The organism is Pseudomonas putida, from assembly GCF_001636055.1.
Classification (GTDB): Bacteria; Pseudomonadota; Gammaproteobacteria; order Pseudomonadales; family Pseudomonadaceae; genus Aquipseudomonas; species Aquipseudomonas machongensis.
In genome coordinates this window covers 3,932,348-4,151,247 of the sequence record NZ_CP011789.1, presented here as the reverse complement: position 1 = coordinate 4,151,247, position 218,900 = coordinate 3,932,348, and the positions used below count along the sequence as shown (strand labels likewise).

The following is a 218,900-nucleotide window of genomic DNA, read 5'->3' as shown; positions in this document are numbered from 1 at the left end:
GCGATGGTCGAGGCCGTGCAGGCCTACGTGCCCGGCTATCGCCTCAAGCAGCAGGTGCAGTTCGAGGTGATCCCGGCAGACCAGCCGGTGAATGTTCCGGGGCTGGGGCTGCGCAGCGGCCTGAAGACTTCGGTGTTTCTCGAGGTCGAGGGCGCCGCGCACTACCTGCCGGCCTACGCCGGCAACCTGGACATCATGACCTCGGCGGCCGTGGCCTGCGCCGAGCGTATCGCCGCTACCCAGTTCGTGGAGGGCTGAACACATGAACGCCGGCAAGAAACTCTATATTTCCGATGTCACCCTGCGCGACGGCAGCCATGCCATCCGCCATCAGTACACCTTGGAGCAGGCCCGCGACATCGCCCGCGCGCTGGACCAGGCCAAGGTCGATTCGATCGAGGTCGCCCACGGTGACGGCCTGCAAGGCTCGAGCTTCAACTATGGCTTTGGCCGGCACTCGGACCTCGAGTACATCGAAGCGGTGGCTGAGGTCATCAGCCACGCGAAGATCACCACGCTGCTGCTGCCTGGCATCGGCACCGTGCATGACCTCAAGAATGCCTACAACGCTGGTGCCCGGGTGGTGCGCATCGCCACCCACTGCACCGAAGCCGATGTCTCGCGCCAGCACATCGAGTACGCCCGCGAGCTGGGCATGGACACCGTGGGTTTTCTGATGATGAGCCATATGCTGGCGCCCGAGCCGTTGGCGCAGCAGGCGAAGCTGATGGAAAGCTACGGCGCCACCTGCGTGTACATGGCCGACTCGGGCGGCGCGATGAACATGCAGGATGTACGCGAGCGCTTCCAGGCGTTCAAGGCGGTGCTCGACCCGTCCACCGAGACCGGCATGCATGCCCACCACAACCTCAGCCTGGGCGTGGCCAACTCGATCACCGCGGTGGAGGCGGGCTGCGATCGCATCGACGCCAGCCTTGCCGGCATGGGGGCTGGTGCCGGCAACGCGCCGCTGGAGGTGTTCATCGCGGCCGCCGAACGCCTGGGCTGGAATCACGGCACCGACCTGTATCGGCTGATGGATGCGGCCGACGATATCGTCCGGCCCTTGCAGGATCGCCCGGTGCGGGTTGACCGCGAAACCCTGGCGCTCGGCTACGCCGGGGTGTATTCCAGCTTCCTGCGCCACGCTGAGATCGCTGCTCGCCGCTACGGCCTGAACACCGTGGACATCCTCGTCGAGCTCGGCCGTCGCAAGATGGTGGGCGGTCAGGAAGACATGATCGTCGACGTTGCCCTGGACCTGCTGCGACCCTGAAACCACAACGCCTTGCCAATGCTTTGCCCCAACCACAAGCCTAATAAAAAGGGGAAATACCATGAGCCAGCACACTGCCCGAATCGGCGAGATCATCGATAACGCGCGCATCTCGCCTTACCAGATCATCGTTCTTACCCTGTGTTTCCTGATCGTTCTGGTCGACGGCTTCGACACCGCCGCGATCGGCTACATCGCCCCGGCCCTGCGTGAGGAATGGGGCCTGCTACCGGCACAATTGTCGCCGGCCTTCGGTGCCGGTCTGTTCGGCCTGTTGGTCGGTAGCCTGGTGTTCGGGCCCATCGCCGATGCCATCGGGCGCAAGCGCGTGCTGCTGGTGTCGGTGCTGGTGTTCGGCGTCGGCACCCTGGCCTCGGCCTATGCCCACTCGATCGAGTCGCTGACCGTATTGCGTTTTGTCACCGGTATTGGCTTGGGCGGGGCGATGCCCACCTGCATCACCCTGAGCTCGGAGTATTCCCCGGCGCGGCGGCGGATGATCATGGTCACCCTGAGCTGGAGCGGCTTCACCGCGGGCCTTGCGCTGGGCGGCATGCTTGCGGCGCAGATCATCCCGCTGTTCGGCTGGCGTGGCGTGCTGATGATCGGCGGTATCGTGCCGCTGGCCATGCTGCCGTTGCTGGCCTGGCTGATGCCTGAATCGGTGCGCTTCATGGCTTCGAGCCCCAAGCATGGCGATGCCTTGCGCAAGGTGGTCGAGCGCATCACCGGCAGTAGCTATGCCGGGGTGACCATCCTCGACGACGAGCGCCCGGCGCAGGTGCGTTCGCCGATCTCGCACCTGTTCATCGAGGGCCGCGCGGTGCGCACGCTGCTGTTGTGGCTGGCGTTCTTCTGCTCGCTGTTCGTCTTCTACCTCCTGACCAGCTGGCTGCCGAGCCTGCTCAAGGACGCCGGTTACGACATCGCCCATGCCGCGCGTGTCGGTGCGATGGTGCCGCTGGGCGGCACGGTCGGCGCGATCCTGCTGGCGCTGCTGATGGACCGTGTCGGGCCTTATCGTGTGCTGGCCTGCTCCTACCTGGGGGCGGCGGTGGTGATCGCGGTCACCGGCTACCTGATGGGCGATATCTATGGCCTGGCGGCGGCGGTGTTCCTGATCGGTTTCGGCGTGGCCGGTGCGCAGAACGGCCTTAACCTGGTGTCGGCGACCCTCTACCCGACCACGGCCCGCGTCACAGGGGTCAGCTGGGCCATGGCCTGCGGGCGTTCCGGCTCCATCGTCGGCTCGACCCTGGGGGCCTGGCTGATCGCCGCGGCCGGTACGCCGGTGGTGTTCTTCCACTGGCTGGCCATTCCCGTGGTGGCAGGTGCGGCGGCGATCTTCGTGCTGTACCGGCTGAGCATCCGGCCATCTGCGGCCTGGCCGGCTGAAGCACCTCCCGCGCACTCCTGATCCCTGAATGAGTACCAGCGCCCGCTTCCTGACAGAAGCGGCGTCGGGCGCGGCTTGCCTGCGCCTGGCGTTCGGCGCTGCACATAACAACAAGAAACGAGGAGCACACAGCATGTCTTGCAAACGATCTTCTTTCGCTCCCGGGCTGATCGCCCTGGCGCTGGCCCCCCTGACCAGCCAGGCCGCTGGCCTGATCGAGGATTCCCATGCGCGCCTGGAAATGCGCAACATCTACTTCAACCAGGACAACCGCAGCGGCAGCGCCAACCCGTCCAAGCAGGAGGAGTGGGGCCAGGGCTTTCTGTTCGACTTCACTTCCGGCTACACCGAGGGCGCCGTCGGTGTCGGTGTCGATGCTCTGGGCATGCTTGGCATCCGTCTGGATTCGGGCAAGGGCACCCACTACAACCCGCAGAGCACCAACCGCGGTGGCCTGGTGTTTCCCACCGCCAGCGATGGTCGTGCGGTGGACGAGTTCAGCACCTTGGGCGTGACTGGCAAGCTGCGCGTTGCCAAGACCGAAGCGCGGCTCGGCACCTTGCGTCCGAAGATGCCGGTGCTGACCCTCAACGACGGTCGCCTGTTGCCGGAAACCTTCGAAGGCCTGCAGATCACCTCGCGCGACCTGGAGAACTTCACGTTCACCGGCGGGCAGATCCAGCGAGTCAAGAGCCGCAACTCGTCGAACAACGAAGGCATGGCGATTGCCGGAGCGGGTGGGCCGTTCGGTAAGCGCAGCAATGCGTTCAACTTCTTCGGCGTCGATTACGCCGTGAGCCGCGACCTGACCTTGCAGTACTACTACGGTGAGCTGGAGGACTTCTATCGCCAGCACTTCGTCGGCCTGGTGCACCAGTTGGCCTTGCCGGTGGGCAGCCTCAAGGCTGACCTGCGCTATTTCGACAGTGGTCCGTCGGGGCGCAACGGCAGTGTGGCTGGACGGGCCGAGGGGTACCGCAGTGCCGGTTTCGGCAACAACGGCAAGGTCGATAACCAGGCGTTTGCCGGGCTGTTCACCTACAGCCTCGGCGGCCACGGTTTCAGCCTGGGCTACCAGCAGCTTGAAGGCGACAGCGACTTTCCCTTCGTCAACCAGGGCGATGGCTCGGCCACCTACCTGATCACCGACCGCCAGACCGGTGCACGTTTCCAGAAGGCCGGCGAGCGGACCTGGGTGGCGCAGCACACCTACAACTTCGCCGCTGTCGGCATTCCGGGCCTGACCACGCTGCTGGCCTACCAGCGCGGCGACAACACCAAGTCGGCGCAGGGTGACCAGCATGAGTGGGAGCGCGATTTCTGGGTGACCTACGCGGTGCAGGGCGAGATGTTCAAGGGGCTGTCGTTCTCCTGGCGCAACGCCAGCTTGCGCAGCACCTACGCCAACCAGCGTGACCTGGACGAGAACCGTCTCTACATCACCTACAGCCTGCCGCTGTTTTAAAGCACAGCCCGCGCCACTCTCGTGGGCGCGGGCTTGCTCGTGAACGAGTGAGCGATTGGCAGATGGGCACCATGCCGATGTCGTTCGTCTAACCACCGACTCGGGCACGGCGCTGGTGGCAGAGGATCCGGTGTGGGCACCGGTCAGGTAGCGCCGGGTTGAATGCCGCTGCGCTGCACGAGCATTCACGCGCGATCACCGCCAGTGCTACAGTCGCTTCTTTTTGCCCCGAGGATGGAACATGCGAGCACTACTGCCGATGACTGCAGCCCTGATGTTGATTGGCTGCGCTTCGTCGACCATGGAGGCCGCGCGCAACGGCCAGCCCAGCGCGCGCCTCGACTCGCAGAAAGCGCCGGAGCTGGTGGCCCAGTGCATCCAGTTCAGTTGGCAGGAAGAATCGCGCTTCGGCGTTGACGCCAGTGGTTACCTGGACACGCGCAAGGGCGGTGGCTTGACGGTGTACACCCGCGAGGCGGAATCCTTCGTTGACGTCTACCCGCAGGCTGGCGGGACCCGGGTCGATTACTACGCCCGCAAGAACGACATGGTTGCTCTGCAGCGCAAGGCTGCGGCGGCAACCTGCCTGTGAGTCAGCGAGGCATGTAGCGCAGTTGCCAGCGCCGTGGAATCTTCCACGAGACCACGGCGAGCAGCAGGGCGGTCAGCGCGCTGGCCAGCAGTGCCGCTCGCTCGAAGCGTTGCTCCAGCAACACACCCAGCACTGCGCCGATGAACATGCCGCTCCAGGGCACCAGTTGTACGCGCCACCCCAGCCGTTGTTGGCCCAACAGGGTGCGGCCCAGCCCGCGGCCGAACCGCGACAGCGCGCCGGTGACGTAGGTCAGGCCGATCGGCAGGCCGTTCACTTCCTCGACCACCGCATTGATCATGCCCATCGCGGTCACCGCCGCCAGTAGCGCGAGCAGTTGCATGGGCTCTGGCAGCATGCCGGCGACCGCCAGTAGCAGGGCGATCACACACAGCAAGGGCCAGTGACGCCGGCCGCTTCTGGCGGCAACGATCACCCCCAGTGCGTTGCCTAGCACGAACGCCGCGATCACCAGCGCCAGGCGCAGCACCGGCCCAGGCTCGGCGCTGCCCAGCGAGACCGCCAGGCGCGTGGTGTTGCCGCTCATGAACGAAACGAAATCGCCCGTGGCCATGAAGCCGATGGCATCGGTCATGCCGGCGAGTACCGACAAGGCGGCAACGAAATACAGCCCCACCGTGCCGCGGCGCTGTACCCGCTGTTGACGCTGGCTGTCGAGTGACGCACTTCCCGGTAGCATCGCAGCTCTCCCCCTGAATCAGCCCAGCCGTGCCTCGAGCCTGGCGATATGTGCTTGCAGCCGTTCATGTTCTTCGCGTTCGGCGGTGATGTTCGTGAATACGCTGATCAGGTGCTCGGGTTGCCCGTCGGCCTGGCGCTGCAACGAAGTGCGCGCGCGGACCCACAGGTAGTGGCCGTTTTTGTGGCGTACGCGTTTTTCCACTTCGTAGCGGTCGATCTCGCCGTCAAGCAGGCGCTGCAGCAAGTGCAGGTTGTGCGGCAGGTCGTCGGGATGGGTCAATTGCTGGAAGGTAGTGCCGTAGAGCTCGTCTTCGCGGTAGCCCAGCAGTTCGCAGAAGCTGCCGTTGACCCGCTGCCAGCTGCCGTCGGGATCGATGTAGGCCAGCGCGCCCCAGGCGAACTCGAAGATGGTGCGAAAGCGCGCCTCGCTCTGGCGCAATTCTTCTTCGGCGACTTTGCGTTCGGTGGTGTCCATGCTGATGCCGACCATCTTCACCGCGCGCCCGGCGCTGTCGGCCAGCACGGTGGCGCGCGAGGCGATCCAGCATTGGCTGGCGTCGGGGCGGGTGATGCGAAAATCGCATTCGCAACCGGTGCCGTCGGCAACGGCCTGGGCGTACATGGCCTGCATCGGCGGAATGTCGTCCGGGTGGATATGCGCCCAGAACTCTTCGTTGCGCTGCACTGGCCAGCCATACACCGCCTCGACGTTGGGCGAGTAGGTGACTGCATCGGTGACCAGGTTCCACTCCCAGGTGACGATGCGTGCGCCTTCCTGGGCCAGTTTCATGCGGGTTTCACTTTCCATGATCTCGGCGGTGTAGCGGCGCCGCACGTCGGTCATCGGCAGCTCTACCACCTCGGCCTGCTGGACGCTCTGCAAGGCTTCTTCACCGTAGCGCAGCCAGATCCAGTTGACCTTGAGAAAAGCGGCGAGCTTGCGCAGGTTGTCGTAGTCGATTTCGCCACCGCGAGTCCACTTGTGCACCGCGGTGCGTGAAATGCCCAGGGCGGTGCCCACGGCTTGCAGGGTCAGCTTGTGGTGTTCGAGCAATTCCTTGAGGCGAAAGGCAAAGCTGTTTTCAACCATGGGGCGGTTCCTGGAAGCGGGCCGGAAACGCGAGTATACCCGAGCCGTAAACTTCAGGTTGACGGGCAAATGCGGTTTTTTCTCATCCGGGTATTCCTCGCATCGTTCATAAATTGTTATGTTATTACATGAAATTTAGGAGCGTCGTTGATGAAAGTTTTCCCCGCCCGGTTCTGCCTGGGTTTTTCCCTGTCTGTGTTCGGCCTGCCCGGCAGTGCTGCCGAACCTGTAATACTCGAGGCCCTGACCGTCAGCGACAGTCATCTGCTGGAGCGCGCCGACGGCCCTGTGCAGGGCTATCGCGCCACCCGCTCGAGCACCGCGACGCGCACCGATACCGATGTGCGCGACACGCCGCAGAGCATCGCCGTGGTGCCCAGCCAGGTGCTTGAAGACCTCAACAGCACGCGCATCGACCGTGCCCTGGACTTTGCCGGTGGCGTCACCCGGCAGAACAATTTCGGTGGCTTGACCTTCCTCAACTACAGCGTGCGCGGTTTTACCACCGGCGAGCTGTACAAGAACGGCTTTGCCATCAACCGCGGCAGCTACAGTGCACCGGACACCTCCACCATCGAGCGCATCGAGGTGCTCAAGGGCCCGGCCGCCAGCCTGTACGGGCGCGGCGATCCGGGTGGCCTGGTCAATATCGTCAGCAAGCGTCCGCAGGAGGAGGCGTTCACGCGCCTGAAGGCCAGCGCCGGCACGTGGGATCGCTACCGCGGCAGCCTCGACGTCAACACGCCGCTGGACGAGGAGGGGCGCCTGCTGTCGCGCGTCAATCTGGCAGTGGAAGATAACGGCAGCTTCCGCGATCACGTCGACAGCCGCCGACAGATCGTCAGCCCGTCGCTGAGCTGGCAACTCGACCCTGACACACGGTTGTTGCTGGATGCCGAATTCTCGCGCACCGAATCGGTGTTCGACCGGGGTATTCCGGCGGTCAACAACCAGTTGGGATCCGTGAAGCGCTCGACCTTTCTCGGCGAGCCCAGCGACGGCCACATTCGCAACGACAACCAGACCCTGGACCTGGCCCTGGAACGCTACCTGAACGACAACTGGAAACTGCGCCTGGCCAACCACTACACCCAGGGCCACCTGCGCGGCAACAGTTCGGAGCCGTCGCGGGTGGACGGCCAGGCGATCAGCCGTTTCTACCGCGAACGCAATTTCGAGTGGAACGACAACATTACCCAGGCCGAACTGCACGGGCAGTTCGATTTCCTCGGCTGGCAGCACCAGAGCCTGATCGGCCTGGAGTACGAGAACTACCGCAACAGCCAGAAATACCCACAGAGCGCTACGTCGCTCGGCTATGGGCTGGATATCTACCAGCCGGTCTACGGCCAGCCCAAGCCGCCGCTGATCAACCCCAATGACTTCTTCGAACGCACCGAAAGCCAGGCGCTCAACCTGCAAGACCAGATCATCTTCGACGAGCGCTGGCGTGGCCTGCTCGGCGTGCGCCTGGAACGGGTCGAGCAGACGGCGCTGAACCGTGCCACCGGGGTAAGCAACAGCCAGGTCAAGGAAGTCGCTACGCCGCGTGTGGGGCTGTTGTATCAATGGACGCCGGAAGTGGGGGTGTTCGCCAATGCTTCCACCTCGTTCAAGCCCAACGCCATCGGCACCCAGGGCCAGGTGTACAAGCCGGAGAAGGGGCTGGGCTACGAGACGGGTCTGAAGCTCGACCTGTTCGATAGCCGGCTCGGTGCGACTGTCGCGTTGTTCAGCATCGACAAGGAAAACGTCGTCACCACCGATGCCTTTGGTGAAAGCATCGCCGCGGGCAAGGCGCACAGCCAGGGGCTGGACGTGCAGTTCAGCGGGCAGCTCACCGAGGCCGTGCGGGTGATCGGTGCCTATGCCTACATCGATGCCGAGGTCACCAAGGGCGATGCCGCACTGCCCAAGGGCAGCGACCTGCTGGGCATTCCTCGGCACAGCGGCAGCCTGATGGTGGTGCACGAGTTCCAGAACGGCTGGCTGCGTGGCTCGGATGTCGGCGCCTCGGCCAACTACGTGGGTGAGCGCTCCGGGCAGGCGGGCGGTGACCTGCGCCTGCCGGCGTACAGCACGCTGGACTTGCTGGCGCACTACAAGGCCAGCGAGCAGTTGAGTTTCGGGGTGAACCTGAACAACGTCTTCGACCGCAAGTACTACGAACGCGGCTACAACGCGGCGTGGAACATGCCGGGCGAGCCGCGCAACCTGAGTGTGAGCATGAGTCTGTCGTTGTAACCTCGGGCCGCACGGCGGTCCTGGAAAGCCCCATCAACCCCGCTGCATCCACCTTGGGCAGCGGTCCTCGAACGAGTGCCCGGTCGGTACCAGGCGCTCGTCCTCGATCTCATCGAAACACCCCAGCAGCAACGCCACCGTCGGTGCATCGTCGATCGCGCCTACCGAACTGCCGCAGCATCGGCAAAATGCCCGGCTGGAATAATCCGAAGAGCGCCAGGTGTCAAGCGCACCGCCGGCACCGACCCAGCGCACTTGCGCACGATCGAACTCCACCCAGCTCGCCACCAGTGCTCCGGTGTGCTGCTGGCACCAGCGGCACGAGCAGTGGTGGGGATTGCCCGCTGGTCCATCGGCCTCGAAGCGGATTGCACCGCACAGGCAGCCGCCCTTGTAGGTCTTCATGCTGGCGTTCTCTCCCTGAATGGCTGGTTGTCGGCCTGCCTCCTGGCCGGTTAACGTGGCGGTTTTCCGCACAGGGAAGTGTCCATGAATCCGTCACTGGAACTCAACCGCGCCAATTGGGACGAGCGGGCGCCGTTGCACGCCGCCTCGCCGGGCTATGAAGTCGAATGCTTCGTGCAGTCTGCCACGCATCTTTCCGAAGTCGTGCGCTTCGACCTGCCGCGCCTGGGCAATATACAAGGCCTCAAGACCCTGCACCTGCAATGCCACATCGGCACCGACACCTTGTCGCTCGCGCGGCTGGGCGCGCAGGTCAGCGGGCTGGACTTTTCGCCCGCATCGCTGGCGCAGGCGCGGTTGCTGGCCGAGCGCTGTGGCACCGATATCGACTATGTCGAGGCGGATGTCTACCGTGCCAGCGAGGTGCTGCCCAAGGCGAGTTATGACTTGATCTACACCGGGATCGGCGCACTGTGCTGGCTGCCGGACATCCAGCGCTGGGCGCAGAATGTCGCGGCATTGCTCAAGCCGGGCGGGCGGCTGTTCCTGCGTGAGGGGCACCCGATGTTGTGGACGCTCGACGAAACCCACGCCGATCGCCTGCAGGTCGACTTCCCGTACTTCGAGCATGAGGCGCCGCTCATCTTCCACAGCGACCAGACCTACGTCGAAAGCGAACATCGCCTGGCACAAACCGAGACCCATTCCTGGAACCGCGGCCTTGGCGAAATCATCACGGCGCTGCTTGAACAAGGCATGCAACTGACCGCCCTGGTCGAGCACCCGAGCATCCCGTGGGAGGCGTTGCCCGGGCAGATGCTCAAGGGCGCCGACGGCGAGTGGCGCCTGGCGGAGCGGCCCGAGCGCCTGCCGTTGAGCTACACGCTGCAGGCGCGCAAGGGCTGATCAGGAAAGGAAGCCGCCGTCGACGTTGAGCGCCGTGCCGGTGGTGTAGCTCGACGCGTCGCTGGCCAGGTACAGCACCGCGCCGGCCATCTCGCTCGGGTCGGCTACGCGCTTGAGCGGAATCTGCTGCAGGGCGGCGTTGAGGATGGCGTCGTTCTTCACCAGTGCCGAGGCGAACTTGGTGTCGGTCAGGCCCGGCAGCAGGGCGTTGCAGCGGATGCCGAACTGCGCGCACTCCTTGGCGAAGACCTTGGTCATGTTGATCACCGCAGCCTTGGTCACCGAATAGATGCCCTGGAACAAGCCCGGTGTCACGCCGTTGATCGACGCTACGTTGATGATGCTGCCACCGCCGTGCTCGCGCATCAGCTTGCCGGCTTCCACCGACATGAAGAAGTAGCCGCGGATGTTCACGTCGACGGTCTTCTGGAAGGCGCTGACGTCGGTGTCGAGTACGTTGCAGAACTGTGGGTTGGTGGCGGCATTGTTGACCAGGATATCCAGGCGTCCGAACTGCTCGCGGATGCCGGCGAACACTTGCTGGATCTGGTCCAGCTCACCGATATGGCAGGCCACCGGTGTAGCCTTGCCGCCGGCTGCGATGATTGCGTCGGCGACCTGCTGGCAGCCGTCGAGCTTGCGGCTGGAGACGATCACATGGGCCCCTTGTTGAGCCAGCAAATGGGCGATGGCTTCGCCGATGCCGCGGCTGGCGCCGGAAACGAAGGCGATCTTGCCGTCAAGGTCGAACAGTTGGGTCTTGGACATGCTGGTTTTCCTTGTTGTCGCCGGTTACAGAGTGGATTTGCCGATCAGTTGCAGGCTCATCTGCTCCAGCAGCCGGTTCATGTGGATGAACTGGGCGAAGCGTTTGTCCTGGGTCTGGCCGTGGAAGAAGCGGTAGTAGATCTGCTGGACGATCCCGGCCAGGCGGAACAGGCCGTAGCAGTAATAGAAGTCGAAGTTGTCGATGCGAATGCCGGCGCGCTCGGCGTAATAGTCGACGAACTGGCGGCGGGTCAGCATGCCGGGGGCGTTGCTCGGCTGGCGGCGCATCAGTTGCACCGGTGCCGGGTCGTTGGCCTCGATCCAATAGGCCAGGCTGTTGCCCAGGTCCATCAGCGGGTCACCGATGGTCGCCATCTCCCAGTCCAGTACGCCGATGATGCGCATGGGGTTGCTGGCATCGAGGATGACGTTGTCGAAGCGGTAGTCGTTGTGCACGATGCCAGGGCGCGCGTGGTCGGCGGGCATCTTCTCGCGCAGCCAGGCGATCACCTCTTCCCAGCGCGGCGCATCCGGGGTCAGGGCTTTTTCGTAGCGGCTCGACCAACCTTCGATCTGACGCTGCACATAGCCTTCGGGCTTGCCCAGGTCGGCCAGGCCGCAGGCGTTGTAGTCGACCTGGTGCAGTTCCACCAGACGGTCGATGAAGCTCTTGCACAGCGCCTCGGTGCGGCTGGCGTCGAGGTTCAGCTCCGGCGGCAGGTCCGAGCGCAGGATGATGCCCTTGACCCGCTCCATCACGTAGAACTCGCCGCCGATCAACGACTCGTCGGTGCAGTGCACATAGGCCTTGGGGCAGAACGGGAAGCCGTCGTTGAGCTGGTTGAGGATGCGAAACTCGCGGCCCATGTCATGGGCCGACTTGGCCTTGTGTCCGAAGGGCGGACGACGCAGCACGAACTCGCGCTCGGGGTAGGCGACCAGATACGTGAGGTTGGAGGCGCCGCCGGGGAACTGGCTGATGCTCGGGGTGCCTGCGAGGCCCGGGATATGCGCCTTGAGGTAAGGATCGATGATGGCTGCATCGAGTTCTTCGCCGGGGCGGACCTGGGTGGACTGGTCGGTGAGCGTCATGCGTATTCCTTATTCTCGGTCGCAAGGATCATTGGCTAATCTAATGGCCAACCTGGGTTGGGACAAGCGTGCCAAACGTCATATCGACGCGGGTGTTGCCGGTCGATCACTGCCCCTGATGAGTGATGCATGCAGGCTGCGGGCAAAAAAAAACCGAAGCCTGTCAGGCCTCGGTTTTCTTCATGCGCGTGTTCGCATCACTCAGGACGGGAACAGCTCGCTCAGCTTCATCGACAGCATCATGTCGCCTTCGACGCGCAGCTTGCCGCCCATGAAGGCCTGCATGCCATCGGTCTCGCCACTGACGATGCCTTTGAGGGTTTCGCTGTCCAGAACCAGGGTGCAGTTGGCGTCAGGGTTCTCGCCTTCCTGGATCTCGCAGGTGCCGTCCTTGACGAGCAGGGCGTAGTGCTTGTCTTCGTCGGTGATGTTGAAGCCGAACACCAGGTCCAGGCCGGCGGCGGCGGCAGGGTTGAACTTGGCTTTCATCGCTTCGACTGCTTTAGCTACGTCGCTCATGGTGTATTCCTTGTTGGGTGAAAGTCGCGTGCACGGGGCACAACAGGCCGGGCTCATCGATAGGTGAGAAGCTCCGGCATCCGCAACAGCTGCACGTGGGCCTGGCTGTTGAAGGAGGTCAATGCCACATCGCGGCCACGGAACTTCAGGTGGCTGAGCGACGTGTTGATGATCTGCCAGTTCAGCGCGAACGCCTGGGCTGGGGTGATTCCGGTGACCAGGTGGAGCAGGGCGGCGATGCTGCCACCGGAGGTGAAGATGGCAATGTTGTCACGGCTTGAGGCTTGTGCCAGGACGCGTTGCAGGCCGGCACCAACGCGCGCTGTGAACGCGGCCCAGGTCTCCAGGCCATCGTGAGCCTCGTGCTCGCCGTCATGCCAGCGCTGCACCATCAGCGCGAACAGACGCTGGAACTCACTGCGATTCTGCGCAGCATTGCGCAGCACGTGCAGCGCCTCGGGCTCGTCTGGCAGCAGGGCAGGGAGCAGGGCGCGGATCACGCCGTCGGCATCGAACTCATTGAAGGCTGCGTCGGTCTCTATGGCCGGGATTGCGCAGCCGATAGCGGCCATTGCGTCGAGCGTCAGCCGTGCGGTGTCCTGCTGGCGCCGCAGGTCGCCGGCCACGCAGCGATCCAGGTGCAGGTCCAGTTGAGCCAGGTGCTCACCCAACGCCTGACTCTGGCGCACACCCAGCGGCGACAGGACATCGTAGTCGTCGGCGCCGAAGGAGGCTTGGCCATGTCGGATCAGGTAGATGTTGCCCACTGGAATGTCCGGCCGGGATGGAGGTTGCTGCGAGGTTAGGATGCGCCAGAGAGGCTGTCAATGAAAAAACATACAAGCGTTTGAAAAGGTTGTTTGAACTGTGTTGCCAGCATTTTCCCATGCTGGCGGCAGCCCAGGCGCACCGGTATGCTTGCATCAGTTTCGCGTCGTGCAGGCGCAGGTTTATTAAGGAGTCAATGTGGAGTTTCTTGCCGAATACGCAAGCTTTCTCGCCAAAACCGCCACTGTGGTGATCGCCATCCTGGTCATCCTTTCGGGTATCGCCAACCTGCGTGGCAAGGGTCGACGCAAGCCCGGCGGGCAATTGCAGGTCACTCGCCTCAACACCTTCTACAAGGAGCTGCGCGAGCGCCTGGAAGCTGGCCTGCTCGACAAGGCCGAGCTCAAGGCCCTGCGCAAGCAGCAGGCCAAGACGGAAAAACAGAAGAAGAAAGGCAAGGCCAAACCCGAGGAGAAGGGCCGGGTCTTCGTGCTGGACTTCGACGGCGACATCAAGGCCTCCGCCACCGAGAGCCTGCGCAACGAAATCACTGCGCTGCTCACCCTCGCCACCCCACGTGACGAAGTGGTGCTGCGCCTCGAGAGCGGTGGCGGGCTGGTGCACAGCTACGGCCTGGCTGCCTCGCAGCTGGCGCGTATCCGCCAGGCCGGCATTCCGCTGACCGTGTGCATCGACAAGGTCGCGGCCAGCGGCGGCTACATGATGGCCTGTATCGGCGAGAAGATCGTCAGTGCGCCGTTCGCCGTACTTGGCTCGATCGGCGTCGTCGCGCAGTTGCCCAACGTCAATCGCCTGCTGAAAAAGCACGATGTCGACTTCGAGGTCTTCACGGCCGGCGAATACAAGCGCACCGTCACCGTGTTTGGCGAGAACACCGAGAAGGGCCGGGAGAAATTCCAGGAAGACCTGGATATCACTCACCAACTGTTCAAGGACTTCGTCGCCCGCTACCGCCCACAGCTGCACATCGATGAGGTCGCCACCGGCGAAGTGTGGCTGGGTGTTGCCGCACTCAACCGCAAGCTGGTCGACGAGCTGCGCACCAGCGACGAATACCTCAGCAACCGCGCCCACGACGCCAACCTGTTCCACGTCCGCTACGCCGAGCGTAAATCCCTGCAGGAGCGCATCGGCGTGGCCGCCAGCGGTGCCGTGGAGAACACCTTGGTAGGGCTTTGGAGCAGGCTTGGCCGCTTGCGCTAACACCTTGAACCCCTTGAAGATTTTTTTCTTCAGGGGGGTTGCAAGGTGAGGGGAATGCCGACATAATGGCGTCCATCGAAACGCAGCTCACTTGAAAAAGCTGAGCGGTTTCAAGGAGATAGCGAAAGCTGACTCCGAACTTTGAGGCCGAGTAGCAAAGTGGTTATGCTCCGGATTGCAAATCCGTCTACGCCGGTTCGATTCCGACCTCGGCCTCCACCATTCGAAAGCCCCGCAGACATTGAGTTTGCGGGGCTTTTTTAATGCCTGCGGATTGTCCCCGGCCTCTGTATTTGGGACAAATTTGGGACACCGAAGCGAATTGCGTGACCGACAAACGGTCGGCAAAATCCGCAGCATGGCCACATATGAGCAGCGCCCAGGCGGCGCATGGCGGGCGAAGATCCGCCGCAAAGGATACCCATCGCTATCTGCGACCTTCGACACCAAGGCCGAGGCCCAGCGCTGGGCGGCGGAAATCGAAGGCGATATGTCGCGAGCCCGCTTCGTCGACATGCGCGAAGCTGAACGCACGACCATGGCCGAAGCCCTGGACCGCTACGCCCGCGAGATCAGTTCGTCGAAGAAGGGCGCAAAGCAGGAGCAGACCCGAATCAACAAGTGGAAGAAACACCCGCTTGCCAGCAAGGGGTTGGCTGCATTGCGATCAAGTGACTTTGCTGCATACAGGGATGAAGAGCTCAAGGCGGGGAAGTCCACGGCCACGGTCCGTCTCGACCTGGCGATCATAAGCCACCTGTTCACGGTGGCGATCAAGGACTGGGGTATTGAGGGGCTGAGCAACCCGGTGATGAAACTGCGCATGCCCAAGGGGGCAAAGGAGCGCGATCGCCGGCCACTCAGTTTCGAACTGGCCGGTGTGATCGAGAAGGCGGGGGAGATTCACGCCGAGATGCCGGCGATCATTCAGCTTGCTGTTGAGACGGCCATGCGCCGTAGCGAACTGCTTGGGCTTCGTCGCGAGAATGTGAAGCCAAAGCACGTGCTGCTTGAAGACACCAAGAACGGCACCCGTCGCACGGTGCCCCTGTCCTCGCGGGCAAGAGCACTGCTTGACGGACTGCCCGCGCGCCTGGATGGCAAGGTGTTCTCGCTTGCGCCGCACTCGGTGAGCCAGTATTTCAACCGGGCTTGCAAGGCGGCTATGGTGAAAGACCTGCACTTCCATGACCTCCGGCATGAAGGAACGTCCAGGCTTTTCGAGAAGGGTCTGTCGATCATGGAAGTGGCCAGCATTACCGGCCACAAGACCATGAGCATGCTCAAGCGCTACACGCATCTGTGCCCTGACACACTGGCCGACAAGCTCGGCTAGCGGACGCTGGCCAGTGTTGGCGGCGCGTTGCGCTTCCGCCCAGGCTTGGCCGGTGCATGCATGCCTTGCTCGTACTCTTCCAGGAACTTGCGCACCGTGGAGACTCGCCAGCACAGTCGCTTGCCTTGCTTGAAGAACGGCGGCAACCAACTGGCATCGTCTTGCCGTGCGCTGCGTATCGATGACTCGGTGCGTCCGAGCATCTTCGCCAGCTCGGGGATGTGGATGACCTCTTGTTCCATGTGACCCCCTCAAAAGATGAACCGGGTAGCGGTTGTGCTGGCGCCGGGCAGTCGCACCAGCACCGGCCCTTCGTCGAACTGGTCGCCGGCTGGCGGCGGGTTGATGTGCTGCTCGGCCCCGGTGACGGCGAACGCGCCGGAGACAGCGCCGATGTAGAAGCCCAGGGCCAGGGCGGCGACCAGGCAGACGAGGATGGTTCGTGCTTTCATGGTCGTGACCTCAGTAGGGGATGCACTTGTTGCAGGCACCTTTCCAACCCGGAGTGCCGCAGCCGGAGCAGGGTTCGGTTTCCGGTGTGCCGCGCTCTTCCGGACGGCTGTTCAGGTCTGGCCACAGCAGCGCCTCAACTTCTTCCCGGTATCCGTACTGCTCAAGAGTCCCGCCAAGGTTCTTGTGAATCTTGATCAGCGCCTGCTCGAACCGGTCGATGCGCTCATCCCGCGCCGTAAGGTCGGACTGCAGTTGAGCAAGCAATGCGGTGGCCCGGCGTTCTGCCTTGTTGCCGTTGCCGGGTGTGAAGTCGGGAATGTCGTCGGACGACTTGCGCTCCAGGGCGGCGCGGGCTTGCCAGGCTGAGAACAGTTCCGAGCCATAGCCGGGCTTGAAGCCATTGCCGTGCTCGGAAGTCTTGAGGGTGTATCCGATGACTGCGCACCACGACTCAAACGCGGGACGCTCATCGCGCTCAACCGGCGCGGCCGCTTCCCGGCCTGGATACACGCCAGGAAGCGGCCCAACCTGCGGCTTGCTCTTTTGCTTTTCGCGGATCTGATCGACCTTCGTCCACACGCGGGCAAGCTCGGTATCGGCCAACTGGTGCATATCCAAGTCGTTGGCCAGGCACAGAGCGGCCAGGGTGACCATGACGCCGCCGACCTCCTGGGAAGGATCGCCCACCGGGCGGCCGTACACGTACTCGACCAACTGATGCGCCTCGTCAGCGCTGCAACCTAGCGACTGGACCAGCTCTAGGGCTTCTTCGAGGAATCGGTGGTTACGTTCCTCTCGGTCGCCAGCAATCATCGCGCCGAAGCACTCCATCAGCCATGGCTGGACCCGCTGCTGGAAGAGATCCGGCGCGCTCGGCTCTGCGCTGGCGTACTCTTTTGCCAGCCGGACCAGGTCCTTCGCAGCAACCTGGAAGCTGTGAATTGTGCGCCCGCCGCCCCAAGGCTTCGGCCCGGCCACCCGCTCACCCGTATCGTTATCGCCGATGCTCAACGACGGACCCTCAACCCCTTGGACTACTTCAACCAGTACATGTCCTGGCTTGATTTTCTGGCTCATGGCTTGACCTCTGGCTCTGCGTTGGCGGATGTGACAGCCTTGATCTTGTCGATAAGGCTGTACGCGCGCTGCCTTGCGTATGTGCTCGCGGCGGCCAGGTGTCCGCTGTTCAGTAAGTCGTGCGACTCAATAAGCAGCGCATCCCGCTCGGCCAGCTGGGCGCGCAGGGCATCACGCTCGACGGTTAGATTTACGGAATCCTGATACCACTTGTCTTCGCTCGCGCGCAGCCGCTCAACCTCATCAGGATCGGAGTGGGCATAGAGCAGACCCAGCTTGGCGATTTCGTCGAGGCAGGCATTCCAGCCGTCTGCCTTGGCATCCGTGTGCGATAAGCCTTGATGCACATGCAGCTTTCGATCAGGCAGCGCCACCGGCTCGCCATGGTGTTGGGCTGGCTCGCCGGTAACCCGCGCTTCGATGGCAGCCCAGGCTGGGCCGTATTCTGGCCAGTCGCTTTCGATCACTAGACACTCGCGCTCAGGAAGGCGGCGCTGAATGGCAGTCAGCTGCTCGGTAAACGGCCTGCCGACTGCGGGCGGAACCTTGGCCAAGTCGCTGAGCTTGATAACGATGTACCGGCCTTCGCGATGAAAAGGCGCGCTGACCATCTCTGTGTTGCTCATGATGCGTTCTCCTGCGCCCGCCTCTGGCGTTCGGCGCTGCATTTTGTGTGGTTGCCCCGGTTGCGCGGCTTCTCGCAGATCTCGCAGATGACGCGGCAGTCGATGGGCTTCATGGGGTGGCCGCGGTGCTCGGTCTTGCGGCGCAGGGCGGTCATTGCCCGTGCGCCTGCAGCAGCTGGATCACATCGAGATAGCCCTGCACCACGCTCCCGGGCCTTCCGGTGGCGGCACGCTTGAGCACCTCGATGACCTGGGCCACGCCGTTGGTGTCGTTCAGCTTGGCCTTGAGCGATGCCACCATGTCGCGGGCATCCTCCCGGGCCTGGATACGCATGAAGTGGTTGATGACGCCGGTGGGCACCGGCATCGGCAGGGGTTTGTCGGGCTTCGGCGCCGTCATGGTGGAAAACACAGGCGCAGGGGTAGGGTGGCGGGCCCGGTCAAGGGCCGCCTGGGCGGTTGGGTTCATACGCTCTCCCGATGAGAAACGCTCAGGCCCACCGCAACCGGGCGAACCCAGATTGGCATGCTGCTGAGCATGAAGGTTTCGCCCTGGGCGGCCAGGAGCAGGGTGGTGCCCATAACATGGGCGATGGCTTCCGCCGCGGCCGGCGGCACTGCGTTACCAATGCGCTCGCGCCAGGCCTGATCACTCAGCCCGTCGAGTTCCAACTGTTCTTCCGGCTCGACCAGGCTTTGCAGCGCAGCCAGCTCCAGCGTGGTGAATGGGCGGTGCCAGGTGCCGTCGAGTGATTCGATCACGCAGGTAAGTCGGTCGTTGGCCTCTGGCAGCCGGGGATCGGCAACGCTCCAGCGCCCGTTGTCGTGCATGGCGCTGGCGGAAACGGCGCCGGCCTGGCCATTCCAGGGAACAACCCCATAGTGGCCGCCAGTCAGGTAGGCATCACCCTTGCTGCGGCGCATGCCCGGGCGCGGGTCTGCGATCGACAGTGCACCGCTGGCCACCTGCTGCGACCCGGTCACGGTGCCAGCGGTCTGGTTCATGGCGACCACGTTGAGCTTTCGGCTCGACGCGCCTGGATGCCAGTTGTGATAGCGAGGGTCCTGGACGGCAAAGGCACCTTGGCCTGTGGTGCTGCCAGCAATCACGGTGTTTGCTGTCCCGCCGAAGGGCGTGACCTGGTATTTGCCGAAGCCTTCACCGCCGCGGCGAGGGTCAGCAACACTGAACGTGCCTTGCCCTGGGCTCTTGACGCCAATCACCGCGCCGCTTGTGTCCTGCCAGCGGCGCACGCCGTATTGCTGATACTGTAGTGCTCCGGCCTTGGCGCGCGGATCGGCGACCGAGAACTTGCCATTTGTTGGCCCGCTCCGTGCTGCCACGGTCCGTGCAGTCTCTGACCAATCGTTCACGCCCAAGAACCCATCACGGAATTCGGGGACGATGATCAGGTCGCGAAGGTAGCCATCCTCGATCGCCAGATCATTCAGGCTGCGCCAGTCCTTACCGGCCTCGACCAGGGCCAGGCGGACCCAGGTCTTCCATTGCAGGGCGGGCACACGGTGCATTGGACCGGCCTGTTCAATATCGCCGGCCAGCGGCATGCGGCCGAGGATGTCGCCCACGGCGCGCAGACTCTTCTTCTCCGGCTCGTACAGGAACGGCGGCACCTTCTCGACGTGGCGGGCTACCAGCAAGAAGCGCTTGCGGCTCTGGGCCAGGCCGCCGATGACGCCGCAATCGTGGGTGGTTTCGGCAACCGCGTAGCCGAAGTGGCTGAGCAGGGCGCCAATCTGGTCCAGCAGGTGCCGGCCACGGCTGGCCAGGCGCGGCACGTTTTCGAACACCAGCAGCGGCACCGGGTCATCGCGCCAGGCCTCACCCATCAGCCAGATGCAGCGCAAGGTGAGCTCGTTCAGGGCCTGGTACTTCGGAGTCAGGCTCATCTTCTCCGACAGCAGGCCGCTGGCGCCCTTGCAGGGGGAGCTGATGAATACGGCGTCGGGGCGCCGGTACTGCGCAGCGCGGCGGATATCGTCGGGGCCAGCCTCAGTCCAGCCGGCTGCCGGCTCCCTGCCGTGAAAGCGTGTGTACTGGTCGCGGGTGAACAGATCGATCAACGTGCCGTCGACGCCCGACAGGCGCTTGAAGTCGGCCAGGCCGGCCGGGTCAACGTCGACACCTCCCAGGCATTCCCATTCCCCCTGCATGTTGCCGACGATGGGCTTGGCCTTGTTGAAACCCTTGGCGCCACCGCCCAGGCCGCAGCAGAAGTGGAAGTGAGTCAGTTTTTTCTTGATCAGCATGCTGCCGTCCTTGAATCGATGGCATGAAAAAGGCGCCTTGCGGCGCCTGCGGTTCATCGGGATGTGTCAGACCACGACTTCATCAAGGGTGGCGATCACCTTGTAGCTGTGGTCCAGCGCCGACTCGCCTTCCTTGTCGACGGCGATCACCTGGTCATCGAGCAGGCGCAAGAGCAGGGTGGTCGCCTGATCCGTGCCGATCGCCAGTCGGCTCTGCACCCAGTGCGCCTTGAATGGCTTGCCGTTGGCCTTGGCGACGATCAGCACGCGGGCGTCTTCGTAGGCGTAGTCGCCGAACTCCTTGCTTTCGTGCACTTGTGCGCTGCTTTCAGCATTGCCGGTGCGCTGCGCCAGTTCTTCGGCGGTGCCAAGCGGGTGTTCCTGACCAGAGGATTCGGCTCCCTCATGGATTCTCCCGCTGAACAAATTGCCGGTCAGGTCGCTGGAGTGCAGCGGGAACTCTTTCTGGTCGCGGTCAGGAACGATCGCATCAAGCCCTTCGTCGTAGCTGTCCGGAGCCATCACCAGCAGGCACAGGTGGCCTGCGTGGTCGACAAGGTCGTGTTTCTTCGGGTCCTTGCCGTCAACGGTTGCCGTCACGGTCATGTGCTTCGCATCGACCTGCACACGTTTGATGTCCACCGGAATGGTAACCACGCCATTTGCTGCGATGGTGCGGATCGCCACGTGCACCGAGTCTTTAACGCCGAGGGTCACGCGCTCGATGGTCAGCTGCTGGGTGTTTTCGCTCCAGTCGCGGAAGTTCGGGATCTGGTCGATCACCAGGTTGACCAGGTCGTGCTCCAACAGCTCGCCTGCAATCTCCGAAGGCAGGCAGCCATGCAGTTGTGCGCGTGCAATGATGTCGCGGTGCTCAAGTTTCATGCAGTTTTCCTCAGTACTTGGCGATCTCTTCCAGCTTTTTCTGCTGGTGAACGCTCAGAAGGGTGCGCGGGCCATGGCGCTTGAAGGCGGCCCGCATGTTTTCGACGAACTCTTCTTCCCAGGCGCCGCTGGCGTGAAGCTCGGCAGCGGCCAGCAGGGCCTGGAATTCCTCGATTCGGTCGTACAGTTCTTCCACGGTGCTGCTGGCCATGTTGGTTACCTCGGTCAGGCTGCGTTGCGCTGGCTCGCTACAGCCTCGATGTGATTGATCAGCTCGGCGCAGATGCGCAGGAAGTCACTGGCGCGGTACAGCTTGGCCGAGCGCTCTTGTGCAACCGCCTCGAAGCCCAGCGAAGCCAGGAAGTCAGCGGTCAGCGTGAAGCCCAGGCGGTTGCTGATATCGCCCAGCTTGATGCGCTGGCCGTCGTCTGCCGGTGCTTTCGTCTCAGAGGTCGTGACGGCTGCCACCGGCTCGGGGCTGTTGATCTGGTTGACTGGCTGCTGGACCGGCTCTTGAACCTGCTGCACGGGCTGTTGCTGAGCCTGGCGGGCCTGCTCTTCCTCTTGCTGGCGTGCCTGGTCGTCGCGCTTCTGCTGCTCGGCCTGCTCGTAGTCGTTGATCCGCATCTTGATCAGCGGCACCAGATCGTCGTTGGCCTTCATCACCAGCTCTTGGGCGTCCTGGAACAAGAAGCCGTGTTGGCGGGCCAACTCGTTGAGGCTGGCAATGTTCAGGCGGATCAGGTCACCGATGCGGCTGGCTTCGATCTTCGCCCGGGCCAGCTCCGCCTCGGCGGCTTCCTTGAGGCTGCTGACCTGCTTCTTGCCCTTGATGGCTTCGGCGAAGTTGGCCAGCACCTTCGGCATGCGGATGCGGCCACCCAGCGTGGCGTCGATCTGGTCGATGTGGACCTGCAGCGCCTTGGCCGCATCCATCACGATCTCGGTGCGGATGTTTTCCTTGCGGGCCTTGACCAGCTTTTCCAGCTCCAGTCGCTTGCGGCGCGTCTCGGCGGCGATATCGTCGATCGCCTTGAACAGCACGTCGATGCTCTCGGTCTGGCTGAGTGCGTGCTCTTTCGCGGCCTTGAGCTTGTCCTCGACCTCGCCGCACCACTTCACGGTGGCATCGGCGTCGGCGAAGTCTTTGTCGGTCGACAGCTCGGTATTGATGTTGGCAATCACGCCCAGGGCATGGGCCTTGAACGCGTCCAGGTTGCTTGCGGTGACCATGCCGGTAACGTCGATGCGCAGTGCCGGCAATTGATCAGGGGCCGAGCCAATGGTTTCGACCTTGGCTTCCTTTACCTCGAAGTTGCCCAAGTCTTCCTCGAACTGGGCCCAGCCTGCGATCAGTTGCTCGCGACGACCGGCGACTGGCCGGTACTCCAGGTGTTCGAAGTTGTCGCTGGTGCCGTCCGAGCACACGAAGATCACTCGCTCGGCGCCACTGACCAGCAGCTGCTGCTCGAGCTGCCAGTAGTAGTGCGGATCAAGATCACCAGCTCGAATCATCGCCACAACTTTCTGGTTCCACAGCTTGTGCTCGAACAGCGTGTCGCCGAGCATCGTGGCCCCGTCCATCGAGGCCAGCAGGTTGCCGCTGGTGCCGACGATTGGGTACAGCTCTTCGCCGAGCATTTCCTCGACCAGGGGGCGGGCCAGCTCTTCGGTGGCGTGGCCACGGTCGAACACCGCCTGCTGCTGCGGGGTAACCTCCGGCACGATGCCGGTCTTCTTCATGGCCAGCAGGTCGTTGCGGGTCTGGTACTTCGAGGCGCCCATCATCGCGGGCGCCTCCGAAGCGGTGAAGTAGCTGGCGCGCAGGGCGTGCCACTCGGGCGTTCCCTGTTGGACGTTATGCACTTGCATCGGCGGACTCTCCATCAATAGGGGCCAAGGCATTGATGCGCTCGACCTGCTCAGGGGTGACGGTGTACTTGCTGGTCAGGTTGGCCAGCAGGTGTTCAGGGCTGGTGCGTCCGAGGCCGATCATCGATCGCCACTTCTCGGCGTTCTCGTCCAGCTTGCTGTCGGGGTAGGGGGGCAACTGCTTCGGTTCTTCCGCTCTGCGCACGTGGGCCTGGTTCAGCTCGCGCTCGGTGGGAATGTCCTGGACTTCCTCGGCGACAGCCATGCCGCGCAGCACGTCGGGGAACAGGTCGCGCAGGGCGAACGCTCGGGCGCGCATCTGGCGCATCCGCTTGGGGTACTGGCTCCAGGGCCCTTGCTTACCAGCCAGGCCGGCCGCTTTCGCGTCGGTCATGCTGAACGTGCGCACCTGCTCTTCCTCACCACGGCGCTTAACGCGGCAGGTAGCGGTCTCGCCGTCGTCCGTCTCGACGACGTACTCACAAAGGGGCGAGCTGCGCACCAGGGCGATTACTGCATCACCCCACAGCGCTGGCCGCCCGTTGATGACGGCGATGCTCTGCATGGCTTGCATTGGCTGCAGGCCCAACTCCATGCCCCACTGCACGGCAACCAGGATGTTGGCTGGCTTGCGCTGGAAGTCCTTGGGGACAATGTCGGAGGCTGCGAGGAAGTCCGCGAACTTGAGGGCTTCATCGATGTTCTGTGGGGCAAGGCTGAACGTGGGCTTGATCGCAAGATCGCTCATTGTGTTGGTCCTGTTCGGGTAATGAGATCAGCCAGGGCAACCAGCGTCAGCCAGCCGGCCCAGCCAAGGAGGGATTGAGGGGCGCCGCGCCAGATCATGTGGCGGCGTCGACGTTGGGCGGCGGTCATTGAGGCGGCGCCGGAAGCGGTTGCCAGTGCGTCGGCTCGTCGTCATCGCAGAAGCCGCCATCCCACGAATGCCAATTGCCGCCCGAGTCGATCTCGGTTTCCCCGAGGTAAACGCCCGTGGTGCCGTGGAAATGCGACTCGGACTTGACCCACTCAATCCAGGCACCGGCTGTCACACGGTCGCCTTTGCGCAAGATGATTTCTGTGCCGTCGCGCGGAGCGGTTTCGATTGATCGCCAGCCGCTCATGGAAACCTCACAACGAGCATGTTCTTGCGCACCTCGATGCGGTGCAGCAGGCCGGGCTCGGAAGCTGGAAACAAAAGACCCTGCGAACGCAGGGCCTTGATCAGGTCGGGGAGGGTGGCGGCGATCACCGCCGCGCATTTACTGGGCATAACGGCGCTCCAAGAGAATGTCGCGCTCATCGGAGCGCCAATCGCCGGCCTCGAACAGCACGTCGTCCGGCTCGGCATCGTCTTCCATGGGTTCTGGCTCGTCGTCCAGGTCGGGCGGGTCGAGCCAACGGTCGTAGGCGCTCATGGCAGTGCAGCCAAGGCGAGTCGATGGGTGCGGCACGCTTGAGCGAGCAAGCGAAAGCGGGCCATGTCGATGCGCATGGTGATCAGGTCGCGCTGCTCGGCAGTGATATCGCCGCAGGCCAAGGCATACGCGGCCATGCCGGCCACGTAGCTCAGTTCAGTTTCGGAAGCCGCCACCAGCTCACCCGGTGGCACAGCAAGCGCTCGCTCGATGTTCTCGTCGAACACCTTCTGCGCGGTTGGATTGAACATGGTGGTTACCTCGATTTAGGCGGGATGCATCGGGGTGTGATCTGGCCGGTGCTGATCTCCGGCTTGCGTGAGAAGTGTCAGGTTCTACCGAGCCGGTCAGCTTTCGCCCGCCGGCGCCGCGCTTATGAGCCTGCATCGCTGCGCATCAGCCTGCGCATTCAGATCACACTCCGATGCAGCCTGCGGGGCAGGGCATAGGGGCGTTTTAGCGTGCGCCACCACGGGCCTTTTGGACTCCAAGCCCCTTTCACGGAATCGAACCGCATCACTTCCTACCAAGCCTCGGCCAACGAGCCGGAATCGAACCGGCACTTTCTGTATGGCTTGCGCTAGATCCTCTCTTGCTGGTCTCCGTTACACGCCACGGTGGACTGGGCGATTCCTTGTTCGGGGGCCCTTGAGGCCCAACAGCCGACCACGCTCTGCATGCTGTCGGCTCTCGTTTATGCGGTGCTCGACGCTGCGCACCCGGGGTGAGGCTTCCCCTGTACCGGATCGGCTCCGGCTCGCTGCCATCCGGGGCGGTGTGCTGGTCCGGATGTGGCAAAAGTAAGCCAATGCCTAATCGTTGTAAATAGGTAATGCCTAACTTTTTTCGTGCAGACACAAAAAAGCCCGCTCGGGGCGGGCTGATTCAGGTAGAGAGAGGTGTCCGCTAAAGTGGGTCTGGAGTCAATCCAGCTGGGAACCGGTCATATCCAGACGTTTTCGGCAGCTTGAGCGTAAGCCGCATGATTTCGAAAGCCGATTCTTCGACGTAGGGGAATCCACGACTAAGCTGGCGCCACATTTCTCTGGCCAATGGGCGTAACTCATGGCGACCTCCAACCCTCATGGTGTGAAGCCAAATCATGGTTCCGGCAGCATCGCTTGGCTGCTTCGCTTTTTGATACTCCCTGATAATCCCGCCAAGACGCAGGGCTACGGTTGGGTTCATTGGATAGTCCACTAGAGGGTCCATGAGCCGGAAGCCGTCCTCCTCGAGGACGTTTCTCTGATGTGTCGCCACGGCAACCAAGAAACCAATCTCCTTGCCGTCCATGCCCGCCAACTGATCCACAAACGCACTCATCTCTTTGCGTTGAGTCTTCAGAGCCCATGCATGAAACATCCTTGTGAAGATCCCCATACCTACCCCTTTGCTGGAACGCTTCCGTGGACTTTCTCATTCCTGCGCTTGCGAATCAGCGTGATGAAGGCGTCCAGTTCATCGGTATCCAGCGCGCCGACTGACGCGGCCTCGGCGATGGCGACAAACAGGGTCAAGACTTTCTCCGGGTGTTGCTGAAAGCCCATGAAGGTTTCCGCCAGCTCGGCAGCAGAATCGCGGTCCAGCCCCGGTAACTCGTCGGCAACCCCTTTGAGGACTGCAGTGAAGCTTGCCTTCGTGACAATGTCCTTGATGAGCGCATTCATTCCGCCGGCTTCCTTGATGCGAAAGCTCCGTGCGGCACCACCTGCTATCACTTTGGTTTCCGCAAGGATGGGCATCACCCATGAATCCCCGCCGGATACCAGCTTGGCCTGGTCAGCACTGATTCCCCAGTGCGTAGGCTTCACATCGTCCTTGAAGTACTCAATCAGCTGAAACAGCTTTCCCTTATCAATACGCCCGTATTTCACCCAGCCCTGGACAGACGGAGGCGCCACGCCGAAGTCATCCGCGAGTTTCTTTTTCGAAACGCCTTTAGCGATGCGAGCTGCCTCGATCGCTTCACCCAATTCTTTACCTGTAAGCATTGCCTAATTAGGCTCTCTGATCCTATGAGTAGGCAATGGCTTGCTTTAAATTAGCCAATGCCTTATTTTTTCTCCGTCACTCAACGGAGAACCCTCGCCATGACCCCTGCAGAGGCCGCCACCAAGGCAGCCGGCATCCTGGGCAACAAGGCCAAAATGGCCAAGCTGCTTGATGTCCGCCCACCAACCGTGAACCAGTGGTGCTCTGGCGTTCGCCCGATCCCACCAGCTCGCGCCATCCAGATCGACAACCTGACGGAAGGTCAGGTGAAGCGTGAAGACCTGTGTCCTGCGTTCCCGTGGAACGGGGCGGCGGCCTGATCATGTCGACGACTGAATTAGACGCCGACCCGGCTGACATAGCCCGCGAGATCGAGACGCTGATCTTGCAGCGGCTTGCACGCACCAGCCAAAAGGCCATTGCCCTGGAAACCGGTTGCAGCGAATCGACCGTGTCGCGCTGGAACGACGGTGAGTACCAGCGCTGGGCCCAGGTCCTGACGCTGCTGGGCCTGCGCGTTGTGCCGCAGACCGCCGTTGTCGTCACTGCCGATTACCTGTCCGCCCTGGAAACCATGGCGCGGATCGGGTTGAAGGCCGAACGCAAGCGGCCTGGCCCGCTGGGCTGGGACTGACCATGATTGCCATCCGTCTTGATCAATCCGAGTGGGATCTGCTGGCCGGTGAGCCTGCAGAGCTGCTCAAGTTATACTGTGCCCTCAAGCGCCGTATGGACTTCTCGACGGGCATAGCAGGGCGCAAGACCCTGCTGAATGAGTTGGTGCTGCGCGAGGGGTTCACCGTTGACCCCATTCCAGGCCGCCCAAAGCAAAAGCCGATCACCCGCGAGACATACCGATCAGCCATGCGCAGGCTGGAAAAGCTGGGGTTGCTGGTGACCCTGGGCGTCATGGTGTACCAGTTCCCGCACGCTCGCAGTGATGCTCCGTCCAAAACAGCTACAACCGAGCTACAACCAACCGCGCAACCAGAGCTACAACCAGATCAAGGCACCCCGCAAGCCACGGAATCCGCCGTCCGGACAAATTCCGAAGACGAGCAGCAACCAGAGCTTCAACCACATTACTCGCCGAGCAGCAACCTACTTCCGGAATCCGGTAAAAGCCCTACTACTCTCACCGCGCGCGGCTACTTCGCGATGCATGACGGCTGGCAGCCACAGGCCAAGACCTGGAACGCCACCGCGCTGCGCAACGCCATCCCCAAAGCCGTCCCCGAAGACACCCTCAACGAATTCCGCTCGTACTGGATCGCACGCCCCGACAAGGAGCAGTCGCAGGCCCAGTGGGAGCACCAACTCGCCCAGTCCCTGAAACACCACATACGCCAGGCGCAAGCCGGGGGGTACACCCATGGATCACAAGGACCTGCCAAAGCAGAAGCCAATCAGCACCGCACCCGGGGTCAAGGACCTACTGGGAAAGGCGGTGGATACCAGCGCGAAGATCGTTCGGCACCCGGCCTCGTCAGGGCCGCAATCGCTGAGCGACAGCAGCGAGAACAAGCTGCCGCAAGTGCTGCTGGACAAGCTGTGGCTGAAAATGTCGGAGATGTACGGCCACCGCTGGACGTCGAATTTCGGCGTATCAGCTGACCAGGACCACAGCTGGGCCAAGATCCTGGGCGGCCTCACTGGCCAGCAGCTCGCCAACGGCCTGCAGGAGCTGGTCAACCGGGCAGCCGAATTCGAGTGGCCACCAGCTGCCAACGTCTTCCGTGGCCTGTGCACAAAGCTCCAGGGTTTCCCCGATACCGACCGCGCCTGGCACGAAGCCCTGCTCGGCAAGTACAGCCACGAGGCTGTGCGCATCGCCGCCGAGCAAACCGGAACCTTCGAGCTGCGCCAGGCCAAGTCCACCGACAAGCCGCTGCGCCAGCAGTTCGAGCGCAACTACGCAATCGTGCTGCGCCGGGCCGAGAACGCCCAGCCCCTCGACGGGAAGATCAACCGCGGGATCGAGCACGACAGCGGCATGAAGGCCCAACTGGCTCGCTCCCATCAGGAAGCACGCGACCTGATCGCGGCACAGAACATCCCCACGGACGGCCAGCAGGCAAGAGCGCTGCTGCTGGCCAAGCTCGGCATTCGGAGAGACAGCCATGCGTGAGTATCAACCACAGACGCGGGCACCGCGCGGCGTAGATCCGCAGGTCAGGGTCATGAGCGTCATCTGCGACGTGTGCGGCACGCCTCGCAACAAGGGCAAGCATGACAAGTGCTCGAAAGCGCGCCAGGCCGCAGGGTTCAGGACCTGGGCAGAGCGACCAGCCAGCACCCCTGTGACCTGTGCCGAGTGCGGTCAGGTACACCGCCTTGACGCGATGATGGGGAACACCTGCCGGCGCTGCTACGCGGAAACCATGTATCGGGTGATCGCAGGGGAGGCCGAGTGATGACCGTGATGACCAACTGCGTGAGCTGCGGCGACAGGTATCCATTGGGGCGCCTGATAGGGCACATCTGCCGCCACTGCATCGGCAAGCGCCAGGACGAAGAGCTCAAGCGCGCTGAGGATCAGCGCCTTAACCAACTGGCCGACGACCTGGTACTGGGCAAGAACGGGGTGCAAAGCGATGAATGACGTTCAGCCAGTCCAGTTCGTTGTCCCAGGCGATCCCGTAGGCAAGGGCCGCCCGCGCGTCAGCACCATCGGTGGCCACGCACGCATGTTCACGCCCAAGAAGACCGCCAGCTATGAGGGGCTGATCGCCGTTGTCGGTGATCGCGCCATGGCAGGCCGTCCGCCGATCGAGTGTCCCGTCATGGTCGAGATGCGCATCGTGCTGCCGGTCCCGGCCTCGAAAACCAAGAAGTTCAAAGCCCAGGCCCTGGCCGGCGAGATCTTTCCGGCGAAGAAGCCCGACATGGACAACGTCGTCAAAGCCATCTTCGACGGCCTCAACGGCATCGTCTGGAGGGACGACGTCCAGGTCGTCGACGCAATCGTGCGCAAGCGCTACGGCGAAACGCCTGGCGTGCACGTGAAGATCACCCCGCGCCCACAGGAGGCCGCATGAACACCACCCTCATCCTGGCCGGCGCCGCTCTCGGCACCATCGTCATGCTGGCCGTGAATTACCTGATTCGCACTGGAGGTTTCCCATGGTGAGCACAAAGCCAATGTGGCACTGCCGCGAAGTTGGCGTAGACGGCGTGATCGTCATTTGCGCCGACCAGGTCATAGGCGAGGGCCTGATGGGCTACCGCCAGAGCATTCACCCGCTCCAGATCGACAACATGCGCGATCCACGCGGCTGCTTCATGGCGGTCATCGCTGAAATGAGCGAAGTCATGGGGAGGTTGAGTGCGCCAGTTCACCCAGCATCGCGCGCGTGCGCGTTTGGGGGTGGCCAGTGAAGTGCCTTACCACTGAAGCCATTCAACGGTTGCGCATCAGGATCATGGGCTTCGAAGTCGTAGTCGAAGGCCCTTCTGAGCAGGTAGGCGCCATGACGGCCATGTACGGAAGTGACTCGTCCGAGCCGCCCGCCTGGGTCAAGAAGTGGCACGCCGATCTGCAGCGGGCCTATGTCGAAGAATTCTTCACCGGGTCCTGGGCAAGTGCACTCCCCGAGGACTGGTTCGAAAAAAAACCCAATCGCCAAAGCAATCCAGGAGCAGCAGCCATGACCACGAAGCCATTCCCATCAATCGAGCTGACCACCGCCAGCACCTGCGCCATTGCTGCTGGTACCGCAAGCGATTACGCCATCCGCGCTTTTTCCGAAGGGCAGAACGAAACCGGGGCGGCGCTCAACAAGCTCTCCCTGCGTTTCGCCGAACTGGCACTGGAGGCCCTGGGCGGTGAGCCAGGCAAGCACGATGAAGCCGCCAGTGCCTGATCAGCTCGCCCTGTTCGCAGAGCCGCCACCCGTGGCGGTTCGTGCGTTCGTGCCTGTGATGCCGCCGCCGTCCCGTCCTGGGCCCAAGCGCATCGACTGGTTCCGTGTGATTACAGCCGTGCTGCGCTCCGGGTATTCGATCCAGGGTGCAGCGGACGAGATCGGTGTTGCCCGCACAACCCTGATCGGGTGGCGGCAGGGCGCCGAGCCACGTTACAGCGAGGGCGAACGCCTGGTGCTGCTGTGGTGCAAGATCACCGGCGAAGGCCGGGAGAAGCTGCCGATGTGCTCGGCGTGGGACTATCACTTCAAGCCTTGAGGGCAGAACCATGGGATGCAATCCGCGAGTGTTCCACCGTATGACGCCAGATCAACGTCAGCGCTATATCCGCAACGTGACACGCTTGTACCGGCACATAGTCATCGCCCACGGCATTGGTCTGGTCATGCTGGGGCTTGGTGGAATCAGCATGGTGGCGTACCACTGGCTCGCGAAATAGTCAGGAACCCGACACCCCCATGCACCGACCCTGCGTGTCATCGATGCCCCGCCACCGAGCGGGGTTTTCTTTTTCAGCGGGAGTTCAGCCATGTCCAAACCGGAAGGCATCGTAGAAGCAGTCGGCGCCTCGGTGGCGACCAAGGGCATGTGGGCAGGTGCGGGAGCGGGGCTCACCGGTTTCCTGTCCCAGGCCAACTGGATCGGCATCATCGGCGTTGTCCTGGCTGCCCTGGGCTTCGCCGTCAACACCTGGTTCCAGATCCGCAAGGACAGGCGCGAGTCGCGGGAGAGTGATGCCCGGATCGCGGCATTGATCGAGCAGTGCAAGCGATGAGCGCCCGGCAGCGGGTAGCGGTGACCCTGCTGACCATGAGCGCTGCAGGCTTCGCAGCATGGCAGGCGCATGAGGGCTTCACCGACGTGGCCGTCATCCCCACCAAGGGCGACGTGCCCACCATCGGTCATGGCTCGACACGCTGGGAAGACGGCACCCGCGTCCGCATGGGCGACACGATCACCCGCGAGCGCGCCGAAGTGCTGGCCCGCGCCCTCAACAGCCAGGCCGAGCGCGAGTTTGCCGCCAGCCTTCCGGGCGTGAAGTTGCACCAGGAAGAGTTCGATCTCTACATGGACTTCGTCGGCCAGTACGGCATGGGCACCTGGCGTGCCAGCTCGATGCGCCGTGACCTGCTGGCCCGTGACTACCCGCAGGCATGCCACGACCTGCTCAAGTACCGCTTCGCCGCTGGCTTCGACTGCAGCACGCCAGGCAACAGGCGTTGTGCTGGGGTTTGGACAAGGCAGCTTGAGCGTCACGCCAAGTGCATCGAGGCTCAACGATGACCAAGTACCTGCTGGCGATCATCGCTGCGCTTCTTGTCGCTTCGCTGGGAGCGTTTTGGGCGCTCGACCATACCAAGGCTGCGCTTCGAGAGAAAACGCGCCAAAACGAAGAATTGGTGGCTTCTGAGAAGAGCCGCAAGAACACCATCAAACTGCTGGCCCAGCTCGACACCCAGCACACCCAGGAGAGAGAGCGTGCGAACAAGATCAATGCAGGCCTTCGTGTTGATATCGCTTCTGGCAAGCGTCGGCTGTCAGTCCTCGCCACCAACTGCGCACTGCGAGCCCCTGCCAATCCCGGCGTGGATGCTCCAGAAGCGCGAGCCGAACTTGACCCAGCGGCTGCTGAACGAATTATCTCCGTCGGACCAGACGGAGACGACGCCATCAGGCAGCTCAACGCGCTGATCGATACAGTCAAAGCCGCCTGCCCATTGTCGAAATAGTCGGGAACCCGACGCCTTCCCCCCATGATGCTGGGGCCTCACTGATACCAATCCCCGAGGCCCCACCCATGCCAGCCCCCGACAATCTCCAGGTGCAGACGCCTGGCCAGCCGCTGACCCAGCCCAGCACCGAGCAGACCACCATCGAGGCCAAGGAGCCGGAGTACACCGCCAAGCACAATGGCGGCGGGCGCCAGCGCATCTGGTCAGCCACCGCCAACGACTGGTTCAGCGACTTCGTGGCCACTGGCGAAGGAGCCAAGGAAGCCGCACAGGCCGAGGCCGAACGTCTGAACGCTGGTGGCGAGCCCTTCACCAAGCCTGCCGACCCAACCCCCGACCCAGCGCCAGAAGCCAAGCCCCAGCCCAGCACCGAGAAGGCGCCAGTCACTGCCCAGCGCCAGCAAGCCGTGCTGACCGAAGAAGGCTGGCTCGTGCCGGATCTGCCAGCCGCCTACAGCAAGGAGTAACCGCCATGGGATCGAAGCCAAGCAAGCCCAAGGTTGTCCAGGCCGAAGACCCTGCTGTCACCGCACAGAAAGCGGCTGACGAAGCAGCCAAGAAGGCCAACGAGGAAACCGCCGCAGCGCGCGCCAAGAAGCAGCGCAGCAGCCTGCTTTCCCAGGCAGGCGCCGCGGGCACCGTCATTGAGCAAGGAAAAAGGACCCTCGGGGCATGAACGCTGACCAGATCTGCAAGACACTGAGCACGCTCAAGTCGCTGCGCAGCCCGCATGAGCAGGTCTGGCGCGACTGCTACGACCACACCTACCCGGTGCGTGGCAATGGGTTCTATTGCGAGATGATGAGCGCTCAAGAGGCGCTGAACCGCAAGGCGCGGATCTTCGACGGCACCACCACCGACGCCGCACGCACGCTGTCATCGTCCGTGCAGGCCGGCATGACGCCGGCCAACTCGCTGTGGTTCGGCATGGACGTTGCCAACTCCACCGAGGACGAACGCCGCTGGCTTGGCGATTCCGCCGAGATCATTTGGGAGAACATCCACGCATCGAACTTCGACTCGGCCGCATTCGAGGGCCTGCTCGACGTGGTGTGCGCTGGCTGGTTCGCCCTGCACATCGACCAGGACCGGGAGAAGGGCGGCTACAGCTTCGACCTGTGGCCGATCTCCGGCGTCTACTGCTCGGCATCGAAGCCGGGCGGCAGGATCGATACCGTTTACCGCTCGTACAAGCTGACAGCCGAGCAGGCCATCAACGAGTTCGGCGAAGGCAACGTGAGCGAGACTACCCGCAAGCTGGCCAAGGACAAGCCGCAGGATCTGGTCGAGTTCGTCCACGCCATCTACCCGCGCACCACCCACATGGTCGGTGCCCGCCTGGCCAAGAACATGCCGATCGCCAGCTGCAAGGTCGAGGTGGTAGCCAAGAAGTTGGTAAGCGAGTCGGGCTACCACGAGATGCCGGTGGTAGTCCCGCGCTGGATGATGATTCCGGACAGCGTGTATGCCACCGGGCCGGTGGCCGAGGCCCTTCCCGATGCGCGCATGCTCAACGAGATGGTACGCATGGACATGGCCGCGGCTGACCTGGCTATCGCTGGCATGTGGATCGCCGAAGATGATGGGGTGCTCAACCCTCGCACCGTGAAGGTCGGCCCGCGCAAGATCATCGTGGCCAACTCGGTCGACAGCATGAAGCCACTGCAGAGCGGATCGAACTTCAACTACAGCGATAGCCGCATCGTTCGCCTGCAGATGGCCATCCGCAAGGTGATGATGGCCGACCAACTGCGCGACCAGAACGGCCCAGCAATGACCGCAACCGAGGTGCACGCCCGGGTCAGCCTGATCCGTCAGCTGCTGGGCCCGGTCTATGGCCGCCTGCAGACCGAGTACCTGCAACCACTGATCGAGCGCTGCTTCGGCATCGCCATGCGCGCCGGGATCTTGGGTCAGCCGCCAGAGTCGCTGGCCGGTCGCCCGTACACCGTCCGCTACCTGTCGCCGCTGGCCAGGGCGCAGAAGCTGGAAGAGGTCACCGCAATCGACCAGTACGTCGCCGGGTGCGCCATGGCTGCCAAGGCCCAGGCCGAAGCCGGTGGCCAGCCTGACGCCATGGACAACGTCGATTTCGATGCCGCAGCACGGTTCCGTGGTGAAGCCCTGGGCGTTCCGTCCGAGGTCATGCGCAGCAAGGCTGACGTTCAGCGGGTGCGTGACGAGCGGGCGCAGGCAATGCAGGCAGCGCAGGAGCAGCAGCAAGAGCAGGCCATGCAGCAGATGGTTGGCCAGGCCGCACTTAAACAAGCACCGGGGGCAGCAGCGTGACTCAGTACACATCCGAGCAACTGGACGACATGTTCAAGCGCGTCTTCGAGCAGCACGCCGAGGGCGTGATTGTGCTTGATCAACTGGTACAGAAGTTCAGCAAGAACGCAGTAACCGTGGGCGGCATTGACGCTGTCCTGCGCACCTACCTGCAGGCCGGGCACCGCGAGGTGCTCGACCACATACTGCGCCGCATCAACCGCGCCAATGGCGTGCAAGACCAACCCGAAGAGGAATAACGATGAACCTGTTCATCCATGGCCGTCTCGGCCACTTCCTGTGCAACGAAGCAGGCGATGGCGGCGACCCGGGCGGCGGCGCTGCACCACCAGCGGCCTCTGTCATGGCAGGCGGCGCCAATACCGACTGGCTCCCCGAGAAGTACCGCACCAACAAGGAGGACGGCAGCCTTGATCTTGAAGCATCGTCGCGGAAGATTGCCGAGGGCTACAAGCAGCTGGAGACGCGCCTGGGCACTGGCGATGCACCACCCAAGGACGCCGGCGAGTACAGCGTCAAGCTTGAAGGCGTCGAGGGCTTCAACTGGGAAGAGTTCAAGGCCGACGAGAACACTCAGTCGTTCCTCAAGGGGGCCCATGCCAAGGGCATGACCAACGCCCAGGTCGAGTATGTGATCGGCGAGTACTTGAAGGCGGCGCCTGGCTTGGTCGAAGGCGGCGTGCAGCTCAGCCAGCAGGACTGCACCACCGCGCTCAAGGCGGTATGGCCTGATGACCAAACCTACAAGTCAGGAGTGCAGGCCTCGTATCGCGCCGCCGAGTCGTTCGCGAGCCCCGAGGGTCAGCCCGGCAACTTCCAGGCGCTGATGGCGAAGTATGGCAACGACCCTGACTTCATCGCATTCACCGCCAACATCGGCAAGGAGCTGGCCGAAGACACGCTGATCAGTCAGGGCGTGGTGAGCGAACAGGACTTCAACGTCAAGACTGCTGAGCTTCGCCAGCAGTTGCAGGACCTCCCGGCGCACGATCCCAAGCGTGCCCAAATCCAAGGCCAGCTCGATCAGTTGTACGCAGCCAAGTACAACAAGCCAGCCTCCCGCACCTTTGGCGCGTAAGCGCTCCAGCCAAATAGTCGGGAAACCGACACCCCGCAACTCCGACCATCACAGGCATCCCGGTAGCAATACCGGGCCGGCCTGCGGTGGCGCGCAGATACCCGGAACGCCCCAGGCGCAGCAATGCCGATGCACGCCAGGAATCCCGGCCCGCCCAGCGGACACCCGGCAAGGCAATCCCGAATCCGCATTGGAGTGCATCGTATGTCCCAGCAAATCACCGAAGCGTTCGTGCAGCAGTTCGCTGACAACTTCAAGCACGTCGCGCAGCAGAAAATGTCCCGCTTCGAAGGGGCGGTGACCATCGAGCCCAACATCGTGGGCATGTCCAAGTCCGTGAACCGCCTCGGCCAGCGCACCGCGCAACGCCGCACCCAGCGCCACGGCGACACGCCGATCAATGACCAACCGCACAGCACCCGGTTCGTGGACCTCTACGACTGGGAAGACGGCGACATGGTCGACGACCAGGACAAGATCCGCATGCTGGTTGACCCCACCTCGGACTACGTCCAGGCCATGGTTTCTGGCATGAACCGCGCCAAGGACGACGTCATTATCTCGGCCTTCGGTGGTCCCGCTCGCTCGAGCGCTACCGGCAGCGTGATCCTTCCTGCTTCGCAGAAGATCGCCGTGGGTGGTACCGGCCTGACCAAGGCCAAGATCATCCAGGCCAAGAAGATCTTCCGCCTGAACGAGGCTGACGAGGAAGCCGGCGAAGAACTGTACATGGCCTACCACGCCAACGCCCTGGTGGACATTCTGGCTGACACCACCCTGACCAGCGCGGACTTCATGAGCGTGAAGATGCTCCAGGAAGGCACGCTCAAGGGCACCTGGATGGGCTTCCGCTGGATTCCTTCTGAGCGCCTGCCGAAGACCGGGAGCACCCGATTCTGCTACGCCTGGACCAAGTCTGGCGTGGTGCTTGGCAAGGGCAAGGACATTACCACCGAGGTGGGCAAGGATCCTGGCAAGGGCTTCAACGTCCGGATCTACGCCAAGCAGAGCCTGGGCGCTGTCCGCGTGGAAGAAGAGAAGGTCGTCGAGATCGCTGCGAACGACCCGTAAGGGTCTTCGCTGTTCTCGTCCTCAACCCCATTCAGGAGTAACACCATGGCAAACGGCAACGGTTCTCTGGCGGCGGCCCGCACGGCTTACCCGCAGACCCTCACCAAACCCAACCTGCAGGGCGGCGACATTCAAGTGTTCGTCAGCACCTACACCGTGCCCGCATCTGGCGGCCCAGGCATCGGCGAATACATCTCGTGGGGCTTCCTGCCCTTCGGTGCGCGCCTGATGCCAACCACCAAGATCTACTGCAACGCAGGCGCGGCTTCTTCCACCCTCAACCTGGGCGACCCGGTGGTCCCGGCACGGTATCTGGCTGCCACCTCTGTAGCCACCGCAGGCAGCGCCACCGCCGAGGCGCAGTTCGCCAACGGCGCGCTGTTCGACGTGGCGGTTGTGGCTCCCGGCCAGGCAACCGACCAAAGCGAGCTGCGTTCGGTAGTGGCTGGTGCAGCCCTGCAGGCCGGCCAGGTCATCACCCTGGTTGCGCAGTACGCCCAGCAGAACTGATCAGGGCTGACATGGACGTCGTTTCACTTGCCGGGGCCTAGCGCCCCGGTCTTTTTTTCCGGAGACACAAGGCATGGCAATGGCAACCGGTGTTTCGATCTGCTCCAACGCGCTCTTGATGCTGGGTGCTCAGACCATCAACGACTTCCAGGACTCGCAGAACCTGGACCGCGCCAAGCTGTGCGCGAACCTCTATCCCTCCCAGCGTGACAGCATCCTGCGCGCCCATCCCTGGAACTGCTGCATAAAGCGCGTGGTTCTGGCGCCGTTGGCAGAAGCTCCGCCCTTCGGCTACTCCAGCGCGTTCGAGCTGCCCGCCGATTGCCTGCGTGTGCTGGAGGTCGGCACGGGGGGCTGCCAGATCGACTACCTGGTTGAGCGGCGGACCATCCAGGCCGACACCATGGTGCTTGAACTGCGCTATGTGTTCCGCAACGAGGTGGAGGCGACGTGGGATTCGCACCTGGTTGACCTCATGACTGCTGCCATGGCCGCCGTTCTGGCTTACCCGGTGACTCAGTCCACATCGGAGCGCGACAGCCGCGAGCAGAAGCTGGCGCAACTGTTCCGCCAGGCCAAGGCAGCCGATGGTCAAGAAGACCCACCGCAGACCCTGGGCAATGAGCACCTGCTGGCCTCGCGCTTCGGCAATGGCTGGGGGATTTTCTGATGGCGCGCCTGACGCTCAACCAGACCAACTTCACCGCGGGCGAACTGTCGCCCCGGATGCTTGGCCGAACCGATATTGCCCGGTACCAGAACGGCGCCGAGATCATGGAGAACTGCTGGCCTGTTGTGCACGGTGGTGGAGTTCGCCGCTACGGCACGCTGCACTGCAGCCCATGTAAGTACCCGGACCGGAAGACGATCCTGATCCCGTATGTGTTCAACACGCTGCAGGCGTACATGATCGAGTTCGGTGACCTGTATGTGCGGATTCACTTCCCCGACGGCAGCTACTCCGGGGTTGAACTGGTGAGCCCATACGGCCAGACCCTGCTGGGGCAGCTCGAGTATGTCCAGGGTGCCGACACCATGTTCGTCTTCCACAACGGCGTGGAGATCAACCGTCTGCGCCGGATCACGAACACCGAGTGGAGCCTGGCCCCTGCGCCCTTTGTCACCAAGCCGTTCGCAGAGCGCGGCATCGATGTTGCCACCGCCATGACCCTGAGCGACCCGTCGGTAGGTGTGGGCCGCACGCTTACGTCGGCAGCTGTGATCTTCCTGGCCTCTGACGTTGGGCGCGAAGTCTGGTCCGGCTCTGGCGTGGCCAAGATCACCGCCGTGACAAGCTCGACCGTGGCCACCGTCGAAGTGCTGAACGCTTTCCCATCCGCAACCCGCCCTAGCTGGTCGCTCAAGGGCAGCCCGCAGGCAGCCAATACCTTGGGCGCTGCAACACCGGTCGGGGCGATCGTGACCATGACGCTGGCAACTGACGGCTGGCGCGCGGCTGACGTGGGCAAGTTCGTCAAGATCAACGGCGGCCTGCTGGAGATCACCACCTACACCAGCCCGACCGTTGTGTCGGGTGTGATCCGTTCTGCGCCCACGTCTGCCACGGCATCGCCTGCCAACGCATGGTCGCTTGAGGCCAGCGTATGGAATCCCGTGGATGGATACCCTGGTACCGGCACGCTGTTCGAGCAGCGTTTGCATGTTGGTGGGTCGCCGAACTTCCCGCAGACCATATGGGCTTCCAAGACCGGTGAGTCGCTGAACTTCGAACTGGGCACCAAGGATGACGACGCCACCTCGTTCACCGTGTCGTCGGATCAGATCAACCCGATCCTGCACCTGTCGCAGGTCAAGACCCTGGTTGCGCTGACCTACGGCGGCGAGTTCACCATCACGGGCGGCATCGAGAAGCCGATCACCCCCACAAACATCCAGGTGAAGAATCAGTCGGTCTATGGCTGCAACCGCGTGCGCCCGATCCGCATCGGCAACGAGCTGTACTTCGTCCAGCGCGCCGGCCGCAAGCTGCGCGCCATGGCCTACAAGTACGACTCGGATGCCTACGGCTCGCCAGATATGTCCGTGCTGTCCGAGCACGCGACCAAGTCCGGGGTGGTGTCCATGGCCTACCAGCAGGAGCCGGAGAGCATCCTTTTCGCCGCTCGGTCTGATGGCGTGCTCGCCACCATGACAGTGGATCGTGACCAGGATGTTGTCGGCTGGGCCAGGCAGATCACTGATGGCGCCTTTGAATCGGTGGCAGCGATCCCTGTCGAGGGTGGTGATCAGGTGTGGGCCGTTGTGCGCCGAACCATCAATGGCCAGAACGTGCGGCACATCGAGCGCTTCGTTGAGGGCTGCCAGGTCGATGACGGCATATTCGCCAGCAGTGAGGCAGGCCAGGCGACCTGGGGCGGCCTTGGGCACCTGGAAGGCAAGACCCTTGATATCGTCGCTGACGGCGTTGTCATGCAGCAACAGACTGTGGTCGGTGGCCAGATCACCTTGCCGCGCACGGCCAATAACATTCAGGCGGGTCTTCACTTCTCCAGCAGGATCAAGACCTTGACCCCGGAAGTCATGGGCGGCGCTGGAAGCGCTCAGGGCAACAGCATGCGAATTGGCGAGGTGACCATCCGCTTCCTTGAGACCACCGGCTGCAAGCTTAAGGGGCAAGGCGTAGAGCAGACCATCAGCTTCCGCAACCTTGGGGAGGATGTGCTTGACCAGGCCCCACCGCTGTTCACTGGTGAAAAGCGCCTCGAGAACCTCAGCTGGGACCGTGGTAGCGCCCAGCTGGAGATCATCCAAGACCAGCCGCTGCCATTCCACGTGCTCTGCGTCATCAAGAAGATGACCATCAACGACTGAGGGCTCCCCATGATCCGTCCAGCAACACACGCTGACATTCCCCGGTTGGTTGAGCTGGGGACTTTGCTGCATGACACCAGCACGTACGCCGCCACCTCGTTCAATCCGGACAAGGTGGCGCACTTCCTTGGGCAACTGATCGATGGCTATGGGGTGGTGTTCGCCGCCGAGGTCAGCGGTGAGGTGGTTGGAGGGTTCGCTGGCGCTGTGACCGAGCAGTGGTTCAGCGACGACCTGCTGGCTTACGACTACTCGCTGTTCATCGAGCCCGGCAAGCGCCAAGGGGTGATCGCCTTGAAGCTGATCCTGGCGTTCCAGCACTGGGCCAAGGCCAAGGGCGCCAAGCACATCCACATGGGTATCACCACGGGTATCAACACCGATGGCACCACCAGGCTCTACACGCGCCTTGGTTTCAAGTACGTGGGCCCGCTCTTTACGATGGAGGTTGATCATGGGAATTGAAACGGCTGCGCTCGCGGCTATGGCTGCGGCAACCGCCTACTCGACGTACAACACGATTCAGCAGGGTCGGCAGTCTCAGCTCAACGCCAGCGCCCAGTCGGAGCAGGCACAGATCGATGCTGACAACGCTGCAAGCGCTGCCCGAGTGCAGGCCGATCGCATCCGCAAGATGGCCCGCAACCAGGCAGGCGAGGCAAACGCCGCGCTGGCAGCATCCGGCGTCGAGGTGGGCGAGGGCACCGCGCTGAACATCAACGAGCAGATCTACGGCAATGCCGAGGAAGATGCCGTGATGACCATCCTCAATGGAGAGGAACAGCGCAAGCGCGGCTACGTCGACGCCAGCAACATGCGGCTCTACGGCAGCCAGCAGAAGTCGGCGGCCAACTCACAGGCCGTCGGCAACGTGCTGCAGGCCGGCGCTTCGTACGGCATGTGGAAGGCCAGCGCCGCGAGTCGCAACGGCAGCGTATCGAAACCAGGGGGAGCAGGCTGATGGCAACCATCCCGATTGGCCCAGCAGTGGCCCGCGTTCTGCCCGAAGCCCAGCAGAACCGCGTTATCACCATGGACCCAAGCCTGCAGTCCCGCGGGGCACAGCAGGTCGCCGACACAGTCCAGCGCACAGCGCTGGGCGTTCTCGATCAGCGGCAAAAGGAAGACCAGGCGCTCGCCCGGGTGAAGGCCAGCAACGCCTTGTTCGAGCGCGAGACGCAGATTAGCACCATCAACAGTGATTTGGCTGAGCAGGTGCGACTGGGCACCTTGAGCCACGACAAGCTGGAGGAAGCCTACCAGGGCGCGGTGGCGAAGCTGGAGCCGCTGCAGGTGACTGGGCTGTCCGAAGCTGAGATGGAAGGCGTGGGCCTGGCCCAGCAGCGGCTGCAGCTGGCCGGTCAGGAAGGGGTGCGCAAGCTGGCCATCGGCGCCCGTGCTGATTCCGCCAAGGCCGACATGGCCACCCGGCTGGACATGCTTGGCAAAGAAGCCGCCATGCCTGGCGCCGATATCGGCAAGCTGAACGCCCGCCTGGATGGCGAAGACGTGGACATGGCTGGGCGTCTGGCGTACGGCGAGATGTGGGCAGCCAAGAAGCAGGAGGCCAAGGACGCGAACTGGACAACCCAGGCCACTCAGCGCGTGGTTCAGGCCCGCGATGGCCTGGGCAGCCTGCAACAGATCGAGCACGACCTCACCGCTGCCGATGGCTTCTACGCCAACAAGCTCGATCCGGAGAAGCGCAACCAGTTGCTGAACACCGTCACTGGCAGGATCTACCAGGTGAAAGAGCATCAGCAGCGCCAGGCCGAAATGCGCGAGATGAAGGCCGAGCGCGTACTGGCGCAGATGGACAGGCAGGCGGCCACTGGCATTCCGCCGACCGTGGCAGACCAGCAGCGCTGGCGTTCTGCGCTTTCCGGAACATCCATGGCGGGGGAGTACAACACCCGCGTGCAGGAAATGAACGAGTCTCAGGCATTACTGCGCAAGCCGATGCTCGAGCAGCAGCAGTACCTGGACAGCAAGCGCCGCCAGATCGCCGAGACTGGCGGCTCTGTCGCACAGATCAGCAACCTGAACCGTCTGCAGACCGCCGTCGACAAAAACCTCAAGATGATGCGCGACGACCCGTTGACCTTCAACGCGATGCGCACCGGGCAAGACGTGCCGCCGCTGGATATCAGCGGCATCGGCACTCCGGAAGGCCAGGCCAAGCTGGCCGAACAGTTGGGCCAGCGTTACGACGTGGTGAACTCGATGCGCAAGGCCTACGGCCCTGAGGTCGCGCGCAGTCCGTGGAAGCCCGGCGAGCAGGCGATGTTGACCGCGGTACTGGCACAGGCTGACGACGCTACCAAGCTGCAGGTGTTCGGCACGCTGGCCGCTGCTGCGCCAACTGGCGCCGATTACGCGGCGGCCATCAAGCCGCTGGCGGCTGACCAGCCGATCACCGTGCTTGCTGGCATGGCCAAGTTCAAGGACCTGAAAGGCGCTGACGGCACCGACGTGCCCAAGATGCTGCTGCAGGGCCAGAAGATCCTGGCCGACAAGTCCGTGCCGATGCCCAAGGAAGAGAAGATGCGCGCAGCGTTCGATGCCCATGTGGGAACGGCGCTGATGCCGGGCACCACGCAGCGAGAGCAGGCGTATCAAGGCTTCAAGGCGCTGTACGCAAGCACAGCGGTATCGACCGGAAAATCGTATGAGCAGGGCGATGACCCGGACCGCAAGACCACTGAGAAGGCTGTCGAGCTCGTTACCGGTGGCATCACCGAGCGCGCCGGGCAGAAGGTCGTCAAGCCCTACGGAATGTCCGACAAGCTGTTCGACAAGGTGGTCGATATCGAGCTGGAAGGCTTGGCCAAGCGCACCGAGTTTCCACTGGGCCAGCTCGAAGACATGCCGCTTTCGCCAGTGCCTGGGAAAGACGGGCTGTACTACCTGCTGAACGCTGGCCGCATCCAGGTTGACCCCAAGACCAACGAACCGATGATTGTGAGGGCAAAATGAGCTGGCTCGACGGAATGGTTGATGAAGGTGAGGTAGCCAGCCAGGACCAGCGCCTGGACCGGACAACAGAGAAGCTTTCTCCGGGCGCCTTCACTGGCGCCCTTGGTGCATTCGGCACTGGCCTTGTTCGCGGTGGCATCGAGGCTGCACGTACCGTGCAGACCGCGGCACTGCAACTGGGGAGCGCCGCTATCGAGTCCGACCTGTCGATCGGTGCATCGTACTTCCCCGAGTTCGAGGAAGGGCAGACCCAGGCCCAGCGCGAGTTCGGCGAGGAAGAGGCCAGCAGGATCGGGCGTGAGACTGCCGAATCGGTGATGCACCTGCGCCCTGATCCCACTGAGGTCGGTGTTGTCGGGCAGATCCTGGGTGAAGCTGCAGCCGTGTTGCCGCGTACTGTGGTTGGCGCTGTATCCGCTGGCCCTCTCGGCGCTGCCGTTGCTGCTGGTGCGCCTGCCGGCTATTCCAGCAAGCGTGTGGCTATGGCGGAAGGGATCGACGAAGACACCGCCACGCTCAAGGGGCTGATCGACGCCGGGACCATGGGGGTAGGTGCTGTGCTTCCAGCCGCTCGCTTCGTTGGCCCGGTTCTTGGAGATGCTGCCATTGCCGTGGGCGCGAACGTTGGGCTTGGCATGGCCGGTCGCGGCGCTACTGCTGCTGTGCTGGAGCGTGGCGGCTACACCGCCCAGGCCGCGCAGTATCGCGTCATGGACGGGACAGCCCTTGCCACCGATGCAATCCTGGGAGCGGCGTTCTTCGGCATCGGCCGTATCGGCATGCGCCGCCCAACCACCGAGCAGGTGGATGCAGCGCTCACCGAGCGCACAACCCAGCACTTCGACGTGGACACCGCTCCAGGCGCGCCAGTTGATCCGCGTTCGGCCATGTCCCACCAGGAGGCGCTGCGCACTGCCATCGGCCAGCTGAGCCGCGGCGAGCCGGTGGCCGTACCGGACAGCATTCATAGTGCTGAATTCCTGCGCGGCACCGAGACGCCAACGCCGCGAGCACCGACCCGTGAGGCTGCCATTGCCACGGCTCGTGCTGAGCTGGAGCCGACCCTGCGTGCCGAACTGGAGCAGGACCTGCCGGGCGTGCTGCCCAATGTGGCCGACGTGCGCGCTGACCTGGCCGGTGTGCAGCGCACGCTGGATGGGCTGGACGATACGTTCCGCGAGCGAGCCAAGCAGGCCCAGGGCGAGGGGATGAGCCGCAAGCAGGCCGAGACGGCCGCGCGCCAAGCCATCGAGCAGGAGCGCCAGCAGCTTACCGAGCGCGTCACGGCCCTGGAGGATGCCTTGCAGGGCAACCGTACTGCCGAACTATCCCGTGGCGAGCTGGCAGCCCTGGCCCGTGGTGAAACACCAGAGCGCCTGCAGCCGCGCATTGAGGCTCGCGCCGACGAAATCATGCAGGGGTTCGAGCCTAAGCCGCTGGCTGCCGGTGTGGCTCAGGGGAATGAACGCTTGAATTTGGCAGCCGCTGCCCGTGCTGAGATTGCCCGCCTGGTTGCCGAGCAGGATGCACTGGCGCCACGTGCTGAGCCGACTGGGTTGGATATCGGTTCACCCAAGGCCGTTACAAAATCTGCTGATGGCGTAACAGAACAGGCCGGGAACACGACAAAACAGGCTGAAAGCGTTACATCCGGGGCAAAACCTTTGACACCAGAGCGCGATCCCGCCGATATGGCCGGACCCAGCCAGGCCGATTCCGACCCAACCATTCAACTCGCCGACGAGATCATGACCCGGGTGGATGATATGCGGCTGCCGACTGGCGCCCTGGACGAAGAGGGCCGCCCCGTGACCGTCTCCGCTCGCGAGCTGCTGGCCCAGGCCGACGACTATATCAAGGCCGCCCAGCAGGATGCCCGTGGGTTCGCCGCTGCTGCCGCTTGCTTCCTGCAGCGAGGCCTCTAAACGTCGGGAAACCGACTTTCCTCAAGCCATAGGCTTGCTCCATCCCCACAGGAGCAAGCCCATGCGTCCCGAATGTATCCAGGCCGTCACGCAGGCGATTGGCCGTTCCCTCTCCCAGCAAGAAATCAAAGGCATAGAGAACCGCGTTCGCCAGAACATGAAGCAACTGGCGCAGACTGACCCACAGTGGCAGTCCAAGTCCGCTGCCGATCGGCTGACCGAGGCGGCCCAGAAGTCGGCCAAGGACTTGGTGGCCGAAGCCGACCTCAAGAAGAAGCGCGTTGCGCTCACCATCCTGGCCCACGACCGCATCGCGAGCTACATGGCTCGCTTCCCCGACCAGCCATTGGAAGGCCTGGACCGCATGCTGGCGTTCACCAGCGACGGCAAGAGCGGCATCCAGTCGATCGAGTCGTCTACCCGCGCCATTCGCGACGAAGCCCTGAGCCGCATGCTAGACGTAATCGACGTGACCAAAGGCAAGTTCATGGGGCTGTTCCAGGACAAGGAAGGCAACCTTGCGCTAGTGCGCGAGCTGCACGGCGAGGACTCCGGCGACGCCGCGGCCAAGGCTGCGGCCAAGTCGTTCCAAGACGTGACCGAATCGCTGCGCCTGCGCTTCAACCGGGCGGGCGGCGACGTGGGCAAGCTGAACGACTGGGCCATGCCTCGGGATCACTCGCAGGTGAAGGTGGCCCGCGACCGAGATCAGTGGGTCAGCGACCACGTGAAATGGGCGAACCGTGGCAAGTACATGAACGAAGACGGCTCCCCCATGAATGACCAGCAACTGACGGAGTTCTTGGGGCATGCCTGGGAAACGCTGGCAACCGGTGGCTTGAACAAGCTGCAGCCCGGCGCCGTGGCCGGTAACGGCATGCGCGCCAACCGTGGCAGCGAGTCGCGCCAGATCCACTACAAGGACGCCGAGAGCTTCATTGCCGCCCAGCAGGCCTATGGCGAGCGCAACATGCTTGAGCTGCTGATCGGCCATATCGACCGCGCCGCCCGTGACATTTCGTTGGTCGAAGCCCTGGGCCCCAATCCCAACCACCAAATGCGCTACTGGCTTGAGGAAGGCCAGAAGCAGCAGATGGACAAGGCCCTGCTCATCAAGGGAAAGAAGGGGGAGAAGGCCCGCGATAAGGTGGAGAAGCAGCGAAAGTGGATCGAGAACCTGTATGAGGAAGTGGCCGGCACCCGCGAGCCACCAGCCTCGGCAGCCATCGCCAACGGCTTCGACACCTACCGAGCCCTGAACGTGGCCAGCCGCCTGGGCTCTGCGGTGCTGACCTCGGTCACCGACCAGGGCACCTTGGGCCTTACCGCATCCATGAACGGCATGCCCGTCATGCAGGTATTCGCCAACGAAGCCAGGATGCTGAACCCGGCCAATGCCGCCGACCGCAGGCTCGCTATGCGCGCCGGCCTCGGGCTCAACCAGATGATCGGTAGCCTGAACCGCTGGGGCGCCGATGGCCTGGGCACCAGTGAGGCAATCTCGGGTCGCATTGCCAAGTTCTCGCAGACCGCCGCCAGCAAGGTGATGCAGGTCTCTGGCATGAACGCCTTGACTGCCGGATCGCAGCGGGCTTTCGGCGCCACCATGATGGACACCATCGGAAGCATGACGCGCCGCTTCCAAGACTTCGCCAGCATGGATCCCGCCGACGCCAAGCGGTTGCAGGCCATGGGCGTAAGTGATGCTGACTGGGCTGTATGGCGCTTGGCGCAACCCGAAGACTGGCGCGGGGTTGGCGATGAGGTGCTCACGGCAGGAAGCATCTACCGCATCCCCGAAGCCCAGCTGACTGCGTTGGCCCAGCAATTCAAGACCACGCCCAAGCGTCTCAAGGACCAGGCAGCCACCAAGCTGCTTGGCTCCGTGCTGGACGAAACGAACATGGCGATCATCGAGCCAGGCGCCCGTGAACGGGCCTTCATGCTTGGCCGCTGGGAGCGGGGTGACGTCGGCGGAGAGTTGATGCGCAGCTTCTGGCAGTTCAAGTCCTTCTCGATCGCCATGATGATGCGGCACTTCCGGCGAGCCATGGCCCAAGAAACTGGCTGGGGCAGGGCTGGCTATATGACCGCCTTGATGGCCAGCACCACCGTCTTGGGCGGCATGGCCATTCAGCTTGGTGAAATCGCTGCAGGGCGAGACCCCAAGAACATGCTGGATGATGGTTTGCTTGGCGTCCCCGGCCTGCGCTTCGGCGCCGCAGCGTTCCTCAAGGGTGGCTCGCTGGGCCTGTACGGTGACTTCCTGTTCAGCGACCAGACCCAAGGCGGGCAGTCGGGCCTGGCTGCCATTGGCGGCCCCATCGCAGGCGATATCGAATCCATCTTCAAGCTCAAGGGCACTGCCGCTGACGGAAACGTCGATAGCACCGGGGGCAACCTGGTGCGCCTGCTCAAGAGCCACACGCCTGGCGCGAACCTCTGGTACACGAAGGCCGCCACCGACCACATGATCTTTCACCAGATGCAGGAGTACTTCTCGCCTGGCTACCTGCGCAAGATGCGCCAGCGCGCGCGCAAGGACTTCGGGCAGGAGTTCTGGTGGGAGCCGGGCGAGACGTTGCCAGATCGCGCCCCGTCGCTGGGCGCCGCTGTAGGGAGGGACTGATATGCGTGACGACCAGATTGTGCGCCTGCAGGCGCTGACCGAGCGCCTGGGCGAGGTGGTGATCACCGAGGTTGATCCGCACCAGTGGCCTGGTGCTGACAAGGCCCCTGGCGAGCTGACCCAGCAGGAGCGGGGCGACAGGTACTGGTGCAAGAAGAACGCCGCCGCAACCATGACGCTGCTGCTCAAGGTGGTGAACATCGCCGGTATCCTCAACCGGCAGAAGCCAGCACTAGAGGCTGGCGCAAAGATTGACGAACTCGACGGCGAGATTGCGGCGGCTGAGCGCGAAGCCCTGGCCATCATCGAGCGGATGCAGCGCAGCAATGCCCAATGAGCCGGAGAAGAAAGTAAGCCTGCTGGTCTTCTTCCTGATTTGGTCAAAGCGGATGCGGTGGGAGGTGCCGGACATTCACGTCAGGGCACTGATATGGCTGGAGGCCAAAGGGTCTCTGGCCGTTTTGCGTTGCTTCCGGGGCTTCGGCAAGTCCACCATCCTGGCGATCTACAACGCCTGGCGGTACTACCGGAACCCAACGTTTCGCATCCTGCACCAGTCCGAGGCCGACGGCACGGCCTACAAGACCAGCCGCGACACGCAAAACGTCATTCGCAACCACCCGCTTACCCGCCACCTGCTGCCGCCCAACCAGGGCACAGTCGAGCAGTGGTGGGTTGAGGGCGCCGCCGACTTCCGGAACGCCTCGATGTTCGCCAAGGGCATCTTGTCGAACGTCACCTCGGCCCGTGCTGACGAATGCCAGAACGATGACGTGGAGGTGCCACGCAACATCCAGACGCCCGAGGCGCGGGAGAAGCTTCGGTACCGGCTGGGCGAGCAGACACACATTCTGGTGCCGGGCGGCAGCAAGCTATTCATCGGCACACCCCACACCCACGACAGCCTGTACGACGAGCTGGAGGCGATGGGCGCGGATTGCCTGACCATCCGCATGTTCGCCGACGAGCATCGCATCGAGCTGGCCAAGGACACGACCTATGCCGTGCCGTTCAGGCCCGAGGTGGTGTTCTCCGGCATCGGCAAGCTGGCGCGTGTGCTGGTGGAGGACAAGGACTACCGCTACGCTGACGGCACCCTGGAGTTCCTGGAAGCCCCTGGAACCCTGATTGACTGCTACGCCGGCAGCGCCTGGCCCAACCGATTCGACATGGTGGAGCTGGAGAAGCGCCGCCGCGAGACCCGGACAATCAACGAATGGGACAGCCAGTACCAGTTGCACAGCAAGCCAGTGACCGAGGTTCGTCTCGACCCGGCGCGCATGATCCCGTACGACCTTGAGCCGGAGATTCGCTACGCAAACGGCGAATGCGCCATGTACCTGGGCAACATCCAGATTGTCGGCGCTGCCGCCTACTGGGATTGCTCACTGGGCAAGATCAAGTCCGATGCGTCGGCGTTCTCGCTGATCCTCACCGACGCGCGCGGCCAGCTGTACTGGCAGGTGTGCAAGGCCCTTGAGGGTGAGATCGCCACCTTCGACGAAGCAACCAGCAGGATTACAGGTGGCCAGGTCCAGCAAGTTCGCGACCTGGTGATCAAGTACCAGATTCCGCGCGTTGTGGTGGAGACAAACGGCCCGGGCGGCTTCGTGCCCACCATCCTGCGCCAAGCGCTCAAGGGCACCGGCTGTGGGGTAGGGGAAGAGCACAGCAGCACCAACAAGCAGAAGCGCATTCTCGACGCACTGGAGTCCCCCCTTTCTGCCCGCTTCCTGTGGGCTCACGTCTCTGTGCTGCGCGGTCCGCTGTGGGACCAGATGCGCGACTTCAACCCAGCGCTCACCGACCAGGACGATGACTTCATCGACTCCGGTGCCGGCGCAATCGCCCAAACCCCTGTGCGCATTGGCCGGATAGTCGGGAAACCGACAGAAGCCCGGCAGGACCATTGGCGCACCAACGCGGGCGTGCACGAGGTGCAAGTCGACTACTAGCCCGCCAGTACCAGGGGGCGACCATGGCAGTTCCAGCAGGACCAACAGAGCAGCGATACGTCGGCAACGGCGTGAGCACAATCTTCACCGTACCCTTCCTGGTGATTCAGGCGTCTGACCTTGCGGTCTACGTTGATGGGGTAGAGCTCACCTCGGGTTACACCCAGTCCGGGGTGGAAAACCCAACCAGCAGCGTTATCTTCACCACTGCTCCGCCCCTGAATGCGCAGATCCTGTTCACGCTTGAGGTCCCTTTCGAGCGACTGAACGACTACCAGGAGAATGGTGACTTCCTTGCCAATACCGTTAACAACGACTTTGACCGTATCTGGCAAGCCTTGAAGCAGCTGATGCGCTACACGAATCGATCTTTGCGCCTCGGTGCTTCGGATGTGGATGGTGCAGGCTTTTATCGAGGTAAAGGCAATGGCATCGTCAACATTGCTTCGTCGCAGCGGGTGGATACTTCGGTTCCAAACTGGAAGGACGTTGCTGATTTTGTCGCAGAGATTTTGGCAACTGGGCAAGGTCCAATAAACAACGCGGCAAACGTTCTGTATATGGGGCCTGACAGCCTGCCATATACGGTCCAAGATTTGTCTAGTCCCACGAATGCTGCAAAAGGCGCGGCACTTGTTGGTTGGAAACGATCGCCATTGCGCAGCTCGATTATCTCGGCTGGGCAGATGTTGAATGCTCAGGCTATATCGGTTTGGGAGTTTGCAAATCTGATTACCGTGAAGCCCGACGCGAACGATCCAGACACGTGGGACTGGACGCCAGCATTTCAGGCCGCATTCAACCTGGCAATTCCGCTGATCGGGACGACTCCAGGGCCTGACTTCGCTCGCATCGCGATCATGATCCCAACCGGGATCTACCACCTGACCTCTGTTGAGGTGGGGTCGAAGATCGATATTTACTGCGCAGGCGGCGTGATCCGTCCGTTCGATGTGGCTGCTACAGCAAACTATGTGATGAAGCTCACCAACTTCAACAGGCTGTACAACCTCACGTTTGACATGGACTACTCAGTGACCTACCGAGAGGCGCTGTGGATTCGTGGGCGACACAACCACCTGTTTGGTTGTTCGTTCTGGAAGGCCAGGAATGCCATGACCTTCGGCGATCCGGTATGGGCGACGACGCCAAGCCTTGGCATGCTGGGTGACAGCGAGAATATCTTGTCTTCCTGCGAAACGGTGTGGTGCGTGACGGCATTCCATTGCTACGGGCAAAACACCATCCTGCACTTCGATGACTGCCTTCTGTATTCGACTATCAACACCTTGCCAGTGGGGGATCCCCGGAAAGCATTTTGGGAAAGCCTCCCGGCCATCGTGGCCTACAACTGGGGATGCCTGGTGTACACCACCGGGGGTTGTGTCGCCAACTTCACGCCGCTGTATCCCGTCTTCAAGTCGGAGCTTCAACCGGTTTCTGGCGATATCGAGTATGTGAACTCGTTCGGTAAATTTTTCATGAACGGCACACACATAGAGACTGGCAATTTACTGGAGGCTGGTGCTGTTGGCGCTTATGTCGCACAGGATGTTTCGTCAAATGTTCTGACGATGCAGGGCTGCAATGGCTACCTCACATCTAACCCGGCGTTCTTCATCAATCTTGGCTCCGACTGCAGGCAGTTCGTCTCTATTGATGGTACGAACCGACTGTATGGGCACGTATCAAATAAGATCATCTATTCGATAGGGGCCCCGTCCTATGTCTCGCCAATTGCTTTTGCCAATCTTCCTACGGACTTCTTTCAGTGTGTTGCTGTGCTTCATCCGCAGGGTTATGACGACTACTGCGCGCTTGATGCGCGTCAATCCTCTCAAGCCTTCTCGACTTCCTTCAGCGTTTTCAAGCCTACCACCCTCAATCCAAGCGATGTTAGGAACGATGGTTTGCTGAACTTGCAAACAGAATGGTTCAACACCGGCACCGGTGTCTTCGTAGCGAAATCTGATATGCGGAATGTGATCGTCAGGGTTTCTCTGTCACTTTCCAGTGGGGTAGCGGCTGACGAGACAGTGTTCCGGGTGATGCTGAACGGCGTTCAAGTGGATCAAGCAATCATCTACGGCGGGTCCCCATCTGCAATCCTCCAGGTCAGGAGAATCCCTAATGGTGGCTCTCTCACGGTTGAAATATCTCAAACCCAAGGTCGTTCAGCGAATGGGTCTGACGCCAATAGGCTCGTAATTTCCGCATCGGTATAGGAGGTTGCATGGACATCAACACGAGCAATATCGGATGGGTCAACGTATACAGCAGCAGCGGTATCCCCGTCGGAACCGGCCTCGAGATTCAGAATAAGAACTCCAACCTGCTGACCGTCCAGGAAAGCGCGACAATTCCTGCTGCTGATGACTTCTCGGGCCGACTGCTGCGCTACTGCGAGGTGGTGGAAGTGTGGCCCGGATCTGTTGGGGTATGGGTGCGTGGGGCCATGAACACCATCCAGATCAACGTCCAGGCGGTGCCGTCATGATCACCTCGCCGAACCACCAGGCACGCCGGGCGATGGCAAGGGCTCAGCAGAGCCCAACCGTGGGGCAGATGAACATGGCCATGGCTCAGGCTGGCGTGACAGCGATCAAGCTCCAAGCGACTTTGGGCGCGGGCGGGGCGGTGACGCTGACATTCCCAGCACCGTACGTTTCTCCGCCGCTGGTAGTGAACAGCAGCCGGTTCGTTGCCAACCGAGGGTACTTCGCTGTGCCTGGCACGGTGACCACCACCACAGTCGAGCTGACCGGCAAGCGCAACAAGGGTACGCTGCTGCTGAGTGATGGACCGAACGAAGCTGCGGCATCCGGCGATGTGATCGAGGTTCTGGTGATCGGTCGCCCGGCCTGACGAGGGACAAACCTGGGACACTGGTTGTCCCAAATAGGCATGAACAGCCAGCACAAGAACTTAAGGCGTAGACCAGGTATTCCGGTGCTTTCAGCCTACAACCACCGATTTCCCTGGGTCTACGACCGGATTGCAAATCCGTCTACGCCGGTTCGATTCCGACCTCGGCCTCCACTCTTCGAAAACCCCGCAGATTAACGTCTGCGGGGTTTTTATTTGTGCGCCGGAAAATCTCGATAGTCCCAAAACTATTTGGGTGCAGTCCCAAAACTTTCCTATTTCGAGGGCTTCGCGATAGCCCCAACACGGCGATAGACACGCTCCGTGATTCCCTCTTTGGAGTGCCCCAGCAGCACGCTTGCCTCGCCCAGATCGTTTATCTCCGAGGCCGCCTTCGGTCGGATATCTCGGAACTGGAACTGGGCGATTCGGTTTGCTAGGTCTGGCTTCTTCTCGACGTCAGCTTTCACCCTGGCGGCCTCCCGGGCGTCCGCCCACCGGTTGCGCAACATCGGCCAGCTCATGCGCTTGCCGTGCTCGTTGATGATGAAGAACGGCGACAGGTGCTCGCTGGTCCTGCGCATAATCCGCTCCAGCAGCAGCCCAAGACTGTTCTTCGCTCCGTCCACCTCCAGGACGATCCTCAGTCGCTTGCCGGTCTTGCCTTGGCTGACCTGCAGGTAGATCCCGTCCATATCGTCCTTTCGCATGGACAGAACGTCCGATGGCCGCTGGCCGGTCAGGTACGCCAGGTCCATCGCATCCTTAAGCTCCTGTGGGGCCTCCTCATATACCGCCTGCCACACCGCTTCGTTGGCATAGAAGTCGCGCGGTTTCTCCTTGTTCTTCCTCACGCCCAGGCACGGGTTGTCCCGGGTGGTGAGCCCCCATTCCCTTGCGGTGTTGAAAACGTGCGAGAGCAGTGCGATTTCCCTGTTCGCTCTAGTTTTGGCCGACCTTGAGTCGCGGTATTGCGCGATCATGGCCGGCGTGATTGCATCGATCGGCGCCGAATCGAACACAGTGCGCAGTTGCTTAAGCTCGTAGATGTTGTCTTTCTGGGTCCTGGCGGCCTTGCCTGGGATGATCTTCAACAGGTACTCGTCGAAGATCCCTTTCATCGTTGTCAGTTCTTTCGGTACCGACTTGGCTTCGAGCTCTGCCCACATCAGCTTGGCCTTCACCAGGTCACTGCCAAGGAAAATGTCCTTGCCCGACTTGTCCCTGTAGTACAGAGCCTCCCACACCTTGCCATTGGCTTTTTGTCTTTTGCGACGATACATGCCTGGTGGCAGGTCGCGATTCTCGGTCTTCCTTGGGCGCATTTCACTTTACTCGGGAAAAATCAGGGGTCCAGGCTGGCGATGGCGGCGGAGCTGCAGCGACCGGCACAGTGTCGATCACCAGACCGCTGAGCTTCTGGCGGGCGTACAGGCGACCAACGAGGGGGCGGCCTCCGCGGCTCTCGACGAAATGCCAGCCTTTTTCTTTCAACCAGCGGCGCTGCCACGCCCGGGGTTTGTAGCCGGTGATCACCACCAGCTCTTCGTCCGAAAGGATCTCGGTTTCCATGGGATGGTCTCCACGCCGCCGGTGGCGGCAGTACGGTAATCAGGCCAGCAGCACTTCGCGCACGACTTCCCAGAGTCGCGCTGCGGGCCATTGATAGCGGTCGAAGTCTGTGTCGGGCTGCACGCCGTAGCGGCAGGTGGAGTGGGCGCCGGCTGGGTATTCGCCGCGCTTCTGCATGATGGTGGCCACTCGGCCGTCACCGCCCGGCTCGGTCCGGTGGTACTCGTAGGCCCTGGTGGTGTACACATCGCCCGCGGCAATGGTGCAGGTCGAGTGGTGCACCATGTTGGCCCTGCCGTCTGGGGTCCACGGTCTACCGCCGCCAGCCTGCCGCGCGCCTTCGTGCAGATAGAGAACGAATTCACCGTCATCCAGGCGGCGCATGTCGTAGCAGTGGTTGATCTGTTTCCCGACCAAAATCCGCGATACGAAGTTGAAGCGGTGGTCGTGGATTGCCGAGTGCTCGAAGCAGCTGCGGCGGGGCAGCTCGGGGTGCCACACATGCAGGCGCTGGTCGCCCTGCAACTGGACCTGTACGAAGCCCAGGCCGTGAAGCGTGATTTTGTCGGTCATAACGTCATCGATGATCATGGCAATAGCTCTCCATGCCCGCGCGTGGCGGGCTTGAGTTGTTGGGGAGGGTTATGCTTCGGTGATCGGCGCGGGGATGGCCTGGGCCTTCCACTCTGGGTCGATCTTCCAGGCGATGCAGGGCGGCTCGGTCTTGCTCTTGTAGCCGCCAAGCCAGTAGTAGCCGCTGTGCTTCGATGTTCCGCAGACGCTGCAGGTGTGCCAGCTACCGAAGCCCCGAGCAGAGAACGGCTGGTACTGGTGGCTGTTCACCGCAGCCCCCTTGCGATCATTTCGCACCACCTGCGGCCAGCGCCTCAGCTTTCAGTGAGGAATACGCCACGCCATCCAGCGCGCTGTCCTCGTGGAACTTGTCAGGGTTTTGCCACTGACGCACATCCTTCAGCACCTGCAGCAGCAGCCAGCCTTCGGCCTCGGTGAGGTCCCGGCCGGTGATAGCGTTGAATGCCTTGACGGTGCGACCCATGCTGCGCTCACCGCCAGGCGCGTCGTACTGCTTCCCGCGCTCGGCCTGCACGTCGATGGCGGCCTGCAGAAATTCGGTGGATTTCTTCACAGCTGATACCTCTCATAAATCCATGCCGCAGGCGCGGCAGCGGGTGTAGGTTCGGGTTGGGTTTCGTGGGGGGAGAGCTGGCGCTCGTTGTTTGTATGGAAATGCTTGAGACATAGCTTCGCCTCGCCGCCATTCGGCGGATTAGTTAATATCGGACGAAATAAGTGAGACCAGGGGAGGTCCACCGGGCAGAAGTCTTGGAAGGCTCAAATCCTTGCTATGCAAAATGGATAAAAGACCATGCCGGATATAGAAAAAAGATATCGTGCTTACAAATTGCTACGGGAGCTTGATTCGCTCACATCAACCACCATGAATCAGGTAGCTTACGGGCGCTTGGGAGGGCCGGAATGGCAAGCTGCATGCGACGCGCAGCGTGCTGCGTTCAACGCTTGGATCGAATTTGCTGATTCGCTTACAGCTGAAACGAAAGTGCAGAAGCGCTCTTCTTAGCCCCAATAAAGTTATACAAAAGAGATACATTTGTATAACTTTATACCGGCTGTCGATTCGTAAGAGATTGCTGATCTAAGTCACTTGTAGCTTTTTTTTGTGCGATTTATTTTGACCCTCTAATGGATGAAAGCTAAGAAGTTAAGGAGGGTCACATGCGAGTTCGTGGAAATGTGTTCTGGGATTGGGCAGATCCAGCGCTTCACCACCGTACTCATGACGAAACACTCGACGATGGAACGCATATTGATGTCCAGGTGAGGCTTTCACGCACAGGGCAAACACAAATGTTCATCGGCGTTTATGCACCTCAAGGCATGGCGGTGCATGAGGAGGCGTTTGACTCCCGTCCTGGCGAGTCGATGACCCGTGCTATGGCTTGGGGTGTCGGGCGGGCGCGCCGGATTGCTACGGAAGGCTTGCCTGCCGTCACATCCAAAGCGTCTGCTGGGTAGAGCTGTCGTCACCCTGGGGCTGGAACAGGCTCTGACACTGAGCCAGCCCCTACTGGCTGCGATATCGCGGCAGTGAATAGAGGGAGAGAAGTTACTGCGGGATGTAGTAAACATGTGCTCGATGCTAATCCTCCGAATCGTCCGAATTGTTGGAATTCCGCACTGCGCGCCTCGATTTGGTGCCACAATCATGGCATAGGGACATCGGCACGTATCCTCGAGCCAGCCCTTCAGGACACCAGTCCAATGCTAAGCAATGAAGATTTTCGCTACATGTCCCATCGGCACCTACTTGATCTAGATGCTTCTAATTCCAGGCTTAGGCACTTGGTTGGTAAAGGCGAGGTGAGCGGTGTGGACTGGGATGATGCTGTTGGCTGGTATCAGAGTTCATACGACGCTTGGGTCAAATTTTTGAGACAAAGAGATCAGCCTTCCTTGCCAGTGTGATCCGATATCGCAGAGGGACCTGCGATTTTCACCCTTAGCCCGCCTCGGAGTTTTCCGACAACGCAGCCCTGGCAATCGAGCCATCCTCCACAAACCAAGCTTCATGTTCGTGCCAGAGGATGTTCGCGGGCTCGCCGCTCACGCTGTCCCATTCGTTGCCAATGTCTTCAGCGAAGTGGTCCCGGTCGGCGTAGAACTTCAAAGCAGCTCGCAGCCGCTCAGGCTCGCCAGGATCTGCTGGCGCTGGGTGGGTGTAGAGCTTGGCACCGAGCCTTGGCATGCGCCCAGCAGCCCAAGCAATCTCATGCAGACCCTTGCCGAATACCACGACTTCGCCCACCGGCTCGCCCTGGTGCTGGGCTGGCTGGCCGTAGCTCAGCACGCACAAGTGATCCGGCAGGCCATAGTGCTTTTGGACATGGGTGATAGTCCGGCGTAGAACCGTGCCGGTGTAGTCGAGGGCATCATCGATCTCGCGGAGCAGAACCGTGTCGCCCACGGCGAAATTACGATCCGAGCAATCCCGGACCTCGCCGGTCTTGAGGCCGCTGAGCAAGTCAGCCAGCGGGGTCTGTCGAATTTTCAGTTCATGCTCGCGCGGCACGCTGACCATCTCTGTGTTGCTGGATCGGTTTTCTGTGGGCATGGGGATACCTTCGCGGATATGCTGATAGCAGGATTCAAATCACAGGGATACGACATGAGCGCTTTGACGGCGGCGATTCGGCAATATCAATTAGCATATGAGATTGCACTCGATATGCATCGGAGCTGGGAGTTTTCGGAGCCTCCAGAGCTTTATGAAAAATACACTTCCCTGCAGGTCGAGGTGGACAGGCTGTTGACGCTAAATGGCGTTGAACCAAGGGCTTTCGGCAATATCGGTCGTCACCTCTGGTTCATAGAGTTGAGATTGAATCAGGGATTCAAAGATTCATGCTTCAGCGATATCAAGGACATTATCTACAGTGATATGCCCAGTGGGTTCGCCTCGCTATTCGCCTTGGAAGATCAGGCCGTGCGCCTGCACGGGCGCTTGAGGGAGGGCGTCATACCTCTACTGGATGGCGGGCACCATGCGGCCGCGATAAGGCAAGTTTTCCCAATTCTTTCTAGTCATCTTAGGCAAAGATTTTTAGTTGCGCAGAATATAGATGGCGATGAGCTTGTTAATACTATATTCGGCGGTGGATCAGTTCTCACAAATTTGGATGGCCCAAGGAAGACCGCTTACCGCAATTTACTGAGTGGTTTTTACGGCGTTTACCGTAATAACTATGCGCATCATGACGTGCAGCCAACCGTTGCTGAAGTGCACGCTGTCATTGAGCTTGCTAACTCTCTGATATTTGAGGTTGAGCGGGTGGCAATAGATACTGCTCAAGCCAATCAGGCGGGGGATGCCTAGCCCCATCTGGGAATCTAATCAAGCGATCAGGCTGCCTTATGCATTTCAGCATTCCAGTCCATCCAGCCGATAACGGGCATCTTGGTCTTGGGGCTGAGGATCTTTTTGCCCTTTTCGTCGAGCAAGGCGGCCTTGCAGCGAATCTTCAGGTCGCGGTAGGCGCCCGATCGCTTGGCGAGCTCGATGAACTGCTGCGCGTGCTGCGGGGTGTCGTAGAGGACGCTGAGCTGCTTGACTTTCTCGCCGACCATGATTGCCTCGACGTTGCGCTGCACCGCCTCTTCCCACTCGGCCAGGGTAAGGTCCAAGGGGGGGCAGCCAGCTTTCCCGCTGGGCTTGGTGGTCTTGGTTTTCTTCCGGGCATCGGCAAGCGCTGCTGCGGCGGTCATGCCGAACACTGCGAATGTACTCATGGTGATCTCCATGAATGCGCCGCCCTCCGTGGCCGGATGCGGCATGGTGGCAATTTGGTTTAGGATGATTGGTTTAAGGCGGAAAGCTAAGGGTTAGGCGGAAAAGATGGATATACATCAAAGTCTCAAAGCGGCGTTTACAAAGCTAAAGTTAGACTTTAGCTTGATGATGATTACATGTGCTGGAGTTTTTGTTGTTGTTGTAATTAGTGCGTACGTTGTAAATTTTTTTGGTTGGTTTTCTTCAAGTAAAGAAGTGTGGGGGCAGTTTGGTGATTATGTGGGTGGCGTGCTGAATCCTGTACTAAGCTTCATGGCTTTGATTGCTGTTGTGAAAAGCCTAAAATATCAGTCTGAGGAGGTTAAGGAGGCTCGCTCAGAGGCAAGTGCAGCTATCTCGATGCAGAAGGAACAGACGAAAATATTCAAGCAGCAAAGCTTTGAGTCTGTATTTTTTGGTTTGATTGATCTGTACTCTAAAGCGCTAGAAACAATGAGCCTCTATGAAGAACAGAGAGTGTTCACTGGGATTGCTGTGGCGCAGAGGCTTTCTTTTAAATACAACGTTGATAGGATTGACTGGGTTTTCAACGAGTCAAAAGGTAATTTAACTAGGCGAGAGAGAGAATTTTTGTTTAGGGAGCACGCGAACAAAATGTTGGCGGCTGCTCAAGAGAATGGACTAAAATTCTTCACTATTTTAGAGCAGTTACTGTCATACGTCGATGGGTGTGATTTAGATGACGCGGTATTGAAAGAGCGATACGTGTTGATTATCAAGTCTCTGCTTACGCCGGCCGAAGTAGAGTGTGTGTTGCTTTATGGTATAAGTGACGACGGGCAAAGACTGAAGGAATTGATGGAGCAATACTCGCTATTCACAAACTGCCCCAAGCGAGTAGGCGATGCTCACTTGAGGAACTGTGGGCTTATAAAATGGTAAGCACACTGAGCAATTTTATTATAATCGGCCTGTGCGACGGATTAACATAGAGTCGGGGTCATCCGTGCCAGATACCCTCGCTGATGCGTTTCATGCTGCTGTCTGCTGATCCCAGGCTCCGGCGGAGGTGAAGATCTTGGCTGCCTCTGCTTCGTCGAGCGTTGTGTCGGTGGGGATGGCGATCCAGCCGGAGGCCACCAGGTGGTTTGGATTGGCGGTGGCGCGCAACTCGGTGTAGGTGGCTTCGATCACCTCGGTGAGGTGATCGGCTCGGTAGTTGCCTTGGGGCGCGACCTCAACCGATTTGTGGTAACGCTCGCCGAATTCAGTCCGGCAAAGCACGCTCAAGTAGATGGTCCAGCGGTGAGGGATGTCGCAGACGGCGTCGACGACCTGGCGCACGCGGATCTGCTTGAGGTTCTTCCAATTGATCAGCACCTGCTGGCCGCTGGGGTCGATGTTGACCACGGCTGTATGATTGGCGGAAACCAGTGCCCGACAGGTTCGCTCCAGGCGCGCCCGCATGTTGTGGGGTTTGCGCTTGCTCATTGCCGCACGCCTTTGGTGGCGGCACCGGCCTCCATCGCATCAACAAATCGCATGGCCGCCTGGTGACTGAAGCAGAAGCCTTTGGTCTTGCCGGTGGCGACCTCAATGATGTGCCAGGCCTTGCCCTTGGCGACCGCCTGGTACAGAGGGCGAGCGGTAGGAGCTGGCAGGCCAATCAACCCGTAGAACTCGGCAGTAGCCATGAGAGAGCGTGCACGCAGGGCGGCCAGGCCGTCCACGCGCTGTTGCATGGAGTGGTGCATGGGATGTTCCTCGTGGGGAATCAGGCGTGGTAGTCGAATGACTCGGCTTTGCGGAGGACACGGACCTGGGCGATCCGGCGTTCGGGTACTCGGCGATCGCGGCGCATTGGGTCGCTGTCGCCGATTGCGGCGTGAGTGGCGACCAGAGCGACGAGGAGGAAGCACATCGGGCTGATAATGTTTCGGCGCATGGCCTCGGCAACCAGGGCAGCCCGGCGGGGTACGTCGAGCTTGAACATTGCAGCGGCGATGCGCTTCTCGACACCGCCCTCGCTGATGCCGAAGTGTCGGGCGATTTGCTTCGACGTCATGCCTTGGGCGACATCGAGAACGCATTCCAGCTCGCGAGGCGCAAGACCGCGCCCAAGGTGGCCCATCCAAGAGCCGCTTGTGATCGTATCCATGGGTTATCTCGGTTGCGCGCTTTCCAATGCCTTGCGCAGCTCGATGACGAGTGCGGTGGAAATGGTGAGGCTTCTGTTGTCTTCGTCGATTGCATCAAGCGATGCAATCAAATTGCGCGATGCTGTGTGAACAGCTTCGAGGCGGGGTTTTGGAATCGAGGGGCCTTTGATTGAGCCTGCGGTGACCTTCGTCTTGCCGCTGGCCTGGACTTTCTTCAACTCCGCGTCCAGTACTGTTCCTGCACCGTCGCCGTGTTCCCGTACCACCTGAGCTGCAGTGGTTGCCGATACATGCCCAGCGGCGACAAGGTTCTGCACGTCGGTGTTAGCGTTGCCGACAGTGAGTACCTGCTCGACATGCTGCCTGGTCTTAGCAACCTTCTTCGCGATCTGCTCGACTGACCAGCCAAATGACCTCAGTCGCTTGTAACCCTCGGCCAGCTCAAGAGGGGAGAGCTTTTCGTTCTCCTGGCTGGTGATGATGCGTGCGACCCGATCTGCATCGCTTCCTTCAAATGCGATTACCGGCACCCAAGCTTCGAGAATCGCCGGGTTTTCCTTGTTCGGCGTTCTTGGTAGACGGCCTGCTGCGTCCAGCTTCAGCAGCGCTCGACGGCGGCGGTGACCATCTACAAGCCAGACGCCGCCCTCTGCGCGAGGGCGAACCTCCAGCGGTGGAATTTGGCCACCTGCGGCGATGAACTCTGCAAGGGAGTCGATGCTCGACTCGAGCGCTTCACCCTCGGTGCGAAGGTTGAAGCCGGGTTCTTCGTGAAGATCCTCCAGCTGTACCTTCATGGCGTCGGCGCGTCGCACCTCGCCATCCTTGATCATTTGCTTGAACGACTTCGCCATTGCAATTCACTTCCGTTGGGGCTGCATTGGAGAGCCGATCCCGCCTGTCTCCCTGAACATGCTCGATGTAGGGTCGGGAAGGCTCTCCGATGCAGCCTGGTGATGGGGGACCAGGTGGATCGGGCCGTCTTTCCGGCTGTCTTGGTCAGCTATGGGTCAGCGAGAGACTGCTGATGACGCAGATCGAGCCATCCGCGGCGGGAGTCGAGTCGGTGTAATCGACCTGGTTGTAGACGCCGCCATGGAACTCGAACAGGCGAGAGTCCCAGGTGTCGTCGAGCTGCAGGGTTCCTGAAGAACCGGACACACCGTTGCACTGGGCTGAAACAGTCACCAGGCCATGTGTCGTAACGTCGATGGCAACGGTGAACTTTGCCCCGAGCGGCACACCCTTGAGTACGGTGGTGTTCACCGGGGTGGCTTGGTTGTAGGTGGTGCGAAAGCCCATCGTGATGTTGCCCTTGTTCCAGAACACCTTCACCGGTGGGCTGTCATCGCCTCTAACATGCATCTGCGAGATCACGACCTTCTGAGCAAAGTTGACCTTGGTAAGCGCCATCTGCTGGTGATTTCGGTGATTTGCCGCGCTGGCCAGGGTCCAGTTGGTGGCCTCAGACCACTCACAACGAGTGCGACGTGTGCTTTTGCTCGAGGCGCCTTTAGTCGGCGCAGTGAAGCGAATAGAGCCATCGGGCAAGGCAGTAACAATTTCCGGGAACTGCGCGATCGCTTCTGCTCCGCTTAGCTCAAGTGCAACATGGTTGGTTGAGGAAGTGGCTACGGGAGTCGTGATGGTTAATTTGCTGATGTTTACGGCCATGGTGTTTTCTCCGGCTGATTTCCCGTCTGGCCCTCTACCTCGAAGGCCAGCCAGTGAAACCTTCAGCCGCGGCCCTCTACTGGAGTCGGTTGCGCGGCACTCTTCTGGTTGTTGACTCCGACCGCGGACCTTCCCGCCGGATAACTGATCTCGGTGCTTTACCCTGCACACCCGGGGCAGTTGCCACCCCTCTGGACTGTTGAGGCCTGTCCATCGCTGCCTTTGCTGCGGCCAGTATCTATCCGGCTGGCAGCAAAATTAACCGCCGGTAACCATTACGTCAATACCGCCGGTTAATTATTTTTCTGAAAAGGCGCGCTAAGATTGCCTGAATCTGTACGGATATACAGTATAGGAGGTATGAAAATGGGATCGGCACAAGGATTAGCGATGTCGGCGCCTGGCGAGGCGCTGACGGGATTGGAAAAGCTGGGGCTGAGGATCTCAGCAATGATCAATTCGCCGCTGGCCCAGTTCGGAAGGAAGGTTCTGATTCATCAACTGGATACGGATAGCGATCAGGACTGGGTACGAATCATGGAGCTGCTTTCGGAAACTGACGGCCTGGACATGACGTTCTGTGATGACGGGTCGGTGATTCTGCAGTGGGATGCTGCTACGGATGACGATCGGGTGATCGAGAGGGAAGTGGACCTTGACCTGGTCCGTCATGAAGAGGAGAAGGCGCCTTTCTGAGTGGCGTGCGCTAATTAATGGCTATGGTACTTTTTACCTAAGTCGCTATAGATGAGTTCAAGTGAGTCTTCTGACTCTGCATAGGGCCAGAGCTCTTTAAGTGAAGAGGGGTGCTCGACAGCTAAGAGGTATGCAAGTATCGATACTGGCTGAGACCAAAATGCATTGGAGTCTAGACGGGACTTCACCCTTTCTTGAATGAAGCTGCGCTCATTTAGAAGGTGGCGAATTTTATCCGGTGTGTCTTGGTGGATAACGCCGGATAACTGATCAAGAACAAGCATGTTAAATTTCTGATCTTTAAACTTAGAAATCCCCACCTTGGAATCGTAGATGTCCGTGAGCTCCTCAAGCAGCTCGCCTCGGACTTTCGATTCTGACTCTAAAATGTTCATGGTTTCACAAAAAAGGTGGTCCGCCGTTTCGATTAATGCAGCACTGCTGGATACGAATCTTACCGCGCGGCTAGGCACTTTCCAAGAGCTTTTATAAATACTATCGTGAACCACCTCAGCATAGGCGTGCTGCATCAATGTTCTGATCTGTAACTCACAACATATGTCGGGAGTGATCGTAGTGCCTGCGATTTGTATATCGCATTTGGGGCGTATCTCGAAATGATGGGACTGATATCCAAATTTATCCGGTGCGTCCTCATACTCTTTTGAGGTGTCTCTTGATTTCTGTATGTCCCAAACGGGTAGCATCATTGCTTGGCATAGTTTTTCTACATCGGGCGACAAGAGGCAAACAGCTCGGACACCAACTAGGTCGGTCATGTCTTTCAGGGGGTTGTTATACGATTTTCGAGTCAGTTTGCCTATTGCTGAATCAATTTCTTTGACTCTAGATGAAAGTATCTGGAGATTTATGCTATTGGTTTTAGATATTTTCTTGACGTTTTTTTCTACAAAACTTCCCCACAAATTAAGGCTGGGCTGAGCAGCCAGAAGATAGTCTTTGAACTGCTCAATATTCATTACTCTCGACTCTCAACTACGCCTTTGATGCGGACGTCTGTATATCCGCCTTCCTGCCGCAAGGTCTGCACATGATCTTGGAAATTCAAATCAGCGGGTACCTGTATTTTTACACCCGTGCTGAAATCTACTCGGCGGGGTCTTCGCAGTTTAGCTTTGATGTATGCAAGATCCTTGACCATGGCTGTATCCGGAAGCCCTTTTGCAGCCATGGTGTCGATGTAATGCTGTCTTGAATCAGCTGGCAAGTGTTCCTCGGCGAAAGCTGGTACGGACATGGTTCCTTTGTTGCTTCTAAGCTCGGAACGCAATGCCTCGAGCAGCTCACTCTTCTCCGGTTGCTCCAGAGCTAAACCTGAAATATAGGTTTTTGTTTCTTCGTAGAATTTCCTAGTCTGGAACTTAGAAGATTTGAGGATGTTCATGCCAAGGAAGGCGTTGTAGAAATACGCTGCAGCTGCTTTCGTTTCGGTTGTCGTTAGCAGGTGGTCGAACAGGAAAAACCTGTAGTTTTCGGGCTGATAAATGCTTGCTACCGGAGCAGTATAGGAAATCTCGACGCTGACCCCTATCTTGTAAAGACGCTGAGTTTGAGATAGCAACATCTTTTTTATTAGGGTTAAGCTGACGGAGCCGTTTCTTTCAACGATATTAAAGCCTTTGTCGGTTTCTGCCTTAATCGCCGCAAGGAAGGGGTGTTGGTTATTGCCAACACGCCCGGACAGGACAATTAGGACGCCACCCGGCCATTTCGGATTGGTCTGTGCATCCGCCAAATCCTCTGCGATTACTCTCGAAAGCTCAATGAAGCGTGCTTTTTCGGCCCTTAGAGCTTCTGCAGATTTTTGCATGAAGGAGGACGCATCAGTCTTTTCTGCGTTGATCTCGATCCCGTGCGAGTTGCTCCCTAGTGCATCGGTGATGCGCACCTGGAGCAAGTCTTTAGAATCGACATCTAGATCGATTAATTCCTCAGAAAGTTGGGGCGGCACCAGCACGCCTTCCTTGGTTCGGGGAAAGATTGTATGCGCAATCATCCTCTCTATTGAGAGTCCCTCAAAAATGAATTTATCCATGGCATCCTAACTATCGGCTAATCTCTAGATTTTTCTTGCATTCCAAACTAGCAGCACTTTTGCGTGTATTGTTACGTCTTCGATGCGAGCTGACTGCTTTTCGTAATTTTTGTTGTCAGATATCAGCCAAACGTGATCCCCATCCATCCGCTGGACGCGCTTTATGAGAAGATCCCCGTGCCAAGTGAGCACATAAACGCCTTCACCTTGGTAGTCATTAACTCCGCGATCAACGATTACAGGATCCTTGTCATTGATCGTCCCTTCCATGCTCTGACCCCAGCCGGTGATCATCGCCAAGGCCTGGGCGGCGGTGTAGGTCACGCCTTTCTCGCGCAGTACTTCTTCGCGAATCACCACGTTGCGGATGACTTCGCTGTACTCGGCTGGCACCTGGCCATGGCCCATTGCCGCGCGGATATCGTATTGCGGGATGGAGATATCTCCATGGCCTGCCATGACCATGATAGCGGCCTGTGCGGCGCCGGTTGACGGCGCTGATGCTTCGGAAAGACTGTCAGCTACCGCCTTGGCAATCTTGTCCTGAGCCGTCGCATCCAGCGATTTTCCGCCGTGCTTACGTAGCATCTCCAGCACTTTCTCAGCGGCCGTGCTCCTTAAGCCGTCAGCGCTTTTCACTTGGGCACCCTGCATCTGTGAAAGCTCAGCAGCTAGCCGGGGGCTGAACCGGTCCACGGGCTCTTGAAGGAGCCTGGACAGCACGACGGCAAACTTCGCATTCAGGGGGTTTGTGCCATTCAAGTACATGGCTACACCTGCGGGCGAAATGTCGGCAGCCTCAGCCACCTTTGCCTGTGTCAGGCCAAGTGCGTTTTTTTTCTGGGTGAACAGCCTTTTCGCTGCCTCACACTCGGCCTTCAGTTCTGGGGATAGATCTTTCTTTTTCGTCATTCGCGGAATTTAACCGGAGGTTAATTTGACTGCCTCAACCGCCGGTGTTGAAGAAATGCTAACCGGCGGTTAATATCGTGAGCATTCTTCACTGAGGCAATGCCATGAACCGAACACTGCTGCCTGAGCTTGTTGAGCGAATCGGCCAGACCGCCGTCGCCAAGGGGCTTGACGTTAGCGCACCAGCCATCGCAAAGGCGATGAAGGCTGGTCGGGTGATCTTTGTGATCCAGAACGACGACGGGACGTTGACGGGGGAGGAAGTACGTCCGTTTCCGAGTCGTCCTGTGCTGCAACGGCCAGCATCTGACGAAAAGAATTATGCGTGACCCGGCCTTGCGCCAGTAGTGAGTCCGCCCCGCTGTTCATGCATCCAGTGGCTGAACAGTAGGCGAAAAAAAACCGCCTGGCAGGGCGGCTTTCTCTACAGCTTCAAACGAGATCAGAGCATGACAAACATCGTTCAAATTGACAAGTCCAGGGGGTTCACCCGGATGGACAACCAGCTCATGGATGGCCTGTTGGCTATCGATCTTCCGGCCAGGGAGATGAAGATTGTGCTGTACGTGGCCAAGGCCACCATCAACTTCGGCGCGGGCGCCCAGCGCATCCCGGCGACCGACATCGCAAAAGCCATCAACGCCCACCCTGATTCCGTATCCAAGGCGATCTCCAGTCTGCTGCGCCGCCGTGTGTTGTTCCGCGAGGGTGGTGCCAGGGGTGATATCGGCGTGAATGACCCGAAAGACTGGGTCTACGTCACCGAGCCGAAACAGACCAAAACAGCCGAGTCGGCTCAAGTGGTCCGAATCGGAGAAGAGCCGAAACAGACCAAAACCGCCGAGTCCCTTCTTTATTCTAAGAATTTAACCCCCTATGTATTTCTTTCTTCGAAAGAAAATACATGCCCCCCCAGCGATGAGCAGCCGACTCCGGCCAAGGCTGACCGCAAGGCGCCATTCGGGAAGGCCGCCATGCTGGCCGACAACCCGCACGGCCTGGATGAGTCCCTGATCGCTGACTACCTGACTGTCCGCAAGGCCGCAAAAGCCCCGGTGACTGCCCGGATCTGGTCCGGCCTGAACGCCAAGCTAGAGCAGTGCAAGGCGTTCGGCATCCAGCCCGCTCAGGCCCTAGAGGTTGCTGTCGAGAACGGCTGGCGCGGGTTCGAGGTGGACTGGGTGATCAAGCGTCTCGCCGCCCAGCTGCCTGCCAAATCCAACCCCAATAGCCGCCACCACGGTTTCAGTGACCGCGACTACACCGACGGCCTTACCGAGCGCGAGGACGGTACCTATGAGATCTGAATCGGTGATCACCATGTCCGAGGTGCGAAACGCAGCCGGCTTCCGCGTCCAGCCTGCGCACTGCGAGCATCACGGCGACTTCGAACAGCGGGTGACCATGCTGATGGGGCGCGAGATTGTTGGCCGCTGCCCTGAGTGCGAAAAGGTCGCCATTGCCGAGCGGCAGGCCAAGCAGCAGGCGGAGGAAACCCGCCTGAAGCGCGAGGCCATGACCCGCAAGCTGGGTTCAGCGCTGATCCCGAAGCGCTTCGCCGAGCGCACCCTGGCCAACTACCGCGTCGAGCAGGAAGGCCAGCGCAAGGCCCTGGCCTACTGCACGCGCTACGTGGCCGCGTTCGAGGAGATCGAGCGTACCGGGCGTTGCCTGATGCTGCTGGGCAATGTCGGTACCGGCAAGACCCATCTGGGGGTCGGTATGGCCAACGAGCTGATGCGCAACACGTCGGCGACGGCTGTGTATCGCACAGTGGGCGCGATCCTGCAGTCCATCCGCGCCACTTACGACCGCCACAGCGAACAGTCCGAGGCCGACATCCTGTCCAGCCTTATCGAGCCATCGCTGCTGGTGCTGGACGAGGTCGGCGCGAGTAAGGAACAGCCGAGTGAATTCGAGCTGACCACCCTGTTTTCGATCATCAACGGGCGCTATGAGCAGATGCGCCCCACGGTGGTGATTTCCAACCTCGACCGGCACCAACTGCGCCATGCCATGGGCGAACGCTGCTACGACCGCCTGCGCGAGGGCGGAGGGGTGATTGTGCTCTTCGAGTGGGAATCGCACCGCGGCGAGAAGGAGTCCTGAACGTGCGTCAATCCAAACTGACCAAGGCCGCACGCGGCCGGGATTGCCAAGTGCGCATCCCGGGCGTATGCAACGGAAATCCTGAGACCACAGTCCTGGCTCACTACCGCCTGGCTGGCACCTGCGGAGTGGGCAAGAAGCCGCACGACCTGCAGGGTGCATGGTCTTGCAGCGCCTGCCACGATGCCTGCGATGGGCGAAGCCGGGCGATTGATCGCGAGATTGCTCGTCAGTACCACGCCGAGGGCGTGATGCGCACCCAGTCGATTTTGCTGGCTGAGTCCGTGGTGGTCGCATGAGTGCCACTGTCCTTCGCCCTTTCAAGGCTAAGCCGGCCCGCGCCAAGCCCGTCGACAGGGAAGGGCAGGAGCAGGCCGCGCTCATGCAGGAACTGCAACTGCGCTACCCGCAGGCCTACAAGCTGATCTACCACGTCCCGAACGGTGGGCACCGGCACAAGTTGGTCGCCGCAAAGCTGAAGGGGCAGGGCGTGAAGGCTGGTGTTCCCGACCTGGTGCTACCAATGGCTCGTGGCGGCTATTTCGGCCTGTACATCGAATTTAAGGCCAAGCCTCCCTTCGATGCTGAGGTTTCGCCCAGCCAGGATGCGTACATCCAGGCGCTGACCGCCCAAGGATACTTGGCGATCGTCTGCCGGGGCAGTATCGATGCCGTCGAGGCGATCCGCGCCTACCTGCTCCAGCCCGCGACGGTGGCCGCATGAGCGCAACACGCGAAGTGAAGTTCAGCGAGGCTGAGGTGCGCCGCCAGGCCGCCGACGTGTCCGTGCGCGATCTGCGCGACCCGCGTCACCCTGGCCTATACCTGCGCTTCTGGAGCAACCGCGAGCGCGCCACCTGGCACCTGGTGCGCGGCAAGAAATGGGTGCCGGTCGCCCGCTGGCCAGAGCTGAACGTCGCCACGGTGCTGACTGAGCTGCCCGCACTGCGTCAGCGCCTGCTGCGCGAACCGGCCACCGCTCTGGTGGTGTCGAGTATGGCCTCCGTGGGTCAGCTGCTGGACTGGTACGGCGACCGGATGGCTCGTGACCGCTCGCTGTCGGTGAAGCGCAAGGCCGGCGCACGATCCGCCATTGCTCAGCACCTGAAGCCGCGCCTGGATGATCTGCCCTTGGCAGACGTGACTGCCGATACGCTGGACAAGCAACTGATGTGGCCCGCCCAGGCTGATGTGTCGCTGTCCTACCTGCGCCAGATGTTCGCGCTGCTGCTGACCGCGTTCAAGCAAGCCAAGCGCCTGGGACTGATCGAGTCTGACCCCATGGGCGGGATGCGCTTCAGCGACTTCACCAAGGCCAAGATCCTGCCGAAGTCGGCCCGTCTGCGAGCGGTGCACCTGGCTGATGTGATGCAGCAGCTGGCCGAGGTCTTCGAGGAAACCCCAGCCAAGGCCATGCTTGCGCTGATGATGCTGGCGCACGGTACCCGCATTGGCGAGACCCGAAAGGCCCGCTGGAGCGAGGTGTCGGTCACGGCTGGCGAGTGGTTCATCCCGGCAGCGAATGCCAAGACCCGTACAGAGCACCGGCTGCCGCTGACCAACCAGATCTGTGCGCTTCTGACCCGGTACCGGGCAATCCAGCAGGCCGAAGGGTACGACGGCGTGTACCTGTTCCCAAGTCGTCGCGGCGGGTGCCTGAGCGAGAGCCAGGCCAGCGCTGTATTCACCTACCTGGGACGGGGCGAGTGGACCAGCCACGATCTGCGGAAAGTCTCTCGCAGCACATGGACCGACCTCGGTATCGACGGGCACATCGGCGAGATGCTGCTGAACCACTCACTGGGCAAGATCGCCAGCACCTACATCCACACCCAAGCGATGCAGCAGCGCAGGGTAGCCCTGGAGAAGTGGCACGCCTGGTTAGACGGCATCGGCTTTGGTGCCATTCATGGCCTTACAGAGGCCTTATCCGAAATCCCACAGATTCAGGGGCAGGCCGCAGGGGACAAGGCCTCTAGCACCCATCCCGAATTTGTTACTAGCGAGGATTCGAAATGACCGATTTGAACAGTCTTTCCCCGGCAGCCCGATCTGCAGCGATGCGCGGCGGGGTCGATGGATGGGGGCAAGTTGGCAGTAGCAGCCGGCACATCCGCTACCTGGAGCCGAAGCCAGCCAAGGCTCGGCGCCGGTGTCACTGCGGCTGCAAGCGTCGGGCGACTCATTACGGTTGCGCGAACGGCGTCGCGCTCATCAGTGGTTGCGAGCTTCGTATCCGCCGCTGGGTGAAGACGGGGCAATGATGAAGAAGAGCCACGGCCCAGCCTTCAAGAAGGCCTTGATCGAGCTGGCTCATTGTCCTGTGTGCCGTGGGAGAGCGGTCACCAAGAGTTTGTTTTACGAACTGCCATGCGACCACTGCAACGCCTCGGGCTGGGTGGTGGCTGCAACTGGCGAGGCCCTGGCCCTGGGTGAACTGGTGACCCAGCTCAGTATGAGGCTGATGGCCGCGACACGGCAGATCGAGCAGTTGAGGAAAGCGCGGACCACAGGTCCGGCGACGGCATATCAGGATGGCAACCGGCTCGGCGCCGGCGGCACCAATTACACCGGGGATTGAGGGGAAGGACATGAAAAAACGAACCTACGTAGACAAGGCCCTTGGTGACACTGCTTACATGCTCGAGCAATGGGGCTGGTGGCGCATGGATGGAATGGGTGTGCCTCAGTATGTATGCCCGCTGTATGCGCTGATGAAGGAGCACGTTCCGGCGGAAGGAGGGCTCAAGCAGTACGTAATCACGGACGACCTAGCACTTGCGGTGGACGCAGCCGTAGCCAGGCTGAACAAGCGCAACCCGCAGATGGGCGGCTTCGTCTGGCTGTACTTCGGGGCTAAATGGCCGGCGCTGCGGATCGCCCGCGAGCACAAGATGAGTGAGGCCAAGGCACGCGAGCTGATCAACACTGGAGTGGCATGGATCGATTGCGCCTTGGAACAGTTGCGCGAGGCAGCATAAAAAGCTTTCCGCGCGGATAAACACCTGTTTTCATAGCAGCGTGTCCAGCTTGCAACGGCACGACACAGAGACCCCCGGCCAATGCGCTGGGGTTTCTATTTTTGCCGGTGGTCAGATATATAATTCTCGAAGGTGTATAAGGCGCATACTCAATTTAGCTCGGATTTTCTGAGTTAATGAGAGGTACTTATGTCTAGTGAAATGAACATTCCGGGAAGTGCGCAAGGGGTTCAGCCTAATAAAGATGATGAATCTGAAACCGAAAAACGTGAGGGGTTAGACCGAGCAACTCCTGAGGATCGAGATGATTATGTCGATCCGGATACGATGCCAGAGCAGGAGCCAGCTCCTTCACGGCCAGAAGCCGCGAATGCCAAAAAGTTCAGTCGCAATGACGAGATCTGGGCACATCCTGGGAGACGCTGGTAACCCAGTCTCCAAAGAAACCCTTCTACAAGATTCTCTTCTCGAGGCCGATGATCCATTAGGGTATACCCCCGATGATGATGAGCCAGGCTTAGACAGAGGGCCTATTGTTCCTGTAGGGATTAATGGTGCTCAAGCTGAGTTAATGATTTCCGAGTTCGACCATACGGACTCATTCGAGGTTTATATGACGGACAAAAAATCCAACCAGGGCGGAAACGGTTCTGCTGATCGTAAGCCCGCCCAAGGTTCCGGCAAAGATGAAGTTAAGCGCACAAATACCGAGCGCGCGTCGAAAGCCGAGCTCTACAGTCGTCACGAAAAAGACGCGGAAGTAGATAAAAAGACAAAGCCTGAAAGATCTTAATTAGCTACTTTAAGCTGAGTCTCGGCCAAAGGATTTGGGATTTCGTCGATATTTAATAAGCTGGCCGCCTTAGGGCGGTTTTTTTTGCCTGTGGAAGGCGACAACGAGTTAACTCAACCTTCAAGCCTCGGCCCGTTTCGAGGCTTTTTCGTTTCTGGAGATCAGCATGAAAAGCAAATATCGCTGCCTCGTCGAGGATATTCTCAGTTGCGAGCAGAAGCTGCGAGAGGCCAAGGCTATTCAGTGCGACGCGCAAGAAAAGCTTGCCCATGCGGACGGCTTTGTAGCGTATCAAGAAGCCAGCCTCCGCGAGAACGAGCGAAAGCTGGCCGAGATCGAGGTCGTATTGTTTGGCTCAGAAGCCCAAGCACCTCGCTAGAGTGCTGGGATACTTGACCTGCCCTTTGACCGCCTTAACTCGGTTGTCCAAATCAATGACTACCATTTGATCTTTAGATTCCACAAAGTCAGTCTTGTTTCTGGAGCAACTGATGAGCGAATCCACTCAAGCGCAGCTGGATGCGCTCAAGGCCGCCTTGCTGGAGCAGGGGGTGGCAACGGTCTGCTCCAAGGCTACGGACAGCCAGGGCCGCCCATTGATTGAAGTGAACTTGAAGACTGGCGAGTTCAAGCTTGGAGGTGCTGAGTATGGGATTGGCGAACCATCTCAGCTGTGCATTGACCCAGGCCAAGAGGTTGAGCCTCTGCGCATGGGCAAGGTCAGCTTCTACGGCGAGTCGGCTCGGCAGATCCGGGCTGCGAACGCGGTTCTGCATTCCGCTGGGGCCGGCCAGCTTGAGGTCGTGAAGCGTGCCAATGAGCCGGGTGAGCAATACGTTGTGGTCGATGGTCAGATGTTCATCAGCCAAGCTGCCATCGATGACCAGGTGAGTGCGTTGAGGTCGTGGAAGACGCAGATCACCGAGCAAGGCAAGCACGTCGCGACCGGTATCTACTCCGGTGAGGATCGTTCAGAGCCGTCCGTCGACCTGGCCTCTGCTCTTGCAGACTGGCCAAGTGTCGCGACCCTGCAGATCACTGACCCAGCCGACCAGATCCGCCAGGTGATCTGCGACGAGCTCAAGCCCGGCGGCATGCTCCACCGCGGCTGAACGACCTATCCAACTGATGGAGTAATGAATGGACCCGACCGACCTCGGCCCAGGCACAGCCACCTGGCTGGGCGGTACGGGCACTGTCCTGCTGGGCGGATTTCTGTGGCTGCGCAAGTTCCTGTCAAAGGACGCCACTGATCGTGCCATGGACAACGCCGATATCGGCACTGTCCGCCGTCTCAATGAACTGCTCGACTCCGAGCGAGAGGCCCGGAAGCTGGCAGAAGCCCGTGCCGATCAGTTCGCCAAGGAACGCAATGACCTGGCTGCAACGGTCGGTCGGATGGAAGGCAAGATAGAGGCGCTGACCAGCCAGGTAGCCAGCCTCACAGAGCGAGTAACGCTGCAGAGCGATGAGATCGCCCGGCTGCGCACCAAGCTGGGAGGTACATCGTGATGGACAGATGCATACTGGAGTACATCGCCAGACGTTGGTGGCGTCGTGTTGAGGTATGGCTGATCGCTGCCGTGCTGATAGCTGGTGGTGCTGTCTTGGGCTGGCAGTCTGCCTACTGGGCCATGGCCAGCACCCAGGCCAGCCAGGTGACCCAGATCCGGGAGGCCTACGATGCGGCTATGGCTGAGCGCGACAAACGCCTGGACGAGTTGACCAAGCGAACCGACAGCGCCGCTGCCAAGGCTTCGAAGGCTGCAACCACTGCAACCAAGGCCGCCGACAGGGCGGTAGAGGCGCTGAGCAGGGAAACGCAGTGATGGCCAGACTCAAGACGCTCAGTCCTCGTATCAAGGAAAACACCGGCTCTCGGGTCAAGGTGGTGACTCCTGGCAGTTGGCGCAGCGGCATGACCAGTTCCCAGCGCGGCTACGACTACAAGTGGCAGAAGGCGCGCGAGCGGTATCTTATGGACAACCCGCTGTGCGTCTACTGCGCGAGGCAGGGCCGAACCACCGCAGCCTTCATCGTTGACCACATCGTCGCGCACCGAGGCGACAAGGTTCTGTTCTGGAACCAGGACAACTGGCAGTCGCTGTGTAAGCCCTGCCACGACTCAGTCAAGCAGGCAGAGGAGGCTGCGGGCGTGGCGGGCTGACTCAAGCAAGTTTGCACGCCAACCAAGCCATCAAGGGCACGTCAACGATGTGCCACAAAAGGGGGAGGGGGGTCAAAAGCTAGGGATTCTCATCTAGCTAGACCGCCACCGACCCCACGTATACATTTTTCTCCCCCCTAAAGGTTTTTGTTAATGGTGTTAACAGACAAACAGCGACAGTTTGTTGACGCTAAGGCCCGGGGTGCGTCAAACAAAGAAGCGGCCGAAGCCGCGGGCAGCAAGCCTTCGGCAGCTGCAGCGGCTGGCTCGCGTTGGGCTACTGATCCGAAGATTGTGGCCGCAATTCTCGCTCGAAGAGCAGAGCTCAGTGTTAACCCTGAGCCGAAAAAACGTAGAGGCAAAGCGAAGGCCGATGATGCCGCTGAAGACCCTGTCGAGGTCAACGAGGCGGACGGCGAGTTCCTGAGCTGTCTTCCAGACACACAGGATCCGCTCGAGTGGTTGATTGCGCTGATGAACGAGCCTCGGGCCAAAGTCTTCGACCGGCGCAACGCTGCGCAGACGGCCGTGCCGTACATCCACGGGAAGAAGGCCGAGGCAGGCAAGAAAGAGCAGAAGGCGGAAGCCGCGAAAGAGGCGGGCAAAGGCAAGTACTCCCAGAGCAAGCCGCCCCTCACAGTCGTCAAGGGGTGACTCATGCTTTGGACCACGGCCTGCCCTGACTGGTGGCGGCGTCTGGCTGCCAGCGAATCCATCATTCCAGAACCGCTCTTTCCCCAGGAGGCAGAAGAAAGCCTCGAGGTTTTCAAGGGCCTTCGCATTGTCGATGCCCCGGGCAGTCCAACTATCGAAAGCGCATGTGCCCCATGGGTCCTGGCTTTCGCAGGTGCTGTCTTTGGCAGTTACAACAGCGAGACCGGTGAACGCCTGATTCGGGAGTTCATGCTCTGCATCCCGAAGAAAAACAGCAAGTCGACCATCGCCGCCGCGATCATGCTGACAGCCCTGGTCCGGAACTGGCGGATGTCGGCAGAGTTCATCATCCTCGCGCCGACCAAAGAGATTGCCGACAACGCCTTCGTTCCGGCCAAGGACATGGTCAACAACGATGACGAGTTGAAGGATCTGCTGCATGTGCAGCCACACCTTCGACTGATCACCCATCGGGAGACCGGCGCCACGCTGAAGGTAGTCGCTGCTGACAGCGACGTGGTGGGCGGCAAAAAGGCCGTGGGCGTGCTGATCGATGAGGCCTGGTTGTTCGGCAAGAACCCGAAAGCGGCCGACATGATTCGGGAGGCCACCGGCGGTCTGCTGTCCCGGCCCGAAGGCTTCGTTATCTGGCTGACCACGCAGTCGAACGAACCGCCCGCTGGGGTATTCCGGTCGAAGCTGAACTATGCACGCGGCGTGCGTGATGGCCGGATCAACGACAATCGCTTCCTGCCGATCATCTACGAATTCTCCAAGGAGATGATCGACAGCGGTGATGCCCGCAAGCCAGAGAACTTCCACCTGGTGAATCCCAATATGGGGTTCTCGGTCGACCGCCCAACGCTTGAGCGCTTGTTCATGCAGGCGGAGATCGACGGGGAGGCGGAACTGCGTGGTTTCCTGGCCAAGCACCTCAACATCGAGATCGGCCTGGCCCTGATGTCTGATGCCTGGGTTGGTGCCGAATTCTGGGAGCCACAGGCAGCCACTTGGCTCAACCTAAATGAAATCCTTGAGCGGTGTGAAGTCATCGATGTGGGTGGTGATGGAGGAGGGCTCGACGACTTGCTTGGGCTTGCCGTCGTCGGCCGGGAAGCGAGCACCCGCCGTTGGTTCCACTGGGCTCACGCTTGGGCCCACCCGTCGGTCCTTGAGCGTCGCAAGTCCGAAGCCCCGCGGCTAAAGGATCTTGAGGCGGTGGGCGATCTGACCATCGTCAAGCGCATCGGTGAGGACGTGGAGCAGTTCGCAGCCATCGTCGCCCGCATCAGCGAGACCGGCTTGCTGGACAAGGTCGGGCTCGACCCGGCGGGGATTGGTTCTGTTCTCGACGCCCTGGCCGACGCTGGTGTCGAAGAGGACAAGATCGTTGGCATCTCCCAAGGCTGGAAACTTACCGGCGCGATCAAGACGACGGAGCGCAAGCTCGCTGAGGGCACGCTGTTGCATTGCGGCCAGCCGCTCATGGCCTGGTCGTGCGGCAACGCCAAAGGGGTGCCGTCAGCCAACGCCTTCTTGATCACCAAGCAAGCCTCGGGCACGGCGAAGATCGACCCGCTAATGGCTACATTCAACGCTGTTTCTCTGATCAGCCTCAATCCTGAGGGACGCGGGGGAATGGACAACTTCATGGCTGGCATTCGGGACCCACTGATCGCATGAACGCACTTCACATTTTCATCGCCTGCGCTCTGGTGGCTTTCTCTCTGGCATGTGCTGGGGTATGGGTGCTGGCCGGTACTGGCTGGGCCTTGATTGCAGGAGCTGTGAGCTTCTTCTGCATCGCCGGTTTCCTTCGCCGAGGGCTGACCAGTGATTAAAACCTTATCCCAGGCTTTGGGGGCTGCGGCTGCCAAGCCATCAGCCAGCATGAGCGAATGGTTGGGCAAGAGCATCAAGCTGTCAGATGGCGGCTTCTGGGGCTCGTTTCTCGGGGCTCAGTCCAGTAGCGGAAAATCGGTCAGCGTCGACAAGGCGATGCGGCTTTCCACAGTGTGGGCCTGCGTCCGCATCATCTCCACCTCGGTTGCGGGCTTGCCCCTGAGCATCTACCGGAGGATGCCTGATGGTAGTCGTGAGAGTGCACGGGACTTCCCGCTGTACGACGTGGTGCACACCAGCCCCAACGAGGACATGGCCGCCTTCCACTTCTGGCAGGCAGTCGTTGCCTCGATGCTGTTGTGGGGGAATGCTTACTGCGAGATTCACCGATCTGCAGGTCGCGTCATTGCGCTGGACTTCCTGATGCCGTCCCGAGTCGACCTTGAGTTTGATGATGACGGCCGGCTGAGATACTTCTTCAGGCCGCAAAAGGGGGCGCGCCGGGAGATTGTGCGGCAGAACATGCTGCACATCCCGGCCTTTACCTTGGACGGCCGGGTTGGCCTTTCGGCCATTCGCTACGGCGCGGATGTGTTTGGCTCGGCGATGTCGGCAGACGACGCGGCCAACAGCACTTTCCGCAACGGCATGATGCCTACGGTCGCGTTTTCGGTCGACAAAACACTTAACCCGGCCCAGCGCGTTGAGTTTCGTGAGTACGTCAAGACCATCTCCGGGGCGCTGAACGCTGGCAAGAGTCCTGTGCTTGAGCAAGGCGTGAAGCCGGAGATGATCGGCATTAACCCCGCTGACGCGCAGCTGCTGGAGTCGAGAGGGCACAGCATCGAGGAGATTTGTCGATGGTTCGGCGTCCCGCCCTGGATGGTGATGAAGACCGACAAGGGCAGTAACTGGGGGACCGGCCTGGAACAACAGCAGATCGCGTTCCTCACCTACTGCATCATGTCCTTCACGGCGCCGATCGAGCAGTGCGTAAACAAGTGGTGCATGACGGCAGTAGACCGGATCAATTTCTATTCGGAGTTCTCGCTCGAAGCGTTTCTGCGGGCCGACAGTTCTGGGCGCGCGGCGTACCTCAGCACGATGGCCCAGAACGGCTTCATCACCCGCAACGAAGGGCGGCGAAAAGACAACATGCCTCACATGCCAGGCGGTGACGTTCTGACGGTTCAGTCGAACCTGGTGCCGCTGGACCAGCTCGGCAAGCAAGACGATGGTCAGGCCGCAAGGGCCGCACTGATGAACTGGCTTCAACAGCCGGAAAAGTAAATCTCGGGAGTAATCCATGAAACACAAGATCCAGTCTCGCGGCCTGCGCAGCGAGATGAGCCCGCGCGCGCTCGATAAATGGAACCCCGCGATCCAGGCGGCCGTCGAGAACACCTCGGACACCATCACGGTGTACGGCGTGATCGGCGAAGACTGGTATGGCGAGGGCGTCACGCTGAAACGAATCGACGCCGCCTTGCGGGCGATCGGGGAGCGCGATGTCACCGTTTACATCAACTCCCCAGGTGGCGACATGTTCGAAGGCATCGCCATCTATAACCGCCTCCAAGAGCACAGCCACGAGGTCACCACCAAGGTGCTGGGCATGGCGGCCAGCGCTGCTTCGATTGTCTTCCTCGCGGGGAGGAAGCGAGAGGTGGCCAGCAGCGCCTTCCTCATGATCCACAACTGCTGGACCTGGCTCGCTGGCAATCGCAACTACCTCCGCGATATCGCCGACGACATGGAGGAGTTCGACGCGGCGATGGCCGACCTCTATGCCGAGACCAGCGGGCAGTCGGCTGAAGACATGGCCGAACTGATGGACGACGAAACCTACATCCGCGGCAAGCGTGCTGTGGAACTCGGCCTGGCCACTGGACTGTTGTCGTCCACCGAGGTCACCGAGCGCGAAACCGAAGACGCCGCCCAGGCCAATGCGCTCAAGGCGATGGACGTAGCCCTGGCCAAGGGCGGTATGCCTCGCTCCGAGCGCCGCGAACTGTTCGCCAGTTTCAAGTCCGGTATGCCTCGCGCTGCCGGCGGGGGCACGCATAACGCTGCCCCGACCGATAAGCCCCGCGCTGTCGCGCCAGACCTCTCCGCCTCTCTGAGCGCGGCAACCAATCTCCTCAATTCTCTGAAAGGAAAATGACCATGGACTTTGAAGCCCAAGTCAAAGAACTCAATGCCAGCCTCAAGGGCATTGGCGACCAGATCAAAAGCCAGGCCGAGGCGGTCGAGAAACAGATCAAGGCCAGCGGCGAGATGAATACCGAAACTCGCGCCAAGGTCGATGAGATGCTGACCAAGCAGGGCGAGCTGCAGGCGCGCCTGGGCGAGGCTGAGCAAAAGCTCGTGAATGCGAGCCGTGACCGCTCTCATCAGGAAGAACCGCAAAAGTCGGTGGGTGCCCTGGTGATCTGCAGCGAAGAAATGCAGGACATGAACTCGTCCTTCCGTGGCTCGCGTCGCGTCTCCGTGCCGCGCGCGGCTATCACCACTGCTACCGGTGGCGACCTGGTTCCCGCCCAGCGTTTGCCCGGTGTCGTCGCGCCGCCGCAACGCCGACTGACGATCCGCGACCTGGTGGCGCCGGGCGAGACGGAGTCGAACTCCATCGAGTACATCCGTGAAACCGGCTACACCAACAACGCGCGCACCGTGGCGGAGGGCACCGCCAAGCCGTACTCCGACATCACCTTCGCCCTGGCGACCGCAAACGTTCGTACCATCGCTCATCTGTTCAAGGCCAGCCGCCAGATGCTAGACGATGCCAAGGCATTGCAGAGCTACATCGACGCTCGTGCGCGCTACGGCCTGAACATGGCTGAAGAGGCCCAGTTGCTTTACGGAAGCGGCACCGGTGCAAACCTGCAAGGCCTCATGACTGTCGCGCAGCTTTACGCCCAGCCCGCTGGCGTGACAGTAGTGGGCGAGCAGCGAATCGACCGCCTGCGCCTGGCGCTGCTGCAGGCCGAACTGGCCGAGTTCCCATCCGACGGCATTGTGCTCAACCCGATCGACTGGGCAGCCATCGAGCTGACTAAGGACGGGGAAGGCCGGTACATCATCGGCCAGCCTCAGGAAGGCACCAACGCGAAGCTCTGGAATCGCCCAGTGGTTTCTACCCAGGCCATGACACAGAACGACTTCCTGGTCGGAGCCTTCAAGCTCGGCGCTCAGATTTTCGACCGCATGGAAATCGAAGTGCTGATCTCGACCGAGAACGACAAGGACTTCGAGAACAACATGGCGACGATCCGTGCTGAGGAGCGTCTGGCCTTTGCGATTTATCGCGATGAGGCGTTCGTCACCGGTCCGCTGATCACTCCTTGATTTCTCTGGCTAGGGGCGTCAGCAATGACGCCCGATTGGAGTACTCCCATGGCACGTAAACAGGAAAAACCAGAGTCCACGGTTGAGCCGAAGGAACCTGTCTCGACCACCGAAACCAGCGGCGGCCAGGCCGTGGATGGGGCTTTGCCCCCTTCGCCTGGTGAAACAGTCTCGCCAAATCCTGGCGAGTCGGGCGCTCCCCCAACAGCTCCAGGCTCGGGTGAGAGCGCAGAGCAGGTGCTGCCGGAAACACAGGCAGACTCGGGTACCGGATCGGACATCGCTGCAAGCGACCTGGGCACCATTGCCGAAGCCCCCGGTACGGACACGGTCGCATCGGAAGTCGCAGATCAGAATGGGCCGGGCGTGACCGACAACGCTGACGAAGCCGATCAGTCGGCTGGAGAGGGTGAGATTGCGGCTAACCCCAATCCAGCAACTCTTCAAATCTACCCGATGCGGTCATACATGGATGAAGGCGAGCTGCGCCGTCGCGGCGGCCCTGGCTATGAGGTTGAGCGGCGCCATGGCGAGGAGCTTGTGCAGCGGCATCTGGCAGCGCTAACGCCGCTGGAGGAGTGAAGATGCCCGTCATCAACATGGCGGTGGCGAGGCATCACCTGCGGGATCCAGAGGATGACGATGAGTACCTACAACTTCTCCTCGAAGCCGCTGAGCAACGTGCCCGCGACTATCTGAATCGCCAATTCTTCGCCGATGCTGATGCTCTCAATGCGGCAGTCGCAGCGGGTTCAGCTGGAGAATCTCCGATGTTGATCAACCCGGCAGTTCAAGCGGCGTGCTTGCTGATTTTTGGCCACCTCTATGCAAATCGGGAAGAGGTCGTGCTAGGGACCATCGCGACTGCTCTGCCGATGGCCTCGAGCGCATTACTGACTCCACACCGAATCGGGTGGGGAATATGAGGGCGGGGCCGCTGCGCCACCGCGGAATCCTCAGCAAAGAGGAGCGTGTTCAAAACAGCACGGGTGGTTACGACAGGGTATGGGTCGACGTTGGCAAGGTTTGGGCGGAGATCACGATGCCCAGCGGCCGAGTCATGCCGATGGCCGAACAACTCACTGCAGTGATCAGTGCCGAGATCCGTATCAGGCCCAGGACCGACGTGGTTGCGGGTTGGAGGTTCACCGAAATCCGTACCGGAGTGACCTACACGATCGAAGCGCCGCTGCTTAACAACGAACGGGACATGTTGCGCCTGCTGTGCTCGAGCGTCCCCAACCCATGATGAGGTGAACAATGAAGATTCGTGCCCTGGGCATCCTCTCCGGCGCCTCTGGCGATCGCGAGAAGGGTGAAGAGTTCGTGGTCGAAAAAGAGTATGGCGCCGGGCTGATCGCCCGCGGCTATGCCGAGGAGGTGACCGAGGTTGCCACCGAGAAGACCGCCAAGCCAACCAAGGCTGAACAGAACAAGGAGTAGGCCATGGCCCGCCGCTCGAAGATGCGCGGCGATATCCGCCTTCGGCGAACGCTGCGCAACATCCACAAGACGATGGACAACGAATTGGCCCCAGCCATGCGCCACGCCGCTGAGCGTGTCCTTGCCACCCAGCAGCAATTGATGCCCAAGGACACAGGCGCAGCCGCCGCAGCGCTGAAGATCTACGTGGCGCCCAGCGGCCTGGATGCGCAGATCGGAATCCGCGGCAAGCGCGACAACCGCAAGTTCTTCTACCTGCGCTTCATCGAGTACGGCACCAAGGGCTATATCGGCAGCAAGCGCGCCGGAAATCGCAACCGTCGAGCCACCAACAAGAGCGACGGCGAGCACTTCTTCGGCAAGTACCCGGACATTCCGGCCCGGCCGGCGCACCCATGGCTTCGGCCCTCCATCGACGTGAACCGCGAGTACGTCATGGCTGACATCGAGACCGCCGTACGGCGCACGCTCCGTAAAGCGAGCCAGGGGGTAGGTAATGGCTGATCCGTCTGTTGCGTTGCAAGAGGCGCTGTTTGCCAGGCTCCTCGCCGAGGTCAGTTGCCCGATTTACGACGGCGCGCCAATGAACGCCGATATGCCCTACGTGTCGATCGACCGCGAGGTCTCGGTCAACGAAAGCCCGATCTCCGGGCGCAAGCGCGAGCAGCGCCTGCTGTACCTGTCGGTCTGGTCTGATGCTGTCGGCCAGGCCGAAGTGAAGCGCATCAACGGCGAGGTGATCGCCGCACTGGACGAGCGACCGCTGCCGCTGGAGGTTGGTCGCGCCGTATCGGTCCGCGTCATCCAGTCGGACGCCCAGCGCGATGCTGACGGCGTTACCTACCAGGGCTCGATCACGGTCCGCGTCATCACCACCCACTGATTCAACCACCGGCCGCGCTGCGGCTTTATCCAATGTGCCTTTGGAGGAACCCCCATGGCCGAAGACAACCTCAACACAGCCGCCGGCTGCCGCCTGGCCATTGGCGGCAAGACCGGTGCCGACACCGAAACCGAGTACAAGGCCGACACCTACGTCGATGTGGGCGAGATCGAAGACCTGGGCGAGTTCGGCGACACCTTCAACCCGGTGAACTTCACCGCGCTGTCCAATGGCCGCGTGCGCAAGTACAAGGGCACCGCCGACGCGGGCGACATGACCCTGGTCGTAGGCCTGGACAACGGCGATGCGGGTCAGAAGGCGATCGGCGTAGCGCACAAGGACCGCTCCAAGGGCAACTACAACATCAGGGTCACGCTGAATGACGGTGATCCAGGTGCGACCCCGGCAATTCTGCCGACCACGTACTACTTCGCGGTGAAGGTGAGCAACAACAAGGTGGCTGCCGGTTCCGCCGACAACGTCGTGCGCCGCAACATCACGCTCGGCATCAACACCGACATCCTCGAAATCCTGCCGGGTCCGGCTACCCCCTGATCGATGGGGCTTCGGCCCCGTCCTCTACTGAGAGAACCCCATGAGCGAAGCTCTGTATGGCACCAAGACGCTGGTGGTCGGTGCGCGAACCTACACCCTGCGGCCAACCTTGGAAGCGGCTCTGCTGATCGAAAGTCGCTTCGGAGGACTGCGCGGTGCGCTCGAATCGATGCGACTCATGAGCATCGGTTCGAGCGCTGACATCATTGTCGCTGGCGCCGGCCTGCAGGCTGACCAGCATGCCCAGGTCGCCGCTGAAGTGTTCCAGACCGGCGTGGCCAAGGTCTCCACCCAGCTGACCGAGTTCATCACTGTCCTGCTCAACCCGGTACCGCCGAGCGTGGTCGCCCGGGGAAAGGACGAGGCGGACAGCACAGCGCAGTGAAGGACGGGAGCTACGTCGACTATTTGTTCGGCGTGGCCACCGGCTGGCTTGGTTGGCCGCCTGACACTGCCTGGCGCACCCCAATACCCCAAATCATGATCGCGCTCGATGCTCGGCTCGACTGGTCCGGCCGCGGGCAGGCCCAGGGACAGAACTCCGGCCAGCAATCCGCGCCGCGACGACCCGTGAGCGTTGCTGACAAGTTGAAGGCTTTCTTCCGGGGCCGCCAGGAAGAGTAACTCGCCGCCTTCGGGCGGTTTTCTTGTGCTTGGAGAAATGCATGGCCGATCAACAAGTCCAGGGCATGTTGGTCCAGATCGAGGCGACCACCGCTCAACTGCGCCGGGAACTTGCCAACGCGGACCAGGTGGTTGCGCGCAGTGCCCAGGCGATGGACCGTAACCTGGCCACCGTCGATTCAGCCTTCGACAGGGCGGGATCTGCCGCTCAGTCTGCTGGCGTGCTGATGCGTGGTGCGTTTGCCGCTGTTGCTGGCGCGGGCCTGATCGGTGGCATCATCAAGCAGGTGGACGCCTACGGGCAGATGTCCGACCGGATGAGGGCTGCAGCTGGCAGCGCCGGCGAATACCAGGTGGTGCAGGAGCGTCTCCTGCGCACCGCCCAGGAAACCTATCGCCCACTGGCTGAGGCACAGGAGCTCTACATCCGCACGGCGGACGTGATGCGCAGCCTGGGCTTCAACACCCAGCAAACCCTGGATATCACCGACAGCTTCAGCTTCCTGCTGGTGACCAACGCGGCGTCTGCCGACAAGGCAGGCTCTGCGCTAGACGCCTACTCCAAGGCGCTGCAGACAGGCAAGATCGATGCTGACGGTTGGGTTTCTATTCAGAGCGCGATGCCGACCATTGTGGACGCCATCGCCGCCGGTACCGGCAAGAGTGCTGCGGAGATCCGCAAGCTTGGGGTGCAGGGCAAGCTTTCTCTGGATGACCTAAACACCGGCCTGCTGCGCACGGTTGAAGCCAACCGCAAGGCCGCTGCCGATATGTCCACCAGCGTGCAGGACGCCCTGGTCAACATCAATAACGCCATCGGCACCTTCCTCGGCAACATGGAGGAGCGCACCGGGGCGGTCGGCGGACTCTCGAAAGTCCTGCTGGTGCTGGCTGACAACGTGGACCTGGTTGCTAGCGCCATGGGCGGGGCGGGTGCCGCCGCGCTCACCCTGTACGTTGCCAAGGCCGGCCTGGCTGTGAAGGCAGCACTGGCTCAGCGCGCTGCGGAGGTGGAGAACGCCCGCGCCGCCCTGCGTGGGGCCGAGGCCCAGCGGATCTATGCACAGGCTCAGGTGCAGCAGGCTCAGGCCTCTGTCGCCGCTGCGACCGGCCTGCAGCGCTTGTCGCTGGTGCAGACACAGCTGTTGCCCAAGCAGGCGGCGCTCAAGGCGTCCACCGACGCGCTGGCCATCGCCCAGGCAAACCTCACGCGCGCTGCCACGGGTGGCCTGCTGGCTGCACTCGGTGGGCCGGCGGGCCTGGCTCTGCTCGCCGGTACCGCCGCCGCCAGCTTCCTGTTCCTGGGCGATAGCGCCGACAAGGCTGGCGTCAGCCTGGACGACATGCACAAGCCAGTTGCGCAGCTGCGCGAGGAGTTCGCCAAGCTCAACCGCGACCAGCGCGAGGCATCGCTGGGCAAATGGCAGCAGGAGCAGGTCGGGGCTGCAGATGCAGTACGCAGCGCTTACGGCGATCTGGCCCAGTCCATCCGCCAGTCAGTGGTTACGGCGCCCGCGCGTGATTCGGGTGGCCAGTACAACCAGCAGTTGCGCGCCTATCAGGAGCTGGTCGACCGGCTGAATGAGGCGCGTGCGGCAGGCGGTGACCTGGCGCCGATTCTGCGTGACGTGGGTGACCGACTGAACCTGCCGGCAGGTACAGTGCAGAAATGGATCACCCAGGCCGGTGCCGTCAGTGACGCCGACCAGCGTTCGGCGCTGATCGCCGAAACACTGCGCGTGCTCAACGGCGTCACCGAAGAAAACACCGCGCAGACCCTGGCCAACAACGCTGCCAAGGCGGGGATGAGCACTGCAGGTCAGACGTACCTGGAGACCCTCCAGAAGCAGCTCGCAGGCCTGCAGGACAACGGCGATGCGCTCAAGATCGCCAACCGCTACATCGCCGAGAATGCAGACCTCACCGAGACGGATCGGCAAGCCATTCTGTCGGCGGCGAGCGCAATCGAGTCGCAGAAGAAGGCCAACAAGGACGCCACGGCAGGTACCAAGGACCGCACCAAGGCCCTGAAGGATGAGATCAAGGCGCTGGACGCCATTATCGACCGCGCTTTGCCCGAGAAGAAACGGCTGGAGGATCTGGCCAAAGGGGTGGAGGGCCTGCGTAAAGCCCAGGCCCAGGGCAAGATCACCACTGCCGAGATGGAGCTCGGCATCAAGAACTTGAACATCGCCTACGGCGACACGACCATTCAGCAGCGCACCGAGGCTGAGCGGAAGCTTGCCGAGCAGCGGCGCAACAGCGCCGAGGCCTACCGCAAGGCCATGGAGGTGGTGCTGCAGACCCGGCAGGACGCGATAAATGCCGACGTGGCCGGGGTCGGTATGGGTGACGATGAGCGCGAGCAGGCCGACCGCCTGAACGCTGTACGGCAGAAGTACGCCGAGGCGCGCCGGCAGTTGGAGGAGCAGCAGGAGGATGTCTCTCGGCGTCTCAGCCAGCAAGCCTATGAAGAACGTCTGGCCGACTTGGCCGACTACCAGGCGCGCGAACTGCAGATGGAGGTGGACGGCCACAGCGCCCGCCTCGAAGCCCAGCGCGACTATCGCAACGGCGCGCGCCGGGCGTGGGCGAATATCCAGGCGGATGCGACTGATGTAGCAGGTGCAACGGACCGCGCCCTGACCGCCGGCTTCGATTCGGCCAGCGCCTCGCTCGCGAACTTCACCATGACCGGCAAGATGAAGTTCAAGGACTTCGCCACCAGCATCATCAGCGACATGGCGAGGATAGCCAGCCAGCAGGCTGCGAGCTCGTTGCTCAGCGGCCTGGTAGGTATTGGCGTTTCCGCGATTGGCAGCTACTTCGGCGGTGGTGGCGGCAATGGCCTGCCGGCCGGATCTGCCGGAGCGGTATCGTCAAACCTTGGTGCTTCGCAGGCCGGTTACTCCAGCGCCTACTTCCAGGCCTTGGGCGGTGCCTGGGATGGCGGCGTGCAGATGTTCGCCAAGGGCGGCGCCTTTACCAACAGCGTACTGACCAAGCCCACAGGCTTTGGCATGGCCGGTGGCGGGCTGGGCATTGCTGGCGAAGCAGGTCCGGAAGCCATCATGCCGCTGGCACGAGGCGCCGATGGCTCGTTGGGTGTGCAGGTGGTGGGCGGTAACCAAGGAGGGGGCACTGTGGTGCAGATCAGCGCGCCCATGAGCATCACGGTCGAAGATCGCAGTTCGGAAGGCATGCAACTCGACACTGCCGCGCTCGAGCAGAACTTGGTCAAGCAAATGGATGGTGTGGCTGAACGTGCTATCGCTGCCTCTTGGCGCCCAGGCGGGGCCAGCTATCGAAACATGAAGGGGAGGTAGTCGTGGCTATCGAGACATTCACCTGGTCGCCAGATGATGAGGCCAGTGGCGAGAGCGTGCTGAAAACCCGAAAGTCGCAATTCGGCGACAACTACACCCAGGTGGTGGGTGATGGGATCAACGCCGAGAACGACAGTTGGACGTTGTCATTCGGAGGTGTCGCGGAGGAAGTGGACCCCATCGTCGCCTTCATCCGCTCCCATGGCGGTTTCAGGTCGTTCCTGTGGACCCCGCCGGAAGGCGAGCTCGGGCTGTATCGCTGCGAGCGAATCGGCCAGCAGCGCCGCCCCGGCGGCATTGCCGTCATCAGCCTGACTTTTGAAAGGGCATACCACCCATGAGCCTGATTTCACAGATCCAGAAGCTTGAGCCAGGCTCCGAGGTGCTGCTGTTCGAACTGGATGGTTCTGACTTCGGCGCCGATGTGCTGCGCTTTCATGGCCACGCCATTCCGCACACGGCGCAGGAGCTCGCAGCGGCTGCCGCCGACGCCGATCAGCTGCCGGCGAAATCGATCTGGTGGCAGGGGGAGGAGTATGGCGCCTGGCCGCTGCAGGTTGAGGGTATTGAGGCAAACTCGGACGGTACCGCTGTGCGCCCGACGATATCGGTCGGCAACGTCAACGGCAGGATCACCGCGCTGTGCTTCGCTTTCGCTGACCTGCTCGAGTTCAAGCTGACAATCCGGAATACGCTAGGCCAGTTCCTGGACGCGGCGAACTTCCCGGATGGTAACACCGGAGCAGATCCAACCCAGGAGAGCATCGAGGTCTGGTACATCGACCAGAAGGTGTCGGAGAACGGCCAGAAAGTGTCATGGGAGCTGGCCAGCCCTGGCGATGTAGGCGGGGAGACCATCGGGCGGCAGATGACTACGCTGTGCCACTGGGCCATGACCAACGGGTACCGGGGGCCGAACTGTGGCTACACCGGGCCGTACCGTGACAAGGACGGCAACCTGACCGACAACCCTGAACTTGACGAATGCGACGGCTGCCTGGGCACCGGGTGCGTCCCGCGCTTCGGCGTGGGCAATCCGCTGCCCTTTGGTGGTTTCCCCGCCGTCTCCCTGATCGCACGGAGCTGAGCATGCGAAAACACATCCTTGCTGCCGTGCAAGCGCACGCCGCGGCGGAATACCCGCGCGAGTGTTGCGGGCTGCTGCTGGCGGTTGGCCGCAAGCAGGTTTACTTCCCATGCCAAAACGCGGCCACCGAGCCGACCGAGGAATTTCGGATCGCGGCCGAGCAGTACGCCGAGGCAGAAGACCAGGGGCAGGTGATCGGCATCGTGCACTCGCACCCTGACGCCACCAGCAGGCCGTCCCCGCGTGACCTTGCCATGTGCGAAGCCACAGGGCTGCCCTGGCACATCCTGTCGTGGCCGGAGGGCGACCTGCGGACCATCACACCGACTGGCGAGACCGCACTGCTGGGGCGCCCATTCGTGCACGGTGCCTGGGACTGCTGGCAGGTCTGCGCTGACTGGTATAAGCGGCAGTGGGGGATCGACTTTCCCGCTTACGCTCGTGAGGACGGGTGGTGGGAGCACGCAGACAACCCGAGCCTGTACGAGCAGCTCTACGAGCAGGCTGGCTTCTTCCAGGTTGACCGGCCGCAACGTGGCGACATGATCGTCATGGCCGTGGGGCGCACCGTGCACCCAAACCATGCCGGGATCTATCTGGGCACAGACCCAGGCCTGCCCGGCGAGCAGCCTGAGGTGTTCGGCCCTGGCCCGTTCCTGCTGCACCACCTGTACGGCAGGCCATCAGAAATCATTGTGTTCGGCGGGCCATGGCTCGACCGGACCCGCCTTGTGTTGCGTTGTTCAGACGCGCCGGGCTGACAAGGAGTGAACATGAGCGACCTCAGTGCGAGACTTGAAGCGGAGCGAATGGCATCGCTGGCTGCACATGCAGGGCAGCCAGTTTCCATCCTCAAATCAATCATCGTAACCCCTGTCATGATCAATGCAGCGGTGGCGTACTGGGAGGGGCTGCATTCGTCCGAGCTCAATGAGCTTCGTCTGGACGATCTTTACCGAATCATGGCTGCGAATCGTCCGAGACATCTGGCAGGCCTAAAAGAGTGTCCCTGACCTTCTTGAGGATGTCGTCTAGAGCTTCCAAGGCTTTATCAATGATGAAGGTTGGAGGATTTGCTCCCATCAGAGCGGCAATCGAATGCATGAGCGACATGACCTCCACCAATCCGAGAGAGATTTCTTGAAGATTGCGAAGGTCTATCTCCCGTTCATTGCTGGAGTCACGCTCCTTCAGGCTCAGGAAATTGCTTGCGATAGCACTGTCTTCGCCCTCGGGAGATAGCGACCATTGCCAGTGTGCAACTACGTTCCGTAGTGATGTCAGCTTGTCGTAATGTGAAATTGCGATGTCGATCCGCTCCACCAACGGCGGATACAGCTTACTTTCGTTTTCTCTCCGAAAAGCCTTTATGAGCGAGAGTAAAGAGTTGGAGCGCAACTTAAGAGTTCGAGAAATGACCTTTGCTTGGTCAGTGCTCACCCCTGATAGCGCGTGAAATAGAGCATAAAGCGCAGGATCGCAGCCCGCGTGATTCGTGACGATCTGGCCTATCTCGCGTTTCATTGCATCTGAAGGGCCGGCTCTGTAGCCCCAGCGGCCATCGCTGTTGTCACTGATCATCTGACCCCCTAGGTCATCATGCCCCAGTCCATGGGCTTTCCGGCTATGGCCAGGGGCGGTTCGTTGGAAGGCACAACGCTACTACGCCAGCGTTCAGGCCGCGTACTGGCATTCCATCCAGCTCAGACGATTCAGGGTAGTTCGGCTATCCTAGATCTTTCTCTTTAGGATCAGGCGGATGGAAATAGGGAAGGTTTCACTGGTCGACGCGATCACGCTGCTGATCGCGCTATTGAGCCTGTTTGTAGCTTGGTGGGCGCTCAGAAGGACAAAGATGACTGAGCTCTTTACCCTGCGGCAGAGCGTAGTAACCAAGTCGGAGCAAGCCAGATCGGAATGGCACAAGCTCAATAGGGAAAACGAATCCCTGATCAGGGATGTGAGCCATCGATTCCCTGCCGGATTGCCTGAGGTTGCTGCTCTGTTGGACTTCCTGATGGGTCAACGGGAGCACTTTGCACTTTGCCTTCGAGATTCGGCTGCCCTAGCAGAGGATGTCCATGCCACCGTGGACACATTCAATGAGAAGAAATGTCGGCTCTATCTTCGGTATATTGAGCCGAGTCTCGAAAAGCTGGCGCGCAATCAGGGTGTTTCGACAAAACGATATGAGGATCTTCTCCATCGAATGCAAGAAGCATCGAGTCCCGATCGTAGAATGTAGACAGCGCTCCACTGTCTTTCCGTCCAGGGTGAATGGGTAGACAGTGATGCGTGAAAGCTTGACCAGCGATAGGCTTGCATTATGATATCTTGATTAATTTAACATACCAATAGTGCCAAGGCAGGGAGCTGTTCGTGCAGAAAAAAATTCAAATTCAATCGCTGAACTTACCTAGAGCATATCCAGCGGAAGGTGCTATAAAATCTTTCGGGCAATCCAGGGCTAACTATGATGCGGATTTTTGGGAATTTGAATATATAAGTTATAGATATTTAAGCGAATTGGATAGCAGGGCCTTAGAGAAAAGGCACGCTGAAATCGTTAAGAATCTTGAGTGTCTTGCATCTCCCGATCGCGACGTGATTCCATGCCTCTCGTTCTTGAGTTCTTGGTATTGGTATAGAAAAGAACACCAAACAAGGCTTGAAATGGCCATGCGAGGTATATCCGCACCACTAAGCTCTGGCTACCAACCAAAATCTGGAACGGGGGATGTCCCTGTGCGCCCAAGGCATCCAAATGCCGGTGATGTACTGTACCGATACGGAAACTTGAAATGGCTAGATAAATTGAGTGAAGTCGGTGGGTTGCGGATGTGGCACGCTGACTTTTATGCAAAGCTTGAGACGGATGTTGCCCGTCAAGATCATGAGATGGTGAAGGATAGGTTTCTTAACGGCCCAAAGACAATTATCACAAATATGGATGGTTTGAGAATACCTACGGTTGGCGACGTACGGATAAGTCATAGTGGTCCAGAGTACTTCCTTTTGTGCATGTCGTGCGATTGGGATGTAGGATTGTTCGATGATTTCAATGTCGAACATTGTGGTATTGTAGAAGATGTTGATGGCTTTGCGCTGAAGCTAGAAGTGGCGCTAGCGCGCGCGATGCCTGGGTATTTATTTCATCATAATCCAGTAGAGTATTTTGATCCCTATGAAGGTGTGAAGAACCAATATTATTCGCATGCTATGTCGAAAGATTTTAAGTATGCGTACCAAAGGGAGTATCGATTTCTGGCTTTGAATACGAATTCTGCTGGATCTGGTGCGGAGTATGTGGACTTAGAAATTGGCCCATTGGGTGGAGGGTTCAATATAAAATCGCGATAGAAGTGGTTCAGCTTGCAGTGACTTCTGGTCAATGCATCGCAAGCCCAGCCGCGCGCCGGGCTTCTTGCATCTGGTCCTAATCATCATTTTTGCCGCAGCTTCGCCCCGTGATGCTTCGACAGGTCGCTGATATGGAAGGCATCTGCAAGCCTCACCTTTGCCTGGTCCTCAGCCTGCGCTATAGCCTCGGCGCGCTCCCGGGCGCGGATCAAAGCGACATCCTCCGCCCAATGCGCCAGCGCCTCGGCAAATCTCTGCCTCTCTTTCTCGAGCATCCGCGCACCCTTTGAGGGAGTGGTTCAAGAGAGGAAAGGATAGACCTGGCCGCAGCGCTTCATGCTGGCGTTTGTCGCCTCGGTCTTTGCAGTCTGGTCAGGTCGCTCGATACAGTAGGCCTTCAAATGGAGGGCCTATGAAGTCACTGATCGTAATTGCCGCCTTTGCTTTCATGGCGGGCTGCTCATCAGCCAAGCCGGAAAGACAGCATCAAGAGACCCAAGAGTGTATGACCTACCGCTCCATGATGACCGCGCCGATGGCGCCAGATGCTATGGAACGGCTGAGGGTAGGTTGCGAGGGGTCAAATTAAAAGTTGGATCGTAAGGCGCCGAATATCTGGTGTAGGGATACCCAATCAGGTTTTGAATCCGTTTCGGCGGTTTTTTTGTATCTAAAGTTTCTTTTGGAGAAAGCATGAGCGTAATCCAGTACGCCCCCATGACCACCATAAAACTGTCCGGTTCACTTGCTAAGAGATTTGGTCGCACCCACCGGCGCCAGCTGGAGAGTGGCGACACTTGGGAGGCCTTCAGAGCCTTGAAGGCTACGCTGACGGGCTTCGAAGAGGAGATCCGCCGCCTGGATGAAATGGGGCTGCGTTTTGCGGTTTTCAGGAACCGAAAAAACGTTGGAACCAATGATTTTGATCGTGGCGGAGTTCGCGAACTGCGGCTCGTGCCAGTGGTTGGTGGTAGCAAGCGTGGCGGACTGCTTCAAACTGTAGTTGGCATCGCGCTTATAGCGGCGGTGGCGATCTTTGCTCCGGCTGGCCTCGGTGCAATTGGCGCTGGTGGCACCTGGGGCATTACGGGAGCAATAGGCGTCTCGATGGCGGTTGGCGGGGTGATACAGATGCTCAGCCCCCAGGCCAAAGGTCTATCCATGAGCGGCGCACCCGAGAACCTTCCGTCGTACGCTTTCGGGGCTGCCAAGAACACCACGGCCAGCGGTAACCCGGTACCGATCTGCATCGGGAAACGCCGCTGGGGCGGGGCGATCATATCCGCATCGGTCTACGCCGAGGACAAAGCGTAGTCACCCGAAATGCCACCAACCGCCTACGGGCGGTTTTTTATTGCCCGGAGGAAAGCATGGGCGTAGCACTCCTGCCAGAAGTCACAGGCGGCAAGGGCGGCGAGAAGAAGCCGAAGAACCCGGTCGAAGCACCGGACAGCCTGCGATCGACGAACATCGCCAAGATCCTGCTAGCAGTGGGTGAGGGTGAGTTCGACGGCATGCCGACCGATCGTGATATCTACCTCGACAACACGCCGATCATGGATGCCAGCGGCAACGTGAATTTCCCCGGCGTGAAGTGGGAGTGGCGCCCAGGCTCGATCGAGCAGGACTACATCCAGGGTATTCCAGCGATCGAGAACGAGACGACGGTGAACGTCGAGCTCCGCAGCGACACGCCCTTCACGCGCACGCTGAGTAACCTGCAGCTCTCGCGGGTTCGTGTCCGGTTCTCATGGCAGCGCCTGGTCAGCCAAGACAGCAGCGGCAACACAAATGGCTACCGGATCGAGTACGCCATCGATGTTTCCACCGACGGTGGGGCGTTCGTGGAATCCCTGCGTTCAGCCGTGGACGGCAAGACCACCAACGGCTACCAGCGGTCCGAATCTGTGAACCTGCCTCCAGCCACCTCCGGCTGGGCCTTCCGTGTTCGCCGCATCACGCCCAACGCCAACAGCGGCACGATTGCCGACCAGATGGTGATCGCTGGCTACACCGAGATTATCGACCAGAAGCTGCGCTACCCGAATACCGCGCTGCTGTACATCGAGTTCAACGCCGAGCAGTTCCAGAACATCCCAGCTGTGACGGTCAACTGCAAGGCGCAGCGCTGGCCGGTACCGAGCAATTACGATCCGGAGACCCGCACCTACACGGGCATCTGGGACGGCACTTTCAAGCAGGCCTGGACCAACAACCCGGTGTGGGCCACCTACGGCCTGTGCGTGAATGACCGCTTCGGCCTGGGCAAGCGAATCCAGCCATGGATGGTCGACAAGTGGGAGATGTACCGCATCGCCCAGTACTGCGACCAGCTGGTGCCGGACGGCTTGGGCGGCCAGGAGCCGCGCTACCTGTGCGACCTGAACCTACAGGGGAAGGCAGAGGCCTGGACGCTGCTACGCGACCTCTCGGCGATCTATCGGGGGATGGTCTATTGGGCGCAGGGCTCGCTGTACATGCAGGCCGACATGCCTCGCGCGCAGGACATTGACTACGTCTTCACTCGGTCGAACGTGATCGACGGCGACTTCGTTTACGGCGGCGCGGGCCGCGACACGCACTACAGCCGCGCCCTGGTGAGCTACGACAACCCGGCGAACAACTACGACACGGACGTAATACCGGTCACCGACATTGCACTGCAGCGCCGGTACCGGGATCGCCCCGTTGGAATCTCCGCCATTGGCTGCACGCGGGCCAGCGAGGCCCAGCGCCGCGGCAAGTGGGCGCTGCTGAGCAACAACCAGGATCGCACGGTCTCGTTCAAGACAGGGATGGAAGGCGCAAACGTGCTGCCTGGCTTCGTCATCCCGGTTGCTGATGAGCTCGTCGCCGGGCGCCCGAACGGTGGCCGCATCTCTGCCGCCGCAGGCCGCGTCGTGACCTTGGATCGGGACACGCCGATCAAGGCCGGTGACCGCTTGATCATTAACCTGCCCAATGGCACCGCCCAAGGCAGGACCGTGCAGTCGGTGAGCGGTCGCGCAGTGACTGTGACGACTGCCTATGGCTTGCAGCCAGAGCCTGAGCTGCAGTGGGCGATCGACTACGAAGACCTGGCCGTCCAGCTGTTCCGTGTGCTCAAGCGCGTGCGCACCACTGAGGGCGAGTACGAGTTCACCGCGCTGGAGTTCAACCCCAGCAAATTCGCGGCGATCGACACTGGCGCCAAGCTTGAGGAGCGGCCGATCAGCGTCATCCCGGTTACGACGGTGCCGCCGCTGGCGAGCGTAACCCTGACCTCGGGATATGCCGTCGACCAGGGCATTGCCGTCAGCACGATGACGATTGCCTGGCCGGCAGTGGAGGGCGCGGTCGCATACGACGTGGAGTGGCGCAGGAACAACGGCAACTGGATTCGCCTGCAGCGAGTGGGCACCACGTCAGTGGACGTGACGGGCATCTACGCTGGCGCCTACCTTGCGCGTGCTCGGGCGGTGAGCGCGTTCGACATCACATCGCCTTGGCGCGACTCGATGTTGACCGAGTTGAAAGGAAAAGAAGGTGCGCCTCCTGCCTTGGCGTTCTTGAATACAACGTCTGAGATATTTGCGATTCGGCTGAACTGGGGATTCCAGCCTGGTGCTGATGACACGGCTTACACCGAGATCCAGATGGCATCTGAGCCCACCGGACAGAACCCGCTTCCATTAGGGCAGTTCGCTTATCCGACTCCGACCTACCTGCACTCGGGCATGGCGGCGGCGGTGGTGCGTTACTTCCGAGGTCGTCTGGTAGACCGTACCGGCAACATCGGTCCGTGGTCGGATTGGGTCTATGGCCAGTCGAGCGCCGACTCGTCGGCTGTGCTCGAGTACCTGGACGGGAAGATCACCGAAAGCCACCTCGGCCAGCAGTTGCTCAGTGAAATCGGGAAAATCAGCGGCGACGGCCCCGGGTCGGTCAACGAGCGATTCAAGGCGGGTGACAAGGCGCTGCAGAGCCAGATTGATTCACTGTCGGCCCAGTTGGCTGATCTTGCTGGCGCTGAAGAGTGGAAGCCAGACCAGCCATACCTGGCCGGAACCTTGGTCAAGCACGACGGCAAGCTGTACCGGGCGAAGGTTGATGTTCCAGCAGGTACCCCAGTGGGCGACGCCGGATTCTGGGAGTACCTAGGCGACTACGCGTCTCTCGGGGAAATGGTCACGGCACTTGCTGTGCGCGTGGACGGCGTCGAGACCAGCGTAGAGGAGATCAATGGCGAGCTCACCGCCATGGCGAGCCGAATTCTCGGCGTAGAGGCGGCTGTCTCGCCCAAGATGGCAGGCGCGACCGAGGGCTGGCGCGCAGGCGAAACCGGCTCCCACGCTGGGTCTTGGTCGATCTACTCGGCGTTCGCGCAGGCAGACATGGCGATCGCCAAGCAGGTCGACGAGGTCAAGGCTCAGGTCGGCGGCAACTTGGCGCGAGTAGTTCGGACTGTGGAGACGCTCACAGACGACGTGTCCGCGCTGGCGCGTGACAACGAGACCCTGACTGCACAGGTGGGCGACACCAAGGCGATGGTAGAGGATAACGCCGAGGCCCTGGTTGAACTGGATGGCGACATTCGCGCGACGCGCAACATCAAGGTTGGCGTTGACGTGAACGGCGTCTACTACGGCGCGGGGATGGGCGTTTCGGTCGAGAACACCCCGGAGGGAATGCAATCGATGATCGTCTTCCTGGCCAACCTGTTCTCCGTCATGCACCAGCCAGGAGGCACGCCGAAGTCAGTCTTCGCGATCAACAACGGCCAGGTGTTCATGAACAGCGCGATCATCAACCAAGCCGACATCATCAACCTGATCATCACTGGCGAGCTCAAGAGTGCGAATTACATTCCTGGCCAGCAAGGAATGAGGATCAACTTCGTCACGAACGAGTTTGAGATCAACGGGATTCGTCCTGGGCTCGGACGGATGAACATCACTCATCAGCTGCTGACGGTGTACGACACGGCGCGTATGCGGATGAGACTCGGTATCTGGGGGTGATATGCCTATAGGTTTGCAGACTTGGGACGCTGCTGGGAACTTGCGGCTGGATGCGACAACTCGCATCGGCCGCATCACCGCAACTTTTTCAACAGGTGGCGCAAATGGGTCAATTTCAGTTCCTTCCCTAGCGGCCGGAGGTGAACCATTTTTCTTCGTGGAGGACGACTCAGCTGATCTGACACTTGCCAATCCATATGCCTATCCAAACGTTTCGATATCGGGTGCCATCTTGTCGTGGGCATACGTGGACTTCAATAACCCACTGACTGGCCAGCCAGTGCCGAGAAGAAACGTCAGTATCTCAGTGGGAACTTACTGATGCCAGCAGGTGGAACCATCTGGTTTGATGACGGCGTTTTCCAAATAGACGCGGAGGTCCGAGTTGCGACTCTCGCGTTTCGAACGTCATATGCTGGACCCTTTACAGCAAATACCGGGCCGTTTGTGTCCGTTGGGTATTACTTTGATATTGCAGTTCCAAGCAATGTCAGAAGCTTGTTTTTTTCTTCTGACACCCCTGTTTTTGTTGCCCTCTGGTCGAAGGTTGGAACCACCTGGAGGTTTAAAGTCTCGGCGCAAGTAGCTCTACGCATATACGGCTTCGCTGATCAGGAAATCTTGCATTCAACCTCGGGGTTGCAGTTCTTCAGCGAGGCAGGCGTTCTCACTTTCGACTCTGACAGCAACTTTCTACGGGTCAGCGGAATCTCCCGAAATGCCGGCCCAGGTACTTCTGTTCCGTGGCCGAGCACATCCAGAAGCTTTGCGGCTGGGCTTGGTCATTTCCCTAAACGTGGGGTTGGGGCTGCCCAGGCGGGTGTTCCCTACTGGGTGCAAATGTCATACGGGATCACGGTCGGCCCCAGTTCTTGCACCGTGGGCGAACTACCCATTTCCTCAAGGCCCACCGGTGGCGGTGGTACTCCGCCACCACCGAACTCTCCACCAATGGCAGCCCCCACGATGATGATCGTGGACGTCACCAACTTCGACTGAATGAGGCTTCGATGGCACTTCAACAGGTAAATCTCGGCACGCCGCCCTCGGCCCTGGACGGTGATGACCCGCGCACCGCGTTCACGAGGATCAACAACAACTCGCAGTTCTTGGACACTATTGGGGTTTCTGCCCCCATCGGCCGACCAGTCCCTAACGATGACTGCAATCAGGCAATGACCGAAGGTTGGTGGAGCGCTGCTTCTGGCACCGCTGCAAACAGACCGCCGCTTATGATCTTCCCCCTTATCTACGTCGTGACTATAGGCGGATATGTGGTTCAGAGTGCTCTCGACATGTTCAGCGGTCGCCGGGCGGGGCGGGGATACAACGTGGTCAATGGCCAATGGGCCGACTGGGGGCGGGAAGCTTTTCTCAGTGACTTAGGTACGGCGGCCTTTGCGGCGCTGACCACCAGTGACCTCGACACAACTGTTGGCCGTGCGCTGAAGGTGGGAGATCACGGCGTGGGTGGCGATGTTCCGTACCTGCAATCACCCAATCTCAATGCGCTGACCGTTCCAAATGGGGACTACTTTGTGGCCACCCCGTCTAACAGCCCTGTTGCGTACGGTATGTTGACCTACAGGAAGCGCTCTGATGTTGAATATCAGAGGATTGTGTCCGTAGAAAGCTCTGCCTTTCGCAGTTTTGAGCGCGCCAGGCCGGGTGCCTCGACCCCTTGGCCTGCAGAGTGGGTTGATACCACTCCCTTCGGACACGGGCAGCTTTGGTATAACTTGACCCCCAATCGTACTACTGGGATCAACTACCGAAACGCAACCGGCCGGCCTATTCAAATAGCAGGGCTATTCGGCCCCACCAATAACCCCAACGTTTCGGTCTACGTCAATATTTTAGGGCCGGATGGGGCTTCCAATGCCATCACGGTTCGCGGTGGATACTCCGCTGCGGCTGGGAACTATATAGAAATGCCTGAGATTTTGATCCCCCATGGCTGCTACTACAACATAGCAATCGGTAATGGATCGGCGGCAATAATCGAGTGGAGAGAACTGCGATGAGGTATTTCAATGAGCCAGAAACAGGTCAGATCTTTGCCTATGAGGACGAGACCGAGGATTCGGCCATTCTGCCTCAGCTGGTGCTGCTCACTCAGGCTGAAGTAGATGATTTGTTGAGCAAGAAGCACCGCGATGAACAAATGGGGCGCGAGGCTGTATGGGTGGCCGCTGAAATGGCTGTCGTGGCCGATCAGCTACTGATGCACGAAGACGGCGACGACATGGCTGTTGCCACTCAAGAAGCCTGGAAAGACTACCGCAAGGCCCTGCGCCGATGGGTGGAAGGCGCCGAATTCTTCCCCGATCAAGAGCACCGTCCAGTAAGACCCGTTTGACCGTCCACAAGTGCCCACCGACCGCCCACGAGGCGGTATTTTTTTGCCTGGAGAAACCCGAATGCCGATCACTGAGCAGCAGCTGCTGCAGATCCTCCCCAATGCCCGCCCAGTCGCGGGAATTTTTGTGCCTGCACTGAACCGGGCTATGGCGCGCTGGCGCATCGACAGCCGAGTCCGCCAGGCTGCATTCCTGGCCCAGGTAGGCCATGAGTCGGGACAGCTGCGCAACCTGGTCGAGAGCCTGAACTACCGCGCCGATCGTATTCGCCAGGTCGGACAGGCATCTCCTGCTGGCAGCCGCTGGCGATCCCTTGTGCCGCGGGCGGACGAACTGGGCGGAAAGCCTGAGCGCCTGGGCAATGCCGTATACGGCGGCCGGATGGGCAACGGTCCTGAGTCGTCCGGCGATGGCTGGCGATTCCGCGGGCGCGGCCTGATCCAGCTGACCGGCCGCGACAACTACCGCGCCGCTGGCCAGGCCCTGGGCCTGCCCCTGCTCGAACAACCTGAGCTGCTCGAGCAGCCCGAACACGCAGCCGCTTCCGCCGCCTGGTGGTGGTCACAGCACGGCCTGAACGAACTGGCAGACACCGGGCGTTTTCAGGATATCGGCAGCATCATCAACACCGGCAAGCCAGGCCGCGTTCCGCATGGCACTGCTGAGCGGAAAGCGCTGTATGACCTCGCGGTCAAGGTGCTGGCATGAGCGCCTGGCTGCTTCGCCTCGCCGGCGCCGGCCTGCTGATCCTGCTGGGCATGGCCATTGGCACCTGGGCCACCACCAGCCACTTCCGGCCATTGCTCGACCACCAGCAGGACCAGGCCGCCCAGTGCGCCGCCGCGCGCGAAAACTTGGCCGGCCTGGCGCAGGAGCAGGGCAAGGCACTCGGCGACCTGACCCTGGCCGCGAAGGAGCGCCAGGCCATGGCAGAGCAAGCGTTGAGTGAGGCCAAGGCCAGCGCACAGGACGACTACGCTGCGGCGAACCGCCTGCAGCAGGAACGCACCGGTGGCGATCAGTGTGCCGCCGCTTCCTCGATCATCGACAAGGAGCTTGGACTATGAGCATTGCAAGGCGATTCCTGCGAGGGGTGGGGGTGCTCGCAGGTTTTCTGCTGCTTACCGGCTGCGCAGCGCAAATTGAGCCGGAAATGCGAACCGTGCGCGTCGAGGTTCCGGTGCAGGTACCGTGCCGTGCGCCGGAAGTGGCTGTGCCGCTGTGGGCGGCTGCCGGCCTGCGTAAGTCCGATAGCTTGGAAGTGAAGGTGCGTGCGCTGCTGGCTGAGCGCCGTCAGAGGATCGGGTACGAGCGTTTGCTTGAGGCGTCTGTATCTTCCTGTCGCTGATGCTTAAGAGTCTACCGGCTGTGATCCATGACCGCTCTTACCCAAGCCTCTTTAGCTTGGTGGTGCAGCGTCAGCACCATACCAGCTAGGGTCGCGCAGGCGGTATGTTCATCCATGCCTTCTTTTTTTGCATCTGATAAGAAGCGTTCGATATACGTATCGTTGGTTGCGAGCCTTGCTTTACCGTTAGGGCTGGAGAAGTAGGATCTGACCCAGTCTTGATCCTGACTCTTAAACCGTGCTGTGGTCTCCTGAATGGCCCCTCTGGCGGTGTTCTCAAAGTGTACGGCAGAGCTGCATTGTCTCCGTGATATCTTTTCCATCACATCGTTGATGGCTACGTAAGGAACCATGGCATCGATTAATTTGGACTTGTCGTACTCCGCCATCGCTTGCATCGGATGCGCGAAGCAAAGGCTGAAATAAATTACCCAAGATGATCTTGAATGCATGTCTATCTCCGGCAAGAGAGTGCTATGTCGTGAGAATAGACTCAAGAGAGGATAATGCAAGTTTAGTCTGTATGATGACATGCGACTGCGCACTAACGGCGCCACATTCATTTGGTTTAGCTTGGATATCGTTCTCGTCTTTGTGAATCAGGGGAGTAACTGGATTGGAATTGAGGGGCGTTTGAAATTATGCTAGCCACCTGACCATTCGCAGGCCTGGATCGCTTGGTAATGCGATAATTTGCCATCCATTCTGCAATCCTGTTTTCGGAAGTACTCGTAGATATGTCCACTACTGTCCGCTTTGCTGTGCCCGAAGATGCACGCCTCTTACCGCCAATTGAGAGTTCTGCTGCGCAAGCGTTTCGTGTTTTCAAGGGGTTAAGCTGGCTCGCTGATTCTCCCCCTATACCCGTTGAACGACATCTTGAGCTTATCAAACGCTCGATGTGCTGGGTGGCTATTGATGCCGATAATCGCCCGCAGGGCTTTCTCAGTGCTGATCTTTACGGTAGAGACCTTCACGTCCATGAGCTTTCCGTCCGCCAGACCATGCAGGGACAGGGGATAGGGCGAAAACTCGTACAGGTAGTGCAGGAATTTGTTGGGTTGAAGGGGTTGCGTGCGGTGACTCTTACGACCTTCAGACACGTACCGTGGAATGCTCCATTCTACTCTCGTCTCGGTTTTCAGATTGAGTCCGAGCAGCAGGTCGATGAAAGGCTGTCAACACTGTTGAGTGAAGAGTATGAACACGGATTTCCCGCGGGAAGCAGATGTGCGATGGTTTGGAGAGCAGGCGAAGAGTTTTGAAGAGGCACGTATAGCCTCCAGTCGCAGGCTATACGATGCTTGAAAAGGAATACTCGAGTGCGTTGTGGCTGGGCGCCGAACAAGTGAAGCGAAGCCGTTGATCTATGGTTTCATTACCAAAACGCGGTAAACGACAGTCAAGATCCGAAGAGGTGAGCAGTTAGTTTCTATTTACGGTTTAGCAGTTGCGCACTGCGTGGAGCAGACGGAAACCCGCGCCGGTCGCCTGTAGACCGTCTTTACGGCGTGCGAAATATCGGTGATTGATTGCGCTAGCGTCTAGATTTTCTCGTAAGGTAAAACCGATCGAACTGAGTAGCGCGCTCATTTCCTCTGGGTCAAAGCTTGAGAGCCATGGTTCTCCCATCTGAGCAAACAGATTCGCAGCATGACTTTCAATTGCTCGTTCAATTGGAGGAAGCCGCTCCGGTGAGACCCGATAATCGAAAACTATTTGGCTTCCCTCCGGCAAGTGGGCCAGCGACTTTAGCGTTTCGACGATCTGTTCTCTCGTGAGGTAAGGGGTCACGCCAAGCCATGCAACAAAGACAGGTTGTTGTGCTTCCAGTCCGTTCTCGACCAGGCGTGGTAGCAACGCGTCTTTGCGCAGGTCACATGGAACATAGCGTACCGAATTGGCGCCCGAACTTAATCCACCTATCGCTTTTCTCTTTTGCTCTTGGGTAGTGTGGAGGTCTACCTCGAATACAACCAGGCTCTCGTCCTCGTTACGTAGCGCATAGGTGTCGAGTCCAGCCCCAAGAATCACATATTGGCGTAGATCCATGTTCCTGGAGTTCAACAGCAAGTCTTCGCTGTAGCGGCTGCGTGCAACAACGGCTGCCCGCAAAGAGCGCATCACGGGCTCATTGAACTGAAACGGATCTTTTTGCAGCATGCTTTGGACGGGTGAGGGCAACACCTCGAGCGCGTATGGATCGTCAAAAACGACCGGGTCGTCCAGTAATTGATGGACGGCACGCGCCATTGCCACACGTAGCGCTGAGGAGGGGCGGTTGGGGATATCTTGCGAGGTCACAGTAGTGCTCCGGTGAATGGTTTCGCCGGCACTGTAAAGCCTCCCCTTAGCGTGAGGGTCAAGCCTGTTTCTGAAGGTGCTTTGCAAGCCATTCTCGAACGCGTGCAGGAACCGGATGCCCGATCTGCAAGATAGGCTCACAGCGATAGGCCATCTGGAGCTTTCTGGCGAGCGCGCAATTGCCTCTGGTCATCTTGTCTACAAGCGAATGGTATTGCGTTATCAGGCTGTCGATTTCCAGCGGACTCACTGAGTCGCCGGCCTTGAGCAATTGGTCGGCGCGGCGGCCGAATTCACTCCACTCCCTGGCAAGTCTTTTATCCAGGCTAAGGATGTCTTCCTCGGTCAGATGACGTCGCAATGCATCCATGCGCAACTCTATGGCCGGAGTGATGTAGGCAAGCAGGCTAGTGTCCAGTCCGACGTGGTCACGCTGACCATGGTCTTTTTCATGCAGATTGCTCCATCTTCTTGCTACCTCAATGTCTCCATCCATCCATAGCATTGCTGCATCCATCCAGCGTGCGGCCAAACGCTGGACCTTCGGCTTGTGGTAGTCCAAACCCTCTGCCATTACCGCCTGGAGTTCTTCTATCAGGCGTTCGAACAGATTTCGAGCAAGAGCCCAGCGCCCAAGAATTTTCAGTAGCTCAGCTTCCGTGAACGCTTTGCGATAGTGTTCAAGTAGTGTTACGGCGTTGGGCCAGGGGAAGCGATCATTGACTATGCCGGCGGTCAGCCCAGCGGCAAGGACAGACAGCTTCGCTTTGCGCTGTTTCATCAGCGCCATATCTTCATCGATCCGAGAGAGCTGGATTGAAATGGCTTCTATGCTCTGCTGGCTAGGAGTGGTCAGGAGGCGCTTAATGCTCTCCAGCGACAGTCCTGTCTCTTGGAGTGTTTGGATTGCGTTTATTTGCTCAACCGCGGACTCGGCGTAGAGACGATACCCCGCCTGCGTGCGTGCAGCTGGCTTGATGAGGCCTATTTCATCATAGTGATGGAGGGTTCTAATGGTTACCTTGCAACGGCGCGCTAGGGCCCCTACCTGATAGAGTGGTGGTATTCCCATTTTCACTCATTTCCCGAATATATGAGCGGCGCATTATACGGGCCATGGAGCAGCGTGCAGCCCATAGCCCTGCCTTCTTTTGGGCTGATTTTGGGGGGCAGGGGTACGGCAGGAGGATAACGTCACGCTTATGCCATCTACAATTGTATGTTCGACAACTGGGATGTATCGGTGAAACGTACGCTCGAAGGAATGGTTGCTGCAGGTGAGGAGTTACTTCGTCAGGCGCTTGATGCCAATCGACGCCTGCAGCAGGCCGTGGCTGATGGTGAGTCCCCCGAGGATGTCGAGCGGCACCGAGTATTGGCCGATCGGCTTTACCGCCAGGTGACCGAGTATCAGCTCATCGCTACCGGCAAGGCACCTCATATCATTCACTGATCGCCATGGAGGCGAGCATGAAGGACAAGCGCGAAATCGTGATGCCAGACCATCAGGTCTACAAGGATGTTGAGGAGGCTATGAGGCGCCATCTTGAGGCACAAGAGGCTGGATTGCCTGCGCAGGAAGTGGAGCGCTTGCGGCTGATCTTGGAATCGCAGATCAAGGCGGCCCATCAGTACCACTCAGATGCCATGGGGCGAGCGCCGCTGAGTCGTCACTGAGGCGATATCAGCTCAGGCCCTTGGTTCCGCACGTTCCCTACGGCTGTGCTGACCTTGTACCACTCGAATGCCTCGGCTGGTTCACCCAGGTTCAGCACCATCTGTTCTGCGTGCTCGCTTGGCATGCCTGCTGCAATCCACTCTCGAGCCAGTTCCGGCTCAAGCACCACTGGCCGGCGGTCGTGCACGTCCACAAGCCCGCCCTGGGCGTCGGCCGTGATGATGACGAAACCGTCGTGCTCGTTGCCGGTGAATTGACCGATGCTGGCGCATAGCGCCGGCTGGCCGTCCCGCCGCCGGATGTAATAGGGCTGTTTCTTCGGCCCACCCTCATCAACCCACTCGTACCAGCCGTCGATAGGCGTAATAGCCCGATGCGGCCAGATGGCCCGGAAGAACGGGCCGTGAGCGACCTTCTCGACGCGGGCATTGATCGGCGCGGCGCGATCGGTTGCCCAGTGCGGCCGCCACCCCCACCTCACCAGGTCCGCCCGCGGCCCTCCCTCATCAAAGCGCAGCACAGCAACGGGCGTAGTAGGCGCAATGTTGTACCGCTGCAGCGCCTGGTCACCGACGTTGTTCCTCCACACCTCCGGCATGCTCAGCACCTCAACGAAGTCGTGAATGCCCCGGTACTGGGTCAGCCGTCCACACATTTCCCGTCCCTCCTGCTCGAGCACAAAGCATAGCCCGCCAGGCGGTACTGGCGCGGGCTGCGCGTGCAATGCTCAAATACTGTATCGATATACAGTATTGGTGCCGTATGTACTTCCTCCTTGTTCGCCGCCGAGTGCGCGGCGTTGCGATCCCCAGTGGACAGCTCACGAAGATCCAGCCGCTGCGGGCTGACGTTCATATTGAGTACGGGCACAGTTCAGTGCTCGGTCGGCAGTGCCTGGGCGCCTGGGTGTTCAATCCGACCCCAGGTCCAGACGTGATTCCGCGGCTACACGACGCACGCGTTACGGGAATGGCCCAGGGCGGAATGAACATCACCGGGGTGGAGGAGGTTGACGGTGTACTCTATGCGCAATCCTGGTGGTGTCGTGCACAGTAGCGCGGCGGGCATACCGCAGCCCTGGATGGTCGAGCTCAACGACCAGATGGCGATGATCACCGATCCAGACGGGCGCTCTGCCGTGATGGCGGAAATGGCTGTTTACGCTCATCGCCGACAGGACGTTGATGCTGGAGCGCTGGCCGAGATGCTGGAGCTCGCCGAGGCGGCCAGGCTATGGGCTCATGCTGAGCGTGAAGCGGAGTGAGAGTGACGCCAGCCAGGACGGCTGACCGGGGTGGCAGAACGCCAAAGGAAAGGGTGAAAAACGGTTCCAAAACTAAAAAGGTGACCCTTGTAGAATGCGGCGTGCAGGCCGTTAAGATCTCTTTAGTTTTGGAACTGATATAGCCTCGCAACCATTGCAGGGCGGGAATTCTTGGATCGGTTTGCAAATCCGTCTACGCCGGTTCGATTCCGACCTCGGCCTCCACTCTTCGAAAACCCCGCAGATCAACGTCTGCGGGGTTTTTATTTATGGCTCGAAAAAGCCAAAGTGTTCCGCAACATTTGGCATGTGTTCCGCAACCCTATCTATTTTGTTGGGCTCACAACCTCGCCAACTCGGCGATAGACCCGCTTGGTTATTTCCTCTTTCGAGTGACCCCGCAGGCGGCTGGCGTGACTGATATCCTCGATCTCCGAAGCGGCCTTCGGGTGGATATCGCGGAACTGGAACTGCCGAACTTTGGCGGCCAGGTCAGTGTTGCCGTCGGCGATCAGCTTCCGAGCGGCCTTGTCCCGCGCCTCACCGAAGCGATTCCTCAGCATCTCCCAGCTCATCCGCAGGCCGGCGTCGTTGGTGATCAGGCGTGAATTGCGCACGCCCTGAAGCTTGCGCCGCTCAAGCAGCGCCTCGATGAATAGGCCTAGGCCGGTCAGTACGCCATTGACGTGCCGTCGTATGCGCAACTTCTTATCTGTCTTGTTCTGGTCGACCCACAGGTAGTCCTCGTCGAGGTCGACACTGCTGAACTTCAGCGTGTCGGCTGGGCGCTGGCAGGCCATGGTTGCACCTGCAGAGCTAGATCGATTGCCATCCTTTTCGCCTGTTCTTCCTCCTGATCGGAAGGATTGGTGAGGCGAACTGCCCCATAGGTTTTTGTCCCCATGAAGCCTTCTCCCACGTAAACATCTCGACCCCCGAATGGCAGAACCTCTACCACCACCTTTCGGAAATTGCCGAGCATGAAATCCAAGCGTTGTGTATCCGTGAATTCGCTCACAGCTGATACCTCTCATCAATCCAGCGCCCAAGCTCCAGTGCGATGGTGATTACTGGAAAGGTATAGTTTTCAACAACTCCGATCTCATCAAGACACTACGCGCTCAAGCTCGGTGGAATAGCGCCGCCGCAATGGCTGCCGCTATTGCAGTTTCCCTTCAGTTGGCAGTAAAGCTTGCATAGGGGAAGGCGCTGGCGGGCAGCGCCGGAGGCAAGGTAGTAGCCTATTGCCTCAGGTGCGGGTTGAGTGGTAATCTTCGATCACGTGGTCGTTGTTTGACCCAATCGAGTCGATGCAAGCTGTTTACAACGTGAAGTCCATCGATGTTTTATCTGTTCTGTCTGGCCTCGTAACTTTGTTTGTTTTCATCAATGACAATGCTTACTGGGGGGTTCTTATGGCAGTACTACCAATGATGATCTGTGCTGGGGCTGTGCTGCGGGACCATGCAAATAGCAGAGAACTGTTGGGGATTGAGCGTTGTGCTTGATAGATAGCCGCCGGGCAACCGGGCCCCGCACCACTATTCAGAAGGGCTGACTCGTTCAGCCCTTTTTCATTCCTGAGAGATTGTTCTCAGTCCCTGGGTCGCGCCGCAGTTCGGCAACACTCGCTTCTTCAAACTGACGCGCTAGCTTTGGCGAGATGTAAAAAGCTGGCGCGTCAGGACGTTCAAGGCGACGCGCCCGCTCTTCCGGATCCTGGGCAATCCATGACAGGGCCAAGTCCTGCCATAGCTCCTGCACCTGATCGTAGCCGTGGCGCTCGATCTCGGCAGCCATGGCGGCCTTGATCCCTTCCGGCATTTTGAAGAACACCTTCTCGATGCCCCAGCTTCGCGGCCTGCTTCTTCTGACGATCGCGGTAGTCCGCTGAGTGCTTTGCGGCTCCCGTCTTCTGCTCGGTCATGGCCGATACCTCTAGGGTTGACTGCATCACCCTCCGTGCTGAAGGAGTAATGATGTTGAATGCACTTAGTGGGGCAACGTCGTCTACATTGGAGGGGCTACCCTTAATGAGAGAACGGACATGCTCACATCAAAAACTTTAATCTCATTGCTCGCTAGTGCCGCCCTAGTTACGGGCTCAATAAGTGCCGCGGCTGATCCCGGCAATGGAAAAGGGCAGGGCCATGGAAAGGGTAACTTCCAGAATATTCAAGGCCATGAAGCTGCGGGCGGCGGGTCGAAGGGAAAGGGTTCAGGGCACAATGACTGGGATGACGGACCGAGAGTTGATCGAAGCAGCGTCCTAAACGTACTAAACAGTTACCACAATTACTGGAGTCCAGGACCAGCACTGCCGCCTGGTATTCAGAAGAATTTGGCACGAGGAAAACCGCTCCCTCCTGGCATCGCGAAAAAGCTCGATGGGAGACTTCTGGGCCATCTTCCTCGCTACGATGGCTATGAGTGGCAACAGGTCGGAACTGACTTAATTCTCGTTGCGATTGCTACCGGCATAATCTACGAGGTGCTGAATGGGGCACTGGATTAGTGGAGTCGCTCGCGCTCTGCCGGACGTGGGCGGCGATGCGTTTCATGCTCGATGTTGACCACGGCGGCGTGATTGTCCGAGACCAGGGTCCGGCACGTCCGCTCCAGGCGTGCCCGCATGTTCTGGGGTTTGCGCGTGCTCATTGCCGCGTGCCTGCCTTGCTTGCCGCCCCAGCCTCGCAGGCATCGACAAAGCGCATCCCCGCCTTGTAACTGTAGGCGAAGCCTTGCACGGCGCCGGTGACGATCTCAACCACATCCCAGGTGCCGCCATGATCAGATGCCTGGTAGCGCGGACTCCCTTGGGCGACCTTGGCGAGAGCCTCTTCGCGTACCATTTGGCTGCGCTCGAGCAGAGCCGCGAGCAGGGCGCATTTCTCCGCGAAAGCGGGGTGCATTCCTGTCTGCATGGGGTGTTCCTCGTGGGAATCAGGCGTGGTAGTCGAATGACTTGGCTTTGCGTAGGACGCGGACCTGTGCGATCCGGCGGTCTGGTACTCGTCGATCGCGGCGCATGGGGCCGCTGTCGTCGGTGGCGGCCCGGCGCGGCACCTCAAGCTTGAACATAGCGGCGGCAATGCGCTTCTCGACACCGCTCTGGCTGATGCAGTAGTGCCGTACGATCTGCTTCGAGGTCATGCCCTGAGCAACATCGAGAACACACTCCAGCTCGCGGGGCGCAAGACTGCGCCCAAGGTAGCCCATCCAAGAGCCGCTTGTGATCGTGTCCATGGGTTATCTCGGTTTTGCACTTTCCAATGCCTTGCGCAGCTCGATGACGAGTGCGGTGGAAATGGTGATGGTGTGCTCTATGCGCAATCATGGTGGTGTCGTGCGCAGTAGCGCGGAGGGCATCCCGCAGCCATGGATGGATGAGCTCAACGACCAGATGGCGATGATCTCCGATCCAGAGGGGCGCTCTGCAGTGATGACGGAAATGGCCATTTCCGCTCATCGCCGACAGGACATTGGTGCTGGGGCGCTGGCCGAGATGCTGGAGCTCGCCGAGGCGGCCAGACTATGGGCTCATGCTGAGCGTGAAGCGGAGTGAGAAGGACGCCAGCCAGGACGGCTGACAGTGTCGGCAGAACGCCGTAAGGGGGCTTTCCGGGTTAAGTCTCGGCGACTATCATGACGGCCGTATAGGAAAGTGACTTGCTGAGACAGGTGGCGATCCCTCAAAACTGCATGGAGCCGAGGTGGGTATGTATTATTCAGTGGGTGCGATCGCTGGCCTGGCAATTATTGGTATCGCTAGTTGAGTATTCATTCGATTTCGCCGCAGCCCGATCAAAGGTAAATGCCCAGTCTGCGAGAACGGATTAATTGTCGACCCTAGAGAGCATGACGCGCTCTCCTGCCCTTATTGCAGCGCCTTGATTCTGGTCGATGGGCGAAAGCTCACCGGGTCTTCGGTCAGCGTGAACCACTGATCGGATGGCTAGGCTTTCACTCGAGGTCGTTCGTGCTCCGCCCTCTAAAAATTCTGGAAATCGGTTCCAAAACTAAAACGGCGACCCTTGTAGAATGCGGGTTACAGCCCGGAAAAATCGATTCTTTTGGAACTGATTTGATTGTCTAGACCGCATGAGGCGGTGATTATTGGATCGGTTTGCAAATTCGTCTACGCCGGTTCGATCCGACCTCGGCCTCCACATTTGAAAGCCCCGCAGATTAACGTCTGCGGGGTTTTTCTTTATGGGGCCGGAAAGCCAAGAGTTCCGAAACAAAAGGTATGGGCGTGCGCTACACCGGACCTGCAACAGAAGGCCATACCGGGGCAGTTGAAAAAGTTTGTGGGAAAGGGAGATTGCATCAGACCATGACTGCTGCCATGGCGTGGGGGCGGCAGCGCGCCCTGGACTGGATCACCGAGAGCTCTCCGCCTGCGCCTACCGGCCTTGAAGTTAAACCCTCTGGACGCAGGCCTTCACGTACTTTCAGATAAGGATGCTGGAAAACGGAACGCTCTTGAAAAGACATCAGTCGTATCTCCATCGGAGGCGCATTTGAGGCGCACAATTGGAGAAAATGATGAGCCTTCAGTCCATAAGCCATAACCTGTACGAGCACACCTACCTTGGGTACCAGGCATCTATCTACGTGCTGTGGGAGGCTAGCCTTGATTTTCCCACCGGGATGCTGGTTGAAGTAGGGAGACCAGGCGCTACGGCGCGCACCATGCGTGTGAATCGACCATTCTCCTCCCCGTTTGAAGCAGTTATCGAAGGAAAGGTAATGGTCGAACAGTACGTGCAGAGTCAGAACGGCTGAGCATGATTGGCACGCACAGCTTTCAGGTCGCTGCTTTCGGCCGAACCGCATTCAGGTGAAGGCCGTCAGCTGTCACATCCCGCTCTTTCAGGTCCGCTAGATGGCATTACCAACCCTCGAGCCTCGAAGGCTCGGGGTTGGGCTGCGCTGAATGCCTTCTGCTACAAGCAGGTCAAACTAAGAAAGTCGTTCGACCAATGGCAATGCATTTATCTGTGGTCGAGCGAACAGAAATCCTTGCATCAAATCAATCCCCAATGCTGCCAATGCTTGGCACTCTGCATCTGTCTCAATCCCCTCGGCGATCAGCGTAATGCCCAGCCGTTCGGCTACCAGAACGATACCCGCGACGATGGCTTGCCGAACCGGATCCTGGCTGATTCTCCGCGTGAGTGCCATATCCAGCTTCAGTACGTCTGGCTGAAATTCTGCGAGGAGGTTCAAGCCTGAGTAACCCGAGCCGAAATCATCTATCGCAGTGGTGAAGCCCTGTCGGCCGTATTCCTTGAAGATTGCTTTCAAGTGCTCGGTATCGTCGATCCGCTCACCCTCGGTCACTTCGAACATGAGCTGATTGGCAGGGAAGTCGAATGTCCGGGTGGCTTCCAGGGTAGCTCGGATACAGGTACTGGCACGGTAGACGGCGTTGGGCAGAAAGTTGATGCTCAATTTACAGTCCGCATGCCGTCCCAGTCCTAGTGCTGCCGCTTGCTCGATGGCCTTCACTCGACAGGCCTGATCGAAACGGTACAGATTATCGGGCGACACCTTGGCCAGGATTTGCGCAGCGCTTTCACCGCTTGGACCGCGAACCAATGCCTCATAGCCAAACGGCCTACCTGAAGGAACGTGAATGATGGGCTGGAAGGCCATCGTAATGTCGAAACCCAGGCTCGCAAGGTCGCGACATTGGGAGCAGCCAATCGCTAGAAAGGGCTGGGGGAAAACGGGCTTGCTCATGGGTTATCGCCGAGGTGCGTGGGTACGACTGTTGAGAATGCTTGAATCCACAGCAAGTTCCAATTTGTACCCATTCGCCCTGGCTCAGGGGCAGTCTGCCGTGAGCTGGCGTTAGGACGAACTGTGTTCTAACGGCGTCGGACTTTCGGGAGTTTATTTGTGGCCTAGAAACCTATTTCTTGTACATGGTCTTCGCTGGCGTACAAGATTCAGGGCCGCCTGTCAGACTGCGACGGATTTTGACGCCAATTTTATGAATGTCGCCGGAGGCAGCGCTAATGTGGGTACGTCATCTACATTAACGCGTATGTCGAAGGAGGCCGGCATGATTATCAGAGGAGAGGTGTTTTGGGGCTGGGCCGACCCGACCCTGCATCACCGCGATCACGTAGAGGCGCTGGATGACGGAACCGTGATCGATGTTCAGGCGAGGCTGTCTCGAATAGGGGGCACGCAGCTTTTCATCGGCGTTTACTCGTCTTCAGGCGCCAGGCTTCTTGAAGAGGCCTACGATGAACGTCCTGGAGAGTCGATGACCCGCGCTCTTGCGTGGGGTGTGGGACGCGCCAGGAGGATTGCGATGGAGGGTGCGCCCAGGAAGATTGCAGCCAGGGCATGACCCTTGAGGTTAACCACGAAGCCCAGCTCCGCGCTGGGCTTTTTGCATCTGGCGACACTACGCCCCCACAGTGCTCTCTCAAAGGGGGGATACATGAAATACTGCTCGCATTGCTAGCCATGCCCGGCGTGGTTGGATGCTCATCGCCGGATGCATTGAGCAAACCCGGCTAGGTACGCTTTCCGAGCATCGACGATCCTTGCCTCACCGCAACCACTGGGCCTTGCCACCGATGTCCTGCACACCTCCCAACGCGATCTACGCCAAGCGCTTCGAAGCGGTGCTCACCCATATCCAGGCCAATCTCGAAGGTGACCTGTCGGTGAACACCCTGAGCGAGATCGCGAACTTCTCGACCTTTCACTTCCATCGGCAGTTCACTGCGTACGTCGGCGTGCCCGTCGCGCGATACGTGCAGCTGATGCGACTGCGTCGGGCTGGTCAACGACTGGCGGGGGATGACAGCCATTCGGTACTGGACGCTGCGTTGGACGCAGGCTTCGAAAGCCCCGAGGCGTTCAGCCGTGCGTTTCGCCGGGCCTTTGGCATGTCGCCGAGCACCTTTCGCCAGGCGCCGAGCTGGCAGCTGTGGAATGCGGTATTTGCCATTCCCCATTTTTCCAGGAGTATCGTCATGCAAGTTCGGATCGTGGACTTTGTCGAGGTCAAGGTTGTAGCGCTGGAGCACCATGGTGCACCGGCATTGCTGGACCAGACCGTCGGGCGCTTCATCGATTGGCGCAAGCGCACGGGCCAGTCGCCGGTGGAGAGCAGTCGCACATTCGGCATCCCATACGGCAACCCCGACACCACACCAGCGCAGGATTTTCGCTTTGCCATCTGTGGCGAGCTCAATCAGCCGCTGGTGCCTGATGACGAAGCGGTGCGAGAGCTCATCATCCCTGCCGGGCGTTGTGCGGTGGTGCGTCATGTCGGCTCGCCGCATGTCATTGGCGAGACGATCTATCCGGTCTATCGCGACTGGTTGCCGGGCAGTGGTGAGGAATTGCGCGACCATCCGCTGTATTTCGAGTACCTGAGCGTGTATCCGCAGACGCCGCTCGAGCAATGGCAGACGGATATCTACATCCCCCTGCGTTGAGCGCTGATCAATAGGTGGCGGTGATCGCCAGCGCCAGTTGTCGGTCGCTCATGAAGGGGGGTGTGGCGCTGGCGCGGTATTCACGGCATGCCTGTTCGAAGCGAGCTCCGCGAATGGCGCCGTCGGAGCCGATGAAGGCGAGTGCGTCGACGCAGAAAAAGAAAAACCCGCCATTTGGGCGGGTTCAAGAACGTATCGAAGCCTGGTCACTATGCCCCTGTGAATGTCAGCATTTCGTGAAAGGCATGTCGACAGACTGTTTCTAGATGTGGCTGAGTTCCAGTCGGCTGATCACGCACACCGAGCCGTCTTCGGCGGCGGTGGAGTCGCTGTAGTCCACCTGGTTATACACTCCGCCATGGAAATTGAAGGCGCGGACGTTCCAGCTCTGGGCCATCTGCAGGACGCCAGTGCTGCCCGTACGGCCGTTGCAGGTGGCGCTGACCGTTGCCGCACCGGCGCTGGTGACGTCGATGCTGATCTCGAACGGGGTGTTCAGCGGCACGTCGGTCAGTACGTTGCTACTCAGCGGCGTGAGTTGGTTGAAGTCCTGGCGAAACCCCAGGGTGATCTTGCCCTTGTTCCAGAACACCTTGATCACAGGGCTGTCGTCGTCCTTGACGTGCATCTGCGAAATCACCACTTTTTGCGCCGAATTGACCTTTTCCAGGGTCATGCGCTGATGATTGCTGTGGCGGGTAGCGCTGGTCAGGGACCAATAGCGTGCTTCCTTCCACTCGCAGCGGGTGCGGTGGGTGCTCTTGCTCGAAGCGCCGCGGGTCGGAGCGCTCATGCGGATCGAGCCGTCGCTGAGGCGGGCGATTACCTGGGTGAGGGTGGCCAGGGCCTGGGCCCCGGTCAGTTCCAGCGCCACCGGATTGCTGGGTGACTTGGGCACGGGCGTGGTGATGATGAGGTTTTCCATGTTCACGGCCATTGCTGTTCTCCTTGCAAAAAAGACAGGTCCTACACCTAGTGCGAACCTGGAGGAGCGGCGCAAGTTTCAGCTGATCCATGAGCGGCAAAAAAAAGCCCGCCATGGCGGCGGGCAAGACGTTCTGAAGGGAGCAGCGCAAGATTACGGCTTGCGCAGTTAAGCGAGCGTTAACCCGGTTCAATGATTGACCGCGACTTCCGATAAGCCTATACAGGCCCCCCAACACGGAGCTGCGCGATGCACGAAGAAGACGATCTCCCCGAACCTGAGCACGATCACTTGCTCGATCACGAATTTCTCTACGAGGACTTCGACCCTGAGGCCGATGCCCAGGGCGCCGAGGATGAGATCGAGGAAGACGAGGCGCTACAGGATGATCTCGACGATGACGAGCAAGACCATCCCGCCTGGCATGACCACCCTGACGACTGAGTCAGCGCCGGTCCAGCGAGAAGCGTCCGGCGCCTGTCACAGCCAATAGCAGCAGGCCGCCGATGATGCTCATGTTCTTGAAGAACTGGGTCATGTTGGCTGCGCGCGCAGGCTCGACCATGTTCCAGAACGGGTGGCCGATCAGCGCCGTGCCGAGCACGAACAGGGCGAACAGCAAAGCCAGTGGTCGGGTGTAGAAACCGAGTATCAGGAGGATGGCTACGAAGAACTCCATGATCACTGCGACCGCCGCCGCGACCGTCGGGGCTGGGGCGCCCAGGGATCCGAGGTAGCCCACGGTGCCTTCGAAGCCGGTGAGTTTGCTCCAGCCAGAGAGGACGAAGAGGATCATCAAGAGGATGCGCGCCAGAAGGATGATGGCATCGCGTTGACCGTCGAAGAGGGTGTAGCGCATGTCTATGCTCCGGTGGACAGTGTCAGAATCCACTCTAGCAGGTGCGCAAGCCTTTGCTGCACGAACGAAAAAGGCGCCTGTTCAGGCGCCTTTGACGAGGAATATGGTGCGAGTGGTGGGACTCGAACCCACAAGGCTTGCGCCGACAGATTTTAAGTCATTCTGCCCCTCATTACGCTTACGGGAGGTGTGGAGAGCTTACGAGAGCTGAGCTTAGCTTACTTGAGCTTAAAAGCTTAGAGAATCAAGGCCTTGAGGCGAGTATTGCACCGCTGCCGAGGGCTTGTGAGAGCTGAGCAGAGCTGCTGGGAGCTGAGTTGAGCTGCCGGCGCAGCTACCAGGCCAGCCAACAAGAGCTACCAAGCTATCGTGTCGGATGCATTGATCGTTATTTAGGCAGCCTCAAGGCATTTGAAGGCCGACATAGCTTAGGCACGAGAGACAGATCAGTGGGAAAGCGGCGCTGACGGCTTGGTATTGCGAGGGACGGGGTGTTTCGTGGTGCCCCGAGCCGGACTCGAACCGGCACACCTTTCGGCGGCGCATTTTAAGTGCGATGTGTCTACCAATTTCACCATCGGGGCGCGATGTGAAGCAGTCGATTAGACACGAAAATTATGCGGAAATCAACGGTTTAGAGGCTGGGAAGGAGTGTGGGCGTGGCATTGAAGAACAATTTTACTAAGGATGTGCCTAGAGACCTGGTTTGCCCGGAGGATAAGTCTGAGATTTAGGTGTATGACACTCATACAAAGGGCCTAGCTGTACGCGTCACTAAAGCCGGTGGGAAAACGCTCTATATCATCCGAAAGGCCAGCGGCAAAGATCAGCGGCGCAAGATTGACATCTACGACTACAAGTCTACGAAACTTCCAGTTATCAGGGAGGTTGCGGAAAAGACCTACGCTAACCTCGATGTGATTTTGGTTGAGGAGTATAAAAAAGTTTGAGGGAAAGCATTACTGTTAATAAAGCGTCGGAGTCGATGATTGCTAATAAGGCTAAGCTTGCTAAAAGCACAATTGGCGATTATACGAAAACCCACGATAACTACATCAGACCTAGGTATGGTGATCCAGCGTTGATTGTTGCTGATTCCATCCAGCGTTAACCTGTAGCGGTACGTGTCCGGCACCAATGCCTGTGAAGGAAAATAACTCGTCATCAGCAAATTAAACTCCGCTGAGGCGGGCTGGAGACCTCGAGTGTCACCCTTAAAACCGCCTCATTAGCGGCTTTTAATGCGACAGAACCAGACCTTCGCATTGTTGTAGGCTCGCAGATCGCCTCACGTATTTTCACAGAGGGTGGGTTAGGCATCCCTTCATCTCTACGATTGGTCCAGCCCGCTCCCCATCGCGGGCTTTTTTGCCCTCCGGATGATGGGTGAGTGGCAGATTCACCCCTCACTTGCGATAAGGCTCATCGGCCTGGGCCAGCTGTTTACCGTTAGTCGTGGCCAGCACCTAGTGGATCTGGAAACTGCCTGACAGGCGGGGTGACCTTGCTCAAAGATATAGCTCGTAGAAGCAAGCATATTCCATAATATTCTTACAAATTAATTTTATATTGCGTTTTAATATTAAAAATTGAGTCTCATGGAGTAGCAGTCGTTGAAACCCCTCTCCCTTTTGCCTTTGGGCTTTGCCCTACTAACGGCTTATTCAACGGCCTTTGCTGGCTCAACGCTCGACCGTGTGGAGAGCAAAGGTGTGCTCACCGGAGTACTGATGGAGAACTACCCTCCGTTCTCTTTTTTAAACCAGCAGAACCAGCTGGATGGTTTTGACGTGGATGTCGCCAAGGCTGTGGCCGAACGCCTCGGAGTAAAACTTAAACTCGAAACACCATCCTGGGATGTGATCGCAGCAGGGCGCTGGAGTGGTCGCTACGATATCTGCGTCTGCTCAATGACGCCGAGCAAGGCTCGTGCTGAGGTATTCGACTTCCCTGTCGAGTATTACCAGTCGCCTGCGGTGATCGTGGTCAACGCCAAAGACAACACCATCACCTCGGGAAAAGATCTGTCGGGTAAGAAGGTCGGGGTCATAAGCGCCTCCACGTACGAGGCTTACCTGAACAAGGATCTCACCATCGAAGGGGCAGAGGACAAACCTCTGGTCTACCCATTCGACAGTGTCCAAGCTGCGCCCTACGACAACGAAACTGTTGCCTTCCAGGATCTAGCACTGGGGGCCGGCGTGCGTCTCGACGCAATGGTCACCAACCTGATCACTGCCAAGGAGCGTATAGCCCAGGATCCCCGTTTCAAAATTGCAGGTGATACTTTGTACGCGGAACCCAACGTAGTTGCTGTTGAGAAGGGCGATCCGCAGTGGAGTCAAAAGGTCACTCAGGTCATCACGGAGCTTAAGGCCGATGGAACATTGGCTAAGATCTCCCAGAAGTGGATCGGCGCCGATATCAGTAAATGACAGCTCACAATCCAAACCCCGCGAAGTCCGTTCTCGCACCCTATGTGAAGTCGAGCGCTTTGAGTCGGAACTTTGGGTTTAAAACCCGCCTGTATCTGACTTGGGCGGCTTTGCTCGGACTATGCGTCATTTTCTTCCTGGGCTTTGACCTGAAGTTCTCGATCATCCTGGATAAGTGGCCAAACCTGGTAGGGCTCCGGTTAGGGCCTGATGGCTTCCTCCAGGGCGCTGCACTGACGCTCTTCCTCTGCTTCTGTTCGATCTGGCTTTCGCTGCTGCTGGGCTTTGTTACGGCACTGGCGCGGTTGTCGCGCAGTGCTGTGGCGTTCGGCGTAGCGAGCTTCTACGCGTCGTTCTTTCGCGGTACACCGCTGCTTATCCAGATCCTGCTCATTTACTTAGGCTTGCCTCAACTGGGCGTGGTGCCGGGAGCCATTACCGCAGGGGTCATCGCACTGTCGCTCAACTACGGTGCCTACCTCAGCGAGATTTTCCGTGCCGGCATCATGGCTGTCCCACCTGGGCAGCGTGAAGCGGCTGCTGCGCTCGGCTTGAGGCCGACGTCGACGTTCCTTCACGTCGTTCTTCCCCAAGCGATGAGGACGATCATCCCGCCGACCACCAGCCAGTTCATCTCGATGCTGAAGGACTCGTCCCTCATTTCGGTCATGGGCGTCTGGGAGGTGATGTTCCTGGCGCAGTCCTACGGGCGCTCTTCGTACCGTTACATCGAAATGCTCGCCACCGCCGCGCTCATCTACTGGCTGCTGTCCATTGGGCTTGAACTCATCCAGCACCGTCTTGAGCGCCACTTCGGCAAAGGATTCCAGAATCAGCGGTGAGTTGCCCGCTATCTCAATGAAGATAGGAACAATAATGTCCGACCCAAAACCCCTTCTATTTGCCCTTTATGAGCAGGCCAGTGTTGGCTGTGGTGGCGCGCCTAGTCTGTGGACTCACCCGGCTGACGAACGCCTGGCTGCCAACACCTTCGATTTTTGGTCAAACCAGGCACGCATCGCCGAGCAGGCCAACCTCGACATGCTCTTCTTTGCTGACGTGCTTGGCTTCTACGACGTGTTCGGCGGAAATGCTGAAGCGGCAGTGAAGTGGGCAGTTGAAGCGCCGGCAAATGATCCCCTGATGATCATCCCAGGCCTCGCTGCTATCACGAAAAACCTGGCTTTCGGCGCAACCATCACCACCACCTACGAGCACCCGTTCACGCACGCCAGGCGGCTCAGTACGCTCGACCACATGACCGGAGGGCGGATCGCTTGGAACATCGTCACCTCCTACCTTTCCAGCGCGGCTCGAAACTTCGGTCTGGAGGAGATGATCAAGCATGCCGACCGGTACGAGCGCGCTGAAGAGTTCATGGATGTGGTCTACAAACTCTGGGAGGGCAGCTGGGCCGATGACGCAGTAGTCGCGGACAAAGCGGGGCAGGTCTACGCCCAAGGCGACCGGGTGAAGCCCATCAACCATTTCGGTGAGCGTTACCGTGTGGCGGGGCCTCACCTCACTGCGCCGTCTCCGCAACGTACACCTTTGCTGATCCAGGCGGGTTGGTCGGGCAGAGGCCGTGAATTCGCGGCCAAGCATGCCGAGCTGATCTTCATCGCAAAATCCAACCCTCAGGAAATCCGCCAGGGCTTGGAAGAGATCTGGGCGATGGCCCAGGCTCGGGGGCGTGCTCGGGATGACGTAAAATCGTTGACGGTACTGAGGATCGTCACCGCCAAGACCGAAATCGAGGCTCAGCGGAAGTACGACGAACTTCAAAGCAACTATCACCTGGAGGCGCAACTTGTCAGCTATGCAGGTGATACAGGCATCGACCTGAGCCGTTACGCAGACAGCGATGCGCTCTCGACTCATACCGAAGGCCTGACTTCCTACATGATGCGTCCCGATGGAAGCGGGAAGCCTCTCACTGCGGGCGATGTCAAGAAGCGCTTCGCCAATGTGACGCGGGGTACTGACCTGATCCTAGTCGGAACGCCAGAGCAGGTCGCCGACCGGATTGAGGAGCATGCTCGCATCTCGGGAACGAGTGGCTACATGCTTAACCCGCTCACAAGCCCTGGGACGCTTGAGGATTTCGCCGAGCTGGTCGTGCCAGCGCTCCAAAAACGAGGCCTCTATCGCACTCAGGCGCAAACCGGCACTTTTCGATCTCGGCTGAGAACTGACGGCTCTAGTCGGCTACCGTCATCGGCCTATGGGGCTTCTTTTCGGGATCGTTGACATGAAAATCCTATGATCGGATAGCCAAGCCTCAGGATGGTCGTTACCGGTGTGGCCTACTGAGGAGGCGTTCGACTCGGGGCTAGGGGAGTCTATGACACAGGCTCTGTCATGGTGTGTTGCGATGGCCCACCGGACAGCTAATCAGGAAGTCTGAGCGGTTATTCGACCAGCCGCCTCTGGGTAAAAGTCTCCTGGATAGCTCGGTATCCGTCCTGAGATAGCCTTCGCCGGCAGATTTCGCGGCAGGGGCGTAGGATATTCGGTGAGGTCAGCACTAGCGCTTCGGTTTGATGTCATAATGATGCACAGGGACATCGGCACGTATCCTCGAGCCAGCCCTTCAGGACATCAGTCCAATGCTAAGCAACGACGATTTTCGGTACACCGCTCATAGGCACCTTCTTGAATTGGATGCTTCAAATTCTAGACTCAGGCACCTAGTTTCTCGGGGCGAAATCAACGGTGTCCTCTGGGACGATGCTGTCCAATGGCATCAAAACTCATATGACGCCTGGGCCATCTTTTTAGGCCAAAATCCTCAGCGTTCGTTGCCATCCTGACCTGCAATCGTGGAGAGGTCTTCGATTTTCAGCGGTTCCACTTGACACCAGTCTTCCCCCTCTTGAGGCCAACTGCGCTTCCAGAGGCTCCGGCTGGTGTCAGAGCGAGAGTCCCTCCTTATGTCTTGACTAGAAGTCATAGCGCTGTTGGCTAACCACCCGTCCCAACCCCATTAAAAGTTGACTAGCCGCTCAAGAAAAAGTGGCCTGTGTCGATAATTGCTGATTCAGCATGTGTGGAGCCTTAAATTGTTCAACCGCAAACTCAAAAAATCGCTGCAGGAGCAGAGTGCGGAGCTACATCTGCTACGTCAGCAGGTCGAGCAAATGGACAGAGGGATGCTTTCCATTAGACTTGATGGTCAGTTCCGGATCTGTGCAGTCAATCGGAGTTTCTTGGAAACTCTGGGGTACTCGAGCGACCATCTGCAAGGCCGTCCGCTTTCGGAGATCGTTCCGCCTTACGTCAAAAATCTCCCTTGCTTCCACGCCTTCAATCAAGCTGTGGCGCGATTCGAACCCGTCAATGACGAATATCGCTACCTCCGGGCTGACGGTACTCTTGCCTGGTTGAAAATCTACTGGCTTCCTGTTCGAAACCAAGACGGGAGCTTGGCTCATGTCCAGGGCTACGGCAGTGAGATTACTCGTACCGTTGAGGAGGCCAAGGAGAACCAGGCTCTGATTGAAGCGCTGGTTAGGTCAACGGCTGTCATTGAGTTTAAATTGGATGGCACCGTAATCACGGCGAACAAGCAGTTCCTTGATGCCATGGGCTACTCATTGGGCCAGATCGTCGGCAAGCATCATCGCTTGTTCTGTTCGGCGCAAGAAGCGGCATCCGATGAGTACGTAAATTTCTGGAAGACACTCAACCGTGGTGAGTACGTCGCGAATCGCTTCAAGCGAGTCGACGGGCGTGGCAACGATATTTGGCTGGAGGCAACCTACAACCCTGTGCATGACACCGAGGGCAAGCTAGCTAAGGTCGTGAAATTTGCGAGTGTGGTTACCGACCAGGTAGCTAGAGAACAAGAGGTCAAAGATGCCGCCGGCGTTGCTTTTGATGTCTCGCAACGAACGGACTCAAGTGCCGAGCACGGCGCTGTCGTGGTAACGCGAACTGTAGGCACGATGCGAAGTATCGCTGAGCAAATGAAGCTCGCAACCGACAGCATCGAGGCGCTCGGCAGGCAATCTGCGTTGATCAGCTCAATCGTTCAAACCATTGGCGGTATTGCGTCGCAGACCAACCTTCTTGCCTTGAATGCGGCGATTGAAGCGGCACGTGCCGGAGAGCAGGGGCGGGGCTTTGCTGTGGTTGCTGATGAAGTCCGAAAGCTCGCAGGCCACACCAGCTCGGCGACCGAAGAGATTGTGAACGTTGTTCAGCAAAACCAGGAGCTTGCTGATAACGCCGTCGCCCAGATGTTCAGCAGTCGTGCGAAAGCTGAGGAGGGCTTGGTACTCGCCAACGAGGCGGGCACGGTTATCCTTGAGATTCAAAATGGAGCAAAGCAGGTAGTAGAAGCTGTTGGGCGCTTCGCTGACGAGGTGAAGTAGACGCGCGTCTATTGACGGTAACTACCTATGTGCCTCAGTCACGGACTGGCCAACGCAAAAGGCACGCCCTTGGTGGTGTCTTTGCTTTGGACAGTCATGTAGCTGCCCATGGTGTATTCCTCAATCACTCCGTTTCTAGACGATACCTCCAATCTTCGTTTCCCCTAGCTGGCTTTCGCAGCGTCTCAAAAGCGATGCAACTATCGCACTCTCGTATAAACCAGTACGTTCCGATCTCGACTGACATCTGATGACTCGGGTCGCCTACCGCAATCTGTAAAAGGCGCAGATCCCGCCAGCCTCAGGCGGATGGACGCTTCCGAGGTGATCCGTCATCACGGCCATTGCTAATTTCACGGGTTCCGCTAACTTATACAAAAAGCTGTACAAAATTGAGGTGTTGTACATGTATTGCCAGTGGCCTTTGACCCTTTATTTTGACGGTGCCTGTCCATTGTGCGCCAGGGAGGTGGCCTTCCTGCGCAGGTGTTCGACTCCAGCAAAGCTCATCCTGATCGATATCGATGGGGATGACTTTGATCCGATACCTCTTGGCCTGTCGATTGAGCAGTTGAGATCGTGCTTGCACGGCAGGTTCGCGAACGATCATTGGGTAACAGGCCTGGACGCTACCCTTTGGAGCTGGCGTGCTGCCGGTGTTGGGATGTGGGCAGCTCCACTGGCTTGGCGTCCGCTACGTCCTTTGCTTTCAGTTCTGTACAGGTTTTTCTGTCGCTTGAGACCAAGTTTGGCCTGGTTACCCCATCCCGAGGGTAGGCAACGTTGCAAAGGTGAGGAATCCAAATGTCACATTCGCTAGCCGAGCATTATCGTGAAATCCTTGTTGGCGTTGGTGAAAACCCGCAGCGAGAAGGGCTCTTGGATACACCCCAACGTGCTGCCAAAGCGATGCATTATCTATGCAATGGCTATACCCAGAGCCTAGCGGAGATAGTCAATGGCGCTTTGTTCGAAAGTCAGAATGATGAGATGGTAGTCGTTCGCGATATTGAGTTGTACTCATTGTGCGAGCATCACATGTTGCCGTTTATTGGGAAGGCGCATGTCGCCTATCTTCCAACAGGACGAGTATTAGGGCTTTCCAAAGTGGCGCGTTTAGTCGATATGTTTGCCCGCCGTTTGCAGATTCAAGAGAATTTGACTAGACAGATTGCGTGTGCAATGCAGGAAGTGACTGATGCGGCAGGTGTTGGCGTGGTTATCGAGGCCAAGCACATGTGCATGATGATGCGAGGTGTAGAAAAGCAGAACTCAGTGATGATTTCATCGGTAATGCTGGGTGAGTTCCGAGACGCCCCGACGACCCGGCACGAATTCCTCAACCTCATTGGGCGACATCCCTGAAATATGATCCCTAGCCGCATAGGACGGAGGTGCTCATGAGTGCAGTTTTCAATACGTTATCTCCAAGTCGTTTTAAAGTCCTGGGCTATAGTGGCTTGCTGCCGTTCGTTGGTGTGGCACTGCTGATTTGTATAGCGACTGATTACCGAGATTCTCTATCTGTTGCGTTGGTGGGCTATGGGGCTGTGATACTGAGTTTTGTCGGGGCCTTGCATTGGGGGTTCGCCATGACGTTACAGGAGTTATCTGCAAATGGACGACAGGAGCGGCTCGTGTGGAGTGTTATTCCAGCCCTCATCGGTTGGGTTAGCATGTTGTTACCTGTGTCTTGGGGCGGCTTGGTATTAGCCTGTGGCTTCATTGGACATCTTTGGCAAGATCGTAAATTGGTCAATTTTTTGCCTGGGTGGTACTGGCCTATGCGAGTACGTTTAACCATAGTCGCAAGTGTGTGTTTGTTAATTGGTGCGCTTGTACTATCTTTTTTTGATTGAGCTCATTATCCCGATGGCAACGGTCCAGGATGGGCTTGTTGATAGTCCAGCAGGAGCGTATACAGTGCCAAGTGCCCCCGAAGGAAATGAGATCATTATTGGCGCCGATTTGGGCGGTACCAAGCTATTGCTATTATGCGGCGCTTATTCAAAATGTTTTGAAACGGGACCCGGCTATTCTCCCGAAGACTTTTCTGCCCAGCTCCACGCCTTCATAGACGATGGCAATCTCCGCCCGGCTCGGATTGGTATCGCTGTACCTGGCCTTGTCGCTTCTGATGGCGAGATCGTTAGCTGCGATGTCCTACCAAATCTGACAGGCTGGCGTCCAGACACCTCCCTGAAAGGACTTGGTTGCCAAGTAACAGTCATCAATGATGTCGAGGCAGCCCTGCAGGAAGAAATGCAGGATGTTAGTAATGATTTTACAGGTGGCGTGATCATGGCGGGCACTGCCATCGGTGCTGCATTCATGGCTCACGGACGGGAATTACGTGGTGTTAATGGCTGGGCTGGGGAGCTTGGGTATCTACCGCTGCACGTTGATGGTTCTGTCAAGAGGCTGGATGAAATAGCCGGTGGCGGCGCTATGTCCAACTTGCTTGGCTAGAGTGGAGAGGCTCTCGCTCGATTGGCAAATGATGATGACCCTATCGCCACGGCAACAGTGAGAGCCGGTGGTGAGGCGTTGGGTCTAGGGATGGCAAGTATCATAAATTTGCTCAACCCCTCGCGTCTGGCAGTGGGTGGTGGGAGTTTGAAGCTGAAAGGCTACTGGGAGGCTGCTTTGCTGGCTGCCGAGACTTATGCCATTCCATCACTGTGGAATGCTTGCATTGTCAAACGAGTGAAGTCGGAAGATTCTGTAGCCGCGCTAGGAGCGATTAGAGCTGCTCAGCGGCAATAATATTAATAAGGTGTGAGTATTGATGTAAGGATTATCTGCCGGTTGTTTGAATTAGGGCAGCCGCTCTACGAGAAGTTTGGATCGTCATCATCCGAGCTAGGGTTGATAGCTTCCAGGACTAAAGTCAAAGGCGAGCTGCCTGCGTGTGCGCGGTGACGTTTTATGGCTTGGGCCGATCCTGTGCTTCATCACCGGAGACAGAACGAGGGGCTGGACGATAGCACCTCGATTGATGTCCGGGTGATCATGAACAGTTCGTTGCAGATATGCCTGTTTGGCAGGCGGCCAGGTGACCAATGTACACGCTCAGGCGCATATCGGCAGCGGTGCCCTTGAAGAGGTATTGGCAGATGGGTCGGAATTCATCCCTGGTTATTATCGTTACTACCCCAAGCGCCGACAGCAAACCGCTGCTTTCAAGGTTGTTGTTGAAGCACTCCGAAGCGAGTAGGCGCTTGCGGGATGTCAGAGGTCTAGCCGGCTTTCAGTGCTGGGAAAATTCGACTCGGATAACGTCACCGCCAAGCATCTGCATCAGGGCGTCGGGGGTTTCAATGTTTCCGATACGGGTGTAAGAGTAGGGCGTTTTGAATGTCTTGTAGAAGACCACCAAGGTCTTCGATCCATACAGCATGACGTCGCCTGCCTTGATCGTTCCTGGAAAGCTCGCATCCTTGGGGAGTGGTACCGCGAGATCGATATACTTTTCATTACTGTTGAGATCGGCCATTTCAAGCGTCAGGGGTATCAACGCGGAGAAGGCACGAGCTGCCTCAGTGTCAGCCAACCTGATTTTGTAATGCCGCTCGCCTACTGACATGTGCATGTAGGGTATCTCCTGCTGAGCTTTCGCTTCGCCAGTTTTCGCCGTTTGAGAATCAGATGCGCTGGCCGAAACTGCGTGAGCTAAACCAAGTGCCATCAGCCCACTCATCCAAGCAAGGTACTGCAGGCCAGACCATCGATAGTGAGCGGCCTTGTAGGTTAGAGGTAAAAGCTTGTCGGGTGTGCTCCTTCTCATTGCATCTCCTTGCATCCTGGTTCGGGCGACGTCTTGAAGGCGGGGGATCAGGGCACGTTAGGCGTGGAGGCAACTGACCTCTCCGCACCTAAACGCAGCTCCGCGATATCGCGCTTTGGAGGCGTGCCGAACTGGCGCCCGTACTCACGGCTGAACTGCGATGGACTTTCGTAGCCGACCTTGAATGCGGCGGTCGCTGCATCGAGGTGTTCGTTGAGCATCAAGCGTTTTGCCTCGTTCAACCTCAACCATTTCTGGTATTGCAGCGGACTCATTGCGGTGAGCTGTCGGAAGTGCTGATGGAATGTCGAGAGGCCCATCTTTACCTGAGAGGCCAGTTCGTCCACCCGCAGAGGCTCGGCGTAGTTAAGCTTCATCCAGTCGATGGCCTTTGCGATTCGATGACCCTTGCTGCCAACGGAGGCGATATATCGCAGGAGAGGGGATTGATCACTTAGCAGCAACCGATAATGTATCTCCCTCTGAATCAAGGGCCAGAGAACCGGAATCGCATCGGGCTCCTCCAACAGCTCAATCAGGCGGGTGAAGCTTTCCAACAGCTTCTGGCCCAGTCCACCAACTCCAGCGCTGGTATGAAAGGACTGACCGCTCACAGGAAGGCGACCATCTTGCGCGATCAATTCGGCCAGTGTGCGCAAATCGAGCTTGAACACCAAGCCAAGACAGGGTGCGTCCTCGCTGGCCACAATCACCGCCGAGTTGGCGGGAATGTTTAGCGAGGTGACCAGAAAACGCGTCGTGTCGTATGGGAATACGTCACCGCCGATAACCATTTCCTTTGCCCCTTGCACAACCAAAACAATGCTTGGTTCGACAATGCACGTGATCGGTGGGGCTGGCGCATTGCGTCTATAGACGCTTAGGCCTGCAATGCTCGTCGCGAAATCTCCAGCGGTGGGCGTGTGGGCACCGATGACCCTGCACAGTGTGGCCATTGGGTTTGTGCGTGAAGGCGGCAGTGCGGTTGCGGGCATGGTGAGCGTTCCGATCAGCGTGTAACGAAAACACTACTCGCGCGTCGCTTTCAGTGTCCATGCCCAGTCAGTCACGTCTGGACAATTGGGCAAGAAAACTACCGGTTTGCTCTACTGACGTGCTGGTTCACACGAGGAAGATAGGTGGCAGGTGGGATGACCCTAGCGTCCGCGAGCGATGTCCTCTCACATCCCTTCCATTTCGAGCAGACAGGAAGATGTGCGTGAAGTCTTTGTTCATTACGTTTGCCTTGATGGCCAGTTCACTCACTGCGGGAGCCGCCGATATGTCCCATGGGGCCAACAATTTCTATCAGAGTGGGCAGGTTTCACTCGAGCGCGTCACCTTCAAAAACCAGTTCCAGATGACCACTGTCGGGAATCTGTATCTGCCCACAAAGCAGAGCGTGAACGCCAAGCATCCCGCAATCATCGTCGGGCACCCGATGGGGGCGGTCAAGGAGCAAAGCTCGAACCTCTATGCCCAGAAGCTGGCAGAGCAGGGCTTCGTGACCCTGGCCATCGATCTGTCGTTCTGGGGTGAAAGTGACGGGCGTCCGCGCAACCTGGTGTCGCCGGACATCTATGCCGAAGACTTCAGTGCGGCGGTCGACTTTCTCGGTGCTCAAGGTTTCGTTGATCGGAACCGTATAGGCGTGCTGGGCATCTGTGGCAGCGGCAGCTTTGCCATCAGTGCGGCGAAAATTGATCCACGCATAACAGCGGTTGCAACGGTCAGCATGTACGACATGGGTGCCGCCAACCGCAATGGACTCAAGCATGGCGTCTCGGTCGAACAGCGCAAAAAGGCTATCGCCGAAGCAGTAGCACAGCGTGATGTCGAATTTGCCGGAGGCGAAACCAAGTACACCAGTGGCACGGTGGATCAGCTAACTGAGAGCTCAAATGCCATCGAGCGGGAGTTTTACGACTTTTACCGCACACCTCGTGGTGAGTTCACCCCCAAAGGGCTATCGCCGCTTCTGACGACCCACCCGACGCTGACCAGTAACGTCAGGTTCATGAACTTCTATCCGTTCAATGACATCGAGACGATCTCGCCTCGTCCAATGTTGTTCATCGCAGGAGAGGAAGCTCATTCCCGTGAGTTCAGCGAGGAGGCGTATCGCCTTGCCGGCGAACCCAAGGAGTTGGTAATCGTGCCAGGCGCAGGCCATGTCGATCTCTATGACCGCGTTGAGCTGATCCCCTTCAGTAAGCTGACCACCTTCTTCCGCGAAAACCTCAAGTAACTACTGCTATTCCCAGACCCAGCTCCTGAAAGCTGGGCCTGGGCGCATGTGTCTTTTGAAATCGCTACAACGAGAACGCCATGAGCAGCCCAGCAATCTCCCTTCAACACTCAAGTCGTCAGGTCTGGAGCGCTGTCCTGGCGATGTCACTCTGTGCTTTCGCATTGGTGGCATCTGAATTCTTGCCGGTGAGCCTGCTCACGCCGATTGCATCCGATTTGTCATTGACTGAGGGGCAGGCCGGCCAGGCTATTTCCATCTCCGGCTTCCTTGCTGTCATCACAAGCTTGTTGCTCTCCAGCTTAACCCAGGGGATCGACCGCAAGCCTGTCCTGCTGGCCACAACGGCGCTCATGCTGGTTTCGGGTGGGATGGTGGCCTTTGCTCCGAACTATCTCACCTTGATGGTAGGGCGCGCCGTGCTTGGGATTGCCATTGGTGGTTATTGGTCGATGTCCACTGCAGTAACGATGCGCATCGCACCTGAAGCGCTCGTTCCGAAGGCCATTGCCGTTATGCAGGGCGGTACAGCTTTGGCCACGGCAATCGCAGCGCCAGTTGGAAGCTACCTAGGCGGCATGATTGGCTGGAGAGGGGCATTTTTTTGCGTCGTGCCATTGGCCGCATTGGCGTTGATCTGGCAAGCATTCACACTGCCGGCCATGCCGAGTGAGCGGACTCAAGTTTCGGCCACCGGCTCCTTGCGTTTGCTGGGAGACAGCAAAGTCGCTCTCGGCATGGCTGCAGTAGCGTTTCTCTTCATGGGTCAGTTCACGCTATTCACATATCTGCGACCCTTCCTGGAAACGGTCACGCATGTCGATGTGCCCACGCTCTCGCTCCTGCTCTTGATCATCGGTGTGGCAGGATTGGTGGGCACCATGTTGGTCGGCTCCTTCGTTAGCCGAAACCTGAATAGGATTTTGATAGGCATACCGTTGATCATGACTGCCACCGCATTTGCCGTGATCGCGGTTGGTAACTGGGTGGTTCCGGTCGCCGCATTGCTGGGGCTCTGGGGGCTGGTTGCGACCTGTGCGCCTGTTGGGTGGTTCACTTGGTTGGCCAAAGCGCTGCCACACAATGCAGAAGCCGGTGGTGGCTTGATGGTCGCGGTTATTCAGTTGGCGATCACTGCTGGTGCAACTGCAGGCGGGGTGCTGTACGACGAGATGGGTTATCAGGCTACCTTCATTGCCAGTAGCGCGTTCTTGTTCATCGCAACCACGCTGAGTGTTATCACAAGTCGCAGGTGAAATACGGCACCGCAATTATGGGGCAGCTATCCTTCCTTGGCTCACGTTGCTTGGATTATGATTGCGGCTGATAAATTGACTTTTGAGTGCCGGCTACCAAATAGTGACCAAGCTCTCAAAAAGACCAAAGATAATGAAGGGCATCGAGGAGAAGGGCAAACGCTAGAAGCGTCGTGGTACGTGCCCTACAGCTGTTTATGTAGATGCAATCGCATGACAAAAAAGGTGTTGCCAGTCAGCAGATTCTAAGTCTGCTGTGTATACCAATTCCACCACACTCGCACACTTGACCGGGTCACCGGGACCGGCACGCTTCAATACTGAAGGGCCATACAATCAAGCGCGCTTTATAACCCATCTTATAGGTGAGTCAACCGCGCTGCCCGTTCAGGGGCGGATCAGTTGGGCGATTTCGCGCATGTCATCAGCGCTGTGGCGAAGGTCCTGCACCTGTTCGCCCATGGCGGTGGCATCGTCCTGATGCACCGAGTGTCGCAGAAAACGGGCATGGCCATCGAGTGCCTGGCACAGGTGGTCGATCTGCCCGGCGGTGTGGCGCAGGTCGTCCTGCAGGCCCAGCAAACGGAAATTGATGGCCATATAGGTTCCATGACAGGTGGGGGGCTGGGGTACTATAGGGTAATCCCCGGCTTGCTGTCATTGCGCCATATATCCGACACTGATGCCGTGCACTAAGCTCTTCTACAGTTCCTCTTGTCGTGCTCGTGGAGCCCGCATGGTTTCGACCGATCGTCCTGCCCCGCCGCTCATGACTGCCAATCGCTACGAACAGCTGGTGCAGGCGGTGGTGGATTACGCCATCTACATGCTCGATCCGACCGGTCACGTCGTGTCCTGGAACCCAGGGGCCGAGCGGATCAAGGGCTATTGTGCCGACGAGGTGATCGGTCGGCATTTCTCGTTGTTCTTCACGCCACAGGATTGCGCCGACGGTCGCCCGGCACGCCTGCTGCGCCAGGCGCTGGAGCAGGGCGTGGCGCAGGATGAAGGTTGGCGAGTGCGCAAGGACGGTACGCAGTTCTGGGCTCTGGCGGCGCTGGATGTGGTGCGCGATGAGCATGGCGAGATCATCGGCCTGGCCAAGGTGACGCGCGATATCACGGATCGACGTGAATCGGCGTTGCAGCTCGACACGATGCGAGCGCAGCTGTTCCAGGCGCAGAAGCTCGAGGCCTTGGGGCAACTGACTGGTGGTCTGGCCCATGACTTCAACAACCTGCTGACCATCATCCTCAGCTCGGCGCGCCTGGCGCGTGCCAGTGGCGATCCGCAGCGGATAGAGCGCCTGCTCGAACACATCCTCGAGGCCGGGCAGCGTGGCTCGCAATTGACAGGCCAGTTGCTCAGCTTCGCTCGCCACCGGCAACTGAACGTCAGCACCATCTCCCCTGACGAGTTGGTTGCGTCCACCCGCAGCCTGGTGGAGCACGCCTTGCCTGACGGCATCGACCTCATCGCGCAGGTGGCGCCAGAGTTGCCGACGATCGAGGTGGATGCCGGGCAGCTGCAGATGGTCTTGCTCAACCTGCTGTTCAATGCCCGTGATGCCATCAGCGGCAAGGGGACGATCGGCCTGGACGTGACAGTTGTTGAACTGGCGGGTGAGGTAGAGGCGCTGCACGGGCGCTTCCTGCGTTTCGATGTGCAGGACAGCGGCCACGGGATCGATGCGCAGGTGCTGCCGCGAATCTTCGAGCCTTTTTTCACCACCAAGGCTTTTGGTAAGGGAACCGGGCTGGGGTTGAGTCAGGTCTATGGTTTTGCCAAGCAGAGCAATGGTGCGATCTGCGTAGCAAGTTCGGTCGGTGAGGGCACGCGCATGAGCCTTTACCTGCCGGTTTCATCGAAAGTGCCCGAACCCTGAGACACGAGGTGGACAGTACGTCATGGTAGAAACACTCAAGCGACTGGCGACCGGTATCGAGGGCCTGGATGCGCTGCTCAAGGGCGGCCTGGTAGCCGGATCCTCGTACATCGTCCAGGGGCCGCCCGGGGCGGGCAAGACCATCCTCGCCAACCAGTTGGCCTGCGGCCATGTGCGTGACGGCGGGCGTGTGTTGGTCGCGACTTTGCTCAGCGAGTCCCATGAGCGCCTGTTCAAGTACCTCTCGACCCTGGAGTTCTTCGATCAGACGCTGGTGGGCGACCAGATTCAGTTCGTCAGTGCCTTCGATACGTTGCAGGACGAAGGGCTGGAAGCGGTGGTGCGTCTGTTGCGCCAGGAGATCGCCAGGCAGCAGGCCAGCTTGTTGATCGTCGATGGCCTGCTCAATGCTCGGGCGCGGGCCGAAACCAGTCTCGATACCAAGAAATTTGTCGCCGAACTGCAAGGGCACGCGGCATTTGCCGGCTGCACGGTGTTGCTGTTGACCAGCGCTCGCCTCGATGAGGGCAGCCCGGAGCACACCATGGTCGATGGCGTCATCGAGTTGGGTGAACAGCTCGAGGGCAGCCGCGCAGTGCGTCATATACAGTTGCGCAAAACCCGAGGCAGCGGTGCACTATCGGGGGTTCATGAATGCCTGATCAACGAGGCAGGGCTGCAGGTCTATCCGCGCCTGGAGGCGTTGTACAGCCACCCGAGCAACCTGGGTTCTGACACCTTGGTGCGTATCACCACGGGTGTGAAAGCGTTGGACGGGATGCTCGATGGTGGTCTGGCCGAAGGGTCGGTGAGCCTGCTCATGGGGCCGTCGGGAGCGGGCAAGTCATCCCTTGGGCTCGGCTTTCTTGCAGCGGCCACGCCTGAGGCGCCGGCGCTGCATTTTGGTTTCTACGAGCCGCCTGCTCGCCTGAGGTTGAAGGCTGCCTCGCTGGGCTACGACTTTGCCGAAATGGAACGCCAGGGTGCCTTGCAGCTCAGCTGGCAACCGACCACCGAGGGCTTGCTCGATCAGGTTGGCGCACGCTTGCTCGCGCAGGTACAGGCGTTGGGGGCGAGGCGTGTGGTGATCGACAGCCTGGGCGCCTTCGCTCGACTCGCTTTCGATCAGGCGCGGCTCAACGGTTTCTTCCGAGCCCTGACCGGCGAGCTGCGCGCACGGGGTGTCAGTGTGATGCTGACCTGGGAGATGCGCGACCTGTTCGGCTCGGAAATCACGTCACCGGCACCGGACCTGTCGAGCATCGTCGACAACCTGTTCCTGATGCGTTTCGTCGAACTGGAGTCGCAGCTGCGGCGTGTGTTGTCGATTCTCAAGGTCCGTGACAGCCACTATGATCCGGCACTCCACGAGCTGGCTATCGGCGCCGATGGCATTACCCTGCGCAACGCATTCGCGGGGGCCAGCGGTGTGCTGTCGGGCACGGCCGTACCCCAGGGGGACCGCTGACGGTACCTGGCAATGAACAGCATCCTGATCGTCGATGATGAATACCTGATCGCCGACATCCTCGGATTCGCCCTGGAGGATGAGGGTTTTCTGGTAGAAAAGGCCAGCAATGGGCGCAAGGCGCTGGAGGCCCTGAGAGAGAAGCGGGTTGACCTGGTGATCACCGACTACATGATGCCGGTGCTCAATGGCGAGGAGCTGGCCAGGGCGATCCGCAATGAGCTGCAGCTGCCCGATCTGCCGGTCATTCTCATGAGCGGCGCGCAGGCCTACGAGGGGCACAGGCTAACGGAACTGTTCAGCGCGGTGTTCGACAAACCGTTCGACATGGACCGCATGATCGCCAAGGTCCGCGAACTGTTGAGTCCCTGAGCCGCAGGCGGAATCCCGCGGGGACGTGCCGTGCGATCAAGCGCGTCCGTGCGGCTTGAGGCGAAGGGTGGTCAGTATTGGTCGTCGGCTTTCTCCGGAGCGGGGTTGCCGGCCTGGATGCGCTTGAAAATCTCTTCACGATGGACCTGGACATCCTTGGGCGCATCGATGCCGATCCTCACTTGCATCCCCTTGACGCCCAGAATGGTGACTTTGATGTCATCGTTGATGACGATGCTTTCGCCAACCTTGCGGGTGAGTATCAGCATGTAGTTCTCCTTGGTGATGTAGAAATCCGTGGGGCTATGTGCCGCAGCGGTGGGAGCCTGTCCCTCTTCCTTCTCATTAAAGACGCTTTCGGAAGATATTAATTCCTGAGCGAACAAAATCTGTTGGCGGTCTTCAGTTGCAGGTGCCGACATCAACCGGGTCAGATCAATCGGCGAAGGTGCTCGGTGGCAAGGATAGGGGGCCGGAGCGAATATGGGAAATTTCTCTGCTTTATGTTGTAAATAGCTCTGGTCAATGAAACTTCACAGCGCTTCGAGTGCCTGCAGAAAACGCAACAGGGCCACCTCTTCCTGCTCCAGGCCTTTGCGTGCCCGCACTCGCGGAAGTTCGGCAAGGCGGCCCAGGTGGAAGTGCTCGAGCAGCGCTGGATGGATGTAGCAGCGTCGGCACACCGCCGGCGTGTTGCCCAGGCGCGTTGCAACCTCGCGGACGATGGCCGCGACCTGGCGCTTGGCCTCGGCCTCAGGCTGCCAGGCCAGCGGACGCAGCAGGCTCAGGGCCAGTGCGCTGCCGCCCCAGGTGCGGTAGTCCTTGGCGGTGAAGTCGGCACCGGTCAGTTGCTGGAGGAACAGGTTGATGTCACTGGAGCCGATGCGATGGCGCTGGCCGTCCTCGTCCAGGTACTGGAAGAGTTCCTGGCCAGGCAGCTCCATGCAGCGCTTGAGCAGTTGCGCCAGGCGCCGGTCGCGCACGGTGATGCTGTGCTCGACGCCGCGCTTGCCGCGAAACTGGAAGCGAATGGTGTTGCCCCTGACTTCGACATGTCGGTTGCGCAGGGTGGTCAGTCCGTAGGACTGGTTGTCGCGCAGGTATTGACGGTTGCCGATGCGGATCAGCGTGTTGTCGAGCAGGCTGACCACCAGTGCCATGACCTTTTCCCGGTCCATCCCGGGGCGTGCCAGGTGCTGGTCCAGGTGCTGGCGCAGCCCTGGCAACGCTTGCGCGAAGGCCAGCATGCGCCCGTACTTGTGCTCGTCGCGTAGCGTGCGCCACTCGCTGTGGTAGCGGTACTGCTTGCGCCCACGGGCATCGCGACCGGTGGCTTGCAGGTGGCCTTGTGGGTCGAGGCAGATCCACACATCGGTATAGGCGGGCGGGATGACCAGCGCCGCGATACGCGCCAGCGTCTCCGTGTCGCGCACGCGCTCGCCATCAGGGCTGAGGTAGATGAAGCGCCCACGCCAAAGGCGTCGGCTCAGGCCGGGCTGGGTGTCGTCGACATAGTGCAGGGTGCGGGGCAGGGTGATCTCGGGCATGGCGCAGTCCATCGACCAGTTGTCATCTGTGGACAACGACAGTGCCTGAGTTGCTCAGGCCAACAGCGCCACCGACTTGATCTGCGCCCACAGCATCTGGCCCGGCTGCAGGCCGAGCTGGTCTGCCGAGTACCGGGTGATGCGCGCGAGCAAGGCGCTGCCGGCAGCGTCGAGGCTGACCAGCACGTGCGCCGGGTTGTCGGCCGGGCGACATTCTCGCACGGTCACCGGCAAGCGGTTGAGGATGCTCGAGGTGCCGTCGTGGGCGAGGGTCAGGCTGACATCGCGGGCGTGGACCTTGAGGCGCAGGGTGCTGCCGACATGCAGGTCGGGATGGGCGATGCGCAGCAGCGCACCGTCGCTGCCCGGCAAGCGCAGGTCGAACAGTCCATAGTCGGGTTGGTGGCCGATCACCACACCTTCGAGCACCACACCCGCTTCCTCGCTCTGCGCCAGCGAGAGATCGAGGCGCGCGAGCGTCTGGCCGATCGGGCCGCTGGCCATGACCTTGCCCTGCTCCAGCAGTACCAGATGATCGGCCAGGCGTGCGACCTCGTCCTGGGAGTGGCTGACATACACCACAGGGATGTCGAGCTCGTCGTGCAGGCGTTCGAGGTAGGGCAGGATCTCGCGCTTGCGCGGGCCGTCCAGGGCGGCCAGGGGCTCATCCATCAGCAGCAGCCGGGGGCTGCTGAGCAGGGCGCGAGCGATGCCGACACGCTGCGCTTCGCCGCCGGAGAGGGTGATGGGCTTGCGTTCGAGCAAGTGCCCGATCCCCAGCAACTGGCAGGCCTGGTCCAGTCCGACCTTGCGTTCGCTGGCCGAGACCCGCCGCCAGCCGAATTCCAGATTGCCGCGCACCGAGAGGTGCGCAAACAGGCTGGCCTCCTGGAACACATAGCCCACCGGGCGTCGATGCGGGGCGAGGAAAGTGCCGTGGCGACTGTCTTCCCACACCTCGCCGTTGATCTCGATGTAGGCTTCGCTGGCGCGTTCCAGGCCGGCCAGGCAGCGCAGGCAGGAAGTCTTGCCTGAGCCCGAATGGCCGAACAGGGCGCTGATCCCGCGGCCCGGCAGGTCGAGGTCGACATCCAGGGTGAAGTCGTCGCGCGCCAGTTTCAGGCGTGCGTGCATGCGTGAACTCATCTCAGCTCCAGCCAGCCTTGCCACGGCGGCCGGCATAGAGCATCAGCAGCACCAGGAAGGAGAACACCAGCATCGCACCGGCCAGCCAGTGCGCTTGCGAATAGGCCATGGCTTCGACGTGATCGAAGATCTGCACCGAAACCACGCGGGTCTTGTCGGGGATGTTGCCACCGATCATCAGTACCACACCGAACTCGCCGACGGTATGGGCAAAGCCGAGGATGCTGGCAGTGATGAAGCCCGGCCTGGCCAGCGGCAGCACCACGTGGATGAAGGTGTCCCAAGGACTGGCCCGCAGCGTTGCGGCCACTTCCAGCGGGCGCTGGCCGATGGCGCTGAAGGCGTTCTGCAGGGGCTGGACCACGAACGGCATGGAGTACACCACCGAGCCGATCACCAGCCCGGTAAAGCTGAACACCACGGTGCCTAGCCCCAGCGCCTGGGTGGCCTGACCAAGCCAGCCGTGGGGGCCGAGCGCGATCAGCAGGTAGAAACCGATCACGGTCGGTGGCAGCACCAGGGGCAGTGCCACGACTGCCCCGACGGGCCCGCGCAGCCATGAGCGGGTGCGTGCCAGCCACCAGGCGATGGGCGTGCCCACCACCAGCAGGATCAGTGTGGTCAGGCTGGCCAGTTTGACGGTCAGCCAGATCGCCCCCAGGTCACTGGCGTCGAGTGGCATCAGATTTCATAGCCGTAGGACTTGATCACCGCAGCGGCTTTCGGACCCTTGAGGTACTCGACCAAGGCCTTGGCCGCCGGATTATCCTTGCCTTTGTTGAGAATCACCGCGTCCTGGCGAATCGGGTCGTGCAGGCTGGACGGGACGATCCACGCCGAACCGTTTTCGACCTTGCCATCCTTGTAGATCTGCGACAGGGCGACGAAGCCCAGTTCGGCGTTGCCGGTGGAGACGAACTGGAAGGCCTGAGTGATGTTCTGCCCTTCGACGATCTTGCCCTTGGTGGCTTCGGTCAGCTTGAGTTTGTCCAGCACCTGGGTCGCGGCCAGGCCGTAGGGCGCGGCCTTGGGGTTGGCGATGGACAGGTGCTGGAAGTCGTTCTTCTTCAACACCTCACCCTTGTCGTCGACATAACCGGGCTTGGCAGACCACAGGGCGAGGGTGCCGATGGCGTAGGTGAAGCGCGAGCGTTCGACGATTTCCTTTTCCTGCTCAAGTTTGGCAGGGGTGCTGTCGTCGGCGGCGAGGAACACTTCGAACGGCGCGCCGTTCTTGATCTGCGCGTAGAACTGTCCGGTGGCGCCAAAGGCTGCGACCAGCTTGTGTCCGGTGTCTTTCTCGAAGTCCTTGGCGATCGCCTGGATCGGCGCGGTAAAGTTGGCTGCCACGGCCACCTGAACTTCATCGGCCCAGGCGCTATTGAGGGAAATCAGGCTGGCCAGGGCGCTGACGGCCAGGTGGGGCAGGCGAATACGCATGAAACGGGCTCCTCGGAGGTTATCGTTATATTGCGAAATATATAGCGATAAACCGTTCGCGGGGAAGGGGTGAAATCATGGCAGGGTGCTATCGGGACGCCAGGCCTGTATCGGCGGTGCAGGCACCCAGGGCGGCGGCGGGCACGCCCTGAGCGCTATGGCTGTTGGATTACAACGCCTTGCTGACTTGAATGTCGCTGATTTTCTCGGCGTCTTCGCCGTGGATCTTGCGCAACGCTTCCAGGGCTTGTTCCTGAGAGGTATCGGGCATCACGGCAAAGTCCCAGCGGCGCTGGCCGTCGAGCTTGTACTTGATCACGTATTTGAGGTTCTGGGTCATGGCAGGGCTTATCCGAGTTTCGACGACGAGCGACGGATGATCTTGATCTTGTGGGTGAAGGTCGGCTTGCGCGTCACCGAGATCGGGCGGGCGGTCACGGTATCGAGCGTGATGTTCCAGAAACCGGTGCTGGGGACGGTGATTTTCGCCGGGAAGCGTTCGAACAGGCCGCCGTGGTAAGTGTGGCGACCGCCGTTCTTGAAGCTGCGGAAGTTGGCGTCGTTCATCAGGCGGATGTTGCAGCGCTGGGAGCACTCGATAACGACGATGTCATCCTCGTTGAGGTGCTCGCGCTGGTGGACGAATTTCATGTGGGGCTCCGCGAGGTTGGGATTCTGCAAATGCCCAAGATACCACGATGTCAGGGTACACTGGCGGGCTGCACGGCCGGGCCAGGGAGAAATCTGCCAAAGCAGGGAGCAAAACCGCCCGGACGTTGTCGAACGATTTCTTTGATTGGCAGAGGTGCAACGGATGAAGTGGGTGATGGCGGCGGCGACGCTGGTACTGGGTGGTTGCGTCAGTGTCTCGGAGCTGGAGCAGTCGCGAGAGACGCTGGATGTGATCTCCGGCAAGACGCCGCGTGAGTATGCCGATTGTGTAAAGCAGAAGCTGGGCGATAGCCGTGATCCGCTGGTGGAAGAGGCGCGTGGCGATGGCCTGCGCCTGATCGTGCCGCAGAAGCTCAGTGCCGGTGTCGGCCCGGCAGCGCTTGTCGATGTCGACAAGCGTGGCAGTGGCAGTGCCATCAAGCTGCATGAACGCTTGAACAACTTCCCTCTGCGTCTGGGTGATGTGCGCTCCGCAGCGACCCAGTGCATCTCCGGTTCTTGATCCAGCGCAAGCAATACGTCGTTAGACGCCCGATCAATACCTTATGACTTGTAGGGACATTGTTCCGCTTTAGTTATCCGGACTAGTATCCATTTCCTTATGTCTTTTAAGACTAAGCTTATAACAAGGAAATGGAGTGTCCCTGATGAACCCGATGAGTCGCGTCATGATCGGCGGTCTGCTGATCCTGGCCTGGCCCGCGGCGCATGCCGTCGATGGCCAGAAAATCTTCACCCAGGGCGGGCAGAATCCCGCCGCCATGGCCTGTCTCGGTTGCCATGGCCCGGACGGCAAAGGTATCGCCGCTGCCGGTTTTCCCCGCCTGTCCGGCTTGTCTGCCGGATACCTGAGCAAGCAACTCGAGGACTTTCGCTCGGGTAGCCGCAAGCAGCCGGTCATGGAGCCGCTTGCCAAGGCGCTGAGCGACGAGGAGATCCGCTCGGTCAGCGCTTGGCTGGCCGAGCAGCCTTCCGACCCGGTTACGGGTTCGCGCCGTCAGCAAATGGCCAGCGATCCGACCGAACGCCTGGCCTTGTACGGCGACTGGAGCCGGCAGATTCCCGGTTGTGTGCAGTGCCATGGCCCAGGTGGTGCGGGGGTTGGCGAGCACTTTCCGCCACTGGCCGGACAACCGGCGGCTTACCTGGTTGCGCAGCTCAATGCCTGGCGCGACGGTAGCAGGCGTAACGACCCTAACCAACTGATGGTCGGTGTGGCCAAGGCCATGACCGATGCCGAGGTGACGGCAATCGCCGACTACTTCGCCCACGCCGCCCGCCAGGAGGTCGCACCATGAAAAAAATCCTGATCGCAGCATTGTGGCTCGGCGCAGGCGTCGCCCAGGCGGCGCAGATCGCCATGCAAGACCAGTCGCAGCTCAAGGTGCCCGGCAGCCAGGCCACTCCGGTATTCGTGCCTCCTGCAGAAAGCGAGTTGCCGGACAACGCGTTCGGCCAGATGGTCCGCCAGGGGCATGCGCTGTTCGTCGATACTCGCCGCTTGATGCCTGAGGCTGTCGGCAATGGCATGAACTGTAGCAACTGCCATCTCGACCAAGGCCGCATGGCCCACTCCGCTCCGCTGTGGGGCGCCTACCCGATGTATCCCGCCTATCGCAAGAAAAACGACAAGGTCAACACGTACGCCGAACGTATCCAAGGCTGTTTCCAGTTCAGCATGAACGGCAAGCCACCGGCGGCCGACAGCCCGCCGATGACCGCGCTCAGCGTCTATGCCTACTGGCTGGCGACCGGCACTCGCACAGGCGTGGAGACGCCCGGTCGCGGTTATCCTGAGGTGCCGCAACCCAAGGACGGCTACGACTTCAAGCGTGGCGAGCAGGTGTACAGCGAGCAATGCGCGATCTGTCACGGCGGCAAGGGCGAGGGGCAGAAAGTTGCAGGTGAGTACGTCATGCCGCCGTTGTGGGGGCGCGATGCCTATAACTGGGGGGCCGGGATGCACCGGATCAACACCGCCGCGTCCTTCATCAAGCACAACATGCCACTGGGCAAGCCAGGCAGCCTGAGTGACCAGCAGGCGTGGGATGTCGCGGCATGGATCAACCGCCACGAACGCCCGCAGGATCCGCGCCTGGTAGAGGGCTCCATCGAGAAGACGCGGGTGAAGTTCCATGCCAACGATGGCGTCAACCTGTATGGGCAAAAGGTCGAGGGTGTATTGATCGGGCAGGGCACGGGCGGCTGAATACCGGGCACCTGTCATATTCCCGCCGCGTCGCTGTCACGGCCCTGCAATCGCCTGCAGGTTGCAATGTCGTATCTTCCTGAAGGAGTGCGGCCATGGAACTCTGTGTGATCGGGGCGGGGTACGTGGGGCTGGTCACGGCGGCCTGTTTCGCGCAAATGGGCAATCGCGTGGTCTGTCTGGAGCATGACCGCGCGCGCCTGGCCCAGTTGCGTCAGGGACAGTGTCCGATCTACGAGCCCGGGCTTGCTGCGCTCGTGCAGGAGGGGCTGCACAGTGGCCTGTTGAGTTTCACCGAGCACTGGGATCACGCGTTGGCGCGGGTCGATGTGGCGTTCATCGCCGTGGGTACGCCCAGCCATGAAGACGGCTCGGCGGACCTGCAGCATGTGCTGGCGGTGGCCGACAGTCTCGGGCGGCACTTGCTGCGCCCATGCCTGGTGGTGAACAAGTCGACCGTGCCGGTGGGCACGGCCGAGCGGGTTGCCCGCCAGGTCAACAGCGGCTTGCGCGCACGCGGGGCCAGTTTCACGGTGTCGGTGGCGAGCAATCCGGAGTTTCTCAAGGAGGGCAGCGCCGTCGAGGACTTCATGCGCCCTCAGCGGATCATCATCGGCACCGACAGTGACGCCGCCACTCAATGCTTGCAGCGCCTGTATGCGCCCTTTGTACGTAACCGGGAGCGCGTGCTGGTCATGAGCCCGCGCGCCGCCGAATTCAGCAAGTATGCCGCCAATGCCTTCCTTGCCACCAAGATTTCCTTCGTCAACGAGCTGGCCGGCCTGTGCGCCGAGCTGGAGGTGGATATCGAACAGGTGCGTCGCGGGATCGGCAGCGACCGGCGCATCGGCAGCGATTTCATCTACGCAGGCTGCGGCTATGGCGGCTCATGCTTTCCAAAGGACGTGCGTGCGCTGATCCACACAGCCGAGCAGCATGGCTACCAGCCGGCGATCCTGCGCGCGGTCCACGCGCGCAACGCGCAGCAGAAGACCTTGTTGTTCCAGGCGCTGCAGCAGCATTTCGGGGGGGGCATGGGCGGATGCAATGTGGCGTTGTGGGGCCTGGCGTTCAAGCCTGGCACCGACGACCTGCGAGAGGCACCCAGCCTGGTGCTGCTCGACGCCCTGCTGGCGGCAGGGGCACGGGTGCGGGCCTGTGACCCGGCGGCGCTGGACGGGGCCGCGGCGGCTTATCCGCAGGCGATGGCCAGTGGTCAATTGCAGTTGGGGGATGATCCCTATGCCTGTGTGGAGGGCGCGGATGCACTGGTACTGGTGACCGAATGGAAGCAGTTCCGCCAGCCGGATTTTCGTCGGATCAGGGGCCTGATGCGTAAGCCGGTGCTGTTCGACGGGCGTAATATTTACGATCCATCGGAACTATCTACACTGGGTTATCTCTATCATGGCATCGGTCGGCCGCAGGTGGGGCATTGTAAGGTGACTGCCGCCTGATTAGACTGCGCCGAATACCACAGGCCCAGCCCTTGTTTAAGGATGTATATGATCAAAAAATGCTTGTTCCCGGCAGCCGGTTACGGCACCCGCTTCCTGCCCGCTACCAAAGCCATGCCCAAGGAAATGCTGCCGGTGGTGAACAAGCCACTGATCCAGTATGGCGTTGAAGAGGCCTTGGATGCCGGTCTGAACGAGATCTCCATTGTCACCGGGCGCGGCAAGCGCGCGCTGGAAGACCATTTCGACATCAGCTATGAGCTGGAAAATCAGATCAAGGGCACCGACAAGGAAAAATACCTGGTCGGTATCCGTCGTCTGCTGGACGAGTGCTCGTTCTCCTATACCCGTCAGACTGAAATGAAAGGCCTGGGCCACGCCATCCTCACCGGTCGCCCCCTGATCGGTGACGAGCCGTTCGCCGTGGTGCTGGCGGACGACCTGTGCGTCAACCCTGAAGGTGACGGTGTCCTGACCCAGATGGTCAAGCTGTTCAATCAGTTCCGCTGCTCGATCGTTGCCATCCAGGAAGTCGATCCGCAGGAAACCAACAAGTACGGCGTGATTGCTGGCGACATGATCCGCGATGACATCTTCCGCGTGACCAACATGGTCGAGAAGCCCAAGCCTGAAGATGCGCCGTCGAACCTGGCGATCATTGGCCGCTACATCCTGACCCCGGACATCTTCGATATCATCGCCAACACCGAGCCGGGCAAAGGCGGGGAGATCCAGATCACCGACGCCCTGATGCAGCAGGCACAGAACGGTTGTGTCATTGCCTACAAGTTCAAGGGCAAGCGTTTCGACTGCGGCGGCGCCGAAGGCTATATCGACGCCACCAACTTCTGCTTCGAGAACTACTACAAGACCGGCAAGGCCTACTGAGTCCGAGCCAGCGCTGCAGCGTCACTTTTCTTGCTGTCTGACGCTTGCAGCGCGTCACGAAAAGAGCCACCCTCGGGTGGCTTTTTTTGTGGAGTCTGGAAAGTGGCCTACGATTTTGATCTGTTCGTGATTGGTGCCGGTTCCGGCGGTGTACGCGCGGCGCGCTTTGCCGCGGGGTTCGGGGCGAAGGTGGCGGTGGCCGAGAGTCGTTATCTGGGCGGCACCTGCGTCAACGTCGGCTGTGTGCCGAAGAAGTTGCTGGTGTACGGTGCACACGTCGCCGATGAGCTGGAGCAGGCGGCCGGCTACGGCTGGACCCTCGAAGAAGGTCACTTCGACTGGGGCACCCTGATCGCCAACAAGAACCGTGAGATCGAGCGTCTCAACGGCATCTACCGCAACCTGCTGGTCAACAGCGGCGTCACCTTGCTGCAAGGTCATGCGCGCATGACCGGTGCCCATGAGGTTGAGGTAGAAGGTCAGCGCTACAGCGCGGCGAACATCCTCATCGCCACGGGCGGCTGGCCACAGGTGCCTGACATCCCTGGCAAGGAACTGGCGATCACCTCGAACGAGGCGTTCTACCTCAAGGAGCTGCCACGCCGGGTGCTGGTGGTCGGTGGTGGCTACATTGCCGTCGAATTCGCCGGCATCTTCCAGGGCCTGGGCGCCGATACCTCCTTGCTGTATCGCGGCGACCTGTTCCTGCGCGGCTTCGATGGTTCGGTACGTACCCACCTGAAGGAGGAACTGGAAAAGCGCGGTCTGGACCTGCAGTTCAACGCTGATATCCAGTGTATTGACCAACAGGCCGATGGCAGCCTCAAGGCGACGCTCAAGGATGGTCGGGAGTTGATCGCCGACTGTGTGTTCTACGCCACCGGTCGTCGTCCGATGCTCGACAATCTGGGGTTGGAGAACACCGGCGTTGAGCTCGACGAGCGCGGTTACATCCGTGTCGACGACCTGTACCGTACCACCGAGCCTTCGGTGTTCGCCTTGGGCGATGTAATCGGTCGTGTCCAGCTCACACCGGTCGCTCTGGCTGAAGGCATGGCGGTAGCCCGTCACCTGTTCAAGCCTGAGCAGTACCGTTCGGTGGACTATCAGAACATCCCCACGGCGGTGTTCAGCCAGCCGCCGATCGGCACCGTCGGCCTGACCGAAGAGCAGGCACTGGCTGCCGGCCACAAGATCCAGATCTTCGAGAGCCGCTTCCGCGCCATGAAGCTGACCCTCACCGACCTGCAGGAAAAGACCCTGATGAAGCTGGTGGTCGATGCCGAGACCGACAAGGTCCTGGGTTGCCATATGGTGGGGCCGGATGCAGGCGAGATCATCCAGGGGCTGGGTATCGCACTCAAGGCAGGCGCCACAAAGCAGCAGTTTGACGAGACTATCGGCGTGCATCCGACCGCCGCTGAGGAATTCGTCACGATGCGGACTGTAACTCGTTAGTAGTTCGCAGCATTCTCCGGGCCTCGAAGCATGAGGTCTGGGGATTGTTCCCACAATCGCATGGTAGAGAATCCTACCGCTGTCATGGTTGTCGCCAGCCGCTGATCAACCAATCACCGACAGAGCCTCCCAAGCCTGATGCAGATACTGTTGCCGCGCCGCTCTACGGCGCCGGTTCGGCATGTGCCTGATCGTCTCGCTTGAGGAAGGATGATATGGACAGGTTCTACAAAAGTGTTTTTGCGCTCTGCGGGTTGTCGCTGATCGTCGGGGGGGCCCAGGCAGACCACGGCGAAATCAGCTTTCAGGGGCGGGTTCTGGCGCCGACGTGCATCATCAATGGGGGGGACGGCAATCTTCCGGTGACCCTGCCGGATGTCAACGCCGCGAAGCTCGTGCGTCCAGGCGATGTGGAAGGGGAAACCTCCTTCGTATTGCAGCTGACGGGTTGTACCCATGTCGGCCAGGTTTCAACTTACTTCGAGCCAGGTGCGAGCGTCAGTGATCAAGGGCGTCTGATCGTCGATGCCGGCGGCAGTGAAAACGTCGAGCTGCAATTGCTCAACAGTGCCAAGAGCGTCATGAATCTCGCTGCAGCCAAAGGCTCGCAGAACTCCCAGCAAGTCACCCTCGTGGACGGTAACGCGACGCTGCGCTACTACGCCCAGTACTACTCGACAGGCCGCACTACCCCAGGCCTGGTCAGTTCCAGAATCCGCTACTCGCTGGATTATCTCTGAGTCCTATGGAGCAGCCCTGTCCGGGGCTGCTCCGCTCCCAATTTTCGAGTGGAACATCATGAAGCTATCTCTCAGCGCCATGGGGTGGGGATCGTTGCTGGCCGCGTTTCTGTCGTGCACGCAGGCCAATGCCAGTGTGGTGATTGCCACCACGCGGGTCGTCTATCCCGCCGAGAGCTCCGAGGTCACTGTCAGGTTGAGCAACGAGGGACGGTATCCGTCGCTGGTGCAGGTCTGGGTCGACGAGGGAGGGCCGGAAGAGGCCGAGGATGAGTTACAGGGGCCATTCAGCGTGACACCTGGGTTGTTGCGCCTGGACCCGGGCAAGCGCCAGAGCCTGAGGGTGTTTCACGATAGTCGTGCCATGCCAACGGATCGAGAGAGCCTGTACTGGCTGAATGTACTCGATGTCCCGCCGAAAGGTGGTGGCGATAACAGCCTGCAGATTTCTCTCAGGACTCGTATCAAACTGTTCTATCGGCCGCAGGGATTGGCCGCAAAACCTGCCGATGCACATGCTCGGCTTACCTGGCGCCTGGTCAGGGAATCCCAGGGCTGGGTACTGCATGCGGACAATCCCACACCCTATCACGTCAATCTCGCCAAGCTCGAGGCTGTCCATCCGGGTTCGGCGTTGCCAGCATCGGTAGGCCATGTTGCTCCCCTCAGCAGCGCCCGTTTCGCGTTGAGCTCCGCGCCGTCTCGTCCCGATGCGGTTTCTCAGGTCCGCTATCAGTACCTGGATGACTACGGCGCCTCTCGAGAAGCTGTTGCAATCCTGCAGTTCCCTCAAGGCCGTTGAACCCATGAGTTTTCGCCGGTGGTGGGCCATTCTCGGTATGACGGGAGGGTATGTCGGGCTTGTACCTGGTGTGGAGTTCGATCCCGGCCTGTTGCGCCAGGGCAGCACGATCAATCTCGAGCGTTTCCAGGCCAGCGATTCGGTTCCCCAGGGCGACTTTGCCCTGGATATCATCCTCAACCAGCAGTGGATAGGGCGGCGTACCGTGTTTCTGCGCAATCGGGATGCATCCGGTCAGGCGGCGCCCTGTTATGACCGAATCCTGCTCGAAGAGTTGGGGCTTGATCTAGCGAGGCTGGCGGCTCAGCCGCGCAAGCAACTGACCAGCCCCGACAGCTGCATGATGTTGCCTCAACTGCTGGTGGCCGCCAGCGAGGATCTGGATTTTGGGGCCTTGCAATTGCGCCTTGAAATTGACCGGTCTTTGCTGCGTCGCCAACCCCAGGACAATTTGCCATTCCATACCTGGGATGCAGGTGTCACAGCAGGGTTTGTCGACTACCGCCTGAATGTCCATGAGCAGCACGACCTGCAGGCAGGCAGTCGTAGCCAGCAGGGCTATCTCGGCCTGCGTGCCGGATTCAATACCGGGGATTGGTATTGGCGCCACGAAGGCAATGCGCAGATGAGCGACAAGCGCGCAGCCCGGTACCAGCCGGGTGCGACGTCGGTACGGCGCGATGTTCCCTTGTGGTCGGCCCAGCTTACTCTCGGCGATGGCTACGCTGCTGGGGATGTATTTGACAGCAGCGCCTTTCGCGGACTGCGATTATCCACTGACGAGCGCATGTTGCCCCGCGCACAGCGGGGGTTTGCGCCGGTAGTGAGGGGCATGGCCAATACTACGGCGCTGTTGAGCATCCGCCAGCGAGGGATGCTGCTGCATGAGTCGACGGTGCCGCCGGGGCCATTCGAGATCGACGACCTTTATGCCAGTGGCCTCAACGACGATCTGGAGGTCACCCTGGAGGAGGCTGACGGCAGCGTACGACGCTTCACGTTGCCCTATCAGGCCGCGCCACTGGCCTTGCGAGAAGGGGCAAGCCGTTTCGACCTTAGTGCGGGGGTGTGGCGCGACGACCTTGGGCGTCCTGGCCCAGGTCATGTGCAAGGCAGTTGGCAGCAAGGGGTGGACAACACCTTCAGCGTACATGGAGGCGCCTGGCTGGCAGAGGACTATCTGGCCAGCGCCATGGGGGGGGCGATCAACAGCCGCTTTGGTGCTTTTGGATTGACCGCATACCACGCGCAGGCATCGCTAGGCCAGGGTCGCTCCGCGCAGGGGCAGGCGCTGCGCTTCAGTTGGCGCCAGCGGGTGGAGGCAACGGCCACCGACCTGAGCGCCAGCCTTACCCACCGCAATAACGCTGGCTACTACAGCTTTGACGAGTTCGCCCGCACCAGCCAGCAAACGCAGCGTACAAATCAGCGTTCGCCTCAGCACTGGCGGGCAGCGCTGACACTTCAGCAGCGCCTGCCCGGGAGCGGTCGTCTGAGCCTGAGGGCCAGCGCGGGTAAGCAGTGGGGATCTGGGGTGGGCAATCGTGAGTACAACGTGGGGTATTACAACAATCTGCGCTCGCTCTCCTACGGCATGACGCTTGGGCGCGAGTATCGAGGCAACGGACAGGCCGTGAGCGCTTTGACACTGACGGCCAGCTTGCCGTTGGGTCTGCAACGTCGTGGATCGCTGAGTTCCAGCATGAGCCGCGACTCCGAAGGCGGGGCCAGGACGAATGTGCGCTGGAGCGCGACTGCCGGCGAGGATGGGCAATGGGGGTATGGCCTGTCCAGTGTGTACCAGGAGGGAAGGCAAGGCGGCGCAGGGCTCGACGCCAACCTGGTGCATCGCAGCCCGACGGGAGAGCTGAGCGGGGTCGTGGCCCAGCGCCAGGGATCCCGCCAGCTGGCACTCGGCGCGCGCGGCTCGGTGGTCGCCCATCCGGGAGGTGTACTGTTGGCACAACCGTTGGGCGAAAGTTTCGCCATCGTCCATGCCCCCTTCGCTGAAGCGGCGCGTATTCAGCAGCATCCGAGTGTGCGGCTGAATGCCCAGGGCTTTGCGGTGGTCCCCTCGTTGAGCCCCTACAGCGTGAATACCGTCGACCTGGACCCCAAGGGCATGTCACAGGATGTGGAGTTGCAGCTCAGCGGTCAGTCGGTTGTGCCCCGAGCCGGTGCGGTGACCTTGCTGCACTATCCCACGCGCAGCGGTCGCCTGCTGATGCTGGAGGCTCGCAACGAGCACGGGCATGCCTTGCCGTTCGGTGCCCAGGTATTCGATGTGCAAGGTGATGAGGTGGGCATGGTGGGACAGGGCAGCCGCCTGCATTTTCGCTCGCATGACGCGCGAGGACGGGTAAGGGTCTCCTGGGGTGAGCAAGCAGATGCGAGCTGCTGGCTGGATTACGCAGAGGGCGCAGCCTCGACCTGCACTTCAGGACCGGCAGACGAGGCATAGGAATGAAAAAATCTATCGGTCGCGCAGCTTATAGCCAAAACCAATCACCAACATGAGGTTTACCAATGAGCCATTGTCGAGGTCATTGGATAGGATTACTCCATCGAAAGTTACCCACCCCAAGTTAACTAACCCTCGAAGGAGCGTTTCTCATGCCAATCATCAACAGCCAGGTCAAACCGTTCAACGCCACTGCCTACCACAAAGGCGAGTTCGTTCAGGTAAGCGAAGCCGACCTGAAAGGCAAATGGTCCGTCGTGTTCTTCTACCCGGCTGACTTCACTTTCGTCTGCCCGACCGAACTGGGTGACCTCGCTGACAACTACGCCGAGTTCCAGAAACTGGGCGTCGAGATCTACGGCGTGTCCACCGACACCCACTTCACCCACAAAGCCTGGCACGACACTTCGGACACCATCGGCAAGATCCAGTACCCGCTGATCGGTGACCCGACCCACGTCATCTCGCGCAACTTCGACGTGCTGATCGAAGAAGCCGGTCTGGCTGATCGCGGCACCTTCGTGATCAACCCGGAAGGTCAGATCAAGATCGTCGAACTGAACGACGGTGGTGTAGGTCGTGACGCAGCCGAGCTGCTGCGCAAGGTCAAGGCTGCCCAGTACGTTGCCGCTCACCCAGGCGAAGTCTGCCCGGCCAAGTGGAAAGAAGGCGAAGCCACTCTGGCGCCGTCGCTGGACCTGGTCGGCAAGATCTGAGTCCATGCATCAGTCGAGGGCGGTGAGCAGCCGCCACAGCTGAAGTACTCACTGCCCCGTCAAACGCCCGGGCGACCTCGCCTGGGCGTTTTTGTATCCGAGTTTTGAAAAAGGAATCGCCCCGTATGTTGGACGCCACGCTTAAATCGCAACTGAAAACCTACCTGGAGCGGGTCACCCAGCCGATCGAGATCGTTGCCTCCCTCGACGACGGCGCGAAGTCCCGTGAAATGCACGACCTGCTGGTTGAGATCGCCGGCCTGTCGAACCTCATTACCCTGCGCGAGGACGGCAGCGACGCCCGTCGCCCGTCATTCTCGCTCAACCGTCCCGGGGGCAATATCAGCCTGCGTTTCGCCGGCATCCCCATGGGCCATGAATTCACCTCGCTGGTACTGGCGTTGCTGCAGGTCGGCGGCCACCCATCGAAGGCCAGCGCCGAAGTGATCGAGCAGATCCAGGCCCTGGAAGGCGAGTTCAGCTTCGAGACTTACTTCTCGCTGTCTTGCCAGAACTGCCCGGACGTGGTCCAGGCCCTGAACCTGATGGCGGTGCTCAACCCCAACATTCGGCACGTCGCCATCGATGGTGCGCTGTTCCAGGATGAAGTCGAATCGCGCAAGGTCATGGCGGTGCCGAGCATCTACCTGAACGGTGAAGTGTTCGGCCAGGGTCGCATGGGCCTGGAAGAGATTCTCGGAAAGATCGACACCAGTGCTGGCAGCCGCCAGGCCGAGAAGATCAACGCCAAGGACGCTTTCGACGTGCTGGTGGTCGGCGGTGGCCCGGCTGGCGCTGCGGCAGCCATCTACGCTGCGCGCAAAGGCATTCGTACCGGCGTTGCCGCCGAGCGCTTCGGCGGCCAGGTGCTCGACACCCTGGCGATCGAGAACTTCATCTCCGTGCAGGAGACCGAAGGGCCGAAGCTGGCCACTGCGCTGGAAGAGCACGTCAAGCAGTACGACGTCGACATCATGAATTTGCAGCGCGGTGAAGCGCTGATCCCGGCCGCCGATGGCGGTCTGCACGAAGTACGCCTGGCCAGCGGTGCGTCGCTCAAGGCCAAGACCGTGATCCTCGCCACCGGCGCCCGCTGGCGCGAAATGAATGTCCCCGGGGAGCAGGAGTACCGCTCCCGTGGCGTGGCCTACTGCCCGCACTGCGACGGCCCGCTGTTCAAGGGCAAGCGCGTGGCGGTGATCGGCGGCGGCAACTCTGGCGTGGAAGCAGCCATCGACCTGGCCGGTATCGTCGCTCAGGTGACGTTGATCGAGTTCGATAGCCAGCTGCGTGCCGATGCGGTGCTGCAGCGCAAGCTGCACAGCCTGCCGAACGTCAAGGTGATCACCAGTGCCCTGACCAAGGAAGTGCTGGGTAACGGCGAGAAGGTCACCGGCCTGCGCTACGAAGACCGGACCAGCAACGAGATCCACGAACTGGCGCTCGAAGGTATCTTCGTGCAGATCGGCCTGCTGCCGAACACCGATTGGCTCAAGGGCACGGTCGAGTTGTCGCCGCGCGGCGAGATCATCGTCGATGCCAAAGGCCAGACCAGCATCCCTGGTGTGTTCGCGGCCGGTGACGTGACCACGGTGCCGTACAAGCAGATTGTCATCGCCGTGGGCGAGGGCGCCAAAGCTTCGCTGGCAGCCTTTGACCACCTGATCCGGACTTCGGCGCCGGCGTAAGTCAGCGCGGGCCATATCACGGACAAGCCCACCCCACCGGTAAAGCGCAGTTCTCGAGAACTGCGCTTTACCGGTGGGGTGGGCTTGTCCGTGATATGGCCGACCAAACCAAGTATCACCCGAGGGTGTCTATGATTACTGCAGACGCTCCCAGGAGGTACAGTCATGACCCCGATCAGTCGAGAACCCTGGTGGTTGGTGCCACCCAAGCCCGGCCAGCAGGAGCAGGACCTGCACTGGGGCTATCTGGAAATCTATCCCGACGGCCGCACCGTGTTCGTCGACCAGCGCCCCAGCGACAGAGAGTTGGCCGAGCGCAAGAGCTGCCGTAACTTCCCCGAACCCGACCAGCCCTGACTCAGCCCTCGAGCTGAGCCAGCCGGGCTTCCAGTGCCGCGACGCGGGCTTCCAGCGCCTCGATCCGCTCGTCCGAAGCAGCACCTGAAGCACTGCGTGAACCACCCTCCTGCTGGCGCGCGGCAAGAATCGCTTCGATCTCGGCCGGATCGCCCAGGGCGTGGGTGTAGCGGTCTTCACGCTGGCCTGCCTGACGTGGCAGGTGCAACGCCAGCCCACGTGAAACCAGACGTTCCAGCTGATGCTGGACCTGATCGACGTCTTCGAATTCGTGCAGGCGATTGCTGCGGGTCAGTAATTCATTGAGGGTCTGCGGCCCGCGCAGGAACATCAGGCCCATCAGTACCAACTGTGCCGGCACCAGTTCCAGCGCCTTGTCCACCCGCTGCTCCCAGCGGTCGGCGCGGCTGCCCATCTGCAGGCGGGCCATGTCCTGGCCTTCGAGTGCACGCAGGGCCTGGCCGACCTGGCCGGGGGAGAGGTTCATCACCGGCTCCCGGCTGGTCTTCTGGTTGCAGGCCAGGACCAGCGCATTGAGTGTCAGTGGGTAGCTTTCCGGGCTGGTGGCCTGCTTTTCGATCAGCGCGCCGAGGATACGGACCTCGATACTGTTGAGGCGGCCTTCGCCTGCGGTTTCGTGTTCTGACATGGCCCTGTCTCGTTACTAGGAAAAGGCCATTAGCCTAGGCCTTGCGTCTGGCTTAAGCAATTGCGGCTCAGGCAGCACGCCGCTCCATGGCCTCGCACGCAGCCGCAGTGAACAGTACGTCGGTCGATGAATTGAGCGCGGTTTCCGCCGAGTCCTGCAACACACCGATGATGAAGCCGACGGCAACCACCTGCATGGCCAGCTCGCTGGGAATGCCGAACAGGCTGCAAGCCAGAGGAATCAACAGGAGCGACCCGCCGGCCACGCCCGAGGCGCCGCAGGCACAGACCGCGGCCACCACGCTGAGCAGCACCGCGGTCGGGAGGTCGATGGTGATCCCCAGGGTATGCACCGCCGCCAGGGTCAGCACGGTAATGGTGATCGCTGCCCCGGCCATGTTGATGGTCGCACCCAGCGGGATCGACACCGAGTAGGTGTCTTCATGCAGGCCCAGGCGCTCCGACAATGCCAGGTTCACCGGAATGTTTGCCGCCGAGCTGCGAGTGAAGAACGCGGTGATACCGCTTTCGCGCAGGCACAGGAGGGTCAGCGGGTAAGGGTTGCGACGAATCTTCCAGAACACGATCAACGGGTTCATCACCAACGCCACGAACAGCATGCAGCCGATCAGCACCCCCAGCAGGTGCAGGTAGCCGAGCAGGGCATCCAGGCCCGCCTCGGCCAGGGTCGAGCTGACCAGGCCGAAGATCCCCAGCGGGGCGAAGCGAATCACCACGCGAACCAGCTGCGTGATGCCGTTGGACAGGTCGTCGACCACACCGCGCGTTGCCTTGCCGGCCTTGCGCAGCACTATGCCCAGGCCGATCGCCCAGGTCAGGATGCCGATGAAGTTGGCATTGACCAGTGCGCTCACCGGATTGTCCACCGCGCTCAGCAGCAGGCCCTGCAGCACTTCGGCAATGCCGCCGGGGGCGCTCAGCGTCGCTTCATGTGCGCTCAACACCAGAGTCGAAGGGAAGGCCATGCTCGCCACCACGGCGACCACCGCGGCACCGAAAGTGCCCAGCAGGTAGAGCCAGAGAATAGGGCGGATATGGGTCTGCTGGCCTTGTTGGTGGTTGGCGATGGAGGCAATGACCAGCACGAACACCAGGATCGGTGCCACGGCCTTGAGGGCCGAGACGAACACCTTGCCGAGGAATGCAAGATCCCGGGCCAGGCTCGGGGCGACTAGCGCCAGGGCGATACCGGCAGCCAGGCCAATGATGATCTGGGTCACCAGGCTGGTGCGGTTGAGAAGGCGAAAAACAGGGCTCATGTGCAGCGGGGTCTCGGGTTTGAACGAACCGCGGACTTTAGCACAGGCACTGTAGGACAGGGCTGACGGTATTGTTCCTCCGACGCACTGCAGCGATCGCGGTGCAATCTGCCAGAAAAAGCCAGCATGGCCTCACCAGTTGAACAGTTCCCTGCGTGCCCCCTCGGTAATCGCCACGATCCCCGGATGCTTGACCTTGCGCTCCACCGAAATCGCATAGAACGACTCATGCACCGCCTCGGTTTGCCCGATCAACTCCACGCCGTATTGCCGACACACCTCATCGGCGATCACGCTTGGTGCCACGAAGATGCCGCTGCCCGATTGCCCGAATGCCTGCATCAAGGCGCTGTCGTCGAATTCCCCGACGATACGCGGCTGCACCTGCTGCTCGGCCAGCCAGCGCAACAGGCGGCTGCGCACCACCGTTTCCTGGCCGGGGATCAGTAGCGGTGCGTCGTTGAGGCAGCCGGGGAAGGGCTGCTTCAACCGAGTGGCAAGTGCCGCAGTGGCAAAAAAGCTCAGGCCGCACTCGCCCAGTTTCTGGCTATAGCCCTTGATGTCCAGATGGCTGGGCATGGGGCTGTCGGAGATCACCAGGTCAAGGCGCTGGATCGCCAGGTCCGCGAGCAGGCGCTCCAGCTTGTCTTCACGGCAATTGATGCGCAGTACTTCGTCAAGCTCCATGGTCGGTGCCAGCAAGCGATAGACGATGGACTTGGGCACCACGTCGGCGACCCCGACGCGGAACAGGATCTGCTCCTGGGGGCCGGCCCGCAGCAGGGTCTCGAGTTCGCTGCCGATCTGGAACATCTGCTCGGCATAGGCGAGGGTCTGCCGGCCGGTTTCGGTCAGCTCCAGTTGGCGACCGACGCGCTGGAACAGCTCCAGGTTGTAGGTCTGTTCGAACAGGCTGATCTGGCCGCTGATGGTCTGCGGCGTGAGATTCAATTGCTCGCTGGCGCGGGTGATGCTGCCAGTGCGGGCTACTACCCAGAAATAGTGAAGCTGCCGGTAGTTGAGCATAGAGATGCTACTCGATTCGTAAAAATCGAAGTATAACCGCTAAAAATACGAATTTTCCTGAACTGTTGTCCTCTCTAGAATTCGACTCCATCAGGCGCGGTGCGCGCGCCAGCCGAATATCGATAAGCGAGGACCCTATGCTACAACTGAAATCCATCGGCACCCCGTTGGTACTGGCGCTGGCGCTCTTGGCCACGGCGGGGTGCGACCAGGCCGAGAAGTCGGCGCAGCAGGTGCTGAACCAGGCTGCCGAATCGGCCAAGCAGGCGATCGACAAGACCAACGAGGCGGCCCAGCAAGCGCTGAACGACACTCTTGGTGGTGAAGGGCAAAAGCCCGAGAGCAAGCAAGACAAGAACGACACCCAGGACATCTGAGCGAAGGAACACTAAATGGAATACTTGCTGGAACTTGCCGCGAGCCCCGCCGCCTGGATCGCCCTGGCTACCTTGGTGGCGATGGAGATCGTGCTGGGTATCGATAACCTGATCTTCATCTCCATTCTCACCAACAAGCTGCCCGAGGCCTACCGCTCCAAGGCGCGCCGCATCGGTATCAGCATGGCGCTGATCATGCGCCTGGCGTTGCTCTCTACGGTGGCCTGGATCGTCCAGTTGACGGAGCCGGTGATCGAGGTGTTCGACCACGCCTTCTCCTGGAAGGACATGATCCTGATCGCCGGTGGCCTGTTCCTGCTGTGGAAGGCGACCAAGGAGATTCACGAAAGCGTCGACCCGCATGGTGCGAAGGAAGAGTCCAAGGCCGGCTCCACCGTGACCCTGGGCTTCGCTGCGGCCATCGGCCAGATCCTGCTGCTGGACATCGTCTTCTCGGTAGACAGCATCATCACTGCCGTGGGCATGACCGAGCACCTGCCGATCATGATCATCGCCGTGGTCAGTGCCGTGATCGTGATGCTGGTGGCCGCCGACCCGCTGGCCAAGTTCATCAACGACAATCCTACCGTGGTGATGCTGGCACTGGGCTTCCTGATCATGATTGGCATGACGCTGATCGCCGAAGGTTTCGGCGCCCACGTACCGAAAGGCTATGTGTACGCAGCGATGGCCTTCTCCACGGTGATCGAGATTCTCAACATCATGGTTCGCCGGGCACGCCTGAAGCGCGAGGCGGCGCAAGGCTGACAGCAGGCTGAGGTAAAAGAGAAGGGGCTGCCAGGCAGCCCCTTGTTCTTTTGCGGATCAGGTCAATGTGCCCCGGCGTGCCGGCGGGTGCGATGCAGCGGCTGCGGCTTGGGCGTGGTGGCCGCTTGGGTGTGATGCGGTCGGGCATGGCGTCGTGCGATGCGCAGTACCCCCCAGAGCATGGCGGTGGCGACGCTCAACCACATCGCGACCAGCATGAAGATTGCCATTGTCAGGCTCATGTGCGTGCCTCCTTCTCTCGGGACAGCTGTGGGCTGTTCCCTCCAGACACTTACTTAGTCTAGCTGCAGGCGTGTGACGTTCCATTGACCGAAGGTCTATTGCTTGGGTCGTTTCGTTACAAGCCCGAAGCGGGCTATACCCGCGCCGCGCAGGCGCCTATGATCGGAGCCCAGTGCCAGGCGCTGTCTGCCGGGCGTCGAAACAAGCGAGTGTCCATGTCGCAGCATTTCTTCACCTCCCTGAGCCCGTGCCGCCTGCTGGCGGCCTGCCTGGTGGCCGCCAGCCTTGCGGGTTGCGCCGGTTCTCCACCGGCAGCGCTCGACAAACTGCCGCAGCGGGTCGAGATCAGCAGCGTGCCGTTCTATCGTGGCAATGCCAACTTGAGCGGCTCCATGGCCCTGGCCGCCGTGCTTTCGCAGCAGGGCGCGCCGATCACGCCTGGCCTGCTGGACAAGTCACTGAACCTCCCGCAGGGCGCGGCGTCGTTGGAAACCGGTATTCCCCGAGTGGCCCGCGAGTACGGGATGGTGGTCTATCCGCTGGACAAGCGCCTGGATGCCTTGCTCACCCAGGTGGCGGCCGGTCATCCGGTGCTGTTGCGCTACCACGACGGCTCGGCGCTGTGGGGCGAGCCACGCTATGCGGTGCTGATTGGCTACGACCGTTACAAGCAGCGGGTGTTGCTGCGTTCAGGGATGGCCCGGCGGCATCTGCTGGATTTCGACACCTTCGAGAGTGCCTGGGCCAAGGAGGGGAGCTGGGCTGTGCTGGTACAACCGCCGCAGCGCCTGCCGGCCCAGGTCGATCGCCAGCGCTGGCTGAAGGCCGCCGACGAGCTGGCGCGGGATGGGCAGGAGATTGCCGCGAAGCAGGCGCTGCGCAGCCTAGGGCAGTAGTTGCTGGCGGTACTGATTCCATTTCGCGGGTAACCCCGCTCCCACAGATGCACGTTTGTGGGAGCGGGTTTACCCGCGAAAAGAACAATACGGTGCTACATCAGAACCCCAGGCGATCCCGCAGACTGTAGTACCACGCACCAATGGCGCTGAACGGTACGCGCAGCATCTGACCACCCGGGAACGGGTAGTGCGGCAGGCCGGCGAAGGCGTCGAAACGCTCGGCCTGGCCACGCAGGGCTTCGGCCAGTACCTTGCCCGCCAGGTGCGTGTAGGTCACGCCATGGCCCGAGCAACCCTGGGAGTAGTAGATGTTGTCGCCGATACGACCGACCTGCGGCAGGCGCGACAGGGTCAGCAGGAAGTTGCCGGTCCAGGCGTAGTCGATCTTCACGTCCTTGAGCTGAGGGAAGGCCTTGAGCATCTTCGGACGAATGATCGCCTCGATGTTCGCCGGATCGCGTGCACCGTAGACCACGCCGCCGCCGAAGATCAGGCGCTTGTCGCTGGTCAGGCGGTAGTAGTCGAGCAGGTAGTTGCAGTCTTCGACGCAGTAGTCCTGTGGCAGTAGAGTGCGGGCCAGTTCATCGCCCAGTGGCTCGGTGGTGATCACCTGGGTGCCGCAGGGCATGGACTTGGCGGCCAGTTCCGGCACCAGGTTGCCCAGGTAGGCGTTGCCCGCGACGATGATGAATTTGGCGCGCACTTTGCCTTGTGGGGTATGTACCACAGGGTTGGCGCCACGCTCGATGCGTACGGCAGGCGTCTGCTCATAGATGACGCCGCCCAGCGACTCGACCGCAGCGGCCTCGCCCAAGGCAAGGTTCAGCGGATGGATGTGGCCCCCACTCATGTCGAGCATGCCGCCTACATAGCTGTCGCAGGCAACCACTTCACGGATGCGCTTCTGGTCCATGAGCTCCAGCTGGGTGTGGCCGAAGCGTTCCCACAGGCGCTTTTGCGACTCCAGGTGGCCCATCTGCTTGCTGGTCAGGGCCGCGAATACGCCACCGTCTTTCAGGTCGCACTGGATGTTGTACTTGGCCACGCGCTCACGGATGATGCGTCCGCCTTCGAAGGCCATCTCGCCCAGCAGTTGTGCCTGCTTGGGGCCGACGGTGCGTTCGATGACGTCAATGTCGCGGCTGTAGCTGTTGACGATCTGCCCGCCATTGCGGCCCGATGCACCGAAGCCGACCTTGGCGGCTTCGACGACGGCCACCTTGAAGCCGTTCTCCAGCAGGAACAGCGCGCTCGACAGGCCGGTGTAGCCGGCACCGATGATGCATACATCGGTCTCCACCTCGCCCTGCAGCGCCGGACGTGGCGGCACCGGGTTGGCCGAGGCGGCGTAGTAGGACTGGGGGTAGGGGGTGTTAGCCATGCTCGGAAAACCTCGTGTTTTATATTTTTAACGAATGTACCGATGCTATCAATAATAATAAACACCCGCTAGTCGTATGGTGAAAATCCTTTACAGGAGCGTTACTGCCACCCATGGGCGCAAACATTTTTAGAATCAGTAGGTTAGCTCGAAAAAAACTGTTGACAGGGATTTTCTAGCGCGTAGAATGCGCCCTCATCGACAGGCACATAGCTCAGTTGGTTAGAGCACCACCTTGACATGGTGGGGGTCGTTGGTTCGAGTCCAATTGTGCCTACCAAATCGAAGAAAAGGGGCGATCCGCAAGGGTCGCCCTTTTTTGCGTCCGGGCATAGCTCCAGCCTGCAAAGTTTTTGATTTTTTTGAGAAAAAACGCTTTACAGGTGTGCATTCGATCACTAATATGCGCACCACACGACAGGCACATAGCTCAGTTGGTTAGAGCACCACCTTGACATGGTGGGGGTCGTTGGTTCGAGTCCAATTGTGCCTACCAAATCTGAAAAGGGCGTCCCGAAAGGGACGCCCTTTTTCATTTTCGCCCTTTGAGGTGGCAGCTCTCTCAGGGATGGCTAATCTCGCATTGAATGGTTCGAGAACATCGCCAGGGAGTAGGTAGCGGCATGTGTGAGGCTGCTTGGCGTCTTCCGCCGATCCCGATGAAGGGAGCCTCTCCATGCAGGGTGCCAACGCGTCGCTTCACACGTACACGCCTGAAGTCAGCGTCTCCGATAACCGGGGCCTGATCGTCCGCGATATCCGTTTTCACCGCCATCCGGATAGCCCTGACTCAACGGATTGTCGGGTAACCCACCTTCATTTCAATGCACGTGGCCACCCTGTGCAAAGCATAGACCCGCGTCTGGCCCAAAGCCGGCGTGAGGCACCAGGTGCGCCACCCAATCTGCTGTTGCAGCCTGCTCTGAGCGGCGCGGTGGTACGTTCTCAGAGTGTCGATGCCGGCACGCTGCTCGCGTTGGACGATTGCGCGGGACGGCAACTGATGCGTCGCAGCGGCGTGGGGGTTACCCGTCGCTGGAATTACCAGTCGGTAGCCTTTTCAGGGCGATTACATTCACTTGATGAACAGGCAGAGGGCGCCGAGCGTGCAGTGTGCGAGCGCTGGATCTGGGCGCTTGACGGTGCCGTCGAGCGTGCGCGCAATCTGCTGGGCGAATGTGTGCGCCACTATGATACGGGTGGCCTGCAGCAGGTGTGCAGCATCGCTTTGACGGGGACGCCACTGCTCGTTGCCCGGCAAATGCTGAGGGATGCCGAGCGGCCTGAATGGCTTGGCGAGAATGAGCAAGCTTGGCAGGCAAAGCTGGAGCCCATCATCCACGTCAGTGGTTGTAGCGCCGACGCCACCGGCGCGGCACTGACGCAAACCGATGCGCGGGGGCATCGGCAGCGCCATGCGTATGATGTGGTTGGCCGCTTGAGCAGCTGTTCGGTGCATGTGCAAGGCGAGGAGCAAGAGCGCCGTGTGCTTGAGGCATTGACCTGGACAGCCGTGGGGCAGAAGCAGCGGGAACTGCATGGCAATGGCGTACTGACCCACTATCTATATGAACCGCAGACGCAACGTGTGTCAGCCATCAAGACGGAACGCCCAGACGGCCATCCGGCAGGGGGCCGATTGCTGCAATACCTGCGCTACGTCTATGACCCCGTGGGCAACGTGGCCAGTGTAGACAACGCTGCGCAGGCTACTCGGTTCTGGCGTAATCAAAAAGTGTTGGCACAGAACACCTTCATCTACGACAGCCTTTACCAGCTGGTGCAGGCGTGTGGCCGGGAATTGGCGGCGCATGGGCAGCAGGGGGGGGGGTTCCGTCGGCGTTAGTGCCGTTGCCGAGTGGCCCCGAGGCGTTTACCCATTATCAGCGCGACTACAAGTACGACAGGGGCGGCAACTTGACGCAAATCCGTCACAGCGCGCCGGGCAGTGGCAACAGCTACACCACGGACCTGTTGGTCTCCCCCCATGGCAATCGTGCTGTGCGCTGGCAAGAGGGCCTTGATCCGGGTGATGTCGAGCGGATGTTCGACGGCGCTGGTCACGCGCTGTGGTTACAGGCTGGCCAGCCTTTGCACTGGAATCCGCGTGGCGAACTGGGGCGCGTGGTGCAGGTCGCCCGCAGCACGATTGATGATAGTGAGCATTACCGCTACGACGGGGCTGGCAGGCGCCTGTTGAAAGTCACTTCCCGGCAAATCGGTGACGGTATCCAGGAGCGCCGGGTCTTGTACTTGCCTGGGCTCGAGCTGCGCGACCAAGCTTTCGACGGCGCCGCGCAGAAGGCGCTTGAAGTGGTTGCCGTGGGCAGTGCCGGGCGAGGTCAGGCGCGCTTGCTGCATTGGCCCGATGGGTTGACCGGTGACACGCTGCGCTACAGCTTCGACGACCTGTTGGGCAGCAGTCAGCTGGAGCTGGATGAGCAGGGCGAGGTCATCAGCCAGGAAGAGTATTACCCCTATGGCGGTACTGCGGTGTGGACCGCACGTAGCGAGGTGGAGGCGGATTACAAGACCTTGCGCTACTCCGGAAAGGAGTGTGACGCCACCGGGTTGTACTATTACGGGTTGCGGTACTACCAGCCTTGGCTCGGGCGCTGGTTGAGCGCTGACCCTGCTGGTGTCGTGGATGGGCTGAACCTGTATCGCATGGTTCGCAACAACCCCGTCACGCTCAAGGATCAACAGGGATTAGAACCCGTTTACCCGGTGCTATCGGCATTTCTGGCGGATGTCATGACCGATGTGAACCACGATGCCTTGGGCTTCGTCCCGTGGGGTGAGCAACTTGATTCAGCTCCGCCGTGGGCTATCGCCATCTGGGGAGATAATGCCTATGTGTCGACGATGAACAGGCATATGTCCATTCGGCCGCAGGGTGAGCGGGGATTCCCTGATTTCGTAGGTGTTTATGACGGGGGGCGCATTACGACGGAAACGGGGCATTACCGAACGCCGCCAGGTTATGCAGCAGGCATTGAGAACAACAGACCGCGAATAACCTCGCATGGAAGCACTGCGTCACTGGAGTGGCGAATGACAATGTTCAGTGATCCTCATGCGTATATGGCCAAGGTCAATGAATTCTGGAAAATCAATGATCGGGCAGAAAGGGGGCGGGCGGTATTGGCTTTCCTCAAATCGCATTGGGCGCAAGGTCTTGAAGAACTCGCTTCTTCATTCAATGAAAACAGGCCGGCCCTGCTGCTGGAAATGTTCCAGGCCAATGGGCAGTTGCGGGATGTCGAGCAGACGGGCTTTCAGTGGGTGGACCAGTTGTACGCAGAGGCCAATCAAATAATCTATGAAATCGGTGATCGCAAGGTCCTCGCGAAGCGGCAGCAAGCCAAGGCGCTGGCCGAGTTTAAATACAATGCAGTCATGGATATCTACAAAGGGAGAGAAGGCGATCTGCACATGGCGCGTCGATCCGAAGTCGAGGCGCAACTCCCGCCAGTGCCGCACTTGACTGCACCTGCACGTGGCCTTCCGCGAAGGCCGGTGACGACCGTTGCTCAGCCTGGGCGAAAGCCGAATTTTCTTTCCAGAATAAGGAATGCCTTCAAGCATTGATGGTTAGCCAGCTCGGGCCAGGTGCCGCTGCTGCGCCAATCTGACCCTCGGTCTGTGCTGTGCCTCGTGCTAGAATGCGCCCCTTCGAATCTGGAGGTACACGCGTGCGCAAACTGGCAGTGGTATTGGCAGTGCTGGCCCTGGCTGGCTGTGAGAACGAGGTCGAGGGCGTGCACAACCAGGTGGCCGAACACCTGCACAATCCCAAGACGGCCAAGTTCGCCAACGTGCGGATCGACACTCAGGGTTCGATCTGCGGCCAGGTCCGCGGCAAGGATGACGCCGGCCAGTACGAAGCCTATCGCAGCTATGTGGCGATCAAGCACGATGGCCAGTACGAGATCCTGGTCGACGATAGCGGCAACAATCTGCGCATCCGTGAGATCTGCGGCGGTGCCGAGCTGCAGCGCCGTGCCGATGCCCTGGCTGGCGAACCGGCGCCGGAAGGCTGGGATGTCGAAGTCGTGCAGGGGCCCAATATGGGGGCACTCACCGACATGACCGCGCGCCTGATCGAAAAAGGCATCCCTTCCTGGGTCGAATACCGCGACGGCAAGCCTGTCGTGCTGATGGGGCCTTTCCCCACCAAGGACGAGGCCGATGCGCGCAAGGCCGACGTCATGGCACGCCTGGGCACGGATTCGATCGTCATTCAGCACGGCGTCAAGCGCTGATACTCCCGCGCCCGGGCGGGGGCGTTGCATAGCCTCGGTCATAGCCCCCTGTATTGCGGCCTCTACTGCCAAGGAGGCCGATCACGCCCGCCTTACCATTCGATAGGCCCCGATACAGCGACAACGAACCGGCACTGATCTTGTACAAGCGCCATGGCTTTGAAGTCGAAGGACATTTACTGGACTATGCTTTGCATGACGGCATCCTTGTCGATGCTGTTGCAATGGCGCGTGTGCGACGACGTACGGGGTGAAAGGAGGGGTCATGTCTAGCCTGGAACGAGCAATCGTGGTGGCGACCAGAGCCCACGAAGGGCAGATCGACAAAGGCGGCGCCGCATACATCCTGCATCCGCTGCGGGTGATGGAGCGGGTCTCGACGCCCGAGCAGCGGATCGTCGCGGTGCTTCACGATGTGCTGGAGGATACGCCGCTGACCCTGTCCGACCTGGCCCGCGAGGGCTTCACTCTGAAAATCCTGGCGGCGCTGCTGGCGTTGAGTCGGCGTGAGGGTGAGCGCTACGAGGATTTCGTCGTGCGGCTGGGCAGTGATCCGCTGGCGCGCGAAGTGAAGCTGGCCGACCTCGCCGACAACAGTGATCTCTCGCGAATTGTATGTCCGGGGCCCGCCGATATCGCCCGGCTGAGCCGTTATCGAGAGGCCAGCGCCTATCTGCAGGCGCTGGCGTGATAGCGCACGCCTTTGGCGGGGGCATCTGGTCACGATACGGGGCCGACTCTACAGGGAGTCAGCTGCTTCAGCCTCCGGGTCATTGAGCGTGGTCATGCACGCATCCATCAGTACATGCAGCGCGCTGATGCGCTCAAGCCCCAGCGCGTCCTGCAATGAGTCTTGGGCCGCCTGCCACGCCTGACTGCCTTCCTCGCGTTTTTCTATCCCGGCCTCGGTGATCTGCACCGCACGGCTGCGCGCATCGCCGCCCGCCGAAATGGTCAGCCAGCCCTGAGCTACCAGCGGTTGCATGTTGCGCGTCAGGGTCGAAGGTTCCATCTGCATGGCCTTGGCCAACTCACCTGGACGCAACGGGCCGAGCCGCAGCACATGGGAAAGCAGGGCGTACTGGGTGTTCTTCAGGCCTATGGCAGCCAAGTGCTGGTCGTAGTGGCGGGTGACCATGCGCGTCAATTGGCGCAGTTTGAGGTTTGTGCAGCCGGAGGGCTTGATTGATGTGTTCATGTGAAATATTGTACCTGCAACATTTGTATATGCAAATGTTCTGTTGGCCGGGGGCGATCAACCCTGGCGCCTGTTGGAACGGTATTCATCGGCTCAGGAGCATCCATGCGCTACACACCCTTTGGCAAGACCGGATTACAACTGTCCCAGCTGGCATTGGGTACAGGCAACTTTGGCACCGCCTGGGGTCATGGCGCCGACCCCGATGCATGCAAGGCGATGTTTGACACCTATCTTGAGGCTGGCGGTAATCTCGTCGATACGGCGGACATCTATCAGTTCGGTGAGTCTGAAACGCATCTGGGGCGCTTGCTGGCAGGGCGCCGCGATGAGGTGGTGCTGTCGACCAAGTTCACCCAGGGCGCCTCGCCCACTGCGGGCGTGCTGGCCACCGGCAATAGCCGCAAAGCCATGGTCACGTCTTTGGAGGCCAGTCTCAAGCGTTTGAACACGGACCGTGTCGATCTGTACTGGGCTCACTTCCCCGATCATGTGACCCCGACCGAAGAGCTGCTGCGTGGTCTGGAAGACCTCTCGCGATCAGGCAAGGTGCTGTATGTCGGCCTGTCCAACTTCCCTGCCTGGCGTGTGGCCCATGCGGCCACCTATGCCCAGCTTGCTCGCGCCGTGCCTATTGCTGCTGCACAGTTCGAACACAGCCTGGTGCGTCGCGAATGCGAGCTGGACCTGCTGCCGACCTGTCGAGCATTGGGGTTGGGCATGATGACTTTCTCGCCCTTGGGCGGCGGCATGCTGACCGGCAAGTACCGCCAGGGCGAGGCCGGGCGAGCCCAGGGCCTGGGCGGCAAGGTGTTCCAGGCAGAGAATTCGCCGCAGCGCAGCGCGATCCTCGATGCGCTGCTAGGTGTGGCGCAGGAGCATGGCGTACCGGCAGATCAGGTGGCGATCGCCTGGGCCGCCAGTCACGACACATTGCCGCTGATAGGGCCGCGCTCGCTGGCGCAGTTGCAATCGAACCTGGCGGGGCTTGAGGTGAAGCTCAGCAGCGAGCAGTTGCAGCGCCTGGATGACGTCAGCCAGCTCGTGTCGCTGCCCGTCGAGCGGACTGCTCGCATTCCGGTGGCATGACTGATCTTGCTTCCGGGGCGCCGTAAAGGCGCTCCCGGTTCATGAGGCTCAGCGGCAGTTGCCGGCCTTGCGGTAACCGGCCGCCCGGGCTTGCGACTCGGACTCGAAGCTCACCTGGTTCTTGGCCGACACCTGATTGTAGCCAGGGCAGCCGCTGGGCAGATGGTAGACGTGGCTGTTCTGGTTGCCGATGATCGTGCCCGTCATGCTGGCCTTGGCCAGGGTGGGCTGAGGTGTGGCCTTGATGGGTTTGTCGGCAACGCCACTGACCACACCGTCGCCGACGGTCTTGTAGCCGACTGTCCAGCGCCGCTCACCGCTCACGAACGGGTTGGCTTGCCCCATGATGCCGGCGATGCGACGGTCGCGCTCGCGCTCCCAGGGGGTGACCGGATACTGCTTGTCCCAGGCCATCAGTAGTTGTTGCTGCTGGCGAGACATGTTCAGGCCATAGCGATCGAACATATAGAAGGTGGTGCGGGCGACCAGGCCCTTGACTTCATCGCGCGGCTCGGCAGCGCGCTGGTTGAAATCGACGCGTGTCTTGCACTGGCCGTACTGCTGCCCCACACCCGACGCCATGCCATAGTTGAAGTTGCTGCGATCGCCATTCACCTCGCCCACGGCCGGGTACAGGTTGAACAGGTCGGCCTCCATGGCGCGGAATACCGGGTCGTCGTCGGCGCAGTGCTCGCGGCCACCGTTCTTCCAGCATTGACGTTGATGACCCAGGGTCCAAGCCGGCACGATGTGTTCCCACTCGGTGCGGTCGGCGCGGGTCTGTTGCTTTCGGGCTTGCAGGCCGCAGGAGGCGGGGTCGATGCGCCCGCCGGACTTGCCCACCCAGGTCCATTTGCAGCCGCAGTAGAGCTCACCCATGGCGCTGCTGGCCTGGTCGAGATAGATCTTCTGTTTGGCCACGACCTTGGCTTCGGCAAAGGTGGCGGGAGGGTTGGCGAGCGCTGGAGTGGCGACGGACAAGAGCAGGGCAACGGCAGACAGCAGTTTTTTCATGGGCGAGCGCAAATCATCTTTCGGTGGAAGAGGCGGGGCGGGGAGGAAGGATCAGTCTTCTTTGGGGACGGTCCAGAAGATCTGGATGCCGCCATCGTCACGGTGGGCGAGGGTGACGTTGTCGTTCTCGGCGATTTCTTCGAGCAGGGTTTCCCAGTCGTCGGGTGACTCGTGCTCCAGGCGGAAGATCAGTGCTGCGCGGCTGCGCTGGGCGGTGGGGCTGTTGATGATCTTCTGGATGCGTACGCCCAGTTGTTCATAACTGCTGGGCGCTGCGGCGGTGCTAGCCATGGAACTTTCCTTATTTTGCTGTATGTGCGTACAGTATTTCACTGTCAGTTTTTTCGCAACAGCATGTCAGGCAAAAAGCATCCAAAGGCTAATGCGGTTGTAGCAGGAGCGGCACAGGGCCGCTCCAACTCAAACCTGAATCAATATTCCCAGAAGATCCGCTGCAGTTCCTTGCTGTCCTGGGTCTTGGTCATGGCGACCATTGCCAGGATCCGCGCCTTCTGCGGGTTCAGGTCATGGGCCACGACCCAGTCATTCTTGTCGTCCGGCTGTTCGGCGTTACGCAGCACGAAACCGCCCTGGTTGACGTGCGAGGAACGAATGATCTGCACGCCTTCCTTGCGCAGTTCCTGCAGTGCCGGGACTACGCGCGACGACACCGAGCCGTTGCCGGTGCCGGCATGGATGATCGCCTTGGCGCCACCCTGGGCCAGGGCCTTGTAAGCGGTATCGGTCACGTTGCCGTAGCCATAGGCGATGTCCACTTGGGGCAGGCTGCTGATCTGCTTGATGTCGAACTCGGAGTTGCTGGTGTGGCGCTTGGCCGGCAGGCGGAACCAGTACGATTTGCCTTCCACGACCATGCCCATCGGACCCCAGGCGCTCTTGAACGCCTCGGTCTTGATGTTGACCGACTTGCTGACGTCACGACCGGACTGGATCTCATCGTTCATGGTCACAAGTACGCCCTTGCCACGCGACTGCTTGTCGCCAGCCACGGCCACGGCGTTGTACAGGTTGAGCATGCCGTCGGCAGACATCGCGGTGCCCGGACGCATCGAGCCGACGACCACGATCGGCTTGTCGGTCTTCTCGACCAGATTGAGGAAGTAGGCCGTCTCTTCGAGGGTGTCGGTGCCGTGGGTGATGACGATACCGTCGACATCCTTGCTGTCGGCCAGCTCTGCGACACGTTTTGCCAGCTTGAGCAGGTCGTCGTTGCTGATGCTTTCGGAGGCGATCTGCATCACCTGTTCGCCACGTACGTTGGCGATGTCGGCCAGTTCCGGCACCCCGGCGATCAGCTTGTCGATGCCCAGCTTGGCAGCTTGGTAGGTCGCGCTGTTGGCAGCGCTGGCACCGGCCCCGGCAATGGTGCCGCCAGTGGCGAGGATGACCACATTGGCGAGCTTCTGCTGTTGTTCTGCTTCCTTGGCGGAAACGGTCATTGGCAGTGCAAGCAGCAGGGCGAGGGCGCCCGGTGCGAAGGTTTTCAGTGCGGTGTTCATTATTTTTTCTTCTCTCTTCCAAATGAGATGTTTATTCGCACAGGGTTGTAGGCAGGTTCCGTACCAAGGGGTACGGCAGTGGTGAGGCGCAGGGCGAATTGAGTCGGATTTTTCGCGGGCAAACCCGCTCCCAGCGGTGTATGGAGCACTTAACTACGGCGCTGCCATGGTAGGCACGGGCTTTCCCACGAGGCGGGTTGCGGGTGTTTTGCTATTCGGAAATCCGAACAATCTCTACGAGAGCTATTCGGTTTTCCGACTATTTACCGGATAATCTCCGAGCAGTACGACGGGAGCTGGAACCCCGGAAAGTCATTTGACAAAACCTGTTCCTGTTCCCATAGTAAGGCAGCGCAAACGTTTGCGGTCCGATAAAAATCACAAGATTCGGAGTTATCCCATGAAGCTGCCGTTCCCAGGTCGTCTGCTGGCTATTGCCATTCTCTCCTCCCTGTCTCTCGCCATCCCGCTGTCCCAGGCCCATGCCGAGGACAAGCCCAAGGTCGCGCTGGTCATGAAGTCGCTGGCCAACGAGTTCTTCCGCACCATGGAGGATGGCGCCAAGGCCTACCAGAAAGAACATCCCAACGATTTTGAACTTGTCGCCAACGGCATCAAGGACGAAACCGACACCGGCAACCAGATCCGTATCGTCGAGCAGATGATCGCCACCGGCGCCAAGGCCCTGGTCATCGCTCCGGCCGACTCCAAGGCTTTGGTGCCTGTGATCAAGAAAGCCATGGACGCGGGCATCACCGTGGTCAACATCGACAACCGCCTCGACCCCGAAGTGCTCAAGAGCAAAGGTATCAGCGTGCCGTTCGTTGGCCCCGACAACCGCAAGGGCGCGCGTCTGGTTGGCGATTACCTGGTGAAAGAGAAGCTCAAGGCCGGCGATCAGGTTGGCATCATCGAAGGTGTGCCGACCACCACCAACGCCCAGCAGCGCACCGCGGGCTTCAAGGATGCGATGGAGGCCGCGCAGATGAAGATCGTCTCGGTGCAGTCTGGCAACTGGGAAATCGACAAGGGCAACGCCGTTGCCGCCTCGATGCTCAACGAATACCCCGATCTCAAGGCGCTGCTGGCGGGTAACGACAGCATGGCCCTGGGCGCGGTCTCGGCTGTGCGTGCTGCCGGCAAGACCGGCCAGGTACAGGTGGTCGGCTACGACAACATCAACGCCATCAAGCCGATGCTCAAGGACGGCCGTGTGCTCGCCACGCTCGACCAGGCAGCCAGTCAGCAGGCCGTGTTCGGTATCCAGGCGGCGCTTAAGATGGTCAAGGGCGAGAAGCCTGATGTCGATGCCGACAATGTCATCCAGACACCGGTAGAACTGATCACCAAGTGATGCTGGCAGTGCGCTGAGTCCGATGCAGCGGTGGTTCGCCGCTCCCGCAGAGTCAGCGCCAGTTCAAGCAGTTGCAGCGCGTTCCATGAGAGAGGTGGCCATGTCGGCCCATGAATCCGTGCTCAGTGTCACCGGCCTGGGCAAGACGTACGCCCAGCCCGTTCTCGGCGATGTCACGCTAGACCTGCGCGGTGGCGAGGTGCTCGCCCTGACTGGCGAGAATGGCGCCGGCAAGAGCACCTTGTCCAAGCTCATCAGTGGCCTGGAAACTCCCACCACCGGGCAGATGACCTACCGCGGCAAACCCTACAGCCCTGGCAGTCGCAGCGAGGCCGAGCGCCTCGGTGTGCGCATGGTGATGCAGGAGCTCAACCTGCTGCCCACGCTCACCGTTGCCGAGAACCTGTTCCTCGACAACCTGCCCAGCCGCGCCGGCTGGATCAGCCAGAAGCGCCTGCGCCAGTTGGCCACCGCGGCCATGGCCCAGGTCGGGCTGGACGCCATCGATCCGGACACCCCGGTCGGCGAGCTGGGCATTGGCCATCAGCAGATGGTCGAGATCGCCCGCAACCTGATCGGCGACTGCCACGTGCTGATCTTCGACGAGCCCACTGCGATGCTTACTGCGCGCGAAGTGGAGCTGTTGTTCACGCAGATCGAACGTCTGCGCCAGCGCGGCGTGGCCATTGTCTATATCTCGCACCGGCTCGAAGAGCTGCAGCGTGTCTCGCAGCGCATCGCCGTGCTGCGCGACGGCAAGCTGGTGTGCGCCGAGCCGATTGCTCGCTACAGCAGCAACGAATTGGTCAACCTGATGGTCGGCCGCGAAGTCGGCGAGCACATCGACCTTGGCCGCCGCGAAATCGGTGCGCCGTTGCTCAAGGTCGAACACATGACCCGTGGCGACAAGGTGCGCGATGTGTCGTTCGAGGTCAGGGCAGGGGAGATCTTCGGTATCTCCGGGCTGATCGGTGCCGGGCGTACCGAGCTGTTGCGGCTGATCTACGGTGCCGATCGCGCCGACAGTGGCAGCATCCAGCTCGGACGCCCGCTGCAGCCGGTGGTCATCGACTCGCCCAAAGCCGCTGTGCGCGCCGGTATCGCGCTGATCACCGAGGACCGCAAAGGCGAGGGCCTTCTGCTGCCGCATTCGATCAGCGCCAATGTCGCCCTGGGCAACCTGGGTGCGGTATCGCGGGCCGGCATCCTCGACGCCACTGCCGAGCGTGAGCTTGCCGAGCGGCAGATCAGCGCCATGCGTATCCGTAGCGCGAGCTCTGCCCAGGCGGTCGGCGAGCTGTCTGGTGGCAATCAGCAGAAGGTGGTGATCGGTCGCTGGTTGGAGCGCGATTGCCAGGTGCTGATGTTCGATGAACCCACCCGCGGCATCGACGTCGGCGCCAAGTTCGACATCTATGGGTTGCTGGCCGAGCTTGCCCGCCAGGGCAAGGCCCTGGTGGTGGTGTCCAGTGACCTGCGCGAGCTGATGCTGATCTGCGACCGCATCGCCGTGCTTTCCGCTGGCCAACTGATCGAGACCTTCGACCGTGATGGCTGGAGCCAGGACCAGATCCTTGCCGCCGCCTTCGCCGGTTATCAGAAACGTGACGCACTGCTGCATGACGCAGCTCCCAGGATGGATGTATGAAGACCCCCTCCCTCGACTCCGCCGGCAGCACGCCGGCCCGCCGCAGCGGCACTTATTTCGGCCTGGGCACCTACCTGGGGCTGGCCGGCGCCTTGCTGGCGATGATCGTGCTGTTCTCGTTCCTGAGCAGCCACTTCCTCTCGTACGCCACCTTCAGCACCCTGGCCAACCAGATACCCGACCTCATGGTGTTGGCCGTCGGCATGACCTTCGTGCTGATCATCGGTGGTATCGACCTGTCGGTCGGTTCGGTACTTGCCCTGGCCGCCTCGACCGTCAGCGTCGCCATCCTCGGCTGGGGGTGGAGTGTGCTGCCTGCCGCGCTCCTGGGCATGGCCATCGCCGCCCTGGCCGGTAGCATCACCGGTGCGGTCACCGTGGCCTGGCGCATTCCGTCGTTCATCGTCTCGCTCGGCGTGCTGGAAATGGCCCGCGGCCTGGCCTACCAGTTCACCGATTCACGCACCGCCTATATCGGCGACGCATTCTCCTGGTTCTCCAACCCGATCGCCTTCGGGATATCCCCGGCCTTCATCATCGCCTTACTGGTGATCGTGCTCGCCCAGCTGGTACTGACCCGCACCGTGTTCGGTCGTTACCTGATCGGCATCGGCACCAATGAAGAGGCCGTGCGCCTGGCAGGCATCGACCCGCGTCCGTACAAGATCGGCGTGTTTGCGCTGATGGGGTTGCTGGCCGGTCTGGCCGCGCTGTTCCAGATTTCCCGCCTTGAGGCTGCTGACCCGAATGCGGGCTCGGGCCTTGAGTTGCAGGTGATTGCCGCCGTGGTGATCGGCGGCACCAGCCTGATGGGCGGGCGAGGCTCGATCATCAGCACGTTCTTCGGTGTGCTGATCATTTCCGTACTGGCTGCGGGCTTGGCGCAGATCGGCGCTTCCGAGCCAACCAAGCGCATCATCACTGGCGCTGTGATCGTCATCGCCGTGGTCCTCGATACCTATCGCAGCCGGCGTGCGACCCGGCGGAACTGACCCATGGCAACCATCAAAGACGTCGCGGCACTGGCGGGTATTTCCTACACCACTGTGTCCCATGTATTGAACAAGACCCGTCCGGTCAGCGAGCACGTGCGGCTGAAGGTCGAGGCCGCCATCGCCGAACTGGACTATGTTCCAAGCGCCGTGGCCCGCTCGCTCAAGGCGCGCAGCACTGCGACCATCGGCTTGCTGGTGCCCAGCAGCGTCAACCCGTACTTCGCCGAGCTGGCGCGCGGTATCGAGGACGGCTGCGAGCGCAACGGTTATTGCGTGATCCTGTGCAATTCGGACGATGATCCGAAGAAGCAGCGCAGCTACCTGAGGGTGCTGCTGGAAAAACGCATCGATGGCCTGATCGTCGCCTCGGTGGGCGAAGACCGTGACCTGCTCGAAAGCCTGGCTGCCGTGCGCACGCCAATGGTCATCGTCGACCGAGCCCTCGAAGGTGTCGATGCCGACCTTGTGCGTATCGATCACGAGCTGGGGGCCTATCTGGCTACGCGCCACCTGCTTGAACTCGGCCATACCGACATTGCCTGCATCGGCGGTCCGGCCGAGACTGGCGTCAGCCAACTGCGTGTGACCGGTTTTCGTCGCGCCATGGCCGAGGCCGGGCTGGACGTGGCCGCCGATCGCGTGCTGCATAGCGACTTTACCAGCCCTGGTGGGCACGCAGCGGCTGCGCAGTTGCTCGAAGACAGGCCGCCGACGGCGATCTTTGCGGGCAACGACATGATCGGCTTCGGTGTGTTGCGTGCTGCGGCCGAGCGCAATATCGACGTCCCTGGCCAGCTATCGGTAATCGGTTTCGATGACATCGAGCTGAGCCGCTATGTGTATCCGCCGCTGACCACTGTCGGCCAGTCGATCCGCGAGCTGGGCGACAGCGCTGCGCAGTTGCTGCTGTCGCGCATCGCTACACCGCGCCGCGATACGGCGCAGCAACGTATCGTCGCGCCGCGTATCGTGCTGCGCGAATCCACCGGGCCGCGCCCGGACCTGTTCAATGATTACCGCTAAGGAAGACCCATGCATGCCAAGGTCGTAGTGGTCGGCAGCCTCAACATGGACCTGGTGGCCCGTGCCGAGCGTCTGCCGCGTGGCGGCGAAACCCTCGCCGGCGACAGTTTTTTCACCGTGCCCGGCGGCAAGGGTGCCAACCAGGCCGTCGCTGCCGCGCGCCTGGGGGCGAGCGTGGCCATGGTCGGCAATGTCGGCGATGACGCCTATGGCCAGCAGTTGCGCCAGGCCCTGGAGAGCGAAAATATCGATTGCCAGGCGGTGGGCGTCTGCGCGGGCGTGTCCAGTGGCGTGGCGTTGATCGTGGTGGATGCCGCCAGCCAGAACGCCATCGTCATCATCCCGGGCGGCAATGGCCTGTTGACCCCCGAGTCGGTGCAGCGCTTCGATGCGTTGCTGCAGAACGCCGAGGTGATCATTTGCCAGCTCGAGGTGCCACCTGCCACCGTGGCGTGGACTCTGGCTCGCGGTCGCGAGCTGGGCAAGACGGTCATTCTCAACCCGGCCCCGGCGACGGGTCCGCTGCCCAGAGCGTGGTTCGCCCATATCGACTACCTCATCCCCAACGAGAGCGAGGCCGAGGCCTTGACCGGCCTGCCGGTGAACGATATCGACAGTGCTCGCTGTGCCGCCGAGCGCCTGCGCGAATGGGGTGCGGGCAAGGTGATCGTCACCCTGGGCGCTGAAGGTGCATTGTTCGTCAGCGAGCATGGCAGCCGTCATTTCCCGGCGACCAAGGTCAAGCCGCTGGACACCACGGCGGCAGGCGACACCTTCGTTGGTGGCTTCGCGGCGGGGCTTGCCTGTGGGCTGGAGGAGGGCGAGGCGATCGTGCGGGGGCAGCGTGCTGCAGCCATCTCGGTCACACGTGCAGGGGCGCAGCCATCCATTCCCTTCCTTAAGGAGTTGGCGCCATGAAGAAGACCGCGCTGCTCAATATCGCCCTGTCGCGCACCATTGCCGGCTTGGGGCACGGCGACATCCTGGTGATCGGCGACGCCGGCCTGCCGGTGCCACCAGGGGTGGAATTGATCGACCTGGCATTGACGCCGGGCATTCCGGACTTTGCCAGCGTGCTGCGCGTAGTGCTCAGCGAGATGCAGGTGGAGCGGCATGTGTTGGCCGAGGAGATTTTCAGCGCCGCACCGTCTGGGCTGGTGGAGGTCGAGGAGCAGCATGCGCTGGGCTTGCTCGGTGAGCGCCAGCGCATGTCTCACGAGGCGTTCAAGGCCTTGAGCCAGCAGGCGCGGGCGGTGGTCCGCACGGGGGAATGCAAGCCCTACAGCAATATTGCGTTGATTGCGGGTGTCACGTTCTGAGGTAGAGGGCGTCTTTATTGGCCCGCCCACCCGAAACAGACCAAACAACAAAAGCAAAGGAGTGAAGCGGGATGTTGATCAACAAAGCCAAACGTTTGCTACAAGGAGTCGTGCTCATGTCCACGATGACTGCTGCCAGTGCATTCGCCGCCCCACGTGACCTGATCATCGACACCGACCCCGGCGCCGACGATGTCGTGGTCTTGTTTCTGGCCATGGCCTCGCCCGAGGAGCTGAAGATCCGCGCCATCACCACCGTCGCCGGCAATGTGCGTCTCGACAAGACCTCCCGCAACGCACGCCTGGCGCGCGAATGGGCCGGCCGTGAAGACATTCCGGTCTACGCCGGGGCGGGGCGCCCCCTGGTGCGCACGCCGATCTACGCCGCCGATGTCCATGGCGAGGAAGGCTTGACCGGTGTCGCGGTGCATGAGCCCAAGCAGCCTCTGGCCAAAGGCAATGCCGTGCAGTACCTGGTCGACACCCTCGATACCGCCGAGCCCCACAGCATCACCATCGCCATGCTCGGCCCGCAGACCAACCTCGCTCTGGCGCTGATCCAGAAGCCGGAAATCGTCAAGGGCATCAAGGAAGTGGTGATCATGGGCGGCGCCCACTTCAATGGCGGCAACATCACCCCGGTGGCCGAGTTCAACCTCTACGCCGATCCGCATGCTGCCGAAGTGGTGCTGGCCAGTGGCGTCAAGCTGACTTACCTGCCGCTGGACGTGACCCACAAGATCATCACCAGCGACGCTCGTCTCAAGCAGCTCGCCGCTGTCGGCAACGACGCCAGCAAGAAGGTGGTGGACATCCTCAACGCCTACATCAAGTACGACATGGACAAGTACGGCATGAGTGGTGGCCCGGTGCACGACGCCACGGTCATCGCCTACCTGCTCAAGCCAGAGCTGTTCAGTGGCAGGCAGATTCACATGACAGTCGACAGCCGCGAAGGCCCGACCTTCGCCCAGACTGTCGCCGACTGGTACGGCGTGCTCAAGCAGCCGGCCAACGTGATGTGGATCGAGAACGGCGACGCCCAGGGCTTCTTCGACCTGCTCAGCGCTCGCCTGGCTCGATTGAAATAGCGGCGTGCGGCGCGTAGCGCTCGAACACTTGTTCGATGAAGCTGCGCGCCGCTTCACTGCCCCGATCACGGACCAGCAGGTCGATGGCGATCAGCAGTAATTCTTCCGGAGTGCCCGGGCTGTAGGCGCTCTGGCCCTCGGCCCATTTGACCTTGATGTCGGCGTCTATGCTGTGGGTGTTCATGGGGGTACTCGCGACTGTGCCTGGTGCCTGGGGTCGAACACCGGCTCCTGGCGTTCGCGGGGGAGGCGAGACGCACTCCACGTCTGCCAAGTAAATCATGCCTTTGCCGCCGTTGCGCTGCGACTTAAGCATAAGCAGGCCGCCCGCCCTAACCAATCGCCACGGTGCAAAATCCGGTCACGATTGCTTTTGGCCTGATCGGGCGAGATCAGGCAGACTTGAGCGGTTTTGCAACAAACTGTGAGCGGAGCGGTCGCATATGACAGTTCCCGAGATCGATTAGGAGGATTCATGTTTCGTACCCGCGCTTCCCTGGCGACCTTGCTGATGGCTGCCGTTCTGGCTGGTTGCAGCACCGGTGGGTCGTCTGATGGCGGCAGCGCCGCGCCGACGACCCCTGCTGGTGGCGATGGCCGTTGCAGCGCCGGTGGTGCCGATTTCGCTGTCGGCAAGCAGGGCACGCCCGAGCTGCTTGAGCAGGCCCGCAAGGCAACTGGCGCGCAGACCGCTCGCATCCTCAAGCCCCATGATGTCGTCACCCTGGAATACCGTTCCGATCGTTTGAACCTGAACGTCGACGAGCAGGGCAAGGTCATCCGCGCCAACTGCGGCTGATCGCCCGAGGGAGATGGTTTGTCCGGATAAATCCGAATCCATGAAAAAACCCGCCGGTGAAGGCGGGTTTTTTTACTGCGGTATCCGAATTACTCCGGACGAACCTGAGCAGCCTGCATGCCCTTCTGGCCTTTTTCGGCAACGAAGGAAACAGTCTGGCCTTCTTTCAGGCTCTTGAAGCCGTCGGATTCGATGGCCTTGAAGTGTACGAACAGGTCGTCGCCGCCGCCTGCTGGGGTGATGAAGCCGTAGCCTTTCTCATCATTGAACCATTTGACGGTGCCTTGTTGGCGATTGGACATGAGGTGAATCTCCAGAACATTTAGTTTTTCAGTGGTGCAATGCGGCCGAGGCTACGGAGCACCGGCAACATCATAGTCTAATTCTGCTTATGTAGCGCTGTTTACCTTAGCCGGATACTGATCTGGCGCAAACAATGCGCGATCGGTGCGGCTCGGCGGGTCATCATTTTGGCTTGCAGGCGGCCTGTACCACGCTCTGGGCTTTCGCCATCAACTTGGCGTCGACGCCGTCCGTGCTGTCGAGGTCCTGGATCTCCTTATCGGTGAAATTCTTTTTGATGGCTTGGGCGCCGCAATCGCAGTGCTTCTTCGCCGTTGCCGCGTCCACGCCCTGGCCGGTCGCGACTTGCTGGCACTGGGTCATGTAGGCTGCCTCCTTGCCGGCGGGGAAGTTACCTGCGGTGGCGGCCAGTGGCAGCAGCAGGACGCTCGCGGCACACGCGGCCAGAAGAGACTGAACTCGCATAACCAGACACTCCTTGGGTTAGGTCTCATCAAGAGTAGGATGCTTCAGAGGGTCTGATAGGAATTTTTCCGTACAAGTTCACCGCTCCGGCGTAAATTCCAAATATTTCTGCGTCACGCGCAGGCCGCGTGCTAGCATGGTCGGCTTGCAGCTGTTCACGTCCAGCGCGCAAGTTTTCTTTCCAGTCACTCTGGTTCGCCCCTGACAGGCCGAAAGGCTTCTGCCGCTGTGAGGCAGGCTTTCCTCCGGGAAAGGCAGGTCGGATCTTGTACTGGCTCATCCCAACCCACGTGACCTTTGGTAGGGGTCACCACTAGGAGAGGAGGCGCCATGCCCACCATTACTCTTCCCGATGGCAGTCAACGTTCGTTCGACAAGGCCGTAACCGTAGCTGAAGTTGCCGCATCCATTGGTGCAGGCCTCGCCAAGGCCACCTTGGCCGGCAAGGTCGACGGCAAACTGGTCGATGCCTGCGACCTGATCGAACACGACGCCACCCTGCAGATCATCACCCCCAAAGATGAAGAGGGACTGGAGATCATCCGTCACTCGTGCGCCCACCTGATCGGCCACGCGGTGAAGCAGCTGTACCCGACCGCCAAGATGGTGATCGGCCCGGTGATCGACGAAGGCTTCTATTACGACATCGCCTACGAGCGTCCTTTCACCCCCGAGGACCTCGCTGCGATCGAACAGCGCATGCACCAGCTGATCGACAAGGACTACGACGTCGTCAAGAAGATGACCCCGCGTGCCGAAGTCATCGATGTGTTCAGCACCCGTGGCGAAGACTATAAGCTGCGTCTGGTTGAAGACATGCCGGACGAGCAGGCCATGGGCCTGTACTATCACGAAGAATACGTCGACATGTGCCGTGGCCCGCACGTGCCGAACACCCGTTTCCTCAAGGCGTTCAAGCTGACCAAGCTGTCCGGCGCCTACTGGCGCGGCGACGCCAAGAACGAGCAGCTGCAGCGCGTGTACGGTACCGCCTGGGCTGACAAGAAGCAGCTGGCGGCCTATATCCAGCGCATCGAAGAAGCCGAAAAGCGCGACCACCGCAAGATCGGCAAGCAGCTCGACCTCTTCCACCTGCAGGAAGAAGCCCCAGGCATGGTGTTCTGGCACGCCAACGGCTGGACCGTGTACCAGGTACTCGAGCAGTACATGCGCCAGGTCCAGCGCGAGAACGGCTACCAGGAAATCAAGACCCCGCAGGTCGTCGACCGCATCCTCTGGGAGCGCTCCGGCCACTGGTCCAACTATGCCGAGAACATGTTCACCACTTCGTCGGAAAACCGCGACTACGCGGTAAAACCGATGAACTGCCCGTGCCACGTGCAGGTGTTCAACCAAGGCCTGAAGTCGTACCGCGACCTGCCGCTGCGCCTGGCCGAATTCGGTGCCTGCCACCGTAACGAGCCGTCCGGCGCCTTGCACGGCATCATGCGCGTGCGCGGCTTCGTGCAGGACGACGCCCACATCTTCTGCACCGAAGAGCAGGTGAAGAAGGAAGCGGCCGACTTCATCAAGCTGACCCTGGACGTGTACAAGGACTTCGGTTTCACCGACGTCGCCATGAAACTGTCCACTCGTCCGGCCAAGCGTGTCGGTTCCGAAGAGCTGTGGGACCGTGCTGAAGGTGCGCTGGCCGACGCCTTGAACGAATCCGGTCTGGCTTGGGAATACCAGCCGGGCGAGGGCGCGTTCTATGGTCCGAAGATCGAGTTCACCCTGCGCGACTGCCTCGGTCGTAACTGGCAATGCGGTACTCTGCAGTACGATCCGAATCTTCCGGAGCGTCTGGATGCCAGCTATATCGCCGAAGATAACGCCCGTAAGCGTCCTGTGATGCTGCACCGCGCCATCCTCGGCTCGTTCGAGCGCTTCATCGGCATGCTGATCGAGCACTACGCCGGTGTGTTCCCAGCGTGGTTGGCACCGACCCAGGCGGTGATCATGAATATCACCGACAAACAGGCCGATTTCGCCCTCGAGGTGGAAAAAACGTTGAACGGAAGCGGTTTCCGTGCCAAGTCCGACTTGAGAAATGAGAAGATCGGCTTTAAAATCCGCGAGCATACGTTGCTGAGGGTCCCGTACCTTTTGGTTATAGGGGACCGCGAAGTCGAAACGCAAACCGTCGCTGTGCGTACTCGCGAAGGCGCAGACCTGGGCTCCATGCCCGTCGCGCAATTCGCTGAGCTCCTGTCGCATGCGGTTTCCCGGCGTGGTCGCCAAGAATCGGAGTAATGACTATTAAGCGTGAAATGAGAAACGATAAACGAACTGCACCTAAGGCACCGATCAACGAGAATATCTCGGCACGCGAGGTTCGGTTAATTGGCGCTGATGGCGAGCAGATTGGCATCGTCTCGATTGATGAAGCGCTTCGTATCGCTGATGAAGCGAAGCTGGATCTGGTGGAAATCTCCGCTGACGCTGTCCCACCTGTTTGCAAGGTGATGGACTACGGCAAGCACCTCTTCGAGAAGAAGAAGCAGGCCAACGAAGCGAAGAAGAACCAGAAGCAGATCCAGATCAAAGAAATCAAGTTTCGTCCAGGGACGGAAGAAGGGGATTACCAGGTAAAACTACGCAACCTGGTACGTTTCCTTACCGATGGGGACAAGGCCAAGATCTCTCTGAGATTCCGCGGCCGTGAGATGGCCCACCAGGAGCTGGGTATGGAACTGTTGAAGCGGGTCGAAACCGACCTCGTCGAATACGGGACCGTCGAACAGCATCCTAAGATGGAAGGACGCCAGCTTATGATGGTCATCGCTCCCAAAAAGAAGAAGTAATCTCCCGGGCACGGCAGGCCTGATGATTATTGTGTAATTTTATCGAATGCGGAGTTCCAACATGCCAAAAATGAAAACCAAGAGCGGTGCTGCGAAGCGTTTCCTGAAAACAGCTTCCGGCTTCAAGCACAAGCACGCTTTCAAGAGCCACATCCTGACCAAAATGTCGACCAAGCGTAAGCGTCAACTGCGCGGTGCCAGCTTGCTGCACCCGTCTGACGTGGCAAAAGTCGAGCGCATGCTGCGCGTACGTTAATTTCGGTCAAAGATAGAGGAAGTTACTCATGGCTCGTGTAAAGCGTGGCGTCATCGCTCGTAAGCGTCACAAGAAAATTCTGAAACTGGCTAAAGGCTACTACGGTGCACGCTCGCGCGTATTCCGCGTCGCCAAGCAAGCGGTCATCAAGGCAGGCCAATACGCCTACCGCGACCGTCGCCAGAAGAAGCGTCAGTTCCGCGCTCTGTGGATCGCTCGTATCAACGCCGGTGCCCGCACCAACGGCCTGTCCTACAGCCGTCTGATTGCTGGCCTGAAAAAGGCGTCGATCGAAATCGACCGCAAGGTTCTGGCCGACCTGGCAGTGAACGAAAAAGCGGCGTTTGCTGCGATTGTCGAGAAAGCTAAAGCCGTCCTGGCTTAAGTACCCGCGACAATCATCCGCCGGCACTCCGTGTCGGCGGGTGTAAAACGTCATCGATAGGGGAAGAGCCTTCAAAGCTCTTCCCCTATTTTCGTATCTGGAGTCTGTACATGGAAAACCTGGACGCGCTGGTCTCCCAAGCCCTCGAGGCCGTGGAGCGCGCTGAAGACATCAATACCCTGGAACAGATCCGGGTCCAATTTCTCGGCAAGAAGGGCGAGCTGACCCAGGTGATGAAGACCCTGGGCAACCTGCCAGCCGAAGAGCGCCCCAAGGTCGGTGCGCTGATCAACGACGCCAAGGAACGTGTCACTGACGTGCTCAACGCACGCAAGGCCGCCTTCGAAGAGGCTGAGCTGAACGCTCGCCTGGCTGCCGAATGCATTGATGTCACCCTGCCAGGCCGCGGCCAGGCCACCGGTGGCCTGCACCCGATCACCCGTACCCTCGAGCGCATCGAGCAGTTCTTCACCCACATCGGCTACGGCATCGCCGAAGGCCCTGAGGTCGAAGACGACTACCACAACTTCGAAGCGCTCAACATCCCCGGCCACCACCCGGCCCGGGCGATGCACGACACCTTCTACTTCAATGCCAACATGCTGCTGCGCACCCACACTTCGCCCGTTCAGGTGCGGACCATGGAAAGCACCCAGCCGCCGATCCGCATTGTCTGCCCGGGCCGCGTATACCGCTGCGACTCGGATATCACCCACTCGCCGATGTTCCACCAGATCGAAGGCCTGCTGGTCGACCGCGACATCAACTTCGCCGACCTCAAGGGCACCATCGAAGAGTTCCTGCGGGTGTTCTTCGAGAAAGAGCTGGCGGTGCGTTTCCGTCCGTCGTTCTTCCCCTTCACCGAGCCGTCCGCCGAAGTCGACATGGAGTGCGTGATGTGCTCCGGCAAAGGCTGCCGCGTGTGCAAGCAGACCGGCTGGCTGGAAGTGATGGGCTGCGGCATGGTCCACCCGAACGTGCTGCGCATGTCCGGCATCGACCCGGAAGAATTCTCCGGCTTCGCCTTCGGCATGGGTGTCGAGCGCTTGGCCATGCTGCGCTATGGCGTCAACGATTTGCGTCTGTTCTTCGACAACGACCTGCGGTTCCTGGCGCAATTCCGCTAGGCCACACCTCGACGCAATCTTCAGGAGAACAGCATGAAATTCAGTGAACAGTGGCTGCGCGGTTGGGTAAACCCGCAAGTCTCCCGTGACGAACTGGTCGCCCGCCTGTCCATGGCCGGCCTGGAAGTTGACAGCGTCACCCCGGCGGCTGGCCAGTTCAGCGGCATCGTGGTGGGTGAGATTCTCGCCACCGAGCAGCACCCGGACGCCGACAAGCTGCGTGTCTGCCAGGTCAGCAACGGCCAGGAAACCTTCCAGGTGGTCTGTGGCGCCCCCAATGCGCGCCCCGGCATCAAGATCCCGTTCGCCATGATCGGCGCCGAACTGCCTGGCGACTTCAAGATCAAGAAGGCCAAGCTGCGTGGTGTCGAATCCTTCGGCATGCTGTGCTCGGCCGCCGAGCTGCAGATCAGCGAAGAGAACGACGGCCTGCTGGAGCTGGCAGCCGACGCGCCGGTGGGTGAAGACATTCGCCAGTACCTCAACCTGGACGACGCCAGCATCGAAATCGGCCTGACCCCCAACCGCGGCGACTGCCTGTCGGTGGCGGGCCTGGCGCGCGACGTCAGCGCCCTGTACGACGTCCCGGTTACCCGTCCGGTAGTCCCGGCCGTCGCACCTGCCCACGACGAAGTACGCCCGGTGGACGTCAGCGCTCCCGCGGCCTGCCCACGCTACTTGGGACGCGTCATCCGCAACGTCGACCTGAGCAAGCCGACCCCGCTGTGGATGGTCGAGCGCCTGCGCCGCAGCGACGTACGCAGCATCGACGCTGCCGTCGACATCACCAACTACGTGATGCTCGAACTCGGCCAGCCGATGCACGCCTTCGACCTCGCCGAAATCAACGGCGGCATCCGCGTGCGCATGGCCGAGGAGGGTGAGAAGCTCGTCCTGCTCGACGGTCAGGAAGTTGCCCTGCGTAGCGACACCCTGGTCATCGCCGACCACACCCGCGCCCTGGCCATCGCCGGCGTCATGGGTGGCGAGCACAGTGGTGTCAACACCGAGAAGACCCGCGACCTGTTCCTGGAGAGCGCCTTCTTCGAGCCTGTTTCCGTTGCTGGCAAGGCCCGTTCCTACGGCCTGCACACCGATGCCTCGCACCGTTACGAGCGCGGTGTCGACTCGCAACTGGCCCGCGAAGCCATGGAGCGCGCTACCGCCCTGGTGCTCGAGATCGTCGGCGGCGAAGCCGGCCCGATCGTCGAAGCCGTGAGCGAGCAGCACCTGCCCAAGGTTGCTCCGGTCACCCTGCGCGCCGAACGCGTCAGCCAGATGCTCGGCATGGACATGGCCCCGGCCAAGATCGAACAACTGCTCAACGCCCTGGAGCTGAAAACCAGCACCAATGGGGCAGGGGTGTGGACTGTCGAGATCCCGAGCCACCGCTTCGACATCAGCCTCGAAGTCGACCTGATCGAAGAGCTGGCGCGCCTGTACGGCTACAACAATCTGCCGGTTCGCTACCCGCAAGCCCGCTTGGCCCCCAAGGCTCGTTCGGAATCGCGCGGCGAGCTGCCGGTCCTGCGTCGCCTGCTGGTCGCCCGCGGCTACCAGGAAGCCATCACCTACAGCTTCATCGATCCCAAGCTGTTCGAGCTGTTCACCCCGGGCGTCGAGCCGCTGATGCTGGCCAACCCCATCTCCAGCGACATGGCCGCGATGCGCGCCTCGCTGTGGCCGGGCCTGGTCAAGGCGCTGCAGCACAACCTCAACCGCCAGCAAGACCGCGTGCGCCTGTTCGAAAGCGGCCTGCGCTTCGTCGGCCAGTTGGGCGACCTCAAGCAGCAACCGATGATCGCCGGCGTGATCACCGGCAGCCGCCTGCCGGAAGGCTGGGCCAATGGCCGTGACAGTGTCGATTTCTTCGACATGAAGGCCGACGTCGAAGCCCTGCTGGGCTACTCCGGCGCGCTCGCCGACTTCAGCTTCAGCGCAGGCAAGCACCCAGCCCTGCACCCTGGCCAAACCGCCCGCATCGAGCGCGACGGCAAGGAAGTGGGCTACCTGGGCGCGATCCACCCGGAGCTGGCCAAGACCCTCGGCCTGGAGCGTCCCGTGTTCGTCTTCGAGCTGGTACTGGGTGATGTGGTCGAAGGTCGTCTGCCGAAATTCAGCGAACTGTCCAAGTTCCCTGAAACCCGTCGTGACCTGGCGTTGATCGCAGGACGTGATGTGGCGTCGAGCGCCGTGCTTGAAGTAATTCGTGACAATGCAGGGGAATGGCTCACAGACCTCAGGCTGTTTGATGTCTACCAGGGTAAAGGTATTGATCCTGATAGAAAAAGCCTCGCGGTCGGCTTGACCTGGCAGCATCCATCGCGCACTCTTAACGACGATGAGGTGAACACCACCCTGCAAAATATCCTCACCTCGCTCGAACAAAGGTTGAACACCACGTTAAGGAAATAACGGCATGGGTGCTCTGACGAAAGCTGAGATGGCCGAAAGGCTGTACGAGGAGCTGGGGCTTAACAAGCGCGAGGCCAAGGAGCTGGTCGAGTTGTTTTTCGAAGAAATTCGTCACGCGCTTGAGGAGAACGAGCAGGTCAAGTTGTCCGGATTCGGCAACTTCGACCTTCGCGACAAACGCCAGCGGCCGGGCCGCAACCCCAAGACAGGGGAAGAGATCCCGATCACCGCACGGCGCGTCGTCACCTTTCGTCCAGGGCAGAAACTGAAAGCCCGGGTTGAGGCCTATGCTGGAACCAAGCCATAACGACGAGCTGCCCCCCATTCCGGGCAAACGCTACTTCACCATCGGTGAGGTGAGTGAGCTCTGTGCGGTAAAACCGCACGTGCTGCGTTACTGGGAGCAAGAGTTCCCGCAGCTCAACCCGGTCAAGCGCCGCGGAAACCGGCGGTATTATCAGCGCCAAGATGTGCTGATGATCCGCCAGATCCGCGCGTTGCTGTATGACCAGGGCTTCACCATCGGCGGCGCGCGCTTGCGCATGTCCAGTGATGAGGCCAAGGATGACACGACCCAGTACAAGCAGCTGATTCGACAGATGATTGCCGAGTTGGAGGATGTGCTGGTGGTGTTGAAGAAGTGACCTGCTTGGCGATGAATGGATTTTTTTGAAAAAAAGCTTCCATTATTCAAAAGGTTAGGTTAGATTTCTTACCGTTCTCAGCGGTACCGAGAATAGAGTCGGGGCGTAGCGCAGCCCGGTAGCGCACTTGCATGGGGTGCAAGGGGTCGAGTGTTCGAATCACTCCGTCCCGACCAAAAAACTCCAAAGAATCCAGTCACTTAGCGGTGACTGGATTTTTTTATGCATTCTCATTTTATCGCTGACAGAAATCTTGCCTCGCTTTTTGCCCCACCGAAATGTCGCTCGGATTAGCACATGAAGGTCCTCGGGGTGGAAGTGAAAATGATTACGTCATGATCTCGGGACGTGTTCCCACCGGTTGGCACGCAACTGGGCCGGACGGCATGTGCCGCTGCGGACGTTGTGGACGACCTCGCACTATGAGCGGCCGGTGATGCCGTAAGACTGCGAATGTGGTGGAAAAGGATGGGAAGCCCCGCTTTTTATTCCTTTGTTGGAAAAAAAGATCCATGGTTTCCGAGCGCTCTACTACGAGGGTTACACGGCTCAGGCAAGTCGGGATCGGCAATTAGAAAGAAGACGCTAAATTGACGCCAAGATGATGGCTAAATAACATTGCCCGCTATTTCATTTCCAGGGACTGGAACATGCTGGCAGGTGTTACCCCCGTACCGCGACTCGCCGTCTGCGCGCTGCGGGCCATTCTTGATGTCGGCGGTGCCCAAGCCGCCTCACCCGGCGACCAGGACCTGATCCGCGAACGCCAGAACCGTCTGCTCGAAGAACAGCAACGCCGCCTCGACGAGTTGCGCACCCTGCCGGGCAAAGCCGCCGGGCAGGGAGAGGCGCCGTCGCGCGAAGAAACTCGCTGCTTCACCATCCGCACCATTACCCTCAAGGGTGCCAACAGCCTTTCCAATGGCGAACGCGAACGCCTGTTGGCGCCGTTCATTGGCCAATGCCTGGGCGTCAGCCAGCTCAACGATCTGCTCAAGGTCATCACCAACCATTACCTGGACCGTGGCCGGGTGACCAGCCGTGCCTACCTGCCGCAGCAGGACCTGTCCACCGGCCATCTGCAAGTGCTGGTGGTCGAAGGGCGCCTGGAGAGCCTGCGCGCCGATCCTGACAGCGGCCTGAGCGAGCGCGAGTTGGCCATGGCCTTTCCCGGCTCGCCGGGCGAGGGCCTGAACCTGCGTGAAATCGAGCAGATGGTCGACCAGCTCAACCGCTTGCCGTCGAACCGGGCGCAAATGGAACTGGCCCCCGGCGAGGCCGTGGGCGGCAGCCAGGTGCTGGTGCGCAACCAGGCGCAGAAACCCTGGCGCGCTTCGCTGTCGCGCAATAACGGCGGGCAGCGCAGCACCGGCGAGCAGCAGTTGAACCTGGGCCTTGAATGGGACAGCCCGCTGGGCCTGGCCGACCAACTGGTGCTACGCGGCGGCCACGACGTGGTCAGCGACCACACCCAGGGCTCGAAGAACGGTGCGCTCTATTACAACCTGCCCTGGGGCTGGTGGAACTTCAGCTACAGCTACAGTGAGAGCGAGTACCGCGCCCAAGCCCAGGGCAACGGTTTCAGCTTCAGGCAAAGCGGCGACAGCCAGAACCACCAGTTGCGTGCCGAGCGCGTGGTGCACCGCGACGCCACCAGCAAGACCTCGCTCAACGCCGGCATCGCCCACCTGCGCACCAACAACTACATCGAAGACAGCCGCCTGGATGGCAGCAGCAACCGTCTGAGCGAAGCACAGTTCGGCATCAACCATGGCCGTCGTCTGGGCAATGCCTTCGTCAACCTCGACCTCGGCCTGCAGGAAGGCATCGGTGCTTTCGACGCCCAGGACAACGGCCACCCGCGCCCCGGCGAACCGGTGGCGCGCTATCGCAAGTACACCGCCACCGTCAGCTACGTGCAGGGCTTCGAAGTGCTGGGCGAGCGCCTGAGCTTCAGCAGCCTGGCCACCGGTCAGCGCAGCGAGGACGTGCTGTTCAGCCCGCAGCGCATCAGCCTGGGCGGCGAGGCCTCGGTGCGCGGCCTCAAGGACCAGTAGTTGTCGGGCGACAGTGGCGCGTACTGGCGTAACGACCTGCGCTGGACTCGCCCGGTCACCTGGGCCGCCTTGCGCCCGGTGCTGGCCGAGTATGGCGTGGGCCTGGGCTACGACATTGGCGTGATCCACAACGACCGCTACAACGGCGACCGCCATGGTCGTGCCAGCAGCCACGCTTTCGAGCTGTTCGCCCGCGGCCAGCACCTGGCGGCCAGCGTGACCTTCGCCCACAGCCTGGAGCGCCCAGGGGCACTACCCGACAAGGAACGCCCAGTGTACTTCCGCCTGGACCTGTTCATCTGACCCACTGATTCAAGAGACAGCACATGGACGTTCGCCGCTTCGCCTTCCTCGCCCGCCAGCCTTCCGCCCGCCTGCAGACGCGCGAGCACTTCTGCGGCCTGCCCAAACGTGGACTGGCGCTGCTGCTGGCCAACGTCATGTTCTGGCAACCGTTGTGGGCCCAGGCTGCCGACGGCGTTGCGGTCAGTGCACCGGGCACCAGCCTCGGCCAGGCGGGCAACGGCGTGCCGATCGTCAACATCGCCGCACCCAACGGCAACGGCCTGTCGCACAACCAGTTCAGCGACTACAACGTCGGCCAGCAGGGCCTGATTCTCAACAACGCCACCGAGCGTACCCAGGCCACGCAACTGGGCGGCATCATCCTCGGCAACCCCAACCTGCAAGGGGCAGCCGCCAGCACCATCCTCAACGAAGTCAACGGCGCCAACCCCAGCCAACTGCGCGGCTATACCGAAGTGGCGGGGCAGTCGGCCCGCGTCATCGTCGCCAACTCGCATGGCATCACCTGTAACGGCTGCGGCTTCATCAATACACCGCAGGTGACCCTGAGCACCGGCAAACCCGTGATCGACAACGGCCAGTTGAGCCGTTATCAGGTCGATCAGGGCAGCGTGACCATCGAAGGCGCAGGGCTCAATGCCGGCAACGTCGACCGTTTCGAGATCATCACCCGCAGCGCCAAAGTCAACGCCGAGATCCAGGCGCGCCAGCTGGCGATCATCGCCGGGCGCAACGACGTCGATGCCCAGACCCTCGCCGCGACGGCGCGGGCCGACGACGGCAGCGCCAAGCCGCAGTTAGCCATCGACTCCAGCGCCTTGGGTGGCATGTACGCCGGGGCTATCAAGCTGGTGGGGACCGAGGCGGGGGTCGGGGTGAAGCTGGATGGCCAGCTTGCTGCCAGTGGTGGCGATATCCAACTCGACGCCAATGGCCAGTTGCGCATCGGCCAGGCCAGCGCCGCAGGCGATATGCGGGTGTCCGCCAGCGGCATTGATGCGCAGGGGGCCTTGCATGCCGGACGTGATTTGCAACTGGACAGCCGCTCAGACCTGGCCAACCGCCACAGCCTGACCGCCACCAGGCAACTCAAGCTGTCGGCCGCCGGTCAGTTGAGCAACCGTGGCCTGATTCAGGCAGGGGTGCTGGCCGATGGCAGCCAGACCGCCGACGGCGACTTGACCATCGCTGCTGGCGCGCTCGACAACCAGGGTCACAGCATCACTGCCAGCCGCGACTTGAGCGTGGAGGTGGTTGGCGCACTGGACAACAGCGGTGCGAACCTTGGCGCCGGGAGGGACCTGCGGCTCAAGGCAGGTACGCTGGACAATCGTCAGCAAGGCAAGGTGTTGAGCAGTAGGCGTATGACGCTCGAGGGTGGTCAATTGCTCAACGGCGGGGGAGGACGGATCACCAGCCAGGGTGCACTTAACGCCGCATGGGCGCAGTTGGACAACCAGAGTGGCGAACTCTCCAGCCTGGATGTGGTAACGCTGAACCTGGGCGGGCTGGACAACCGTGGTGGGCGCGTTCTGGCAGCCAGTGGCCTGGCCCTGAGCAGTTCGGGCAACGTCGATAACCGCGGCGGCCGCATCACCAGTCAGGCCGCACTCGACCTTGCAGCCAGTCGCCTGGACAACAGCCAGGACGGCCAGGTCAGCGGCAACGGCGCGGTCGGCGTCAATGTCGGCCGGCTCGATCAGCAGGGCGGGCGCCTGACCAGCCTGACCGAGCTGACGCTGGACCTCAACCATGGCCAACTGGACAACCGTGATGGGCTGATCAGCGCCCGTCAGTTGCAATTGCGCCAGCTCGCCGACGTTGATAACCGAGCTGGGGAAATCTCCAGCCAGCGGGCATTCGAACTGGTGGCCCGAGGTTTCGATAACAGTGCCGGCCAGCTGTACAGCGAACAGGCACTGGATGTACGTCTGGATCGGTTGTTCAGCAACCAGGACGGCCTGGTGTCGGGCAATGGCCTGACCCTGCAAGCCCTGGCCCTGGACAACCAGCGCGGCACCGTGACCAGCGATGCAGGCCTGGTGGTGAGTGCAGGCGCGGCCATCGATAACCGCCAAGGTGAGATTTCCAGTGCAGGTACCACGCAGGTTCATGCAGACACTCTCGATAATCGCGGCGGCGTGCTCACCGCTTCCGACACCTTGCAACTGACCCTTGCCCAGGCGCTGGACAACCAGCAAGGCGTACTGGCCAGCGGCAAGGCCATGAGCCTCCAGGCCGCCAGTATCGACAACCGGGGGCAGGGCGAGGTCCTCAGCGACGGCAGCTTGCAGGTCAAGGTCGCAGGGTTGCTCGACAACCAGGGGCAGGGGCTGTTCAGCGGCAAGCAGGTGATGAGCATCGACGCCGGCCAACTGGATAACCGTGGCGGCCGTCTGAGCGGCAAGGACCTGCTGACCCTGCGCGGCGAGCGTTGGGACAATCGGGGCGGCAGGATCGATGCGTTGGGCGCCCTGGCGCTGACGCTGGGGGCCCTCGACAACAGCGACCAGGGATTGATCAGTGGCCAGGCCGCCGTGAGCTACAGCGGCCGCGAGTTGCTCAATCGCCTGGGTGTGTTCGGTGCGGTCGGCCCGTTGCAACTGCAGGTCGAACATCTGGACAACAGCTCTGGACGCTTATCCACCTCCGGCGACCTGGATGCCCGTGTCGAACGCCTGGAGCAACAGGCTGGCACGCTCATGGCCCAGGGTAACCTGACCCTGCGCGGCGCCAGCCTGGACAACCGCCAGGGCGGTGTAGTGGCTGCCGGGCAGGACCTGCGTCTGTTCGTGGAAAGCGTCGACAGCCGTGCGGGCGAACTGTCCTCGACCCGTGCCTTGACCCTCGAAGGCCAGCGCCTGGACAACAGCGCCGGCAAGGTGCTGGCCGGTACCGACCTGTCGCTGAAGGTCGCGCAGGTGATCAACCAGACACAGGGCCTGTTGCGTGGCGACGGCCAGCTTGTGCTCGAAGGCCAGGTGCTGGACAACCAGGGTGGACGTCTGTCGGGTGAGCGCGGTACGCGCCTGCAACTGGAGCAGGCGCTGGACAACCGCCAGGGCCTGATCACCAGCGAAGGCGATCTGGACATCAGCGCTGCCACCCTGGACAACCGTGCCGGCCGCCTGACCAGTGCCGGTGCGCTTGCCCTGATCAGCCAAGGCGAGCTGCTCAACCAGGGCGGTTCGCTGACCACCGAGGGGGCGCTGACCCTGCGCAGTGCGAGCCTGGACAACCGCAGTGGCGAGATCGGCGCGCAAGGCGCCATCGACCTGTCCACCGGTACCCTGGACAACCGCGATGGTGCACGCCTGCTGGGCAATGACCGCCTGGGTATTCGCGCCGGACAGGTATACAACGGCAGCGCCAGCCGCATTGCCAGCGAGCGAGACCTGCAACTGAGCGCCAGCGGTCTCGATCAGCAGGGCGGGCAACTGTTCAGCAAGACCGCGCTGACCCTCGACCTGAACGGCGGTACGTTGCTCAACCACGGCCTGATCAATGCGCCGCTGCTGGTGTTGAACAACCTTGCCGAGGTAGACAACCAGCAAGGCGAGATCTCCAGCGCCCAGGCCTTCACCGTGGCGACCAATTCCCTCGACAACACCCAGGGCAAGCTCATCAGCCAGCAGTCTCTGACCCTGCGTATCGCCCAGGCCCTGGCGAACGTCAAGGGCCTGATAGCCGTCAACGGCCTGGACGCAAGCGCCACGGCCCTGGACAACCGCGAAGGCCTGCTCAGCAGCCGCGGCGAGCTGCTGCTGAACATCGCCCAGCGCATCGACAACCGCCAGGGCACCCTGGTGGGCGATGTGGCCGGCCAACTCACCGCGCAAACCCTGGACAACACCCAAGGCACCCTGTCGAGCAAGGGCCAGTTGCTGGTGCAGGCCGGGCAGTTGCTCAATAACGGTGGCTCGCTGATCGGCCTGGGGCAGGTGCGCCTGCAAGGCACGCAACTGGACAACCGCCAGCAGGGCCTGATCGGCAGCAACGGCGCGCTGACCTTGGCGGTCGACGAGGTCGACAACCGTGGTGGCGAGATCACCAGCAAGGCGGCCATGAATCTGGTCGGCGAGCGGCTGGACAACAGTGATGCGGGCCTGCTGGTGGCCGGTAGCAGCCTGACCCTGGCGCTGCAGCACCTGCTCAACCGCACCCAGGGCCGTATCGAAGCACAGACAGGCCTGACCCTCGATGGCCAGAGCCTGGACAACGATGGCGGTCGCCTGAGCAGCCAGAAAGACATGACGCTGACCCTGAGCGGCCAGATGCTCAACCGTCTTGGGCTGATCAGCGCCGAAGATCAGATGGCGCTCACCGCCCAGGGGCTGGACAACAGCCGTGGCAGCCTGAGCAGTGCAGCTGCCTTGCAGGTGAGTACCCGTGGTGCGCTGCTCAACAATCGTGGTGAGTTGCTGACCGACGGCGACCTGGTGCTGACAAGCGCCAGCCTCGACAACACTGATCAGGGCGTACTCGCCAGCAAGGGCGCATTGAACATCGTCACTGGCCAGTTCGACAACAGCCGCCAGGGCAGCGTCAGCAGCAACCGCACCCTCGACATCCGCGCCGGGCAACTGAGCAATGCTGCTGGCGGCCGCCTCGGTAGCCACGAGACCCTGACCGCGAAGGTCAGCGGCCTCGACCAGCAGGGCGGCAAGTTGTTTAGCGACAGCGCCGTGCACCTGGACCTCGGCCAAGGGCATCTGGACAACCGCGGCGGGCTGATCAATGCCCCGCAACTGCTGCTCGAAAACCTGAATACCGTCGATAACCGTGGCGGTGAGATCTCCAGTGCCCAGGCCCTTGCCATCAATGCCCGTCAGTTGGACAACGGCGACGGTCGGCTGCTGAGCAACCAGGCGTTGCTGTTGCGAGTCGGGCAACGGCTGGACAACCTCAAGGGGCTGATCGCCGGGCAGACCCTCGATGCCCGTGCCGGCCTGTTGGACAACAGTGGCGGGATTCTGCGCAGCCTTGGCACGTTGAAGCTGGACGTCGATGGACAACTGAGCAATCGCGACAAAGGCCTGATCGAGGCACAGGACGCACTCACCCTCGCCAGCACCGGCCTGGACAACGCCCGCGGCACTCTGCTCGGGCGCGCCATCGGCGTTGACCTGCGCGGCGCGGACCTGGACAACGGTGCCGGCCTGATCACCACCGCCGGTCCTTTGACCTTGGCCAACCTGCGCAAGCTGGCCAACCAGGGCGGAGAGATCTCCACGGCCCAGGCGCTGCAACTGGTGACCGGTGAACTGGACAACCGCGCCGGCAAACTGATCAGCGAGCAGGTACTGGAACTTGGCAGCGCGGTGATCGACAACCGAGCTGGGCTGGTGTCGGGCTGGCAGGGCCTGACGATCAGCGGCCAGAGCCTGGACAACCGCGAGCAGGGCACGCTTTCCAGCCGTGCCGGCTCGGTGCAGGCGACCTTCACCGGCGCCCTGCTCAACAGCAGCGGCGGGGCAGTGGTGGCCCAGCAGCGCCTGGATGTCGCCGCCGACAGCCTGGACAACAGCGCCAAAGGCATACTCTCGAGCGGGGCGGGGCAGCGTCTTGCAGTGACAGGTGCGCTGGCCAACCAGGAGGGTGGGCTGATCGATGCTGCAGGTGAACTGCAGATCGATGCGCAGTCGCTGGACAATCGCGACGCCAGCGTCAGTGCCAGGCAAGGCCTCGGCCTGGTCGGCACACGCCTGGACAACAGCAACGGCAGCCTGATCGCTCAAGGGCAACTGACGCTCGACCTGCTGGGTGAGCTGCTCAACCATCAAGGCAAGCTCGCCAGCGGCGGCGATCTGCTGCTGAAACGCGCCGGGCAGGTCGATAACCGAGGTGGTCAGATCGCCAGCCAAGGCGTGCTGACGGCGCTGGCGAATGGTTTCGACAACAGCCAGCAAGGCACCCTGGCGGCTACGGGGCGTCTCTCGCTGCGCAGTGGCACTACGCTCGACAACAGCGGTGACGGGCTGATCTACAGCCAGCAGGGCGACCTGGATCTGCACGCGCAAGACCTTCGCAACCGCGCCGGTACGTTGCAGGCAGAAGGTGCGGTGAAGCTCGCCGTCAACGACGAACTGGACAACCAGGGCGGCAAGGTCATTGCCCAGCAAGGCGCTGTGGAGGTAGCTGCAGCTACCCTCGACAACCGTGGCGGTACGCTGGCCAGCCTCGAACAAGCCCTGAGCGTGACGACCACTGGTGTGTTGCGCAATGGTCGTGACGATGCGGGACGGGGCGGTATTGTTCAGGCCCTGCGCCTGAATCTGCAGAGCGCGAGCCTGGACAACCAGGGCGGGCGTATTGCCGCGCTGAACGGCGACGCCTTGTTGCGTGCCGGTCAGTTGGACAACCGCGCCGGTGGCGTGTCTGCCAGCGGCCTGCTCAAGGTGTCGGGAACCGGCCTGCTCAACGGTGGCAGCGCACGTGGGGAGATGGTCGGCCAGCGCGTCGAGCTGACCCTGGACGGTGCCTTGGACAACCGCCAAGGCATCATCGAAAGTACCAGCGCACTGCAGATCAGCGCGGCCAGCCTGGACAACCAGGGTGGCCAGTTGCGTGCGCTGGGCACGACCGGCAACAGCCGGTTCGCCATTGGCGGCCTGTTCGACAACCGTGCCGGCGTGGTCGAGGTCGGCAACAGCGATCTGATCCTCGATGCCGGCATGCTGCAGAACGTCGCCGGCAAGGTGGTGCATGCCGGTACCGGTACCTTCGATATCGACATGGCCAACCTCACGCGTGCCGGTGGCGACCTGCAGACCCGCGGTGGCCTGACCCTGACCGCCGACAGCTGGACCAACGCCAGCGCGATCCAGGCCGGGCGTCTGACCCTGAACATCAATCACCTGACCCAGAGCGCCGGCGGCCAACTGCTGGCCTTCGACAGCCTGGTGGGCAACGGGGCGGACTGGAGCAACGCCGGGCTGATTGCCAGCGACGGCAGCCTCAGCCTGAACCTGTCGGGCACCTACAGCGGCGAAGGCCGTGTCAGCAGCATGGGTACCTTGGGCCTGAGCGCGGCGCAGATGAGCCTGGGCGCCAACGCCAGCGTGGCAGGTGTCGGCAACACCACGGTCAACGTTGCGGGCTTGCTCAACAACCAGGGGCGCCTGACCTCGGCGGCTGATCTGCTGGTCAACGCCGGTAGCCTGAACAACCTTGGCACGCTGGGCAGCAACCAGCTGGTGCGCGTCAACGCCGCCAACCTGCGCAACGACCACGGCCTGCTGTTCAGCGGTGCCGACATGCAGCTTTACAGCGACAGCCTGAGCAACTTCTACGGGGATGTGTACAGCCTCGGCGGGCTGACCGTGGCGCGGGATGCAGCGGGGAGCCGGGCGAGTGTCCTCGAAAACATTTCGGGGAGCCTGGAAAGCGCCGGTGACATGCGCCTGAATGCCGGTGTCGTCGATAACAAGAAAGAGTTCATCAGGACGTCCAAACAACTGGTCTCGGGTGCAATCGGCATGCGTACGACCGGACGAGCCACAGGCCACTTCGTGCTCCAGGAGTCCTACCAGACAACGCTTGCCGAGCATGCCCCTGCAGCGAACATTCGAGCCGGACGTGATCTGGTGATCAACGGTGCAACGCTGAACAACGAGAACTCCGTCATCAGCGCGCAGCGCGATCTGTATGCCAACTTCGACAACATCAACAATATCGGTACCAGTTTTGGCACCGAGGATACCCTCAGGGCCTTTGATCCCGGTCGAGCCGGTTCGCAGTTCTTGACCGAGATGTATCGATACAACGCGGCCAATGATCCTGGCTACTTCATGTCGGAGGTCAGGAACGCCTGGACGAGAGGGGTTTTCGGCAACGTTCGAGTCTGGGATCTCAACTGGAACGAGTCCACTGCCACGCCAAACATCACCAGTTCGCCACAAAACGAACGCTCGATGCATCTGGCCTGGATGAACGTCTGGCTGTGGAACAGCGGTCTTACCTTTGCTACGCCGACGCCAGCTTATGATCAGGGCGTACGGGTGCCCTTACCTGATGCGGTGCGCAATGCAACGTTCCTGGAGTCGCGCACGATCGTCAAACCTGGTCAGGGCGGCGCGATCAACGCGGTTATCCAGGCTGGTGGCCGTGTGCAACTCAATGCGGCGCAGAACCTGACCAACAGCGTGGTACAGCAAGGCCAGCCAGTCGATGCCCCAACGGGCAAGGCATTCGATCCGAAGCTGCCAACCTCTGCCAACCCGGTGGTCATCACCCTTCACGGTCAGTTACCTCCCGACCTGGCACGCCAGCAGGTCAACCCGTTGTCCCTGGGCGACTTCACCCTGCCCACCGGCCAGAATGGTCTGTTCCGCCTCAGCGGCCAGGGTGGCGGCAGCCAAAGCAGCTCCGCCGAAGGCTGGAGCCTGGGCGGCGCCGACCTTTCCGTGCAAGGGCGCCAGGCCACGGCGCCAGGCAGTCAGCCCGGTGCACTACAGACGGTCGCTGCCAACACTTGGGTGCCGGGCAGCCAGCAGATCGAGCGTATTGCCCACCAGGGCGGCCCGCTGGGTGGCAACGCTAGCGCCATTGGCGTCTACGCCCCCGGTGACGGCGCGGTGGACACCTCCGTGCCCCAGCGCCATGGCGGTGCCGAAGGCCGCGAATTGACCGGTGTGGGCACGCTGGGTATCGACACCCGGCTGACGGTGCCGGGCGTCACCCGCATTCCCTCCAGCCAGTTCGTCGGCAAACCGCAGAAGTACCTGATCGAGACCAACCCGGCACTCACTGACCTCAAGCAGTTCATGAGCTCTGACTACCTGCTCGGCAACCTCGGTTATGACCCTGACCAGAGCTGGAAGCGCCTGGGCGACGGCCTGTACGAGCAGCGCCTGATACAGCAGGCGGTGGTCGCCCGTACCGGGCAGCAGTTCATCGACGGCCAGAACAACGGCGAGCAGTTGTTCAAGTACCTGATGGACAACGCCATCCGCAGCAAGGATGCCCTCGGCCTTAACCTGGGCGTTGGTCTTAGCGCAGCCCAGGTGGCGGCGCTGACCCATGACATCGTGTGGATGGAAACCCACGAGGTCAACGGCGAGCAGGTGCTGGTACCGGTGCTGTACCTGGCGCAGGCCGACAACCGCCTGGCACCTACCGGTGCGTTGATCGCCGGCCAGGACGTCACGTTGATCGCCGGTGAGAACCTGGTCAACGCCGGCACCCTCAAGGCCAGCCAGAACCTCTCCGCCACGGCAGGCAAGGACCTGGTCAACAGCGGCCTGATCCAGGCCGGTGGTCGGCTTGATCTGTTGGCCGGCAACAACTTGGTCAACAGCGCCGCAGGCATCATCGCCGGGCGTGACGTCAGCCTGACCGCGGTCAATGGCGACATCATCAACCAGCGCGACCAGACCCGCCACACCATGACGTATGGCGGCATCAGCAACCAGCGCGACTACCTCGACAATGCCGCTCGCATCGAGGCCGGTAACTCGCTGAGCCTCAAGGCCGGTCAGGACGTCAAGAACATCGGTAGCGTGATCAGCAGCGCTGGCGACCTGTCGATCAACGCCGGACGCGACGTCAGCCTGGTCGCCGTCGAGCAGCGCCAGGGCCTTGCCAGTGGCTCGGTACGCAACAGCAGCGTCCAGCAGCACGGTGCGACCCTCGAAGCCGGGCGTGACCTGAACATCGCTGCCGGACGCGACATCAGCGCCGTGGCCAGCCGCATCGAGGCCGGGCGCGACATCGCGATGGCCGCCACCGGTGACTTGACCCTGACCTCTGCGGCCGACGAGAGCCATACCTTCAGCCGCAGCAAGAAGGTCACCCAGTCGACCGACCGGATCACCCAGGTGTCCACCGAGGTCAAGGCCGGTGGAGATATCGCGCTTGCCGCTGGCCAGGACATGGCCATCATCGCCAGCCAGGTCAAGGGCGCAGGGGATATCGAGCTCGGCGCTACCCGCGACCTGACCATCGCCTCCGACCAGGACGAAAGCGCGTCCTATTACCTGAAAAAGAGCAAGGGCTCGTTCGGGCGCAGCAGTTCGACGCAGAAGGAGAGCTACCACAGCACCAACGTTGCCTCGGTCATCGAGGCCGGTGGCGATCTGACCGTCAACGTCAGCAAGACCGCCAGTGGTGGCATCGCCCTGGATGGCGGCCGCGACGTCACCGTGGTCGGCAGCCAGCTCAAGGCCGGCGGCGACCTGATGCTCGGTGCCGGCGGCGATGTGGCGGTGCTCTCGGGCGTCGAGGAGCACGGCGAGTTCAGCAAGAAGACCAAGTCCGGTTTCCTGGGCTTGTCCAAGAGCGGCAAGAGCCAGCTGACCACCACGGCCACTCAGGTCGGCAGCGAACTGGCCGCGGGCAACGACCTGGTGATCGCCGCGGGCAGCGATGTGCGTTTGCGCGCCAGCGAGGCCAACGCTGGCAAGGATGTCGAGCTGCGTGCCGGCTTGCTCGACAAGGACGGCGACATCGACCTGCTTGCCGCCAACGACACCGCCTACAGCCATTCGGAGCAGTATCGGAAGAAGACCGGCCTGTCGGCGTCCGGCGGGTTTGTTTCCGTGGCTTCGGCGAAGAAGGCCGGGCAGGAGGCGCAGAGCAGCACCAGCGTTGGCAGCCAGGTGCTGGCCGAACAGGATGCGAGCCTGCGTGCCGAGCGCGATATCAATGTGATCGGCAGTGGTGTCTCCGCCGGGCGTAACGTCAGCCTCAACGCCGGGCGCGACGTCAATGTGGCCGCGGCGCAGAACAGCCACAGCGAGCAGCAGTGGTCGACCAGCAAGCGCACCGGGATCGGTGTGTCCGGCAACGATAACGGCGTGAGCCTGTTCGTCGGTGCCGAACAGGCCAAGGCCCGCGATCGCCTCGAGCAGCAGCTCGCGGCGGCCAGCCAGATCAAGGCCGGGCAGGACCTGGATATCACCGCGAAGCGCGATATCAACCAGACCGGCTCTGACCTCGCGGCCAACCACGACATCAGCCTCGACGCCGGTCGCGACATCAACATCGATGCCGCTCGCGAGCGGCAACTGATCGAGCACCAGCGCGAGCTTGCGCGTAACGGCCTTGGCGTGAGCGTCAATCACAACTTCGGCAGCACCAAGGATGCCGTCGATAACGCAGGCAAAGGCGAGAACGCCGTCAGCCAGGTCTCCGGCGTGCTGCGTGCGGTCGATTCGGTCAGCCAGTTCTTCGCCGGCCCGACCGCCGACGTCAAGCTCGGCAACAGCAAGCAGAGCAGCAGCGAGCAGCGGGTGGAGCAGGGCAACCGTGCATCGAGCCTGGATGCTGGCAACGACCTGAAGCTCAACGCTGGCAACGACGTCAGCATCAAGGGTGGCCAGCTGCAGGCCGGTCGGGACATCGCCATCAGTGGCCGCGACATCGATATCGACGTGGCCAAGGGCAGCGTCAGCCAGGAAAGTCAGCAACGCGAGAGCTGGAGTGGCATCCACGGTGGGACCAGCGGCGGCTTCAAGGTCGGCGTGGGTGGCAGCTATGGGGTGGCCGATCAGGACAGCGTCCAGGGTGGCTCCACTGCCAGTCAGTTGAGCGCCGGGCGCGACGTCAAGCTCGATGCACGCAACGATGTGAACATCGTCGGCAGCCAGGTGAACGCCGGACGCGATATCGCTATCGCGGCGGGCAACGATGTGAACATCCGCTCGGCGCAGAACGACAGCGAAAGCCAGAACACCCGCCACAACGGCGGTGGCGAAGTCGGCCTCGGCTTTGGCGGTGGCAAGGTCGGTCTCTACGCCAGCGTGAACATCGGCAAGGGCGACCTGCAACGCGAGGGCCAGCAGCAACAGCAGGCTTACCTCTACGCCGGCGACCAGCTCAAGTTCACCAGTGGCAAGGACACCACCATCGCGGGTGCGCAGTTGCGCGGCGACGAGGTGATCGGCCGTGTCGGTGGCGACCTCAAGGTGGCCTCGGTCACCGACACCGGCAAGGTCCAGGGCAAGGAGTACGACCTCAGTGCGACGGTCTCGGGCGGGGTTGGCGTCAGCGTCAGTGGCTCGGTCGGCGCTGGCAAGACCACCGGCAAGACCGACTGGGTCCAGGAGCAGACCCGCGTCACCGCTGGCAACAAGGTCGATATCCGTACCGAGCGACACACCCAGCTCGATGGTGCCGTGATCGCTGCCGACAATGGCAACCTCAAGCTTGATACCGGCACCCTGGGCTTCAGCGACATTGCCGGCAAGGACAAGGAGCACGGTTACTACCTGAATGCCGGCGGTACCTGGAGCAGCGGCGGTGGCGGGGCCCAGCAGGATGCCAGCCAGGTTGGCAAGGGCGACCAGGGCAGCAACGGCTGGAGTGTCAGTGGCTGGAAGTACGACAAGGATCGCGAGCAGATCGTGCGGGCCACGGTGGGCCAGGGCGACATCGTGGTGCGCGGTGATGCTGGTTCCGAGAAGGACTCGACAGCCGGGCTGAATCGGGATCTGGACAAGGCGTACGAGATTACCCGGGACCGGGAATCGCGTACGGATTTGTATGTCACGCAGAGTTCGCTCAGAGACGTTGCCAACCCAGCACAGACGCTCGCGAAATGGAAGGTTGACCTCCAGACCTATGGTGCGAGTACGACCTTTACAGCGCAACGTGTGCTGGAAATGGTGGTGTCGCTTCAGTCGGTTGCTTCGGGTGAGTCTCCTGCCTCCGTTGCCAGGGGAATGGAGCAGAACGAGCAATACCGGCTCGAGGTTTTGGAGTTCGCCAAGAACTTCGTGCGGGTGGGAAGTGCGGATGCCGAGCTGCGAGAGCGTGGTATCGACGCAATGTTGTCGGCGTTGAATGTCCGGCATGACACAGAGGAGACAGCGCTGGTCCGACAAAAGCTCAATGAGCTGTCGGCCCAATCTCCCGAGGCGGCGCAACAAATGGTCAACGCGTTGCTGACACTGGGACGCGCCGATCCTCTGCAGCGGAACTTGATTGCGGTCCCTATTGCTGCAGAAACGGTGGTTGCATTAGGTGCTGCGACAGCGGTCTATCTCGCAACGCCGAATTCGGACGAAGCGCTGCAGAAAGCGGCTGAGTCACTTGAGGCGTCGCTGAAGGCGATCGGCAAGGACTCTGCTGAGCAGTTCGAACAGTCGATGGATCTGTTCCTCTTGCTCAACGGGCGTTGGCGAGGCGGGTTCCCGATCAAGGCATTCGAGAGTAAGCCGAGGTATGAGAACCCTGCGGTGCAAGAGGATGGCACTCATCCTGCCAGCGGGGGGTACACAGGCGTTGGTCCGGGCGAAAATGTCACGCATACTGGCGGTAATCAGCTCGATGGGCAGCCGGGGAGGGAGATCTACGTCACTCCTGGGCATCAGCTGAATCCGGGTGTTGTTTATTCGGAGGGCGCTGGAGACGGCGGTGCAGGTGCAAAAGCTACTGGGCCGGTAGGAAAGCCTCTGGTTTCGAAGGGGTCAGAGGTAACCCCTGAGATTATTCAAAAAGCATTGCAGGGTGATCCTGCTATTAGTGCGCAAGGCGCTGTGTCATTACCTGCGGTGCAAAGATATGTTGATCGAATTCTTAAGGGTGATGTTGCTCCGGCGATTAAGATGGACGGCAATGTAATCGTTGATGGGAATCATCGTTATATAGCAGCAAAAATATTAGGTCGAAATCCAGATGTGACACCTGGGGCCTTATCTCCTAACAAAGTCGGTCAAACCAAACCAGTGTCTGAGCTGAAAGTGGATCAAGTAGATTGGGGGAACAGGTGATAACTATTGCTTTCGAAACTGGCGCAGAGTTGGAATTGCCCTTGACTAGTTTTGCTAAGTCAAATTTAAGAGGGCTAGAATTGCATCGTGCGATTTTTGACGGTTTAGATCTAACAGAGGCTGATTTCACAGGTTCAAACTTAAGGAATGCCTCTTTTAATTGTTCTCTGTTGAATGGTGCTGTGCTGAGTGGTTCGGCATTAATGAATGCAAGTTTTATTAATGCGAAGATGAGTTGTGTCCATCTTCTAGATGTCGTCGCGGCTTATGCGGATTTTTCAGGGGCGGATCTTTCAATGGCTAATTTAAAAAATGCGGATGTTGGTGGCTCTAGTTTTGTAAATTCCAATTTACGAGGTGTTAATTTCGACGTAAAAAGAATAGATGGTGCTATTTTTTTAGGTGCAATATATAATGATAAAACAATCTGGCCTAAAGGTTTTGCTCCAGAAGGCTCTGGTGCGGTTAGGGTTTCAGATTAATAATGCCGTTGCGTGAGTGATTTTTATTAGTTGGTGCAAAAGCGATAGATCCTGTTCCAAATCTTACTGAGCGGGGCATGTTAGTTAACCTGCGCCCTAATGATGTTGCTATTGCACAGCGACCAGTAAGAACATTCGTACACGGCTGGGCCCAGCAGGATGCCAGCCAGGTTGGCAAAGGCGACCAGGGCAGCAACGGCTGGAGTGTCAGTGGCTGGAAGTACGACAAGGATCGCGAGCAGATCGTGCGGGCCACGGTGGGCCAGGGCGACATCGTGGTGCGCGGTGATGCTGGTTCCGAGAAGGACTCGACAGCCGGGCTGAATCGGGATCTGGACAAGGCGTACGAGATTACCCGGGACCGGGAATCGCGTACGGATTTGTATGTCACGCAGAGTTCGCTCAGAGACGTTGCCAACCCAGCACAGACGCTCGCGAAATGGAAGGTTGACCTCCAGACCTATGGTGCGAGTACGACCTTTACAGCGCAACGTGTGCTGGAAATGGTGGTGTCGCTTCAGTCGGTTGCTTCGGGTGAGTCTCCTGCCTCCGTTGCCAGGGGAATGGAGCAGAACGAGCAATACCGGCTCGAGGTTTTGGAGTTCGCCAAGAACTTCGTGCGGGTGGGAAGTGCGGATGCCGAGCTGCGAGAGCGTGGTATCGACGCAATGTTGTCGGCGTTGAATGTCCGGCATGACACAGAGGAGACAGCGCTGGTCCGACAAAAGCTCAATGAGCTGTCGGCCCAATCTCCCGAGGCGGCGCAACAAATGGTCAACGCGTTGCTGACACTGGGACGCGCCGATCCTCTGCAGCGGAACTTGATTGCGGTCCCTATTGCTGCAGAAACGGTGGTTGCATTAGGTGCTGCGACAGCGGTCTATCTCGCAACGCCGAATTCGGACGAAGCGCTGCAGAAAGCGGCTGAGTCACTTGAGGCGTCGCTGAAGGCGATCGGCAAGGACTCTGCTGAGCAGTTCGAACAGTCGATGGACCTGTTCCTCTTGCTCAACGGACGTTGGCGAGGCGGGTTCCCGATCAAGTCATTCGAGAGTAAGCCGAGGTATGAGAACCCTGCGGTGCAAGAGGATGGCACTCATCCTGCTAGCGGGGGGTACACAGGCGTTGGTCCGCGGGAAAATGTCACGCATACTGGCGGTAATCAGCTCGATGGGCAGCCGGGTAGGGAGATCTACGTCACTCCTGAGCATCAGCTGAATCCGGGTGCCGTTTATTCGGAGGGCGCTGGAGACGGCGGTGCAGGCGCAAAAGCGACTCCTGCCTGGGATAACGCTATATCTAAAGCTGACGGAGACTTCGGGTATCTCCCTCCTGTCCGGCAAAACTATGTTAAAGATGTTTATGACTTACAAGGGGCTGTGGACAAGATGCGTGCTAGCGGTGCTAGTGCAGAAGACGTTGCAAAGTATGCGTATGGTGCAAGAAACGAGCTGAAAATGAAGTACAGAGAATATACGCCTCCTGAAATGCTTGATGTCATTGATGCGAGAAACTTGGAGCGATATGGCAACAAAATTGGACCCGGATTTGATGATCTAGTTAAAAAAGGTAAAACTTTTGATCAAATAATTGAAAGCTCTACACGGGCTGGCGGTGGAGACCTTTTCCAGTGAAGAGATTTATTGATGAGGGCGTTTATGCTCTTGGCCGTATGAAGTCTGGAAGGTTGTATGTGGAGCTGATTTCTGATGTGGGCTGGGAAGGCTTCCCTGATTATGCAGAGGAATTTATTAAGCTCTTCTCTGGTAGCATCACTAGTAGAAGTGATTCTGTTGATACTAGGGTTTGGGGGCTGACTATTAAAGGTCAGTCACTACGATTGGTTTACGAAGACTTTCCAGTGATGATTAGTTTAGAGTCGCAAAGTGAAGAAGGAGACCGATTTGTCGAGGGGTTAAGAGAGGTTTTGGCAAGCTAAATTAGTCCTTCGGTGCAAAAGGAATTTCAATAACTATTGAGCTAAAGATTGCCGATCAAATGGGCATGCGGGGCTGGACGGAAAGCTCTATACAGTCTGTAATCGATAAACCAATCAAAACGGCTGTGGCGAAAGAAACCCGTTTTGATACTGTGTCAGGAGGCCGCCTTAATGATCCAGCTACTGGGTATATTGCTAAGGACGTCTGAGGAATGATCGCACGGGAGCGATTGTCCAAGTCTCTAATAAAAATGACCCTAGCTGGGTAGCGCCATGGGACTGATTACAGAAGTGTCCGTAGAGAGTTTGCCTATTGTTCCTACATTGGTGTGGAATGGTACTCCTTTGTTTGATGTCAGTGATGGACTTAAGCTGGTCGACTACTGCAAGAGTAATGGTATTGCAGTTCTTGGTGTGGAAGGATTTGAAATCAAGGAGGGTAAGAGAATTCCAGATATGGATTGTATTGTTGACTTTTCTGCCTCATTAAATGAAATGGATTTTACTGTGAGGTCGGTGGAAATGAGCCAGCTAATTGTCGAAGGAATGATCGGTAGTGAAATTTTTTTGGAGTTTGTACTGGTTAGGGTTTAGCTGGTGCAAAAGGGTTTGTCCCAGCAGAAAGGACAGGGCTTAACTTCGAAGCAAAAGTAGTAAACAAGTCAAATGGCTATGTTGATATTGAATTGTCTGCTAGGCAGAAGTTCGATAAGACTGGTGCTGTTGTTGATAGTAAATTTGCACAAAGCGATTTGGTTGCTCGTTACTCACCTGATGGGGATTTACGCATCGATTGGTATGGCACGACTGTCTCTGGCAAAGGTGTAGGGACGGAGATGGTTTCCAGGGCAATCGAGTCCATAGGCCCTGATAAAATTAAGACTGTTTCAGCGCAGTTGGGGAATACAAATCTTGAGGCTTTCAGAGCGGCCGCATCGTCTGGGCTTTCTAGGGAGCAAGCTGTATGGAGTACTCCACTAGAAAAAACGATGAAAACTCTCGGTTTTGAAGTTGTTGAGGTTTCTGGATCTAATGTGGAATTCCTTCAGTGAGTGTGTGGTATGGGCAAGGTTGAAATAATTAGGGCGTTGATTAGCTCCGGACGAGCCAAAGATGTTTTGGATTTCGTTGAGGGTGAATCTGAGTACATCTCTGATAAATCAGAGGGTGCTCCTCAAACGAGAGAGCTGCGTAGGATTTGGGTTTTGGTGGTTCACCATTTAAGGTTGATTTCTGAGTTTTGCAATGTTCCTGCTGCGACGAAGGATGGTCAGTATTTAATTGCATACCCTCAAGATTTTGAGCTGTGGTTGGATGCAGGGGCGCCGGGTATTTCTGATCAAGATATTAGAGAGTACCTGAAGGAAAATCCTTTGTAATATAGTGCAAAAGGAACAGGGCAGGCTCTGCGCGAAGTAGAAGTTAGCTCTGGTGGCAAGGGGTCGTGGACGAAGGAGCTCAACAAACCTGAGCCGAACACGATTTATAAAGTAGACGGGAACAAGACCTATCAAACAGATAGTCTTGGGCGTGTTGATAAGGTTGAGTCCAATCTCTCACTAACTAGAAATGATCGAAATATATATCAGCAGTGTGTTGCAGGGAAGTGCGGGGTCAGTGGTGATGAAGGCGGGCACTTAATCCCAAGTGTCTTTAATGGGCCAGATGAGGGGCTGAACCTGCTTCCCATGAATGGCAAGCTGAATAAGGGCGCTTGGAAGGCAATGGAGAACACTTGGGCATCTGCTCTGAAGCAAGGTCAGACGATTGGTATGAAAATCGAGCCAGTCTATTCAGGATTCTCCGTATGCCCAGATAGATTTACTGTAAGATACTCCATTGATGGTGGGTGTCCGGTGATCGTTGATTTAAAAATTCCCCGAGTGGTATCTGATGAGTGATAAAGATATATATCAGGAGGTCGGGCAGTTCTCAGTTGATGCGGGGCCGTCCGGTGCCCAGAAACTAATAGTTAGAGCTGAGCTCTTTCCTGAGGGGGAAGTATGAGTTTGACTATGTTGATGGAGCGGGCGAGTTGAACTGGTTTGATCCAGATGGTCGAGCAGTGGGGGATTTGACAGAATTATTGGTTCAGCTGCGTGAATACGTTGCTACAGTGCCGTAACAGGTAAAAGTTTTGGTGAGGGATTTGACGTTGGCAGGGTGAGTGGCTTTGATGTTGCACTGGCAAGTCCAGAACTTTTGCAACGCGCTCAATCCTTAGGAATAGGTTTGAGGAGTGGCGGAACTCGTACGGGGCCCTTGAGTGCAAGAGACTTGCAAGCCCTTGGTCTGAAAGATTTGTCGAGTAAGATGAGCGCCCAAGCAGGACGCGAAGTTAATTTTATTATCTATGACTCTGTGGCAACAGCCGCAAGTCGTGCTCCGAGTGCGGTGTTACCGAAATGACTATTGAGTATGATCTGTACGGTGCGGAAAAATCATGTCTTCTGTCGGCGAGAAGTGATGTGGAAAGAGCGCTGGGAGAGATTTTTGAGGAAAGGGATAGCTCTTATCAGGGTGGTATCTACTATGTGTGGGGGAGGAGTGATTCAGAGAATTTTGTTTTAAAATTGAATGTTGATCCTTTGGACGGCTATCCAGTAGAGCAGAGCTACGCGAGCTATAAAATATTGCTCTATGTAAACGCTACAGATCGTTCAGCTGATATAGAGAAATTGATTAGCCGAGGTGGTGGGTTTAAGTTGCTGAGGCATGAGGTTTTTTAAAGATACCAAGGCTGCTGGTGCAAGAAAATATCGATTGAGTTTTAGCCGAAAATAGACCGACTGGGTCCAGGAGCAGACCCGCATCACCGCTGGCAACAAGGTCGATATCCGTACCGAACGACACACCCAGCTCGATGGTGCCGTGATCGCTGCCGACAATGGCAACCTCAAGCTTGATACCGGCACCCTGGGCTTCAGCGACATTGCCGGCAAGGACAAGGAGCACGGTTACTACCTGAACGCCGGCGGTACCTGGAGCAGCGGCGGTGGCGGGGCCCAGCAGGATGCCAGCCAGGTTGGCAAGGGCGACCAAGGCAGCAACGGCTGGAGTGTCAGTGGCTGGAAGTACGACAAGGATCGCGAGCAGATCGTGCGGGCCACGGTGGGCCAGGGCGACATCGTGGTGCGCGGTGATGCTGGTGCCGAGAAGGACTCGACAGCCGGGCTGAATCGGGATCTGGACAAGGCGTACGAGATTACCCGGGACCGGGAATCGCGTACGGATTTGTATGTCACGCAGAGCTCGCTCAGAGACGTTGCCAACCCAGCGCAGACGCTCGCGAAATGGAAGGTTGACCTCCAGACCTATGGTGCGAGTACGACCTTTACAGCGCAACGTGTGCTGGAAATGGTGGTGTCGCTTCAGTCGGTTGCTTCGGGTGAGTCTCCTGCCTCCGTTGCCAGGGGAATGGAGCAGAACGAGCAATACCGGCTCGAGGTTTTGGAGTTCGCCAAGAACTTCGTGCGGGTGGGAAGTGCGGATGCCGAGCTGCGAGAGCGTGGTATCGACGCAATGTTGTCGGCGTTGAATGTCCGGCATGACACAGAGGAGACAGCGCTGGTCCGACAAAAGCTCAATGAGCTGTCGGCCCAATCTCCCGAGGCGGCGCAACAAATGGTCAACGCGTTGCTGACACTGGGACGCGCCGATCCTCTGCAGCGGAACTTGATTGCGGTCCCTATTGCTGCAGAAACGGTGGTTGCATTAGGTGCTGCGACAGCGGTCTATCTCGCAACGCCGAATTCGGACGAAGCGCTGCAGAAAGCGGCTGAGTCACTTGAGGCGTCGCTGAAGGCGATCGGCAAGGACTCTGCTGAGCAGTTCGAACAGTCGATGGATCTGTTCCTCTTGCTCAACGGGCGTTGGCGAGGCGGGTTCCCGATCAAGGCATTCGAGAGTAAGCCGAGGTATGAGAACCCTGCGGTGCAAGAGGATGGCACTCATCCTGCCAGCGGGGGGTACACAGGCGTTGGTCCGGGCGAAAATGTCACGCATACTGGCGGTAATCAGCTCGATGGGCAGCCGGGGAGGGAGATCTACGTCACTCCTGGGCATCAGCTGAATCCGGGTGTTGTTTATTCGGAGGGCGCTGGAGACGGCGTTGCAGGTGCAAAAGGTAATAGTGTTGCTGAGGCGTTAACTAGCGTTACCCAGAAGCAGCTCGATAAAAAATTCAAGCATGCTTCTGATTTTGGAGTGGTGACTACAAAGAAAAATTCTGAAACACTTGCTCAGTATGAGTCTGCAATCAAAGCTCACATGAGTTCCGCTTCTACGATTCTGCAAGGTACATACGGATTCGTAAAAGACTCCAGGGTGTTCTTTAATTCGAGCACCAACAACGCTGTTGTGCTCGATGCGTCAGGAAATTTTGTGACGGGCTTTAGGCTCTCGCCAGGAACTCAGCAGTTTGATACCTTTATTAAAAATGGAGTTTTACGATGAGTTTTACTCTCTTGGAGTTTGCAAGATCTTATGTGGCCGGCAGGTTGACGGCCGACATTTTTTCTGAGGCATATATTGAGCTATGGAAAATTGAGCGAGATAGGAACCTCCTGCAACTCGATGAGCCTTTGCTGAGCGAGTGCTTGTCGAGCATTTTTTGTGCCGCGGACATGTACCAGCCAGACGAGTCAAGGGAAGAGTATGAGTTGAACGATGAAATGCTTAAATCTAAAGTCGCTAGTTTGACGCAAAAAATAGTGGCTGATTAGTTGGTGCAAAAGGTAATCAGCTCATTAATGGGAAATGGGTTGAAAGTGAAGGGCTACCATTACCCGTTCCTTCCAGTGTAGGTACGTCCGGCCGAATACCTAATGTTTTGCAAACAGGGGGTAATACGCTAAACAAAAGCACAGCCAACGGCTTGAATGAGCATTTTGGTGAGAGCTTAACTCCGCGTGAGCGGGGGGCGACAGAGGCACTGCGCGAGTTTTCAAAAGGGCTAAAGCAGTGAGCGGAATTATGGCAATTGAAAAGTATCTGCAGAGCCTGCAGGCCTCCGGCTACGGCGAATATTCAGAGCCTCAAAGTGATTTACTATTGGGGGCGAGCGTGTACAGATTGCCCTTGAATGAATCCGATATAGAATTGTTTGAAAATGGTTTCAGGGTTGATGATCGGATGGTGCAAGTGAAAGTTGTTATTTCAGGGGTTCTGAAAACAACGAGCCATCTTTCCGCAAAGGTGTTCTCTGAGGCTTCAGAGAATCAGCGTGTGGATACCCTAATTCCTATGGAGATACACACACAAAACGTAATGTTGGTGCTAAATGTGCCATTGCTCATTTATTCGCGACTGTTAATAATTTTGAATGAAATGTGGCGCCGCCCTAGGGGCTAGCCTAGGTGGCTTCATGTTGATGGGAGAATTGTTTTTCGGATGCTGCAAGCGCCGGTGCAAGATTCAAGGGGGTGACGAGTATGATGTACTTCACAGAAGTTTAATTGCTGATGCCTAGGTTATAGGATGTGAATAAGCTGGCTTTAGATTGATCCCATTAGTCGTGATGCTTTTCATTCCCTCGGCACTTTTTTGCCAGAGTGAAGCCATCTATCACTCCTGCTGCGCTCGACTCCAGTAGCCCACCGCCACCTCATTCACCAGCCACACACCATTGTCCGCTTGGTAGAAACGCGCGCCAGCTTCGCGCATCTTCGACGTGTCTATCACCAGCAACACGGGCTCTCCGTAGCGTCTACCCACGGCCAACGCCGTTTCTGGATCCTCGCTCAGGTGTACATGGTGGCGAGAACCGGCAACCAGACCCTGTACCTCGATGGACGCCATGAAACGGCTGGCGGTTCCGTGGTAGAGCAGCGCGGGTGGGGTCTTTTCGACATGTTGGAGGGCGACCTGAGTCGTGCTGTGGCCTTGGGCGGCGCGGATATATCGCGCATCGTCCGAAAGGGTGAAGCGCTTCTTGTCGTTGGTTTCAACCACGTCGTGCAGGGCGGCGCGGTCAAAACTGCGTCCTTGCTCAGCGGCATTGCGCAATAGTGTCTCTACCTCGGCCCAACCTTCGCGGTCCAGGGTCAAGCCGATGGAGTGCGGAGCATGGCGTAGCACATAGCTGAGATACTTACTGAGTTCGTCGCGTTGTTTCTTGTTCAAGGCAATGATCCTTTTGTCTTTATCCTTTTTTTAGCGCGGTGATTGTGATCCCTATCATGCCGCCGCTCAAGTAGTGCCGCTCGCTTGACGACCACCACGCACGCCTTTAATGTCCCGGCGCGTCCATCCGGGCAAATCTCAAAAGGAGTTGTAATGAACACGATGTCACTGTGCACCGGTGCCTTGCTCGGGCTTTTCATGGTCGGTTGCGCGACGCAGGACAAGCTCGACACCAGTCGCCTGACCCGTTTCGATGAGTACCACGCCAACCTTGAGGCCAATGGTGCGCGCTATACCCTCGATGCCTACATCATTCCGTTCTACCAGCCGTTTTTCATCACCGTCGAGCGTGACGATGGCAAGCCGATGGAGCTCGCCGAAGCGGCTGCGGTCGCCCAGCCGTATATCGTACCGCGCGGCTGTACCCAGCCTGCCGCGCGGCGTCCTGATCTGGACCGCAGCAATGCGGCCAAGACCCAATGGATCGTTGGCATCGAATGCTAACGCCAGTGGCAGCGCCACTTCCGAAGCGGCGCAACAAATGGTCAAAGCCTTGCTGATACTAGGGGGCTCCAGGCTTTCATCCCGCGATCCAGATTTCGGGTAGCTATGTTTACGACTGTCCGTGTTGCTGTGCCTGAGGATGCGAGCCTCTTACTTTCAATCGAGCGTTCTGCCGCGCAAGCCTTTCGTGTATTTGAAGGGTTAAGCTGGCTCGCGGATTCTCCTCCTATGCCCGTTGAACGGCATCTTGAGCTCATCGAGCGCTCGACGTGCTGGGTGGCCATCGATGCTGAAAATCGCCCGCAAGGATTTCTCAGTGCCGATATCTACGGTAGAGACCTTCATATCCATGAACTTTCCGTTCGACACACCCTGCAAGGGCAGGGCATAGGGCGACAGCTCGTTCAAGCGGCGCAGGCTTATGTTGAGATCAATGAGCTGCATGCGCTGACTCTCACAACCTTCAAAGACGTACCGTGGAATGCTCCGTTCTACGCTCGTCTCGGTTTTCAGATTGAATCCGACCAATACGTCGATGAAAGGCTGTCAACACTGTTGAATGAAGAGTATGAACACGGATTTCCCGTGGGAAGCAGGTGTGCGATGGTCTGGAGAGCGGGCGAACAATTTTGAAGAGCGGCACTGGGAGCGGTGATGCCTCGAAGGCTCAGTCTGGCCACCGCCACAACGGCTGATCCAGCAACCCGACCCCGCGCAACTGCGTCTGCCCCTGATCCTTCTCAAGTTCCAACACATTGCACCCTTCACACGCCGTCAGCGCGTCGATCAGCGGCCTGCTGTGCGACACCACCCACACCTGGCTACGCTGCGACGCGCGGATGATCAAGCGCGCCAGCGCCGGCAGCAGGTCGGCATGCAGGCTGGTTTCCGGTTCGTTGAGCACCATCAGTGACGGTGGTCGGGGCGTCAACAGGGCTGCCATCAGCAACAGGTAACGCAAGGTGCCGTCCGACAGTTCCGTACCGCCCAGGGGCCGCAGCAGCCCGTGCTGGTAAAGCCTTACGCTGAACAGCCCGCCGGGTGGTGCATCGATCTCCAGGCGGCTGCCGGGAAATGCGTCATCCAGCGCGGCAACCAGGTCTTCGACGTCACCAATTTCGATGATGGTCTGCAGTGCCGAGGCGAGGTTGCGGCCGTCGTGGTGCAGCACGGGTGAGCGGGTGCCCAGTTGCGGTTGGCGGCAGGGGGCGTCGCGGTCGATGCGGAAGTGATCGTAGAAGCGCCAGCTGTTGATGAATGCGCGCAGCTCGCCGATCTCCGGGGCCTGGCGGGGCCGGCCGACGATGTTGAAGAAGCTTTCGCTACTGTCGGCATGTTGATCGAGTACCGCCCAGCTGTTGCCTTCGCGGGCACGTACCAGGGCGTTCTTGCGCTCGACCAGCAGGGAGGAGGGGCGGTAGGCGCCGGCGCCCCAGATGGCTTCGCACTTGATCTCGGGGTCAAGCATGAATGCGCTCGGGTAGGGCAACGGGATGGGCAGGCCGAGTGAGATGGCGAAGCCGAAATCCTCGGTGGCGAAGCCCAGGCGCAGGCGTCTGACGTCGGACGGGTGCTGGCCTTGAATGGGCACTTCGCCGCGCTTCATGCGGGCGCTGGTTTCCGGGCCGGCCCACCAGGTCGAGTCGAGCCCGCCTTCGCGGGCGAGGGCTCCGATCACGCCGCCTTGGGCGGTTTCAGCCAGTAGGCGCAGGGCTTTGTACAGGTTGGATTTGCCGCTGCCGTTTGCGCCGGTTACCAGGTTGAGCTGGCCTAGCGGCATGACGAGGTGTTTGATCGAGCGGTAGTTGCCGATGGCGAGGGTGGTGAGCACGCGAGGCGTCCTGGCTTGGGCATGAGGGGCGATTGTCACCGATGCTGGGTGGGGTTTCCAGCCGCTGGGTACGCGGGGTTGGTGGGTGATGTAAGTCCGTCTGTATCGGTGATGGGGATGGCCCCGGCTTTGCCGGTGATCGCGGGACGAGCCCGCTCCTACAGGGATCGTGCATCTGAGGGAGCGGGCCGCGCCTGTGCCATTTGTCTCAAGCGCCTGGTTCTTGCTCCAGACGTTTGAGCAGCGCTTGCGCCGCCGCCTCGGACGACGCCGGATTCTGGCCGGTGATCAAATTGCCATCCTCGACCACGTAGCTCGCCCAATCGGCTGCCTTTGAGTACTCACCGCCGTTGGCCTTGAGCATGTCCTCCACCAGAAACGGCACCACATCGGTCAGCCCGACAGCCTCTTCCTCGCTGTTGGTGAAACCGGTGACGCGCTTGCCTTTCACAACCGACTCGCCATCCGCTGCCTTGACCTGCTTGAACACCCCCGGTGCATGGCATACCGCAGCGATGGGTTTGTTCGAGGCGTACAGGGCCTCGAGCAGGGTGATTGAATCCTTGTCCTCGGCCAGGTCCCACAGCGGCCCATGACCACCTGGATAGAACACGGCGTCGAAGTCGTAAGGGTCGATTTCTCCCAACGGAATGGTGTCGGCCAGAGCGATCTGCGCTTCGGTGTCTTGCTGGAAGCGGCGGGTGGCGGCGGTCTGGGCGTCGGGCTGGTCGCTCTTCGGGTCCAGCGGTGGCTGGCCGCCTTTGGGGGAGGCGAGGGTGATCTGCGCGCCAGCGTCGATGAACACGTAGTAAGGGGCGGCAAACTCCTCCAGCCAGAAGCCGGTTTTCTTGCCGGTGTTACCGAGCTGGTCGTGGGATGTCAGCACCATCAGGATCTTTTTCATACAGGACAAGCCTCCGGATCTTCATGGGCAGCGCGCCTTTCGCCCTGCGTTAGTGTGGGAGGCCTAAGACCGACAGATGTTCCATCGGGTGATTTCACAACGTTTCACAGGCGCGATCCGCCCAATGATCACGGGCGTGCAGCTGCGAAAAGCGGCTGATCGCCAGCATGGCTGTCATCGTTCAGTCATCTCGCTGCTTTTCCCTGCACTCACACACCTCGGGCCCGCCAACCGGGCAGCCACCTTCAGGGAGAACGCGCATGTCAGCTCCGGTCACCAACGCCCCCGATATCAAGACGCTCACCAAGAAGGATGCCAGTGCCGACTGGGGCGATGCGGTCGATCGTGCCAAGGCCAAGGACGCCGGCATCGAATGGCAGCGCCCGAAGGACGACAACCGTTCCGCCCAGGAAATCATCGACGACAGTCCGTTGTTGAAGAACCTTGGCAACCAGAGCGGGGTGAAGGACAAGCTGCGCGAGCGGGTCGGAGATTTCGAGCACGACGCCGATGCGGCCTACCGCGCCACCCAGGTACTGGACCACATCGAGCGCTTCGACGAGGGTGGCTCGCGACTGGTCGGTGGCGATATCGACAACGGCAAGGTCGATGGTTTCACCAAGGGCGGTGATGCCAAGCACGGCACCGAGGCCGGGCGCTTGCAGGACTTCGGCAAGTACGGTTGGGAAAACCTGAAGGGTGAGCTCAAGCACATCGAGGCGGCCAACGATGACCCCGAGGCACGCAGCAAGGCCGAGGCAGCGGGTATCCGGTGGGAGCGCCCCGAAGGCGACGAACGTTCGGCGCAGCAGATCATCGACGACAGCCCACTGCTCAAGAACCTGGGTAACCAGAGCGGGGTCAAGGACATGCTCAAGGAGCAGGTCGGCGACTTCGAGCACGATGCCGATGCGGCCTACCGCGCGACCCAGGTGCTGGACCACGTGGTGCGCTATGACGAGAACGGCGAGCGCCTGGCCGGCAAGGATGTCGACAACACCAGCATCGACGGTTTCACCAAGGGCGGCGATGCCAGGCATGGCACCGAAGCTGGGCGCCTGCAGGATTTTGGCAAGTACGGGTTCGAGAGCCTCAAGGGCGAGCTGCAGCATGTCGACGACGTGGGCAAGGATGACAAACGTCGCGAGGCAGCAGAAAAGGCCGGCATTGTCTGGGAGCTGCCCGAGGACGACAAGCGTTCGGCGCAGGACATCATCGATGACAACCCGCTGCTCAAGAACCTCGGCAACCAGAGCGGGGTGAAGGATGCGCTGAAGGAGCAGGTCGGCGATTTCGACAAGGATCCCAACGCCGCCTTCCGGGCCAGCCAGGTGCTCGACCGAGTGGTGGGCTATGACGAGGACGGCAAGGCGCTCACCGGCAAGGATGTGGCCAACAGCAGTGTCGATGGCTTCACCAAGAGCGGTGAGGCGCGTCACGGCACCGAGGCCGGGCGCCTGCAGGACTTTGGCAAGTTCGGTTTCGAGTCGCTGGCCAAGCCGCCGGCCAACGACGAGATCGGCAGCTACAAGGCGTTCCTCAAGACCAACCCGGACGCTGACGCAGGCTCCAGGCAGATCGCCCAGTATGGCGCCATCTTCGATGCCAAGTACGATTCGATCTGCGGCAAGACTGGCGCGGACGGCGCAGTCACCGCAGACAACATCCAGGACTACCTCAAGCAGAATCCGCAACTGAGCAAGCAGGAGCAAGAAGCGCTGAGCTTCTTCGCCCAGCCAGGCGCATTCCGCAAGGTCGATACCGCCAGCAACAACATTGGCGACAAGCCTGACGGCAAGGTCAGTCGCGAGGACGTGCAGAACTGGCTGAAGAGCGGCTCACCCACCGATGCCCAAGGGCTGGCCAGCCTGATCACCGATGTCGCCCCCGGCAATGTCACCGGCAAGGTCGACACCCGCAAGCTGGGCGAGGATGTCTTCGTGCATCCGGAAAACTACAGCGCCGAGGAAAAGGCCGCCGTACTGCTGGACCTGCAGGAGGCGCAGAAGCTGGTGGTCGACGGCGCCAATGCCGGGGTGTGGAACAGCGACTACGGAAAGGTCGCCATCGCCAACCGTTCCGGTGCGATCTGGGAGCCGCAAAAGCTGCTGGAAGACATCAACGACCACATGGCCATCCTGCAGAACGACAAGGAAACCGCCGACTATCTCAAAAGCGCGGGCGATGAGGCGGTGAAGACGCTGTTCGAGGAAAACCCTGGGTTCAAGGATGCCGTCAGCAAGACCTACGAAGACGAGGTCAAGTCTGGCAAGGCGCTGGACGCTGCCTGGGACGCCAACACCAAGGATGGCAAGACCGACCAGCACACTGCGCTGGCCAGCTTCTATGCCACCGCCACCAGCCTGCAGTCGATCCTCGGTATCGACGACGCCAAGGCGATCCAGGGCGCGGTCGGCAAGTCGTCGCACAATGAAGATTTCAAGACCTTCTACAAGGATCAGCTGGCCACCGGCGAACGCATGCGCGAACTGCTCAAGGACAACTCGCCCGAGCAGGCCGCCTCGGAGTTCAGCCTGGAGGTGGCGCTCTACAACTCGGCGCTCGATCCGCAGTTCACCGCCCAGTACGACAAGCAGCTCAACGACAACTTCTCCACCATCACCCAGGAGAACCTGTTCAAGGACGCCACCTTCGACGACCTCAAGACCGCGTTCGGCAAGGATGGCGGGGACGAGTTGGACGAAGACAAGGTGCGCAAGCTGATCGACCAGATGCGCGACGAGAGCCCCGAGCTGTTGCTCAACCAGGACGGCACCGTGGCCACCACCGACCAGGTGCTGGCGGGCTTCCGTGGCAATTGGGACCTGTTCCGCCAGGGCACCAAGGCCCTGGACAAGATGGGCAAGCTGTCGGACTTCGACCCCAACGGCAACGCCAAGGGCGCTTACGGCAGTGGCGTGCTGCACGGGGTGAGCGGGCTGTTCCTGGCCGGTGTCACCATCGCTCGCGGCGCGCAGAGCGGCGGCAAGCTCACCGATCGCAACATCGTCGACATCACCACCGGGTCGGTGCAGACCACCACGGTGCTGATCGAGGGCGGTTCCAAGGGTTACCAGGAGCACTTGACCAAGGCGATCAAGAACGGTGAGCAGACGCTGACCGACATGAAGGATGGCAAGGTGATGCTCGACCTGCTCGATGAGGTCAAGGCCAACGTCAAGGATGGCAAGCACGCCAAGGTGGTGGCGAAGAACTTCGAGGAAGCTGCCAAAGGCATCGGCGGGCTGGCCGGTATCGTGGCCGGGGCCTATGGCATCTTCGATGGTGTGAACGCGCTGCGTCGTGGCGACAAGCTGGCCGGTGGCTTCGGCATCACTGCCGGCTCGCTGGGCGTGCTGGCGGGCAGTGCCTCGGCGGTGGAGGGCGGACTCGGCCTGCTCGGCGCCAACCTGCCACGCTTCCTTCCGGGCCTGGCGGCCACGGCTGGGGTGCTGGGGTTCCTTGGCGCGGGCGTGGCGGTGCTGGCAGCGATCATCCCGGGCCTGGTCAAGGAAGGGCAGGAGCAGGTCAAGTCGGACAAGTTCGGCTCGTTGCTGGGCGATTCGATCGAGCGCTACGGCATCGACGGGATCAAGGACGGCACCTTGGCCGATATCCCCACCGAGGACTGGCCGGGTGGTGAGGAGTGGACTTCCTGATGATGCGCCGTGGTCGGCGCATGCCTGCGGATTGCGACCGGCCTAGGGCCTATTTCGCGAACCTTCCTAATACGTCGTAGGACATTTCCGGGGATACCATTTCCCCGGGTTTTGCCGTTGTGTGGCGCCGTCGGTGCTTCTACTCTCCTGGGGCCGGTCGCACATCGTCATCGCGTTTTCAGCCGACGGGCAGAGACACACGCCAGGTTCGCGTGAGTCGGGCTGGAACACGGGCGAGGGTGTGCGACAGGCGCTTTTCAACCAACGCTGGGGGAGCCATGGACAACGACGACCAATCGAATAAGCGCGACGGCCTTAAACTGGTCAGCGCACCCGCACGTATCCGCCGCGAGCCACGCATGGCCTGGGTCCAGGCGATACCCGGGCTGCCGCCGAAGGAAACGCTGATGGAAATTTCCACGCTGCTCGGCTGCGTGACCGAACTCACCCGACGAGCCATCGACAAACCACAGGATGCCGAACCGCTCATGCGCGCCACCCATTACCTGTGCGGCATGAGCAAGGCGATGATCGACGGCCAACTGACCATCGTACGCGGTGAGGTGCCTGTCGAGGAGGGGGCCTAGCGATACCGCAAGCCGTCGATGCAGGACGCATCGGCAAGCAGACACCGGGATTCACGCGGGCAAGCGTGATAGATTCCCCGGCCTCGTAGTTGCAGACCATGGACAGGCCTCGAAATGAGCAGGACCTCGCAATCCGCTACATCCCGGGTGCGCCGCGTGCGCCCGACCTTCGCCCAGGTGTTTCGCAAGAACCTCAAGCGGGTGCTGACGCACTGGACGCCGTTCACCGTGACGCTGGTGTTCCTCGGGACCTTTCTCGGCAGCGTGAGCCTGTACATCTACACCCGGGCCATCGGTCGCGCCGACCTGTTCATGTCGGCGCTGGATTCCAAGTCGTCACTCGCCGCGTGGATGTTCGTGGTCGTCGCGGTGATGTTCTCGCACCTGATCATCCTGATGGGCTCGTCGTGGCTCTACGGCACGGCGGTATCGCTGTTCGGCAGGGTGCGCTGGCTCACCCGCCATGTCGCGCTGTGGCTGGTGATTCCTTTGGTGGTGGGCTACGCCGCCTTCATCGTCCTGGGCTTCTTCTACCATCGAATGCTCAGCCCCGGCGTTGCCATGCTGTTGATCTCGGTAGCCACCGTGCTGGCGTTTGCCGCGCTGTTCTTCTCCCGGTCGTTCAGGTCGTTGTTCGTTCTCGCGGTGCCGAAGAACAAGGGCAAGGCCGATCGCTGGTTTCTTGGGATCTTTCTTTCGTTCACCCTGGTGTTCGCCGTCATCGCCAGTTCGTTGTCGATGCTGTTGATCATCGACACCTACGTCGGGCGGGATAACGAGGCGGCGGTGTCGTTCGTGGCAGGCTTTTCACTGTTCACGCTGCTGATGAGCCTGCTGCCTTCGATGTTGTACTTCGTGTTCAAAGGCGATATCTACCGCAAAGTCGCCGCAGGCATCGGCGGCGCCTTGCTGTTCTTCGTGATCTTCCTCACCACCGCCAAGGGCGCGATGTCGAGCATCACCTATTCGGTGGCCGGCAGCCTGGAAGTACGCCAGGGTTTCTCCCAGCGCTACGTGCTCGATCGCCAGGTGACACTGGCCGATATCGATCCGCTGCTCTGGCACAGCCGTCTGCGTCACGATGGCAAGGTGCAGGTCAGGGCCTACCAGCTGTTCGCCTTCGGTGACCTGCTGTTGCTGTGCCCGCACAGCCTGCTCGGGGCCAAGCTCCACCAACTGCCTGACTACACCCGGCTGTGCATCTTCACCCGCAGCAGCCAGGTGGAGCGTTTGCCGCCGCTGCTGCTGCCAATCGTGCAGCGCGAGCCGCAACGGGCGCAGTGGCAAGAGGCGGCGGAGCGGCGAATGGGCTGGGAGCAGATACGTGGGCAAATGCTGCAGGACAATCGCTAGGCATGCGGCCTTTATCGGCCTGTCACCTGTTCACTCGTAGCTTCGCCAGCGCCCTGAGTCATGACCTCCTGCGCCGGCTGGCTGGCGACGTTGCGGTTGGCCACCCCGAACGGCACATGCACCATCGGCAGGTTACCCGCCGCCGAGAACAGGTGGCTGCGCTGGTCATCGAAGAACATGTGCGGCTTGAGAATGGACAACACGCGGCCCTTCTCCATCCCACCCAGAAAGAACGATTCATCTGGCGAAACGCCCCAGTTTTTCAAGGTGGTCACCACGCGCTCATGGGATGGTGCGTTGCGCGCTGTGACGATGGCAATGCGCAGGATGCGCTTGTAGTCAGGGTCTTGCGCAAGCTTCTGGTCTTCGAGGGTGCGAATGTGCGAGAGCTTGCGGTACAGGTCCGCCAGCGGCCCCGGCTGATGCGGGATGGCCTTGCGGGCGAACTCGTGGGCCTGGAAGTCATGGAGGTTGTTGTGCTGCTTGTAGACCGTCTCGGCTTCGTCGTCGGCGATCACGCCGTCGAAGTCGAAGGCCACGCGCAGTTCGGTGTCGATCTCGTCGTCGTAGATGCGTGTGGGCAGCACCAGGCCGGCGGGATAGTCGGCGTCGATGGCGCGCTGCACGTCTTCTTCGTTGGCGCTGAGGAACAGCGAAGCATTGAAGGCCGGGATGTACTCGTAGGGCGAGCGGCCAGACATGAAGGCCGCGCGGCTGATGTCCAGGCCGTAATGCGTGATAGAGCGAAACACCCGCAGCCCGGTTTCCGGCGAGTTGCGCGACAGCAGCACCACTTCAACTGGCAGTTGCCCGGGAAAGGCCTTGTTGATGCTCAGGAAGCGGCGGATGAACGGAAAAGCCACACCCCTGGGGAACGGATTGTCGAGGTTCGCTTCATGATGCTGGCGATAGGCTTCGACGCCTTCACTTTGATAGATGTCGTCGGACTCAGCGAGGTCGAACAGCGCACTGGAGGCAACGCCGACGACAAGTTTCTGTTCGATGGGGTAGGGCATGGAGAAGTCCTGAACCGATAGGCATCACCGAGACTTGGCGCGGTGCGGCCATGATTGTACTGCCATAAAAGGATAGCTGTGATGCTCAAGGTCTTCGTCAGCGCAAAGCGCTGGAAATCCCGCGGTGCGCAGGTGCAAGTCCGCCACCCAAAGGTGCACGCGTGCATCAAAATGAGATATAAAGCCCACAAATTTTCGCCCTGATCAGTAATTTATGTGCGTGTTGCACATTAATGGATATCGTTAAAGCCCAATTCCCAGTCTGAACATCGTCTACCCTGGATCCGGCCCACTTATTGCTCCGCCAGCGCCAACCCCCCAACACTGGAACACTATAAAAATGAGCTCACCCGGCGAATTCCCCCTGACCGAAGCCCCCCAGCACGCCCGCAAGGGCCTGCTGCCGATTGCCATGGTCCTGTTCAGCTTCACCTTCTTCACCGGCACCATGTTCGCTGGCGGCAAGCTGGGCATGGCCTTCAATTTCGTCGACATGCTGTGGATTGCCACCATCGGCAACACCTTGCTGGCGATCTATGCGGCAACGCTCGCGTTCATCGCCTCGCGCAGTGGCCTGAACACGGTGCTGATGGGGCGTTTCTGTTTTGGTGAATCGGGCAGCCGGCTCTCCGATTTTCTGCTGGGTTTCGCTGAGCTGGGCTGGTACGCCTGGGGGACGGCGACAGTGGCGATCGTGCTGGTCAAGCTGCTGGGGCTGGCCGAGGGCTTGACCATTCCGCTGATGGTGTTGTTCGGATTGGGCTTCAGCATCACTGCGATCATTGGCTTCAAGGGGCTGGATTGGCTGTCGCGGCTGTCGGTGCCCCTGATGTTCGTGCTACTGGTGATTTCGATGGTCATCGCCACCCGGCACGTGGGCGGTTTCGAAGGACTTATGGCCGTGGTGCCGCACGAGGCGATGAGCTTCTCGGCAGCGGTGACCATGGTCTTCGGCACCTTCGCCAGTGGCGCGACCCAGGCCACCAACTGGACACGCCTGTCGCGCAGTGGCCGGGTGGCGGTCACGGCCAGCGTCGTGGCGTTCCTGGTGGGCAACGGCCTGATGGTGGTGGCAGGCGCCTGGTGCGCGATGGTCTACCAGCAAGCCGACATCGTCGAAGTGATGATGCTGCAGGGCCTGTCGTTCGCCGCCGTGGTGATGCTGTGCCTGAACCTCTGGACCATTCAGGGCCCGACCATCTATAACGTCGCGGCGGCGACCTGCCACCTGGTGCGCAGCGAGCGCCGTCGTACTGCGACGCTGGTGGCGGCCGGCGTGGGCATCGTGCTGGCGATCGGTGGCATGTATGAATGGCTGATTCCATTCCTGGTGCTGCTGGGTTCGATCATTCCGCCGGTCGGCGGGGTGATCATGGCCGACTTCTGGTACCGCCACCGTGGCAAGTATCCGACCCTGGCTTCGGTCAGCCTGCCGCGCTACAACCGCGCCGGCCTGTTCGCCTACGCAGTGGGGGCGGTGCTGGCCTACAGCTCGCCGTGGGTCGCCCCGCTGGTGGGTATCGGTGCTTCGGCGCTGTGCTACATCGTCCTGCTTGAAGTCGGTGCGCGCGTGCGCCCCGTGGCACAGGCCAAGCCGTGAGCCTGGCACTCGATGAGCTGCTGGGGCTGCCCGGTCTCGAAGAGATGACCGTGCGGGCCGGTGCACGCAACCTGCAGCGGCGGGTGCGCTGGCCTTACGTGGCGGAGAACGAAGGCATTGCCGAATGGGTGATGGGCGGCGAACTGGTGTTCGTCACCGGTATCAACCATCCGCGTGGCGAGGCCAACCTGCTGAGCCTGGTGGAGGATGGCGATGCTGTCGGTATTGCCGGCATGGTGATCCTCACCGGCGGCACCTTCATCCAGCACATCCCGGCGGCGGTGGTCGAGCGTGCCGAACAGTTGGGGCTGCCGCTGATCGAGCAGCCCTACGCCTTGAAGATGGTGGTGGTCACCCACCTGATCGGCACGGCGCTGGTGCAGATGGGCCAGGTGCGGCGCTCGCGTGACGACATTCTCGGCCAGCTGTTGACCGGCGACTACCCGAGCCTGGCCATTGCCCGCCAGCGCGCTGCACACCTGCAGCTGGCGCTGGACGAGCCCCGCCGTGTGGTCGCGCTGCGGCTGTCGGCGGTCGATGGCCTGTTCGAGCGGCATCGACCGGAGCAGGCCGAACGCCTGTGGCAGAACACCCGTCAGGCGCTCGAAGAGCAACTGGAGGCCTGGTGCCGCACGGTTGCGGGGGCGGTCATGGCGCAATTGCCAGGTGACCTCTTCGTGCTGCTGCTGCCCGACGCACCGGACTTGCGCCCAGCGCTCGCAGCCTTGTATCGGCAACTGGCCGAGGTGACCGGCGAGATGGCGCTGTTCATGGGCCTGTCGTGCCTGGCCGAAGACTGCGCCCACTACCGTCAGGCCTTGGGCGAGGCGCGCCAGGCTCTCGAAGTAGCACAGAACATGCGCCCGGCTACTGGCCTGTGCGATTTCAGCGAGCTGGGTGTGTTGCGCCTGCTGCAGGGGATTGCCGACCGTTCGCTGATCGACAACTTCGTCGCCCAGACCCTCGGCCCGCTGATCGAAGCCGGGCGCAAGCATCCCTACGCCCTGGTGCACACCCTCGATGTACTGCTCAAGGAAAACGGCAACGGCGCCCAGGCGGCGCAACGCCTGGGCGTACACCGCAACACCATCATCCAGCGTATTCAACGCATCGAGCAGTTGAGCGGACAGTCGCTCGATGACTCGCT

Annotated in this window: 247 protein-coding genes, 5 tRNA genes and 3 pseudogenes (2 of these 255 running past the window's edge); 173 read left to right on the top strand and 82 right to left on the bottom strand. The window is 60.4% G+C overall.

Annotated elements, in window-relative coordinates; translation table 11 throughout:
• From AB688_RS18585 to AB688_RS18565, 5 genes are all read left to right on the top strand, one after another.
• Positions 1 to 258: the final stretch of an acetaldehyde dehydrogenase (acetylating) gene (locus AB688_RS18585; protein WP_063545468.1), read on the top strand. The gene continues 678 nt to the left of window position 1, outside the view; only the last 258 of its 936 coding nucleotides appear in the window; its start codon lies off the left edge, out of view; the stop codon is at positions 256 to 258.
• A gap of 4 nt (positions 259 to 262) precedes the next feature.
• Positions 263 to 1,276, top strand: a complete 1,014-nt coding sequence (dmpG, locus tag AB688_RS18580) for a 4-hydroxy-2-oxovalerate aldolase (protein ID WP_063545467.1) — start codon at positions 263 to 265, stop codon at positions 1,274 to 1,276.
• Positions 1,277 to 1,337: 61 nt separating this feature from the next.
• Positions 1,338 to 2,693 carry an MFS transporter gene (locus AB688_RS18575; RefSeq protein ID WP_063545466.1) on the top strand — a complete coding sequence of 452 codons (1,356 nt, stop codon included), beginning with the start codon at positions 1,338 to 1,340 and terminating at the stop codon, positions 2,691 to 2,693.
• Positions 2,694 to 2,805: 112 nt separating this feature from the next.
• Positions 2,806 to 4,137 (top strand): OprD family porin, encoded by a 1,332-nt coding sequence (locus AB688_RS18570; protein WP_063545465.1) that lies wholly within the window; start codon positions 2,806 to 2,808, stop codon positions 4,135 to 4,137.
• A 241-nt stretch (positions 4,138 to 4,378) separates the two neighbouring features.
• On the top strand, positions 4,379 to 4,729 hold the full coding sequence (locus AB688_RS18565) for a hypothetical protein (RefSeq protein ID WP_063545464.1): 351 nt from the start codon (positions 4,379 to 4,381) through the stop codon (positions 4,727 to 4,729).
• Position 4,730: 1 nt separating this feature from the next.
• Here the strand turns inward: AB688_RS18565 and AB688_RS18560 are convergent, their stop codons facing one another.
• A complete protein-coding gene (locus tag AB688_RS18560; RefSeq protein ID WP_063545463.1) occupies positions 4,731 to 5,429 on the bottom strand; it encodes a YoaK family protein in 699 nt (232 codons plus the stop codon).
• Between the two features lie 18 nt (positions 5,430 to 5,447).
• The gene (locus AB688_RS18555; RefSeq protein WP_063545462.1) at positions 5,448 to 6,521 is read right to left on the bottom strand and encodes a helix-turn-helix domain-containing protein; all 1,074 of its coding nucleotides are present in this window, start codon (positions 6,519 to 6,521) and stop codon (positions 5,448 to 5,450) included.
• 150 nt (positions 6,522 to 6,671) lie between these two features.
• Between AB688_RS18555 and AB688_RS18550 the strand changes: the two genes are divergently transcribed.
• A complete protein-coding gene (locus tag AB688_RS18550; RefSeq protein ID WP_063545461.1) occupies positions 6,672 to 8,765 on the top strand; it encodes a TonB-dependent siderophore receptor in 2,094 nt (697 codons plus the stop codon).
• Between the two features lie 33 nt (positions 8,766 to 8,798).
• Here the strand turns inward: AB688_RS18550 and AB688_RS18545 are convergent, their stop codons facing one another.
• On the bottom strand, positions 8,799 to 9,170 hold the full coding sequence (locus tag AB688_RS18545) for a GFA family protein (RefSeq protein ID WP_063545460.1): 372 nt from the start codon (positions 9,168 to 9,170) through the stop codon (positions 8,799 to 8,801).
• A gap of 84 nt (positions 9,171 to 9,254) precedes the next feature.
• Between AB688_RS18545 and AB688_RS18540 the strand changes: the two genes are divergently transcribed.
• Positions 9,255 to 10,076, top strand: coding sequence for a class I SAM-dependent methyltransferase (locus tag AB688_RS18540; protein WP_063545459.1), 822 nt, complete (start codon positions 9,255 to 9,257; stop codon positions 10,074 to 10,076).
• Here the strand turns inward: AB688_RS18540 and AB688_RS18535 are convergent, their stop codons facing one another.
• From AB688_RS18535 to AB688_RS18520, 4 genes are all read right to left on the bottom strand, one after another.
• A complete protein-coding gene (locus AB688_RS18535) occupies positions 10,077 to 10,844 on the bottom strand; it encodes an SDR family oxidoreductase (protein ID WP_063545458.1) in 768 nt (255 codons plus the stop codon). It lies immediately after the preceding gene.
• A 24-nt stretch (positions 10,845 to 10,868) separates the two neighbouring features.
• Entirely contained in the window at positions 10,869 to 11,936 is a 1,068-nt protein-coding gene (locus AB688_RS18530; protein ID WP_063545457.1) for a phosphotransferase family protein, read from the bottom strand.
• Between the two features lie 201 nt (positions 11,937 to 12,137).
• Positions 12,138 to 12,455: an SCP2 sterol-binding domain-containing protein gene (locus tag AB688_RS18525; protein ID WP_027920549.1), complete on the bottom strand. Its 318-nt coding sequence runs from the start codon at positions 12,453 to 12,455 to the stop codon at positions 12,138 to 12,140.
• Between the two features lie 53 nt (positions 12,456 to 12,508).
• Positions 12,509 to 13,222: a histidine phosphatase family protein gene (locus AB688_RS18520; RefSeq protein WP_063545456.1), complete on the bottom strand. Its 714-nt coding sequence runs from the start codon at positions 13,220 to 13,222 to the stop codon at positions 12,509 to 12,511.
• 199 nt (positions 13,223 to 13,421) lie between these two features.
• Here AB688_RS18520 and sohB point away from each other — a divergent pair, with 199 nt between their 5' ends.
• The 3 genes from sohB to AB688_RS18505 all read left to right on the top strand — a co-directional run bounded on the left by sohB (position 13,422) and on the right by AB688_RS18505 (position 15,783).
• Positions 13,422 to 14,447 carry a protease SohB gene (gene sohB / locus AB688_RS18515; protein WP_063545455.1) on the top strand — a complete coding sequence of 342 codons (1,026 nt, stop codon included), beginning with the start codon at positions 13,422 to 13,424 and terminating at the stop codon, positions 14,445 to 14,447.
• 145 nt (positions 14,448 to 14,592) lie between these two features.
• Positions 14,593 to 14,666 (top strand) — tRNA-Cys (locus AB688_RS18510).
• 139 nt (positions 14,667 to 14,805) lie between these two features.
• Positions 14,806 to 15,783: a tyrosine-type recombinase/integrase gene (locus AB688_RS18505; RefSeq protein WP_063545454.1), complete on the top strand. Its 978-nt coding sequence runs from the start codon at positions 14,806 to 14,808 to the stop codon at positions 15,781 to 15,783.
• Here the strand turns inward: AB688_RS18505 and AB688_RS18500 are convergent.
• From AB688_RS18500 to AB688_RS27230, 17 genes are all read right to left on the bottom strand, one after another.
• Positions 15,780 to 16,025: a hypothetical protein gene (locus AB688_RS18500; protein WP_063545453.1), complete on the bottom strand. Its 246-nt coding sequence runs from the start codon at positions 16,023 to 16,025 to the stop codon at positions 15,780 to 15,782. The two genes, AB688_RS18505 and AB688_RS18500, sit on opposite strands and share 4 nt — an antisense overlap.
• Before the next feature lie 9 nt (positions 16,026 to 16,034).
• Entirely contained in the window at positions 16,035 to 16,235 is a 201-nt protein-coding gene (locus AB688_RS18495) for a hypothetical protein (protein ID WP_063545452.1), read from the bottom strand.
• A gap of 10 nt (positions 16,236 to 16,245) precedes the next feature.
• On the bottom strand, positions 16,246 to 17,313 hold the full coding sequence (locus tag AB688_RS27070; protein ID WP_063545451.1) for a hypothetical protein: 1,068 nt from the start codon (positions 17,311 to 17,313) through the stop codon (positions 16,246 to 16,248).
• Complete coding sequence (locus AB688_RS18485; RefSeq protein ID WP_063545450.1) at positions 17,310 to 17,939, bottom strand: hypothetical protein; 630 nt, start codon at positions 17,937 to 17,939, stop codon at positions 17,310 to 17,312. Before AB688_RS18485 ends, AB688_RS27070 begins: the two co-directional genes overlap by 4 nt.
• Positions 17,936 to 18,094, bottom strand: coding sequence for a hypothetical protein (locus tag AB688_RS27065; RefSeq protein WP_196759871.1), 159 nt, complete (start codon positions 18,092 to 18,094; stop codon positions 17,936 to 17,938). Before AB688_RS27065 ends, AB688_RS18485 begins: the two co-directional genes overlap by 4 nt.
• The gene (locus tag AB688_RS18480; RefSeq protein WP_063545449.1) at positions 18,091 to 18,408 is read right to left on the bottom strand and encodes a hypothetical protein; all 318 of its coding nucleotides are present in this window, start codon (positions 18,406 to 18,408) and stop codon (positions 18,091 to 18,093) included. Before AB688_RS18480 ends, AB688_RS27065 begins: the two co-directional genes overlap by 4 nt.
• Positions 18,405 to 20,207: a DNA cytosine methyltransferase gene (locus tag AB688_RS18475; RefSeq protein ID WP_063545448.1), complete on the bottom strand. Its 1,803-nt coding sequence runs from the start codon at positions 20,205 to 20,207 to the stop codon at positions 18,405 to 18,407. The genes AB688_RS18480 and AB688_RS18475 overlap by 4 nt, the downstream gene beginning before the upstream one ends.
• A gap of 66 nt (positions 20,208 to 20,273) precedes the next feature.
• Entirely contained in the window at positions 20,274 to 21,092 is an 819-nt protein-coding gene (locus AB688_RS18470; protein WP_063545447.1) for a hypothetical protein, read from the bottom strand.
• Positions 21,093 to 21,102: 10 nt separating this feature from the next.
• Positions 21,103 to 21,303: a hypothetical protein gene (locus AB688_RS18465; RefSeq protein ID WP_063545446.1), complete on the bottom strand. Its 201-nt coding sequence runs from the start codon at positions 21,301 to 21,303 to the stop codon at positions 21,103 to 21,105.
• A gap of 14 nt (positions 21,304 to 21,317) precedes the next feature.
• A complete protein-coding gene (locus tag AB688_RS18460) occupies positions 21,318 to 22,964 on the bottom strand; it encodes a YqaJ viral recombinase family protein (protein ID WP_063545445.1) in 1,647 nt (548 codons plus the stop codon).
• Positions 22,951 to 23,712, bottom strand: a complete 762-nt coding sequence (locus AB688_RS18455) for a recombinase RecT (RefSeq protein ID WP_063545444.1) — start codon at positions 23,710 to 23,712, stop codon at positions 22,951 to 22,953. The genes AB688_RS18460 and AB688_RS18455 overlap by 14 nt, the downstream gene beginning before the upstream one ends.
• A 124-nt stretch (positions 23,713 to 23,836) precedes the next feature.
• Positions 23,837 to 24,088 carry a DUF551 domain-containing protein gene (locus AB688_RS27060; protein ID WP_063545443.1) on the bottom strand — a complete coding sequence of 84 codons (252 nt, stop codon included), beginning with the start codon at positions 24,086 to 24,088 and terminating at the stop codon, positions 23,837 to 23,839.
• Positions 24,085 to 24,237 carry a hypothetical protein gene (locus tag AB688_RS27055; protein ID WP_196759870.1) on the bottom strand — a complete coding sequence of 51 codons (153 nt, stop codon included), beginning with the start codon at positions 24,235 to 24,237 and terminating at the stop codon, positions 24,085 to 24,087. Before AB688_RS27055 ends, AB688_RS27060 begins: the two co-directional genes overlap by 4 nt.
• Positions 24,227 to 24,382, bottom strand: coding sequence for a hypothetical protein (locus tag AB688_RS26900; RefSeq protein ID WP_155738224.1), 156 nt, complete (start codon positions 24,380 to 24,382; stop codon positions 24,227 to 24,229). The genes AB688_RS27055 and AB688_RS26900 overlap by 11 nt, the downstream gene beginning before the upstream one ends.
• Complete coding sequence (locus AB688_RS18445) at positions 24,379 to 24,633, bottom strand: hypothetical protein (RefSeq protein WP_063545442.1); 255 nt, start codon at positions 24,631 to 24,633, stop codon at positions 24,379 to 24,381. Before AB688_RS18445 ends, AB688_RS26900 begins: the two co-directional genes overlap by 4 nt.
• A gap of 655 nt (positions 24,634 to 25,288) precedes the next feature.
• Positions 25,289 to 25,762: a hypothetical protein gene (locus tag AB688_RS18440; protein WP_063545441.1), complete on the bottom strand. Its 474-nt coding sequence runs from the start codon at positions 25,760 to 25,762 to the stop codon at positions 25,289 to 25,291.
• A 2-nt stretch (positions 25,763 to 25,764) separates the two neighbouring features.
• Positions 25,765 to 26,373, bottom strand: coding sequence for a helix-turn-helix domain-containing protein (locus AB688_RS27230; protein WP_063545440.1), 609 nt, complete (start codon positions 26,371 to 26,373; stop codon positions 25,765 to 25,767).
• Positions 26,374 to 26,472: 99 nt separating this feature from the next.
• On the opposite strand from AB688_RS27230, the gene AB688_RS18430 reads away from it, so the two are divergent.
• The 32 genes from AB688_RS18430 to AB688_RS18275 all read left to right on the top strand — a co-directional run bounded on the left by AB688_RS18430 (position 26,473) and on the right by AB688_RS18275 (position 52,161).
• A complete protein-coding gene (locus AB688_RS18430; protein WP_063545439.1) occupies positions 26,473 to 26,694 on the top strand; it encodes a transcriptional regulator in 222 nt (73 codons plus the stop codon).
• 2 nt (positions 26,695 to 26,696) lie between these two features.
• Positions 26,697 to 27,008, top strand: coding sequence for a CII family transcriptional regulator (locus tag AB688_RS18425; RefSeq protein WP_063546815.1), 312 nt, complete (start codon positions 26,697 to 26,699; stop codon positions 27,006 to 27,008).
• A 2-nt stretch (positions 27,009 to 27,010) separates the two neighbouring features.
• Positions 27,011 to 27,988, top strand: a complete 978-nt coding sequence (locus AB688_RS26895) for a DnaT-like ssDNA-binding domain-containing protein (protein ID WP_155738223.1) — start codon at positions 27,011 to 27,013, stop codon at positions 27,986 to 27,988.
• On the top strand, positions 27,936 to 28,502 hold the full coding sequence (locus AB688_RS18415) for a hypothetical protein (protein WP_063546813.1): 567 nt from the start codon (positions 27,936 to 27,938) through the stop codon (positions 28,500 to 28,502). Before AB688_RS26895 ends, AB688_RS18415 begins: the two co-directional genes overlap by 53 nt.
• Positions 28,495 to 28,788, top strand: a complete 294-nt coding sequence (locus AB688_RS18410; RefSeq protein ID WP_063545437.1) for a hypothetical protein — start codon at positions 28,495 to 28,497, stop codon at positions 28,786 to 28,788. Before AB688_RS18415 ends, AB688_RS18410 begins: the two co-directional genes overlap by 8 nt.
• The gene (locus AB688_RS18405; RefSeq protein ID WP_063545436.1) at positions 28,788 to 28,976 is read left to right on the top strand and encodes a hypothetical protein; all 189 of its coding nucleotides are present in this window, start codon (positions 28,788 to 28,790) and stop codon (positions 28,974 to 28,976) included. Before AB688_RS18410 ends, AB688_RS18405 begins: the two co-directional genes overlap by 1 nt.
• Positions 28,969 to 29,412, top strand: a complete 444-nt coding sequence (locus AB688_RS18400; protein WP_063545435.1) for a RusA family crossover junction endodeoxyribonuclease — start codon at positions 28,969 to 28,971, stop codon at positions 29,410 to 29,412. Before AB688_RS18405 ends, AB688_RS18400 begins: the two co-directional genes overlap by 8 nt.
• Positions 29,413 to 29,497: 85 nt before the next feature.
• Positions 29,498 to 29,752 (top strand): hypothetical protein, encoded by a 255-nt coding sequence (locus AB688_RS18395; RefSeq protein WP_063545434.1) that lies wholly within the window; start codon positions 29,498 to 29,500, stop codon positions 29,750 to 29,752.
• Positions 29,753 to 29,796: 44 nt separating this feature from the next.
• Positions 29,797 to 30,237: a hypothetical protein gene (locus AB688_RS18390; protein WP_063545433.1), complete on the top strand. Its 441-nt coding sequence runs from the start codon at positions 29,797 to 29,799 to the stop codon at positions 30,235 to 30,237.
• Positions 30,218 to 30,556 carry a hypothetical protein gene (locus AB688_RS18385; protein ID WP_081255283.1) on the top strand — a complete coding sequence of 113 codons (339 nt, stop codon included), beginning with the start codon at positions 30,218 to 30,220 and terminating at the stop codon, positions 30,554 to 30,556. Before AB688_RS18390 ends, AB688_RS18385 begins: the two co-directional genes overlap by 20 nt.
• A 271-nt stretch (positions 30,557 to 30,827) precedes the next feature.
• A complete protein-coding gene (locus AB688_RS18380; RefSeq protein WP_063545432.1) occupies positions 30,828 to 31,073 on the top strand; it encodes a holin in 246 nt (81 codons plus the stop codon).
• Positions 31,070 to 31,582, top strand: a complete 513-nt coding sequence (locus AB688_RS18375; RefSeq protein ID WP_063545431.1) for a glycoside hydrolase family protein — start codon at positions 31,070 to 31,072, stop codon at positions 31,580 to 31,582. The genes AB688_RS18380 and AB688_RS18375 overlap by 4 nt, the downstream gene beginning before the upstream one ends.
• Positions 31,579 to 32,028 (top strand): lysis system i-spanin subunit Rz, encoded by a 450-nt coding sequence (locus tag AB688_RS18370; RefSeq protein WP_063545430.1) that lies wholly within the window; start codon positions 31,579 to 31,581, stop codon positions 32,026 to 32,028. Before AB688_RS18375 ends, AB688_RS18370 begins: the two co-directional genes overlap by 4 nt.
• 68 nt (positions 32,029 to 32,096) lie before the next feature.
• Positions 32,097 to 32,498, top strand: a complete 402-nt coding sequence (locus AB688_RS18365) for a hypothetical protein (protein WP_063545429.1) — start codon at positions 32,097 to 32,099, stop codon at positions 32,496 to 32,498.
• A 5-nt stretch (positions 32,499 to 32,503) separates the two neighbouring features.
• Positions 32,504 to 32,707, top strand: coding sequence for a hypothetical protein (locus AB688_RS18360; protein ID WP_063545428.1), 204 nt, complete (start codon positions 32,504 to 32,506; stop codon positions 32,705 to 32,707).
• Entirely contained in the window at positions 32,704 to 34,320 is a 1,617-nt protein-coding gene (locus tag AB688_RS18355) for a portal protein (protein WP_063545427.1), read from the top strand. The genes AB688_RS18360 and AB688_RS18355 overlap by 4 nt, the downstream gene beginning before the upstream one ends.
• Positions 34,317 to 34,559, top strand: a complete 243-nt coding sequence (locus AB688_RS18350; RefSeq protein WP_155738222.1) for a hypothetical protein — start codon at positions 34,317 to 34,319, stop codon at positions 34,557 to 34,559. The genes AB688_RS18355 and AB688_RS18350 overlap by 4 nt, the downstream gene beginning before the upstream one ends.
• Positions 34,560 to 34,561: 2 nt before the next feature.
• Positions 34,562 to 35,398: a hypothetical protein gene (locus AB688_RS18345; protein WP_063545425.1), complete on the top strand. Its 837-nt coding sequence runs from the start codon at positions 34,562 to 34,564 to the stop codon at positions 35,396 to 35,398.
• A gap of 204 nt (positions 35,399 to 35,602) precedes the next feature.
• Positions 35,603 to 36,469, top strand: coding sequence for a phage capsid protein (locus tag AB688_RS18340; protein WP_063545424.1), 867 nt, complete (start codon positions 35,603 to 35,605; stop codon positions 36,467 to 36,469).
• 45 nt (positions 36,470 to 36,514) lie between these two features.
• Positions 36,515 to 36,979, top strand: a complete 465-nt coding sequence (locus AB688_RS18335; RefSeq protein ID WP_063545423.1) for a hypothetical protein — start codon at positions 36,515 to 36,517, stop codon at positions 36,977 to 36,979.
• Positions 36,980 to 37,052: 73 nt separating this feature from the next.
• A complete protein-coding gene (locus AB688_RS18330) occupies positions 37,053 to 37,649 on the top strand; it encodes a hypothetical protein (protein ID WP_196759869.1) in 597 nt (198 codons plus the stop codon).
• Positions 37,649 to 39,811, top strand: a complete 2,163-nt coding sequence (locus AB688_RS18325) for a hypothetical protein (protein ID WP_063545422.1) — start codon at positions 37,649 to 37,651, stop codon at positions 39,809 to 39,811. Before AB688_RS18330 ends, AB688_RS18325 begins: the two co-directional genes overlap by 1 nt.
• A 9-nt stretch (positions 39,812 to 39,820) precedes the next feature.
• Positions 39,821 to 40,276, top strand: a complete 456-nt coding sequence (locus tag AB688_RS18320) for a GNAT family N-acetyltransferase (protein WP_063545421.1) — start codon at positions 39,821 to 39,823, stop codon at positions 40,274 to 40,276.
• A complete protein-coding gene (locus tag AB688_RS18315) occupies positions 40,266 to 40,772 on the top strand; it encodes a hypothetical protein (RefSeq protein ID WP_063545420.1) in 507 nt (168 codons plus the stop codon). The genes AB688_RS18320 and AB688_RS18315 overlap by 11 nt, the downstream gene beginning before the upstream one ends.
• Positions 40,772 to 42,787: a hypothetical protein gene (locus tag AB688_RS18310; RefSeq protein ID WP_063545419.1), complete on the top strand. Its 2,016-nt coding sequence runs from the start codon at positions 40,772 to 40,774 to the stop codon at positions 42,785 to 42,787. The genes AB688_RS18315 and AB688_RS18310 overlap by 1 nt, the downstream gene beginning before the upstream one ends.
• Positions 42,784 to 44,712, top strand: coding sequence for a hypothetical protein (locus AB688_RS18305; protein ID WP_063545418.1), 1,929 nt, complete (start codon positions 42,784 to 42,786; stop codon positions 44,710 to 44,712). Before AB688_RS18310 ends, AB688_RS18305 begins: the two co-directional genes overlap by 4 nt.
• A 61-nt stretch (positions 44,713 to 44,773) precedes the next feature.
• On the top strand, positions 44,774 to 47,341 hold the full coding sequence (locus tag AB688_RS18300) for a hypothetical protein (protein ID WP_063545417.1): 2,568 nt from the start codon (positions 44,774 to 44,776) through the stop codon (positions 47,339 to 47,341).
• A 1-nt stretch (position 47,342) separates the two neighbouring features.
• Positions 47,343 to 47,678, top strand: coding sequence for a hypothetical protein (locus AB688_RS18295; RefSeq protein ID WP_063545416.1), 336 nt, complete (start codon positions 47,343 to 47,345; stop codon positions 47,676 to 47,678).
• On the top strand, positions 47,668 to 49,296 hold the full coding sequence (gene terL, locus AB688_RS18290; RefSeq protein WP_063545415.1) for a phage terminase large subunit: 1,629 nt from the start codon (positions 47,668 to 47,670) through the stop codon (positions 49,294 to 49,296). Before AB688_RS18295 ends, terL begins: the two co-directional genes overlap by 11 nt.
• A 23-nt stretch (positions 49,297 to 49,319) precedes the next feature.
• Complete coding sequence (locus tag AB688_RS18285) at positions 49,320 to 51,521, top strand: hypothetical protein (protein ID WP_063545414.1); 2,202 nt, start codon at positions 49,320 to 49,322, stop codon at positions 51,519 to 51,521.
• An 8-nt stretch (positions 51,522 to 51,529) separates the two neighbouring features.
• Positions 51,530 to 51,793, top strand: a complete 264-nt coding sequence (locus AB688_RS18280; RefSeq protein WP_063545413.1) for a hypothetical protein — start codon at positions 51,530 to 51,532, stop codon at positions 51,791 to 51,793.
• Positions 51,790 to 52,161, top strand: a complete 372-nt coding sequence (locus AB688_RS18275) for a hypothetical protein (protein ID WP_063545412.1) — start codon at positions 51,790 to 51,792, stop codon at positions 52,159 to 52,161. The genes AB688_RS18280 and AB688_RS18275 overlap by 4 nt, the downstream gene beginning before the upstream one ends.
• Positions 52,162 to 52,436: 275 nt before the next feature.
• Here AB688_RS18275 and AB688_RS18270 read toward each other — a convergent pair whose 3' ends face one another.
• Genes AB688_RS18270 through AB688_RS18250 form a run of 5 tightly spaced genes read right to left on the bottom strand, consistent with a single transcriptional unit; the run spans position 52,437 to position 54,880 of the window.
• On the bottom strand, positions 52,437 to 53,486 hold the full coding sequence (locus tag AB688_RS18270; protein WP_063545411.1) for a site-specific integrase: 1,050 nt from the start codon (positions 53,484 to 53,486) through the stop codon (positions 52,437 to 52,439).
• Position 53,487: 1 nt separating this feature from the next.
• Positions 53,488 to 53,733, bottom strand: coding sequence for a DUF4224 domain-containing protein (locus AB688_RS18265; RefSeq protein WP_063545410.1), 246 nt, complete (start codon positions 53,731 to 53,733; stop codon positions 53,488 to 53,490).
• Between the two features lie 39 nt (positions 53,734 to 53,772).
• The gene (locus tag AB688_RS18260) at positions 53,773 to 54,324 is read right to left on the bottom strand and encodes a hypothetical protein (RefSeq protein WP_063545409.1); all 552 of its coding nucleotides are present in this window, start codon (positions 54,322 to 54,324) and stop codon (positions 53,773 to 53,775) included.
• A gap of 51 nt (positions 54,325 to 54,375) precedes the next feature.
• Positions 54,376 to 54,576: a hypothetical protein gene (locus tag AB688_RS18255; protein ID WP_063545408.1), complete on the bottom strand. Its 201-nt coding sequence runs from the start codon at positions 54,574 to 54,576 to the stop codon at positions 54,376 to 54,378.
• Positions 54,577 to 54,592: 16 nt separating this feature from the next.
• Positions 54,593 to 54,880 carry a hypothetical protein gene (locus AB688_RS18250; RefSeq protein WP_063545407.1) on the bottom strand — a complete coding sequence of 96 codons (288 nt, stop codon included), beginning with the start codon at positions 54,878 to 54,880 and terminating at the stop codon, positions 54,593 to 54,595.
• Positions 54,881 to 55,488: 608 nt separating this feature from the next.
• Between AB688_RS18250 and AB688_RS26510 the strand changes: the two genes are divergently transcribed.
• Positions 55,489 to 55,788, top strand: a complete 300-nt coding sequence (locus AB688_RS26510) for a hypothetical protein (RefSeq protein ID WP_081255280.1) — start codon at positions 55,489 to 55,491, stop codon at positions 55,786 to 55,788.
• Between the two features lie 484 nt (positions 55,789 to 56,272).
• Here AB688_RS26510 and AB688_RS26500 read toward each other — a convergent pair whose 3' ends face one another.
• Positions 56,273 to 56,884 carry a DUF3850 domain-containing protein gene (locus tag AB688_RS26500; RefSeq protein ID WP_081255278.1) on the bottom strand — a complete coding sequence of 204 codons (612 nt, stop codon included), beginning with the start codon at positions 56,882 to 56,884 and terminating at the stop codon, positions 56,273 to 56,275.
• A 54-nt stretch (positions 56,885 to 56,938) separates the two neighbouring features.
• Here AB688_RS26500 and AB688_RS18240 point away from each other — a divergent pair, with 54 nt between their 5' ends.
• Positions 56,939 to 57,646: a TIGR02391 family protein gene (locus AB688_RS18240; protein WP_063545406.1), complete on the top strand. Its 708-nt coding sequence runs from the start codon at positions 56,939 to 56,941 to the stop codon at positions 57,644 to 57,646.
• Between the two features lie 26 nt (positions 57,647 to 57,672).
• On the opposite strand, the gene AB688_RS18235 is transcribed toward AB688_RS18240, so the two are convergent.
• Positions 57,673 to 58,071 (bottom strand): hypothetical protein, encoded by a 399-nt coding sequence (locus AB688_RS18235; protein ID WP_231100250.1) that lies wholly within the window; start codon positions 58,069 to 58,071, stop codon positions 57,673 to 57,675.
• Between the two features lie 94 nt (positions 58,072 to 58,165).
• Here AB688_RS18235 and AB688_RS18230 point away from each other — a divergent pair, with 94 nt between their 5' ends.
• A complete protein-coding gene (locus tag AB688_RS18230) occupies positions 58,166 to 59,002 on the top strand; it encodes a putative phage abortive infection protein (protein WP_063545405.1) in 837 nt (278 codons plus the stop codon).
• Positions 59,003 to 59,092: 90 nt separating this feature from the next.
• On the opposite strand, the gene AB688_RS18225 is transcribed toward AB688_RS18230, so the two are convergent.
• The 5 genes from AB688_RS18225 to AB688_RS18205 all read right to left on the bottom strand — a co-directional run bounded on the left by AB688_RS18225 (position 59,093) and on the right by AB688_RS18205 (position 61,893).
• Positions 59,093 to 59,551 (bottom strand): hypothetical protein, encoded by a 459-nt coding sequence (locus tag AB688_RS18225; protein ID WP_063545404.1) that lies wholly within the window; start codon positions 59,549 to 59,551, stop codon positions 59,093 to 59,095.
• Entirely contained in the window at positions 59,548 to 59,814 is a 267-nt protein-coding gene (locus AB688_RS18220; RefSeq protein WP_063545403.1) for a hypothetical protein, read from the bottom strand. The genes AB688_RS18225 and AB688_RS18220 overlap by 4 nt, the downstream gene beginning before the upstream one ends.
• 20 nt (positions 59,815 to 59,834) lie before the next feature.
• A complete protein-coding gene (locus AB688_RS18215) occupies positions 59,835 to 60,218 on the bottom strand; it encodes a response regulator transcription factor (protein WP_063545402.1) in 384 nt (127 codons plus the stop codon).
• Between the two features lie 3 nt (positions 60,219 to 60,221).
• Entirely contained in the window at positions 60,222 to 61,073 is an 852-nt protein-coding gene (locus AB688_RS18210) for a ParB/RepB/Spo0J family partition protein (RefSeq protein ID WP_063545401.1), read from the bottom strand.
• Positions 61,074 to 61,218: 145 nt separating this feature from the next.
• Positions 61,219 to 61,893 carry a polysaccharide lyase family 7 protein gene (locus tag AB688_RS18205; RefSeq protein ID WP_063545400.1) on the bottom strand — a complete coding sequence of 225 codons (675 nt, stop codon included), beginning with the start codon at positions 61,891 to 61,893 and terminating at the stop codon, positions 61,219 to 61,221.
• A gap of 366 nt (positions 61,894 to 62,259) precedes the next feature.
• Here AB688_RS18205 and AB688_RS18200 point away from each other — a divergent pair, with 366 nt between their 5' ends.
• Positions 62,260 to 62,589, top strand: a complete 330-nt coding sequence (locus tag AB688_RS18200) for a DUF1654 domain-containing protein (protein WP_063545399.1) — start codon at positions 62,260 to 62,262, stop codon at positions 62,587 to 62,589.
• Between the two features lie 14 nt (positions 62,590 to 62,603).
• Here the strand turns inward: AB688_RS18200 and AB688_RS18195 are convergent, their stop codons facing one another.
• The 3 genes from AB688_RS18195 to AB688_RS18185 are packed head-to-tail and all read right to left on the bottom strand — an operon-like array spanning position 62,604 to position 65,557.
• Positions 62,604 to 63,569 (bottom strand): GTP pyrophosphokinase, encoded by a 966-nt coding sequence (locus AB688_RS18195; RefSeq protein WP_063545398.1) that lies wholly within the window; start codon positions 63,567 to 63,569, stop codon positions 62,604 to 62,606.
• Positions 63,569 to 64,645, bottom strand: coding sequence for a nucleoid-associated protein (locus AB688_RS18190; RefSeq protein ID WP_081255275.1), 1,077 nt, complete (start codon positions 64,643 to 64,645; stop codon positions 63,569 to 63,571). Before AB688_RS18190 ends, AB688_RS18195 begins: the two co-directional genes overlap by 1 nt.
• A 24-nt stretch (positions 64,646 to 64,669) precedes the next feature.
• Entirely contained in the window at positions 64,670 to 65,557 is an 888-nt protein-coding gene (locus tag AB688_RS18185) for a LexA family transcriptional regulator (protein ID WP_063545397.1), read from the bottom strand.
• A gap of 104 nt (positions 65,558 to 65,661) precedes the next feature.
• Here AB688_RS18185 and AB688_RS18180 point away from each other — a divergent pair, with 104 nt between their 5' ends.
• From AB688_RS18180 to AB688_RS18030, 32 genes are all read left to right on the top strand, one after another.
• Positions 65,662 to 65,886 carry a Cro/CI family transcriptional regulator gene (locus AB688_RS18180; protein WP_063545396.1) on the top strand — a complete coding sequence of 75 codons (225 nt, stop codon included), beginning with the start codon at positions 65,662 to 65,664 and terminating at the stop codon, positions 65,884 to 65,886.
• Between the two features lie 120 nt (positions 65,887 to 66,006).
• A complete protein-coding gene (locus AB688_RS18175; protein ID WP_081255274.1) occupies positions 66,007 to 66,864 on the top strand; it encodes a replication protein in 858 nt (285 codons plus the stop codon).
• The gene (locus tag AB688_RS18170; protein WP_063545395.1) at positions 66,854 to 67,666 is read left to right on the top strand and encodes an ATP-binding protein; all 813 of its coding nucleotides are present in this window, start codon (positions 66,854 to 66,856) and stop codon (positions 67,664 to 67,666) included. The genes AB688_RS18175 and AB688_RS18170 overlap by 11 nt, the downstream gene beginning before the upstream one ends.
• A gap of 2 nt (positions 67,667 to 67,668) precedes the next feature.
• Positions 67,669 to 67,965 (top strand): DUF1364 domain-containing protein, encoded by a 297-nt coding sequence (locus AB688_RS18165; RefSeq protein WP_063545394.1) that lies wholly within the window; start codon positions 67,669 to 67,671, stop codon positions 67,963 to 67,965.
• A complete protein-coding gene (locus AB688_RS18160; protein WP_063545393.1) occupies positions 67,962 to 68,390 on the top strand; it encodes a VRR-NUC domain-containing protein in 429 nt (142 codons plus the stop codon). The genes AB688_RS18165 and AB688_RS18160 overlap by 4 nt, the downstream gene beginning before the upstream one ends.
• Positions 68,387 to 69,685 (top strand): tyrosine-type recombinase/integrase, encoded by a 1,299-nt coding sequence (locus AB688_RS18155; RefSeq protein WP_063545392.1) that lies wholly within the window; start codon positions 68,387 to 68,389, stop codon positions 69,683 to 69,685. The genes AB688_RS18160 and AB688_RS18155 overlap by 4 nt, the downstream gene beginning before the upstream one ends.
• Positions 69,686 to 69,929: 244 nt before the next feature.
• On the top strand, positions 69,930 to 70,247 hold the full coding sequence (locus AB688_RS18150) for a hypothetical protein (protein ID WP_063546801.1): 318 nt from the start codon (positions 69,930 to 69,932) through the stop codon (positions 70,245 to 70,247).
• 10 nt (positions 70,248 to 70,257) lie between these two features.
• Positions 70,258 to 70,647, top strand: coding sequence for an antiterminator Q family protein (locus AB688_RS18145; RefSeq protein WP_063545391.1), 390 nt, complete (start codon positions 70,258 to 70,260; stop codon positions 70,645 to 70,647).
• A gap of 370 nt (positions 70,648 to 71,017) precedes the next feature.
• Complete coding sequence (locus AB688_RS26890; RefSeq protein ID WP_155738221.1) at positions 71,018 to 71,440, top strand: hypothetical protein; 423 nt, start codon at positions 71,018 to 71,020, stop codon at positions 71,438 to 71,440.
• A gap of 166 nt (positions 71,441 to 71,606) precedes the next feature.
• Positions 71,607 to 71,819, top strand: coding sequence for a hypothetical protein (locus AB688_RS18140; protein ID WP_063545390.1), 213 nt, complete (start codon positions 71,607 to 71,609; stop codon positions 71,817 to 71,819).
• 112 nt (positions 71,820 to 71,931) lie between these two features.
• Positions 71,932 to 72,552 carry a hypothetical protein gene (locus AB688_RS18135; RefSeq protein WP_063545389.1) on the top strand — a complete coding sequence of 207 codons (621 nt, stop codon included), beginning with the start codon at positions 71,932 to 71,934 and terminating at the stop codon, positions 72,550 to 72,552.
• 28 nt (positions 72,553 to 72,580) lie between these two features.
• Positions 72,581 to 72,952 (top strand): hypothetical protein, encoded by a 372-nt coding sequence (locus AB688_RS18130; protein ID WP_063545388.1) that lies wholly within the window; start codon positions 72,581 to 72,583, stop codon positions 72,950 to 72,952.
• Entirely contained in the window at positions 72,952 to 73,269 is a 318-nt protein-coding gene (locus tag AB688_RS18125; RefSeq protein WP_063545387.1) for a hypothetical protein, read from the top strand. The genes AB688_RS18130 and AB688_RS18125 overlap by 1 nt, the downstream gene beginning before the upstream one ends.
• A complete protein-coding gene (locus tag AB688_RS18120) occupies positions 73,269 to 73,607 on the top strand; it encodes an HNH endonuclease (RefSeq protein WP_063545386.1) in 339 nt (112 codons plus the stop codon). The genes AB688_RS18125 and AB688_RS18120 overlap by 1 nt, the downstream gene beginning before the upstream one ends.
• Positions 73,608 to 73,760: 153 nt before the next feature.
• Complete coding sequence (locus AB688_RS18115; protein ID WP_063545385.1) at positions 73,761 to 74,261, top strand: terminase small subunit; 501 nt, start codon at positions 73,761 to 73,763, stop codon at positions 74,259 to 74,261.
• 3 nt (positions 74,262 to 74,264) lie between these two features.
• On the top strand, positions 74,265 to 75,944 hold the full coding sequence (locus AB688_RS18110; protein WP_063545384.1) for a terminase large subunit: 1,680 nt from the start codon (positions 74,265 to 74,267) through the stop codon (positions 75,942 to 75,944).
• A 150-nt stretch (positions 75,945 to 76,094) separates the two neighbouring features.
• Positions 76,095 to 77,393 carry a phage portal protein gene (locus AB688_RS18105; protein WP_063545383.1) on the top strand — a complete coding sequence of 433 codons (1,299 nt, stop codon included), beginning with the start codon at positions 76,095 to 76,097 and terminating at the stop codon, positions 77,391 to 77,393.
• Between the two features lie 16 nt (positions 77,394 to 77,409).
• Complete coding sequence (locus tag AB688_RS18100) at positions 77,410 to 78,267, top strand: head maturation protease, ClpP-related (RefSeq protein ID WP_063545382.1); 858 nt, start codon at positions 77,410 to 77,412, stop codon at positions 78,265 to 78,267.
• Positions 78,268 to 78,269: 2 nt separating this feature from the next.
• Positions 78,270 to 79,451 (top strand): phage major capsid protein, encoded by a 1,182-nt coding sequence (locus tag AB688_RS18095; protein ID WP_063545381.1) that lies wholly within the window; start codon positions 78,270 to 78,272, stop codon positions 79,449 to 79,451.
• A 48-nt stretch (positions 79,452 to 79,499) separates the two neighbouring features.
• Positions 79,500 to 80,033 (top strand): hypothetical protein, encoded by a 534-nt coding sequence (locus tag AB688_RS18090; RefSeq protein WP_063545380.1) that lies wholly within the window; start codon positions 79,500 to 79,502, stop codon positions 80,031 to 80,033.
• 2 nt (positions 80,034 to 80,035) lie between these two features.
• On the top strand, positions 80,036 to 80,377 hold the full coding sequence (locus AB688_RS18085; protein WP_063545379.1) for a head-tail connector protein: 342 nt from the start codon (positions 80,036 to 80,038) through the stop codon (positions 80,375 to 80,377).
• Positions 80,374 to 80,700 (top strand): phage head closure protein, encoded by a 327-nt coding sequence (locus AB688_RS18080; RefSeq protein WP_063545378.1) that lies wholly within the window; start codon positions 80,374 to 80,376, stop codon positions 80,698 to 80,700. The genes AB688_RS18085 and AB688_RS18080 overlap by 4 nt, the downstream gene beginning before the upstream one ends.
• 11 nt (positions 80,701 to 80,711) lie before the next feature.
• The gene (locus AB688_RS18075; protein ID WP_063545377.1) at positions 80,712 to 80,894 is read left to right on the top strand and encodes a hypothetical protein; all 183 of its coding nucleotides are present in this window, start codon (positions 80,712 to 80,714) and stop codon (positions 80,892 to 80,894) included.
• Between the two features lie 3 nt (positions 80,895 to 80,897).
• Positions 80,898 to 81,398, top strand: a complete 501-nt coding sequence (locus AB688_RS18070; protein WP_063545376.1) for an HK97 gp10 family phage protein — start codon at positions 80,898 to 80,900, stop codon at positions 81,396 to 81,398.
• Positions 81,391 to 81,777: a DUF3168 domain-containing protein gene (locus AB688_RS18065; protein ID WP_063545375.1), complete on the top strand. Its 387-nt coding sequence runs from the start codon at positions 81,391 to 81,393 to the stop codon at positions 81,775 to 81,777. The genes AB688_RS18070 and AB688_RS18065 overlap by 8 nt, the downstream gene beginning before the upstream one ends.
• A 54-nt stretch (positions 81,778 to 81,831) precedes the next feature.
• A complete protein-coding gene (locus AB688_RS18060; protein WP_063545374.1) occupies positions 81,832 to 82,332 on the top strand; it encodes a hypothetical protein in 501 nt (166 codons plus the stop codon).
• 40 nt (positions 82,333 to 82,372) lie between these two features.
• Positions 82,373 to 82,717, top strand: a complete 345-nt coding sequence (locus AB688_RS18055) for a hypothetical protein (protein WP_063545373.1) — start codon at positions 82,373 to 82,375, stop codon at positions 82,715 to 82,717.
• Positions 82,714 to 82,956: a hypothetical protein gene (locus AB688_RS27225; protein ID WP_063545372.1), complete on the top strand. Its 243-nt coding sequence runs from the start codon at positions 82,714 to 82,716 to the stop codon at positions 82,954 to 82,956. The genes AB688_RS18055 and AB688_RS27225 overlap by 4 nt, the downstream gene beginning before the upstream one ends.
• 41 nt (positions 82,957 to 82,997) lie before the next feature.
• The gene (locus tag AB688_RS18045) at positions 82,998 to 86,282 is read left to right on the top strand and encodes a phage tail tape measure protein (protein ID WP_063545371.1); all 3,285 of its coding nucleotides are present in this window, start codon (positions 82,998 to 83,000) and stop codon (positions 86,280 to 86,282) included.
• A 2-nt stretch (positions 86,283 to 86,284) separates the two neighbouring features.
• Positions 86,285 to 86,623, top strand: a complete 339-nt coding sequence (locus AB688_RS18040; RefSeq protein WP_063545370.1) for a phage tail protein — start codon at positions 86,285 to 86,287, stop codon at positions 86,621 to 86,623.
• On the top strand, positions 86,620 to 87,369 hold the full coding sequence (locus AB688_RS18035) for a phage minor tail protein L (RefSeq protein WP_063545369.1): 750 nt from the start codon (positions 86,620 to 86,622) through the stop codon (positions 87,367 to 87,369). The genes AB688_RS18040 and AB688_RS18035 overlap by 4 nt, the downstream gene beginning before the upstream one ends.
• A gap of 2 nt (positions 87,370 to 87,371) precedes the next feature.
• The gene (locus tag AB688_RS18030) at positions 87,372 to 88,130 is read left to right on the top strand and encodes a C40 family peptidase (protein WP_063545368.1); all 759 of its coding nucleotides are present in this window, start codon (positions 87,372 to 87,374) and stop codon (positions 88,128 to 88,130) included.
• A gap of 199 nt (positions 88,131 to 88,329) precedes the next feature.
• Here the strand turns inward: AB688_RS18030 and AB688_RS18025 are convergent, their stop codons facing one another.
• Entirely contained in the window at positions 88,330 to 88,950 is a 621-nt protein-coding gene (locus tag AB688_RS18025) for a hypothetical protein (RefSeq protein WP_063545367.1), read from the bottom strand.
• A gap of 178 nt (positions 88,951 to 89,128) precedes the next feature.
• Between AB688_RS18025 and AB688_RS18020 the strand changes: the two genes are divergently transcribed.
• Together AB688_RS18020 and AB688_RS26885 are read left to right on the top strand one after the other, a co-directional pair.
• Entirely contained in the window at positions 89,129 to 89,614 is a 486-nt protein-coding gene (locus AB688_RS18020; RefSeq protein WP_063545366.1) for a hypothetical protein, read from the top strand.
• 134 nt (positions 89,615 to 89,748) lie between these two features.
• Positions 89,749 to 90,729 (top strand): hypothetical protein, encoded by a 981-nt coding sequence (locus AB688_RS26885; RefSeq protein ID WP_155738220.1) that lies wholly within the window; start codon positions 89,749 to 89,751, stop codon positions 90,727 to 90,729.
• Between the two features lie 83 nt (positions 90,730 to 90,812).
• On the opposite strand, the gene AB688_RS18015 is transcribed toward AB688_RS26885, so the two are convergent.
• The gene (locus AB688_RS18015; RefSeq protein ID WP_063545365.1) at positions 90,813 to 91,004 is read right to left on the bottom strand and encodes a hypothetical protein; all 192 of its coding nucleotides are present in this window, start codon (positions 91,002 to 91,004) and stop codon (positions 90,813 to 90,815) included.
• 137 nt (positions 91,005 to 91,141) lie between these two features.
• On the opposite strand from AB688_RS18015, the gene AB688_RS26880 reads away from it, so the two are divergent.
• The 8 genes from AB688_RS26880 (at position 91,142) to AB688_RS17980 (ending at position 99,437) form a co-directional block, all read left to right on the top strand.
• On the top strand, positions 91,142 to 91,318 hold the full coding sequence (locus AB688_RS26880; RefSeq protein WP_155738219.1) for a hypothetical protein: 177 nt from the start codon (positions 91,142 to 91,144) through the stop codon (positions 91,316 to 91,318).
• Positions 91,319 to 91,422: 104 nt separating this feature from the next.
• Positions 91,423 to 92,043, top strand: a complete 621-nt coding sequence (locus AB688_RS18010; RefSeq protein WP_063545364.1) for a tail assembly protein — start codon at positions 91,423 to 91,425, stop codon at positions 92,041 to 92,043.
• Between the two features lie 56 nt (positions 92,044 to 92,099).
• Entirely contained in the window at positions 92,100 to 95,729 is a 3,630-nt protein-coding gene (gene gpJ / locus AB688_RS18005; protein ID WP_063545363.1) for a TipJ family phage tail tip protein, read from the top strand.
• Between the two features lie 1,010 nt (positions 95,730 to 96,739).
• On the top strand, positions 96,740 to 97,753 hold the full coding sequence (locus AB688_RS18000) for a hypothetical protein (RefSeq protein WP_063545362.1): 1,014 nt from the start codon (positions 96,740 to 96,742) through the stop codon (positions 97,751 to 97,753).
• Positions 97,750 to 98,088, top strand: a complete 339-nt coding sequence (locus tag AB688_RS17995; RefSeq protein WP_063545361.1) for a hypothetical protein — start codon at positions 97,750 to 97,752, stop codon at positions 98,086 to 98,088. The genes AB688_RS18000 and AB688_RS17995 overlap by 4 nt, the downstream gene beginning before the upstream one ends.
• 61 nt (positions 98,089 to 98,149) lie before the next feature.
• Entirely contained in the window at positions 98,150 to 98,797 is a 648-nt protein-coding gene (locus AB688_RS17990; protein ID WP_063545360.1) for a glycoside hydrolase family 19 protein, read from the top strand.
• Positions 98,794 to 99,156, top strand: coding sequence for a hypothetical protein (locus tag AB688_RS17985; protein ID WP_063545359.1), 363 nt, complete (start codon positions 98,794 to 98,796; stop codon positions 99,154 to 99,156). The genes AB688_RS17990 and AB688_RS17985 overlap by 4 nt, the downstream gene beginning before the upstream one ends.
• A complete protein-coding gene (locus AB688_RS17980; protein WP_081255272.1) occupies positions 99,153 to 99,437 on the top strand; it encodes a hypothetical protein in 285 nt (94 codons plus the stop codon). Before AB688_RS17985 ends, AB688_RS17980 begins: the two co-directional genes overlap by 4 nt.
• Before the next feature lie 11 nt (positions 99,438 to 99,448).
• On the opposite strand, the gene AB688_RS17975 is transcribed toward AB688_RS17980, so the two are convergent.
• The gene (locus AB688_RS17975; RefSeq protein WP_063545358.1) at positions 99,449 to 99,889 is read right to left on the bottom strand and encodes a hypothetical protein; all 441 of its coding nucleotides are present in this window, start codon (positions 99,887 to 99,889) and stop codon (positions 99,449 to 99,451) included.
• A 285-nt stretch (positions 99,890 to 100,174) separates the two neighbouring features.
• Between AB688_RS17975 and AB688_RS26490 the strand changes: the two genes are divergently transcribed.
• Positions 100,175 to 100,702 carry a GNAT family N-acetyltransferase gene (locus AB688_RS26490; protein ID WP_081255271.1) on the top strand — a complete coding sequence of 176 codons (528 nt, stop codon included), beginning with the start codon at positions 100,175 to 100,177 and terminating at the stop codon, positions 100,700 to 100,702.
• A 178-nt stretch (positions 100,703 to 100,880) separates the two neighbouring features.
• On the opposite strand, the gene AB688_RS17965 is transcribed toward AB688_RS26490, so the two are convergent.
• Both AB688_RS17965 and AB688_RS17960 read right to left on the bottom strand, forming a co-directional pair.
• Complete coding sequence (locus AB688_RS17965) at positions 100,881 to 101,741, bottom strand: class I SAM-dependent methyltransferase (RefSeq protein WP_081255270.1); 861 nt, start codon at positions 101,739 to 101,741, stop codon at positions 100,881 to 100,883.
• A gap of 58 nt (positions 101,742 to 101,799) precedes the next feature.
• Positions 101,800 to 102,813: a MerR family transcriptional regulator gene (locus AB688_RS17960; protein ID WP_063545356.1), complete on the bottom strand. Its 1,014-nt coding sequence runs from the start codon at positions 102,811 to 102,813 to the stop codon at positions 101,800 to 101,802.
• A 171-nt stretch (positions 102,814 to 102,984) separates the two neighbouring features.
• Here AB688_RS17960 and AB688_RS26485 point away from each other — a divergent pair, with 171 nt between their 5' ends.
• Positions 102,985 to 103,194 carry a hypothetical protein gene (locus AB688_RS26485; RefSeq protein ID WP_081255344.1) on the top strand — a complete coding sequence of 70 codons (210 nt, stop codon included), beginning with the start codon at positions 102,985 to 102,987 and terminating at the stop codon, positions 103,192 to 103,194.
• 17 nt (positions 103,195 to 103,211) lie between these two features.
• A complete protein-coding gene (locus AB688_RS17955; protein ID WP_063545355.1) occupies positions 103,212 to 103,418 on the top strand; it encodes a hypothetical protein in 207 nt (68 codons plus the stop codon).
• Here the strand turns inward: AB688_RS17955 and AB688_RS17950 are convergent.
• Positions 103,412 to 104,074 carry an SOS response-associated peptidase gene (locus AB688_RS17950; RefSeq protein WP_063545354.1) on the bottom strand — a complete coding sequence of 221 codons (663 nt, stop codon included), beginning with the start codon at positions 104,072 to 104,074 and terminating at the stop codon, positions 103,412 to 103,414. The two genes, AB688_RS17955 and AB688_RS17950, sit on opposite strands and share 7 nt — an antisense overlap.
• A gap of 107 nt (positions 104,075 to 104,181) precedes the next feature.
• Here AB688_RS17950 and AB688_RS27220 point away from each other — a divergent pair, with 107 nt between their 5' ends.
• Both AB688_RS27220 and AB688_RS17940 read left to right on the top strand, forming a co-directional pair.
• A complete protein-coding gene (locus tag AB688_RS27220) occupies positions 104,182 to 104,475 on the top strand; it encodes a hypothetical protein (protein ID WP_063546795.1) in 294 nt (97 codons plus the stop codon).
• Positions 104,444 to 104,683 (top strand): hypothetical protein, encoded by a 240-nt coding sequence (locus AB688_RS17940; protein ID WP_063545353.1) that lies wholly within the window; start codon positions 104,444 to 104,446, stop codon positions 104,681 to 104,683. Before AB688_RS27220 ends, AB688_RS17940 begins: the two co-directional genes overlap by 32 nt.
• Positions 104,684 to 105,009: 326 nt before the next feature.
• Here the strand turns inward: AB688_RS17940 and AB688_RS17935 are convergent, their stop codons facing one another.
• The 3 genes from AB688_RS17935 to AB688_RS17930 form a co-directional block, all read right to left on the bottom strand.
• Positions 105,010 to 105,483, bottom strand: a complete 474-nt coding sequence (locus AB688_RS17935; RefSeq protein WP_081255269.1) for an integrase — start codon at positions 105,481 to 105,483, stop codon at positions 105,010 to 105,012.
• A complete protein-coding gene (locus AB688_RS26480) occupies positions 105,453 to 105,701 on the bottom strand; it encodes a hypothetical protein (RefSeq protein WP_081255268.1) in 249 nt (82 codons plus the stop codon). The genes AB688_RS17935 and AB688_RS26480 overlap by 31 nt, the downstream gene beginning before the upstream one ends.
• Positions 105,702 to 106,246: 545 nt before the next feature.
• Positions 106,247 to 106,507: a hypothetical protein gene (locus AB688_RS17930; RefSeq protein WP_231100249.1), complete on the bottom strand. Its 261-nt coding sequence runs from the start codon at positions 106,505 to 106,507 to the stop codon at positions 106,247 to 106,249.
• Positions 106,508 to 106,730: 223 nt separating this feature from the next.
• Here AB688_RS17930 and AB688_RS26475 point away from each other — a divergent pair, with 223 nt between their 5' ends.
• Positions 106,731 to 107,198, top strand: coding sequence for an anti-virulence regulator CigR family protein (locus tag AB688_RS26475; RefSeq protein WP_081255267.1), 468 nt, complete (start codon positions 106,731 to 106,733; stop codon positions 107,196 to 107,198).
• On the opposite strand, the gene AB688_RS26875 is transcribed toward AB688_RS26475, so the two are convergent.
• Genes AB688_RS26875 through AB688_RS17920 form a run of 3 tightly spaced genes read right to left on the bottom strand, consistent with a single transcriptional unit; the run spans position 107,195 to position 107,929 of the window.
• Entirely contained in the window at positions 107,195 to 107,341 is a 147-nt protein-coding gene (locus tag AB688_RS26875; protein ID WP_155738218.1) for a hypothetical protein, read from the bottom strand. The two genes, AB688_RS26475 and AB688_RS26875, sit on opposite strands and share 4 nt — an antisense overlap.
• Positions 107,338 to 107,607, bottom strand: a complete 270-nt coding sequence (locus tag AB688_RS17925; protein WP_063545352.1) for a hypothetical protein — start codon at positions 107,605 to 107,607, stop codon at positions 107,338 to 107,340. Before AB688_RS17925 ends, AB688_RS26875 begins: the two co-directional genes overlap by 4 nt.
• Positions 107,608 to 107,626: 19 nt before the next feature.
• The gene (locus tag AB688_RS17920) at positions 107,627 to 107,929 is read right to left on the bottom strand and encodes a LuxR C-terminal-related transcriptional regulator (RefSeq protein WP_063545351.1); all 303 of its coding nucleotides are present in this window, start codon (positions 107,927 to 107,929) and stop codon (positions 107,627 to 107,629) included.
• Between AB688_RS17920 and AB688_RS17915 the strand changes: the two genes are divergently transcribed.
• Entirely contained in the window at positions 107,916 to 108,248 is a 333-nt protein-coding gene (locus AB688_RS17915) for a hypothetical protein (protein WP_231100248.1), read from the top strand. The two genes, AB688_RS17920 and AB688_RS17915, sit on opposite strands and share 14 nt — an antisense overlap.
• A gap of 1,400 nt (positions 108,249 to 109,648) precedes the next feature.
• On the opposite strand, the gene AB688_RS17905 is transcribed toward AB688_RS17915, so the two are convergent.
• Positions 109,649 to 110,431, bottom strand: a complete 783-nt coding sequence (locus AB688_RS17905; protein WP_063545350.1) for an EAL domain-containing protein — start codon at positions 110,429 to 110,431, stop codon at positions 109,649 to 109,651.
• 325 nt (positions 110,432 to 110,756) lie between these two features.
• Between AB688_RS17905 and AB688_RS17900 the strand changes: the two genes are divergently transcribed.
• Both AB688_RS17900 and AB688_RS17895 read left to right on the top strand, forming a co-directional pair.
• Positions 110,757 to 111,050, top strand: coding sequence for a hypothetical protein (locus tag AB688_RS17900; protein WP_054892102.1), 294 nt, complete (start codon positions 110,757 to 110,759; stop codon positions 111,048 to 111,050).
• 232 nt (positions 111,051 to 111,282) lie between these two features.
• On the top strand, positions 111,283 to 112,152 hold the full coding sequence (locus AB688_RS17895) for an AraC family transcriptional regulator (protein WP_063545349.1): 870 nt from the start codon (positions 111,283 to 111,285) through the stop codon (positions 112,150 to 112,152).
• 7 nt (positions 112,153 to 112,159) lie between these two features.
• Here AB688_RS17895 and AB688_RS26470 read toward each other — a convergent pair whose 3' ends face one another.
• Together AB688_RS26470 and AB688_RS17890 are read right to left on the bottom strand one after the other, a co-directional pair.
• Complete coding sequence (locus tag AB688_RS26470; RefSeq protein WP_419555271.1) at positions 112,160 to 112,267, bottom strand: DUF2388 domain-containing protein; 108 nt, start codon at positions 112,265 to 112,267, stop codon at positions 112,160 to 112,162.
• A gap of 147 nt (positions 112,268 to 112,414) precedes the next feature.
• Positions 112,415 to 113,089 (bottom strand): polysaccharide lyase family 7 protein, encoded by a 675-nt coding sequence (locus tag AB688_RS17890; RefSeq protein ID WP_054892099.1) that lies wholly within the window; start codon positions 113,087 to 113,089, stop codon positions 112,415 to 112,417.
• A gap of 237 nt (positions 113,090 to 113,326) precedes the next feature.
• Here AB688_RS17890 and AB688_RS17885 point away from each other — a divergent pair, with 237 nt between their 5' ends.
• Complete coding sequence (locus tag AB688_RS17885) at positions 113,327 to 113,521, top strand: hypothetical protein (RefSeq protein ID WP_054892098.1); 195 nt, start codon at positions 113,327 to 113,329, stop codon at positions 113,519 to 113,521.
• Between the two features lies 1 nt (position 113,522).
• Here AB688_RS17885 and AB688_RS17880 read toward each other — a convergent pair whose 3' ends face one another.
• Both AB688_RS17880 and AB688_RS17870 read right to left on the bottom strand, forming a co-directional pair.
• Complete coding sequence (locus AB688_RS17880) at positions 113,523 to 113,936, bottom strand: DoxX family protein (RefSeq protein WP_054892097.1); 414 nt, start codon at positions 113,934 to 113,936, stop codon at positions 113,523 to 113,525.
• Between the two features lie 499 nt (positions 113,937 to 114,435).
• Positions 114,436 to 114,520: transfer RNA gene (locus AB688_RS17870), tRNA-Leu, on the bottom strand.
• Between the two features lie 1,029 nt (positions 114,521 to 115,549).
• Between AB688_RS17870 and AB688_RS17860 the strand changes: the two genes are divergently transcribed.
• From AB688_RS17860 to AB688_RS27215, 9 genes and pseudogenes are all read left to right on the top strand, one after another.
• Positions 115,550 to 116,371, top strand: coding sequence for an ABC transporter substrate-binding protein (locus AB688_RS17860; protein WP_063545347.1), 822 nt, complete (start codon positions 115,550 to 115,552; stop codon positions 116,369 to 116,371).
• Positions 116,368 to 117,213 carry an amino acid ABC transporter permease gene (locus tag AB688_RS17855; protein WP_063545346.1) on the top strand — a complete coding sequence of 282 codons (846 nt, stop codon included), beginning with the start codon at positions 116,368 to 116,370 and terminating at the stop codon, positions 117,211 to 117,213. The genes AB688_RS17860 and AB688_RS17855 overlap by 4 nt, the downstream gene beginning before the upstream one ends.
• Positions 117,214 to 117,247: 34 nt before the next feature.
• On the top strand, positions 117,248 to 118,621 hold the full coding sequence (locus AB688_RS17850) for an LLM class flavin-dependent oxidoreductase (protein ID WP_063546791.1): 1,374 nt from the start codon (positions 117,248 to 117,250) through the stop codon (positions 118,619 to 118,621).
• An 890-nt stretch (positions 118,622 to 119,511) separates the two neighbouring features.
• Positions 119,512 to 120,162 (top strand): annotated as a pseudogene (locus AB688_RS27565) (PAS domain-containing protein); the annotation flags it as partial.
• Positions 120,142 to 120,747, top strand: coding sequence for a methyl-accepting chemotaxis protein (locus AB688_RS27560; RefSeq protein ID WP_419555270.1), 606 nt, complete (start codon positions 120,142 to 120,144; stop codon positions 120,745 to 120,747). The pseudogene AB688_RS27565 and the gene AB688_RS27560, both read left to right, overlap by 21 nt.
• 406 nt (positions 120,748 to 121,153) lie before the next feature.
• Complete coding sequence (locus AB688_RS26460; protein ID WP_081255265.1) at positions 121,154 to 121,567, top strand: thiol-disulfide oxidoreductase DCC family protein; 414 nt, start codon at positions 121,154 to 121,156, stop codon at positions 121,565 to 121,567.
• A complete protein-coding gene (gene folE, locus AB688_RS17840) occupies positions 121,552 to 122,112 on the top strand; it encodes a GTP cyclohydrolase I FolE (protein WP_063545344.1) in 561 nt (186 codons plus the stop codon). The genes AB688_RS26460 and folE overlap by 16 nt, the downstream gene beginning before the upstream one ends.
• 35 nt (positions 122,113 to 122,147) lie before the next feature.
• Positions 122,148 to 122,606 (top strand): DUF3429 domain-containing protein, encoded by a 459-nt coding sequence (locus AB688_RS26455; protein WP_081255264.1) that lies wholly within the window; start codon positions 122,148 to 122,150, stop codon positions 122,604 to 122,606.
• A gap of 13 nt (positions 122,607 to 122,619) precedes the next feature.
• Positions 122,620 to 123,513 (top strand): annotated as a pseudogene (locus AB688_RS27215) (ROK family protein).
• Between the two features lie 484 nt (positions 123,514 to 123,997).
• On the opposite strand, the gene AB688_RS27210 reads toward AB688_RS27215, so the two are convergent.
• Both AB688_RS27210 and AB688_RS17825 read right to left on the bottom strand, forming a co-directional pair.
• Entirely contained in the window at positions 123,998 to 124,534 is a 537-nt protein-coding gene (locus tag AB688_RS27210; RefSeq protein WP_231100247.1) for a cyclophilin-like fold protein, read from the bottom strand.
• A 47-nt stretch (positions 124,535 to 124,581) separates the two neighbouring features.
• Positions 124,582 to 125,529 (bottom strand): AraC family transcriptional regulator, encoded by a 948-nt coding sequence (locus AB688_RS17825; protein ID WP_063545343.1) that lies wholly within the window; start codon positions 125,527 to 125,529, stop codon positions 124,582 to 124,584.
• 254 nt (positions 125,530 to 125,783) lie between these two features.
• On the opposite strand from AB688_RS17825, the gene AB688_RS17820 reads away from it, so the two are divergent.
• Together AB688_RS17820 and AB688_RS17815 are read left to right on the top strand one after the other, a co-directional pair.
• Entirely contained in the window at positions 125,784 to 126,782 is a 999-nt protein-coding gene (locus tag AB688_RS17820) for an alpha/beta hydrolase (protein ID WP_196759905.1), read from the top strand.
• A gap of 80 nt (positions 126,783 to 126,862) precedes the next feature.
• Entirely contained in the window at positions 126,863 to 128,038 is a 1,176-nt protein-coding gene (locus tag AB688_RS17815; RefSeq protein ID WP_063545341.1) for an MFS transporter, read from the top strand.
• 387 nt (positions 128,039 to 128,425) lie between these two features.
• Here the strand turns inward: AB688_RS17815 and AB688_RS17810 are convergent, their stop codons facing one another.
• Positions 128,426 to 128,638: a hypothetical protein gene (locus tag AB688_RS17810; protein WP_063545340.1), complete on the bottom strand. Its 213-nt coding sequence runs from the start codon at positions 128,636 to 128,638 to the stop codon at positions 128,426 to 128,428.
• Between the two features lie 136 nt (positions 128,639 to 128,774).
• Here AB688_RS17810 and AB688_RS17805 point away from each other — a divergent pair, with 136 nt between their 5' ends.
• Genes AB688_RS17805 through AB688_RS17795 form a run of 3 tightly spaced genes read left to right on the top strand, consistent with a single transcriptional unit; the run spans position 128,775 to position 131,763 of the window.
• On the top strand, positions 128,775 to 129,923 hold the full coding sequence (locus AB688_RS17805; RefSeq protein ID WP_063545339.1) for a two-component system sensor histidine kinase NtrB: 1,149 nt from the start codon (positions 128,775 to 128,777) through the stop codon (positions 129,921 to 129,923).
• A gap of 22 nt (positions 129,924 to 129,945) precedes the next feature.
• The gene (locus tag AB688_RS17800) at positions 129,946 to 131,391 is read left to right on the top strand and encodes an ATPase domain-containing protein (protein WP_063545338.1); all 1,446 of its coding nucleotides are present in this window, start codon (positions 129,946 to 129,948) and stop codon (positions 131,389 to 131,391) included.
• Between the two features lie 12 nt (positions 131,392 to 131,403).
• Positions 131,404 to 131,763, top strand: a complete 360-nt coding sequence (locus AB688_RS17795) for a response regulator (protein ID WP_054892093.1) — start codon at positions 131,404 to 131,406, stop codon at positions 131,761 to 131,763.
• Between the two features lie 71 nt (positions 131,764 to 131,834).
• Here AB688_RS17795 and csrA read toward each other — a convergent pair whose 3' ends face one another.
• The 7 genes from csrA to AB688_RS17765 all read right to left on the bottom strand — a co-directional run bounded on the left by csrA (position 131,835) and on the right by AB688_RS17765 (position 136,547).
• Positions 131,835 to 132,032, bottom strand: coding sequence for a carbon storage regulator CsrA (gene csrA / locus AB688_RS17790; RefSeq protein WP_054892092.1), 198 nt, complete (start codon positions 132,030 to 132,032; stop codon positions 131,835 to 131,837).
• A 264-nt stretch (positions 132,033 to 132,296) separates the two neighbouring features.
• Positions 132,297 to 133,310, bottom strand: a complete 1,014-nt coding sequence (locus AB688_RS17785) for a DNA topoisomerase IB (protein WP_063545337.1) — start codon at positions 133,308 to 133,310, stop codon at positions 132,297 to 132,299.
• Between the two features lie 54 nt (positions 133,311 to 133,364).
• Positions 133,365 to 134,456 carry a molybdenum ABC transporter ATP-binding protein gene (modC, locus tag AB688_RS17780; RefSeq protein WP_054892090.1) on the bottom strand — a complete coding sequence of 364 codons (1,092 nt, stop codon included), beginning with the start codon at positions 134,454 to 134,456 and terminating at the stop codon, positions 133,365 to 133,367.
• 1 nt (position 134,457) lies between these two features.
• On the bottom strand, positions 134,458 to 135,138 hold the full coding sequence (gene modB, locus AB688_RS17775) for a molybdate ABC transporter permease subunit (RefSeq protein WP_063545336.1): 681 nt from the start codon (positions 135,136 to 135,138) through the stop codon (positions 134,458 to 134,460).
• A complete protein-coding gene (modA, locus tag AB688_RS17770; RefSeq protein ID WP_063545335.1) occupies positions 135,138 to 135,896 on the bottom strand; it encodes a molybdate ABC transporter substrate-binding protein in 759 nt (252 codons plus the stop codon). The genes modB and modA overlap by 1 nt, the downstream gene beginning before the upstream one ends.
• A 169-nt stretch (positions 135,897 to 136,065) precedes the next feature.
• Positions 136,066 to 136,236, bottom strand: a complete 171-nt coding sequence (locus AB688_RS27050) for a hypothetical protein (protein WP_196759867.1) — start codon at positions 136,234 to 136,236, stop codon at positions 136,066 to 136,068.
• 8 nt (positions 136,237 to 136,244) lie between these two features.
• Positions 136,245 to 136,547 (bottom strand): DUF1883 domain-containing protein, encoded by a 303-nt coding sequence (locus AB688_RS17765; RefSeq protein ID WP_054892087.1) that lies wholly within the window; start codon positions 136,545 to 136,547, stop codon positions 136,245 to 136,247.
• 163 nt (positions 136,548 to 136,710) lie between these two features.
• Here AB688_RS17765 and AB688_RS17760 point away from each other — a divergent pair, with 163 nt between their 5' ends.
• The 12 genes from AB688_RS17760 to AB688_RS17705 all read left to right on the top strand — a co-directional run bounded on the left by AB688_RS17760 (position 136,711) and on the right by AB688_RS17705 (position 149,344).
• A complete protein-coding gene (locus tag AB688_RS17760) occupies positions 136,711 to 137,070 on the top strand; it encodes a hypothetical protein (RefSeq protein WP_054892086.1) in 360 nt (119 codons plus the stop codon).
• A 145-nt stretch (positions 137,071 to 137,215) separates the two neighbouring features.
• Positions 137,216 to 137,866 carry a c-type cytochrome gene (locus AB688_RS17755; RefSeq protein ID WP_063545334.1) on the top strand — a complete coding sequence of 217 codons (651 nt, stop codon included), beginning with the start codon at positions 137,216 to 137,218 and terminating at the stop codon, positions 137,864 to 137,866.
• Entirely contained in the window at positions 137,863 to 138,777 is a 915-nt protein-coding gene (locus tag AB688_RS17750; protein WP_063545333.1) for a c-type cytochrome, read from the top strand. Before AB688_RS17755 ends, AB688_RS17750 begins: the two co-directional genes overlap by 4 nt.
• A gap of 95 nt (positions 138,778 to 138,872) precedes the next feature.
• Positions 138,873 to 140,234, top strand: coding sequence for a UDP-glucose dehydrogenase family protein (locus AB688_RS17745; RefSeq protein WP_063545332.1), 1,362 nt, complete (start codon positions 138,873 to 138,875; stop codon positions 140,232 to 140,234).
• 48 nt (positions 140,235 to 140,282) lie between these two features.
• The gene (gene galU / locus AB688_RS17740) at positions 140,283 to 141,122 is read left to right on the top strand and encodes a UTP--glucose-1-phosphate uridylyltransferase GalU (RefSeq protein ID WP_063545331.1); all 840 of its coding nucleotides are present in this window, start codon (positions 140,283 to 140,285) and stop codon (positions 141,120 to 141,122) included.
• A gap of 102 nt (positions 141,123 to 141,224) precedes the next feature.
• On the top strand, positions 141,225 to 142,580 hold the full coding sequence (gene gorA, locus AB688_RS17735; RefSeq protein ID WP_063545330.1) for a glutathione-disulfide reductase: 1,356 nt from the start codon (positions 141,225 to 141,227) through the stop codon (positions 142,578 to 142,580).
• A 215-nt stretch (positions 142,581 to 142,795) separates the two neighbouring features.
• Entirely contained in the window at positions 142,796 to 143,320 is a 525-nt protein-coding gene (locus tag AB688_RS17730) for a fimbrial protein (protein WP_054892080.1), read from the top strand.
• Between the two features lie 58 nt (positions 143,321 to 143,378).
• On the top strand, positions 143,379 to 144,122 hold the full coding sequence (locus AB688_RS17725; RefSeq protein ID WP_063545329.1) for a molecular chaperone: 744 nt from the start codon (positions 143,379 to 143,381) through the stop codon (positions 144,120 to 144,122).
• A gap of 4 nt (positions 144,123 to 144,126) precedes the next feature.
• On the top strand, positions 144,127 to 146,583 hold the full coding sequence (locus AB688_RS17720) for a fimbria/pilus outer membrane usher protein (RefSeq protein WP_196759866.1): 2,457 nt from the start codon (positions 144,127 to 144,129) through the stop codon (positions 146,581 to 146,583).
• A gap of 152 nt (positions 146,584 to 146,735) precedes the next feature.
• The gene (gene ahpC, locus AB688_RS17715) at positions 146,736 to 147,299 is read left to right on the top strand and encodes an alkyl hydroperoxide reductase subunit C (protein WP_004375926.1); all 564 of its coding nucleotides are present in this window, start codon (positions 146,736 to 146,738) and stop codon (positions 147,297 to 147,299) included.
• Between the two features lie 125 nt (positions 147,300 to 147,424).
• A complete protein-coding gene (ahpF, locus tag AB688_RS17710) occupies positions 147,425 to 148,987 on the top strand; it encodes an alkyl hydroperoxide reductase subunit F (RefSeq protein ID WP_054892077.1) in 1,563 nt (520 codons plus the stop codon).
• Between the two features lie 165 nt (positions 148,988 to 149,152).
• On the top strand, positions 149,153 to 149,344 hold the full coding sequence (locus tag AB688_RS17705; RefSeq protein WP_054892076.1) for a hypothetical protein: 192 nt from the start codon (positions 149,153 to 149,155) through the stop codon (positions 149,342 to 149,344).
• Position 149,345: 1 nt separating this feature from the next.
• Here the strand turns inward: AB688_RS17705 and AB688_RS17700 are convergent, their stop codons facing one another.
• The 3 genes from AB688_RS17700 to nhaR all read right to left on the bottom strand — a co-directional run bounded on the left by AB688_RS17700 (position 149,346) and on the right by nhaR (position 152,298).
• A complete protein-coding gene (locus AB688_RS17700; RefSeq protein ID WP_063545327.1) occupies positions 149,346 to 149,993 on the bottom strand; it encodes a YceH family protein in 648 nt (215 codons plus the stop codon).
• Positions 149,994 to 150,060: 67 nt separating this feature from the next.
• A complete protein-coding gene (gene sstT / locus AB688_RS17695) occupies positions 150,061 to 151,272 on the bottom strand; it encodes a serine/threonine transporter SstT (RefSeq protein ID WP_063545326.1) in 1,212 nt (403 codons plus the stop codon).
• Positions 151,273 to 151,404: 132 nt separating this feature from the next.
• Entirely contained in the window at positions 151,405 to 152,298 is an 894-nt protein-coding gene (gene nhaR / locus AB688_RS17690) for a transcriptional activator NhaR (RefSeq protein WP_063545325.1), read from the bottom strand.
• A gap of 137 nt (positions 152,299 to 152,435) precedes the next feature.
• Between nhaR and AB688_RS17685 the strand changes: the two genes are divergently transcribed.
• Complete coding sequence (locus tag AB688_RS17685; protein ID WP_063545324.1) at positions 152,436 to 152,675, top strand: hypothetical protein; 240 nt, start codon at positions 152,436 to 152,438, stop codon at positions 152,673 to 152,675.
• A 15-nt stretch (positions 152,676 to 152,690) separates the two neighbouring features.
• Positions 152,691 to 153,443, top strand: coding sequence for a TerC family protein (locus AB688_RS17680; RefSeq protein ID WP_063545323.1), 753 nt, complete (start codon positions 152,691 to 152,693; stop codon positions 153,441 to 153,443).
• A gap of 62 nt (positions 153,444 to 153,505) precedes the next feature.
• Here AB688_RS17680 and AB688_RS17675 read toward each other — a convergent pair whose 3' ends face one another.
• Entirely contained in the window at positions 153,506 to 153,685 is a 180-nt protein-coding gene (locus AB688_RS17675; RefSeq protein ID WP_054892070.1) for a hypothetical protein, read from the bottom strand.
• Between the two features lie 159 nt (positions 153,686 to 153,844).
• Between AB688_RS17675 and AB688_RS17670 the strand changes: the two genes are divergently transcribed.
• Positions 153,845 to 154,582 carry a peptidase C39 family protein gene (locus AB688_RS17670; protein ID WP_063545322.1) on the top strand — a complete coding sequence of 246 codons (738 nt, stop codon included), beginning with the start codon at positions 153,845 to 153,847 and terminating at the stop codon, positions 154,580 to 154,582.
• A 100-nt stretch (positions 154,583 to 154,682) separates the two neighbouring features.
• On the opposite strand, the gene AB688_RS17665 is transcribed toward AB688_RS17670, so the two are convergent.
• Complete coding sequence (locus AB688_RS17665; RefSeq protein ID WP_054892068.1) at positions 154,683 to 155,966, bottom strand: NAD(P)/FAD-dependent oxidoreductase; 1,284 nt, start codon at positions 155,964 to 155,966, stop codon at positions 154,683 to 154,685.
• Positions 155,967 to 156,169: 203 nt separating this feature from the next.
• Here AB688_RS17665 and AB688_RS17660 point away from each other — a divergent pair.
• The 6 genes from AB688_RS17660 (at position 156,170) to AB688_RS17635 (ending at position 160,922) form a co-directional block, all read left to right on the top strand.
• A tRNA-Val gene (locus tag AB688_RS17660) sits at positions 156,170 to 156,246 on the top strand.
• Between the two features lie 139 nt (positions 156,247 to 156,385).
• Positions 156,386 to 156,462: transfer RNA gene (locus AB688_RS17655), tRNA-Val, on the top strand.
• A gap of 180 nt (positions 156,463 to 156,642) precedes the next feature.
• A complete protein-coding gene (locus AB688_RS26870; RefSeq protein WP_155738216.1) occupies positions 156,643 to 157,812 on the top strand; it encodes an RHS repeat protein in 1,170 nt (389 codons plus the stop codon).
• 71 nt (positions 157,813 to 157,883) lie between these two features.
• Entirely contained in the window at positions 157,884 to 159,557 is a 1,674-nt protein-coding gene (locus AB688_RS17645) for an RHS repeat-associated core domain-containing protein (RefSeq protein WP_155738215.1), read from the top strand.
• 104 nt (positions 159,558 to 159,661) lie between these two features.
• Positions 159,662 to 160,231 (top strand): SPOR domain-containing protein, encoded by a 570-nt coding sequence (locus AB688_RS17640; RefSeq protein WP_063545319.1) that lies wholly within the window; start codon positions 159,662 to 159,664, stop codon positions 160,229 to 160,231.
• Between the two features lie 265 nt (positions 160,232 to 160,496).
• Positions 160,497 to 160,922 carry a hypothetical protein gene (locus AB688_RS17635; protein WP_063545318.1) on the top strand — a complete coding sequence of 142 codons (426 nt, stop codon included), beginning with the start codon at positions 160,497 to 160,499 and terminating at the stop codon, positions 160,920 to 160,922.
• Between the two features lie 48 nt (positions 160,923 to 160,970).
• Here AB688_RS17635 and AB688_RS17630 read toward each other — a convergent pair whose 3' ends face one another.
• On the bottom strand, positions 160,971 to 161,429 hold the full coding sequence (locus AB688_RS17630; RefSeq protein WP_054892065.1) for a MarR family winged helix-turn-helix transcriptional regulator: 459 nt from the start codon (positions 161,427 to 161,429) through the stop codon (positions 160,971 to 160,973).
• A 105-nt stretch (positions 161,430 to 161,534) separates the two neighbouring features.
• Here AB688_RS17630 and AB688_RS17625 point away from each other — a divergent pair, with 105 nt between their 5' ends.
• Entirely contained in the window at positions 161,535 to 162,518 is a 984-nt protein-coding gene (locus AB688_RS17625; protein ID WP_063545317.1) for an aldo/keto reductase, read from the top strand.
• 48 nt (positions 162,519 to 162,566) lie between these two features.
• On the opposite strand, the gene AB688_RS17620 is transcribed toward AB688_RS17625, so the two are convergent.
• The 3 genes from AB688_RS17620 to AB688_RS17610 all read right to left on the bottom strand — a co-directional run bounded on the left by AB688_RS17620 (position 162,567) and on the right by AB688_RS17610 (position 165,052).
• Positions 162,567 to 163,532 carry an endonuclease gene (locus AB688_RS17620; RefSeq protein ID WP_063545316.1) on the bottom strand — a complete coding sequence of 322 codons (966 nt, stop codon included), beginning with the start codon at positions 163,530 to 163,532 and terminating at the stop codon, positions 162,567 to 162,569.
• Between the two features lie 51 nt (positions 163,533 to 163,583).
• Entirely contained in the window at positions 163,584 to 163,823 is a 240-nt protein-coding gene (locus tag AB688_RS17615) for a DUF1654 domain-containing protein (protein WP_054892062.1), read from the bottom strand.
• A 140-nt stretch (positions 163,824 to 163,963) separates the two neighbouring features.
• Positions 163,964 to 165,052 carry an asparaginase gene (locus AB688_RS17610; protein ID WP_054892061.1) on the bottom strand — a complete coding sequence of 363 codons (1,089 nt, stop codon included), beginning with the start codon at positions 165,050 to 165,052 and terminating at the stop codon, positions 163,964 to 163,966.
• A gap of 400 nt (positions 165,053 to 165,452) precedes the next feature.
• Between AB688_RS17610 and AB688_RS17605 the strand changes: the two genes are divergently transcribed.
• The 7 genes from AB688_RS17605 (at position 165,453) to AB688_RS17575 (ending at position 172,482) form a co-directional block, all read left to right on the top strand.
• The gene (locus AB688_RS17605; RefSeq protein ID WP_054892060.1) at positions 165,453 to 166,406 is read left to right on the top strand and encodes a sugar ABC transporter substrate-binding protein; all 954 of its coding nucleotides are present in this window, start codon (positions 165,453 to 165,455) and stop codon (positions 166,404 to 166,406) included.
• A 94-nt stretch (positions 166,407 to 166,500) separates the two neighbouring features.
• A complete protein-coding gene (locus AB688_RS17600; protein WP_155738250.1) occupies positions 166,501 to 168,054 on the top strand; it encodes a sugar ABC transporter ATP-binding protein in 1,554 nt (517 codons plus the stop codon).
• Positions 168,051 to 169,046: an ABC transporter permease gene (locus AB688_RS17595; protein WP_063545314.1), complete on the top strand. Its 996-nt coding sequence runs from the start codon at positions 168,051 to 168,053 to the stop codon at positions 169,044 to 169,046. Before AB688_RS17600 ends, AB688_RS17595 begins: the two co-directional genes overlap by 4 nt.
• A 3-nt stretch (positions 169,047 to 169,049) precedes the next feature.
• On the top strand, positions 169,050 to 170,072 hold the full coding sequence (locus AB688_RS17590; RefSeq protein WP_063545313.1) for a LacI family DNA-binding transcriptional regulator: 1,023 nt from the start codon (positions 169,050 to 169,052) through the stop codon (positions 170,070 to 170,072).
• A 9-nt stretch (positions 170,073 to 170,081) separates the two neighbouring features.
• Complete coding sequence (gene rbsK / locus AB688_RS17585) at positions 170,082 to 170,990, top strand: ribokinase (RefSeq protein ID WP_063545312.1); 909 nt, start codon at positions 170,082 to 170,084, stop codon at positions 170,988 to 170,990.
• The gene (gene rbsD, locus AB688_RS17580; protein WP_063545311.1) at positions 170,987 to 171,391 is read left to right on the top strand and encodes a D-ribose pyranase; all 405 of its coding nucleotides are present in this window, start codon (positions 170,987 to 170,989) and stop codon (positions 171,389 to 171,391) included. Before rbsK ends, rbsD begins: the two co-directional genes overlap by 4 nt.
• A gap of 116 nt (positions 171,392 to 171,507) precedes the next feature.
• Positions 171,508 to 172,482: a nucleoside hydrolase gene (locus AB688_RS17575; RefSeq protein WP_419555243.1), complete on the top strand. Its 975-nt coding sequence runs from the start codon at positions 171,508 to 171,510 to the stop codon at positions 172,480 to 172,482.
• Here AB688_RS17575 and AB688_RS17570 read toward each other — a convergent pair.
• Positions 172,454 to 172,666: a hypothetical protein gene (locus AB688_RS17570; RefSeq protein WP_063545310.1), complete on the bottom strand. Its 213-nt coding sequence runs from the start codon at positions 172,664 to 172,666 to the stop codon at positions 172,454 to 172,456. The two genes, AB688_RS17575 and AB688_RS17570, sit on opposite strands and share 29 nt — an antisense overlap.
• Before the next feature lie 291 nt (positions 172,667 to 172,957).
• On the opposite strand from AB688_RS17570, the gene AB688_RS17565 reads away from it, so the two are divergent.
• On the top strand, positions 172,958 to 173,281 hold the full coding sequence (locus AB688_RS17565) for an I78 family peptidase inhibitor (RefSeq protein WP_063545309.1): 324 nt from the start codon (positions 172,958 to 172,960) through the stop codon (positions 173,279 to 173,281).
• Between the two features lie 89 nt (positions 173,282 to 173,370).
• On the opposite strand, the gene AB688_RS17560 is transcribed toward AB688_RS17565, so the two are convergent.
• Complete coding sequence (locus AB688_RS17560; protein WP_012313861.1) at positions 173,371 to 173,583, bottom strand: cold-shock protein; 213 nt, start codon at positions 173,581 to 173,583, stop codon at positions 173,371 to 173,373.
• Positions 173,584 to 173,746: 163 nt separating this feature from the next.
• Positions 173,747 to 174,049 (bottom strand): hypothetical protein, encoded by a 303-nt coding sequence (locus AB688_RS17555; protein WP_054892052.1) that lies wholly within the window; start codon positions 174,047 to 174,049, stop codon positions 173,747 to 173,749.
• A gap of 330 nt (positions 174,050 to 174,379) precedes the next feature.
• Here AB688_RS17555 and thrS point away from each other — a divergent pair, with 330 nt between their 5' ends.
• From thrS to AB688_RS17475, 24 genes and pseudogenes are all read left to right on the top strand, one after another.
• On the top strand, positions 174,380 to 176,302 hold the full coding sequence (gene thrS, locus AB688_RS17550) for a threonine--tRNA ligase (RefSeq protein ID WP_054892051.1): 1,923 nt from the start codon (positions 174,380 to 174,382) through the stop codon (positions 176,300 to 176,302).
• Positions 176,302 to 176,853 carry a translation initiation factor IF-3 gene (gene infC, locus AB688_RS17545; protein ID WP_172964767.1) on the top strand — a complete coding sequence of 184 codons (552 nt, stop codon included), beginning with the start codon at positions 176,302 to 176,304 and terminating at the stop codon, positions 176,851 to 176,853. The genes thrS and infC overlap by 1 nt, the downstream gene beginning before the upstream one ends.
• A 61-nt stretch (positions 176,854 to 176,914) precedes the next feature.
• The gene (gene rpmI, locus AB688_RS17540; protein WP_003250667.1) at positions 176,915 to 177,109 is read left to right on the top strand and encodes a 50S ribosomal protein L35; all 195 of its coding nucleotides are present in this window, start codon (positions 176,915 to 176,917) and stop codon (positions 177,107 to 177,109) included.
• A gap of 28 nt (positions 177,110 to 177,137) precedes the next feature.
• Positions 177,138 to 177,494, top strand: coding sequence for a 50S ribosomal protein L20 (gene rplT / locus AB688_RS17535; RefSeq protein ID WP_003250671.1), 357 nt, complete (start codon positions 177,138 to 177,140; stop codon positions 177,492 to 177,494).
• 110 nt (positions 177,495 to 177,604) lie between these two features.
• Entirely contained in the window at positions 177,605 to 178,621 is a 1,017-nt protein-coding gene (gene pheS / locus AB688_RS17530; protein ID WP_054892050.1) for a phenylalanine--tRNA ligase subunit alpha, read from the top strand.
• Between the two features lie 33 nt (positions 178,622 to 178,654).
• Positions 178,655 to 181,036 carry a phenylalanine--tRNA ligase subunit beta gene (pheT, locus tag AB688_RS17525; RefSeq protein WP_063545308.1) on the top strand — a complete coding sequence of 794 codons (2,382 nt, stop codon included), beginning with the start codon at positions 178,655 to 178,657 and terminating at the stop codon, positions 181,034 to 181,036.
• A 4-nt stretch (positions 181,037 to 181,040) separates the two neighbouring features.
• Entirely contained in the window at positions 181,041 to 181,343 is a 303-nt protein-coding gene (ihfA, locus tag AB688_RS17520; RefSeq protein ID WP_003250679.1) for an integration host factor subunit alpha, read from the top strand.
• On the top strand, positions 181,324 to 181,680 hold the full coding sequence (locus tag AB688_RS17515) for a MerR family transcriptional regulator (RefSeq protein WP_054892048.1): 357 nt from the start codon (positions 181,324 to 181,326) through the stop codon (positions 181,678 to 181,680). Before ihfA ends, AB688_RS17515 begins: the two co-directional genes overlap by 20 nt.
• Positions 181,681 to 181,779: 99 nt before the next feature.
• Positions 181,780 to 181,856, top strand: a tRNA-Pro gene (locus AB688_RS17510).
• A gap of 474 nt (positions 181,857 to 182,330) precedes the next feature.
• A pseudogene (locus AB688_RS17505) lies at positions 182,331 to 184,040 on the top strand (ShlB/FhaC/HecB family hemolysin secretion/activation protein).
• A gap of 23 nt (positions 184,041 to 184,063) precedes the next feature.
• Complete coding sequence (locus tag AB688_RS26865; RefSeq protein ID WP_063545307.1) at positions 184,064 to 197,755, top strand: hemagglutinin repeat-containing protein; 13,692 nt, start codon at positions 184,064 to 184,066, stop codon at positions 197,753 to 197,755.
• Positions 197,752 to 198,237 (top strand): pentapeptide repeat-containing protein, encoded by a 486-nt coding sequence (locus AB688_RS26380; protein WP_081255341.1) that lies wholly within the window; start codon positions 197,752 to 197,754, stop codon positions 198,235 to 198,237. The genes AB688_RS26865 and AB688_RS26380 overlap by 4 nt, the downstream gene beginning before the upstream one ends.
• A 77-nt stretch (positions 198,238 to 198,314) precedes the next feature.
• The gene (locus tag AB688_RS17495; RefSeq protein WP_063545306.1) at positions 198,315 to 199,871 is read left to right on the top strand and encodes a hypothetical protein; all 1,557 of its coding nucleotides are present in this window, start codon (positions 198,315 to 198,317) and stop codon (positions 199,869 to 199,871) included.
• Positions 199,868 to 200,176 carry a DUF3630 family protein gene (locus tag AB688_RS26375; protein ID WP_151926233.1) on the top strand — a complete coding sequence of 103 codons (309 nt, stop codon included), beginning with the start codon at positions 199,868 to 199,870 and terminating at the stop codon, positions 200,174 to 200,176. The genes AB688_RS17495 and AB688_RS26375 overlap by 4 nt, the downstream gene beginning before the upstream one ends.
• A 59-nt stretch (positions 200,177 to 200,235) precedes the next feature.
• Positions 200,236 to 200,385, top strand: coding sequence for a colicin E5-related ribonuclease (locus tag AB688_RS26860; RefSeq protein ID WP_151926234.1), 150 nt, complete (start codon positions 200,236 to 200,238; stop codon positions 200,383 to 200,385).
• Entirely contained in the window at positions 200,382 to 200,459 is a 78-nt protein-coding gene (locus AB688_RS27355) for a colicin E5-related ribonuclease (RefSeq protein ID WP_151926245.1), read from the top strand. The genes AB688_RS26860 and AB688_RS27355 overlap by 4 nt, the downstream gene beginning before the upstream one ends.
• Complete coding sequence (locus AB688_RS17490) at positions 200,450 to 200,770, top strand: hypothetical protein (protein ID WP_193217526.1); 321 nt, start codon at positions 200,450 to 200,452, stop codon at positions 200,768 to 200,770. The genes AB688_RS27355 and AB688_RS17490 overlap by 10 nt, the downstream gene beginning before the upstream one ends.
• Before the next feature lie 92 nt (positions 200,771 to 200,862).
• Entirely contained in the window at positions 200,863 to 201,228 is a 366-nt protein-coding gene (locus tag AB688_RS26850) for a hypothetical protein (protein ID WP_151926235.1), read from the top strand.
• A 9-nt stretch (positions 201,229 to 201,237) separates the two neighbouring features.
• A complete protein-coding gene (locus tag AB688_RS26845; protein ID WP_155738214.1) occupies positions 201,238 to 201,555 on the top strand; it encodes a hypothetical protein in 318 nt (105 codons plus the stop codon).
• Positions 201,556 to 201,582: 27 nt separating this feature from the next.
• On the top strand, positions 201,583 to 202,077 hold the full coding sequence (locus AB688_RS26370; RefSeq protein WP_081255260.1) for a DNA/RNA non-specific endonuclease: 495 nt from the start codon (positions 201,583 to 201,585) through the stop codon (positions 202,075 to 202,077).
• 504 nt (positions 202,078 to 202,581) lie between these two features.
• A complete protein-coding gene (locus tag AB688_RS26360; RefSeq protein ID WP_081255259.1) occupies positions 202,582 to 202,905 on the top strand; it encodes a hypothetical protein in 324 nt (107 codons plus the stop codon).
• 142 nt (positions 202,906 to 203,047) lie between these two features.
• Complete coding sequence (locus AB688_RS27350) at positions 203,048 to 204,631, top strand: colicin D domain-containing protein (protein WP_063545305.1); 1,584 nt, start codon at positions 203,048 to 203,050, stop codon at positions 204,629 to 204,631.
• Positions 204,628 to 204,900: a colicin immunity domain-containing protein gene (locus tag AB688_RS17480; protein WP_063545304.1), complete on the top strand. Its 273-nt coding sequence runs from the start codon at positions 204,628 to 204,630 to the stop codon at positions 204,898 to 204,900. Before AB688_RS27350 ends, AB688_RS17480 begins: the two co-directional genes overlap by 4 nt.
• Positions 204,901 to 205,150: 250 nt before the next feature.
• A complete protein-coding gene (locus AB688_RS17475; RefSeq protein ID WP_063545303.1) occupies positions 205,151 to 205,528 on the top strand; it encodes a hypothetical protein in 378 nt (125 codons plus the stop codon).
• A gap of 213 nt (positions 205,529 to 205,741) precedes the next feature.
• Here the strand turns inward: AB688_RS17475 and AB688_RS17470 are convergent, their stop codons facing one another.
• Complete coding sequence (locus AB688_RS17470) at positions 205,742 to 206,299, bottom strand: RNA 2'-phosphotransferase (RefSeq protein WP_063545302.1); 558 nt, start codon at positions 206,297 to 206,299, stop codon at positions 205,742 to 205,744.
• Positions 206,300 to 206,452: 153 nt separating this feature from the next.
• Between AB688_RS17470 and AB688_RS17465 the strand changes: the two genes are divergently transcribed.
• Entirely contained in the window at positions 206,453 to 206,803 is a 351-nt protein-coding gene (locus AB688_RS17465) for a hypothetical protein (protein WP_063545301.1), read from the top strand.
• Between the two features lie 105 nt (positions 206,804 to 206,908).
• Positions 206,909 to 207,436 carry a GNAT family N-acetyltransferase gene (locus AB688_RS26350; RefSeq protein ID WP_081255258.1) on the top strand — a complete coding sequence of 176 codons (528 nt, stop codon included), beginning with the start codon at positions 206,909 to 206,911 and terminating at the stop codon, positions 207,434 to 207,436.
• A 34-nt stretch (positions 207,437 to 207,470) separates the two neighbouring features.
• On the opposite strand, the gene AB688_RS17455 is transcribed toward AB688_RS26350, so the two are convergent.
• Entirely contained in the window at positions 207,471 to 208,634 is a 1,164-nt protein-coding gene (locus AB688_RS17455; RefSeq protein ID WP_063545299.1) for an AAA family ATPase, read from the bottom strand.
• 208 nt (positions 208,635 to 208,842) lie between these two features.
• Positions 208,843 to 209,538, bottom strand: coding sequence for a type 1 glutamine amidotransferase domain-containing protein (locus tag AB688_RS17450; protein WP_063545298.1), 696 nt, complete (start codon positions 209,536 to 209,538; stop codon positions 208,843 to 208,845).
• A gap of 260 nt (positions 209,539 to 209,798) precedes the next feature.
• Between AB688_RS17450 and AB688_RS17445 the strand changes: the two genes are divergently transcribed.
• From AB688_RS17445 to AB688_RS17435, 3 genes are all read left to right on the top strand, one after another.
• Positions 209,799 to 213,197, top strand: a complete 3,399-nt coding sequence (locus AB688_RS17445) for a type III effector HrpK domain-containing protein (protein ID WP_063545297.1) — start codon at positions 209,799 to 209,801, stop codon at positions 213,195 to 213,197.
• A gap of 278 nt (positions 213,198 to 213,475) precedes the next feature.
• Positions 213,476 to 213,784 carry a DUF3077 domain-containing protein gene (locus AB688_RS17440; RefSeq protein WP_063545296.1) on the top strand — a complete coding sequence of 103 codons (309 nt, stop codon included), beginning with the start codon at positions 213,476 to 213,478 and terminating at the stop codon, positions 213,782 to 213,784.
• A 114-nt stretch (positions 213,785 to 213,898) separates the two neighbouring features.
• Positions 213,899 to 215,137, top strand: a complete 1,239-nt coding sequence (locus tag AB688_RS17435) for a hypothetical protein (RefSeq protein WP_155738213.1) — start codon at positions 213,899 to 213,901, stop codon at positions 215,135 to 215,137.
• Positions 215,138 to 215,148: 11 nt separating this feature from the next.
• On the opposite strand, the gene AB688_RS17430 is transcribed toward AB688_RS17435, so the two are convergent.
• Positions 215,149 to 216,153 carry a 5'-nucleotidase gene (locus AB688_RS17430; RefSeq protein ID WP_063545294.1) on the bottom strand — a complete coding sequence of 335 codons (1,005 nt, stop codon included), beginning with the start codon at positions 216,151 to 216,153 and terminating at the stop codon, positions 215,149 to 215,151.
• Between the two features lie 340 nt (positions 216,154 to 216,493).
• Here AB688_RS17430 and codB point away from each other — a divergent pair, with 340 nt between their 5' ends.
• Together codB and AB688_RS17420 are read left to right on the top strand one after the other, a co-directional pair.
• Positions 216,494 to 217,753 carry a cytosine permease gene (codB, locus tag AB688_RS17425; protein ID WP_054892038.1) on the top strand — a complete coding sequence of 420 codons (1,260 nt, stop codon included), beginning with the start codon at positions 216,494 to 216,496 and terminating at the stop codon, positions 217,751 to 217,753.
• Positions 217,750 to 218,900: the 5' portion of a PucR family transcriptional regulator gene (locus AB688_RS17420; protein ID WP_054892037.1), read on the top strand. It continues 67 nt past the right edge of the window; only the first 1,151 of its 1,218 coding nucleotides appear in the window; its start codon is at positions 217,750 to 217,752; the stop codon falls past the right edge of the window. Before codB ends, AB688_RS17420 begins: the two co-directional genes overlap by 4 nt.

Excerpts from the sequence above, each read along its gene's own strand:
- AB688_RS17515 (WP_054892048.1), top strand. The coding sequence starts at position 181,324 with ATGCTGGAACCAAGCCATAACGACGAGCTGCCCCCCATTCCGGGCAAA.
- AB688_RS18340 (WP_063545424.1), top strand. The coding sequence starts at position 35,603 with ATGTCCCAGCAAATCACCGAAGCGTTCGTGCAGCAGTTCGCTGACAAC.
- AB688_RS17435 (WP_155738213.1), top strand. The coding sequence starts at position 213,899 with ATGAGCAGGACCTCGCAATCCGCTACATCCCGGGTGCGCCGCGTGCGC.
- AB688_RS27230 (WP_063545440.1), bottom strand. The coding sequence starts at position 26,373 with ATGCTTACAGGTAAAGAATTGGGTGAAGCGATCGAGGCAGCTCGCATC.
- AB688_RS26350 (WP_081255258.1), top strand. The coding sequence starts at position 206,909 with ATGTTTACGACTGTCCGTGTTGCTGTGCCTGAGGATGCGAGCCTCTTA.
- AB688_RS18190 (WP_081255275.1), bottom strand. The coding sequence starts at position 64,645 with ATGGATAAATTCATTTTTGAGGGACTCTCAATAGAGAGGATGATTGCG.
- AB688_RS18405 (WP_063545436.1), top strand. The coding sequence starts at position 28,788 with ATGACCGTGATGACCAACTGCGTGAGCTGCGGCGACAGGTATCCATTG.
- AB688_RS18030 (WP_063545368.1), top strand. The coding sequence starts at position 87,372 with ATGCGAAAACACATCCTTGCTGCCGTGCAAGCGCACGCCGCGGCGGAA.
- AB688_RS17750 (WP_063545333.1), top strand. The coding sequence starts at position 137,863 with ATGAAAAAAATCCTGATCGCAGCATTGTGGCTCGGCGCAGGCGTCGCC.
- AB688_RS17440 (WP_063545296.1), top strand. The coding sequence starts at position 213,476 with ATGGACAACGACGACCAATCGAATAAGCGCGACGGCCTTAAACTGGTC.
- AB688_RS17705 (WP_054892076.1), top strand. The coding sequence starts at position 149,153 with ATGACCCCGATCAGTCGAGAACCCTGGTGGTTGGTGCCACCCAAGCCC.
- AB688_RS17820 (WP_196759905.1), top strand. The coding sequence starts at position 125,784 with ATGGCCAGTTCACTCACTGCGGGAGCCGCCGATATGTCCCATGGGGCC.
- AB688_RS17610 (WP_054892061.1), bottom strand. The coding sequence starts at position 165,052 with ATGAACACCGCACTGAAAACCTTCGCACCGGGCGCCCTCGCCCTGCTG.
- AB688_RS17760 (WP_054892086.1), top strand. The coding sequence starts at position 136,711 with ATGAAGTGGGTGATGGCGGCGGCGACGCTGGTACTGGGTGGTTGCGTC.
- AB688_RS17595 (WP_063545314.1), top strand. The coding sequence starts at position 168,051 with ATGAAGACCCCCTCCCTCGACTCCGCCGGCAGCACGCCGGCCCGCCGC.
- codB (WP_054892038.1), top strand. The coding sequence starts at position 216,494 with ATGAGCTCACCCGGCGAATTCCCCCTGACCGAAGCCCCCCAGCACGCC.
- AB688_RS18180 (WP_063545396.1), top strand. The coding sequence starts at position 65,662 with ATGAACCGAACACTGCTGCCTGAGCTTGTTGAGCGAATCGGCCAGACC.
- AB688_RS18155 (WP_063545392.1), top strand. The coding sequence starts at position 68,387 with ATGAGCGCAACACGCGAAGTGAAGTTCAGCGAGGCTGAGGTGCGCCGC.
- AB688_RS17560 (WP_012313861.1), bottom strand. The coding sequence starts at position 173,583 with ATGTCCAATCGCCAACAAGGCACCGTCAAATGGTTCAATGATGAGAAA.
- AB688_RS18575 (WP_063545466.1), top strand. The coding sequence starts at position 1,338 with ATGAGCCAGCACACTGCCCGAATCGGCGAGATCATCGATAACGCGCGC.
- AB688_RS18535 (WP_063545458.1), bottom strand. The coding sequence starts at position 10,844 with ATGTCCAAGACCCAACTGTTCGACCTTGACGGCAAGATCGCCTTCGTT.
- AB688_RS18555 (WP_063545462.1), bottom strand. The coding sequence starts at position 6,521 with ATGGTTGAAAACAGCTTTGCCTTTCGCCTCAAGGAATTGCTCGAACAC.
- AB688_RS18070 (WP_063545376.1), top strand. The coding sequence starts at position 80,898 with ATGGCCCGCCGCTCGAAGATGCGCGGCGATATCCGCCTTCGGCGAACG.
- AB688_RS17880 (WP_054892097.1), bottom strand. The coding sequence starts at position 113,936 with ATGCGCTACACCCTCTTCGACGGTCAACGCGATGCCATCATCCTTCTG.
- sstT (WP_063545326.1), bottom strand. The coding sequence starts at position 151,272 with ATGAGCCCTGTTTTTCGCCTTCTCAACCGCACCAGCCTGGTGACCCAG.
- AB688_RS18495 (WP_063545452.1), bottom strand. The coding sequence starts at position 16,235 with ATGAAAGCACGAACCATCCTCGTCTGCCTGGTCGCCGCCCTGGCCCTG.
- AB688_RS17960 (WP_063545356.1), bottom strand. The coding sequence starts at position 102,813 with ATGGGAATACCACCACTCTATCAGGTAGGGGCCCTAGCGCGCCGTTGC.
- AB688_RS18310 (WP_063545419.1), top strand. The coding sequence starts at position 40,772 with ATGGCAACCATCCCGATTGGCCCAGCAGTGGCCCGCGTTCTGCCCGAA.
- AB688_RS17855 (WP_063545346.1), top strand. The coding sequence starts at position 116,368 with ATGACAGCTCACAATCCAAACCCCGCGAAGTCCGTTCTCGCACCCTAT.
- AB688_RS17825 (WP_063545343.1), bottom strand. The coding sequence starts at position 125,529 with ATGCCCGCAACCGCACTGCCGCCTTCACGCACAAACCCAATGGCCACA.
- AB688_RS26880 (WP_155738219.1), top strand. The coding sequence starts at position 91,142 with ATGAAGTCACTGATCGTAATTGCCGCCTTTGCTTTCATGGCGGGCTGC.
- AB688_RS18115 (WP_063545385.1), top strand. The coding sequence starts at position 73,761 with ATGGTGTTAACAGACAAACAGCGACAGTTTGTTGACGCTAAGGCCCGG.
- AB688_RS18460 (WP_063545445.1), bottom strand. The coding sequence starts at position 22,964 with ATGCAAGTGCATAACGTCCAACAGGGAACGCCCGAGTGGCACGCCCTG.
- AB688_RS26455 (WP_081255264.1), top strand. The coding sequence starts at position 122,148 with ATGAGTGCAGTTTTCAATACGTTATCTCCAAGTCGTTTTAAAGTCCTG.
- AB688_RS17975 (WP_063545358.1), bottom strand. The coding sequence starts at position 99,889 with ATGCATTCAAGATCATCTTGGGTAATTTATTTCAGCCTTTGCTTCGCG.
- AB688_RS18200 (WP_063545399.1), top strand. The coding sequence starts at position 62,260 with ATGGGATCGGCACAAGGATTAGCGATGTCGGCGCCTGGCGAGGCGCTG.
- AB688_RS17480 (WP_063545304.1), top strand. The coding sequence starts at position 204,628 with ATGAGTTTTACTCTCTTGGAGTTTGCAAGATCTTATGTGGCCGGCAGG.
- AB688_RS18230 (WP_063545405.1), top strand. The coding sequence starts at position 58,166 with ATGGATATACATCAAAGTCTCAAAGCGGCGTTTACAAAGCTAAAGTTA.
- AB688_RS26890 (WP_155738221.1), top strand. The coding sequence starts at position 71,018 with ATGCCAAAAAGTTCAGTCGCAATGACGAGATCTGGGCACATCCTGGGA.
- AB688_RS26895 (WP_155738223.1), top strand. The coding sequence starts at position 27,011 with ATGATTGCCATCCGTCTTGATCAATCCGAGTGGGATCTGCTGGCCGGT.
- AB688_RS18375 (WP_063545431.1), top strand. The coding sequence starts at position 31,070 with ATGAGCGCCCGGCAGCGGGTAGCGGTGACCCTGCTGACCATGAGCGCT.
- AB688_RS18000 (WP_063545362.1), top strand. The coding sequence starts at position 96,740 with ATGGCACTTCAACAGGTAAATCTCGGCACGCCGCCCTCGGCCCTGGAC.
- AB688_RS18210 (WP_063545401.1), bottom strand. The coding sequence starts at position 61,073 with ATGGCGAAGTCGTTCAAGCAAATGATCAAGGATGGCGAGGTGCGACGC.
- AB688_RS26360 (WP_081255259.1), top strand. The coding sequence starts at position 202,582 with ATGACTATTGAGTATGATCTGTACGGTGCGGAAAAATCATGTCTTCTG.
- AB688_RS17565 (WP_063545309.1), top strand. The coding sequence starts at position 172,958 with ATGTTTCGTACCCGCGCTTCCCTGGCGACCTTGCTGATGGCTGCCGTT.
- AB688_RS17445 (WP_063545297.1), top strand. The coding sequence starts at position 209,799 with ATGTCAGCTCCGGTCACCAACGCCCCCGATATCAAGACGCTCACCAAG.
- csrA (WP_054892092.1), bottom strand. The coding sequence starts at position 132,032 with ATGCTGATACTCACCCGCAAGGTTGGCGAAAGCATCGTCATCAACGAT.
- ihfA (WP_003250679.1), top strand. The coding sequence starts at position 181,041 with ATGGGTGCTCTGACGAAAGCTGAGATGGCCGAAAGGCTGTACGAGGAG.
- AB688_RS18100 (WP_063545382.1), top strand. The coding sequence starts at position 77,410 with ATGAAACACAAGATCCAGTCTCGCGGCCTGCGCAGCGAGATGAGCCCG.
- AB688_RS17765 (WP_054892087.1), bottom strand. The coding sequence starts at position 136,547 with ATGAAATTCGTCCACCAGCGCGAGCACCTCAACGAGGATGACATCGTC.
- AB688_RS18215 (WP_063545402.1), bottom strand. The coding sequence starts at position 60,218 with ATGGATACGATCACAAGCGGCTCTTGGATGGGCCACCTTGGGCGCGGT.
- AB688_RS18545 (WP_063545460.1), bottom strand. The coding sequence starts at position 9,170 with ATGAAGACCTACAAGGGCGGCTGCCTGTGCGGTGCAATCCGCTTCGAG.
- AB688_RS17935 (WP_081255269.1), bottom strand. The coding sequence starts at position 105,483 with ATGGCCTGCCAGCGCCCAGCCGACACGCTGAAGTTCAGCAGTGTCGAC.
- AB688_RS26460 (WP_081255265.1), top strand. The coding sequence starts at position 121,154 with ATGTATTGCCAGTGGCCTTTGACCCTTTATTTTGACGGTGCCTGTCCA.
- AB688_RS18430 (WP_063545439.1), top strand. The coding sequence starts at position 26,473 with ATGACCCCTGCAGAGGCCGCCACCAAGGCAGCCGGCATCCTGGGCAAC.
- AB688_RS17570 (WP_063545310.1), bottom strand. The coding sequence starts at position 172,666 with ATGAACACCCACAGCATAGACGCCGACATCAAGGTCAAATGGGCCGAG.
- ahpC (WP_004375926.1), top strand. The coding sequence starts at position 146,736 with ATGCCAATCATCAACAGCCAGGTCAAACCGTTCAACGCCACTGCCTAC.
- AB688_RS17495 (WP_063545306.1), top strand. The coding sequence starts at position 198,315 with ATGTTAGTTAACCTGCGCCCTAATGATGTTGCTATTGCACAGCGACCA.
- AB688_RS18415 (WP_063546813.1), top strand. The coding sequence starts at position 27,936 with ATGTCGGAGATGTACGGCCACCGCTGGACGTCGAATTTCGGCGTATCA.
- AB688_RS18010 (WP_063545364.1), top strand. The coding sequence starts at position 91,423 with ATGAGCGTAATCCAGTACGCCCCCATGACCACCATAAAACTGTCCGGT.
- AB688_RS17450 (WP_063545298.1), bottom strand. The coding sequence starts at position 209,538 with ATGAAAAAGATCCTGATGGTGCTGACATCCCACGACCAGCTCGGTAAC.
- AB688_RS17635 (WP_063545318.1), top strand. The coding sequence starts at position 160,497 with ATGTCTAGCCTGGAACGAGCAATCGTGGTGGCGACCAGAGCCCACGAA.
- AB688_RS18380 (WP_063545432.1), top strand. The coding sequence starts at position 30,828 with ATGTCCAAACCGGAAGGCATCGTAGAAGCAGTCGGCGCCTCGGTGGCG.
- AB688_RS17895 (WP_063545349.1), top strand. The coding sequence starts at position 111,283 with ATGTCCTGCACACCTCCCAACGCGATCTACGCCAAGCGCTTCGAAGCG.
- AB688_RS18355 (WP_063545427.1), top strand. The coding sequence starts at position 32,704 with ATGAACGCTGACCAGATCTGCAAGACACTGAGCACGCTCAAGTCGCTG.
- AB688_RS17590 (WP_063545313.1), top strand. The coding sequence starts at position 169,050 with ATGGCAACCATCAAAGACGTCGCGGCACTGGCGGGTATTTCCTACACC.
- AB688_RS18085 (WP_063545379.1), top strand. The coding sequence starts at position 80,036 with ATGCCCGTCATCAACATGGCGGTGGCGAGGCATCACCTGCGGGATCCA.
- AB688_RS17795 (WP_054892093.1), top strand. The coding sequence starts at position 131,404 with ATGAACAGCATCCTGATCGTCGATGATGAATACCTGATCGCCGACATC.
- AB688_RS18130 (WP_063545388.1), top strand. The coding sequence starts at position 72,581 with ATGGACCCGACCGACCTCGGCCCAGGCACAGCCACCTGGCTGGGCGGT.
- AB688_RS18345 (WP_063545425.1), top strand. The coding sequence starts at position 34,562 with ATGAACCTGTTCATCCATGGCCGTCTCGGCCACTTCCTGTGCAACGAA.
- AB688_RS18065 (WP_063545375.1), top strand. The coding sequence starts at position 81,391 with ATGGCTGATCCGTCTGTTGCGTTGCAAGAGGCGCTGTTTGCCAGGCTC.
- AB688_RS18400 (WP_063545435.1), top strand. The coding sequence starts at position 28,969 with ATGAATGACGTTCAGCCAGTCCAGTTCGTTGTCCCAGGCGATCCCGTA.
- AB688_RS17850 (WP_063546791.1), top strand. The coding sequence starts at position 117,248 with ATGTCCGACCCAAAACCCCTTCTATTTGCCCTTTATGAGCAGGCCAGT.
- AB688_RS17815 (WP_063545341.1), top strand. The coding sequence starts at position 126,863 with ATGAGCAGCCCAGCAATCTCCCTTCAACACTCAAGTCGTCAGGTCTGG.
- AB688_RS17605 (WP_054892060.1), top strand. The coding sequence starts at position 165,453 with ATGAAGCTGCCGTTCCCAGGTCGTCTGCTGGCTATTGCCATTCTCTCC.
- AB688_RS18330 (WP_196759869.1), top strand. The coding sequence starts at position 37,053 with ATGGCAATGGCAACCGGTGTTTCGATCTGCTCCAACGCGCTCTTGATG.
- modC (WP_054892090.1), bottom strand. The coding sequence starts at position 134,456 with ATGAGTTCACGCATGCACGCACGCCTGAAACTGGCGCGCGACGACTTC.
- AB688_RS17800 (WP_063545338.1), top strand. The coding sequence starts at position 129,946 with ATGGTAGAAACACTCAAGCGACTGGCGACCGGTATCGAGGGCCTGGAT.
- AB688_RS17995 (WP_063545361.1), top strand. The coding sequence starts at position 97,750 with ATGAGGTATTTCAATGAGCCAGAAACAGGTCAGATCTTTGCCTATGAG.
- rbsK (WP_063545312.1), top strand. The coding sequence starts at position 170,082 with ATGCATGCCAAGGTCGTAGTGGTCGGCAGCCTCAACATGGACCTGGTG.
- AB688_RS18540 (WP_063545459.1), top strand. The coding sequence starts at position 9,255 with ATGAATCCGTCACTGGAACTCAACCGCGCCAATTGGGACGAGCGGGCG.
- AB688_RS26875 (WP_155738218.1), bottom strand. The coding sequence starts at position 107,341 with ATGAGCACGCGCAAACCCCAGAACATGCGGGCACGCCTGGAGCGGACG.
- AB688_RS18150 (WP_063546801.1), top strand. The coding sequence starts at position 69,930 with ATGAAGAAGAGCCACGGCCCAGCCTTCAAGAAGGCCTTGATCGAGCTG.
- AB688_RS18260 (WP_063545409.1), bottom strand. The coding sequence starts at position 54,324 with ATGATCATCGATGACGTTATGACCGACAAAATCACGCTTCACGGCCTG.
- AB688_RS17430 (WP_063545294.1), bottom strand. The coding sequence starts at position 216,153 with ATGCCCTACCCCATCGAACAGAAACTTGTCGTCGGCGTTGCCTCCAGT.
- AB688_RS18025 (WP_063545367.1), bottom strand. The coding sequence starts at position 88,950 with ATGATCAGTGACAACAGCGATGGCCGCTGGGGCTACAGAGCCGGCCCT.
- AB688_RS27060 (WP_063545443.1), bottom strand. The coding sequence starts at position 24,088 with ATGAGCGGCTGGCGATCAATCGAAACCGCTCCGCGCGACGGCACAGAA.
- AB688_RS26845 (WP_155738214.1), top strand. The coding sequence starts at position 201,238 with ATGGGCAAGGTTGAAATAATTAGGGCGTTGATTAGCTCCGGACGAGCC.
- AB688_RS18480 (WP_063545449.1), bottom strand. The coding sequence starts at position 18,408 with ATGAACCCAACCGCCCAGGCGGCCCTTGACCGGGCCCGCCACCCTACC.
- AB688_RS27065 (WP_196759871.1), bottom strand. The coding sequence starts at position 18,094 with ATGACCGCCCTGCGCCGCAAGACCGAGCACCGCGGCCACCCCATGAAG.
- AB688_RS17575 (WP_419555243.1), top strand. The coding sequence starts at position 171,508 with ATGTCCACGATGACTGCTGCCAGTGCATTCGCCGCCCCACGTGACCTG.
- pheS (WP_054892050.1), top strand. The coding sequence starts at position 177,605 with ATGGAAAACCTGGACGCGCTGGTCTCCCAAGCCCTCGAGGCCGTGGAG.
- AB688_RS27055 (WP_196759870.1), bottom strand. The coding sequence starts at position 24,237 with ATGCCCAGTAAATGCGCGGCGGTGATCGCCGCCACCCTCCCCGACCTG.
- AB688_RS17810 (WP_063545340.1), bottom strand. The coding sequence starts at position 128,638 with ATGGCCATCAATTTCCGTTTGCTGGGCCTGCAGGACGACCTGCGCCAC.
- AB688_RS18565 (WP_063545464.1), top strand. The coding sequence starts at position 4,379 with ATGCGAGCACTACTGCCGATGACTGCAGCCCTGATGTTGATTGGCTGC.
- AB688_RS17755 (WP_063545334.1), top strand. The coding sequence starts at position 137,216 with ATGAACCCGATGAGTCGCGTCATGATCGGCGGTCTGCTGATCCTGGCC.
- AB688_RS17720 (WP_196759866.1), top strand. The coding sequence starts at position 144,127 with ATGAGTTTTCGCCGGTGGTGGGCCATTCTCGGTATGACGGGAGGGTAT.
- AB688_RS17465 (WP_063545301.1), top strand. The coding sequence starts at position 206,453 with ATGAACACGATGTCACTGTGCACCGGTGCCTTGCTCGGGCTTTTCATG.
- AB688_RS18560 (WP_063545463.1), bottom strand. The coding sequence starts at position 5,429 with ATGCTACCGGGAAGTGCGTCACTCGACAGCCAGCGTCAACAGCGGGTA.
- AB688_RS18120 (WP_063545386.1), top strand. The coding sequence starts at position 73,269 with ATGGCCAGACTCAAGACGCTCAGTCCTCGTATCAAGGAAAACACCGGC.
- AB688_RS17730 (WP_054892080.1), top strand. The coding sequence starts at position 142,796 with ATGGACAGGTTCTACAAAAGTGTTTTTGCGCTCTGCGGGTTGTCGCTG.
- AB688_RS18220 (WP_063545403.1), bottom strand. The coding sequence starts at position 59,814 with ATGCACCACTCCATGCAACAGCGCGTGGACGGCCTGGCCGCCCTGCGT.
- AB688_RS18265 (WP_063545410.1), bottom strand. The coding sequence starts at position 53,733 with ATGGAAACCGAGATCCTTTCGGACGAAGAGCTGGTGGTGATCACCGGC.
- AB688_RS17725 (WP_063545329.1), top strand. The coding sequence starts at position 143,379 with ATGAAGCTATCTCTCAGCGCCATGGGGTGGGGATCGTTGCTGGCCGCG.
- AB688_RS18305 (WP_063545418.1), top strand. The coding sequence starts at position 42,784 with ATGAGCTGGCTCGACGGAATGGTTGATGAAGGTGAGGTAGCCAGCCAG.
- dmpG (WP_063545467.1), top strand. The coding sequence starts at position 263 with ATGAACGCCGGCAAGAAACTCTATATTTCCGATGTCACCCTGCGCGAC.
- AB688_RS26510 (WP_081255280.1), top strand. The coding sequence starts at position 55,489 with ATGCGAGTTCGTGGAAATGTGTTCTGGGATTGGGCAGATCCAGCGCTT.
- AB688_RS17930 (WP_231100249.1), bottom strand. The coding sequence starts at position 106,507 with ATGCCGGAAGGGATCAAGGCCGCCATGGCTGCCGAGATCGAGCGCCAC.
- AB688_RS17985 (WP_063545359.1), top strand. The coding sequence starts at position 98,794 with ATGAGCGCCTGGCTGCTTCGCCTCGCCGGCGCCGGCCTGCTGATCCTG.
- AB688_RS18300 (WP_063545417.1), top strand. The coding sequence starts at position 44,774 with ATGCGTCCCGAATGTATCCAGGCCGTCACGCAGGCGATTGGCCGTTCC.
- AB688_RS18235 (WP_231100250.1), bottom strand. The coding sequence starts at position 58,071 with ATGGAGATCACCATGAGTACATTCGCAGTGTTCGGCATGACCGCCGCA.
- AB688_RS17980 (WP_081255272.1), top strand. The coding sequence starts at position 99,153 with ATGAGCATTGCAAGGCGATTCCTGCGAGGGGTGGGGGTGCTCGCAGGT.
- AB688_RS17665 (WP_054892068.1), bottom strand. The coding sequence starts at position 155,966 with ATGGCTAACACCCCCTACCCCCAGTCCTACTACGCCGCCTCGGCCAAC.
- modA (WP_063545335.1), bottom strand. The coding sequence starts at position 135,896 with ATGCGTATTCGCCTGCCCCACCTGGCCGTCAGCGCCCTGGCCAGCCTG.
- AB688_RS18135 (WP_063545389.1), top strand. The coding sequence starts at position 71,932 with ATGAGCGAATCCACTCAAGCGCAGCTGGATGCGCTCAAGGCCGCCTTG.
- AB688_RS17950 (WP_063545354.1), bottom strand. The coding sequence starts at position 104,074 with ATGTGTGGACGGCTGACCCAGTACCGGGGCATTCACGACTTCGTTGAG.
- AB688_RS26865 (WP_063545307.1), top strand. The coding sequence starts at position 184,064 with ATGGACGTTCGCCGCTTCGCCTTCCTCGCCCGCCAGCCTTCCGCCCGC.
- AB688_RS18440 (WP_063545441.1), bottom strand. The coding sequence starts at position 25,762 with ATGGGGATCTTCACAAGGATGTTTCATGCATGGGCTCTGAAGACTCAA.
- AB688_RS18110 (WP_063545384.1), top strand. The coding sequence starts at position 74,265 with ATGCTTTGGACCACGGCCTGCCCTGACTGGTGGCGGCGTCTGGCTGCC.
- AB688_RS18240 (WP_063545406.1), top strand. The coding sequence starts at position 56,939 with ATGAGCGCTTTGACGGCGGCGATTCGGCAATATCAATTAGCATATGAG.
- AB688_RS18470 (WP_063545447.1), bottom strand. The coding sequence starts at position 21,092 with ATGAAACTTGAGCACCGCGACATCATTGCACGCGCACAACTGCATGGC.
- AB688_RS18225 (WP_063545404.1), bottom strand. The coding sequence starts at position 59,551 with ATGAGCAAGCGCAAACCCCACAACATGCGGGCGCGCCTGGAGCGAACC.
- AB688_RS18185 (WP_063545397.1), bottom strand. The coding sequence starts at position 65,557 with ATGACGAAAAAGAAAGATCTATCCCCAGAACTGAAGGCCGAGTGTGAG.
- rplT (WP_003250671.1), top strand. The coding sequence starts at position 177,138 with ATGGCTCGTGTAAAGCGTGGCGTCATCGCTCGTAAGCGTCACAAGAAA.
- AB688_RS18395 (WP_063545434.1), top strand. The coding sequence starts at position 29,498 with ATGGTGAGCACAAAGCCAATGTGGCACTGCCGCGAAGTTGGCGTAGAC.
- pheT (WP_063545308.1), top strand. The coding sequence starts at position 178,655 with ATGAAATTCAGTGAACAGTGGCTGCGCGGTTGGGTAAACCCGCAAGTC.
- AB688_RS18205 (WP_063545400.1), bottom strand. The coding sequence starts at position 61,893 with ATGGCCGTAAACATCAGCAAATTAACCATCACGACTCCCGTAGCCACT.
- AB688_RS17490 (WP_193217526.1), top strand. The coding sequence starts at position 200,450 with ATGGGACTGATTACAGAAGTGTCCGTAGAGAGTTTGCCTATTGTTCCT.
- AB688_RS18090 (WP_063545380.1), top strand. The coding sequence starts at position 79,500 with ATGGCACGTAAACAGGAAAAACCAGAGTCCACGGTTGAGCCGAAGGAA.
- AB688_RS18365 (WP_063545429.1), top strand. The coding sequence starts at position 32,097 with ATGCCAGCCCCCGACAATCTCCAGGTGCAGACGCCTGGCCAGCCGCTG.
- AB688_RS26900 (WP_155738224.1), bottom strand. The coding sequence starts at position 24,382 with ATGAGCGCCTACGACCGTTGGCTCGACCCGCCCGACCTGGACGACGAG.
- AB688_RS18035 (WP_063545369.1), top strand. The coding sequence starts at position 86,620 with ATGAGCCTGATTTCACAGATCCAGAAGCTTGAGCCAGGCTCCGAGGTG.
- AB688_RS17890 (WP_054892099.1), bottom strand. The coding sequence starts at position 113,089 with ATGGCCGTGAACATGGAAAACCTCATCATCACCACGCCCGTGCCCAAG.
- AB688_RS18160 (WP_063545393.1), top strand. The coding sequence starts at position 67,962 with ATGAGTGCCACTGTCCTTCGCCCTTTCAAGGCTAAGCCGGCCCGCGCC.
- AB688_RS18285 (WP_063545414.1), top strand. The coding sequence starts at position 49,320 with ATGGCAGTTCCAGCAGGACCAACAGAGCAGCGATACGTCGGCAACGGC.
- AB688_RS18360 (WP_063545428.1), top strand. The coding sequence starts at position 32,504 with ATGGGATCGAAGCCAAGCAAGCCCAAGGTTGTCCAGGCCGAAGACCCT.
- AB688_RS18125 (WP_063545387.1), top strand. The coding sequence starts at position 72,952 with ATGGACAGATGCATACTGGAGTACATCGCCAGACGTTGGTGGCGTCGT.
- AB688_RS18455 (WP_063545444.1), bottom strand. The coding sequence starts at position 23,712 with ATGAGCGATCTTGCGATCAAGCCCACGTTCAGCCTTGCCCCACAGAAC.
- AB688_RS18175 (WP_081255274.1), top strand. The coding sequence starts at position 66,007 with ATGACAAACATCGTTCAAATTGACAAGTCCAGGGGGTTCACCCGGATG.
- AB688_RS17630 (WP_054892065.1), bottom strand. The coding sequence starts at position 161,429 with ATGAACACATCAATCAAGCCCTCCGGCTGCACAAACCTCAAACTGCGC.
- AB688_RS17685 (WP_063545324.1), top strand. The coding sequence starts at position 152,436 with ATGCTACAACTGAAATCCATCGGCACCCCGTTGGTACTGGCGCTGGCG.
- AB688_RS17745 (WP_063545332.1), top strand. The coding sequence starts at position 138,873 with ATGGAACTCTGTGTGATCGGGGCGGGGTACGTGGGGCTGGTCACGGCG.
- AB688_RS26860 (WP_151926234.1), top strand. The coding sequence starts at position 200,236 with ATGGGCATGCGGGGCTGGACGGAAAGCTCTATACAGTCTGTAATCGAT.
- thrS (WP_054892051.1), top strand. The coding sequence starts at position 174,380 with ATGCCCACCATTACTCTTCCCGATGGCAGTCAACGTTCGTTCGACAAG.
- AB688_RS27050 (WP_196759867.1), bottom strand. The coding sequence starts at position 136,236 with ATGACCCAGAACCTCAAATACGTGATCAAGTACAAGCTCGACGGCCAG.
- AB688_RS18525 (WP_027920549.1), bottom strand. The coding sequence starts at position 12,455 with ATGAGCGACGTAGCTAAAGCAGTCGAAGCGATGAAAGCCAAGTTCAAC.
- AB688_RS17675 (WP_054892070.1), bottom strand. The coding sequence starts at position 153,685 with ATGAGCCTGACAATGGCAATCTTCATGCTGGTCGCGATGTGGTTGAGC.
- AB688_RS18445 (WP_063545442.1), bottom strand. The coding sequence starts at position 24,633 with ATGTTCAATCCAACCGCGCAGAAGGTGTTCGACGAGAACATCGAGCGA.
- AB688_RS18335 (WP_063545423.1), top strand. The coding sequence starts at position 36,515 with ATGGCAAACGGCAACGGTTCTCTGGCGGCGGCCCGCACGGCTTACCCG.
- AB688_RS26500 (WP_081255278.1), bottom strand. The coding sequence starts at position 56,884 with ATGCCCACAGAAAACCGATCCAGCAACACAGAGATGGTCAGCGTGCCG.
- galU (WP_063545331.1), top strand. The coding sequence starts at position 140,283 with ATGATCAAAAAATGCTTGTTCCCGGCAGCCGGTTACGGCACCCGCTTC.
- AB688_RS27220 (WP_063546795.1), top strand. The coding sequence starts at position 104,182 with ATGTACTTCCTCCTTGTTCGCCGCCGAGTGCGCGGCGTTGCGATCCCC.
- AB688_RS26490 (WP_081255271.1), top strand. The coding sequence starts at position 100,175 with ATGTCCACTACTGTCCGCTTTGCTGTGCCCGAAGATGCACGCCTCTTA.
- AB688_RS17625 (WP_063545317.1), top strand. The coding sequence starts at position 161,535 with ATGCGCTACACACCCTTTGGCAAGACCGGATTACAACTGTCCCAGCTG.
- AB688_RS27070 (WP_063545451.1), bottom strand. The coding sequence starts at position 17,313 with ATGAGCCAGAAAATCAAGCCAGGACATGTACTGGTTGAAGTAGTCCAA.
- gpJ (WP_063545363.1), top strand. The coding sequence starts at position 92,100 with ATGGGCGTAGCACTCCTGCCAGAAGTCACAGGCGGCAAGGGCGGCGAG.
- rpmI (WP_003250667.1), top strand. The coding sequence starts at position 176,915 with ATGCCAAAAATGAAAACCAAGAGCGGTGCTGCGAAGCGTTTCCTGAAA.
- infC (WP_172964767.1), top strand. The coding sequence starts at position 176,302 with ATGACTATTAAGCGTGAAATGAGAAACGATAAACGAACTGCACCTAAG.
- modB (WP_063545336.1), bottom strand. The coding sequence starts at position 135,138 with ATGCCACTCGACGCCAGTGACCTGGGGGCGATCTGGCTGACCGTCAAA.
- AB688_RS18390 (WP_063545433.1), top strand. The coding sequence starts at position 29,797 with ATGGGCTTCGAAGTCGTAGTCGAAGGCCCTTCTGAGCAGGTAGGCGCC.
- AB688_RS18465 (WP_063545446.1), bottom strand. The coding sequence starts at position 21,303 with ATGGCCAGCAGCACCGTGGAAGAACTGTACGACCGAATCGAGGAATTC.
- AB688_RS17940 (WP_063545353.1), top strand. The coding sequence starts at position 104,444 with ATGCGCAATCCTGGTGGTGTCGTGCACAGTAGCGCGGCGGGCATACCG.
- AB688_RS18385 (WP_081255283.1), top strand. The coding sequence starts at position 30,218 with ATGAAGCCGCCAGTGCCTGATCAGCTCGCCCTGTTCGCAGAGCCGCCA.
- AB688_RS18060 (WP_063545374.1), top strand. The coding sequence starts at position 81,832 with ATGGCCGAAGACAACCTCAACACAGCCGCCGGCTGCCGCCTGGCCATT.
- AB688_RS18410 (WP_063545437.1), top strand. The coding sequence starts at position 28,495 with ATGCGTGAGTATCAACCACAGACGCGGGCACCGCGCGGCGTAGATCCG.
- AB688_RS18280 (WP_063545413.1), top strand. The coding sequence starts at position 51,530 with ATGGACATCAACACGAGCAATATCGGATGGGTCAACGTATACAGCAGC.
- AB688_RS18270 (WP_063545411.1), bottom strand. The coding sequence starts at position 53,486 with ATGCGCCCAAGGAAGACCGAGAATCGCGACCTGCCACCAGGCATGTAT.
- AB688_RS18195 (WP_063545398.1), bottom strand. The coding sequence starts at position 63,569 with ATGAATATTGAGCAGTTCAAAGACTATCTTCTGGCTGCTCAGCCCAGC.
- AB688_RS17680 (WP_063545323.1), top strand. The coding sequence starts at position 152,691 with ATGGAATACTTGCTGGAACTTGCCGCGAGCCCCGCCGCCTGGATCGCC.
- rbsD (WP_063545311.1), top strand. The coding sequence starts at position 170,987 with ATGAAGAAGACCGCGCTGCTCAATATCGCCCTGTCGCGCACCATTGCC.
- nhaR (WP_063545325.1), bottom strand. The coding sequence starts at position 152,298 with ATGCTCAACTACCGGCAGCTTCACTATTTCTGGGTAGTAGCCCGCACT.
- AB688_RS18500 (WP_063545453.1), bottom strand. The coding sequence starts at position 16,025 with ATGGAACAAGAGGTCATCCACATCCCCGAGCTGGCGAAGATGCTCGGA.
- AB688_RS17885 (WP_054892098.1), top strand. The coding sequence starts at position 113,327 with ATGCACGAAGAAGACGATCTCCCCGAACCTGAGCACGATCACTTGCTC.
- AB688_RS18320 (WP_063545421.1), top strand. The coding sequence starts at position 39,821 with ATGATCCGTCCAGCAACACACGCTGACATTCCCCGGTTGGTTGAGCTG.
- AB688_RS27210 (WP_231100247.1), bottom strand. The coding sequence starts at position 124,534 with ATGAGAAGGAGCACACCCGACAAGCTTTTACCTCTAACCTACAAGGCC.
- AB688_RS18425 (WP_063546815.1), top strand. The coding sequence starts at position 26,697 with ATGTCGACGACTGAATTAGACGCCGACCCGGCTGACATAGCCCGCGAG.
- AB688_RS17955 (WP_063545355.1), top strand. The coding sequence starts at position 103,212 with ATGAAGGACAAGCGCGAAATCGTGATGCCAGACCATCAGGTCTACAAG.
- AB688_RS18505 (WP_063545454.1), top strand. The coding sequence starts at position 14,806 with ATGGCCACATATGAGCAGCGCCCAGGCGGCGCATGGCGGGCGAAGATC.
- AB688_RS17920 (WP_063545351.1), bottom strand. The coding sequence starts at position 107,929 with ATGGACACGATCACAAGCGGCTCTTGGATGGGCTACCTTGGGCGCAGT.
- AB688_RS18275 (WP_063545412.1), top strand. The coding sequence starts at position 51,790 with ATGATCACCTCGCCGAACCACCAGGCACGCCGGGCGATGGCAAGGGCT.
- AB688_RS17900 (WP_054892102.1), top strand. The coding sequence starts at position 110,757 with ATGATTATCAGAGGAGAGGTGTTTTGGGGCTGGGCCGACCCGACCCTG.
- AB688_RS17925 (WP_063545352.1), bottom strand. The coding sequence starts at position 107,607 with ATGCAGACAGGAATGCACCCCGCTTTCGCGGAGAAATGCGCCCTGCTC.
- AB688_RS18570 (WP_063545465.1), top strand. The coding sequence starts at position 2,806 with ATGTCTTGCAAACGATCTTCTTTCGCTCCCGGGCTGATCGCCCTGGCG.
- AB688_RS18295 (WP_063545416.1), top strand. The coding sequence starts at position 47,343 with ATGCGTGACGACCAGATTGTGCGCCTGCAGGCGCTGACCGAGCGCCTG.
- AB688_RS17620 (WP_063545316.1), bottom strand. The coding sequence starts at position 163,532 with ATGAAAAAACTGCTGTCTGCCGTTGCCCTGCTCTTGTCCGTCGCCACT.
- AB688_RS18095 (WP_063545381.1), top strand. The coding sequence starts at position 78,270 with ATGGACTTTGAAGCCCAAGTCAAAGAACTCAATGCCAGCCTCAAGGGC.
- AB688_RS17700 (WP_063545327.1), bottom strand. The coding sequence starts at position 149,993 with ATGTCAGAACACGAAACCGCAGGCGAAGGCCGCCTCAACAGTATCGAG.
- AB688_RS18055 (WP_063545373.1), top strand. The coding sequence starts at position 82,373 with ATGAGCGAAGCTCTGTATGGCACCAAGACGCTGGTGGTCGGTGCGCGA.
- AB688_RS18370 (WP_063545430.1), top strand. The coding sequence starts at position 31,579 with ATGACCAAGTACCTGCTGGCGATCATCGCTGCGCTTCTTGTCGCTTCG.
- AB688_RS18170 (WP_063545395.1), top strand. The coding sequence starts at position 66,854 with ATGAGATCTGAATCGGTGATCACCATGTCCGAGGTGCGAAACGCAGCC.
- AB688_RS18015 (WP_063545365.1), bottom strand. The coding sequence starts at position 91,004 with ATGCTCGAGAAAGAGAGGCAGAGATTTGCCGAGGCGCTGGCGCATTGG.
- AB688_RS18020 (WP_063545366.1), top strand. The coding sequence starts at position 89,129 with ATGGAAATAGGGAAGGTTTCACTGGTCGACGCGATCACGCTGCTGATC.
- AB688_RS26475 (WP_081255267.1), top strand. The coding sequence starts at position 106,731 with ATGCTCACATCAAAAACTTTAATCTCATTGCTCGCTAGTGCCGCCCTA.
- AB688_RS17905 (WP_063545350.1), bottom strand. The coding sequence starts at position 110,431 with ATGAGCAAGCCCGTTTTCCCCCAGCCCTTTCTAGCGATTGGCTGCTCC.
- AB688_RS18145 (WP_063545391.1), top strand. The coding sequence starts at position 70,258 with ATGAAAAAACGAACCTACGTAGACAAGGCCCTTGGTGACACTGCTTAC.
- terL (WP_063545415.1), top strand. The coding sequence starts at position 47,668 with ATGCCCAATGAGCCGGAGAAGAAAGTAAGCCTGCTGGTCTTCTTCCTG.
- folE (WP_063545344.1), top strand. The coding sequence starts at position 121,552 with ATGTCACATTCGCTAGCCGAGCATTATCGTGAAATCCTTGTTGGCGTT.
- ahpF (WP_054892077.1), top strand. The coding sequence starts at position 147,425 with ATGTTGGACGCCACGCTTAAATCGCAACTGAAAACCTACCTGGAGCGG.
- AB688_RS18485 (WP_063545450.1), bottom strand. The coding sequence starts at position 17,939 with ATGAGCAACACAGAGATGGTCAGCGCGCCTTTTCATCGCGAAGGCCGG.
- AB688_RS18530 (WP_063545457.1), bottom strand. The coding sequence starts at position 11,936 with ATGACGCTCACCGACCAGTCCACCCAGGTCCGCCCCGGCGAAGAACTC.
- AB688_RS17555 (WP_054892052.1), bottom strand. The coding sequence starts at position 174,049 with ATGCGAGTTCAGTCTCTTCTGGCCGCGTGTGCCGCGAGCGTCCTGCTG.
- AB688_RS18550 (WP_063545461.1), top strand. The coding sequence starts at position 6,672 with ATGAAAGTTTTCCCCGCCCGGTTCTGCCTGGGTTTTTCCCTGTCTGTG.
- AB688_RS17785 (WP_063545337.1), bottom strand. The coding sequence starts at position 133,310 with ATGCCCGAGATCACCCTGCCCCGCACCCTGCACTATGTCGACGACACC.
- AB688_RS17670 (WP_063545322.1), top strand. The coding sequence starts at position 153,845 with ATGATCGGAGCCCAGTGCCAGGCGCTGTCTGCCGGGCGTCGAAACAAG.
- AB688_RS18140 (WP_063545390.1), top strand. The coding sequence starts at position 71,607 with ATGAAAAGCAAATATCGCTGCCTCGTCGAGGATATTCTCAGTTGCGAG.
- AB688_RS17615 (WP_054892062.1), bottom strand. The coding sequence starts at position 163,823 with ATGGCTAGCACCGCCGCAGCGCCCAGCAGTTATGAACAACTGGGCGTA.
- AB688_RS17805 (WP_063545339.1), top strand. The coding sequence starts at position 128,775 with ATGGTTTCGACCGATCGTCCTGCCCCGCCGCTCATGACTGCCAATCGC.
- AB688_RS18080 (WP_063545378.1), top strand. The coding sequence starts at position 80,374 with ATGAGGGCGGGGCCGCTGCGCCACCGCGGAATCCTCAGCAAAGAGGAG.
- AB688_RS26870 (WP_155738216.1), top strand. The coding sequence starts at position 156,643 with ATGCAGGGTGCCAACGCGTCGCTTCACACGTACACGCCTGAAGTCAGC.
- AB688_RS18315 (WP_063545420.1), top strand. The coding sequence starts at position 40,266 with ATGGGAATTGAAACGGCTGCGCTCGCGGCTATGGCTGCGGCAACCGCC.
- AB688_RS18045 (WP_063545371.1), top strand. The coding sequence starts at position 82,998 with ATGGCCGATCAACAAGTCCAGGGCATGTTGGTCCAGATCGAGGCGACC.
- AB688_RS18075 (WP_063545377.1), top strand. The coding sequence starts at position 80,712 with ATGAAGATTCGTGCCCTGGGCATCCTCTCCGGCGCCTCTGGCGATCGC.
- AB688_RS18475 (WP_063545448.1), bottom strand. The coding sequence starts at position 20,207 with ATGCTGATCAAGAAAAAACTGACTCACTTCCACTTCTGCTGCGGCCTG.
- AB688_RS17475 (WP_063545303.1), top strand. The coding sequence starts at position 205,151 with ATGGCAATTGAAAAGTATCTGCAGAGCCTGCAGGCCTCCGGCTACGGC.
- AB688_RS17990 (WP_063545360.1), top strand. The coding sequence starts at position 98,150 with ATGCCGATCACTGAGCAGCAGCTGCTGCAGATCCTCCCCAATGCCCGC.
- AB688_RS18325 (WP_063545422.1), top strand. The coding sequence starts at position 37,649 with ATGGCGCGCCTGACGCTCAACCAGACCAACTTCACCGCGGGCGAACTG.